Here is a 230,686-nt window from a genome sequence, read left to right as displayed (position 1 = left end):
CAATATTTTTGATCGATGCAAATTCGCAGCAACGAGCAACAAATGCGCATCAGTCCTGACGTCGGGACGGCGCTGTGATGGAGGTCCTCGTGCTGTCAAACATCCCGGTATTGGCGCTCACCATTGCGAGGTCGGGAGCGGTGCTCGACGCAAGCACGCTCCTGACGGAATGGTGCGGAAATGTCGAATCGCTCATCGGTATGCCAAGCGCCTCCCTCTTTACAGGGAATTCAGTAGGTCTCCTTGATAACTATCTGGCGCTCCCGACGCTTGACACGGTGACCGCAAACGAAGAACTCGAGATGGTGCTGGACGGTGTACCGACGGCCGTCAGTTCCCGGCTCGTCGGGACGCTTCATGACGGAGAACCGGCGTTGCAGGTTTTCGCGGTCGAGAGTGTTGGAGGAAGGCAGCTTCTCGCGCAAGTGCAGAGCGGTGCCGAACTGCTGCGTGGATACATCGAAACCACGAGCCAGCCTATGTGGTGCATAGAGTTCACTGAACCCGTCAATCTTCAGGAGAGCGAGCCGGAGATCATCCGCCAGGTGTTTTCCAACGAGTGTCACTGGTCGAATTGCAACGAAGCAATGTCGCGCTTCTACTCGCTGCCCGAAGGCGTGGACATTAACGACCAACCCGTCCGAACCTACTTCCCGCGCAGCCCCCAGAACGAGGCATTTGTCCGCAATCTCATCCGGAATGACTTCAACGTCGATCGCAGCCTCACGATCGACCTGAAATATGACGGGTCGACGATGTATGTCGAGAACAACGTTCGAGGCAAGATCCAGGGCGGCTATCTCACCCGGATGTGGGGGACGCTGCAAGACCTGACCGACTTCAGAAACGAACGTGACAAGCTCGTACAGTCGGCGGAGACCGTCCAGCGCATTCTCAGCGCGATCCCCGATGCGATTCTGGTCGCAAGCAGAAGCGGGACCATCACCGCGGTCAACCCCGCTTGCGAACGGCTCTTCAACTCTCCCGCGTCGAGCATCCTGCATGGCCGGATCGGCGATTTCATTTCGCTCGCCGATACCGACGTTGCACGCAAGTGGAGCAACGGCGAAACGCATCGGTGGCTTGATGTCGTGAAATTCTCGAACGGCGCCGTGATGGACTGCGATGTGCGAGTCGGCCCGGTGGGGGACGACCTATTCTCGGATTTCGTGTTTTCCATTCGTCCTGTCGCACCTGTCGTGCGCAGTTCCGGCCAGGCGCGGCGCGCCGTCACCGCTTCGAAGAGGTCCTCGAATGAAGTTCGCTGACATGTCCGAGCGGGACGAGACCGGCTGGTCGCATGACGAACTGCTGGCGTTTCTCGGCGACCCCCGATGGAGTACGATCTGCGACCTTTTGCCGGACGGGATGCTCATGATCGACCGTGGCGGCGTGACCCGGTATGTGAATGCGGCGGGTGAAAGCATGAACGAGTTGCCGAGAGCCTCCATCGTGGGCCGGCCGCTACTCGAGTTCGTCAACGAGTCATTCATCCAATGCCCCGGCGTCCTGGAAGCGTTCAACAAGGGGGAGCGTTACCACGAGAACCTCGTCGATGGCACGGGCCGACGTCTCGTGATTACGGGTCGAGCGTTGCGTGACAGCAAGGGCGCCATGACCTGCTACATCATTCTGCAGCGTAACCTCGACGCGTTCACCAAGGGCGCCCCGTCGAATGCCGGCCAGAGCGGCAAGGAGGCGAACCAGTCGCAATCCGAGCCGAGCCCGTTGATGGGGGTGACGGAAGACACGGCGAGATTGCTGACCGTGGGCCAGCGCGCGATCTCGATGGGGAGTCGCGTGCTGTTGCTGGGCGAGTCCGGTGTCGGCAAGACGGAATTTGCGAAGTTGCTGCACCGCCGTTCCGGCCGGGAAAGCTCGCCTTTCGTCCACGTGAACTGTGCGGGTATTCCCGAATCCTTGTTCGAGTCGGAAATGTTCGGCTATGAAAGGGGCTCCTTCACGGGTGCGCTTACTCGGGGCAAGCCGGGTCTGATCGAATCCGCCGACGGGGGAACGTTGTTTCTCGACGAGATTGGCGAGACGCCGTTGCAGTCGCAGGCGAAACTGCTGATGGTTCTTGAATCGGGCCTGGTGCAGCGGGTCGGCGCGATGCAGCCCAGAAGGGTCAAGGTCAATGTGGTAGCGGCGACCAACCAGAATCTGCGTGAACTGGTGGAACAGGGCCGCTTCCGTCGGGACCTTTACTACCGGTTGTCGGTGGTCGTGCTTTCGTTGCCTCCACTTCGTCTGCAGCGCGACCTGATCGATCCTCTGGTGGAGCGTTTTCTTTCGTCAGTCAACCAGCGGCGCGAGACGCCGCTGCAGCTCACCAAGGCGTGTCGGGACAAGCTTCGGCAGTACGCGTTTCCCGGCAACATTCGAGAGCTTCAGAACCTCATCGAATACCTGTCGGTGGCATGCGAAAGCACGGCAAGCGAAGAGGATCTGCCGCTCGAGGCATCCGCAAGCGGGCCGTTCGATGGTGGGGAGCCGCTCGGCATCGGCCAGAATGCATTGACTGTCGATATCGTCGATGAAAGCGAGACCTCAGAGCTCAGTCTGAAAGCGCTGGTACGTCGCTACGAGAGCAAAGTCATCGAAGATGCCATCAGGCGATGTGGCAGCAAACGCAAAGCCGCGGAGTTGCTCCAGACGGACATCGCCACCATCTCCAGAAAGAGCAGGCCCTCTGCCGCTGCAGAAGCATGATGCGCAAATGCATCGTTCGATACGACAGTGCATCAACCAATATTTCAGAAAGCTAACTAAACGCAGCAAACCCAATAAATACAAGGCTTCTCTCGCGCAGGCATGCAATTGGCACGGAAGGTGCATTAGTGTAGTCCGACTGGCGGTTCGTTCGGAGCACCAGCTAAAACATGTCTGAGGAGCATCAAGAAATGAGCGAAGAAGTCAAAGTGGTTGATTGGCATGCCAAGGCAAAAAGCCTCGATGTCCAGACGAAACTGTTCATCGACGGCCGGTTTGTCGATGCAGTCGATGGCGGCCGGTTTACCACGGTCAATCCGGCAACGGGCCTTGAACAGCACACGATGGTGCGTGGCAACGAGAAGGACATCGATCTTGCCGTGGCCGCCGCTCGCCGTACCTTCAAGGAAGGGGTGTGGTCGAGGATGGCGCCGCGCGACCGAATGGACGTGCTGTTCCGCCTGGCTCAACTCATCAACGAACATACCGAAGAACTCGCGCTGCTGGACTGCCTCGACATGGGCAAGCCCATCAGCGACCTGTTGAACGGCGACGTACCGTTCTCGGCTCACACGTTCCAGTACTTTGCCGAAGCGATCGACAAGATCGAAGGGGTTGTCACCAACACCGCGTCGAGCGCTTTCCACTTCATCTCCCGTGAGCCCATCGGTGTCGTCGGTGCGGTGACGCCGTGGAATTATCCGCTGATGATGGCAGCGTGGAAGGTCGCGCCGGCGCTGGCTGCGGGTAACTCGGTCGTCCTCAAGCCGGCTGAGCAATCGCCGACGAGCGCGCTCCTGCTCGCGCGTCTGTTCGTGGAAGCGGGTGGCCCGGCAGGCGTGTTCAACGTGGTGAACGGCTTCGGCGAAGACGCGGGCAAGGCGCTCGCGTTGCACCAGGATGTCGACAAGATTTCCTTCACGGGGTCGACGGAAGTCGGCAAGCTGATGATGATCTACGCCGGCCAGTCCAACATGAAGCGGGTGACGACGGAGTGTGGCGGCAAGAGCCCGCAAATCGTGTTTGACGACGTCGCAGACATCGATACGGCCGTCCGATACGCCGTGAGCGGCATCTATGGCAACCAGGGCGAGGTTTGCAGCGCCGGCTCGCGCATCCTGGTGCAGCGCGGCATCTACGAGCAGTTCGTGAAGAAGTTCGTCGAACTGGCGCCGACGATGTTCAAGCCGGGCGATCCGCTCGATCCCGGCACGACCATGGGCCCGTTGGTGACGAAGGAACAGCACAAGCGCGTGTCGTCATACATCGACATCGGCCAGAGCGAAGGGGGTGTTCTCGCGCTGACCGGTCAAATTCCGGCGGAGCTTCGCGCGGGCAACTTCGTGGCGCCGACGCTCTTCACCGATGTGAATCGCAATATGCGCATTGCGAACGAGGAAATCTTCGGACCCGTTGCAGCCATCATGCCGTTCGACAGCGAGGAGGAAGCGGTCGATATCGCAAACTCGTCGATCTATGGACTGGCCGCCGGTATCTGGACATCGAATGTCACCCGCGCCCACCGCGTGGCGCGCAACGTCGAATCGGGGATCGTCTGGGTGAATTGTTATGACCACGGCGACATGACGCAGCCTTGGGGTGGCTTCAAGCAGTCGGGGCAGGGGCGCGACAAGTGCTTCGAAACCATTCTTGCTCACACGCAGAGCAAGTCCGTTTGGCTCAATTTGGAGTGAAACCGCGTTGTTGGAAGAAGTCGGCGCATGACCGCGCCGACCCGCTTGGCAAACGGGCGCAACACCGTGCCTAGCGGTGTTTGCGGCCGCCCAAACGCCGTTTCGCCTGAATTTTCCATCTGAAGGTAGGAGACAACATGTCCTTCTCTGACCCCCGCTCTGCCGACGACGACTCGGCGCAACTCGCAGCGTTGGGCTACACATCGAGCTTCGACCGCTCGATGGGCCTGTGGCAAAACTTTGCGCTCGGCTTTACCTATCTTTCTCCCGTCGTGGGCGCGTACACGCTGTTCACGTTCGGCATGACGACGGGCGGGCCTCCGTTCATCTGGTCCTATCTGATTGCCGCAATCGGCCAGATGTTTGTCTGCCTGATTTTTGGCGAGGTCGTGTCGCAATTCCCGATTGCCGGCGGGCTTTATCCGTGGACGCGACGCCTGGTGGGCGCGCGCTGGGCATGGATGAGCGGTTGGGTTTATATGTGGGCTTTGATCACGACCGTGGCCGCTGTCCCTGTTGGCGGCGCGCCGTTCTTTGCCTATCTGCTCGGGTTCGACGTCACACCGAAAACGACGACTATCATCGCCATCGTACTTTTGCTCGGCTCGACGCTCATCAACCTGCTCGGCACGAAGACGCTGGCACGCATTGCGATGTTCGGTTTCATCTGCGAGGTGCTGGGCGCGTTGCTCGTCAGTGGTTACCTGCTCCTGTTCGGCCGCCTGCAGCCGTTTCATGTGATCTTCGAGACGTTCAGCTTCAGTGCGGGCGGTTCGTATCTGCCCGCCTTCCTTGCCGCGGCGCTGGTTGGCATGTTCTGTTGCTATGGCTTCGAAGCGTGCGGCGACCTTGCTGAAGAAACACCGAACCCGGGCAAGGCGATTCCGCGCGCGATGCGGATGACGATTTACATCGGTATCCCCGTCACGATCTACGCGTGCCTTGGCCTCATCCTTGCGGTACCCGACCTGCAGGCTGCAATCTCGGGCAAGGACACGGACCCGATCAACACCATCCTGACGCATGCTTTCGGCGCGATTGGCGCACGGGTGGTCTACGGGATTGTGCTGATCTCTCACGTGTCGTGCATTCTCAGCCTCCAGGCTGCGGTCAGTCGGCTGGTTTATGCCTACGCTCGTGACAAGATGATCATTTGCAGCGGCTTCCTCTCCCGCATCTCGCCGCGGACCCACGTCCCGGCCGCGGCGCTGGTGGTTGCCGGTGTCGTGTCCGCGTTCATCGACTGCATCGGGTTCTTCGTCCAGGATGCGTTGAACATCATCGTCAGCTTTGCGGCGGTCGGTATTTACGTCGCGTTCCAGATGGTGGTGCTCGGTGCGATGTTCGCCCGCGTGCGCGGCTGGCGCCCGGCCGGTCAGTTCTCGATGGGTAACCTGGGGTGGCTGGTCAACATCCTTGCGCTCGTCTATGGAATCGGCGCCGTCGTCAATATTCTCTGGCCTCGCACGCCCACGGCTCCGTGGTACATGAACTACTCCATGCTGCTGACCCTGGTGGTGGTGGTCGTCTCCGGGCTGCTCTATCTCTTCATCGGCAAGCCGCACCGCAAGAGTGATGCTCCGGCCGGAGACGCGCATTTGCTCACCAGGCAACGACAGTTTGCGCCTGACGAGCACAGTTCGTTTCATGAAGTGACGGCCCCGCGGAACCTCTGAAGAATGGCTTTGGGACTCTCCGAGCCCTGAAACCATCCAATGCAAACGCTCCATTGGCGAGCATTTAGCGGGCTAATGTAGTAATCCTTAATAAATGGAGGATGAAATGCGATACAAACATTTGATCGCGGGGCTCCGTCACTTTCTGGCAGAAGCGTTCGTGCTTTGCTTTGCATTTCGCACGGGTGTGTGACCTTTGGTCCGGGCGGCCCCTGGTTGAAAAGGGGCCGCTCCAGGCCGGCGTTCTGCGTTCCACGTTCAAAGACTATGTAAAGGGCCAACATGAAAATCGGTGTGATGTTGTTCGGCTGCAGTGCCCTGCTCGTATCTGCGGTCGCGTCAGCTGAGCCAGTGATCTTGTCGAGTGGCTGGACGGCGGATTTTTCGCCCAGCATCGCGGAGGGCGCGAATCGCTCGACCGCGGTGTTTCAACTGCGTGGCAGCTACCGGGTAAGTCTGCCGTCAAAGGGCGATGTCTTCTTCGACACCACGTGCGTCGGAATCGAGACTGACACGACGGTGGGCAAGGACGTGACCGCGAAAGGCACCGGCCGCTGCGAGATGAAGGACAAGGACGGCGACAAGCTCCTGAGCGCCATCGATACCGTATTCGACGGCATCACGTTCAAGCTTCAGGGCGGCACCGGAAAGTGGAAGGCTGCAACGGGCCAGCTCGTCTCGAAAGAAGTGTTTACCAGCCAGGCGGATACCCGCTGGACCGGGTTCGGTAGTGGAAAGGGCGAAATTACCGTCTCGAAATAACGACCGGGCCGTCGTCCCGGCTTGATCTTTGAATTGTGATGACCACCCGGTCATCCCGTATCAACAGGAGTGAAAGATGTCGAATAACGAGCAAACGAACCAGGCTTTGATGGCGCGACGCGCTCGCGCCGTTCCCCAGGGCATTGGGAATGCTCATCCGGTATTCGCGGAACGCGCGGAGAACGGGGAAATCTGGGACGTCGAAGGCAAGCGGTATATCGATTTTTGTGCCGGTATCGCCGTTCTCAATACGGGACATCGACACCCGAAGGTGTCGGCAGCGGTTGCGAAGCAGGCCGAGAAATTCTCCCACACGTGTTTTCAAGTCGTGGCCTACGAATCGTACGTCGAGCTGGCGGAACGGCTTTCGGAACTTGCCCCCGGCCAATTCCCAAAGAAGGCCTTCTTCATGACGACCGGTGCCGAAGCGGTCGAAAACGCCGTCAAAGTCGCCCGTTACCACACGAAGCGCTCGGCCGTCATTTCGTTTGACGGTGCTTTCCACGGCCGAACGTTCATGGCGATGGCCCTGACAGGCAAGGTTGCGCCCTATAAGGCCGGTTTCGGCCCGATGTCGGCAGAGGTCTATCAAGCGCCGTTTCCGTCGGAGCTGCATGGCGTCTCGGTCGACGATGCCATCTACGGCCTCGAACGGTTGTTCAAATACACGGTGGACCCACAGCGCGTTGCTGCAATCATCGTGGAGCCGGTCCAGGGTGAAGGTGGCTACACGCCCGCACCGACCGAATTCCTCAAGCGACTGCGGAACATCTGTGACACGTACGGCATCGTCTTCATCGCGGACGAAATCCAGACCGGTGTCGGCCGAACCGGACGGATGTTCGCGATGGAGCACTCCGGCGTCGTGCCGGACCTGACCACGATGGCCAAGGGACTGGGCGGCGGCATGACGATCTCGGCCGTAGTTGGCCGCGCCGACGTGCTGGATTCGATTCCTCCAGGCGGGTTGGGCAGCACGTACGCAGGTCACCCGATGGCCTGTGTCGCGTCCCTCGCGGTTCTCGACGTCATGGAGGAGGAATCCCTTTGCGCGCGAAGCGAGGCGATCGGCGAGCGTCTGCGTTCCCGCTTCAACGGCCTGCGTGCCCATGTCCCTGAAATCGCCGACGTACGCGGTCTCGGCGCCATGACAGGGATTGAATTCATGAAAAACGGGCAGCCGGCTCCCGACATCGTGACGAGTCTGAAGGCCGAAGCACAAAAGGAAGGGCTTCTCCTGTTGACGTGCGGATCGTACGGCAACGTCTTGCGCATCATGCTCCCCCTGACGGCTTCGAACGCGCTCATCGATGAGGGCATGGACATCATCGAGGGCATCCTCCTCAAGTTGACGGCCGACGCCGGCGTCGTACAGCTGGCCTGAACGTGTCGGCATACGGGTAAGCGTCGCTCGCTTGTCCGTGCCGGAAATGGGCGCGGCTTCGGTTCGCGCCTTTCTTCAATGCTTCTCTAGCCGGGCTGATCGATGAGTTCCGCATTGTCCGACGTAAAGGTGCTCGATTTGTCGCGAGTACTCGCTGGCCCTTGGGCCACGCAGATTCTTGCCGACCTCGGTGCCGACGTGATCAAGGTCGAGCGTCCGGCGCTTGGCGACGAGACGCGTGCATGGGGCCCTCCGTACCTGAGAGACCGCGACGGGAATACGACCTCGGAGTCGGCATACTTTCTCGCCGCCAATCGCAACAAGCGTTCGCTCGCCATTGATATCGCGACCGCCGCAGGCCAGAAAATCATCCGGGACCTCGTCGCGAAATCCGATGTTCTTGTCGAGAACTTCAAGACGGGCGGCCTGGTGCAGTACGGGCTGGACTATGACAGCCTGAGAGAACTGAATCCTCGCCTGATCTACTGCTCGGTGACGGGGTACGGGCAATCGGGTCCGTACGCCAATCGCCCGGGGTACGACTTCGCGATCCAGGCGATGGGCGGATTGATGAGCATTACCGGCGTGCCAGACGGTCAGCCGGGTGCCGGGCCGCAGAAGGTAGGTGTGGCACTGACCGACGTCATGACAGGCATCTACGCGAGTTCGGCCATCCTCGCGGCCCTTCATCATCGGACGGTGACGGGTGTAGGCCAGCGGATCGACCTGTCTCTTCTGGACGTGCAACTCGCCACGTTGGCCAATCAGGCGTCGAACTTTCTCACGACCGGGATTTCGCCCGTCCGATTGGGCAATGCCCATCCGAACATCGTTCCGTATCAGGACTTCGAGACGTCGGACGGGCGAATCGTCATCGCGGTCGGGAACGATGAACAATTCAAGGCGCTGTGCAGGACGATCGGTTGCGAAGGGCTGCCGAATGACGAGCGCTTTGCGACCAATCGCACACGCGTCGAGTTCAGAACGGTGCTTATCCCGCTCCTTCGCGAGCAAATCAAGCTTTGGCGCAATGCAGAGTTGCTGGCTGCCCTCGAGGCGGCTGGCGTTCCTTGCAGCCCGGTCAACGACATCGGCCAGGCGTTCCAGGACCCGCATGTATCGGTGCGGGGGGCGGTCATTGAACAGCCGCACCCATTGGCCGGGATTGTGCGGACGGTGGCAAATCCGATCCGGATGAGCGAAACACCGGTTGACTACAGGAATCCGCCACCCCTCCTGGGGCAGCACACCAGGGAGATACTCGAAGGTGTGCTGGGCCTGTCGAACGACGTCATTGAGCAACTTCAGAAACAACGCGTGATCAAGGTACTCAAATGAAAACGAGCTACATCGGTGGACAATGGCGTCCCGGTTCGGACGGCTACCGAAACATCAACCCGTCCGATACATCTGACGTGGTCGACGAATTCTCACAGGCGGACGAAGGCCTGGCGCTCGAGGCAATCGATGCCGCGCACCAGGCGTTCACTACCGGGCAAGTACTCGGCGTGCAAGCTCGCGCTGATGCATTGGATCGCGTGGGCACTGAGCTCCTCGCCCGGAAAGAGGAGCTGGGCGAGCTGCTTTCACGGGAGGAAGGAAAAACCCGTGCGGAAGGTATTGGTGAAGTGGCGCGCGCCGGCCAGATCTTCAAATTTTTCGCGGGCGAAGTCCTTCGCGTCCGGGGTGAACACCTCGAATCTGTCAGACCCGGTTTGAGCGTCGACATCACCCGTGAGCCGGTCGGTGTCGTCGGCATCATCGCGCCGTGGAACTTCCCGATCGCCATCCCGGCGTGGAAGATTGCGCCGGCGCTCGCTTATGGCAACTGTGTGGTGTTCAAGCCGGCAGAACTGGTGCCATCGTCCGCGTGGGCATTGAGCGAAATCATCAGTCGCGCCGGGTTTCCGGCAGGCGTCTTCAACCTCGTTATCGGCCGTGGCAGCGTCGTAGGGAAGGCGCTCCTCGAGAGTCCGAAGGTTCATGCGATCAGTTTCACCGGCTCCACCGGAACTGGCGCGCGGGTCATGGCAACGGCCGGCGCACGCTTTGCAAAGTTGCAACTCGAGATGGGCGGAAAGAACCCGTTGCTCGTGACGGATGACGCGGACATGGAGACGGCACTCACCTGTGCTATCCAGGGATCCTTTTACTCCACCGGCCAGCGATGCACGGCATCGAGCCGAATCATCGTCACGCACGGCATCTATTCCAGATTCCGCGACGCGCTCGTCGAGCGGCTTTCGCACTTGCGCGTGGGTCACGCGCTCTCCGCAGACACGCACATTGGGCCGGTGGTCGATTCCGAGCAGTTGCAGACCGACCTGGAATACATCCGGATCGGGCGGGAAGAAGGTGCGACGCTTGCGTTCGGCGGAGAGCGAATCAAGCGCGACACGGACGGATTTTTCCTCTCGCCGGCACTCTTCGCGGACGTGAGCAGCGGAATGCGTATCGCCCGCGAAGAAATATTCGGCCCGGTAGCATGTCTCATCCCGGCACGAGATTTCGACGACGCGCTCCAGATAGCCAATGATACGGAATTCGGGCTATCGGCAGGCATTTGTACGACGTCGCTCCAATACGCCACGCGCTTCAAGCGCGAAGCGCAGGCCGGCATGGTGATGGTCAACGTTCCCACCGCCGGGGTCGATTACCACGTCCCTTTCGGCGGGCGCAAGGGCTCGAGCTACGGCTCGCGGGAGCAAGGCAGCTACGCAGCGGAGTTCTTCACTACCGTGAAGACCGCTTATAACGGTTAGGGCCGACTGGGTTCGTCCAGTCCATCCGTGAATGGCTTTGGCGGCACCGAAGATTCGGTGCCGTTTTTTTTTGTCTCCATCAGCGTCTGATTCATTTTTGTGGTGCTTGTAGTGCAGCAAATTGCAGGAATGAATCACGCGGGTGGCTTGTCAATTCAAAAACTGGCTGTCAAGCCTTGAGCGGTCATTCGCTGTCGTGCTTGGCACGAAATGTGTATCAAGGAGTCCACGAAATCCTGGTCGTTCGTTCGCTTCCCCGAAAGTGGTTCGACCGCCTACCAGCCTGTGGCAAGACGCAGATGCGCGTTTTGGACACTTCTCATTCGAGGTGACACGTGTCGACTGAAGTATTGATTTTCAGCCTTGATGGCGCATTGGCAGACACAGATTCGCTGCACCTGCTGGCATTCAACACCGCCTTTTCTCGTGTCGGGCTCAGCTTGCGTTGGACGCCCGAGGTGTATCAGCGCTTGCTGTCCGTGAGCAGTCGCCCACAGCTTCCCGCCTGCTATCAAGAGCAGGTCGAAGCGGACTGGTCGGACGATTTGCTCGGGAGCATCGAGGCGGAACGGGTAGACGCGTTCAACCGACTCCTCAAGGAGCGAGGTCTGGCATTCCGCCCGGGCGTCGCGCGGGTACTTCAACAAGCGGAACAGGGCGGCTATCGCGTCGCAGTCGTCAGCTGCCAAACGCCGAGCTCGGTATCGATGGCACTGGAATCACTGTTGGGCAGCAACTGGACGTCGACCATCTGCGCCGTTGCCTCGGGAGACGGCACGCGATTCAGCGAGGTCACCAGCGGTATGTATCAGCGTCTGCTTCACACGCTTGAGTTGCCCGCGAATACTGCCGTCGCGCTTGCCGCTACAACCATCGGTGTTCAAGCCGCCTCGGCTGTCGGTATCTGGACGGTTGCGCTACCGAGTTTCTGGACGGAGAGCCAGGACTTCTCGGCTGCTCAAATGTTGCTTCCGCACCTGGGCGATGAGGCGCGACCGTTGCTTAACGTGGTCGGCATCAAGGAGCTCAACGCGGGCGTCTTGACGGTTCGTGCCATCACACGTATTCGGCAGCGAATCGCTCCGTCCGGTCACAGGCAGCTGACGGTGCCGCTACGCTCGTCAGTCCGTCGCGCGTAAGGCAAACGGATGAACAAATCAGTTTTTCTGAATTGAATCGCACCCGAATCGAATTGAGAGCCGCCCAAGTCAAAACTAGAATGGTTCATACCCGCACCACATCTGCGAAGGAGAGGCGAAAAATGGATGTCGCACAAGTAACTGAAATTAGGAATCCGTATGGCCTGGCAAAGAGCGAGCGCTTCCATGTCGGACAGAATCCGCATCATGCACGCATTCGCCACATTGAAGTCGACCAGGAAGTACTCGATCGATTCTTTGAGCAAACACGTGAAATCAACAGCCAGAATCTCGAGTATGTGCCGTATATGCGGTTCGTCCTCGCAGGCAAACTGGAAGCCATGCTCGGGAAGACCTTTACCGACACCGTGCGGCGTATCCTGCGCGACCGCGCGTCCGGCGGGCTGACCATCGGTGTGCAAGGCGCGGCGAGCGACGCGGACGATTACGTGAAGTTCGGCACGGCCATGGCGCATCTTGTCGGGCCAGCCAACCACGACTCGATGTCGGGTACGTACTACGCGCGTTTCCTGGTGAAAGATACGGATAACAGCGATTCCTACCTGCGTCAGGCGTATCGTCTGTTCACGCTGCACACCGACGGAACTTTCGTCGATGAGCCGACTGACTGGCTGCTCATGATGAAGTTTAGTGAACAGAACGCTGTCGGCGGCGAGTCACGGCTGCTCCATCTGGACGATTGGGAACAGTTGGACCAGTTCGTCAATCACCCGCTGGCCTCTTACAAGTTCACGTACAAGTCTCCGCCTAGCAAAAATGTGGGGCAGCAAGTCGAACGGCGTACGTTCTTCAATGTCGACGGCAAGCCCGGCATCTGCTTCATCGACCAGTTCGCCAATCCGGAGTCGATCGACCACGCGTACTACCTGCAAAGCCTGTCCGAGTCGATGGAAGCATCAAAGGGAACCGCTGCTATCCCGTTGCCCGTCGGCGACCTCGTGATGTTGAACAACCTGTTCTGGCTTCATGGCCGGGCGCCTTTCGAAAAGAACCCGGGACTGCACCGCGAGCTGATGCGCATTCGCGGGGAATTCACGCAACTGTGAGGCGTTAGACGTTATGAAGCGGCCATATGACTTTGCCATTGTCGGCGGTGGTATCGTTGGACTTTCGACCGGGATGGCGCTCACGAAGCGGTTCCCCGGCAAGACGATCATCGTCATCGAAAAAGAGAACGCCCTCGCTGAACACCAGACTGGTCACAACAGCGGTGTAATCCACTCAGGTATCTACTACAAACCAGGGAGCTTCAAGGCGAAGTTCGCGCGTGCCGGTAGCGAGTCGATGGTCCGCTTCTGCGAGGAGCATGCGATTGAACACGAAATCTGCGGGAAAGTGATTGTTGCCACCAAGCCAGAGGAACTTCCGCTGCTTGAAAATCTGTACAAACGCGGGCTTGAGAACGGCCTGGCCATTGAAAAGATCGGGCCGGACCGGTTGAAGGAGATCGAGCCTCATGTCGCGGGCTTGCAAGCGATTCGAGTTCCTGCCGCCGGCATCGTGAACTACAAACAGGTTTGCCAGATGTATGGCCGAATCATCACCACGGGTGGAGGCGAAATCAGCCTGGGTGAGCGGGTCCTGGCGATTCGCAAGAACGCATCGCACGTCGAGATTGAAACGCGTCAAGGAGTTGTCCAGGCGAAGTTCGTCATCAACTGTGCCGGCCTTCACTCGGACCGCGTTGCGAGAATGGACAACGTCGCCGACGACCTGAAGATCGTGCCGTTTCGGGGCGAGTATTACGAGATCCGACCCGAACGCCGACATCTCGTGAAGCACCTCATCTACCCGGTGCCGAACCCGAATTTTCCGTTTCTCGGGGTTCACTACACGCGGATGATCGGTGGTCACGTTGAAGCGGGGCCCAATGCGGTGCTGGCCTTCAAGCGCGAGGGTTACCGCAAGCGGGACTTCAGCCTTCGAGACCTTGGCGAAGTCTTGATGTACCCGGGCTTCTGGAAGCTGTCGTCGAAGTACTGGCGGGAAGGACTCGAGGAAATGCAGCGCTCAGTGAGCAAGGCGGCTTTCGTCAAGAGCCTGCAGCAGCTCATTCCCGAGATTCACGAAAGCGACCTCGTGGCTGCGCCTGCCGGCGTCCGCGCACAAGCGCTGAAGTCCGACGGCAGCCTCGTGGACGACTTTCATCTCATTCCAGGCGACCGATCCATTCACGTTTGCAACGCTCCGTCTCCCGCGGCAACGGCGTCGATCGAGATTGGAGAACATATCGCCCGCGCTATCGGCGTTGCCGGTTGAGGCGACGGAAGCGTGCATCAGATGGCATTTCTAACGGAGGGTGTGCTCTGGCGCCCCTTCGTCGCTATTCGACTCGCGTCCCACCCATTCGAATGGCGATGTCCCGCAGGCTTGCGACTAACGGCGATTGGTCATTCCTGCGCAAGACGAGATACAACTCTGAATCGTCCTGGACATCTAGCAGTTGGCGAAACACTAAGCCGGGAAGCCTGATGTTTCCGATACTCTCCGGCACGATTGCCACGCCGTGGGCGGACGCGACATGCACGAGAGCCGTGAGGAAGTCCTTCGTCTGGAGTTCGATCCTCGGTGTAAAACCGGCGTCTCGACCGATTGCCAACAGATGACGAGCAAAGCCAATGTCTCGCTCGAATTGGGGCGCCGTGAAGGTTTCGTCGGCGAGCTGTGCCGCGTGTATCGCTTCCTGTCCTGCAAGGCGATGGGTTTGTGGTAAGGCGACGACCAGCTTTTCTCTCAACAAGAGAATCTGGTCGACTTCTTCGCGGTTGCCTGCGGCCGTTCGCACAATGCACGCATCGAGATCCCGTTGATGGAGTCGTTGAATTTGAGCCGGGCTATCCAGCGAATGTAGCCCGGTTCGCACCTGCGGATAGCTTTCGGCATGGCTCGTCAGTAACCGCTGTACGACGCCTGCGCATGCCGCGGAAATCACGTATCCGATTTCCAGCGCACCAAGTTGTCCCCGCCCGGCCATCATCGCAACGCGCTTCGCGTTCTCGGCTGCAGCGAGCGTCTGTCTGGCCTCTTGCAGGAACAACAAACCCGCTGCATTCAGCGTGACCGAGCGCTTCGTCCTTGTCAGCAGCTTTACCCCGAGTTCCTTTTCAAGCGCAAGTATCTGCATGCTCAGCGCAGATGGAGCGATGTCGAGCATTTCCGCAGCATTCGCGAAGTGCAGTTGTTCGGCAACGGTCACGAAGTATCGAAGCTGTCGTAGGTCCATGCGAGCGGTCTTCTTTTGCACCTGGTCAATCGTGGCGGAATGGTTCACATGATACCCAGCCGCCGGATATTCGCAAATGAAGGGAGGTGGGTGGCTGTCGCGTGTGCCGGCCCAGTCATGGGCTCTGATGGCAGAGCCGCATCACTGCATCACGGTGCCGCAGTTCTGCATCACTTCGGCAGTAAGGGAAATCGCCTACGTTGATTCGCTAACGTGCTGATTCGACGGGAAAAAGCAATGTCGACGTGTGATTGGCATTGTTCCTGCTCTTAGAGGTCACACAGACGGCAGCGGTTGGCAGCCGGGGTTCGCGGACAACCCGTTCCTTCGAGATGCAACGTGCTTCTTATAGGACAACGAATTGTTTGATCGCGGGCTGCCACGACCCGGGCCGTCACGAAACAGGTCCGAACGGAAGTCTGTCTTCAACTCCCTCACTTTCATAATAGGTTCTTCATGCAAAAGTCTCTGTCAGTCGCCGCTGCCACGTTCATTTTTTCGACTGTCGCCAGCGCACAAGGTAGCGTTACCCTGTATGGGGTCCTCGACGAGGGCCTGAACTTCACCAACAACGCTGGTGGAGCAAAGGCATACCAGATGTCGACCGCCGACCTGGGCGTCAGCCGGTTCGGGCTGAAAGGCAGCGAAGAACTTGGCGGCGGCCTGCATGGCATCTTCCAACTCGACAACGGCTTCGATATCAACAACGGTCGGCTGTCGTACGGAGGCCGGCTCTTCGGCTACAACGCATACGTGGGTCTGCAGTCAGACGCGTTGGGATCGCTGACGCTGGGTCGGCAGTTCGACTCCATTACGGATGTGCTGGGTCCGCTGACGGCCAACGGCAACTGGGCGGGGACGCTTTTCTCACACCCGTTGGACAACGACAATACGGACGCGACATTTCATATCGATAACGCCGTCAAGTACACGTCTGGCACTTACGGTGGTTTCTCCGCCACTGCGATGTACGGGTTCAGCAACCAGGCAGGTGGTTTTGCACTGAATCGAGCGGTGACGGCGGGTATCAAATACACGTATGACACGCTGACCGTCGGGGCAGTTTATGCAAACCTTTCGTCTCCGGGTGCATCTCGGACCGGCGCCCTCACCACTGACGACGCAGGATTTGTCGCGGGGAACCAAAAGATCTACGGCATTGGCGCAAACTACGGCTTTGGTCCTGCGACGCTAGGGCTCGTGTACACGCATACGAATGTGTCTCGGCCGGCAAGTTCGATATGGGTTGGCGACCTGGGAACGAGCAACGGAAGCAGCAAGTTCGATAACTTCGAAGGGAACGTAAAGTACGATATATCGCCTGCCTTTTCCGTCGGCGGGATGTATACCTACACACGTGCCAGGGTGAGCAGCGGCGGGGGCGCGTCGTCCATTCACTGGAACGAAGGTGGCGTCATGGCCTCCTACTCGCTGTCCAAGCGAACCGTGCTCTATGCGCAAGCGGTATATCAAAAGGTGTCGGGCGCGACCGGCACCGTGCTCGACAACGCATTCATTGTCGGTTCGGCTGGCGTTTCGTCGAACTCGCATCAGGTCGTATCCCGCGTCGCCATGATGCACACCTTCTAAGTTGCCGCGACGCGCGACGACATTCAACACGGGGCGGTTCGAATACATCGAACTGCCGCACATGGATTTCGCCAGACGAACGCATGACCGGATCTGGCGCGATCTGCAAGCGTGGCGATATCAACAACCCAAGAGTGGTGTGCACCATTCGAACGTTGATTCAACGTGTGCAATCATCTCTCGCCTTGCGCCGTCGGCGTCCCGCGCGGCAATGGCCGACACCAATCGCCGATGTTCAAAGGAAAGCGTTCCTTTCACCGGTGTAATGAGGGGTAGTGGCATGATCAGACGGTTCATCTGCGCCTGTATTTCTACCTCCTCACGCAACAGGTCCGGAGACTTGGCGGCTTCCGCTATCAAGGTATGGAGGTGTGCATCGGCCATGCGTCTTGCCGGTACGTCGGTAGGCTCCGCGTCAAACCGTCGAGCCGCCTCTTCAATCCTCCGGATGTCTCTCTCGCTGGCCCGTTCGGCCGCTAGGAAGCAGGCCTCTCCGGATATTGCGCGGCGCCAGTCGGTGAGACTTCGGAGTTCACTCTGTGTGAATGTGTTAGCTCCCGCCACTTCCCGCAAGCGCTGCCCCACATTTTCTGCAATGTAACTGCCGCCGAACCGCCCACGTGTCGTCACGACAAGGCCGAGTTCGCGCAGTGATGCGAGTGCGGTGCGAAGCGTCATGGGCGCCACCCCGAACGTGCGGGCGAGTTCTTCCTCCCGAGGCAACTTGTCGCCTGGCCGAAACTCACCGGTGGTGATGCTCTCGGTTACCTTGCGCACGATTGTTTCGGGTGCACTGTGCCCCGCGATAGGGGTAAGTGTGGATGCGAAAGCTTTTTTGTCCATAACCTCTAGGTGTTATAGTTTTACCGTCGACACTCGATTCTACTCCTTATGTCAGAAGTTGCTAAAAAAGTGCCCGCTCGCGTCTTGGTATCTTGCGTCATGGACTCTGAGCTCGCTGCGCCAGAACTGAACTTGGCGCTCCGAACCTTGGCGGATCACACCGTTTCGAGACTGGCCAGCGCAGGCCTCGAGGCAGGCATGGTGGATGCCGCTCACTCGTCGAGAGATCCTGCTGATCTGATCAGCGAGTATGACGGACTTGTCGTGCTCGGCGGCAGCGACGTTCACCCCGGAAATTATGGTGACGACACCTTGCACCCGTGCTCATATGGGATCAACCCGCGAGCTGATGATTTCGAAATCAGGCTCGTTCGCGCCGCGATGAAACGTTCGATGCCATTCTTGGGCATTTGCCGGGGAATGCAAATTTTGAACGTTGCCCTCGGCGGCTCGCTTCTGCAGGACGTTGGCACCCAGTCCATTCACAATGTATCTGCAAACAACACGCAATTCATCACGCACAGCGTACGGATTCTGCCTGATAGCAAGCTGGGCCTGATCTACCGCACTGACCAGATCACCGTTCATTCCGCGCATCATCAGGCCGTTCATGACCTCGGAGAAAACCTTATCGTTTCAGCCGTCGCGCCGGATGGCATCACTGAAGCGATCGAGATAGCGGGTGATCATTGGGGGGTAGGCGTGCAATGGCATCCGGAATACCCTGGTGCTGACCAGGCGCAATTGGAGCTGCTATTTTTTGCTTTGGAACGTGAGTGTTCGAAGTACCGCTCACGAATTTCTGGATGATTTATTAAGGACGACATATGAATTGCAAATTTTCGACTGCGGCTGCCACTTGGTTGCTTATAGCGACTGCAACCGTCGTTACACCCGCGATCGCGGGTGGCCAGGCTCAGACTTCGTCCTCATTCGGAACCTGCGAGATTACAAGCGCACAGCAAAATATAAAGCTGCAAACGGTCGAGAAAGATACGCTGACGGTGGCAACCATCTTGCCTAACCCCGGTTGGTGGAACGGGATGTCGCCGGACACCATCAACGGAGGATTCGAGTACTGCCTTGCTGCCAACATCGCATCGCGCGCCGGACTTCACCATATCAGGATCAAGAACATCAGCCCCGCGCAGTTCTTTTCCGGGATGGCGACTGGCTACGACGTAGCGATTGCGTCGACAACAATTACCGAACCGAGAAAGAAAGTATTCAACTTTTCTCGGCCGTACTTCACTTCCAATCTCGGTGTTGCAACGAAGGTCTCTGGCGACGTTACCGAAGGCAACCTCAGGAACAAGCGTATCGGCGTGCTTCAAGGCAATGTCGGCTCAGATTGGGTCGCAAACGTCCTCAAGCCGCAGACGAAGGTTAGTGTTTACCAAGCCCAGGAAGACATGTTCACCGCTCTGATGGCAGGACAGATCGATGCGGTCGTGACCGATACCACGCTCGCTCTCACGCAAGCCAAGGCATCAAATGGGATAGTACATGTACCCGGGCAATTTAAAGTAGATCAGGGTTATGGCGTGATTACCCCGCGTGGTTCGGTCAACACGCAACCCGTCGATACGGCGGTCGGTTCACTCGCATCTGACGGTACGCTCAAAAAGCTCTCGGCTACATACCTTCAACCGAAGTTCGGTGTTGACCCATCCCAGATATCCTTCTGGAGTGTACGTTGATGAACATTGTGAGTGAAACATCGAACGCGTTTGTCGACAGAGGCACGTTGAGTCCGGCGCCCAAGAGTCTGCCGCTTTCAATCGCGGCAATCACGGCGTCGTTGGCACTGTTACTGCTGATCGCAACCATCGGCGGTGCCCTCATGGTGACCTCTACACACAATAGGGCCGGCAACGTTATTGGACTTGCAATCAGCTCGGTCGGTGTAGTTGCTGCCGCTGTGTCGCTCTGGTATAGCGTCGCTGCCTTGCGCTTGTCTCTCAAGGCTCAACGCGAGGCGCGCCGTAGCGATATTCTGGCAGCCCGTGCAAGTGCCGACGGCGCGAAGCAGGATGCACTTATTTCGTTTGGGCTGAACCTGACATATTTGATCATTCTTATGTTCGGTTTGTTCTTGACGATCAATGATGGCAGCATTCAGAAAACGTTTCTACGCATTGATGTCATAAAGGAATGCTTCGTCGATGTGTTGAGGGCGTTCGGTGTCAACATATGGATGGCCCTCGTTTCGCAAGCGCTGGTGCTCGTATTCGGACTTGTGCTCGCTGTCATGCGGATGATTCCAGGTCGGGCCGGAGCACCGGTGAGGGCGTTGGCGATTGCATATATCGACATCATGCGGGCGGTTCCGGCCATCATTGTCCTCTACCTGGTTGGCTTTGGTCTTCCATTGGCGAAAATCCCGCTTCTAAGCGACTTATCGCCGGAATGGTATGCGATCTTTGCCTTGACGATGACATTTAGCGCATATGCTGCGGAGACATACAGGGCTGGCATTGAGTCAATCCATCCTTCGCAGTGGTCTTCAACGCGCTCACTCGGGTTCTCATATGGCCAAACGCTGAGGTACGTGATCCTTCCTCAAGCGGTGCGTCGTGTCATTCCGCCGCTGCTTGGTGGGTTCATCGCACTGCAGAAGGACACCTCTCTGGTCAACATCATCGGAACTGTCGATGCATTCAATCAAGCGAAATTCTATGCGTCGAGCAACTTCAATCTGTCGTCGGTCACCGTGGTGGCTGCATTGTTTGTAATGGTCACGATACCTCAAACTCGCTTCGTCGACTGGATGCTTGCGCGAAGCTCAACTCGTCGCCAGAAGGGTAAATAATGTCATTCATCGAACTTGTCGACCTAAAAAAGCGATACGGCGAACACGAAGTGCTTCGTGGAATCGACCTTAATATCGAGAAGCATCAGGTTGTTACGCTAATCGGCGCATCAGGTTGCGGGAAGTCGACCCTTCTTCGTTGCATCAATGCATTGGAGACCATCGACACTGGCAAGGTTCTAATCGGCGGCGACGTCGTATCTGGCCCGGGCGTCGACGTCAATCGATTGCGCAAGCGGGTCGGTATGGTATTTCAGTCCTATAATCTCTTCCCCCATATGACCGTGCTGGACAATGTGGCTTTGGGGCCGGTTAAATTGCTGGGAGAGAATATCGGTGCGGCACGGGAGCGTGCTCGCGAACTGTTAGACCGGGTGAATTTATCGCATCGCGCCGAATATTATCCGGATCAGCTCTCGGGTGGTCAGCAACAACGGGTCGCGATTATCCGTACTATTGCGATGCGACCCGAGGCCATGCTTCTGGATGAAATCACTTCTGCGCTCGACCCCGAACTTGTGTCCGAAGTGCTTAACATCGTCCGCGACCTGGCAGCGGATGGTATGACCATGATTCTCGCGACACACGAGATGCAGTTCGCTCGGGAAGTGTCTGATCTGGTTGTTTTCCTTGAACAAGGTCGCGTGCTCGAGAAAGGGCCGCCTTCGCAGTTGTTCGGTGATCCCGTAGAGGCGAGAACCAGAGAATTTCTCAAAAAAATTGTCGACGCAGGCAGGCTGTAACAAATACATAGCGCCTGCACGGCAACAGGGGCGTCTCTTTCACCAAATTGAATCGGAACTTATTCAGTTCCTTGGCCTATTTTTTGCGTCATTGAGGCGAGAAAGTACGGCGATGCAAGAATAATTCGTATATAGAATTTCGCCATACTAATTAATAAACAAAAAGTCGATAAGCAGGTTGGAGATTTGTGATGAAAATCCGGATGAGAAACATTGCTTTTACCATTGCAGCCCTTATGGCAAGTTCGTTGGCCAGCGCGCAGTCGTCCGTCACGCTTTACGGCGTCGTGGATGCCAGCCTTGTATGGAGAAATCACGCCACTCCGACGGGAGGAGACGTGGTCGAAATGAGTAACGGCGCGATCAATCACAGTCGGTTTGGGTTGCTCGGGAACGAAGACCTCGGCGGGGGGACGAGTGCGATTTTTCGACTGGAAAGCGGCTTCAATCCGCAGGATGGTTCCATGGCATCCAGAAATGTCATTTTCGACCGATACGCGTATGTTGGTCTCAAAGGTCAATTCGGATCGTTGATCGCGGGAAACATCAACACGATCTTCTACAACACCATGAGCAACTACGATCCGCTCACGGTGGGCAACTTCTACAACACGGCTTGGTGGTTCGGCACTGATAGCGGGAAAAGACCGAGTGCCGTGTACTACGAGAAGGAACTTGGACCCGTGCGGATAGGGCTTTCTTACGGCGTTGGCGGAGTGCCGGGAAGCGTCGCCCAAAATTCCCAGTTCGGCGGTGCAATCATGTATGCCGGGGGGAGTATGACAGCCGGCGCCGTGTATCAACAAACCAAGGCCGCCAACTATGGTGGACTCCAGCGCATCTTCGGCTTGGGTCTAACGTACGCGATCGGGCCGGCAACACTGTATGCCGGCTATCAAAATAATCGGGATGGTACTGGTATTGCCGATACACAGCTGAATATTATCGGCGCACCATCTGGCACGGCGGACGTCAAACGTCGTGACCAGGGATTTTTTGCTGGTGTGTCGTATCAGTTGAACCCAGCCGTATTACTTCGTCAGGCGTACTATTACGACAATATTCATGACGCGCAAAAAATCGCAGGCAATGACGGCGTGCGATGGGCCCTCGTTTCGGAAGCGGAGTACGCTTTCTCAAAGAGGACCAGTGTGTACGGTCAGGTTGACTACAATCATACGAGCGGAGCGGCTAACGTTCAGCTTCCAGGGGCGAGAAACCAAACAGAAATCGCTATTGGTTTGCGCCATTGGTTCTAGCATGAACTAGGTCGCTGCCGCAGTAGGCGCGGCGATAGCTTCGCGATGCTCGGCTTTTGATCGGGGAGCACGTAGATCATGAAGGAATTGACGGCGTGTGATCTCACTGAAGACTCGCACGCACTTTATCTGGCACCTTTGATCGTCAACTCCTCTGCCGAGTCTACCGCTGGAGCACCGCCGCGCCGTACGTGTATAAGTCTGGACTGGACCAAACAGACAGCATCAGATCGTCTGACTCAGTTCAGTCAACTAGAGTCCGTCCGAGAGCTTCCTGCAAATGGCAGAAACCGACGGCATAACGGGCACCTGCTTCAGCGCAACGCATCAGGTGCACCGTAACCAGTGCATTGAAGGCGGCGGGGACGTCACGGGCAGAGCAGATACCGAGCAAATCCACTTTCTGCTTCGGCGCGTCACTGTTGACGGCGCTTTCACCCGTCCGCCAGTTCAACTCTCGGACCGTTTCAGCCTCATGGAAACGGAAAATCGTTCGGCCGGGTGAATGCTGATCGAGATTTCGAACGCAACGCCCATCGAATCGATATAGCGCCGCACGATTTCAAGCGCGGCCGTTCCCGCCGGGATCTGCAGTCTCGCAGCCATTTCCGGCGAGACGTTCACCGCCTGTACGTTTTGCTCGATCTCGGCAACGCATCGTCCGTAACGGGCCTCGATCAATGAACTGATCAGCGTGTCCGGCTCGTTGCGGATCGTCTCCACGATTTCCGCATAGCTCGGATCAATAAAAACGTCCGTCCAGCCAATCGGCGGACGCGAGGTATCGCGTTCGACACGCAGGCTCGAAATGCGCAGCCAGCGCGCACCTTCGTCGCTCTTCAGGACCTTCGCGAGCTTGCCGTCAGCGACGAGTTCCTCGACTGTCTGCACCACGCGCAGATTCTCGGAACCGAACTGGACGAGATCCTCGATCGAAGCAAGAGACGGCCGGAAGTCGTTTTTCGGTTGCACCGATTCGACACGCGTCCCCGCGTTCTTGCGGCGCGACACGAAGCCGAGTTGCTGCAGTTCGTGCAGCGCCGCGCGAATCGTGTGCCGGCTCGTCTTGTACAGATCGCGCAATTCGAGCTCGGTCGGCAAGTACGAGCCGACGGGAAAGCGGCCCGACGCGATGCCTTCAGTCAGGTCGCGCGCGATCTCGGCGAAATGGGGTCTGTTCATTTTCTCTGCATGTCAGTCGTCGCTGACAGTTTAAGGGTAAACGTCGCTTGAGCGATATGTCCGGACATAATAGCCTTGGATATGTCCGGACATATCGAAGGAATTCGGCTTCGATGGTCCGATGCCTTTTCCCGTTCTCCTTTTCAGAGGTCACCATGGCAAGCCGTACCGCCCCTGTCTCCAGTACCGTCGTCGATTCGATTCTGTTTCGAGATGCCTTCGGCACCGCGAAGATGCGTGCGCTGTTTTCCGATCATTCACTCGTGCAGCGCTACATCGACGTCGAAGTCGCGCTCGCGAAGGCCGAGGCGCGCGTCGGCGTGATTCCAGCCGACGCGGCCGACGTGATTGCACGGGAAGCGAGCATCGAGCGCATCGATTTCGATCACATGCGCGAGGAGACGGACATCGTCGGCTATCCGATCCTGCCGCTCGTGCACCAGCTCGTCGCGATGTGCGGCGACGCGGGCCGTTACGTGCATTGGGGCGCCACGACGCAGGACATCATGGACACCGCGGTGGCCCTGCAAGTACGCGATGCGCTGGACTCGATCGACGCCGATATCCGCGAATTGCGCGGCATTCTCGCCGATCTCGCGCGCACGCACCGCGACACCGCGATGGCAGGTCGCACCCATCTGCAGCAGGCGCTACCGGTCACGTTCGGCTACAAAGCCGCGATCTGGCTCGGGATGTTCGACCGCCATCAGCAGCGGCTCGCGGAATTGCGCACGCGCGTCGCGGTCGTCGAATTCGCGGGCGCGGCGGGCACGCTGGCGTCGCTCGGCGACAAGGGTTTCGAAGTCCAGAAGGCGCTTGCGGAAGAACTGAAGCTCGGTGTGCCCGCGACGACGTGGCACGTCGCGCGCGACGGCTTCGCCGAGGCAGTGAACCTGCTTGCGCTGGTCACGGGCTCGCTCGGCAAGATCGCGCTCGACATCATGATCATGGCGTCGAACGAGTTCGCGGAAGTGTACGAACCGTTCGTCAAGGGGCGCGGCGCAAGCAGCACGATGCCGCAAAAGCGCAATCCGATCTCGAGCGAGCTGATGCTGGCGGCGGCGAAAGCTGTGCGGCAGCACGCGGGCCTGATGGTCGACGCGATGATCCAGGATTTCGAGCGTGCGACAGGTCCGTGGCATGCGGAATGGATCGCGATTCCCGAGAGCTTCATCCTGACATCCGGCGCGCTGCATCAGGCGAAGTTCGCGCTCGGCGGGCTGATCGTCGATGCGGCGCGGATGAAGCAGAACCTCGGCATCAGCAAGGGGCTGATCGTCGCCGAAGCCGCGATGATGCAGATGGCGCCGTTTACCGGGCGCCAGCAGGCGCACGACATCGTGTATGACGCGTGCCGCATGGTCAACGAGAAGGGCGGCACGCTCGCCGAAGCGCTGGCCGCACTGCCCGAGGTCACGCGGCACTTCGATCGCGACGCGATCGAACGCATGACGGATCCGGTCAACTACCTGGGTCTCGCGCCGCAGATGGTCGATCGGGCGATCGCACTGTCCCGCGAAATCTGAGCGGACGACGTGGAGGAGACACCATCATGAATCACGCACAGACCTCGCGCGACGAACCGGTCGCCCCGGCGCCGAAGCGCCCGTGGTATCGCAAGCTCGGCATGCAGGTGCTCGCGTCGCTGGTGCTCGGCATCGTCGCCGGTCTGCTGTTTCCGAAATTCGGCACGCAGATGAAGATGCTCGGCGACGTGTTTCTCGCGTTGATCAAGGCCGGCGTCGCGCCGCTCGTGTTCCTGACGATCGTGCATGGCATTGCTTCCGCCGGCGACGTGAAGAGCGCGGGGCGGGTCGGCTGGCGTGCGATCGTCTACTTTGAAGTCGTGTCGACGATCGCGCTGGCGTTCGGCCTGTTCGCCGGCAACCTGCTGCAGACCGGTCAGGGTATGACGTCCGTGGCGGTCGGCAAGGTACCGGTCGCCGCGGCAAAGGCGGCGCCGCAAGGGTTCACCGAATTCGTGATGCATCTCGTGCCGGACAACTTCATCGGCGCGTTCGCGAAGGGCGAGCTGCTGCAGGTGGTCGTGCTCGCGGTGATGGTCGGCATCGGCATTCTTGCGATTCCCGAAGGGCGCCGCACGCGAATCAACGACGGGCTCGACCAGATTTCGGAGGTCCTGTTCTCGTTCATCAATCTGGTGATGAAGCTTGCCCCGCTCGGCACCTTCGGCGCGATCGCGTTCGCGGTCGGCAGCAACGGGACAGCCGTGCTGGTCGCGCTCGCGCAACTCGTGCTCGGCTTCTACGCGGTCGTGGTGCTGTTCATCGTCGTCGTGATGGGCGCCGTCGCGAAGCTGGCCGGCTTCAGCATGTGGCGCTTCATGCGCTACATCAAGGACGAGATCCTGATCGTGCTCGGCACCGCGTCGTCGGAAAGCGCGTTGCCGCGCCTGCTGATCAAGCTCGAGCGACTTGGCTGCGCGAAGCAGACGGTCGGTCTCGTGCTGCCGACCGGCTATGCGTTCAATCTCGACGGGACGTCGATCTTCATGGCGATGGGCGTGATGTTCATCGCGCACGCGTACAACGTGCCGCTCACGTTCGAGCATCAGATGGGGATCCTGCTGCTGATGCTGTTGACGTCGAAAGGCGCCGCGACGGTATCGGGCGGATCGTTCGTCGTGTTCGCGGCGACGGTGACATCGACGGGGCTGCTGCCGGTGGAGGGCCTCGCGCTGATCTTTGGCGTCTACCGGTTCATGTCGATGGCGATCGCCACGTGCAATACGATCGGCAACAGCCTGGCCACGGTCGTCGTTGCGAAATGGTCCGGTACGTTCGACGAGACGGTCGCCCAGCGCCACCTTTACCCGGAACGTTATCCGGCAACAGCGCGTGCCGATGCGAAGCTCGACGATGGCAACCTGCTTCCCGAAGATTCTGACGACGTGGATTCGCATCCGCGGCGGATCCCGCTCAAGCGCGGCGGTCTGTAGCATCGATTTTGGGAGAAAGAGCGCATCGGCTCTAGATATTTGTGGTCAAGTCATGTTCTCGCCGGATGCAGCGTTTGATATCACTATCCACATTGACTGGACGGTTCGCTTTTCCTCGCGGCGGCCCGCTCGCCTCCGCTGTCGGATCGGCTCCGCTTTGGAGCCGACTCCCCACTGTCACCACTAACCACGAGGGGTAAGTGAGTGAGGCGTGCTCCAGGTTCAAGAGTCGAGTACGCCCCATATAGCGCATTTCGGTGGGAGGTCAAAATTTGTGCCGAATCGCCACGCGCGCCAGAAGTTGCCGATCGGTGCTTGATTGAGTTGCAGGAAACCCATTGTAGATATCCGCCAATGCGCCCCCCGATGTCTTCTGGAAAACCGTCAAGATTTGAATGTCCGTTCGCTTTGAAATGAAGTAATCCGCGATCAAGTTGAACTGGTTGTATCTTGGATGATGACTATTGCCGCTGTCTGACGTGACTGAGGTGAAAGTGTAGCCCGCGGCAAACGCGAGAAATGGTGTCCAGTAATATTGTGACCATATTTCATAATTATTGAATAAAACCGGTCGATTCGTTCCATTTGCATCAGCAAACCGGACATTATCATAAGACAAGCCGACTTTTGCTTTTCCGAACTGATAAGTGCCGCCAATGCCAGCAACCTGCATGTTCGCCGGCTGGCCGACATATCCGAATGCACCGTTGGCAGTGGGGCGCTGTTGATTCGCAACCCAGTTGCCGTCAGGAAATTGAGATGCCGGCGTCTTCGAAGATGTGTATGCGGCGGCCACGTAGATTGGACCGTTTGAGAATCTTACGCCGGCAGAGACTGTGCTTTTTGCGGAAACGGAGCCAGGCACGCCACCAAGCGCGACCAGTCCTTCGACCTGCAGACCGTTCATATTCGGACTGACATATTTTACGGTGCTGCTGATGCGGTAAGTGCTGTCTGAATTGTCAATATCGTTGGCATGGGAGAAGTACGCGCCCCAGTTTCCATTCATGGTCGTTGGCGCATAGAAGTCGGGGATGGCGTCGTATTGGCGGCCGAGCGTGAAGGTGCCAAATCGATCATTTGCGACACCAATGAATGCACTTCTCCCGAACTCAAGGCCACCGTTTCCGAGCTTTCCATTGTTCGGATTGAATCCGTTCTCAAGCTTGAAAACAGTTTTCCAGCCGTCGCCGAGATCTTCGGTGCCAAGTAATCCCCATTTATTTCCTTGGGCGATAGAAGAAACAAGACTGGTCACGCTTCCCTTGCCGCCACTGTTGTTCACGTAGGTAACACCGTCTTCCAACAAACCGTACAGCGTTACAGAGCTTTGAGGAAAAGCAAGTGAGGGTGCACAAATTAGTGCCGTGGTGATAATTGTCCGTTTCATTTGGCGTCCTGACTTTATTGTATGCGGGTTTCTTCCGGTAGATCGAATCATCTGATGTGCTTTAAGGCGGTGGGCGCTACGGTCTGATTCGATACGGATGAGATGATTTATTTTCGATCTATCTCTTGCGTAAGGGATCGTCGATAGGTCTCCGGCAAAAATGAGATAACTATCAGGCTAATTACCGTGACCGAGGCCGCATATACTGCAGGTGAGAGAAGATTGCCGGTCTTCTGGACAAGCCACGTCCCCAAGTACGGGGCGGTGCCACCGAAGACCGCGTAAGCAACATTGACGCCGATTGCGGAACAACTGAAACGGACTCGTGTAGGGAAAAGTTCGAGCATGGTCACCGGAAGCGGGCCCCACCAAATTCCGCTCGTCGCAGCAATTAACGTCTGCCCTAGAATCGCACCCGCGAGCGTTCCTTGCATGGCGAGCATATAACCTGGAATGATCGCGAGTGACGACACGAGAAGCCCCGTCAACAGGATCGGTTTTCGTCCCAGACGGTCGGACAGATGGGCTCCGAGGTTCATGCTGATGAACGCAACAAACAGTGACACACTGTTGGAGATCAGCGCGTCGCTTTTGGCTAGTCCAACGGAGTTGGTGAGGTAGGAGACGAAATACCCTGCCAGGGAATAGAACCCGAGGCTCGAGGCGACAGAAAGCGTAAATACAAATCCGAGCCCGGACCTATGCTCTTTGATGGTGACCCAAAATGGCTGAACTGTAGTGGGGGCGCTTTGTTTCGCGGCTTCAAACGCAGGGGACTCCTTTAGATGCGACCGAATGTAGAGTCCCACCAAAGCCAGCGGTGCCCCCATGAGAAAGGGAATTCGCCATCCCCACGCAGCATATCTATCGGCACCAAGGCCACTGGCTATGGCCAAGACGGTTAGTGCCGCAAATATCGGGGCGATATTGGCGAATGAGTACGTGAATGCAACAAAGAGACCGCGTCTCGCCGACGGCGCGTGCTCGGCTACGAACGAGTTGGAGCCCGTGGATTCGCCTGCCGCTGAAAGGCCCTGAACGAGTCTGCAAACAACCAGAAGCGCAGGCGCGGCGATACCGATCTCTGAATAGGTTGGCAGCAGCCCGATGCAGACGGTAGATGCGCCCATCATCAGGACGACGAAGGCGAGCACGCCCCGTCTGCCTGAATGGTCGCCGAGACGGCCGAGAACGAAGCCGCCGATGATCCTCACCAGGAAACCAACGGCATACACAGCAAAGGTCGAAAGTAATGCCGCGACCGGATCGGAGTTGGGGAAGAAAAGTTTTGCGATGATTCCTGCCGAATAGGCGTACACCACGAAGTCGTACCATTCCACGAATTGGCCGATCGCGGCAGACACCATGACTTTACGAAACTCCGCAGTGCGGGCGACCGGCGTAACGGCCGTTGCAGTGTTGTTCATACTAAAGCGACGCTCCTTGGCTATGTCGAGTCTGCTTATTTGGCAAGAGTCCGGAGGAGCAGATAACGTCGCTGCTCGAGACACGGAAGCTTGTCTCGAACCAGCTTCAGTCGCTTCTTCGAAAGAATGCTCGTCGCGAGCGCCTCGCCTTCATGAGCGCCACTGGTTACCGCACCCATGGGATCGATAATCATGGAAAGACCGGCCGAGAGCGGGGCCGGCTGACAGCTTCCCGCTACGAAGCATGTGTTCTCGATTGTCCGAGCTCTCAGGAGCGTTTCCCATTGCAGTTCTTTCAGTGGCCCAGCTACCCAACCTGAAGAAACAACCAGAACTTCTGCGCCTTTTTCCACAAGCAGACGGGCCATTTCCGGGAAGCGAAGGTCATAGCAGTTCAGAATGCCGACAGTAAATCCATCGAGGTCGAAGGTAACGAGTTCGCTGAAGTCCGATTTGAGTGCAGTTACGTCATGCTTTTCGGATTCCTTAAAGTCGAAGGCGTCGTAAAGATGTAATTTGTTGTAGTGGAGCGGCGGTTCCGCGCCTGGACGTGCGAGGATCAGCGTGTTGCTCGAGCGTCCCGTCTGCGTTGGGAGGTAGGCACCCGCCAAGAGCGAAATTCCATGGCGATCAGCAATGCCTTTTAGAGCCGATTCGAATTTGTGCCCCCACTGGCGGGCAATTTGGGCAATTTTCTCGCCTGATTCGGTATAGGCATACATCACTGCCTCCGGTAACACGATTAGCCTGGATCCATGGCTTGCAGCAGTGCGCGCGAGACGCTCAATGCTAGCGAGGTTCTGCTCGATATCGTGTGTGCCGGCCAATTGTCCGACGGAAATCACGGTCTGGATGTCATCGATTGAATCTTGATGCATATTTGTCTGATGGTAGAGGGTTCATCGATCGAGACTGCCGCAGCGGATCTGGCAGTGGTCGTCACAGGCATCGGGCGGAATGCCTTGAACAAATCTTTTACCGCCAGTAATATTCCGTCCAATATCAATTCGGCTTCTATTGATGCTAAATTTGTATATATGGACCGCCTCGTTGACCACCAGCGCCTGCGCGCGTTTCTTGCCGTCGCGCATCATTTGAGCTTTCGCAAGGCAGCTGCTCAGCTCCATATCGCACAACCTGCGGTCAGTCGATACGTTAAGGCGCTGGAGGATGATCTCGGCTTCGCGTTGCTGGTTCGTACGACAAGGCGTGTGGAGCTAACGGAAGCAGGGGCGTTGTTTGCTGTCAACGCACAGGAGGCGGTCAACTTGCTCCAGCATGCGGTGAGGGCTGCGCAGATGACGGCGAAGGGAGAGGCTGGAACGTTATCTGTAGCCTATTCTGCGCTCACTGCATATGGAGTTGTGCCGAAGATCGTTCTGCAGTTCAAGAATGAATTTCCAGGCGCTGAAGTGAGTCTTTTCCTCATGTCCTCTGTCGATCAGATCAGCGCGATCTCGGAGGGCGCCATCGATGCGGGCTTCGCCCTCACTGCAGCGTGCGGCGGCGGACTTCCGCACATTCCGGTGTCTCGTGAGCGGCTCGTGGTGTTGGCGTCCAAATACGAACCCGTCGCCAAACGGACAACGATAGCGTTAAAGGAATTGCGTGGTATGCCCTTCGTATTCGGCACCATGAACCGATGGCGAACGTTCCGCTCGGTCGTAGAAAGCGCGTGTCTGCGTGCGGGTGTCTTACCTGATGTTGTTGAAGAAGCCGACGATATGCCAGTCCTTCTCAGGCTTGTTTCGCTCGGTCGAGGCATAACCTTGTTCTCCGAATCTGTCCTTGCCTCGCTGCCGCCGGACATAGTGGGCATTCCATTATCTGACAAGCATGCGCGACTCGATTTCAGTTTGGTGTGGAGCGACAAGCACCGCATTCCACTCGTTCGGAGCTTCATCGAGTGCGCGCGCGCTATCAGTCGCGCTTGATGAGCGACGGTTGACGAGTGCTCCCATGACAACGATGCTGCAGAGCCAGGCCGCTGGGATGAGCGGCCCAATACCGCGCGACCAGCGGTTCCACCTGACACAAAGTCAGGCCCAAGGAAGCACGGGTCTTTCGACTACCGGGTTTCGGAGCGCGACGCAATCCCACCGGAGCCGGGCAGCGGTGCGCCCCCATACGCGGCTACTTCACCGCCGCAATTTCCTTCGCGCGAATCAGCCGCGCCCGCAGCACATTGCGGCTGATGCCGAGCAGCCGTGCGGCCTGAATCTGGTTGCGGTGGCTGAATTCGAATGCGACGCGCATCACGGTGTCCTCGATGCGCTCGAACAGGTTGCCGTGATCCTCGTCGAACAGGTCGCGCAGCGCGCGTTCGAGTGCGGCCTGCGCGCCGGCGGCCGGGTCGGGTCCCGGCGCTGACGTACTCGAGGCGGCCGTCGGCACACCCGACGACGCGATATGCAGATCGGCCTCCTGCAGTGAATCGTTCCGGCTCACGAGCAGCGCGTGATGGATCACGTTCTCGAGTTCGCGGATGTTGCCCGGCCAGCTGTGTGCCTCGAGCCGGCGCTCGGCGCGCGGGTCGATGCTGCGCGGCCCGTAGCCGAGGCGGCTGCGGTAGTCGTCGAAGAAGTGGCGCGCGAGCGGCAGGATGTCGCCCGGGCGTTCGCGCAGCGTCGGCACCGCGAGCTGCACGACGTTGAGCCGGTAGAACAGGTCGCCGCGAAACTGTCCGTTCGCGACGGCCTGCTGCAGATCCACGTTGGTCGCGGCAACCACGCGCACGTCGATCGGCACGCCGGTGCGCGAACCGAGCCGCACGACCTCGCGCTCCTGCAGCACGCGCAGCAGCTTGACCTGCATCGACAGCGGCAGGTCGCCGATCTCGTCGAGAAACAGCGTGCCGCCGTTCGCGGCTTCGAACCAGCCGGGCTTCGCGCTGAACGCGCCGGTAAACGCGCCTTTCTCGTGACCGAACAGTTCGCTCTCGACGAGTGTTTCGGAGAAGGCGCCGCAGTTCACCGCGATGAACGGCCCGCTGCTGCGGCGGCTGAGGCCATGCACGTGGCGCGCGATCAGTTCCTTGCCGGTGCCGGTCTCGCCGACGATCAGCACGTTCGCATCGCTCGGCGCGACCAGGCGAATCCGGTCGAGCAACGCGACCGAGCGCGGGTCGACGAACACCTGCGCGCGGGCACGAATGGATGTCGCGAGCGCGGGCCGGTCGGGCAGCGTGAGGACGGGCGCGGCGTCTGGCCACGCATCGGAAGGGGTGTGATTCACGAGTAGAAGCCCGGCGTCGGATAGGTTCGCTTGAGCGCCCATTCGCCGATCTCGCGAATCTTGTACGCGAGCGGGTCGTGGAGCGTGTGGGTGCGCAGGTTGCGCCAGTGCCGGTCGAGCCGCAGCGCGCCGTGCGTCGCGCGTGCGCCGGCGACGTCGAACATCCGCGTACAGAGGTCGAGCCCGGTGCGTGCGGCCGACACCTTCGCGGCGGCCGTGGCGAGCGCGACCTGGCCGCGCTCCGCCTGGGTGAGCGCCGCATCGCGCGACCATGCGGCGTCGAGCCGGTCCGCCGCGCGGTCGGCGAGCACGCGCGCGGCTTCGAGCCCGACCCAGAATTCGCCGTACTGGCCGAGGATGTACGGATCGTCGCCGGTGCTCGCGACCTGCGCGCCGGGCCACGGCCGCGCCTCGTGCAGCGTGTAGTGCCGCGCGTCGTTGAACGCGGCTTCGGCGATGCCGAGATACACGTTCGTCAGCACGAGCTGCGCGACGAGCGGGCGCAGGCACGCGAACGGCGTCGACAGCGGGCCGGGGTCCGTCAGCAATTCGTGATCCTCGACGCGCACCTTCTCGAACGTGACCGTGCCGCTGTCGGTCTGGCGCTGGCCGATGTTGTTCCAGTCGTCGGCGATCGAGATGCCGCTGCGCTGCGTCGGCACGGCCGCGATCAGGAATGCGCGCGTCTGCGCATCGTGCGCGGACGCGATCAGCATCTGCGAATCGAGCGCCCCCGAGCAAAAACTCTTCTGGCCGCTGAATTCATGCCATGCGCCGCGCGAGCGGCTGATCGTGCGCGCGTCGAGCGGATTCAGCGCATTGCCCCAGAACCACCGCTGGCGCGCGGTGCGTTCGAACCACGATTCCCACTGTGCGGGCGCGCCGAACAACCGCACCGTTGCGAGCATCAGGTGGTGGAAACCGAACACGTGCGCGAGCGAACTGTCGGCGGCCGCGAGCACGCGGACGACGTCGAGCGTCGTGCGCCAGCTCGCGCCGAGGCCGCCGTAGGCGGACGGGATGCTCAGCGCGAGCAGGCCGCTGTCGCGCAACTGATCGCGCTCGGCCTTCGGCGTGCCGCCCTGCAGGTCGCGCTCGGCCGCGGTGCGTGCAAAGCCGGCCGCCAGGCGCTCGGCGATTTGCAGCGCGTCAGGGGGAGCGGGTTCGTCGCGGGGCGGCGCGACGACGCGCAGGCCTTCCGCGCGCGGCGATACGGAAATGGGTGTCATGGCGATGAATGTGTCGGGTGGCTGCACGAAATCGGTCAGGCCGCGGCGTGCGTTGCTGGCCGGGTGCTGCGTGATCAGCAGAGTGTTCAACGTTTCGCGCAACGCGGGAAACATCGATTTCTGATAACCAATGCGGGATTGCTGCGCTGGACGCAGTCGCGCACGGCACGGTCGCGCGGCACGGCGATCGGCAGTACGCAACGCGACGATGCGGCAGCCATGCCGGCGCTACTGCAACGGTGGGAGGCGTCGCGCCGGCGCGTGAACGGGAAAAGCGGGCGCCAACGCGTGCCGATGGACGTCGTGCGCCTGCCGGAATCCGTGTCGAAGCGGAAATACCTGCCTGCCGCACATCGCGCTGCTGATCACGCAGCAGCGGATCAGCAGCGTTGTTTCCCCGAGTTCATCGCACTGTGGAATATGGTTGTGACGCCATCGCTGGCACGCTTATCGGCGTGCGCGAACAACGGCGGCGCCGCGACTGGCGGTCGATCGCGATGCATTTCGTCATGCAGACGATCGGTCTCCGTCTCGATCGTTGAAATGGCACGCTCCTTGCTGACCCATGACGTGACGGGTGCGTCGGCACCCGACTCGACAATGGGAATGCAACCGATGAGCAATGCAATCAACGTGGTCGCGATATCGGGCGGCCTGCAACGGCCGTCGCGCACGCTGGCGCTGACCGACGCGATCGTCGCGGCGCTCGGCGCCGCACTGCCGATCGAAACACGGCTGATCGAACTCGGCGAGATCGGCAGTCGGCTGGCCGGCGCGCTGACGCGCGCGCAGGTGCCGGCCGACCTCGATGCGCAGATCCGCGCGATCGAGACGGCCGATGCGCTCGTCGTCGCGAGCCCCGTGTATCGCGCGTCGTACACGGGCCTCTTCAAGCACCTGTTCGACCTCGTGCATCACGAAGCGCTGATCGACGTGCCCGTGCTGCTCGCAGCCACCGGCGGCAGCGAGCGTCATGCGCTCGTGATCGATCATCAGCTCCGCCCGCTGTTCAGCTTCTTCCAGGCCCGCACGCTGCCGATCGGCGTGTATGCGTCCGAAGGCGATTTCGACCAGTACCAGATCACGAACCCGGCGCTGCGCGCGCGTATCGCGCTCGCCGTCGATCGCGCGGTGCCCCAATTGCGCCCGCATGCGCTTTCCGTCGCGGCCGCGTAGGCCGCCTGCGTTTTCTTTTCCGACCAGGACACACTCATGAGCCATACCGACTCTTCCGCCGATGGCGTCAAGTTCGCCTACTGGGTGCCGAACGTCAGCGGCGGCCTCGTCGTCAGCACGATCGAGCAGCGCACCGACTGGAGCCTCGAATACAACCAGCAGCTCGCGCGCACGGCCGAGGCGGCCGGCTTCGACTACGCGCTGAGCCAGATTCGCTTCACGGCCGGCTACGGCGCCGAATACCAGCACGAGTCGGTGTCGTTCAGCCAGGCGCTGCTGCATGCGACGACGAAGCTCAAGGTGCTCGCCGCGATCCTGCCGGGGCCGTGGCATCCGGCCGTGGTCGCGAAGCAGCTCGCGACGATCGACCACATCTCGAACGGGCGCATCGCGATCAACGTCGTGAGCGGCTGGTTCAAGGGCGAATTCACCGCGATCGGCGAGCCGTGGCTCGAGCACGACGAACGCTACCGGCGCTCGAAGGAATTCATCCAGGCGCTGAAGGGCATCTGGACACAGGACAACTTCACGTTCAAGGGTGATTTCTACCGTTTCAACGACTACACGCTGAGCCCGAAGCCGGTGCAGAAGCCGCATCCGGAGATCTTCCAGGGCGGCAGCTCGCGGGCGGCGCGCGACAACGCGGCGAGCGTGTCGGACTGGTACTTCACGAACGGCAATACGCCGGAGAACCTGAAGGCGCAGATCGACGACATCCGCGCGAAGGCGGCGGCGAACAACCATCGCGTGCGCATCGGCGTCAACGCGTTCGTGATCGCGCGCGATACCGAGGAAGAGGCGAAGGCCGTGCTCGACGACATCATTCGGCACGCGCACGTCGAGGCCGTGCACGCGTTCGGCGATGCGGTGAAGCAGGCCGGCAAGGCATCGCCCGAAGGCGAGGGCAACTGGGCGAAGTCGACGTTCGAGGATCTCGTGCAGTACAACGACGGCTTCCGTACGAACCTGATCGGCACGCCGCAGCAGATCGCCGAGCGCATCGTCGCGCTGAAGGCGATCGGCGTCGACCTCGTACTCGCTGGGTTCCTGCATTTCATCGAGGAAGTCGAGTACTTCGGCCAGCGCGTGCTGCCGCTCGTGCGCGAGCTCGAGGCGCAGCAGCAGGCGGTTGCCGCGTGACGCGGAGGCCGGTGCGCGGCGCGCATTCACGCGTGCCGCGCGCAGGCCGACCGACCGGATGACGAAGGCCGCTCTTGCGGGTCATCCAGGTTCAACGTTTCGGATATCGAAACAGGAGGCTGGCGGACGCTTCGCGGCACCGCCGGCCGGTTCATGCGCTTTACCGGAATCTACATGTCTACGGAATTCATCGAAGAAAACGTGCAACCCCAAGCGGGCACCCCATACGCTTCCGTTCCCGTCATCGGCTCGGATGCCGAGGCACTCGACGTCGCGCACCAGGTCGCGGCACGACTGGCCGAGCACGCCGCGTTGCGCGACCGCGAGCGGAAGCTGCCGTTCGACGAGATCGAGCTGTTCTCGTCGAGCGGCCTGTGGGGCATTACCGTGCCGCGCGAATACGGCGGCGCGGAGGTGTCGAACGTGACGCTCGCGGAGGTAATCGCGATCGTTTCGCAGGCGGACCCGTCGCTCGGCCAGATCCCGCAGAACCATTACTGCCTGATCGAGGACATCCGCCTCGAAGGCAGCGATGCGCAGAAGCGCTTCTTCTTCGATCTCGTGTTGAAGGGCACGCGCTATGGGAATGCGTTCTCGGAAGCGGGCGGCAAGAACGTGCTCGACATCCAGACGCGTGTGCGCCGCGACGGCGACGCGTTCGTGCTGAACGGCCGCAAGTTCTATTCGACCGGCACGCTGTTCGCGCACTGGATTCCGGTGCTCGCGCTCGACGAGTCGGACCAGGCCGTGCTCGCGTTCGTGAAGCAGGGGGCGCCAGGGCTGACCGTCGTGGACGACTGGAGCGGCTTCGGGCAGCGCACGACCGCGAGCGGCACGGTGATCGTCGAGAACGTGCGCGTGAGCCCGTTCGAAATCTTCCACACGCAGCGTTCGTACGACCGCCCGACCTTCGCGGGCCCGTTCGCGCAGATCACGACCGCCGCGATCGACCTCGGCATTGCGCGCGCCGCGCTGCAGGACACGATCGCGTTCGTGCAGCAGCATGCGCGCCCGTGGATCGACAGCGGCGTCGAACGCGCGAGCGAGGATCCGCTGACGGTCGCGCAGATCGGCGACATCGCGTATCGCGTGCATGCGGCTGAAGCGCTGCTCGCGCGCTCGGGACGCTTCGTCGATGCGGCGAAACGCGAGCCGAGCGAGGAAACGGTCGCACAGGCCGCGATCGCGGTGGGCGAGGCGAAGATCGCGACGACCGAGGTGTCGCTGCTCGCGGCGAGCAAGCTGTTCGAGCTCGGCGGCAGCAAGTCGACGCTCGCGAAATACAACTTCGACCGCCACTGGCGCAACGCGCGCGTGCATACGCTGCACGACCCGGTGCGCTGGAAGTATCACGCGATCGGCAACTACTACCTCAATGGCGTGAAGCCCGCGCGCCATTCGTGGAATTAGCCGGGTCGTGCCGGCGTATTTCCCGCGACGAAACATGGGCAAGGAAACCCGCTGGCCGCATTGGCAGCCTTCACTGCTGCGCAGGCGGCCTACACGGCTTCGCTTCATTCCTGACGAGATAAATCGATGAGTCATCCAGCAAGCACCGCGCAGGCATTGCCTGCGCACGATACCGTGCCGCCGGCAGGCGGCCTGCGGCGCAACTATCTCAGCCTGCCCGAGCTGATCGCGCAGTCGATCGGCCTCGTCGGCGTGTCGGGCGGGATCGGCGTGCTGATCCCCGCCGTCTTCGCGACGGCCGGCAACGGCACGTGGCTGGCCTACCTGTTCGCGATCGTCGCGCTGCTGTTCGCGTCGTGGAGCATCTCGGTGTTCGCGCGCGACTCGGCGTCGCCGGGCGCGCTGTATGCATATGTGTCGGCCGGCATCGGGCCGGTCTGGGGCGCGATCTGCGGCTGGTCGCTGCTGATCGCCTATGCGGTGGCCGCCGCGGGCATCCTGCAGGGGACGATCAACACGTTTCTGGTGCTGGGCCGCGAGACCGGGCTGCTCGGCAGCGCGACGCCGCTCGGCGCGGTGCTCGGGCTCACGGTCGTCACCGCGTTCGCCGCGTGGTACATCGCGTTTCGCGACATCCGGCTGTCCACGCGCTTCACGCTGTTCGTCGAACTCGCGACGCTGCTGCTGATCGCCGTCGTCGTGGTCGGGACGATCGCGTTCGGCGGGCATCCGGTCGATCGCGCGCAATTGACGCTGGAAGGCGTGAAGCCGACACAGTTGCAGCTCGGGATGGTGCTCGCGTTCTTCAGCTTCACGGGGTTCGAGAGTGCGACCGTGCTCGGCGCGGAAGCTCGTGACCCGTTCCGCGCGATTCCGCGTGCGGTGCTGATCAGCGTCGTCGGGCCGGCGATCCTGTTCGTGATCGGCGCGTACGGGATGGTGAGCGCGTTCCACGGGCAGACGCCGCCGCTCGATCAGGTCGACGGCCCGCTCGCGGTGCTCGCGCATCGGCTCGGGGCCGGCTGGGTCGGCGTGCTGATCGACGCGGGTGTGGCGCTGAGTTTCTTCGCGGCGTTCTTCTCGTCGATCAATGCGGCGGCGCGGATCGTCTATACGTTCGGGCGGCAGGGCGTGCTGCATGCGTCGACGGGCCAGGCGCACGAGCGGAATGCGACGCCGCACGTCGCGGTGGCGCTGATCGCGGTGCTGGCGCTGGTGACCGCGCTGGTGTTCACCGCACGCGGCGCCGCGCTGCTCGATTCGTATGGCTATCTCAGTTCGATCGCGACGTACGGCTGGCTGCTTGCGTACGTGCTGGTGGCGATCGGCGCGCCGCTTTATCTGCGCCGGCAGCGCCGGCTGCGTGCACGACATGTGGCGATCAGCGTCGTGGCGGTCGTGCTGCTCGCGATTCCGCTGGCCGGCAGCGTGTATCCGGTGCCGGCGGGCGTCTATGCGTGGCTGCCTTATGTGTTCGTCGCCTTGCTGGCGATCGGGCTCGGGTGGTTCCTGGTATTGCGCGTCCGGTTCCCGGAGCGGCTGCGCGAGCTGGAGGCCGAGCTGCTGACGAAGTGACGGCGTGGCGCCGCTGGCGGGTGGTCGGCGGTGACGGCTTGATATTGATCCGGATACCGAATCAGGGGGGCGGTGCATACCGACGCATCCGCGCGCTGCTTACTCGGTCGCGTCGAAATCGTCCTCCCGGCCGTTCAGCATCGCGGTCAGCGTGCGCAGGCCGGCATCGAGCTGATCCATGCTCGGCGCGGCCAGCGCGAGCCGGACTGCGTTCGGCGCATGGCCGGACGACACGGCGAAGGTGGTCGACGGCGTCAGCCCGATGTCGCGCCGGGCCGCGGCTGCGACGAGGGCTTGCGAACGCCAGTGCGCCGGCAACGTCAGCCACAGGTGATAGCACTTGCCGTTGGTCCGGACATCGAAACCCGCGAGGCGCTCGATCGCCAGCGCCTGACGCGCGCTGGCGTCGATGCGTTTCAATCTCGCGAGTTCGGCCACGGTGCCGTCGCGCATCAATCGCTGCGCGGCTGCAAACGCGAACCCGGAAGCGGTCCATCCCCCCGAGCGTACCGACGCCATCACGCTTTCGCGCAGCCGCGGCGGCGGCACGATGAAGCCGAGGGTCAGGCCTGGCGTGACCCGCTTGGACAGGCTGTCGATCACGATGCAGGCATCTGGAGCGAGTGCGGCCAGCGGCGGCTCGTCGCCGAGAAAACCGTAAACGTTGTCTTCGATGACCGGTATGTCGAGCTTGTCGACGACACGCAGCAGGTCGGCGCGGCGAGCGGCGCTCATCGTCGTGCCCAGCGGATTCTGGATGGCCGGCTGAACGTAGATCGCCGACAGCCTGGCCTCGCGGTGAGCCTTTTGCACGGCGTCGGGCCGAACGCCGTCTTCGTCCATCGCCAGCGGCACCAGCGAGATCCCCAGCTTGGCCGCGATGCCCTTGATGAACGGGTAGGTCAGTGCTTCCACGCCACAGCGCCCGCCGGTCGGCACGACCGCGGCAACGGCCGCGGCGATGCTTTGCCGCCCGTTGCCGGTAAACACCAGCTGGTCGGGCGACGGGGCCCATTCATGCTGCGCCAGATACGCGGCGGCAACGCTTCGGATGGCCGGGGTCCCGGTACTCGTCGCCTCGCGTAACGCGGCGTCGAGCTCCGCAGGTCGGTGCAATCCGCGCAGGCTTCTGGTGATCAACGCGGTCTGGGCCGGGACGGTCGGGTAGTTGAACTCGAGATCGATCCGAACGCCGCGAGGCTCGCCCGGCGCAGCGGCCCCGCGTCGCGTCTCGCCCGACACGAAAGTGCCCCGACCGACTTCACCGACCACGAGGCCGCGGCGCAGCAATTCCGCATAAACCCGTCCCGCCGTCGATGCGGCGATGCCATGCTGGTCAGCGAAATGACGCTGCGGAGGCAGGCGGTCGCCCGGCCTGAGCGTGCCGTCGGCAATCTGGGCGGCGATCGCGTCCGCCAACTGCAGATATTCGGAATTCGACATGGATTGCACCGATAACAATGATTATTGCACCGAGGTCAATGTTTTAATTGCACTGAGTCTAATGGCGGTGCATTCTGCTTTCATCAAGTCGATTGTACCGGGGCTGACATGCTTGTGCGGCCCGTGCGGCCGGCGGTGCGTTGGGGTACCGCATTGCCCCGGTACCTCATTGGAGAAGCAGCATGGGTGCAATGCGTTCAACCCGGATCCACCGTGCGGCGATGCCGCCCGTGCGACCCGCTCCGTGGCAGTCCGCCACGCCGCGATTCGAACCGGCACGGAGGTCGTGATGGCGACCCCTGCTGCGATGGGCCTGCAATTGACGCTGGCCACGATCCTGATCGCGTTTGCCGGTGTGTTCGTGATCGCGTTCATGCGCGGTGCGTTCGGTGGCGGATTCGCGATCATCGGCATTCCGCTGCTGTCACTCGTGATGGACCCGGTGACGGCCGGCGGCTTGCTCGCCCCGTTGTTCATCGCGATGGATCTGTTCGCGCTGCGGTACTGGAAGCCGTCGACATGGTCGAAGCCCGACCTCGTGCTGCTCCTGCCGGGGCTGGTGGTCGGTATCGGGTTCGGTTACCTGGCTTTCCGCTTCCTCGACCATCGTGCCATCGAGCTGTTGATGGCGGTGGTCACGCTGGTCTTCGTCGGGCTGTGGGTGAGGGGTGGCGCGAAACCGACGGTTCGTCCGCGTTCGTCGCCGAAGGCCGTCTCGGCCGGCCTTGCATCGGGCGTCACGACGATGGTCGCGCACTCGGGCGGCCCGCCGCTCGCGATGTATCTGCTGCCGCTCGGCCTCAGCAAGGAGATGTACGCGGGAACGACGAGCCTGTTCTTCACCGTGGGCAATGCGATCAAGGCGGTGCCGTGGCTGCTGATCGTGCGGCCGACCGCGAATGTCTGGGCGTTGATGGCGGTGTGCCTGCTTGCCATTCCGGCCGGCGTGGTGTGCGGCTGGCGGCTTCACGGCAGGCTGGATCAGCGCCTGATCTACCGGAGTTGCTACGGATTGCTCGCGGTGACCGCGTTGAAACTGCTCTGGGACGGCGTTTCCGGCTATCTCGCGTAAAACCGGCGCGCGGCTGTCCTGGTTCCGGTGGCTACAAATCAGTAGTACTGAGATGAAAAACCTCGAAAACAGGAGCATGCGTGCCAATCGATATCCGTCCGCCGACGCCCTCGCGGCGTCAATTCATGGGCGTGGCCTCAACGGCCGCCGTCTTGGACGGCCGGACCGAGGGACTGACACGGGACGACGTGCTCGACAACGTCACGCTCGATGGCGTGATTGGCGCACTATGCCATGCCCGCCATCTTCGACGCATCGACCACCATCTGCACGCCGAGCCCGCCAAGAATGAGCCCCATCGCCCAGCGCTGCGCGAGCAGCAGCGTCGGGCGCCCGTGCAGGAACGTCGCGATGCGGCTCGAACAGATCGCCACCAGCCCGTTCGCGCAAGCGAACGCGGTGATCAGCAGCGAACCGAGAAACAGCGATTGCCCGAGCACGCTGCCGTTCCCGTAGTCGATGAACTGCGGCAGCAGCGAAATGAACAGCATCGCGAGCTTCGGGTTCAGCACGCTGGTCGTCGCGCCCATCGCGAGCAACCGAAGCGGGCGCTCGCTGGGCAACGCCTGCACCTCGAACGGCGAGCGGCCGCCGGGCCGGACGGCCTGCCACGCGAGATACAACAGGTACGCCGCACCGACCACGGCCAGAACACTACCCGCGTAGGGCACGCTCATGAACAGCGTCGTGATCCCGAACGCCGCACCGAACATGTAGAACAGGTAGCCGATCATCACGCCGCCGAGCGAGATGAGCCCCGCAGTGCGACCTTGCGCGATCGAGCGCGACATCACGTAGACCATGTTCGGCCCGGGTGTGACCGCGAGCATGCCGCCGATGACGAGAAATCCGTAGAGCGATCCGGACGTATGCATGTCTGATGATTCCTGCAACGAGTAAGGGCTGACGGGATGCATTGTCCGACCGTGGAGGAGAACAGTAAAACGGGATAAACTGAATCGATTAATCAGGTTTTCTGAATGCGATGAAAAAGCTCGACCTCGATGTGCTCGCGATGGTGGTGGCCGTCGCGGAATCCGGATCGTTCGCGCAGGGCGCGCAGGCCGTGCATCGGTCGCCGTCGGCGGTGAGCATGCAGATCAAGGCGCTGGAAGACGCGCTCGGCAAGCCGCTGTTCATCCGCGACACGCGCAACGTGACGCCGACCGACGACGGCACGATGCTCGCCGAATACGGCCGCCGGATGCTGGCGATGCGCGACGAGGCCTGGGCGTCGGTCGTGCGCCCGGAGGTCCGCGGGCGCGTGACGATCGGCGTGCCCGACGATTACATTTCGTCGCTGCTGCCGCAGGTGCTCGGCAAGTTCGCCGCGATGCATCCGCGCGTGGAAATACGCGTGATCGGCCAGCCGAGCAGCGCGCTCGTGCCGATGCTGAAGGACAACACGGTCGACCTCGCGTGCCTCACGCGGATCAAGGGCGTGACCGGCGAGCTGATCCGGCTCGAACCGCTCGTCTGGGTCGGGTCGCCAAAGCGCAACGTGTGGGAAGAGCGGCCGCTGCCGGTGGCCTTTTTCACGCACGGCGGCAGCACGGCGCGCGATCACGCGGTCAAGGCGCTGAACCGGCGGAAGATCCCGTACCGGATGTCGTACGAGAGCCCGAGCCACCTCGGCCTGCTCAGCATGGTGGAGGCCGGGCTCGCGGTCGCGCCGCTGGCGCGCTGCTGCATTCCCGATCATCTCGTGCAGCTGTCGGAAAGCCACGGGCTGCCGCCGCTCGGCGAAATGGAGGTCGTGCTCGCGCGCAGCCCGCAGTCCGCGCGCCCGCCGTGCGACTACCTTGCCGAGCAGATTCTCGGCGAATGGCGCACCTGAGCGGCCCGCCGCCGGCCGCGTTTCAGCGCGACTTCAGCAGCCATTCGCGGAACGCGACGAGCGACGGCAGCGTCTCGTTCCCCGGCGGGTAGACGAGGTAGTAGCTGCGCTGGCTGGTGATCGCGTCGCCGATCGACACGAGCTCGTGGCGGCTCAGCTCGTCTTCCACCAGCACCTTCGGCACCAGCCCGATCCCCATCCCGGCCCGCACCGCCTGGATCAGGTGCGACGTGAGCTCGAAGCTCGGGCCGATGCGCATCTGCCGATGGTCGAGCCGATAGTGCGAAAACCACTCCGCCCACGCCTGCTGGTTGCTCGTCACGCCGAGCAGCGTCTGCTTCGCGGCCCACGCTGGCGTGCGTGCGTCGGCCTTGCGTCGGCTGCCGCTGCCCGGGTCCGGCGGCGCGATCGCGATCAGGAACTCGTTGTACAGCCGGTGCGCGTGCAGGCCCGGCCAGTCGCCCGCGCCGACGGTAATGGCCGCATCGAGGTCGTCGTTGAGGAAATCGATCGCGCCGATCCGCGAATGGACGTGCACGGTCACGCCCGGATGCGCGGCGTAGAAATCGTGCAGGTGCGGTAGCAGCCATTTCGAGCCGAACGTGGGCAGCGTCGCGAGCCGCAGCGTGCCGGCGCCCGCCTGGTGCGACATCACCTGCAGCGTCGCGCCGCGGATGCGCCCCAGTGCGCCGCTCAACTCGGTGAAGTAGCGGCGCCCGACTTCGGTCAGCTTGACCGAGCGGCCCTCGCGCCGGAACAGCGGCACGCCGAGCTGATCCTCCAGCGTCTGGACCTGCCGGCTGATCGCGCTCTGGCTCAGCGACAGCTCCTCGGCCGCGCGCGTGTAGCTTTCATGCCGCGCGGCGGCCTCGAACACCAGCAGCAGCGACATCGACGGGGTGAGGCGACGGTAATTCATGAGTTTTATGCAATATTCGCCGGAGCAGAATTCGTTTGTTTCTCGTGCAATATCCAAAGATACTGGAATTCCCGATCGCGTGGAAACTTGCTAAAAAATCATGTTTCAGCCACGCGAGCCGGCCGGTTCCACCCACACTGCCGCTTTTAGCCCATGTCGATCGCCTCGTTGCCCCGTCCCGCCAGCCCGCCCGCGCATGCGTACCGTGACTTTCTCGCCGCGCTGCAGGCCGCCGGATTCGCCGGGGAAATCCACGCGGACCATGCGAACCGGACGGTACACGCCACCGACAACTCGATCTACCAGCGTCTGCCGCAAGCGGTGATCTGCCCCGCGCATGCGGACGACGTCCGGCTGCTGGCGCGCCTGCTCGCCGAGCCCGCGCATCGCGACGTCGCGGTGGCCGCGCGCGGCGGCGGCACGGGCACCAACGGGCAGTCGCTGACCGACGGCGTGGTGGTCGACCTGTCGCGCAACATGAACCGGATCCTCGAAATCGACGTCGAGCAGCGCTGGGTGCGCGTGCAGGCGGGCGTCGTCAAGGATCAGCTCAATGCGGCGCTGAAGCCGCACGGGCTGTTCTTCGCGCCGGAACTGTCGACGTCGAACCGCGCGACCGTCGGCGGAATGATCAACACCGACGCGAGCGGGCAGGGCAGCTGCACGTACGGCAAGACGCGCGACCACGTGCTCGAGCTCGATTTCGTGCTGATGGGCGGCGAGCAGCTGCACAGCGAAGCACTCGCGGACGACGAGCTCGAGCGCCGTTGCGCGCGCGAGGATCGCATCGGCAAGGTCTACCGCGCCGCGCGGCGCATCAGCGACGACAAGGCGGCGCTGATCGAGGCGAAGTTTCCGAAGCTCAACCGCTGCCTGACCGGCTACGACCTCGCGCACCTGCGCGAACCCGACGGCCGCTTCAACCTGAACAGCGTGCTGTGCGGCGCGGAAGGCTCGCTCGGCTTCGTCGTCGAAGCGAAGCTCAACGTGCTGCCGATCCCGAAGTATTCGGTGCTGGTCAACGTGCGCTACGCGGGCTTCATGGACGCGCTGCGCGACGCCCGCGCGCTGCTCGCGCACCAGCCGCTGTCGATCGAGACGGTCGACTCGAAGGTGCTGATGCTGGCGATGAAGGATTTCGTGTGGAGCAGCGTGGCCGAGTATTTCCCGCAGGACGACGCCCGGCCGACGCTCGGCATCAACCTGATCGAATTCAGCGGCGATGATGCGCGGGACGTCGATGCGCGCGTGAGCGCGTTCGTCGATCATCTGCGTAGCGACAAGAGCGTGGAGCGCCTGGGCCACACGCTCGCGGCGGGCGACGACGCGGTGAAGCGCGTGTATGCGATGCGCAAGCGCGCGGTCGGCCTGCTCGGCAACGTGCAGGGCGAGGCGCGCCCGCAGCCGTTCGTCGAGGACACCGCCGTGCCGCCCGAAAACCTTCCCGCGTACATCGCCGAATTCCGCGCGCTGCTCGACGGCCACGGGCTGCAATACGGGATGTTCGGGCACGTCGACGCGGGCGTGCTGCACGTGCGGCCGGCGCTCGACATGAAGGATCCGAAGCAGGCGGCGCTGGTGCGGCCCGTGTCGGATGCGGTGGCCGAGCTCACGCAGCGCCACGGCGGCCTGTTGTGGGGCGAGCACGGCAAGGGCGTGCGCTCCGAATATGCGCCGGCGTTTTTCGGCGAGCTGTATCCGTCGCTGCAGCAACTGAAGGCCGCGTTCGATCCGCACAACCAGTTCAACCCGGGCAAGATCGCGACGCCGCCGGAGAACACGATGCGGCTGCTGAAGATCGACGAAGTGCTGACGCGCGGCGACCACGACCGGCAGATCGACGAGCGTGTATGGCAGAGCTACGGCACCGCGATGCACTGCAACGGCAACGGCGCGTGCTACAACTTCGATCCGGACGACGCGATGTGCCCGTCGTGGAAGGCGACGCGCGAACGCGTGCAATCGCCGAAGGGGCGGGCGTCGCTGATGCGCGAATGGTTGCGTCTGCAAGGGCAGGCCGGCGTCGACGTCGTCGCGGCGGCGCGTGCGCGGCAGCCGTTCCTGGGCGGCCTGGCCGCGCGCTGGCGCAACAGCCGTGCGGCGCGCAACGGCGAAGCCGATTTCTCGCACGAGGTGTACGACGCGATGGCCGGATGCCTCGCGTGCAAGTCTTGCGCGGGGCAGTGCCCGGTGAAGGTGAACGTGCCGGAGTTTCGCTCGCGTTTTCTCGAGCTGTATCACCAGCGTTACCTGCGGCCGCTGCGCGACTACCTGATCGGCTCGCTCGAATTCACGACGCCGTGGATGGCGCGGGTGCCCGCGCTGTACAACGGGCTGATGGGGGCAGGATGGGTGCGCACGGTGCTGGAGCGGCACGTCGGCATGGTCGACAGCCCGCTGCTGAGCCGCTTCGACCTCGCGGCCGTGATCCGTCAATGGCAGGTGAAGCCGGCCGATCCGCAGGCGCTCGCCGCGTTGAGCGACGCGCAGCGCGCACGTAGCGTCGTCATCGTGCAGGACACCTTCACGCGCTATTTCGATACCGAGCAACTGGCGACGCTGATCGAGCTGGCGGCGCGCATGGGCTTCCAGGTGTGGCTCGCACCGCTCGCGCCGAACGGCAAGGCGCTGCACGTGCAGGGCTTCCTGCGCGCGTTCGAGCAGGCGGCGATCCGCAATGCGACGCAGCTGGCCGCGCTGGCGCGCTCAGGTGTCGCGCTGGTCGGCCTCGATCCGGCGATGACGCTCACGTATCGGCAGGAGTACCTGAAGGTGACGGGGCTTTCCGATGTGCCGAAGGTGGCGCTGCCGCAGGAATGGCTGCTGCAGGTGCTGCCGGAAGCTGGTGCCGGTGTCGGCGGCGTGCCTGCGTCGTACCGGTTGCTGCCGCACTGCACCGAGAAGACCAATGCGCCCGACAGCGGCAAGCAATGGGCCCAGGTGTTCGCGCGGCGCGGGCTGCGGTTGAAGGTCCAGGCCACCGGATGCTGCGGGATGTCGGGTACCTACGGACACGAGGCGCGCAATCTCGCGACGTCGAAGACGATCTATGCGCAGTCGTGGGCGGCGCACGTGGACGGGCCGGAGGATGAAGGCGAGGCGCTGGCGACCGGCTATTCGTGCCGCAGCCAGGTGAAGCGGATGTCGTCGAAGCAGGTGCGGCACCCGTTGCAGGCGCTGCTCGATCACATGCGGGCGGCGGGGTGATGACCGGACGTCGCGTGTCGCGTTGCCCGTGAGATGACATTCGATTCAGCGTCGCGCGGCAAGCGTCGTGCCGTCGTCGACGCATGCCTGGGCTCAGGCGTCGGCTTTCGCCGTCTTTCCGGAACGCGGTTTGTCCGCAGCAGGAAACACACCGCCGCCGCGCGGCCGTTTCGGTTCGATCCGCATCTGCCGGATCACGCGCCGGAAATCGATCTCGTGCGCGGCCATCGTGCCGATCAGTTTCGCGATGACCGCGAGGTGGGAAGGAACCGTACCCTTGCTCGAATAGTTCGTGATCGAGCTTTCGTTCATCCGGATCAGGCGGGCGAACTCGCGCGCCGTCAGCTGTGCCTTCTTCAACTCCTGTTGAAATTCCGCATACGCCATTGCGCACATGATGCTTCGTCTCCGTGAATCAGAATTCGGCGCGCGCGGCGCCGGCGCTGACGAGTGGCGTTCCCGTCGCACCGGCGCCGCGACGGGTTACATCTTCACCTGGTCGAGGAAGGTCTTCTTGCCGCTCTTGTAGCCGTAGATCGAGATGATCCCGTGCGTCAGGTCGCCCTTCGAATCGAACGTCGTCGTGCCGATCACGCCTTCGTACTTCGTCGCCGGCATCGCCGCGAGGATCTTCGCCGGATCGGTCGAGTTCGCGCGCTTCATCGCGTCGACCGCGATGTAGACCGCGTCATACGCGAACGGCGCATCGAACTTGATGCCCTGGTTGAAGCGCTTCTGGTACTTCGCGAGGAAGTCCGCGCCGCCCGGCATCTTCTCGAGCGCGGCGCCGGCCTGCGAGCACAGCACGTTGTCGGCTGCCGGGCCGGCCAGTTCGGCCAGCGAGTCGGTGCACACGCCGTCGCCGGACAGGATCTTCGCGCGCAGGCCGAGCTGCTTCGCCTGCTTCGCGAGCGGGCCGCCGGTGGCGTCCATGCCGCCGTACATGATCGCGTCCGGGTTCTCGCCCTTGACCTTCGTCAGGATCGCGCGGAAGTCGACCGCCTTGTCGTTGGTCGCGTCGTGCGACAGCACCTTCAGGCCGAGCGCCTTCGCCTTCTTCTCGAACTCGTTCGCGAGGCCCTGGCCGTACGCGGTCGAATCGTCGATCACCGCGACGCTCTTCACGCCCTTCGCCTGCGCATAGCTCGCGAGCGCCGGGCCTTGCTGCGCGTCGGTCGCGACCACGCGGTAGGTCGTCTTGAAGCCTTGCTGCGTGTAGGTCGGGTTGGTGGCCGACGGCGAGATCTGCACGATGCCCGCGTCGCTGTAGATCTTCGACGCCGGGATCGACGTGCCCGAGTTCAGGTGGCCGATGACGGCGACGACCTTGTCGTCGACGAGCTTCTGCGCGACCTGGGTAGCCTGGCGCGGATCGGCCGCGTCATCCTGTGCATCGAGTTGCAGCGTGATCTTCTTGCCGCCGATCGTGAGGCCCTTCGCATTGATTTCCTCGACCGCGAGGCGCGCACCGTTCTCGTTGTCCTTGCCGAGGTGCGAGATGCCGCCCGTCGTCGGTTCGACGCTGCCGATCTTGACGACCTGGTCGGCCATCGCGGTCGACGCGGCCGCGAATGCGGCGGCAGCCAGTGCGACGGTGATCAGGGGTTTGCAGCGCATGCCGACAGTGCTTCGTTCCATCTGCCATCTCCGATTTGAATGTCTTTCTATTCGCGTCTCGACCGGCCGACGGCGAGGTCGGGGCGATCGGACGAGTCTCCATACCCATCATGGGCTTCACTGCATCGCGTCCTGCCCCGCGACGTGCCGCCCGGGTGAACGGGCGAATCGGGGCCTGAAACGGTGCAATTCGTATGAATATATATGAAGCCGATTTTGCGCGCTGCAGCGAATCACGTAGCGGGGCGGGCGCAGTGCGACCAGCGCCCGAAATTCGACGGCGCCGGATGCCGGAAATCGTGCGCCGCGGCAGGCCACAGGCTGCGATTCGCTGTCGACGGCCTTACGAACGCATCCATTATTCGGCCGGCGGGTGGAACGAAGCCATGGACACTGATGCACGGTCAATCCGGAACTGTTCGGTCGATTTGTCTGCACAGTTTGGACGATTTCGATTGCGCATCCGGTTGCGGGGCCATGCTTCATCGCGATCGATATCCTCGTTTTAATGCAACTAACGGTCGAGCCCGGCAGCGTCGACGACTGGGCGCGGGTAGGCGACCCACGCGATGCATTCCGCTTTGCAGATGCCGGGGTTCGTCCCGACCGGCTCGCTTGCGGATCGTCGGGGCGATCGGGCCGGCCCGATTCGGCTGCGAGCCTAAGAACGTCCGCGCAACGCCACGAAGATCACGCCGGCAATCGCCAGCAGGCCGCCGCACACCGTCTCGATGCCGGGTCGCTCGCCCGTCAGCACCATCGACAAGACCGTCGCGACCGCCGGCGTCAGGTAGAGGAAGTTGGCGGCGCGCGCCGCGCCGAAGTAGCCGAGTGCGAAGGTCCAGGTCGCGTAACCCAGTGCGGCGGGGAAGATGCCGAGCATCAGCACGGCCAGCGCGGTGTCGCGCGACCCGCTGCCCAGCGCAGCGAGCGCGCCCGGCAGCCACGGCGTGAGCAGCAGCGCGCCGGCGAGCAGCGTGTACGCGGTGCAGGCCAGCGCGCCGTACACCGGAATCAGCCGCCGCTGCAGCACGAAATAGCTGGCCGAACACAGGGCCGCGCCGAGGATCAGCGTGCTGCCGGCGCCGAGGACGAGGCCGCCCGGCTGCCCGCGCGCGATCACCGCGATGCCGGCGAGGCTGACCAGCGAGCCGAGCCAGCCCCAGCGGTTGAAGCGCTCGCCCAGAAACACCGCGGCCAGCAGCGCCGTGAAGATCGGCAGCGTGTTCACGATGAAGCTCGCCGCGCCGGCCGAGACGGTTTGCTCGCCGGTATTGAGCAGCGCGTTGTAGAGCGCGATGCCGAGAAAGCCGCACAGCAGGAAGCGCAGCGCGTCGCCCCGGGTCGGCACGCGCGGCCGCCGCACGACGAGCCACGCGACGATCAGCACGGCCGCCGTGGCGAAGCGCGCCGCCGCAAGCTGTAGCGGTGTCAGGCCATGCAGGCCGATCCGGATGAACGGGAAAGCGGACGCCCACGAGACGATCGTGAAGGCGACCGCGCCTGCCGCGATCAGCGGCTGCCGCGCAGCGCGCGACGACGGGGTGGAGAGCGTGTTCATGCGGCAATGATGCGGTGTGGCAAGATGCTAAGCTAGCGCACAGATCAGCACGCAGATATGACCACGATTCACAGCTCGAGCCGGCGGCCGGCCGGCGCTTCAACCCGCGCAAAGCGCGCGCCGGCGGCGTCGCCCGCCGCAGCGCCGGCGCCGGGTGCGCGGCCGCCGCTCGCGAGTCTCGAGACGGTGTGCACGGTCGCGCGCGAGGGGTCGTTCCTGGCCGCGGCCGATGTCTCCGGCGTGACGCACGGCGCGATCAGCCGGCGGGTAGCCGCTGTCGAAAACTGGCTCGGCCTGCGGTTGTTCGAACGCCATGCGCGCGGCGTGCGCCTGACGCCGGACGGCCAGCGCTTCGTCGGCCGGATCGAGCAGGCGTTCGCGATCATCGACAGTGCCGCCGATCAGTGGCGCTCGCCGCGTACGCCGCGACTGGTCAGGATGAGCGTGGTGCCGGCCTTCGCGCAGCTCTGGCTGCTCGAGCGCCAGCATGCGCTCGAGAGCGAGGCGCCCGCATTGCGGATCGAACTGGGCATCGATCTGCGCAACGTCGACATCGCCGGCGGCGAAGCGGATCTATCGATCCGGTACGGGCGCGGCAACTGGCGTCAGCTCGACACCCGCGCGTTCATGCCGGAACGGCTCTATCCGGTCGCGCATCCGCGGCTTGCCGCGCAACTGGCGAAGGCGCGCCGCCGGCGCGGCGATGCCGCGCTGCTCGACATGCCGTTGCTGCACGATTCCGACGTGACCGGCTGGCGCACGTGGTTCGATGCATTGGGCGTGCCGTTCAAGCCGCGCGCGCAGGATCGCCGCTTCGAGGATTACAACCTCGTGCTGGCCGCCGCCGAGGCCGGGCTCGGCGTGGCACTGGCGCGGGTACCGCTCGCCGACGCCTATCTGAAGCGCAGCGAACTCGTGCGCGTGAGCCCGCACGAAGTCGATTCGGTGCTCAGGTATTACTTCGTGCATGCGAAGGGGGAGAATCGGCCTGAGGTGCTGGCGTTGATGGAGCGGATGCGGGCGGCGGTGGGGGCAGGCGGCTAGCGCTGGCCGGTGTATCGTGTCGACCCGCCATGGTCGCTGGCGGGAGCGAAAAAGCGTTGTGCGATACGCGGCACTAGGCTCGGGCCGCCGGATCGACGACAATGCGACCGCGAAAAACGATGAGGTGGAGAGATGAACGAGATTCGAAAAGGGATGCATCCGTGCGGATGCGAGCGAGGTCAACAATGAACAAGCCGGACAAGTCGTCGAAAGCGCGTGCCGCGCTCGACCAGCTGTTTTCGGGCATGGCGCCCGCGGATGCGACGCGCGCGTCGCGTCCGGGCAATCCGTTCGAAGCGAGCGCCGACGACGCATCCGCCGGCACGGGCGGGCGCGGCGGTATCGAGGTCACGCTGTCGACCCGGATCCAGTTGCGCGGCTATCCGAATGCGAACGCATTCATGAAGCGCATGGCCGAAGCGTGGGGGCTGGAGTGGGGGATGTACGACAGCGTCAAGGCCATCGCGACGCTGCCCGTCGGATGGCGAGCGCGCCGGCTGCCGGAAGTCACGCAGATCGTCGACGGACACGACGTGCTACGCGCGGAGAGCAGCCTGCAGGGCGGCGAGATGTCGTATCTGAAAGTGCATCCGCGGTACTACATCGACGCGCGCAAGGGGTTCGGCTGGGGCAAGTCGTCGAAGGCATCCGACGATCCGGATCTCGACGGCCCCGACTGGAACTGCTTCGTGATCGATCGCGAAAAGTCCATCGAAGTGCACGAACTGACGACCTCGTCGCTGAAAGCCGACATGGACAACGCGCGGGCGACGTTGCTGAAATGGCTGGACGAAAACTATCCGAAACATCGCGATCCGTTCGCCTACTGGTCGGATTGCGAAGGGGCGTCGTAATCTTGCGTGGCTGCCCGGTGCGGCATCACGGGCGCACGCTGCCCGACCGGCACCGGAATGGGTGGGGCGCACGCCGCCTCGATGCATCGGCCGCGTGCGATGGGGGCGCCAATTGAAACGAGCCAGTGTCGTCCCGGTTCTCTGGGCAGCGTTCGGTGCGGCGGCCGGTTCGACCGTCGTCGAGCTGCTGCTCTGGCCGATCGTCGGCGACGACGCGATCGGGAACCTGTTGCACGACACGCGCCTCACGGCGGCCATCGTGATGGGGCGCGGCGTGCTCGGCGCGTCCGCCGGCTTTGATCCACTGGTCATGACGGTGGCGACCGTCGTGCATCTCGCGCTGTCGCTGGTCTATGCGGCTGTGCTGGCGAAGGTGATTCGCAACCTGTCGCTCGCGGCCGCGCTCTTCGTGGGCGGCGCGTTCGGCCTCATCGTGTACGGCGTCAACCTGTACGCGTTCACCGCGATCTTCCCGTGGTTCATCCCGGTTCGTGGCGCGATCACACTTGTGGCCCATCTGGTATTCGGGATCACGGCAGCGGCTGCCTACCGCTTCGCCAGCCGCTAGGCCGGGCGCCAATCGACGGTGCCTGCGTCGATCATTCGCACCAGACCCCTGGAATAAGCCCGCGCGCTGCATCGTTTAGCCGTCGGGAGACCCTGCACGATGCGGCGGCGCGTGAGCACCGCATGATGAATCGTGCGCGAGCAATTCGATCTGCCGGGCGCCGTCAGCCGCGCCCGCGGTCGAGTGGTCGGGGACAATGTGGCAGGAGCCGATCATGGGCAACTGGTTTCGATCCGGGATAGGGTTCGTCTGTCTCGGCTGTTCCGCGGCGGTCTTTGCGCAAACCTCCGACGATCTGGCGGACGAGACGACGAACTGCCGGGCGGTCGTCGCGCAAGCGAACATCGACGGCACCGAGCAGCAAATCGTCGGGCGTGCGTGCCTGCAGGACGACGGCACATGGCAGTTCGTGCAGAGCGCCGATGGTAGTGTTTTATGGTATCCGGCAGCGGACTATCCGTATGCCGACCTGGGGTACTGGGGGCCGCCGCTTTTCATCGGCGCGGGTGTGGGCTTCGTGTTCGTCGATCGCTTCCACCGCTTCCATCATTTCCACCACTTCGATCATGTCGTCCACTTCAACGGGGTGGACCATCGCCGCGTCGGCGCGCCGATCGGTGCCGGTTTTCACCACGGTGCGTTTCCGGCCGGTGCCGTCGGCCACGGATTCGGCGGTATGCATCCGTTCGGCGGCGTGAGCGGATTCGGTGGAATGCGGCGACGCTGAAGCAGCAGTTACAGAATCGATGCGAGCCTGGGCACGCGAAGCAGGAGACCGGCGATCAGGTAGCACGCGACGCACGCGAGGCCGCCAGTCACGGCAAACTTCAGGAACGGTGTTGCCCTCACGGTTTGCCATGCGAGGGCAACGCCGACCAGCACCGGCGGATGAATGATGTAGATCGTATAGGCGCGTCGCGCCAGCGGCTGCCACACGCCCGCCAGTCGAGTGAAGCGTCGCTGAAAGCGGCTGGCGAGAAACAATATCGTTCCCCATGCGACTAGCGGCTCCCAGAACGCGTACACCACGTCGACGGGGCGGCCGCGCAACGCGGGAACGTGCTTCGCGAGCAGGTAGACGATCGGCAGGACGGGGAGCGTCAGCAGCGCGATGCGCCACCACGTGCCCACTTGCCGTGGCGGAAGACGCTCGAGGCAGCGTGCGCGCGCTGCCCGGCAACCCGCTGCGTACAACACGACGTAGCTGGCGAAATACCCGAACTGCAGCCCCCATACGTTGACACCTACCGGCCATCGGGATCGCAATGCCAGCGCCGCGAGACCCGTCAGCAATGCCGCCGCGGCCAGGGCTCTGTCGGAAGGGAACGGATGCTGCACGGGTCGGCGCGCGGTGCGCGCGAACGCGGCGCTCCAGAGTGCCGCAGCCGCACTGAGAATCAGCAATGCCTTGGCGAACCACATCGGGCCGGTGTCGAACGTGCCATGGCGCCACAGGCTGCCGAGCGTATCGTCAAACGGGTGACCGGCAGCGGTCTGCGCCAGCGCGATCGTTGCGGGGCCGATCAGAAACCCGTACACCAGCAGCGGCAGGCCCAGCCTGAGAAACCGGTCGGCCAGGAAGCGGGGCGCGCCTTTGCGATCGAGGGAGTGCGGCGTGTAATAGCCCGACAGAAAAAAGAACAGGCCCATGAAGAACGCCTGGTTGATCGCGCAGAAGAGCGTCAGCAGCGCAGATTCCACCGACGGCCCCGCGGCCACCTCGTGGTAGTACCACCCGCCGAGCGCACCGTACGTGATCGCGCAATGGTGAAACACGACCAGCAACGTCAGGCAGGCGCGCAACGCGTCAAGGCCGGCGTTGCGGTGCACGGCAACCGCCTGGTCCGTCCGGAACGCGACATCGACCGCAACGTCCTGAGCGCTCATTGCATTGCCTGTAGGGTGGGGCAGCCATGACCTGCGTCGTGCACATTGGGCGGCCGTACAGGTCGGTACCATACGCCGTTGTCATTACAACCGTCCTACAAGCCGTTCCGTTGCCGGCGCGACAGCCGATTGCCTAATCGAGCCGCCCGCGCAGCTCGTCGAACGGAATCATCACGTGCGTGCGATACGCGGGCCGCGCTTTCAGCCGCTCGTACCACGCTTGCACGTTCGGAATGTCCGGCCGTGCGATGTCGAGTTCGAAGTAGCGGTACAGATGCGTGCCGGCCGCGATGTCGGCGAGCGTGAGCGCGTTGCCCGCGAGAAACGGCTGCCCGGCCAGCGCTGCATCGAGCGCCTGGAAGTGCTGCGCGCACTGCGCGATGCTTTGCTCGACGCGTGCCGTGTCGCGCTGCTCGGGCGGCGTGCGGAAGTGGCCCCGGAACACGCCGTTCAGGAACGTCGGCTGCAACGTGGTTTGCGACCAGTCCATCCAGCGGTCGGCGCGCGACTGTTCGGCGGGGTTGTCGTGCCAGAAGCCGGGGCGTCCGTAACGCGCGGCGAGGTAGCGCAGGATGCTGTGCGATTCCCACACGACCGTGCCGCCATCGTCGATCACGGGGATGCGCCCGTGCGGGTTCATCGCCAAAAAATCGGGCGTGTCGAGCACACCGAACTGCCCGCCGGCCGGCACGTGCCGATGCGCAAGCGCGAGCTCGTCGACGAGCCACAGCACCTTCTGGACGTTGAATGCATTGCGGCGCCCCCATACGGTCAGCATGCCGGCCTCCTTGTGTCGTGCGGAACGGGATCGCGACAGTGTAAACGCCACAGGCGCGCACCGAGGTGCGCGCCTGCCGGCTGTCGCCGATGTCGTCGTCGTTGCCGTACGGCGACGCGATCAGAACTTGTGGCGAATCCCGACGATCGCGAGTTCCTGCGTATCGGTGCCGGAGTTCACGCCGTACGAGCCGACCGACGCGGCGGCCTTCACGACCGCGCCGTTCGCGTTGAGCGTGTTGCCGCTCGCCTTCTGGTAGCCGAACAGCGCATACAGGTCGGTGCGTTTCGACAGCGCGTAGTCCGCACCGAGGTTGACCTGGTTGTAGTGCGCGGAACTCGGCCCCGTCAGCGACGTGTAGTTGTAGCCGACGCCCGCGCGCAGCGCCGGCGAGAACTGCCAGTTGAAGAACGCCGAGCCGTTGTTGAACTTTGCGTTCTGACTGAACGCCGACAGCGTGTCCGCGCCGTACTGCGTGTTCGAATACGCGAGGCCGAAAGTGGCAGGCCCGGCCACGTACTGGCCTGCCACGCGCACGATCTGGATCGACTTCGCGCTCGAGAAGCCCTGGTTGATCACGGTGTTGAACAGCGTGTCCGAGCTGCTCGACCACGTGCGCACGCCGTTCGCGACGGTGGAGCCGCCGTTCGCATAGAAGAAGCCGGCGCCGAGCGACAGCGGGCCGTTCGCGTAGCTTGCGCCGAAGCTGTACGTGCGGCCGCTGCCGGTGGCGCCTGCGACGCCGCCGAAGCCGTACAGGCCTTCGAACTGGAAGCCCGAGATCAGCGGGCTCGTGTATTTCACCGAGTTGCTGACGCGCAGGCTGTTGTCGTAGTTGTCGAGGTCGCCCGGCGTCGCGAACACGCCGCCGAAGTAGTTGTCCTGCGTGAGGCCCTGCACGAGATCGACGACCGGATCGTACTGGCGGCCGAGCGTCACGGTGCCGTACGTGCTGCTCGCGAGGCCGACGACGGCCTTGCGGCCGAACTCGCGCCCGCCCTGGCCGAGCGCGCCCGTGCCGATGTTGAAGCCGTTCTCGAGCTGGAACAGCGCGGCCAGGCCGCCGCCGAGATCTTCGGTGCCGCGCAGCCCCCAGCGGCTGCCCGACAGGTTGCCGCTGCTGAACTTGACGAGGCTCGACGCGTTGCTGCCGTTCGCGTTCTGCGCGTTGTGCACGTACGCGATGCCGGCATCGGCGATGCCGTACAGCGTGACGCTGCTTTGCGCGTGCGCGCCGGCGGCATAGAGCGCGGCCGGCAGTGCGAGCAGTGCGAATGAACGGATCTGTTTCATTGTTGGATTCCCCCGTGGGTCGATTGGTCTGACGAGTCGGTGAACGATACGGACGGCGCATCGTCGAGGGAACCAATAAATTGTCGGATCGTTATGAGGCGGCGCGGAGATGGGTGTGCGCGCAACCTGCCGGCGGCCGGCACGCAGCGAGGCTATGCGGCGTGCCGCCGCGATGCGTTTCTCAGCACGAGCGTCATCAGTTGCCGGCGCGAATCGACGCCGAGCTTCGCGAACGCGCGCTTCGCGTAGGTATCGACGGTGGAGGTCTTGAGCCCCATCGATTGCGCGATAGCCGCCGACGTCATGCCCTGGATGAACGACGCGCACACGTGCATCTCGCGCGCGGTCAACCGTTCCTGCCATTCCGGCAGCCATTGCGCGACGAGGTCGAGATCGAGTTCGTCGCGTGGCGCGTCGTCAGCCGGGACTGCGCCGAGCAGGCGCTTGTGCGCAGACGCCAGCGGCAGCACGACCTGCGAAAGCTGCTTCAGCAGGCTCAACTCCTTCAATGAAAACGGCGGCAGCCGCCGCGAGCGCGCGATCGAGATCGAGTAACGCGTGCCGAGCGTGACGCCAGCGATCACGCATTCGTCGTGGATGTCGCCGCTGTCGAAGAACTGATGGCGGATCTCGCTTGCGACGCGCTGTGCGGACACCTGTACGAGCTGCATGTCGCTTTCGCTGTCGATGGCTGCGTAGGTCGCATCGTCGCTCGCATAGCTCCGGTAGTAGTGGCGCATCACCTGCGTGACGAGTTCGGGCTCGCGGCCAAAGCTGCCGATCCAGCCGACGCTGCGCTGGCCCGACGACGCGACCCGTTCGTAGTCGAGGTGCACCGCGTCGAAGTCGGCGTAGCGCACGAGCGTGTCGTAGACGGCCCGCATGAACTGCGGCGTGCCGACGGCCTGTGCGATGTCGCCGAGCGTTTCGGTCACGAACGCGACGTGGCTCAGCGGGAGATCGGGGGCGGGCAGCGCAGCGCTCATGGCGTCGTGTATCGAAGATTTTCAGGTGGCGCTACAGGTATCACGAATATTTTCGACTGCCTACGCGGGAATCTACCCAAACGGCGGGAATCGACGTCGCCGTTTGTCCCGGTTTCCGGGACTGACGCCGCCGGCCGCGATCTCTACATTGGCCCTTGTGCTGAACACCGCTCGACGGCGTTGACGCGAGTCCGGACCCGGACCGGGCGCAACGGCCGATCCCCATCACAAGGAGAATCCCCATGCGTATCCGTATCCGTCGTCAACCGGCGTTGCGCGCCGCGCGCGTCACGTCGGCGGTGCTGGCCGTCGCGGCCAGCCTGTCCGCCCATGCCGGCGATGCCAACCTGAACGTCTACAACTGGTCCGAATACATCGCGAAGGACACGGTGCCGGTGTTCGAGAAGCAGTCGGGCATCAAGGTGCGCTACGACAGCTACGACAGCGACGATACGCTGCAGACCAAGCTGCTCGCGGGCAGCTCGGGCTACGACATCGTCGTGCCGACGTCGAACTATCTCGCGCAGCAGATCCAGGCCGGTGTGTACCAGAAGCTCGACAAGTCGAAGCTGCCGAATCTCGCGAACCTCGACCCGGTGCTGATGAAGATGGTCGCGAAGGCCGACCCGGGCAATCAGTACGGCGTGCCGTGGGCATGGGGCACGACGGGGATCGGCTACAACGTCGAGGCGGTCAGGAAGCGGCTCGGCGACAACGCACCGACCGACAGCTGGGCGCTGCTGTTCGACCCGGCGAATGCGGCGAAGCTGAAGGGCTGCGGCATCTCGCTGCTCGACGCACCGGACGCCGCGTTCGCGGCGGCGCTGCAGTACATGGGCAAGGATCCGGAGAGCAAGAACCCGGCCGACTATCAAGCTGCCTACGACGTGCTGAAGAAGATCCGCCCGTACGTCACGCAGTTCAGCTCGGCCGGCTATGCGGACGACCTGGCGAACAACGATGTGTGCCTCGTGCTCGGCTGGTCGGGCGACGTCGGCATCGCGCGGCGGCGCACGCTGGACGCGAAGCGCGCGTACGAGATCCGCTACGTGAATCCGAAGGAAGGCGGCCTGCTGTGGTTCGACGTGATGGCGATCCCGAAGGATGCGCCGCATCCGGAAGCGGCGCTGAAGTGGATCAACTACATCGAGGATCCGAAGACCAACGCGGCGATCACGAACGAGATCTTCTACCCGAGCGCCAACAAGGCGGCGCGCCCGTTCGTGACGCCGGCGATCGTGCAGGACCCGGGCATCTACCTGTCCGACGCGACGATCGCGAAGGCGTCGCTCGCAATGCCGCGCAGCGCCGACATCGCGCGGATGCAGAACCGTCTGTGGCTGCAGCTGAAGTCGGGCGGTTGAGGGCGACGACGATGATCCATACGCTCCCTGCATCGGTTGCGGCCGCCGCCCGCCACGATGCGGACGCCTTCGTGCGCATCGAAAACGTCGTGAAGAAATTCGGCGACAGCACCGCCGTCGACAACGTGAACCTGACGATCGCGAAGAACGAGCTGTTCGCGCTGCTCGGCAGCTCGGGCTGCGGCAAGTCGACGCTGCTGCGCATGCTCGCCGGGCTCGAGACGGCCACCTCGGGCAAGATCTTCGTCGACGGTGAAGATCTTGCTTCACTGCCGCCGTACCGCCGCCCGGTGAACATGATGTTCCAGTCGTACGCGCTGTTCCCGCACATGACGGTCGAATCGAACGTCGCGTTCGGCCTGAAGCAGGAAGGCACGCCGAAGAACGAGATCAAGGAGCGCGTGGCCGATGCGCTCGCGCTCGTGCAGATGAGCAAGTACGCGCAGCGCAAGCCGCACCAGCTCTCCGGCGGCCAGCAGCAGCGCGTCGCGCTGGCCCGCTCGCTGGTCAAGCGCCCGAAGCTGCTCTTGCTCGACGAGCCGATGTCCGCGCTCGACAAGAAGATCCGCCAGAAAACCCAGCTCGAAACTCGTAAACATCATCGAGAAGGTCGACGTGACCTGCGTGATGGTCACGCACGACCAGGAAGAGGCGATGACGATGGCCAGCCGCCTCGCGGTGATGAGCGAAGGCAAGATCGTGCAGATCGGCGCGCCTGGCGAGGTATACGAGTTTCCGAACAGTCGCTTCTCGGCCGAATTCATCGGCTCGACCAACCTGTTCGAGGGCCGGGTCGTGGAGGACGAACCAGATCACATCTTCGTCGAAAGCGACGACCTCGAAGCGCGGATGGTCGTGAGCCACGGCATCACCGGCCCGCTCGGGATGCCGGTCGGCATCTCGGTGCGCCCCGAACGCATTCACGTGTCGCGCGAGAAACCCGGCTCGAAACACAACTGGGCGCGCGGCGTCGTGACCGACATCGCGTACATGGGCAGCTACTCGCTGTACCACGTGCGCCTGCCGAGCGGCAAGACGGTGGTGTCGAACCTGTCGAGCTCGCACCTGATGAACGACAACGCACCGGCGTGGAACGACGACGTGTTCGTGTCGTGGTCGCCGGCCAGCGGCGTCGTGCTGACGCAGTGAGGACGCCACAATGAGAACCTCTGCATCTACTCCGTCCGCGCCGGTATCGACCGGCGCCGGCCGCTTGCGGCCGGGTCGCTTCGCGATGCTGTCGCGCTTCCTGCCGTCGGGCCGCAGCGTCGCGATCGGCGTGCCGTTCGTGTGGCTGGCCGTGTTCTTCGCGCTGCCGTTCGTGCTGGTGCTGAAGATCAGCTTCGCCGACCCGATGCTCGGCATCCCGCCGTACACCGCGCTCGCGCGGCTGGAGGCCGGCACCGTGCAGGTCGTGCTGTCGCTGAAGCATTACGCGCTGCTGCTGCAGGACGACCTGTACCTGAACACCTACGTTAGCTCGCTGAAGATGGCCGCCGCGTCGACGCTGATGTGCCTGCTGGGCGGCTACCCGATCGCGTACTTCATCGCGCGCTCGGCGCCGGCCCGCCGCAACCTGTTGATGATGGCCGTGATGCTGCCGTTCTGGACGTCGTTCCTGATCCGCGTGTACGCGTGGGTCGGGATCATGAAGGACGACGGGCTGCTGAACCACGTATTGGCGGCACTCGGCGTGATCGCGACACCGCTGCGGCTGTATCACACCGACGCGGGCGTCTACATCGGGATGGTCTATTCGTACTTGCCGTTCATGGTGATGCCGTTATACGCGCACCTCGTGAAGATGGACCTCACGTTGCTCGAAGCCGCGAACGATCTCGGCGCGACGCCGTGGTCCGCGTTCTGGCGCATCACGCTGCCGCTGTCGAGGAACGGCATCGTCGCGGGCAGCCTGCTCGTGTTCATCCCGGCGGTAGGCGAATACGTGATCCCCGAACTGCTCGGCGGCGCGAACACGCTGATGCTCGGCCGCGTGATGTGGGACGAGTTCTTCAACAACATGGACTGGCCGATGGCGTCCGCGGTGACGGTGACGATGGTGCTGCTGCTGCTCGTGCCGATGGCGCTGCTCCACTACAGCCAGACCGAAGCGGAGGCCCGGCCATGACCCGCGCGAATCGCATCCTGTCCGCGTGCGTGCTGGGCGCGGGCTTCCTGTTCCTGTACATCCCGATCGTCAGCCTGGTCGTGTACTCGTTCAACGCGTCGAAGCTGGTCACGGTGTGGTCGGGCTTCTCGCTGAAGTGGTACGGCGCGCTGCTGCACGACGACGAACTGCTCACGGCCGCATGGCTGTCGCTGAAGATCGCGCTGCTGACAGCCACCGCGTCGGTCGCGATCGGCACCTGGGCCGGCTTCGTGCTCGCCCGCATGGGGCGCTTTCGCGGCTTCACGCTGTATGCCGCGATGATCAACGCGCCGCTCGTGATTCCGGAAGTGATCCAGGGCATCTCGCTGCTGCTGCTGTTCGTCGCGATGCAGCAGGCCTTCGGCTGGCCGGCCGGACGCGGCTGGCTGACGATCTGGATCGGCCACGTGATGCTGTGCCTGTCGTTCGTCGCGGTGATCGTGCAGTCGCGGGTGAAGGAGCTCGATCGTTCGATCGAGGAGGCCGCGCTCGATCTCGGCGCGCGGCCGTGGAAGGTGTTCTTCGTGATCACGCTGCCGCTGATCGCGCAGGCGCTGGTGTCCGGCTGGCTGCTGGCGTTCACGGTGTCGATCGACGACGTGATCCTGTCCGCGTTCCTGTCGGGCCCCGGGTCGACCACGCTGCCGCTCGTCGTGTTTTCCCGCGTGCGGATGGGGCTCAACCCGGAGATGAATGCGCTCGCCACGGTGTTCATCACGGCGGTGACGATCGGGGTCGTCGTCGTGAACCGCGCGATGCTGGCCCGCGAGCGGCGGCACGCGCGCGACACGCGGATGTGGCACGCGGCAGCCGCGTCCGAGGCATCCGGCACGCCCGTGTCGCCGTCCGCCGTGCCGCCCGCTCGCGCGCCTGCCGCGCCGTCGCTGCACGACCGCATCCCGCATCCCACGAAGTGACGAACAGAGACGAACGACCAGGAGACATGCCATGAAAAAGAAGATGCTCTGCGCGCTGATCGCAGGAGCGTTGCCGGGGCTGGCCGCGGCGAACCCGAGCGCCGACCAGATCCGGACGCTGCAGCAGCAGATCGCGGTGCTGCAACGGCAGATGAGCGCGCTGCAATCGCAGCTCGGCGCGAAGCCTTCGGCCGGACTGGCTGCGGCAAACGCGTCGAACACGCCCAACGCGGCCACCGCCGCGGCGGCTGACCCGTCCGCGCCCGGCTACGGGCAGGCGCCGGCCGTGCTGACCAACGACGATGTGTCGGACATCCGGCAGCAGGTCGCGAACCAGCAGCTGAAGGTCGATTCGCTGACCGACGCCGCGCGCACGGGCCCGATCGCCGGGCTGTCGGTGACGGGTTACCTCGACCCGACCTACGTGGTCAACCGGGGCGCCGGCACGTCGTCGTTCCAGTTCGCGAACCACGAGAACGCGTACACCTACTACAACAGCACGTTCGGTGACGTATTCCTCGACATCAAGAAGACGTTCGGTGTCGGCCCGACCGCGCCGTCCGCGGAAATCACGCTGATGCCGAACCGCGGCGCGGGCCTGTCGATGATGACGGGCAGCGGTTCGAGCGGCCTGGACATCATCAACACGGCCGTCCTGACCGTGCCGTTGTCGGGCACGACGGCGCTTACCGGCGGGCTCGTGACGGGCTTCGGCGGCTACGAGTACCAGCAGTCGAGCCAGATGCTCACGCTCACGCACAACCTGCTGTACGACTTCTCCGATCCGGGCTCGTCGATCGGCGCGGGCATCAACTACCAGAGCGCAGACGGCCACTGGGCGTGGAAGTTCTTCGTCGGCAACGAGCAGTTCCGCAGCGCGGGGGCGGTCACGCAGACCGGTGTCAACGCGCTTGGCGACCCGATCACGACGAGCAACAAGGTGCCGACCTTCACCGCACGCGTCGATTACCTGCGCGGCAGCGCGCTCGACGTCGGCGGCTCGATCAGCATCGGCCGCCAGACGCTGCCGAGCGCGGTCGACCCGGCGACCGGCAACGTGCGCTACGGCGTGGGCGGCAACGCGCCGAGCGCATATGGCGCGTTCTTCTTCGGCGAGGCCGACGCGACCTACACGCTCGCCGATGCGCAGTACAACGCCGAGTTCGACTACGGCCAGCAGCAGCACGGCGCGTTCAACGGCGGGCTCGCGCAGTGGTTCGGGCTGTCGCTGCTCGCGCACCGCAAGTTCAATGCGCCGGTGGTCGGCCGCATGGGTGCGACGCTGCGCTACGATCTGCTCGTGAACCGGAAGAACGGCGGCGGCGGCTCGTCGATCGGCCTGAACGGCAACGGGATGGATCCGTACAACGGCTTCGGCATCGATGCGGATTGCCTCGCACTGTCGAAGGCGAACGGCGGCGTCGGGTTCGAGTGCAAGGGCACGACGCGGCAGGCCGCCGCATTCGACCTGCTGTTCTACCCGACCCAGCAAGTGACGGTGAAGGTCGAATACCGGCACGACTGGGCGAGCAACAAGGTGTTCCTGCGCCACGACGGGTCGTACGAGAAGTCGAACGACCTGCTCGCCACCCAACTCATCTACGCGTTCTGACGCGACGCCGTTCACGAGTCTTGCACATGCTCAAGTTCGAAAACCAGCAACATGTTCAGTCCTACTATGCGGCGACGGCGAACAACCGTGCGCGGCATCCGTCGCTCGACGGGGCCGAGACGGCCGACGTCTGCGTGATCGGCGGCGGGCTCACGGGCCTGTCCGCGGCACTCGAACTCGCCGAGCGCGGCCATTCGGTCGTGCTCGTCGAGGCATCGAAGATCGGCTGGGGCGCGAGCGGGCGCAATGGCGGTCAGCTGATCGCCGGCTACGCGTGCGATATCGACACGTTCTCGGCCTACCTGCCGGACGACGACGTGCGGCGCGTCTGGGCGATGGGGCTGGAGTCGGTCGAGATCGTCCGGCGGCGGGTCGAGCGGTACGGCATCGATTGCGACCTGACCTTCGGCTACCTGACCGCCGCGAACAAGCCGCGCCATCTCGATGCGCTGCGCGCGTGGCGCGATACCGCGGCGAGCCGCTTCGGCTATCGCGGCTACGAAGTCGTCGAGCGCGCCGACATGCATCGTTTCGTCGCGTCGGATCGTTACGTCGGCGGCCTCCGCTACGAAGGCAGCGGCCACCTGCATCCGCTGAACTACACGCTCGGCCTGGCACGTGCGGCGCGCGAAGCCGGCGTGACGATCCACGAGGACACGCCCGCGCTCGCGCTCGATCGCGCCGCGCCGCATCACCGCGTCAGGTGCGCGCGCGGGCATGTGGATGCCCGTCATGTCGTGCTGGCCTGCAATGCGTACCTGGGGCAGCTGGCGCCGGCGCTCGCGCGCAAGATCATGCCGATCGCGACGTACCTGATCGCGACGGAGCCGCTCGGCGACGCGCGCGCGGCCGAGACGATGCCGGCCGATGCGGCGATCTGCGACACGAATTCGGCACTCGACTATTTCCGGCTGACGCGCGACCGCCGGCTGCTGTGGGGCGGCAAGGCCAGCAGCTCGACGAACACGCCGCGCGACCTCGCGGCCGCGATGCGGCGCGACATGCTGAAGACGTTCCCGCAGCTGGCCGATGTGCGGATCGACTACGCGTGGGGCGGGCTGATCGACGCGACGATGAATCGCGCGCCACATTTCGGCCGGCTCGAGCCGACCGTGTATTTCGCGCAGGGCTTTTCCGGGCACGGCGTCAACGTGACGGGCCTGGCGGGGCGGCTGATCGCGGAAGCGATCGATGCGCAGGCCGCGCGCTTCGACCTGTTCGGCCGGATCCGCCATCGCGACTTTCCGGGTGGGCGGGCGCTGCGCACGCCGATGCTGGCGCTCGCGATGACCTGGCACCGGATGATGGACCTGCTCTGACCGGCGCGGGCGGCTCGTCCGTCCGCACGGCACCCAAACGTCTCGAATCACTCATGCCCTGGAGGCACTCATGACCAACATCACGAATCTCGTCGACCTGATGCGGGCACCGGCGAAGCTCACGCAGAGCCGCGTGCCGAGCGGGCTGCTGCTCGACGGCAATCCGCAGCAGACGCTGTCGCATCACTACATCAGCCCGTGCGGGCAGTTCAGCTGCGGGATCTGGGCATGCACGCCCGGCCGCTGGACGATCGAGTACGACGAGTCCGAGTATTGCGAGATGCTGAGCGGCGTCGCGATCGTCCGCGATGCGGACGGCCGCGAGCGCGTGCTGCGCGCCGGCGATCGCTTCGTGATCCCGCCGGGCTTTCGCGGCACGTGGGAAGTCGTTGAAACGTGCCGCAAGATCTATGCGTCGCACGCACCGCAAGCCGGACAGCCGCTCGCGTGACGCGACCGGTTCAGGACAACCATCGAGATCAAGGAGGAGCAACCCATGACCCAGGAATTGTGGCGTCTCAGCGCGGCCGAGATGGCCGAGCGCGTCGCGCGTCGCGACGTGTCGGCCACCGAACTCACGCGCAGCTGCCTGCAGCGGCTTGAAGCGGTGAACCCCGTCATCAACGCGATCGTCGACGTGATGGCCGACAGCGCGTTGCAGGCCGCGTCCGATGCCGATGCCGCGATCGCGCGCGGCGCACCGGTCGGCGCGCTGCACGGCGTGCCGGTGACGGTGAAGATCAACGTCGACACGGCCGGACATGCGACGACCAATGGCGTGCGCGCGTTTTCGGACGTGATCGCGCACGAGGACAGCCCGGTGACCGCGAACCTGCGCAAGGCCGGCGCGATCGTGATCGGGCGCAGCAATGCGCCGGCGTTTTCGTACCGCTGGTTCACCGACAACGACCTGCACGGCCGCACGTCGAATCCGTGGAATGCGTCGCTGACGCCGGGCGGCTCCAGCGGTGGTGCCGCCGCGGCCGTGGCCGCCGGCGTCGGCGCGATCGCGCACGGCAACGACCTGGGCGGCTCGATCCGCTACCCGGCCTATGCGTGCGGCGTCGCCGGGCTGCGACCCAGCACCGGGCGCGTGCCGGCGTACAACCCGACCCAGTCGAAGGACCGCACGCTCGCGGTGCAGCTCGCGTCCGTGCAGGGGCCGCTCGCGCGCACGGTCGGCGACCTGCGGCTCGCGCTCGACGCGATGGCGGCAGGCGACGCGCGCGACGCATGGTGGATGCCGGTCGCGCCGAATGCGCACGAAGCCGCGTTCCCCGCGCGCGTGGCCGTGTGCCCGGCGCTGCCGGGCGTGCCGTCCGATCCGGTGGTGGTCGACGCGATCCGGCAGGCCGCGCGCTGGCTCGAGGAAGCCGGCTGCGTCGTCGAGGAAGCGGCGCCGCCGCGGTTCGCCGAGGCGTGCGAACTGTGGCTGGACCTGGTGACCAACGAAGCGCGCGGCGGCCTCGGCGACGTGATCATGCAGCACGGCGACGCGGCGATCCGTAGCGCGTTCGCGAGCCAGCGCCGCCTCGCGACGCCGCTGGATCTCGAGGGCTACATGAACGGCCTCGCGCGGCGCACCGCGCTGCTGCGCGACTGGCAGCAGTTCTTCGCGCGCTATCCGCTGCTGCTGATGCCGGTGTCGTGCGCACAGCCATTCGCGATCGACGCCGATCAGCACGGCGACGACGCGATGCGCGCGATCATCGAGCGGCAGGGGCCGTTGCTCGCGACCGCGCTACTCGGGCTGCCGGGGCTGTCGGTGCCGACCGGCATCCGTGATGGCGTGCCGGCCGGCGTGCAGCTCGTCGCGGGACGCTTCCAGGAGGCGCTGTGTCTCGCCGCGGGCGAAGCGATCGAGGCGCGCGCGGGCATCTTCACGCCGATCGATCCGGTTACCGGGTCGTGATCCGCGAGTTTTCACGAGGAAACGCATGAATCAATCGACATTCGAAGACTGGCAGGCCCGCGCGGCCGCGTTGCGGATCGAAGGCCGCGCGTTCATCGACGGCGACGCGCGCCACGCGCACACGGGCGCGACCTTCGCCTGCGTGAGCCCGATCGACGGTGGCGTGCTCGCGCACGTGGCCGATTGCGGTACCGACGACGTCGACCTCGCGGTGGCGGCCGCGCGCCGCGCGTTCGACGCCCAAAGCTGGGCCGGCACGAACCCGCGCGCTCGCAAGGCGGTGCTGCAGCGCTGGGCCGCGCTGATGCGCGAGCATCTCGACGAGCTTGCGCTGCTCGAGACGCTCGACACCGGCAAGCCGATCGCCGATACCACGGCGATCGACGTGCCGGCCGCCGCGCATTGTGTCGACTGGTATGCGGAAGCGATCGACAAGGTCGGAGGCGAAGTCGCGCCGGTCGACCCTCATCTGGTCGGGCTCGTCACGCGCGAGCCGATCGGCGTCGTCGCGGCCGTCGTGCCGTGGAATTTTCCGCTACTGATGGCCGCGTGGAAATTCGCGCCGGCGCTCGCGGCCGGCAACAGCGTCGTGCTCAAGCCGTCCGAGAAATCGCCGCTCACCGCGATCCGTGTTGCGCAGCTCGCGTGCGAGGCCGGCATTCCGCCCGGCGTGTTCAGCGTCGTGCCGGGCGGCGCGGAGCCGGGGAGGGCGCTCGCGCTGCATCGTGATGTGGACTGCATCGCGTTTACCGGGTCGACGCGCACGGGGCAGCAGATCATGGCGTGCGCCGCGCAGTCGAACCTGAAGCGCGTATGGCTCGAGCTCGGTGGCAAGTCGCCGAACATCGTGCTGCGCGATTGCCCCGATCTCGACCGCGCCGCGCAGGCGGCCGCCGACGCGATCTTCTTCAACATGGGCGAAGTGTGCACGGCCGGCTCGCGCCTGCTCGTGCATCGCGACATCAAGGACGCATTCGTCGCGAGGCTGGTCGAGGCGTCGCGACGGTTCGCGCCCGGGCATCCGCTCGATCCGTCGGTGACGATGGGGGCGATCGTCGATCGCATGCAACTCGACCGCGTGATGGGGTATATCGGTGCCGGGCGCGACGAAGGCAAGCTCGTCACGGGCGGCGCGCGCGTGAAGGAGGACACGGGCGGGTTCTACGTCGAGCCGACGGTGTTCGAGGTGAAGCCGGATGCGAAGATCGCGCGCGAGGAGATTTTCGGGCCGGTGTTGTCGGTGATCGTGTTCGACGATGTCGACGAGGCCGTGCGGATCGCCAACGATACCGACTACGGGCTGGCCGCGGCGGTCTGGTCGGCCGACCTCTCGACCGCGCATGCGGTGGCGCGGCGGCTGCGCGCGGGCACCGTGTGGGTCAACTGCTACGGCGACGGCAGCGACGACCTGAACTTCCCGTTCGGCGGCTACAAGCAGTCGGGTAACGGCCGGGACAAGTCGCTGCATGCGCTCGACAAGTACACCGAGCTGAAATCGACGATCGTGCGCTTGTAATGTCGTGGGTGACGCGCGGCCTGGGTAACGAGGCCGCGCGTCTCGCGCATCCGGATGGGCAGCTTATTGCTCCGCGCCTTCCGCGTCCGCCGTTTCCCCGAGGAACCCGCCGCTCTGGTGCGCCCACAGCGCCGCATAAATGCCACCGGCCTGCAGCAACTGCTGGTGCGTGCCTTCCTCGACGATGCGCCCTTCATCGAGCACGATCAGCCGGTCCATCGCCGCGATGGTCGACAGCCGGTGCGCGATCGCGATCACCGTCTTGCCGTGCATCAGGTCGTCGAGGCTGCGCTGGATCGCGACTTCGACTTCGGAATCGAGCGCGCTGGTCGCCTCGTCGAGCACGAGGATCGGTGCGTCCTTGAGCATCACGCGCGCGATCGCGACGCGCTGCCGCTGGCCGCCCGACAGCTTTACGCCGCGCTCGCCGACCTCGACGTCGTAGCCGCTTCGGCCATGGCGATCGCGCAGCCGGTCGATGAACTCGGACGCTTCCGCGCGCACGGCTGCATCGTGCATCTCGCGCTCGGTCGCGTCGGGGCGCCCGTACAGCAGGTTCTCGCGCATCGTCCGGTGCAGCAGCGACGTATCCTGCGTGACCATCCCGATCGCGCCGCGCAGGCTGTCCTGCGTCACGTGCGCGATGTCCTGCCCGTCGATCCGGATCGCGCCGCCGCCCACGTCGTAGAAGCGCAGCAGCAGGTTCACGAGCGTCGACTTGCCGGCGCCCGAGCGGCCGATCAGGCCGATCCGCTCGCCGGGCCGGATCGTCAGGTTCAGCCCGTCGAACACCGCGCGATCGTTGTCCTCGTGCGCGAACTGCACGTTGTCGAACACGATCTCGCCGCGCTGCACCGTGAGTGGCTTCGCGTCGGGCGCGTCGACCACGCTGTGCACCTTCGTCAGCGTGTTGATGCCGTCCTGGATCGTGCCGACGTTCTCGAACAGCTCGGTCATTTCCCACATGATCCAGTGCGAATAGCTCGACAGGCGCAGCGCCATCGCGATCACCGCCGCGACGACACCCGCGCTCGCCTCGCCGTGCATCCACAGGTACAGCGCGAGGCCGCTCGAGCCGACCAGCAGCAGCGTCGACAGCAGGTGGTTGACGACCTCGAACGCGCTGACGAGGCGCATCTGCGCGTCGCCGGTCGCCTTGAACGCTTCCATCGCGCGGCGCGCGTGGTCGGCTTCGCGCCGCGTGTGCGAGAACAGCTTCACGGTCGTGATGTTCGAATACGCGTCGGTGATGCGGCCCGTCATCAGCGCGCGCGCATCGGCCTGGCGGCTGCCGACGGCACCGAGGCGCGGCACGAAATACGCGCACGCGAGGCCGTAGCCGAGCGCCCACAGCGCGAGCGGGATCATCAGCCGCCAGTCGAAGCTGGCCGCGAGCGCGAGGATGCCGATCAGGTACGCGGCGACGCCGATCACGACGTCGACCGACATGAACAGCGCATCGCGCACCGCGAGCGCGGTCTGCATGATCTTGGTCGTCACGCGGCCGGCGAACTCGTTCGCGTAGAACGACAGGCTCTGGTCGAGCATCAGCCGGTGAAACAGCCAGCGCAGCCGCATCGGGAAGTTGATCGCGAGCACCTGGTGCTTGACCATCGTATGCAATGCGATCAGCAGCGCGCTGCCGGCGAGGATCGCCGCGAACCCGGCGAGCGTGCCGAAGTGCCGGCCGCCGAAATCGGCCGGCGTCGAGGACGCGAGCCAGTCGACCACGCGGCCCATCATCGCGAACAGCGCGGCTTCGTACGCGGCCAGCGCGGCCGACGTCAGTGCGATCAGCAGGATCCAGCTGCGCGCGCCTTTCGTGCACGCCCAGACGAACGAGAAGAAACCCCGCGGCGGCGTGACGGGATCTTCGAGCGGGAAAGTCGGCAGGCGCCGTTCAAACCACGAAAACATCGACTTGTTCTCCTTGTGCGGCCCGACGCAGCGAGCGGGCCGATGATGCCGGGGCCGGATGCGATGCGGTCGTCATGTGCCGGCACATTCGTCCAGCCGATGGACATTGCGCCGCGATTCGCGTGGCCCGGCGTGAAGTGTCGCATCGATTCGATCGTGCTGCAGGCCGGTTGTAAGCCGCCCGGCCAGGCGAACGGCGTCGTCCTTGCGCATCGGGATCGCAGGCATCGTCATCGCGCCCCTGAAAAACTCCTTGACTATCTATCTATGAGTAGATAAAGTTCGATCCATGGAAACGAAACCGACCGTCCGCGAACAGATTCTCGACCACGCGATCACGTTGATGATGCAGCGCGGTTACAACGGCTTCAGCTATCGGGACCTGTCCGACCTGGTGGGCGTGAAGACGTCGAGCATCCACTACTACTTCCCGTCGAAGGAGGATCTGGTGCTGGAAGCGGTGGCGGCCTACAGCGATGAAGTCCTCTCGGCCGTGCGGGCGATCGATCCGGCGCTGCCGGCCGACGTGAAGCTGAGCCTGTACACGAAGATGTTCGGCCGCACGCTGGGCGACGGCAACCTGATCTGCCTGTGCGGAATGCTCGCGTCCGACATCGAAACGTTGCCGGAGAACGTGCGGCAGGCAGTGCAGGCGTTCTTCACGGCCAACGAGCGCTGGCTCGCGGAATTGCTGGCGCAAGGCGCGAAGGAAGGCACGCTGCAGTTCAGCGGCGAGCCCGATACGGCGGCGCGCACGTTGTACGCGGCGTTCCAGGGCAGCGTGCTGGCCAGTCGGTTGTTTCATACGCGGGCGCGTCTCGAGGATGTCGAGGCCGTCTGGAAAGCGCGGCCCTGACCGGCGGCGCGCGAGCGGTAGGGCGGTTCACCGCCTTTTTATTGAATCTCGTTATCTATCATGTAGTAGATAGATAACTGGTGCAGAGGAATCGAGCCTCTGCATTTTTTGGGGGCGTTTATCTATCTATGAGTAGATAAACAAATGCGAAGCCGGCGAAGAAGCCGCCGGCACGCGGTCCCCGGTTCGAAGGCTGTTTCACTCACTGATTGAAAAAGGAGTCTGTCATGTCGATCGAAAAAGTGCTGTACCGCGCCCATGCAAAAGCCACCGGCGGCCGTGACGGCCGTGCGACGGTGCCCGAAAGCGGCCTCGACCTGAAGCTGACCACGCCGCGCGAGCTCGGCGGCGCGGGCGGCGCAGGCGCGAACCCCGAGCAACTGTTCGCCGCCGGCTACAGCGCGTGCTTCATCGGCGCGATGAAGTTCGTCGCCGCGCGCGACAAGATCGCGATCCCCGCAGACGCCGCGATCGAAGGCAGCGTCGGCATCGGCGCGATCCCGAACGGTTTCGGCATCGAAGTCGAACTGAAGATTTCGCTGCCGGGCCTCGATCGCGACGTCGCGCAGACGCTGATCGATCGCGCGCACGTCGTCTGCCCGTACTCGAACGCGACGCGCGGCAACATCGACGTCACGCTCACGCTCGTCTGATCGTACGCATTGCGAAACATTCACCGTCACATCGTCATTCACGGATTGAGCCAAGGAGTTACACCATGAAGATCGTCAAGCCGCTGCTGATCGCCGCCGCCGTTGCCGCTGCACTGTCCGTCACGACTACCACGTTCGCCGCGGGCGCCGGCGCCGACGCCGTCGGTCCCGACGCGACGACGAGCGCATTCCTCGCCGTGCTGAACGGCCAGAAGGGCCCGGGCCTCGAAACGCTGAGCCCCGCGAAGGCGCGCCAGGTGCTGGTCGATGCGCAGAACGGCACGAAGGTCGACCTGTCGGGCATCGACGTGTCGAACCGCACGATCGAACAGGACGGCTTGTCCGTGCCGGTCACGATCGTCCGCCCGCAGGGCGCGACGGGCACGCCGCCGGTATTCGTGTTCATCCACGGTGGCGGCTGGGTGCTCGGCGATTTCCCGACGCACGAACGCCTCGTGCGCGACCTCGTCGTGCAATCGGGCGCCGTCGCGGTGTTCGTGAACTACACGCCGTCGCCGGAAGCGCATTACCCGGTCGCGATCAACCAGGCGTATGCGGCGACGAAGTGGGTGGCCGCGCACGGCGCGGAGATCGGCGTCGACGGCAGCCGCCTTGCGGTGGTCGGCAACAGCGTCGGCGGGAACATGGCGGCCGTGGTGGCGCTGATGGCGAAGGACAAGGGCGGCCCCGCGATCCGCTTCCAGGGGCTGATGTGGCCGGTGACGGACCACAACTTCAACACGGGTTCGTACAACGCGTATCAGCAAGGGCACTTCCTGACGCGACCGATGATGAAGTGGTTCTGGGACGCCTATACGAAGAACGAAGCGCAACGCAACGAGATCTACGCGTCGCCGCTGCGCGCGAGCACCGCGCAGCTGAAGGGCCTGCCGCCCGCGCTGATCCAGGTCGCGCAGTTCGACGTGCTGCGTGACGAAGGCGAAGCATACGGCCGCAAGCTCGACGCAGCGGGTGTCGATGCGACGACCACGCGCTACGACGGCACCATCCACGATTTCGGCCTGCTGAACGCGCTGGCCACGGATGCGCCGACGAAGGCCGCGACGAAGGCGATGGCGAACGAGATCGCGACGCGGTTGAAGTAAGCGCGAGCCCGCACGCGCGCCGCGCCTGACGCGGTGCGCGTGATAAGACTCGGCGGCGGGCAGATGCCCGCCGTTTTTGCATGCCGCCGGTGCACCGGCGACTATCCGGCGTTGGCCCCGCGCTGCTGCCCGGGCGCCTGCGCATGCAGCAGGCGCGCCATCGCCGCGCGCAGCTTGTCGCTCGGCACCGGCTTGTGCAGCAGCACGAACCCGCCATGCTTCAGCCGGCCGGGCCGTCGCGCGGTCGTGTCGCCCGTGATCAGCATCGCGGGAATCGCCGCGTTGTACTCGTCGCGAATGCGCGCGATCGCCGCGATGCCGTTCTGGTCGCCGTGCAGGTGCAGGTCGCAGATCAGCAGGGTCGGCCGCACCTCGTACGATGCCAGGCACGCGATCGCGTCATCGACCGACGCGGCCGTGACGACCTGGTAGCCCCAGCGCTCGAGCAGCATCGACATGCCGGCGCGGATTGCGCTTTCGTCGTCGATCACGACCACGAGGTGCGCGGCGGCCGCCGCCTCGTCGACGGCGATCTCGTCGGCGGCGGCGCCCGGCTGCACGGCCGTGTCCAGCCGCACCAGCTGCAGTTCGAAGCACGAGCCCCGCCCGGGTTCGGAGCGCAGCGTCAGCGGACAGTCGAGCAGCCCCGCGAGGCGCCGCACGATCGCCAGCCCGAGGCCGACGCCCCGTTCGGGCTTGTCGCCGCGCCGGCGCAACTGGTAGTAGTCGTCGAATACGCGCGCCTGCTGGTCGGCCGGAATGCCGCGCCCGGTGTCGAGGAATTGCAGGCGAACGTGCTGGCGTGTGCGCCGGCAGCCGACGACGATGCGTCCGGTGTCGGTATAGCGCACCGCATTCGACAGCAGGTTGCGTGCGATGCGCTCGATCAGCACCGGGTCGGAATCGACCACGGCCGTGCTGCGCACGTACGACAGCGACAAGCCCTTCCCGTGCGCGTCGGCGGCGACTTCGCGGCACACGCGCTCCAGCACCGCGCCGATCGCGAACGGCCGGCGATGGACGGGTACGACGCCCGCATCGAGCCGCGAGATGTCGAGGATCGCGGTGAACAGCGCGTCCATCGCGTTGACGGACTGGTCGATGCGATCGACGAGCAGCGTGCCGTCGGCCGGCATCGGCACGTGACGCAACGCGCCGACGAACAGGCTCAACGCGTGGACGGGCTGGCGCAGGTCGTGGCTCGCGGCCGCGAGAAAGCTCGACTTGACGTGCACGGCCTCCGTCGCGAGATCCTTTTGCCGGCGGAAGTTTTCGGCCAGCTGCGCGGCGCGCTGGCGTTCGCGTTCGGCGATCCGCTGCGCGCGGATCAGTTGCAACTGCATCTCGATCTGGTCGCGGAATTCCTCGACGAGCCGGATGTAGCGCTCCGAATACGCATTCTCCTTGCAGTCGAGCAGGCAGATCGTGCCGAACGGCGTGTTGTCGGGCCAGCGGATCGGCAGGCCGAGATACGAGACCATGTTGACGCGCAGGTCCGGATTGTTGCGCCACTGCGCGGATTGCCGCGCATCCGGCACGACCAGCGTATCGCCGCTCGCGATGACCGCTTCGCAGTAAAGCCCCGAGCCGTGCAGTTCGGCCGATTCGCCCGGATAGAACGGATTGCCGGTGTTGCGGCTGGCGACCAGCACCTGGATGTCGCGGCCGACGTTGCGCATGATCAGCCCCGCCGGCACGCCGACGATTTCCGCCATCAGGTCGACGAGGCGCTGCCAGCGCGCGATCACGTCGGCGGCGAGGTCGAACGGGACTTCATGGTCGGCCGGCGCGTCGGGCGGCTTGTCGACATGCGTCATGCGCACGCTCCTCGAACGGGCGGAGACAATGAGGAAAATTTAGGCGTTCCACGCCGGCATGGCAATGTCGCGACGCAAGCCGGCGTCGGATCAGATGAGGCCGGCCTTCCTGCCGGCTGCCGCTGCCTGGGTGCGGTTGATGACGTTCAGCGCCTTGAAGATCGCGGTGATGTGCGCCTTGATGGTCTTTTCGGACAGGCCCAGCTTGTCGGCGATGACCTTGTTCGGTACGCCTTCCGCGAGATAGCGCAGCACTTCGATCTGTCGTTGCGTCAGCATCGAACCGCGTGCTGCAGCGGCGCCGTCCTGATGCTGCAGCGCGGGGTCGTCGAGCACGAGCGGCGGGACGTAGCGTTCGCCGTTGAGGGCGATCCGGATCGCGGACAGCAGCGTGCGCGGGCTGGCGGACTTCGGCACGTAACCCATCGCGCCCTGCGCGAACGCGCTGCGCACGGCGCCGGGATCCTCGGACGACGACAGCACGATGACCGGCAGCCCCGGGCGCATCGTCGCGAAGACGGCGAGCGCGTCGAGGCCGTCCATGCCCTGCAGCTTCAGGTCGAGCACGATGGCGTCGAGGTCGGTGTGATCGTCGAGCAGCCGCACTGCATCATCGGCGCTGCTCGCCTGGACGACGACCGTGTCGTCGTCACTCTGGCGCAGCAGCATCTCCACGCCATCCCGCAGGATCGCGTGATCGTCGACGATCAGAATTTTCATGAGGATGCTTGAATAAGTGAGTCCGGAGTCGGACCGATACGAACGAACCGGATTGTACAAGACGAAAGTCTTAATACTAAAGTCGCTTTTGTCCTGCATCTGTCTTGCGTCTAACGTCGCATTTACATTCAGCGGAATATCGCCGAGACTCAATCACGACAGTTCGCAATGCAGGTGAATGCGGGCGCGCCATTCGATGCGTCGCCGGCTTCGCGGCGATGTGAGCGACGTAGCAGGCAGCCGCTTCAGGATTGATTGACGGCGCGCTGCACGCACGCAATGTGCGTCGTTCGGCGGCGGTGAATTTCTGTTATTCGCGTCGAACACAAAAAAATAACGGTTCGTCATAACCGGATGATCGGCACGCATTTTGACGATGAATCATTGATCCTGATCGCGCATGAATCGAGGTGAACGATGAAGGTTGCCAACGACAGCGATGCAATGTGGGAACTGAACATGTCGTATCTCTGGCTTGCGCAGCGACTGCTGCAGTCGGATCGCGCAACCGGCATGTTTCGCCTGGGTGTGACCGCCGATGTCGCCGCCGCGCTGGCCGCGCTGTCAATGAAGCACATGAACGAGCTCGCGTCCGCGGGGCAGTTGATCTGCGCATTGCGGCCGGGCCGGTACGGTGTGCTGTCGGCACTGACCCGCGCGACGCCGCCGGTCGATCTCGTGCGCGTGCATACCGCGATGGTGCTGGCCGGCCTTGCGCTACCCGACGAGGAAACATCGTGAACGGCCGGGCCGGGCGGCACGGCCTCGCGGACGACGCGCAACTGACGATGCACGCGGCGGCGCTGATCCGGCTCGGCGCGCGGCTGCAGATGCTGGAAGTGGAGTGCGGATTGCCGCGCGACCGTCTCGTGCGCCTGTATCGCGAAGTGCGCGGCGTGGCCGCGCCGAAGGGGTTGCTGCCGTCGTCGATCGACTGGTACATGACGTGGTTCGCGAACCTTCATGCATCGCTGTTCCACAGCATCTATCGCTTCCTGCGCAACCAGGCGGGCTGCTCGCGACTCGAGGCGCTCGTCAAGGCCTACACGCTGTACGCCGAACAGGGCGATGCCGCAAGTTGCGGATTGCCGCTGGACCTGACACGGGCGTGGATGCTGGTGCGCTTCGTCGACGCCGGCGTGCTCGACATCGCCCGATGCCGGGATTGCGGCGCGGCGTTCATCACCTACCGCCACGCGCTGCGCCGGCATCCCGTGTGCGTCGCCTGCCGGCTGCCGGCGCGTGCGGGCAAGGGCGCGGTCGGGACGTCGCCGCGCGTGGCGCCCGGCACGCGTCATGCGCGACGGCACGACGTCCAGGTCGCCGTCGCGTCCAGTCGCGGCACCGGGGGCGCCGCGGGCGATTCATCGGGAGAATGGTGTGCAAGCTAGCGGGGCGAGGGCGGCCGAGGCAGGACCCACGCGGTCCGCGGCGCATGACGCCGGTCGGCACCTCGCGTCGGCCGGCGCGGCGCGTTCGCCCGATGGAGAAGGCTGCGCGCATCCGGTGCGCATCGAGCCGGCATCGTGAACCTCCGCGGTCTGTCCATCCGGCAGCGAATGCGTGCCGGCTTCGTGCTCGTCGTGATGCTGACGGCAGTCGCGTGCGGCACGAATCTGTGGGAAAGCTATCGGCAGTATCGGCAGGGGATGCTCGACCTGCGCGATTTCGCGCTGATCGAGTGCATGATGATCGCGTCGAACCGGATCGCGGCCGAACGCTGGCCGGCCAACCGGTTGCTGGCGCTGCGGCGGCACGATTCGGCCACGCAAGCGCAGGCCGTGCGCGATGCGCGCGCGCACACGGATCAGGCGCTCGATGCGCTGCGAGACGACCTCACGCGGGCGGCGGCGCTCGGGGCATCCGAGCGCGGGGCCGCGCTGCACGCGCTCGCGTCGATACGCGCCGGGCTGGTCGGCGCGCGCGGCGAAGTCGATGCGCTCGCCGCGCGGCCCGCGGCGGCGCGTGCGACGTGGCAGGTGCAGGCCGCGCAGGACCGCATGTTCGCGGCCGCCGACGATCTGGCGGCGCTGACCGGCGGCGTGATGGCGGGGACGGCAATGCGTCATCCGCACACGGCCGGCGCGCTGGTCCTTGCGCGCCTGCTGGGCGACTTGCGCGAATACACCGGCCGGCTGGGCGCGCTGTTCGTCGCGCCGCTCGTAAGGAACGAGGCGCTCGACAACGATCGGCTGGCGCGCATCCTCCAGATGCGCGGGCGCATCGTGCAGTTGCGCGCACTGATCGCCGGCGCGATTGCACCGGCGCTCGACGACGCGACGCTGTCGAACGACCTGGCGCGGCTGAACGACACAATGGACGGCAGCTTCCTGCCGCTCGTGGCCGCGACGCTTCGCGCGGGGCGCACGGGCGCCTATGCGATGAACGCCGAGGATTTCGCGTCGCGGATCATGCACGACCTCGACGCGTCGGCGCACTTGCGCGACCACGTGCTCGACCTCACGCGGGCGCGCGCGGTGGCGCTGCGCGATGCGGCGCGCGTGCGGATGATGCTGTCCGGCGCCGAGGCGGCGTGTTGCGTCGCGATCCTGTTCCTGCTCGTGCGCGGCACGCAGCGGACGCTGTCGAAGCCGCTCGATGCGCTGAGCCGGCGCATCGTCGCGTTGAGCGAGGGCGACGTATCGCCGATCGTCCGGGTTCCGGGCACGAGCCCCGAGATCGCGCACGTGAACGACGCACTGGACGCGCTGCGCGGCGCCTACGTTCATCGCACGCTGCTCGAGCGGCAGCGCAACGACATGCTGACGCTGTTCTCGCACGACATGCGTGCGCCGCTCACCTCGGTCATCGTGCTCGTGGACGCGCCTGCCGCCTGCCCGCCCGACTGCGCGCTGCGCGCGCGTCTTCACGAGATCGGCGGGCTGGCGCGTCATACGCTCGCGATGGCGGACGGTTTCGCGCAGGTGTCGCGGGCGGAGGCGGGCGAGTACGCGTCGGAGCTCGTCAACGTGGCCGACCTGATGAATCAGGCACGCGACGAAATCTGGCCGCGTGCGCGGGACAAGCACATCGCGATCGACGACGTCCCGTCGTGCGACGACGCACTCGTGCATGGCGATCCGGCGCTGCTGTCGCGTGCGCTGGTCAATCTGCTGCGGAACGCGGTCGAATACAGCGCCGCGCATACCCGCATCGCGTGCAGCGTCGAGCTGGCGGACGACGGTGCTTCGGTGTGCTGCGTGATTCGCGACAACGGCTACGGGATCGCGGCCGAGGATCAGGCGCGCCTGTTCGAGCGTTACCGGCGCTTTCGCCTGCCGGGACAGCCCGGCACGAAGGGTGTCGGGCTCGGTATGGCGTTCGCGAAGGCGGTCGTGGACCGGCACCGCGGCGAGATCCACGTGCGCAGCGCCCCGTGGCAGGGCACGACCGTGACGCTCACGCTGCCCGTGGCCGGCGTATCGGGCAACGCGCACGACCCGGGCAGCGCGATGCCGGCCGAACCGGTGCCGGGATGAGGCATGGCAGCGGGAGGCCGCACGCCGTGCAGCCGGTGGTGTCTTCCCGCAGCCGCACGCGGCGATGTCCGATCGCGCGTGAAGTTGGTACGATCGCGCGTATCGTTCACGCCGGCGCTGCAACCCGCCGGCCATCGGTCGCGCGGCCGTCCGGCAGCGCGGCCCCGTTCGGGAGAAGCGGTTCATGCTGCAGGCATTCGCGGTCTTGCTGACCTTCCAGTGTCTCGGGGAAGGCGTGTCCTACCTGTTCGGCCTGCCGGTGCCGGGCCCGGTGATCGGCATGCTGCTGCTGTTCGGCTTCGTGATGCTGCGCCCGCAAGTGGCCGACGCGATCGAGCCGACCGCGCTCGAGCTGCTGCGCCATCTGTCGCTGCTGTTCGTGCCGGCCGGCGTCGGCATCATGGTGTCGGCCGACCGCGTGCGCGGCGATGCGGTTGCGGTCGTCGTCGCGCTGGCGGTGAGCACCACGCTCGGGATCGCGGTGACGGCGCTTGTCACACGTGCGCTGCTGCGGCGCCAGCGGCGCGCGGACGGCGCGGCGGAGGGCACGCGATGACGGCCTTCCCGACACTCGGCGCGATCTGGGTCTATCTCGCCGCGACCCCGCTGCTGGGCCTGACCATCACGCTGATCGCCTATCTGTTCGCGCAGGCCGTCTATGCGCGGGCGCGCTTCAACCCGCTCGCGAACCCGGTGCTGATCGCGGTCGCGCTGATCGTCGTGCTGCTGACGATCACCCGCACGCCGTATCCGACGTATTTCGAAGGCGCGCAGTTCGTCCACTTCCTGCTCGGCCCCGCGACCGTCGCGCTCGCGCTGCCGCTGTACCGCCAGTGGTCGAAGCTGCGCCGCGCCGCGGTGCCGCTGCTGGTCGGCCTGCTCGCGGGTTCGCTGACCGCGATCGTGTCGGCGGTCGGCATCGCGGCGCTGTTCGGCGCGTCGCACCAGACGATCGCGTCGCTGGCACCGAAATCGGCGACGACGCCGATCGCGATGGCCGTCGCGGCCGAAATCGGCGGGATTCCGTCGCTCACCGCCGTGCTCGTGATCTCGACCGGGATTTTCGGGGCGGTGTGCGCACGCGGGATCCTCAATGCGTTGCGGGTCGACGAACCGGCCGTGCGCGGCTTCGCGCTCGGCGTCGCGTCGCACGGGATCGGCACCGCGCGCGCGTTCCAGGTCAGCGAAGAGGCCGGCGCGTTCGCCGGGCTCGGGATGGGGCTGAACGGCGTGCTGACCGCCTTCGTCGTGCCGATCCTGCTGCCGGTGCTGTCGCGCTGGATCTGAGCGCCGGCCGGGCCGGGTTATCGGTTTCCCTGATGGCGCCGGCGCGGCGCCGAAACGGCGGCTCTCGCGGTGCGCATGTATCGTGGCCGTTATCAGGAGAATTCAGGAACGCACACGGACAACGGAATACTGATCGGCTAACGTTGCAACGGCGCCGATGTCGCAAGCGGTCGTGTGCGCGCCGGTGTTCGACCCACTTTCAACAATCGACAAGGAGATCCGGCCATGAAGCAGTCTCGCGTGGTATCGGTGGCAGTAGCAGTAACGGCGTCGTTCGGTCTGCTGTTGACCGCCGCGCCGGCGGCATACGCGCAGGATCCGGCGTCCGCGCCGACGCAGAAGCAGCTCGACAAGGCGCAGAAGAAGGCGGCCCGCAAGGCCGCCCGGGCGCGGCATGCGTCGGACCTGAAGGCGATCGGCACGGGCAGCGGCTACCGGTTGACCAACGACCAGAGCAACTATCCGCAGAACGCCGCGCAGAAGGCGCCCGCGACGAAGGCGGCGCCGGCCGCCCCGGCATCGGGCCAGTAACGGCCGTAACCTCGGCACAGCGCGAACGGCGCCGGATCGACCGGCGCCGTTCGCGCATGTGCGGGGCGGCCCGAACGGCCGGGCCGTCGCGTTACGACGCGAGCTTGCTCGCGATTTCCGCGACGTGCTTGCCCTGGTAGCGCGCGATGTCGAGCTCGTTCGCGCTCGGCTGGCGGCTGCCGTCCGCGCCCGCGAGCGTGGTCGCGCCATACGGCGTGCCGCCGGTGATTTCGTTCATGTTGACGAGGCCGCTGCAGGCGTACGGCACACCCACGATCACCATCCCGTGGTGCAGCAGCGTGGTGTGGAACGACGTGATCGTCGTTTCCTGACCGCCGTGCTGCGTGCCGGTCGACGCGAACACGCTGCCGATCTTGCCGACGAGCGCACCCTTCATCCACAGGCCGCCGGTCTGGTCGAGGAACGTGCGCATCTGGCCGGCCATGTTGCCGAAGCGGGTCGGCGTGCCGAAGATGATCGCATCGTAGTCGGCGAGTTCGTCCACCGTCGCGACCGGCGCGGCCTGGTCGACCTTCACGCCGATCGCGCGGGCCTGGTCGACGGGAATCGTTTCCGGCACGCGCTTGAGCGTGACCTCGACGCCGGCCACCGATTTCGCGCCTTCCGCGATGTGCTGCGCCATCGTTTCGACGTGCCCGTAGGACGAGTAGTAAAGAACGAGTACCTTGGCCATGTTGCGAATCTCCGATTAAAAGGGCCCCGCGTTCAGCGGGGCCCGGTTTCCCGAACGGGCGTCATGCCCACTCGGCCGTTACTTCGACCGGACGCAGGTCGAACACCAGCACTTCGGCATCCTTCCCGTCGGCGAACGTCAGCGCCTGTTCGTCGCGGATGCGCACGCCGTCGCCTTCGCCGAGCGTCACGCCGTTGACCGTCACGCTGCCGCGTGCCACGTGCACGTAGGCAAAGCGGTTCGGCGCCAGTTCCAGCGTCGCGCGTTCATCGCCGTCGAACAAGCCGGCGTAGATCCGCGTGTCCTGCCGGATCTTCAGCGAACCGGCGTCGCCGTTCGGCGAGACGACGAGCGCGAGCTTGCCGCGCTTGTCGTCGGTCGTGACGTTCGTCTGCTGATAACGCGGCTCGGCACCCTTTTCGGCCGGCCCGACCCAGATCTGCAGGAAGTGGACCGGCAGTTCCGGCGAGTGGTTGAACTCGCTGTGGCGCACGCCGGTGCCCGCGCTCATCAGCTGCACGTCGCCCGGCACGATCACCGAACCGGTGCCCATCGAGTCCTTGTGCTCCAGCGCGCCGTCGAGCACGTACGACAGGATTTCCATGTCGCGGTGCGGGTGCGTGCCGAAGCCGCGGCCCGGGGCGACGCGGTCGTCGTTGATCACCAGCAGGTCGGAGAAGCCGACTTGCTTCGGATCGTAGTAGTTCGCGAACGAAAACGTATGACGGGAGCTGAGCCAGCCATGCTCCGCACGGCCACGTTGGTTTGCTGCACGGATTTCGATCATGATTTTTGTTCCTCAAGACGCCGGACCTCGGAAGTGGGCCCGGCCGTTCGTTGAGATGAATCTTAGGTCAATCGATTTGACAAATAAATGGCTGTAGCGATAATGACTGTCGCTATGGAGTGGACAATATGGAAATCAACGATCTCAGGATCTTCGTCGCGACGGTCGATGCGGGCAGCTTCACGGCGGCGGCCGACCAGCTGATGCTGTCCAAGCAATTCGTCAGCCGGCGCACGATGGCGCTGGAGGCGTCGCTCGGCGTGCGGCTGCTGCACCGGAACACGCGCAACCTCGCGGTGACCGAATCGGGGCAGGAGTTCTATGCGCGCGCGCAGCGGATCCTCGCGGAGATCGCCGACGCCGAGCAGGCGATGTCGGTGCGCAGCACCGAGTTGCACGGGTCGCTGAAAATCAGCGCGCCGCTGTCGTTCGGGATCACGCACGTGTCGCCGCTGATCGCTGAATTCCTGTCCGCGCACCCGGCCGTGCGGCTGAACCTCGACCTGACCGACCGGCGCGTCGACCTGATCGGCGAGGGCTTCGATCTCGTGCTGCGGATTGGCTCGCTCGAGGATTCGACGCTGATCGCGCGCCCGCTCGGCGCATGGCGGATGATCGCGTGCGCGAGCCCCGCCTACCTGAAGCGGCAGGGCACGCCGCAGACGCCGGCCGATCTCGCCGGCCATACGTGCGTGCTGTACGGGCGCGAGCGGCGCATCGGCTGGGAATTCCGCGTCGACGGCGCGGCGCGTACGTTCGACGTGCAGGGGCCGCTGGTCGCGAACAACGGCGAGGTGGTGCGCGACGCGGCGATCGCAGGGCTCGGCATCGCGCTGCTGCCGGATTTCATCGTCGGCGGGGCGCTCGACAGCGGCGCGCTGGTGCCGGTGCTCGACGCGTATGCGCCGTCGCCGATCACGCTCAATGCGGTGTTTCCGCAGCATCGGGAAGGGTTCGTCACGCTGCGCACGTTCATCGGGTTTCTCGCGGAACGGCTCGGCGACGCGGCGCCGGCCGCGAAGGGCGGGGCGGGGCGGGCGCGGTAGCGGGCCGGTTTGCGGGGAATGGGGGTGCTATTCTCCGCATGATTTGCGGAGAATGTGGCGCTCTGCGGCGAATCGGTGGGATAATCTCCGCATCATGAGCGGAGATTACACCTACATCTGGGAGTCGGCCGACTGGCCCGCGTGGCGCTTCGACCTCCCTGCACTGGCGACGCCACTCGCCGACGTCAGCCGTGCGCAAGGCATGCTGGCCGGGCGGCTGGCGGATGTCGGCCTGGCGCTGCGCGACGAGGCCAGCCTCGCCGCGTTGACGGAGGACGTCGTCAAGACCAGCGCGATCGAGGGCGAAAGCCTGAACGTGGCGTCAGTCCGGTCGTCGATCGCGCGCCGGCTCGGGGTCGACATCGGCGCACTGGCGCCGGTCGATCGTCACGTCGAGGGCGTGGTCGACATGGTGCTGGACGCGACCGCCCACGCGGCGGCACCGGTCACGGACGCCCGTCTGTTCGGGTGGCATGCGGCGCTGTTTCCGACCGGCTATTCGGGGATGTCGCGGATCACGGTCGGCGGCTGGCGCACCGATGCCACCGGGCCGATGCAGGTCGTGTCCGGCCCGATCGGCCGGCAGCGCGTGCATTTCGAGGCGCCGCCCGCCGCGCGCCTCGCCGGCGAGATCGCGCGCTTTCTCGCGTGGCTCAATGCCGCGCCGGTCGAGCCGTTGCTGATCCGCGCCGGCCTCGCCCATCTTTGGTTCGTCACGCTCCATCCGTTCGACGACGGCAACGGCCGGATCGCGCGTGCGCTCGGGGATCTGGTCCTCGCGCGCGCCGACCGCAGTCCGCAACGCTTCTACAGCCTGTCGGCGCAAATCCAGCGCGAGCGCAACGCGTATTACGACGTGCTGGAGCGGACGCAGCGCGGCTCGCTCGACGTCACCGAATGGCTCGCGTGGTTCCTGACCGCGCTCGGCCGCGCCATCGATCACGCGCACACGACGCTCGACGCGGTGCTGGTCAAGGCGCGTTTCTGGCAGCGCTGCGCGGGCTTCGCGATGAACGAACGCCAGGTGAAGGTGATGAATCGGCTGCTCGACGGCTTCGAGGGGAAGCTGACGTCCACCAAGTGGGCGGCGCTGGCGAAGTGCTCGCAAGACACCGCGCTGCGGGACATCACCGAACTCGTCGAGCATGGCGTGCTGCGCCGCTCGTCGTCCGGCGGCCGGAGCACGAGTTACGAGTTGATGCCGTTTGGCGGTTGACGCCGGCCTCGGTCATGACCGGTGGGCGCTGGCCGCGACGGAGCGGCGTCGGGTTGTCGCTTCGATCGTTGCCGCGTTGACCGGGCAACACCGGGCCGCGTCGGGCAATGGACCACTGGCCCAAGCGATTGCCCGCGTCTGGCACTATCCCGCGCCTTTTTGTCTTCGAATACTGGATTCGACGCCGGATGCCGCGCGGGCGACATCCGCCGCCTCCGCGTACGCCCCTTCCGTACGAACCCGCTTTCGAGGAGACACGCATGCTCAGGTATCTGATCGGCATCGGTATTCCGTATCTCGGCGTGATCGGCGTGCTGCCGTGGGCAGCCGCGCAGGACCGCTACGTGCTGGGCGTGCCGTTCATCTTCATGTGGATCTTCGCGTGGTTCGTGCTGACGTCCGGCTGCCTGTTCGCGTGCTGGATGCTGTTCGACCGCCGCGCGAGCGGCGCCGCCTAGCGCACGCATCCGCTTCTTGCGGAGCGCCGGCCGCCCGCGCTTTCCGGTGAACCCTACGCATTCCTTTCCTTCGCAGAGGTGCGCATGTCCACGGTCGTCTTCGCCGCGCTGATCGCGCTGTCGCTCTATCTCGCCATCCGATCCGGCCGCGGCCGCGGCAAGCAGAGCGTGCATGACTTCTTCGTCGCGTCGCGCCAGTTCGGCACGGCGCTCGTGTTCTTCCTGACCGCCGGCGAGATCTACAGCATCGGCACGATGGTCGGCTTCCCCGGCGGCATCTACGCGAAAGGGCCGACCTACGGCGTGTGGTTCCTCGGCTACATCCTGCTCGCCTACCCGATCGGCTATTTCGTCGGCCCGAAGATCTGGGAGGCCGGCAAGCGTCACAACGCGATCACGCTGCCCGACTTGTTCAAGGGCCACTACCGTAGCCGCGGGCTCGAGCTGGTCGTTGCGTGCGCATCGATCCTGTTCCTGATCCCGTGGGGGCAGCTGCAGTTCACCGGGCTCGTCGCGGCGCTCAAGGGGCTCGGCTGGCACGTCGAGCCGCTGTACCTGATCCTCGTATGCGCGGCGCTCGCGTTCACTTATATCGCGATCTCCGGCGTGCGCGCGTCGGCGTATATCGCGATCCTGAAGGACATCCTGATGCTGCTCGCGATCGTCGTGACGGGCGTGGCCGTCGCATGGCAGGTGGGCGGCGTGCATCCGGTGTTCGACGCTGCGAGCCGGCAGGTCAGCAACACGATGAGCGGATCGCAGCTGCGCTTCTCGATGAGCACGATGCTGTTCCAGTCGCTCGGCTTCTACCTGATGCCGTTCGCCGCGCAGAATTTCTTCACCGCGCGCGGGCCGGACGCGATCCGGCGCACGCAGGTCGTGATGCCGCTGTACATGCTGATGTATCCGTTCCTCGTGATCGCGTCGTACTACGCGATCACCGCGAACCTGACGCTCGCGTCGCCGAACGACGCGTTCTTCGCCGCCGTCACGCACCTGCTGCCCGGCTGGCTGATCGGCCTCGTCGCGGCCGGCGCTGCGCTGTCGGGGCTGCTCGTGCTGGCCGGCATCTGCCTCGCGATCGGGCCGATCGTCACGCGCAACCTGATGCCGAACCTGCCCGAATCGCGCCAGAAGCGTGCGGCGAAATACGTGATCGTCGGCTACCTGCTGCTGTCGATCGCGACCACGATGCTCACGCCGAACCTGATGCTCACGCTGATCAACACCACGTACTACGGCGTCACCCAGTTCCTGCCGGGCGTGCTGATCCTGCTCGCGGGGCGCCGCGTGCGGCCGGTCGCGGTCGGGGCCGGGATGATCTGCGGCCAGGTGCTCGCGATGATCTTCTACGTGCTCCATGTCGACTTCGGCGGCATCAACCTCGGCCTCGTGTGCCTCGTCGTCAACGTGCTCGTCGTCGCGGCCGTGCATGCGATGCTGCATGGCCGTCCCGTTAAGCAATACGCCGTTTCCTGACCCATCGGCGGTTCGCCGCAAGGAGAGCAGTGACACATGCCAGCATCCGCAACCCCGGCCGCAGCCGTGACGGTGTTCACCGCGCGCCGCATCCTGACGATGAATCCGGCGCAGCCGTCGGCCACGCACGTCGCCGTGCGTGACGGCCGCATCCTCGCGGTCGGTGACGCCGCCGACGCGGCCACGTGGCACGCGCGGTTCGGCGCGTGCACGACCGACGACACGCTGCGCGACAAGGTGCTGATGCCGGGGCTCGTCGAAGGGCATTGCCACCTGATGGAAGGCGCGATGTGGGACGCCGTGTACGTCGGCTACTACGACCGGCGCGGCCCCGACGGCACGCTGTGGCCGGGGCTGCGCTCGCTCGACGCGGTGCTCGCACGGCTCGCGGAAGCCGAGCGCGCGATGACCGACGACGGGCCGCTGCTCGCGTGGGGCTTCGATCCGATCTTCTTCGGCACCGCGCGGCTGACCGCGCACGAACTCGACCGCGTATCGGCGCAGCGGCCGATCGCGATCCTGCATGCGAGCGTGCACCTGATGAACGTGAACGGCGCGATGCTCGCGCGCGCGGGCATCGACGAGGACACCGACATCGACGGCGTGACGCGCGATGCTGACGGCCGTCCGACCGGCGAGCTGCAGGAGTTCGCGGCGATGCTGCCGGTGTATCAGACGATCGGCGGCAAGCTCGCGATTTCCGCCAGCGAGAAGCCGCACGCCGTCTGGAATTTCGGGCGCGTCGCGCAGCTTGCGGGCGTGACGACGGCCACCGATCTCGTCAACGACCTGTCGGCCGACGGCAACCGCACGTTGCGCGAGGTCACCGCCGATCCCGATTATCCGGTGCGGATCGTGCCGGCGTTCGCGCCGCAGCGCAATCCGGCGCGCTCGGCCGACAGCGTGCTGGCGGAGATCGAGCGCAATACCGACAAGCTGCATTTCGGGCCGGTGAAGTTCATCGTCGACGGCTCGATCCAGGGCTTCACCGCGCGCGTGCGTTGGCCCGGTTACGCGGGCGGCCAGCCGAACGGGTTATGGCTGATTCCGCCCGCCCAGCTCGTCGACGTGTTCGAGCCGTTTCATCGCGCGGGGCTGCAACTGCACGTGCATACCAACGGCGACGAAGCGACCGACATCGTGCTCGACGCGATGGCGACGCTGCTCGCGCGCCATCCGCGTCCCGATCATCGTCATACGCTGCAGCATTGCCAGATGGCCGATGCCGCGCAGTTGAAGCGCGTTCGCGCGCTCGGGATGTGCGTGAACTTCTTCGCGAATCATCTGTACTACTGGGGAGACGCGCATTACGGCCAGACCATCGGCCCCGATCGCGCGAACCGGATGGATGCGGCCGGCTCCGCGCAGCGGCTCGGCATTCCGTTCGCCTTGCATTCGGATGCGCCGATCACGCCGCTCAATCCGCTGTTCACCGCATGGTGCGCGGTGCAGCGCGAGACGGCGTCCGGGCGCGTGCTCGGTGAAGGCGAGCGGATTTCAGTCGACGACGCGCTGCATGCGATCACGCTCGGCGCGGCCTATACGTTGCGGATGGATCATCTCGTCGGCAGCATCGAGATCGGCAAGTTCGCGGATTTCGCGGTGCTCGACGATGATCCCTCGGTCTGTGCGCCCGCACGCCTGAAGGCGCTCGCCGTGTGGGGCACCGTGCTCGGCGGGCGCGTGTTCCGGTCGCCGCGATGAGTGCGCCAGGCGACGCCGTCGTGCCCGTTGCGGCTGCGCCCGCACCGATCGACCTCGCGGTGATCGGCGGCTATCTCGGCGCGGGCAAGACGACGGTCGTCAACGCGATCCTGCAGGCGCCGCATGGCCGGCGCATCGCAGTGCTCGTCAACGATTTCGGTGCGGTGAACATTGATGCGCGCCTCGTGCGGGCGCGCGGCGACGACGTGATCGAACTCGACAACGGTTGCATCTGCTGCACGATCGGCGGCGCGCTCGTCGATGCGCTGACGCGCGTCGCGACGCGCGACGTGCGGCCCGACCTGCTGCTCGTCGAAGCGAGCGGCGTGGCCGATCCCGCGAAGATCGCGCAGATCGGGCTGCTGAACGGTGCGTTCCGGCTGACGTCGGTGCTCGTCGTCGCCGATGCGCTCGCGTGGCGCGACACGCTCGCCGATCCGCTCGTCGGCGCGATGGCGCAGCGCCAGCTCGACGGTGCGGGCGCGATCGTCGTGACCAAGCTCGACTGCGTTGCGCCGGAACGGCGCGACGCGGTACTCGACGATGTGCGCGCGTGTGCGCCGACCGACATCGTCGTCGCCGCGCGCCATGGCGAGATTCCGCTCGCGCTGCTGTTCGACGCGGCCGTGCCCGATCGTGGCGCGATGCCGGCGGGTTTCGCGCGTGCGCACCGGGCGATCCGACATGACGCGATGCCGGCGTTCGCGAGCGTTACCGTTGCCGCGCCGGATGTGCTCGACAAGGCGCGGCTGCGTGCGTGGCTGAAGGCGTTGCCGCGCACGATCCTGCGCGCGAAGGGCATCGTGCGCGTGGTCGATGCGCAGGGCACGGTCGCCACGCGCGTGTGCCAGGTCGCCGCGCGACGCATCCGGTTTTCGTCGATGGAAGACGAAGGGCTGGCGGCGCACGAAGAAGATGGCGTAATGGTGTTCATCGGGTTCATCGATGCCGCAGTGGAAGCTGCATTGCGCGACGGCATCGTGCAATGCGGCGCGGCCACGGGAACGGTTGCGCTGACATCGACCGATCGATTGATCGGCGCCGCGCATTCGGGTTAGGCTTCGGCGAGCAACGGCATGCGCTGCATGCCGGGCCGGACGTTTTTACCTCGAATGCCGCGTGCAGGTAGCTTCTACAGGCGCGCGATCCTGCGACGAGCCAAGCCGATGACCCTCCACAATCAAAAGAATGCGCGCGGGCAAGCCGCGATTTCCGCCCGTGCCGTGCGGCACACGCACCTGCGATCCGTCGCGGCCGCCGCGTTGCTGACCCTGCTGCCGCTTGCCGCGCATGCCGCCGGCTTCGACTGCGCGAGGGCTGCTTCGTCCACCGAGAAGACAATCTGCGCGGATGCCGCGCTGTCGAAGCTCGACGGCGACCTGGCGACGGCGTGGAAGCAGGCGCTCGCAAAAGGCGGCGATATGGCCGCGCTGAAAGCCGCGCAGCTGAAGTGGCTCAAGCAGCGCGACCGGTGCGGCGGCGACGCGCAGTGCCTCGGCGATCGCTACCGCGAACGGCTCGCGAGCCTGAACGGCAAGCCGCTGGCCGCCGACCGCTGGCAGCAGACGTGGTACATGACGAGCGACAACCCGTCGTTCGGCGGCGTGCTGACGTTCACCGGCACGGCGCCGCGCCTGCATTTCGAGCTGAGCGGCAACAACGGCGCGAATACGGGCGGGCTCGATGGCGACCTCGTGCTGCACGGCGACAGTGGCACGTACCGCAACGACAAATGCCGGCTCGATTTCGAACGGAAGGGCGGGCGCATCGGCGTCACGCAACACGGCGCGGATGTCGATTGCGGTGCGGGCTCGGGTGTTGTCTATGGCGGCCAGTATGTGACCGCTTCGCAGTTCCAGGCAAAACCGGCGGCCGACCTGCTGAGCCTCAAGGTCGTCGACGACGCGACGCAGAACGCGGCCGCGCACAAGCTGCTCGGCGCCGACTACCAGACGCTCGTCGACAACGTCAATTACAGCGCCGACGAGAAGGATCTCGACGGGCTGAACGCGCATGTGGCGTCGTACTGGGTGCGCGGCATCGCGACGACGAATGCCGCGATCGTGATGCGCCGTGGTAACGACCTGTGGATCGGCCTGCTCGTGTTCGACGCGAAGAACAACGTCCGGATGCGCTATTACACGAACGTGCCGGCGTGGAAGAAAAACGTGCCGAAGACCATCCAGGCGTGGCATGACAATCTCGACAAGACGCTGCCGGTCGACGTGATGCAGTGACGGGCGGGACGGGCAGCCGAAGCTGCCCGGCGCGTATTTATTTTTTACGTCCTGCCCGAACCTGCGCCGGCGGCGCAGCCGATTCCCGCATGCGCAACTCCGGCAGCACCGCGTGCCCCGGCCCCGTTGCGCCGTTCTCGAGCGCGTCGAGCAACGCCTGCGCGGCCTGGCGCCCGATCGCGTGGGTGTCGACCCACATCGTCGTCAGCGGCGGCTGGATCTCGCGCGCGAGCGCGATGTCGTCGAAGCCGGTGATCGACAATTGCGCGGGCACGTCGATGCCGAGCGCCTGCGCCTCGAGCAACGCGCCCAGCGCGAGCGCGTCGTTGCCGCAGATCACGGCCGTCGGCCGCGTGGCCGCGTCGCTGTCGGCGATCGCGCGCAGGCTCGCCCGCCCGAACGCGATCGTGGCCGCGCCTTCGTGCTGATGGACGGGCCGCACCGCGAGCCCGCGCGCGGCCAGCGTGTCGTGAATGCCGCGCAGGCGCGCCTGCACACGGTCGTTGTCGGCGGACGGCTGCATGATGATCGCGAAATCGCGGTGGCCGAGGTCGAGCAGGTGGGTGGTGAGCTGCGCGAACGCCGCGCGGTTGTCGAAGCCGATGCAGCAGTGCGGACTGTCGTCGCGATACGCATAAGTGACGACGTACGGCACGCGGTGCATCGCAAGCAGTTCGAACAATTCCGGCGGATACGCTTCGCCGACGAGCGACACGGCTTCCACGCCGCGCGACAGCATCGCGCGCACCTGGTCCAGCGCCTGCGCGGGATCGTAGTTCGAGCAGCCGAGGAACAGCGTGATGCCATGCTCGGCCATGACCGTCTGCATGCCCGCGACCTGCGAGGCGAACACCTGGTCGTCGAGCGTCGGAATGATCGCGCCCGTGATGTGGGTGCGCGTGGACGCGAGCGCGCGACCCGCCGCATTCGGAATCCAGTTCAGCGCGCGCGCCGCGTCGCGCACGCGCTGCTGCACGTCGGCCGACACCTTGCCGGGATCGTTGTACACGCGCGAAACGGTCGCGGTCGACACGCCGGCCAGCTTCGCGACATCGCCAAGCACCGAGCGGCCGCTGCCGCGGCGCGCGCGGGGCGTGACGGCGCGGGACGGAGGCGAGCTCATCGGCCGGCTCCCGGCGTGGCGGCGGTGCCGGCGCGGTGCGTTGTCAAATGCGTCATTGTTTACCCTCGGTTCGTGGTGGCGCCGCTTGCATTCTCGCTCGACCCTGTGAGAATGTAAGCGCTATCTTGACGTGCTTCCGTATTATGTCAGACGCATATTCTATCCATATCGTGAAATTTTCATCGACGACGGCCATTCCGGCCTTTTTGTCCGTCGCAAATGTAAGCGGTTACATTCGGAAATGAGAGACACCCCTTCCCCGCGCATCGCCGTCGTCGGCAGCGTCAACATCGACCTCGTCACACGTGCGCCGCGCCTGCCGGTGCCGGGCGAGACGCTGCTCGGCACCGATTTCCAGACCGTCCATGGCGGCAAGGGCGCGAACCAGGCGGTCGCGGCTGCGCGCCTGGGCGCGTCGGTCGCGATGATCGGCTGCGTCGGCGACGACGCGTTCGGCGCGCGCCTGCACGACGCGCTGTCGGCAGAGGGCATCGACGTGACGCACCTCGACCGGATCGCCGGCACCGCGACCGGGGTGGCCACGATCACGGTCGACGAAGGCGGCGCGAACAGCATCGTCGTCGTGCCCGGCGCGAATGCGCGCCTCGATGCCGGCCGGATCGATGCGGCGCGCGAAACGATCGCCGGGGCGGCGATGCTCGTGAGCCAGCTCGAAGTGCCGGTCGCCACCGTGGCGCGCGCCATTGCCTGCGCGTCGGCACACCGCACGCCGGTGCTGCTCAATCCCGCGCCCGCGCAGCGGCTGTTCGACGCGCTGCTCGCACGGGTCGACTACCTCGTCGTCAACGAAACCGAAGCCGAGTCGCTGACCGGCATCGCCGTCGGCGACGATGCGTCCGCCGTGCGCGCCGCCGATGCGCTGCGCGCGAAGGGCGTGGGCAACGTGCTGGTCACGCTCGGCGCGCGCGGCGTGTGCTGGCGCGGCGGTGCAGGCAACGGCCGCCTGCGGGCGATGTCGGTGGTCGCCGTCGATACGACCGCGGCCGGCGACACCTTCGTCGGCGGGTTCGCGGCCGCTCGCGCGGGCGGCGCGGCGATGGACGACGCGATCGGCTTCGGCCAGCGCGCCGCCGCGATCAGCGTGACGCGCCACGGCGCGCAGACCTCGATTCCGACGCGCGACGAAGTGGCATGCCTGGAACCTTGAATTCCGCATCAGACGGACAGGCCGGAACCGGCCGATATCACTGACATGGAGACAACCGCAATGAACGAAACCCCGACCGTTCCGCCCGCCCCGCCGCGTATCCGGCGCGGGCAACGCATCGCGCTCGCGCTGTTGATGGTGAGCGGCATCGTCAACTACCTCGATCGCGGCACGCTGGCCGTTGCAAGCTCGGCGATCCGCGCCGATCTCGGCCTGTCGCTCGCGCAGATGGGGCTGCTGCTGTCGGCCTTCTCGTGGAGCTACGCGCTGTGCCAGTTCCCGGTCGGCGGGCTGGTCGACCGCATCGGGCCGCGCCGGCTGCTCGGGATCGGCCTGATCGTGTGGTCGATCGCGCAAGCGGCGGGCGGCATCGTATCGACCTTCGGCTGGTTCATCGTCGCGCGCATTGTGCTCGGTATCGGCGAGGCGCCGCAGTTCCCGTCGGCCGCGCGGGTGGTGAGCAACTGGTTCCCGCTGCGCGCACGCGGCACGCCGACCGGCATTTTCAACGCCGCGTCGCCGCTCGGCACCGCGCTCGCGCCGTTGCTGCTGTCGATCCTCGTCGCGTCGTTCGACTGGCGCTGGGCGTTCATCGCGACGGGCGCAGCCGGTCTCGTCGTCGCCGTCGTCTGGTTCGCGCTGTATCGCGATCCGGTGCGCGCGCAACTGACCGCCACCGAGCGCAACTACCTCGACGCCGACGCGCAAAGCACGGTCGCGGCGCCGAAACTGACGTTCGCCGAATGGCGCGGCCTGTTCTCGCACGGCACGACCTGGGGGATGCTGATCGGCTATTTCGGTTCCGTGTACCTGAACTGGGTGTACCTGACCTGGCTGCCGGGCTATCTGACGATGGAGCGGCACATGAGCCTGATCCGCACCGGCTTTGCCGCGTCGGTGCCGTTCCTGTGCGGGTTCGTCGGCTCGCTGCTGGCCGGCTGGTTGTCGGACCTGGTCACGCGCCGCAGCCGTTCGCCGGTCGTGAGCCGGCGCAATGCGGTGGTGGTCGCGATGCTCGGGATGGTCGCGTTCACGATTCCCGCCGCGCTCGTGCAGAGCAACACGGTGGCGCTCGCCTGCATTTCGGTCGTGATCTTTCTCGCCAACGCGGCGTCGGCCTGTTCGTGGGCGCTCGCGACGGCGGCCGCGCCGCCGAGCCGCATCGCGTCGCTCGGCGCGATCCAGAATTTCGGCGGTTTCATCGGCGGCGCGCTCGCGCCGATCCTGACGGGCATCATCGCGCAGAAGTGGTCGTTCGTGCCGGCGCTGCTGGCGGCGGCGGCGATCGCGTTCGCGGGCGCGATGGCGTACCTGCTGCTGGTGCGCAAGCCGATTCCCGAGCAGGCCGCGAACGCCGCGCCCGGGCCGTTGCCGGCCTGAGCACGCGACATGCGCCACGCTTTCACTGAAGCAAGGAGAAACAGATGCAACACCCGCAGCAATCGAACGTGACCATCGAGGGCATCGTCCCGGTGATGCTGACGCCGTTCGACGACGCCGGCGCGATCGACTACGCCGGGCTCGAGCGGCTCATCGAGTGGTACCTGGCGCACGGCGCCGATGCGTTGTTCGCGGTCGCGCAGTCGAGCGAGATGCAGTTCCTGAGCCTGCCCGAACGCGCGGCACTCGCGCGCTTCGTGGTCGAGCGGGTGGCCGGGCGCGTGCCGGTCGTCGCGTCCGGGCACATCAGCGACGATCTCGACGCGCAGGCCGACGAGCTGTGCGCGGCGGCCGAATCGGGCGCGCAGGGCGTCGTGCTCGTGACCAACCGGCTCGATCCGCAGCGCAAGGGCAGCGCCGCGCTGCTCGACCATCTGCACCGGCTGCTCGCGCGCTTGCCGTCGGACCTGCCGCTCGGGCTGTACGAGTGCCCGGCGCCTTACCGGCGGCTGCTGTCGGATGACGAACTGCGTGCGTGCATCGACACGGGCCGCTTCGTGATGCTCAAGGATGTGAGCTGCGACCTGGAGACGGTGAAGCGGCGCGTCGCGCTTGCCGAGGGCTCGCCGCTGAAGATCCTCAACGCGAACGCCGCGATTGCGTGGGACGCGATGAAGGCGGGGTCCGCCGGCTTCAACGGCGTGTTCACCAACTTCCATCCGGACCTGTACCGATGGTTGCGCACGCAAGGGGCGTCGAATCCGGCGCTGGCCGACGAGCTGTCGACGTTCCTCGTCGTGTCGGCGGTGTCGGAGGCGCTGGGGTACCCGGCGCTCGCGAAGCTCTATCACCAGCGAATCGGCACCTTCGCGTCGATCCGTTGCCGCGTGATCGACTACGACGTGCGTGAGCGGTTCTGGGCGCTCGATGCGGTGCTCGACAAGATCGTGGCCGGGACCGAGCATTTCCGGCGGAGGATCGCCGCGTAATCGTGCGCGCGCGGGCGGCCGAGGTTGACGGTGCGGGACGGGGAACCGAGCCCGGCGCATGCTCGCGCACTGCCGGGCGTGCGTGAGTGAGGCTTCCACGCGGGACACCGTGCGTGGCGGCGCGAGCCGGTCGATCCATTGACCGGCGGCCGCCGCCACGATCGTCGGTCGGCCCGGACGCGCGTCACTTGTTCGCCAGCGTGCCGCTGCTGTTGGCGCCGCCGAACAGCCGCGTCAGGTACTGCGTGTTCGAGTTCATCTTGGCCATCAGCGCGTTGAGTGCCGTGAACTGCGCCTGGTACTGCTTGGTCAGTTGCGCGGCGTAGTCGGCCAGATTCGTCTGTTGCTGCGTGACGCGCTTCAGGTCGGCGCCCAGCGCGCTCGTGCGCAGGTCGATCATCCCGCCCGGCTTCGTGAAGGTCGCGATCTGGTCGGTCAGTTGCTTGCCGACCCCGTTCGTCGCGTTGAACAGGTGCGCGACCCCCGACGGGTTGTTGTTCAGCGCACTGTCGAGCTTCGCGCTGTCGGCCCTCAGCGTGCCGTCCTTCTCGAGTGAGATGCCGATCGCCGCCAGGTTCGTGTGCCCGTCGCCGTTCTTGTTGGGAACGCCGCGCGCGATGGTCGACGCGAGGGCGTTGCGGATCGTGTGCAGCGTCGAATCGCCGATCAGCGCGCCCTGCGCGCTCGCCCCTGGCGTGTAGCTCGACAGCGCGCCCATCGTCTTGATGACGGCGTTGTACTGGTTCACGAAATTCGTGATCGTGGCCGCCTGCGACTTCGTGTCGGGGCTGACCGTCAGCGTCTGCGTATCGGTTGCGCTGACCGCGGCCGCCGACAAGTTCAGCGTGACGCCGTTCAGCACGCCCGTCACCGTGTTGCTCGCGCTGGTCGACGCGATGCCGCTGACCGTGAACTTCGCATCCTGCGCGACGGCGCTTTGCCGCCAAGCGGCCGCGCCGTTCGCCGAGTCGATCTTCGACGGGCCGCCCGTCGTGTCGGCCGTCGACGTGACGCCGAGGTTCGACAGGCCGTTGTCGTTGGCCACGTTGCCGACCGCGACGCTGATCGTGCTCGCCGAGCCCGTTTTCGACGACGCGAGCACGAGGTGTGCGCCGTCGGTGCCGTTGATGACCGTCGCGCTGATCCCCGGGTTGTTCGAGGCGGAGTTGATCGCGGCCGCGATGCCGGACAGCGTGTTGTTCGTGCCGTTGACGTCGACTTTGAACGACTGGTTGCCGAACGACAGCGTCAGGGTACCGGTGCCGAGCGCCTTCTTTCCGTCGACGCCCGACGAAGCCAGCGACTGCGCGGTCGCGATCTGCGTGACGCCGATCGTGTAGGTGCCGGCAACCGCGCCTGCACTCGGCGTCGCGGTCAGGCCCTTGCCGCTCGCGACCGCGGTGAACGTCGACTGCAGCGCGCCATTCGCCAGCGTGGCGAGGCTCGCTTCGAGCGCGCCCAGCGCGGACGACAGCGCGCCGAATGCGGAAATCTGCGTGGTGCCGGTCTGCTGCGACGCGGCGAGCGCCGCGGCCCGGCCGGCCGTCTTCGCGTTCACCATCGTCGTGACGAGCAAGCCGACATCCATCGACCCATTGCCGGTCGAGCCGTTGATGATCGATTGCGCCGCCTGTTGCAACAGGCTGTTCGGGGTCGCGCTGCTGTTCACGGACATGTTCGTTGCCATGGGGGTCTCCGGTTGAAAGGCGTTCCCGTGACGAGCGGCTGTCGACGGCCTGCGTCGAGGCGCGTGCGGGCCGCGCCCGGAGCGACGCGTTCCGGGCGTCAGGGGAATGTCGGGAAAACGTAAGGACGTGCGCTATCGTATATTTAAATCTGTATTAATTAGTAATTTTTTGTAATGATTGTTGGGAAAATTGTGGGCGGAAATGCGGTGGTGGAGTGGGGTTAAAGGTTTGCGATTTTTTGCCGTTAACGGCGTACCGTTTTTATCGTATTTATTAAGGGTTTTTTGCTGGAATTGAGAACTTGCCGGGAGCGTGAATGTTTGATTGACTTTTTCGCTTGCTCGGCTAAACACCGGATCGATCGATAGTGCGAGGAAGGTGTTCTTCCCGGCCGCTATCGGGCTGGAATCCTTGTCCACACGACGGCATCCTCCGCGGACGACATCCACCTGCTTGCCCGAGAAACGTTTTCGTTTGCCAATACGCATTTCCAGGCCAGACGTCTTTGCCCCGAAGGCGGGCTTCGCAGATTGGAAAGAAAGTCGAGTTTGAAAATTCATTCACTGATGGCAGGTTTTTGCACATAAAGTTTCGTCGACTCGCGATCGAGATACTCCGATGCGGCCGGTTATCACTAGTTGGCGCTTCAATATCGACTGGATACGGATGCCGGAGATGAATGGGCAGTTTTCATGTCCTTGAAACGTAAGGGCGGATTCATTTGATCGGATTCGTGGCTGCTGCCTCGCGGCCTTGTTGCGCCCTATTGTCCACTTGATCGTGACAGCGAATCTTGTTTTGGCGGATTGATGATTATTGGGGGGACAGTAGACTGCATCCGTGCTTCGCCAGAACCGATCCGGAGCGCGCCGGAAGCGGCGTGACCAGGCGGATTCTTCGGCGGCGGGCCAGCCGGCTTGCTGTCCGATCGTGCGAGGAGTGGTTCGTTGCCGACCTGGCGCGCCGATTGGCGCGTATCGGCACCGGACGCATCAAACCGTCAATTCAAGGGTGATTGTCATGCGTTACGTTTCGCTGGAATCGAAGAAGGACGAGCTGCTGCTGGCGGCTCGCGTGCTGTTGATGATCCTGTTCGTGCTGTTCGGCTGGCAGAAGCTGAGCGGCTTCTCGGGCACGGTCGCGTATATGGCGTCGACGGGGAACCCGGCGCCCGAGCTGGCGGCCGCGATCGCGGTGGCGGTCGAGCTGGCCGGGGGCCTGCTGATCGCGGTCGGCTTCTATACGCGTCCGCTCGCACTGGTGTTCGCCGCCTATACGCTCGCGACCGCGTTGATCGGCCATCGCTACTGGGCGCTGCAGGGGATGGAGCAATACATGGCGATGATCAACTTCTACAAGAACGTGAGCATCATCGGCGGGCTGCTGTTGCTCGCACTGACCGGGCCGGGGCGGTATTCGCTCGACCGGAAGTAACGCGGAGCGCGGTTTTGCGCAGAGGTGACGGCCCGGTGCGTGCGAGCGCACCGGGCTTTGCTTTTGGGCGAGGTGCATGAGGTGGCGGCGCCGCGGATTGTCCGCGCGCAGGGGCGGCCGCGCGGCGTGTCGACGTCGTCGGCAGGACGGGCGTCATCCCGGTGGACGGGCGCGCCGTGCCGAGCGCCGGCCGCCGGCGGCGGCGCGCGTGATTCACGTGACGCGGGCCCGTCGCGGGGTTGCCGATCTGTCGCCACGATGTAGCGACTGTCATACTCGGCTATGCTCCCCGCGACCCGAGCGCGAGCGTCGAACGCGACCTCGTGCACTTCCCAGTCATCCGAATGACCGCCCATGCCAAATCCGACCTCGTCGACTGACCTCCCGACCGTCCTCCTCATCGGTGCCGCCGGCCTCCTCGGCCGCGCGGTTGCCGCATCGCTGGCGCGTGAATCGTCGCTGAACCTCATCGCGAGCATCCGGAACCCGCAAAGCGCGGGCGCCAAACGCCTGGCGCTGCCTCCGGAAAACCTCGCCGAACTCGACGTCCTCGACGAGCCGGCCCTCGAACACCTCTTCGCCACTTGCCGACCGGCCGCCGTGATCATCTGCGCGGCCGAGCGCCGACCGGATGTCTGCGAACGCGATCCCGCAGCCGCACGCGCCATCAACGTCACGGCCCAGGCCCGTATCGGTGCGCTCGCCGCGCGCTACGGCGCATGGACGCTCGGCATCTCCACCGACTACGTGTTCGACGGCAAGGCGGCCCCGTACCGCGAGGACGCCGCACCGAACCCGCTGAACATTTACGGCCGCACGAAGCTGGAAGGCGAGGCGGCCCTGCTCGCCGCGTCGCCGCTGTCGTGCGTGCTGCGCCTGCCGCTGCTGTTCGGCCCGATCGTCGACTGGAGCGAATCGGCCGTCACGAGCCTCGTGCCGGCGATCGTCGCGTCCGCGCAGCCAGGCGCCGAAGCTGTCGGCATGGACGCATGGGCGATCCGTTACCCGACGTATACCCCGGATGTCGCGGACGTCATCCGCGACCTGACGCTGCGCCATCTCGCGGGTGCGTCGATCACGGGCCTCCGCCACTGGTCGGGCGAGGAGCCGATGACGAAGTACGACATCGCGCAGCGGATCGCGGCCGCGCTCGGCATCGACGCCGCGCTCAAGCGAATCGACCAGCCGACCGACGCGACACCGCGCCCATATGACTGCCACCTGGACGCATCGCGCGTGCGCGCCGCCGGGATCGACCACGCGACGCCGTTCGATACCGCGCTGCGCGCCGTGCTGCGCGATGCGCCGCAGGGGCTGTAGGTGCTGCAGGTGCTGTAGGGTCGGGCGCCGCTCGCGGGCCGCACACGTGCGCCCATTGCGACGGCCGCACCATGAATGCCGTTCGCGGCATTGCCGAAGTCGTGCGCCCATGGCGTCGCGGCGAGATCGTGTCTCGTGAATCCGCTGGCGTGCGGCGAAACCGAGATCCCAGGCATCGAGCGGTCCCAATCTTCTCGTCGCCATTGAAGATCATTCAATGGCGAAGCCAATTATCAAGACCGACCGACGTGCGACAGAATGCGTTCCAGGCTTTCCCGCATGGACACGAAGCATGCATTTCGACCACGCCACCATCGTCACCGATGACATTGACGGTACACGCCGCTTTTTCGATGAGGTCGTCGGTCTCGATACCGGGCCTCGACCGCCGTTCAGGGTGGATGGCTACTGGTTGTACCTCGATGGCCGCCCGATGATTCATATCACGCGCGCGACGCTACCTGCGCACGCAGGCCGTAGCACGCCGCGCATCGATCACATTGCGCTTCGCGTCGACATACACCGCGAATGGGCGACGTTGATCGATCGACTATCCGGCAGTCGGATCGACTACTCGCTGAGCGAAGTACCGTTGTCCAATGAGCTTCAGTTGTTCGTGTCCATTGCGCCGGGGGTTTCCGTCGAATTCGTGACGACGCTCGCGGCCGATGAGCAGCCCGGGATTGCTAACGGATGACCGGATCCGCCGAATCGTCTCGCGAGACACATGGTGTTTGGCGGCTTCGCCGGCGACAGCGGCGATTCGGCGTGAGCGGCCGACGATCCTCGGCCGCAAGCGGTATTCAGCACATTTGACGCGTGTGACGGGCACGGCTTCATGCTTGGGAACACGCTTTTGATCGGAGGAAGCGAACGATGCAATTCAATGGACAAAACGTGCTGGTGGTCGGCGGAAGTTCCGGGATCGGCGAAGCGGCCGCGCGGGCCTTTGCGGCGGGCGGCGCACACGTGACGATCGCGTCGCGCGACGCGGCCAAGCTGGCGGCGAGCGCAGCGAGGATCGGTCACGGCGTGCGAACCGGTGTGATGGACACGACCGACGACACGAGCGTGCGTGCATTTTTCGATTCGGCGGGCGAATTCGACCACGTTGTCGTGTCGGCCGCGCAGACACCCACGGGGCCGGTGCGTGGTCTCGCGCTCGCCGATGCCTACGCGGCGATGGACAGCAAGTTCTGGGGAGCCTATCGCGTCGCGCGGGCCGTACGCATTCGGCAGGGCGGGTCGCTGACGTTCGTGTCGGGCTTCCTGAGCGTGCGGCCGAGCAAGACCTCGGTCCTGCAAGGCGCGATCAACGCGGCGCTCGAATCGCTGGCGCGGGGGCTCGCGCTCGAGCTGTCGCCCGTGCGAGTGAATACGGTATCCCCGGGCCTGATCGCGACACCGCTCTGGTCGAAGCTCGATGCGCAGGCGCGGGACAGGATGTACGAAGGCGCCGCGGCGCGCCTGCCGGCCGGCCGTGTCGGTCAACCCGAGGACGTTGCGAACGCCGTGCTCTACCTCGCGTCGACCCCGTACGCGACCGGCTCGACGGTGCTGGTCGACGGTGGCGGTGCGATCGCGTAGCGGCCGGGTCGGTTGAAGACCTGGTCGATCGCCGCAGCCGGAAGTTCCTGAACGGACACGTATTACTGCGGGTGTCGCGCGAGCAGGGCCGATATCGTCGGCATGACAAGCGATCGTGCGTATGTCTCGATCGCACCGATTGCCGCTGTTTTGGCGCCTGCCGACCATGCGATTGACCGGCGCGGCCGAGGTGGCGGGGATCGCGACGATCAATTGATTCGGATACCTGATCGGTTTTGCGAGGCTGATCGTGTTCGGATGGTTGAGGGATCGCCATCACGATGCGACGGCGCCGACGTTGCTGCCGGCGCTCACCGTCATTTACCGAAGGGTATCGACGCATTGAAGCGCAGCAGGCCGAGCGGACATGCCGTATCCGGACGGGACACCGATTTTTTGGTCTGGATTGAAAGTTTATTCATTTCGAGCCCCATTTTCAAAGCGGGGCCGCTTTCCGACAATGGGTTGAACGCGCACATATCTGCGTGACATTCCATACCCGTTCATTCGTCATCATGCATCGCGTTGCGGTGCGAGCGACGCGCTTGCGCGTCATGAGGAGATTGTCCATGGCAATTCAAGTCGATCACGTGGATCGTGATCCGGCCGGGCAGGCGCCCGACCAACCGACGCGCCGTTCGTTCCTGGCCAAGGCCGGAGCCGGCGCGGGCGCGTTCGCCGTCGGTGCGATGCTTCAATCCGCCCAGGCCGGTGCGCAAACGGGCAGCCCCCGATCGACCGCGGTAGCCGCGCCCGGACAGGGTGAATTCTGGCCGAACGGTGCACGGCTGGTCATTTCGATTTCGATGCAGTTCGAGGCGGGCGGACAGCCGCCGAAGGGTGCCGACAACCCGTTTCCGAAAGTCGATTTCCCGGCGAGCGTGCCCGCCGATCTTGCCGCGCAGGCGTGGTTTGCGTACGGGTATCGCGAAGGCATTCCCCGAATGCTGGATCTATGGGACCGTCACGACGTGAAGGTGACGAGTCACATGATCGGCGAGGCGGCGAAGCGGCATCCGCAGGTGGCGCGCGAAATCGTGGCGCGCGGCCACGAAGCGTCGGGCCATGGGCCGACGTGGAACTCGCAGTACGCGATGTCGCGACCGCAGGAACGCGAGTTTCTGATCCAGGCGCGATCGATGGTGGAGGAGGTGACGGGCCAACGTCCGATCGGCTACAACGCGAACTGGCTGCGACGCGGGCCGAACACGCTGTCGCTGCTGCAGGAGCTGGGCTACGTCTATCACATCGACGATACGAGCCGCGACGAGCCGTTCATCGAAAAGGTCAACGGCAAGGATTTCGTCGTGATTCCGTACACGCTGCGCAACAACGACATCCTGCTGGTGGAGGGGCGCAATTACTCGCCGGACAAGTTCCTAGAACAGATCAAGTTCGATTTTGATCAGCTGTACGAAGAAGCAGGAACGCGTCGGCGCATGATGTCGATCAGCGCGCATGACCGTATCAGCGGCACGCCGCAGATGACGCGCGCATGGGATGCGTTCCTGCGTTATGCGAAGACCCATCCGGGCGTTGCGTTCATGCGCAAGGACGACATTGCGCGGTTCGTACTGCAAAGCCCGATTACGGTACGCGAAAGCGAGACGATCTAGCGGGCTGCCCGAGCGCCTTCGCACAGGTGCGATCGTGCGAAGGCACTCGACGCCTCTTCACTTGTCGCCCGTCGTATCGGAGAAGCGGCGAAGCGGCGCTGACCCTGTGCGCGCATCCGGATGACCTGGTGGCCAATCCGACGATTCGTGCGGTTGATGATTTGCGGACGCATCGCGTCATTGCGTTTCGCACGCCGACCACGGGCCGCGACCGGCCGCTCGAGTTCGTCGAACACGGGCGAACGGTCGCGCGAGCCATCGAGTCCCGCTTCCGCATCAACCACGGTGAAGCGCTCGCCGAAGTGGCCGCGCCTGGCGCAGGCCTCGCACGGTTCCCCGAATTTCTCGCCAATGCCCACCTGCGCAGCGGCACGCTCGTGGCCGCCGCCGTGACGCTGATGGCGATTGCGGTGACCGCTTTCGCGTCCCGGCTTGATCGACGCGAGACCGCACAAGCGAATCGCACCGCCCGCTTCCCAGCCTGAATGACCCAAGTCGCACCACTGTCGGATCCAATCCGTTCATCGAGCATCGAGTACTCACTCAAGGAGCACGTCATGAAAACCCGCACCGTCCTTTCCGCCGTTTCCCGCATCGCGCTGGCCGCCGCCGCCGCCGCCGCTGCTGCCGCATTGCCTGCCGTCGCCGCGACCGGCGACGATCTCGTGCAGCCGAAAACGCTGATCGTCGACAAGAGCTTCTCGAAGCAGCAGGCCGAGCAACAGATTCGCGCGGCACGTCTGTACGACACCTTCTGGAGCACGGGCGACGAGGCCCAGGCCCGCGAGGCGCTGGCGGCCGATTTCACCGACCGCACCTTGCCCGCCGGTCGGCCGCAGGGCATCGCCGGGCCGCTGGCTGCATCGCAAGGCTTCCATCGCGCCGTGCCGGACGTCCACGCCGACGTCGAACAGATGATCGTCGCCGGCGATCGCGTCGTCACCCATCTGCACTTCACAGGTCACTTCACCGGCATCTTCAACGGCGTGCAGGGCAAGGGGCAGGTGGTCGACTTCATCGCCACGGACATCTATCGCATTCGTGACGGCAAGATCACTGACAACTGGCATCTCGAAGACAACCTGACGTTCCTGCAACAGCTCGGCTTGGTCGCCAGGTAAGCGGGTGGGGGCCGATCCTGCCGATCGGCCTTTTCCTCGTCCGTCCGCATCGCGTTACCATGCCCGGTCCGCGCGGCGCATCGCGCGGCACAACCCAACATTCCTTTCGCGCGACGCGACCATGGACAATCTCGGTGACATTCGCCTTTTCGTCGAAGCAGCAAGCCAGGGCAGTCTTTCTGCGGCCGGCAGAAAGCTCGGACTGTCCCCCGCAGCGGCGAGCGCCCGGCTCGTCAAGCTCGAGGGAGAACTCCACACGCAGCTGTTCGAGCGTTCGACCCGCAAGCTGCGCCTCACGGACGAAGGTCGTCTGTATCTCGTCCATTGCCAGCATGCGCTGCAAACGCTGGACGATGCGCGCGCGGCGTTGCAGGCCGGGCGTGCATCGGTGAGCGGGGCGTTGCGCGTATCGGCCACCTCCGATTTCGGGCGCACCGTGCTGCGTCGATGGCTCGACGCATTCAACGAACGTCATCCGAACGTCACGCTGACGCTCGTGCTCTCGGATTCGCTGTCGCACCTGCTGCAGGACGATATCGATCTCGCGATCCGGTTCGGCGTGCCGGCGGACAGCTCGATGGTCGCCAAGCGCATGGCCGACAATCGCCGCGCGCTATGCGCGTCGCCCGACTACATCGCCGAACACGGGATGCCGAACCATCCCGACGATTTGCGTGAGCATCGATGCATCGTCCTTTCTTCGGCGGCCGGCGCGGCGAACAACTGGCGTTTCGCGCGCGACGGGGAAACCGCGTCGTTCACCGCGCCGCTCGACCGTTCGCGTCAGACCAACGATGGTTCGCTTGCCCGCGAATGGGCGATCGAGGGGCGCGGAGTGGCCATGAAATCCATCTGGGACATCGGCGCCGATCTTCAGGCCGGGCGGCTCAAGTTGCTCCTGCAGGAGTGGCGCTGCCCTGACGTGCCGGTGAACGCGCTGTTTCAACGAACGCCTTATATGGCGCCACGCGTGCGCGCATTGCTCGACTTTCTCGAGCAGCGGTTCTCAGAAGCTTCCGAAGCGCTGGCGCCGTTTCTGCGGTAGTTTCCCGCGATTGCGGGCTTGCTGCGTTCGTCGGGTCGGCGCTGCCCTGGCGGGCGCCGGCGGTGGTCGGGATGAAAAATACCCGACAACGTTCGGCTCGTCGCGGCAAGCGCGGCTACTCCATGGATACCGGAACGGGAGTGGGGCGGGCCGCGGGCATGCCGCTGTCATGACGCGCAGCGCCGACACCCCGGCCCGCGATGGCGCCGGATTCGGAATGTCAATCCAGCCCCGGGCTCCACGTATTGATGATCGTCGAGCGATTAACGTCGATTAGCGAATGGCAAAGCGGGTTGCCGGCGAGCCATTCGCGCAATTATTGCCATAGATAAACAGATTTCTGTTCTCCGAATACACCTGGTAAATAATTGCATATACTTCCTTCGCGTTGAACGAATAGATGCCGTCGTTAATGGTCACCAGCAGGTTGCCGGTGGCGTCGGTTTCGAGCTTGTCGATCTTGCCGGCCTTGCAGAGCGCCTGCGCGGACGCGCACGTGGAGGTGAGCAGCAGTGCTGAAAACAGCACGGTTGCAATCTTCTTCATGACTTTCCTTTGGTATTGAATGATATAAAGCGATTTGACGATATCGGTCACGCCCGGAAAGACGGATATGCCTTTCCGGATTGCTGATTCACAAATGCCGGGAAATCAACGGTGGCCAGACAAGGTGGAAACTTTGCGACCAAGCACGAATGAAGCGATTCGTGCTGCGCCTCCGTATCTCGTTGATCTTTGAATCACGGTGTTGCGGCGCACAACACAGACTATTTATTTGATTTTGAGGGCGCCAATCGTATTAATTTATCGTTAATCAAATTCGATAATTTTTTGTTTGAATTTTATTTTCCTGAATTCTTCGGCTCGTTGTTTTTGTTTTTGTTTTTGATTGTTTCGATATTCAAATAATCGGCGGGGAATGTTGATTCGCGGGTTGATGGTGTGACGGGCATGGCAGGCGAAGCGCATGGGCGTTCATGAGGGTTCGAGCGTTCGGACGTATGGTTCGTCCGGTGCGCGAACTGCGCGGCGCACATCCGTTGATGCTGTAGTCGGCGCCGGCCGAGTTGAATCGTGCCGACCCGGAAAGACGCTACAATGCGCCAGTTCCCGACCACGGCGGGAACGTCGGGACACCGGGCCCACGGATTGCAAACACGTGACGCTGTAATCGCCCGCCCCTGACGCATTCGAACAAATCACGAGAGAAAGAGAGGGCCCATGCTGACACGTCTTCGTATCGGACTCGATCGCGCGCGCGACCTGCGCGAAGCGGGACGACCGTCTCCCATCCAGCCGCGGCCGCTGCCGAGCGAGCTGGTCGACCTGAGCGCGCAGCGCGCGACGTGGCGCGTCGTCGTTCCCGGCCAAGCCGACTGCTACATGGCGGCGACGCCCGCCGAAACGGAGCGCTTCGTCGTGCATCTCGACGCGCAGAAGTTCTACGGCCTGTGGCTCGGCACAAGCCCGGCGTTTCCGCAACCGAATTCGCAGGACTGCGTGCCGCGCCGCGTCATGCCGCTCGACAGCAAGTACGCGTCGGCCGCCGCCGCGTTCCGGGCCGGCCGCCTCGAACCGGTGGCGCTGCCGCCGGTCGGTTACTGGCTCGAGGGAAGCGGGTACGAAGTCGCGATGAGCAACGGCATGACGCGCACCTTCTGGCTGCTCGCCAACCGCGTGCGATCGTTTCCGGTCAGCGTCGACAACGCGACCTGGGCCACGATGCTGAACAACATGGCCGGCGTCGGCGTCGCGCCGATCGCGTACCGCGAACTGTTTTCCCGGCACGCGTAGGTCGTTCGCCGCGATCCGGCGCGCCGCGGCGGCGCCGGTTTGACACGCCGCGTTCGCGGCTATTAAAGTCGTATCGCGGGCCGGTGGGTCAAGCACACGCCCGGAACAGGCAGCCGATGTTCCAGGACTACGGGGCTACCCCGTGGATGAGATTGACACCCCGATGCGTCGCAAGGGGCCGGGTTGCGCGTGGCGTAACGCCTCCCCTCGCAGCACCAGTCACGTTGGCTCATCGTCCCGCCCATCTTTCTCCATGCATTCATCCCTGCGCGATACCACCCGCACGATTGCCGAGGCGATGCTCGCCGGGACGCCCGAGCGCGACGGCGTCCTCGCGCGGATGGCTGCCGTGCTCGGCGGCGCGCAGCCGTGGACGCACGAATGCGCGGACGCCGCGCTCGCCCGCTTCGGCGCGAACTGGGACGACGTCGGCATCGACGTGCTTGCGGCGGTGCTGGCCGATGCGGCCGCGTTCGTGCGCGCCTGGTATCGCGAGGATCGGCCGTCCGTGATCCGCGTCGTCCGGCGTCCCCCCGTCCAGCGGCCATTGCCGGCGCCGCTCGCCGGCTGCGACGTGCCGCAATGGGCGACGCCCGGCGATCTTGCCGACTGGCTCGGCGTGAGTGCGCCGGCGCTCGACTGGCTGTCCGACCACTGGCGCGTCGACGCGCGCAGCAGCGCCACGCCGTTGCATCACTACACGTACGTCGCGCACGACAAGCGCAGCGGCGGCAGCCGCCTCGTCGAAATCCCGAAAGGCCGGCTGCGCGAAGCGCAGCGCCGCATCCTGCACGGGCTGCTCGATCGCATCGCGCCGCACGGCGCGGTACACGGCTTTCGCAAGGGGCACGGGATCGTGTCGTTCGCGGCGCCCCATGCGGATCGCGATGTCGTCGTCCGTTTCGACCTCGCGGATTTCTTCGTATCGATACGCGCCGCCCGCGTGCACGCGCTGTTCGTCACGCTCGGGTATCCGGCCGAAGTCGCGCGCACGCTCACCGGGCTGTGCACCAACCGCGTGCCGTCCGCCCGGCTGCTCGCGCCGGACCTGCGCGACCGGTTCGACTGGATCGGCCGCCAGCGTTATCGAGAGCGCCATCTGCCGCAGGGCGCGCCGACGTCGCCGGCGCTGGCGAACCTGAGCGCGTTCCGGTTCGACATGCGGCTCGCCGCGCTCGCGCGTTCGCTCGGTGCAACCTACACGCGCTATGCCGACGATCTCGCCTTCTCCGGCGGCGGCACGCTGGCGCGCGACGTCGAACGGCTGCAGGTCCGGGTCGCCGCGATCGCGCTCGAGGAAGGCTTTGCGCTGCAACTGCGCAAAACCCGCGTGATGCGGCGCGGCATGCGGCAACAACTGGCCGGCGTGGTCGTCAATCGTCATCCGAACCTGGCGCGCGATGAGTTCGATCTCCTGAAAGCCATCCTGACCAACTGCATCCGCAGCGGCCCCGCGTCGCAGAATCGCGATGCGCATCCGGATTTCCGCGCGCATCTCGCCGGGCGCGTCGCGCATGCGGCCGCGCTGAACGCGGCGCGCGGCGCGAAGCTGCGCGCGCTGTTCGACCGGATCGCGTGGGACGCCGGCGACGCCGCCCTGTAATCGGACGTATCCGCATCGACGCCTTCTGTAATACGACGCCGAGCACTGCTATCATTCGCGCCATGCCGCGCCAGTGCCATGGTGCGGCGCTTACTTGCCGCAGCCGTTCGCCGTGCCTTCGTACACGGCGGGCTGCGCGTTGCCGGCCGGTCCTGTCTCATTGATTGACGCGCGGCGTCGTTTAGTGCGTATCGCGCAAGCCATGCCGGCTCAGGCAATCGATGCACCCATTTGACAGCCCCCGTCGGCGGAACTTCGTGGTAGGTTCCGCCATCGGAGCTTTTTGCGAAAACATGCCCAAAGAGGATGAATACATGACCCAGGCCCTGCAGGAACTCGAAGCACAACTTCGGGACCTGAACATCAAGCTGTCGGATGCGAAGCAGAAGGAGAAGCAGGCCGCGCTCGCGGCATTCAAGGAACAGGTCGAGCTTTTGGGAATTTCGCAGCAGGAAGTGCTGAGCGCGCTCGGTTACATCGTCCAGCGAAAACGCAAGGCACCTGCCAAGTACTACGATCCGACGACCGGCCGCTCATGGTCGGGCCGCGGCCCGCGCCCGAAATGGCTCGAAGGCAAGGATCTCGCCGCACTCGCCGTCGACCGCGAGGCCAAGACCTGGTGGCCCGGCGACGATCAAGGCTGAAGCCGGCCGGGCCGCGAGGCCGCCCGGCGCCGACCGGTTCGCGCGAGCGGGCCGGCCGGTAACACTCCGCCATCATGCTGTCTTTCATCCGTTGTCCGGCTTGACCGTGACATTACCGGCTTCGCCGTCGACACCGGATCGCCGTTTTTCTCCTCCCGTTCATTCCCCGCCAATTCCCGCTTGCCGTCCCGCAAGCAGGCGCCGACGCGCGCGCGAACCCTTTTCACCGGGGGGCGGCCGGCCCGTCGCTCACGGGCACTGGCTTTAAAATGTCGCCGGACAATCGTGGCAGGACACCATGGCAGCAAACATAGAATCTTCGACGCTCGGCGGCCCGCCGGCCTCGCGCGTGGAGCAGGTCGGCGCGTACGCGTGGAAAGCGCTGGCCGGATCGGCGATCGGCTATGCGATGGACGGCTTCGACCTGCTGATCCTCGGCTTCATGCTGCCGGCGATCACGGCGGCACTGCATCTGACGCCCGGGCAGGGCGGCGCGCTGGTCACGTGGACGCTGATCGGCGCCGTCGCGGGCGGTATCCTGTTCGGTGCATTGAGCGACCGGTACGGGCGGGTGCGCGTGCTGACCTGGACGATCCTGCTGTTCGCGATCTTCACCGGGCTGTGCGCGTTCGCCCAGGGCTTCGAGGATCTGCTCGTGTACCGCACCATCGCGGGCATCGGCCTGGGCGGCGAGTTCGGGATCGGCATGGCGCTCGCGGCGGAAGCGTGGCCGGCCAGCAAGCGCGCACGCGTGTCGTGCTACGTCGCGCTCGGCTGGCAGGCCGGCGTATTGCTGGCGGCCCTGCTGACGCCGTTCCTGCTGCAGCACATCGGCTGGCGTGGAATGTTCGTGGTCGGCGTGCTGCCGGCGCTGCTCGCGTGGGCGATGCGCAACCGGCTGCACGAGCCTGAAGCGTTCGTGCAGCGCGCAGCGCAGCCGAAGGCCAACGCGTTTCGCCTCCTCGTCGCGGACGGCCGCACCGCGCGCACGAGCGTCGGCATCGTGATCCTGTGTTCGGTCCAGAACTTCGGCTACTACGGGATCATGATCTGGCTGCCGACCTTCCTGTCGAAACAGATGGGCTTCTCGCTGACGAAGTCGGGGCTGTGGACGGCGGCGACGGTCGTCGGGATGATGATCGGCGTCTGGGTGTTCGGGCAGCTGGCCGACCGCATCGGGCGCAAGCCGACGTTCCTGCTGTACCAGCTCGGCGCGGTCGTGACGGTCCTCGCGTATGCGCGGCTGTCGGACCCGACCGCGATGCTGTGGGCCGGTGCGCTGATGGGCATGTTCGTCAACGGGATGGTCGGCGGTTACGGGACGCTGATGTCGGAAGGCTATCCGACGGCCGCACGCGCCACCGCGCAGAACGTGCTGTGGAATATCGGCCGCGCGGTCGGCGGCTTCGGCCCGGTCGCGGTCGGCGCGCTGGCCGCGCACTACTCGTTCCAGACGGCCATCGCGCTGCTCGCCGGCCTCTACGTGCTCGACATGGTCGCGACGCTGTTCCTGATTCCCGAGCTCAAGGGCGTCGAGCTCGAATGAGCGCGGTCAGCGCGCGCAACACAAAGACTTCGTTGAAAATTTCGATGCAACAGAAGAACAAGACGATCGGCGTGATGGGCTCGGGCAAGGAGCCGTGGCTCGCGTTTTCGGAGCCGCTCGGCGCGTGGCTCGCGCAGGCCGGTTTCAACCTGCTGACGGGCGGCGGGCAGGGCGTGATGCTGGCGGTCGCGCGCGCGTTCGCCGGCGTGCCGGGGCGGGCCGGCCGGTCGATCGGCATCCTGCCGACGCAGGCCGATCCGCTCGCGGGCTTCGTGCCGCTCGACGGCTATCCGCATCCGTTCGTCGACATCCCGATCCTCACGCCGCTGCCGCGCCGTGAGCCGGGCGCCGCCCCGGATACGCTCAACCGCAATTACGTGAACGCGCTGAGCAGCGACCTGATCGTCGCGCTGCCGGGCGGGCACGGCACGGCCGAGGAGATCGCGCTCGCGCGGCGCTGGCGCAAGCCGCTCATCTGCTTCGGGCCGGACGGTGCGTTTCGCGAGCTTGCGGAGGGGGCCACGTGCACGTCGTCGCTCGACGACGTGATCCGCTTCGTGGAGCACGCGTTTGCGGCGGAGCAGGCGCTGCGATAGTTCGCGCAACCGGTTCGACGACTGTCGTTGCGATGCGCGCGTGGCAGGTCGGCGCCCTGGCACGTGATGTCCCCGGTTTCGATGCGACGGCGTGCCGCCGGCGCGCGGTTCAGCGCCCCGTCTTCAACTGCGCCCACAGCCGGTTCTGCAGCCGGCGGATCTCCGGCGGCATCGGCTTGAGCAGCGTCATCTTGCTCAGCACTTCGTCGGGCGGATAGACCGACGTATCGCGCGCGATCGCGGGCTTCACGTACTGGCGCGCGGCCTTGTTCGCGGTCGGATAGAACACCGCGTTGGTGATGCCGGCGTTGACCTTCGGATCCTGCACGTAGTTGATCCACTTCAATGCGGCGTCGCGGTTCGGCGCGTCCTTCGGGATCACCATCATGTCGAACCACAGCAGCCCGCCTTCCTTCGGATTCGCGAAGCCGATCTGGTACGGGCGCTTCGCTTCGGCGGCACGGCGGTGCGCGATGCCGACGTCGCCCGAATAGCCGAACGCCACGCACAGGTCGTTGTTCGCGAGATCGTTGATGTAGCCCGACGAGTTGAACTGCGTGATGTACGGGCGCACCTTCTTCAGCACGTCGTACGCGGCGCGGTAGTCGGCCGGGTTCGTGCTGTTCGGATCCTTGCCCATGTACTGCAGCGTGGCCGCGAACACGTCGACGGCCTGGTCGAGGAACGACACGCCGCAGCTTTTCAGCTTCGCCATGTTGGCCGGATCGAACACCAGCGCCCAGCTGTCGACCGGCGCCTTGTCGCCGAGCGCCTTCTTCACGGCCTGCACGTTGTAGCCGATGCCGTCGGTGCCGTACGCCCACGGCACGCCGTACCGGTTGCCTGGATCGGCATCGGCAACCATCTTCATCAGCAGCGGATCGAGGTTCGCGAGGTTCGGCAGCTTCGACTTGTCGAGCGGCTGGTAGACGCTCGCCTGGATCTGCTTGGCCATGTAGTTCGAGGTCGGCACGACGACGTCGTAGCCGGAATTCCCCGACATCAGTTTTGCCTGCAGCGTGTCGTCGCTGTCGTAGTTGTCGTAGCGGACGTGCAGGCCCGTTTGCTTCTGGAAGGTCGGGATCGTGTCCGGCGCGATGTAGTCGGACCAGTTGTAGATGTTCAGTTCGCCGGCCGCGTGGGCGGTCGTGCCGGCAGCCGCGGCGGCAGACAGGATGGCGGCGGTTGCAACGGCGCGGCGAAGCGTGCGGATTCGCATGACGGAGTCTTCCATTTCGGTGCGCGCGTCGAGCCGCGAGGCGCGGGTCGTGGCGCGATGGTTCATTGGATGAAGCGGGCGTGCGCAAGCGTCGTTCGAAGGAAGCGAACGCGACGCGCAACGATCAGGAGTCCATTCGACTGAGCGCGCTGCATGTTCGAAAATGCAGCGCGAGCCGATCCCGTCACCGGTCGGGTGACACGGCCAATGGGTCGAACGGAGTCAGGGAACGGGGCGGGGCGCTAAGGCAGCAGCGAGGCCACGTCGTCGGTATGGATCGCGACGTATGCGCGCGCGGCGACGGCGTTGTGGCGGCGAACGGAGCGGCGGGACAGGATGGTGTAGATCGACAGCGGCAGGCGAGGGCTTTGCCCGCCGCCACCGTCGTCGGAGGACGCGATCGCGGCGCGCAGGTTTCGCGCATCGCCTCGTCTCCACCGCACCAGCGGGCCACGGAATCTCACGATTACTCTCGACCGGGTTGTTGAAAGTATTGAACACCTGACGATTCGCCGGCGGCTGCCGTTTCAGGTTTCGGTCATCGCATGTGCCGCGCGGCGGCATCGGTTGCGTGACGCGAATTGAAAGCTTGGCGGACACCTGAATCGCCGAAACATGACGCTTCCATGAATCATCAGGTAAATCGCTGTAAGGATGTCTCGGGATTTTCCCTAGGGATTCGAAGGCCGATAAATGCGTCCGGGTGGGGTGGCGAGGGTGGATGACCGGCGCACGTGAGGCCGCTTTGCCGGTCAAGACCGGCTCGAAGTGATGAGAATATTCGACGGTTTGCTGCCGCGATCGTCGGACATCATGGATGCGGACATGTCGGTCACGGCCGTTGGTTCTCCGATGGAAGTCGCAGCGTACCTCCGGATTGCCTTGCACACGCCGTTGCTCGTATTGCGGCATCCGTCGCGCATGTCGGATGGCCGCACGCGCGAATCCACGGCATTTCCTATCCGCCCGGAGCGTTTCGATCTCGTTGTGCGAAGCGGAGTGGAGGCGAAGTTCGTCGGTTGAGGGACCGTCGCCCCGACGTTCTCCAAACTCAAGAGACGCCGGATTTCGAGGCCGATGGTTTGAGTCGTCCCGGCCTCGGGCACGTAGGGCAGCGGCATATCTTCCGATCAGATATCCATCGAAAAAATAACCATTTGGTACACGCATCGGCAGGCACTAAAGTCACGCATCCCGATGCCGGTGCAACACCGGCGATGTCGACGTTATCCGAGAAGTCTGCCAAATGAATCGCTTGAAGCCCTCAACGGTCCGCCGTGCCGCGGCCGCACTGTTCGTAATCGGCCTGTTGCCGGCCGCCCACGCAGCGCAACCGACGCTGCGCGTCGGCATCGACGCCGAGTCGTACCCGCCGTTCTTCTCGAAGGATGCCACCGGCAAGTGGAAGGGCTGGGAGGTCGACCTGCTCGACGCGGCATGCAGCAAGCTCAATGTACGCTGCGAACTCACCGACATCGCATGGGACGGGCTGATCCCTGCGCTGCAGAACCGCAAGATCGACGTGATCTGGTCGTCGATGACGATCACCGGCGAACGGCAGAAGGCGATCGACTTCAGTCGTGCGTACTATGAGTCGCCGACGGTTTTCGTCGGCGCGAAAAGCGATCGGCGCCGCGTCGATTGCGCGGTGCCGGCCACCTTCAAGGATCGCGTGATCGGCGTGGAGGCGGGCACGAACTTCTCGGCGTTCCTCGATGCACGTTTCAAGCGCGACGCCCAGATCAAGGCGTTCGACAAATTCGACAACGCGCTCGCGGATCTGGTCTCGGGCCGGGTCGATTACGTGCAGGAAGCGAAGGGCTTGTTTACGGCCTTCCTGTCGTCGCGTGACGGCAAGGATTTCGAGGTCAAGGCCACTTGCGCGGACAACCCCGTGCTCGGTCTCGGCATCGGCGCGGGCGTGCGTCAAGGCGATGCATTGCGCGGCCGGTTGTCGACCGTGATCGCGCAACTGCAGCAGGACGGCACGTGGGATACGATCACCGCTCGCTATCCGAACCTGAAGGGTACGATCGAGAAGGGGCGCTGAGCCGATGGCCGCGGACGATTCGCTGCTGGCATTGCTTGCGTTCGGCGACGGCGGTTACGGGCGGATCTTCGCCGGCGCGTTCGCACTGACGCTCGGCGTCGCGTCCGCGTCGTTCTGCGCCGGGACGCTGCTCGGCATCGCGGGCGCGCTCGGCAAGCTGTCGCGACACGCCCCGCTCGCTTGGCTGGCACGGCTTTACACGACACTCGTGCGCTCGCTGCCCGAACTGTTGTGCCTGCTGCTCGCGTTCTATGCGGTCGCACCTGCGCTCGAGGCCGCGTTGCACGGCAGCGGCCTGGTGCCCGACGGCTTCGCATTCGATCCGTTCATCGTGGCCGCGTTGTCGCTCGGCTTCATCCAGGGCGCCTATCTGACCGATATCTTCCGCGCGGCGCTCATCAACGTGCCGGCCTGGCAGATCGAGGCCGCGCACGCGTACGGAATGAGCCCGTGGCAGACCTTGACCCGCATCCGGCTTCCGGTCGCGGCGCGGCTCGCGCTGCCCGGCGTCGGCAACGTGTGGTTGAACGCGACCAAGGATGCGTCGTTCATCAGCGTGCTCGGGTCTTTCACGGATCTGCTGAAGGCGAGCCAGCTCGCCGCCGGTGCGACGCGGCATTACGTTTTCTTTTACCTGGTCACGGCCGCGCTGTTCCTGTTGTTGAGCGTCGCGTCGACGGGCCTTTTCGCGATGCTCGAACGTTACGTGAATCGTGGTACGAGGCGCGCCTGCGCATGAATTTTTCGCTGACGTTCCTGCTCGACACGGTGATGCCGAAGCTGCTCGCCGCGGTGCCGACCACCCTGGCGTTGCTGCTGCTGTCGGGTATCGCCAGCATGGTGATCGGCATTCCGCTCGCGCTTGCGGCGGGTTCGCGTCACGCATCCTGGCGCTGGCCCGCGCGCTGCTGGATCATGCTGGTGCGCGGTACGCCGCTGCTGGTGCAGCTTTATCTGCTGTATTACGGCTTCGGCCAGATCGTCCCGCGCGAATGGATGCGCGACAGCTGGGCGTCGCCGCTGTTGCGCGACGCGTTCTGGTATGCGGTCGTCGCGTTGAGCGTGAACGAGGGCGCCTATGTCGCGACGATCCTGCGCGGCGCGATTGCCGGGGTGCCGGCCGGCGAAATCGAGGCCGGCTATGCGTACGGAATGACGCGGGCGGGTGTACTGCGCCGGATCGTCGGCCCGCGTGCGTGGCGACTCGCGCTGCCGGCGCTCACCGGCGAAGCGATCCTGCTGCTGAAGTCGACCGTCCTCGCGTCGACCGTCACGGTGTTCGACGTGATGGGGACGTCCAATACGCTTCGTTTCGAAACCTTGCGCGTTTATGAGCCGCTGGCCGGCGCGGCGATCGTCTATGTCGTGCTGGTCGCGCTGCTGACGATTCCCGCCGCCCGTCTCGAGATACACCTCAACCGCTACCTGACGCGCGAGCCCGACGATCGCGCGCCCGCACGGCGCCGCGGCGCATCGTCCGGCGCGTGGGCGGCACCCAACTGATTCCTGCTTTTGCACTGAACACGACGATGTCCGATCCTCGCCCCTTGCTGTTTTCCCTTTACGAACAGGCCAGCGTCGGCTGCGGCGGTGCGCCGAGCCTGTGGACCCATCCCGCCGACGAACGGCTGCGCGCGAATACGCTCGCGTTCTGGTCGAACCTCGCGCGCACGGCCGAGCAGGCCGATCTCGACATGCTGTTCTTCGCGGACGTGCTCGGCCTGTACGACGTCCATGGCGGGTCGGCCGACGCGGCGGTCCAGTGGGCGGTCGAGGCGCCCGCGAACGATCCGATGATGCTGATTCCGGCGCTCGTCGCGCAGACCGAGCGGCTCGCGTTCGGGGTGACCGCGAGCACGACGTATGAACATCCATTCGCGCTCGCGCGGCGCTTCAGCACGCTCGATCACCTGAGCAACGGCCGGATCGGCTGGAACATCGTGACGTCCTACCTGACGAGCGCGGCGCGCAACTTCGGGCTCGACCGGATGATCGGCCATGACGAACGCTACGCGCGCGCGGAGGAGTTTCTCGACGTGGCCTACAAGCTGTGGGAAGGGAGCTGGGCGGACGACGCGGTCGTCGCCGACAAGCGCGAGCCGCGCTACGCGCGCGGCGACCGAGTGCGGCCGATCGCGCACGAAGGCACGCATTATCGCGTGCATGGCCCACACGTCTGTGCGCCGTCGCCGCAGCGCTCGCCGGTGCTGATCCAGGCCGGCTGGTCCGGGCGGGGGCGCGAGTTCGCGGCGAAGCACGCGGAAGTGGTGTTCGTCGCGAAGTCGAATCCGCACGAGATTCGAGCGGGCCTCGATGAAATCCGGCGGCTGGCGGTCGAAAACGGCCGGGCAGCGGAGGATGTGAAGGCGCTCACGGTGCTGCGGATCGTGACGGCGCGTTCGTCGGCCGACGCGAAGGAGAAGTACCACGCGCTGCAGCAGCACTATCACCTGCAGGCGCAACTCGTCAGCTATGCGGGCGATACCGGCATCGACATCGATCGCTATGCGGACGACGAACCGTTGACGACGCAAACGGAAGGGCTCACGTCCTACGTGGTGCGGCCGGACGGCAGCGGCAAGCCGCTCACCGCCGGCGACGTGCGGCGCAAGTTCGCGAACGTCACGCGTGGCACCGACCTGATTCTCGTCGGCCCGCCTGATGAAGTCGCCGACCAGCTCGCGGAGCATGCGCGGCAATCGACGACGAGCGGCTACATGCTCAATCCATTGATCAGCCCGGGCACGCTCGACGATTTCGCCGAACTGATCGTGCCGGAACTGAAAAAGCGCGGCCTGTACCGAGCGACGCCGGCGAGCGGCACCTTCCGTTCACGGCTGAGCGGGCGGGACCGCCTGCCGGACACGGCCTACGGCGCTTCGTTCCGGTTTCCCGTGGCTGAAGCCGGCTGACCCGCCGACCAAGGCCGGACGACTTTCATCGGAGTGGCGTGACATGATCGATGACGACCTGTTCCTGCTGCAACTGCGTCGTGCCGACTGGGCTCGTCCGGCATGAATCGCGCGACGAACGAGACGATGGACGTGACGCGCGACGATCGGCCCCATCGATCGACGTTACCGCCTGTCCTGAGCGCCACGGGCGTCGCGAAACGCTTCGACGCGACCGTCGCGCTGGCGGCGCTCGACCTGTCGATCGGCGCCGGCGAAGTCGTCGCGCTGATGGGCGCGAACGGTGCGGGCAAGTCGACCTTCGTCAAGATCCTGAGCGGCGCGCTGCAAGCGGACGGCGGCACGCTGACGCTACGCGGCGAACCCTATCGGCCGGTGTCGCCGCACGCGGCCAAGCGGCTCGGCGTCGCGACCGTGCACCAGTCGGTGGCCGACGCCGTCGTGCCGACGCTGTCGATCGCCGACAACCTGCTGCTCGACCGGCTGTGCGACCCGGCCTCGCCATGGCGCGCGCCGCCGGCCGCACGGCTCGCCGCGGCGCGATCGCTCGCCGCGCGGGTCGGGCTCGAAGTCGACCTGGCCGCACCGCTCGCCTCGCTGTCGCTGGCCGACCAGCAGCGCGTCACCCTGGCGCGTGCGCTGGCCGGGCAGCCATCGTTGCTGATTCTCGACGAGCCGACCGCCAGCCTGTCGGCGGCGGAGGCCGAGCGGCTGTTCGTGCTGGTGGACGCGTTGCGCCGCGACGGCGTCGCCATCCTGCTGGTGTCGCATCGGCTCGGCGATTTGCGCCGCATCGCCGATCGCGCGGCGATCGTTCGCGACGGGCGGATCGTCGCCGATCTGGCCGCGCCGATCGATTTCGACGCGGCTGTGGAAACGATGATCGGCCGGCCTTTGCCGCGTACGCGTGAACCGGTGCCGGAGCGTGCCGGGCAGGCCGGAGCCGGCGCAGGTTCAGGTTCAGGTTCAGGCTCAGGCTCAGGCTCAGGCTCAGGCTCAGGCTCAGGCTCAGGCCCAGGCCCAGGCCCAGGCTTCAGCGTGCGGCAGATGCGGCTGACGCCGACCAGTACACCGTTCGACCTCGACGTGCAGCGCGGCGAGATCGTCGCGATCGCGGGCCCTGTCGGCGGCGGCAAGTCGCGCTTCGCGCGGACGATCTTCGGCGCGGTGCGGGCCGCGGCCGGCGAGATGACGCTCGACGGGCGGCCATGGCGGCCACGAACGCCCGCCGATGCGATTCGCGCCGGCGTATTCCTGGCCGGCGAGGATCGCTGGCGTACGTCGTTGTTTCCCGACAGCGTTCCGTTCGCGTCGATCGCGGGCACGATCGGCTTTCCGTTCCTGTCGCGCTGGTTCGCGAGCGGCGCGGTGCGCCGAACGCGTGAACGCACGGCCGCCGCGGCGGCGATCGCGCGGTTCGGCATTCGCTGCGACGGGCCCGACGATCGCGTCGCCCACCTGTCCGGCGGCAACCAGCAGAAGGTCGTGCTCGCGCGCTGGCACGCCGAGCCGGCGCGGCTGTTGCTGCTCGACGAACCGTTCCAGGGCATCGATGCGGGCGCGCGCGCCGATATCGTCGATACGCTGCGGCGTCATGCGCATGAGCGCACGACGATCGTGTTCGTCAGCGATCTCGAGGAAGCGGCCGAGATCGCCGATCGTATCGTGCGGTTCGATCGCGCGACGCTCGATTGCCCGCCTCCCACTTCTTCCATCGTGCGTGCCTGCTCATGAAACCCGTGACTTCTTCCGCTGTCCGCCATGCCGCCTCCGCCGAACGGTCGTCGCGCGGCAGGCCGGCGCGCATCCGCGATGTGCTTGAACGGACGGGCATCCTGCTCGTGCTGGCCGTCCTCGTGGTTGTGTTCGCGCTCAGGGAGCCCGCGTTCCTGAACGTCGACAATCTGTTCAGCATCCTGCAGGCGGTGTCGATCGTCGCGTTGCTCGGCATCGGCGTGACGGTCACGCTCGCGGCCGGCGGCTTCGACCTGTCGGTCGGCAGCGTGGCCGCGACCGCGCAGATGGCCGCGAGCTACGTGCTGGTCGTCTGGCACGGCAGCGCATGGGCGGCCGTGCTCGCCTGCATCGTGCTTGGCGTGGCCGCCGGCTTGTTCAACGGCTTGCTGATCACGCGGCTGCGCGTGCCCGACCAGCTCGCGACGCTCGGCACGCTGTTCCTGCTGGCCGGCCTGCAGTTGATCCCGACCGGCGGCCGTTCGCTCGCGACCGGCTCCGTGCTGCCCGACGGCACGGACGCGACGGGCGTGTTCCCCGACGCCTTTCTCGCGCTCGGCCGGCTGCGCGTGTTCGACGTCGTACCGCTGCCGGTCCTGCTGCTCGCGGCGGTGACGGTGCTGGCCTGCGTGACGATGGAAGCGACGCGCTGGGGCCGCGTGATCTATGCGATCGGCGGCAACGAAACGGCCGCGCGGCTGGCCGGCGCGCCGGCCGCGCGCTACCGCGTCGCCGCGTATGTCGTGTCGGGTGCGATCGCGTCGCTGGGCGGCGTGCTGATCGCCGCGCGGGTCGGCCGCGGCGACGTGAGCGCGGGCCACTCGCTGCTGCTCGATGCGGTGGCGGCTGCGCTGATCGGTTACGCGGTGTGGGGCGCGAAGCGACCCAACGTATTCGGCACGGTCGTCGGGGCGGTGTTCGTCGGCGTGCTGCTCAACGGGCTCACGATGCTGAACGCACCCTACTACATGCAGGATTTCATCAAGGGCGTGCTGCTCGTGCTGGCCCTTGCATTCACGTTCGGCATCGGTCGCCGTACCGATGCCCGCGCGTGATGCGTGAGGTCGCCGAGACCAGGCTCGGGCACCTGCGGTTCGAATCATCTTCAGGCAAGACCGTTTGTTATCCAAAGTAATATCGATTGCCGAATCGGTCGGTTTGAATTCGCGTGGCGCGCTGATAGATTGAGCCGATATCGTCCTTGTTGGGAGACAGACACGCCATGCGCTCGTTGCTTCGCCGAAAGTCGCGTATCGAACTGAAACTCGGTGCACTCGCGCTGGGCACCGCGCTCGTGCTCGGTGCGCCCATGGCCCACGCCGGCCCGCTCAAGGGGGCGCCTGCGCCGTTCGACAAGGGCGGCGTGAAGATCGCGCTCGTCAACTACCTGTCGACCGGCGATTTCTTCCAGGCCTACGAAGCCGGCGCGCAGAAGCAGGCACGCGCGCTCGGCGTCGATCTGCGCATCTACGAAGGCCGGCAGGACGCGGCCGAGCAGCGCGAGCAGATTCAGCAGGCGATCAGCATCGGCGTGTCGGCGATCATCGTCAATCACGGCTTGCCGGAATCGCTGAAGGACGTCGTTCAGCGCGCGCTCGACAAAGGCATCAAGGTCGTCGCGTTCGACGTCGATCTCGCCAATCCGAAGGTGCCGCAGATCGAGCAGAACGATCGCGACCTGGCGAACCTGCTGCTGGATCAGGCGGTGAAGGACAACGGCGACGCGTTCGCGGCAGGGTACGTGTACGTGGCCGGATTCGCGCCGCTCGACCGGCGCGATGCTGCGTGGCGCGATTTCAAGCGTGCGCACCCGAAGGTGCAGGAAAAGGCGCGCTGGGGCACCGTCGACAATCCGATCGCGCAATCGGTCGCGAACCAGGCGGCGGCCGTGTATCGCGCGAATCCCGACATTCGCGTCGTGTTCGCGCCGTACGACGAGTTCGCGCGCGGCGCAAAGCTCGCGGCGGACGAGGCCCGGCTCTCGTCGAAACTCCGCATCTACAGCGCGGACGTGTCGACGGCCGACATCGAGGCCATCCGCGCGCCGAACAGCGCGTGGGTCGCGACGGCCGCGACCAATCCGGCGGTCGTCGGCGCGGTGTCGGTGCGGGCCGCCGCGCTGCTGGTCGCAGGGCAGGATCCGGGCGCGCGCATCGCGGTGAAGCCGACGCTGATCACCCGCGACGATCTCGTGAAGAACGACATTCATACCGTGGCCGAACTCGCCGCGAAGTTTCCGGCGTTCCGCGCGAGCGGCGCGGCGACCGCCGCATGGATTCCGGCGGTCGACTGAGCGCCTCGGCACGTAGCGCGCGACGATCACATTCTCGAGACGCGGACGCTGAAGGTGGCCGCGCACGCGCCCGGTCGCAGCGGCGTGCGCGGGATGCGGCTACTTGATGAGGTCGAAGGCCTGCTTTCTGCGACATCTGCGGATGATGGCGGAACTGCCGTGCCTGTCGTGGCCGGCAACGGAGGAACGGACGTTTTTGCATGCCCAGGCGATGACGGGAAAATCGCGCAAGCGGGGTTGCTTTTGCTGGCCATGATGTACTCGAAGTGATGGGACTATTCGACGGTTTGCCGCCCGGATCGCCACCGAACGATCATCGGAAAGCCAATCGAAAGACCGGGGTGACAAGGTTTGTAAAGTCGGACAAAATGCGTCGGCCTGTCGTGCGTTGGTGAAAGTCGTTCCGAAAAAGACAACCATCCGATCATCCCGACTGGGGGCCCGCGTTATGTCCCATCCCGTGTTTCTCGAGAGCCCGCCGTGGCCGCGCATGCCTGAAGGGCGCAAAGGCGAATTGAACGCCTATTTCGCGGCCGGCGGCCCGTCGCTCGAAGCGAACGCGTTCATTCCGCTGTTCTGGCGCGTGCTGTTCGGGCCCGACGACGTGCGCTTCGCGTATCGCATCGACGATTTCGATCCGGAAGACCAGGCTGACGAACTCGACGAATATCTGGAAGGTGCGACGCCCGAGGAGCGCGACGCGCGCTATCCGTACCTGGTCACGACGAAGGCGAACGCGCTCGCGCGTGCGGCCGCACGCCGCGACACCCTCGTCGATCTGCTCGGCGAGCGCTACCGTGCGATCTACGATGCATTCGTCGACTATGTCGCCACCGCGTTCGGTGAATTCGTGCTGGTCCGCACGAGCGGATTGCCGGACGTGTGTGATACCACGGACGCATTTGCAACCGAACTTGCGCAGGTCGCGTTGCTGGAGCGGCAGAAGGATCCCGATGCGGGCCTGGCCCGCGAGATCCAGGAACTGCGCCGTGCGCCGGATGCCGACGCCGTCTGGCGAGTGACGGGATCGGGCGACGCGCATGCCGATGCGCATCCGTGGCCGAGCCGTGCGCTGGTCGAAGCGTTTCCCGCTTGCGCGCCGCGCGCGCGGCAGGCGGCACCGATTCCGCGCGATCCTTCCGACAAGCCACGCTACCGATCGAGAAACCGGCTGGACAATGTGCTCGAATGGGGCGCGGCCTGCATCTTTGCCGCCGCGTTCATCGGGACGTGGATCACGACGAAGTCGATCTGGCTCGCGAGCGGGGTGACCGCCGTCGTTACCGCGATACTCGTCTGGGGCATCGCGCGCGTGCAGCGCATCAAGTGACGCGCCGGCCGCGCGCCGTGTGGTCGCTCGCGTGCAGTTATCCTGCGCGTTCGTCTTTTACATCGAGAAATCAAGAACGTCTTCGATTCGCTCTTCGGGATGGGGTAGCGCGACGGAGCGGTCCCATCGACCCTCAGCCGCCCGATGGCCCCGGCCGACTGAAGCGTTGCTCGACCACCTCGGTGCCCCAATGCGTGCCCGCGGATTCACTGGTCAACGCAAAACCGAACGACTCGTACAGATGGCGCGCCGAGTCCAGCCCCTTGAACGTCCACAGATAGGTTTCGCGAAACCGCCGCGCGTCGACGAAGCGCATGGCTTCCGTCATGAGCCGGCGGCCGATGCCCGACCCGCGCAGCGCGTCGTTCACGATGAACCAGCGCAGGTGCGCGATGCCGGTTGCGGGGTCGCCGTCGATCGCGAGCGACGCGAGTGTCCGCCCGTCCTCCTGGCATAGCCAGAGCGCCTTGCCGTCGGCCGGCAGCGCACCGGCGAATTCGGCCAGCTCGGTCGCCACGCGTTTTTCGAAAAAGGCGCCGAAGCCCCAGTGTTCCGAATAAAAGCGCGCGTGGAGGCCCGCGATATCGCCGATGCAGCCCGGTTGGTAACCTTCGCGGATCGCCGGCGCGTCGAGTGCCGCGACGGGCGCTTTCGCGGCGTTGTCTTGCGCGAGCGCATCGGCATACAGCGCGAGCGAGCGCAGCAGCGCCTGCTGGTCGGCGGGCACCATGCGGCGCAGCGCATTCGATACCTGGTCCGTCGCGAACGTGTCGATTCTCTTCTGGAGCTTTTTCCCTTCGGCGGTCAGGTACAACTCGATCGCGCGTGCATCGTCGCTCGACACGCGCCGCTCGACGATACCGGCCGCCTCGAGTCGCGCGAGTTGCCGGCTCGTGTTCGATTTGTCCAGCCGCAAGACGTTGCCCAGATCGCGGGCGTTGATGCCGGGCGCCATCCCGATCTCGAGGATCGCGTGGACGGCCGACGGCGCCCAGTCGCTGTCGGCCAGCGTCGCGCGCATGAAGCCGAGCTCGCGAACCAGTTTGCGGGAGAAGTCGCGCAGCTCGAGGATCGTGGCTTCGCGAGGCTTGGCGGGAGCGTCGATGAGGTCCATGGGCGGCCTGGAAAGGTTGCGGATCGCAATCAATAATAGTTGCGGGTCGCAACTTGATCAAGGCGGATTTTCATGGGGGCAGGTTGCGCGCCAGGAGGTGTTTCCAGGGGCCGGTGTCGCTGCGAACCGGGGCGGCGACGAGTGGTACTGACGCGGATGGCGGCGTGCCGCGAAGCGGACGCATACTGGGTGCATCCGGCCTGCCCGCCATGCGATCAAGGGCGTCGGCTGGCCATCGATCCGCGGCGGCGGACAACGGAGCGCACCATGAACCCTCTGAAGCCGATGACGATTGCGTTGCTTGCCGGATGCGGCATCAGCGCGGGCGCGGCCCACGCGGCCGGCAGCATGGATGCGCCGCCGTGCAGCGCGGCGCATGCGGCGGACCCGGGCGGTGTCGCCGCGATGCCGGGCACGTCGGTACGCAGCTTTTCGAGCGCCGGCTGCTCGGGCGCCGTGCTGCAGGGCGAACGGGCCACCGCGACGGTCAACGGCGACCGGGTCGAGCTGCGGGACGGCATCGTCTATGTGAACGGCCGTTCGTACGGCGCCGTCACGCCCGCGCAGACGGTCGAATACGAAGCCGCGCACGACCGGCGCACGCTGAAGGTCGACGGCGTCGTCCGCACGCCGGTGCGCTGACCCGCACGCAGTTCAGGCTCAGGCGGACGGCCACCGCATCGCGTTCATTCGACCAGCGTCAGCTGGCCGTCGCTGAGCCGCACCTCGCGCCCGACCCACGCCGCATCGACGCGCGGCAGCACGGCCGACGGCTTGCGCAGCTCGCGCAGCAGTGTCGCGCCGTGCGACAGCCGGCCGCCCATGCGCGCGATCACGGCGCGCGCGGCCTGGTACTGCGCGTGCCGGCCCGGATCGAGCGTGTCTTCCAGCAGGATGTCGTGGCCGAGCACGCCTTGCGTGTGGCCCGGATAGATCATGAAGCCGGCCGCCTCGTCCGTGCCTTCGCTGCCGTCCTGCCAGAAGCTGCCGTTGCGTTCGCGGCGCTCGGGATGCGGCGCGAACCACGTGTCGCGATCGGCGGCCGGCATTGCATGATGCAGGCGGAAGAACACGCGCATCAGGTTGTCGCGATACCACTCGCGCACCTGCAGATACCAGCCGCGCATGCCGGGCGCGCCGAGCGTGTGGAGCACGCGAACCGGCAGCGGCCAGTCGGGAAACGCCTGCAGCGGGAGGTCGGTAGGCATGGGCCGCGTGGTGCCCGGATCGGTCTCCCACGGCAGGCGATGCGGGCTGTCGTCGAGCCGGCCGTATGCGGTCGGCGGACGGCCCCACAATGCACCGCCGCTGCTGGCCAGCGATGACGCGATGCACAGGTTGCCCTGCACGACGAACACGTAGAAGCGCGTGAACCAGTCGGCCAGTTGCTGGCCGTCGGCATGTTGCTCGACGAGCGTCGCGAGTTCCTGGTCGAAGCGCTGCAAGCCGCGCTCGAGCGTCGGCAGGTGCCCGCGCGCGACACGCAGCATGCGCCAGAACACCGGCAGCGAACCCAGCAGCCGCAGCGGCCGCCAGCGCAGCGGCGGTGTCGCGCCGCCGATCTCGCCGCTGTAGTTGCCGGCCGACACGCCCCAGTCGGCGAGGCGGGCGAGGAACAGGTCGTTGTTGATGTACGACGCGCCGCCATAGAGCGCGGTAAATGGTTCGTTGTCCTGCAGTACGCGTGCATCCCAGCGCGCCATGATCGCCGGGATGCTGCCGGCCGCGCGTCGTTGCGCGTACTCGACCAGCCGGCTCGGCTGCGGCGGCAGGATCTCGGCGATGTTCGCGGCGGTCAGGTGGCGATGCCAGCCGTAGCTGCTGATCGGGCGGTACTGCAGCAGCCACAGCTGCCGGCCGTCCCACGCCCATTCGACGTCGCCCGGCACGTAGTGGAACGCGCGCAGCACACGCTGCAGGAAGGCCCACAGCTGCGTCGCGCTCAAGCCGTGCGCGGTCGGGAACGTACCGCGCTGCCACGGCTCGCCAAGCCGCGACAGGATCGCGCGTTGCGGGCTGGCCTGCCCGTCGGCGAGTGTCTCGAGGTTGCCCTCCACCCATTCGACTTCGACGGCCAGATGCCGCACGAACGCGATGCCCGACAGCACGGGCGTGATGAAGCGCTGCACGACCGCTTCCTCGAGGCCGCCGTCGAGCAGCTCGGCTACGCGCGCGGCCGCTTGCGCGGCCGGTACGCGCAGGAACGTCGTATGCAGGCCGGCGTTCGCCGCATCGGCCTGGTCCTCACCGTGGCTCGACGAGCGGACCGCCCACTCGGCGTCGGGCTGGCTCGCGAGAAAGCCGGGCAGGCGCGGATCGTCGGCACGGGTCAGCGACAGCGCGGGCGGCACGGGCAGGCCGGCCATCGTCGCCAGCGCCAGGCGCCCGCCCTTGGTATGCGCGACGAAACCGGCATCGCCCGCTTCGAGCCAGTGCACGAATGCCGCCGGCGCGTCGATCCACGGATAGTGTCCCCAGCCGGCCTGCAGCGTGACGGTGAGGTTGGCGCGCGCGAGGATCGCCGACCACGCGGCGGCCTGGCGCACGCCGAGCACGTTGTCCTGGTCGCCCCACACGAGCTCGATGCGATCGGCGACCCACTCGAGCAGCGGCAGCGCGGTATCGGCACGCACGAGATCCCAGTGCGGCAGGAACGCACGGCAGCGCGCATAGCCGGCGCCCATGCGGCGGTACTGTGCGCGTGTCCAGGTCAGGTTCGAGAACTTGCGGGCGAACAGCGTCGGGTAGTGCGCGAGCAGCCAGTGGATGGTCTTGCGCAGCGGCTTCGGCGCCATCAGTTTCGGCAGGCGGCGTTCCCACAGGAACGCGCCGACGGGCGCGAGCAGCACGCTGCGGCTGAAGTGGCCGGGGCGTCGCTGCAACGCGTGCAGCACCAGCAGCGCATTCACGCCGACCGCCATGATCGCGTGGCCCGCCTCGGTCATGTCGAGCAGCGCTTGTGCATAGGCGGCGAGATCCTCGCAGGGCGGCGCGGGGTTGTCGCCGAAGCCCGGCAGTTCCAGCGGCACTGGCTGGTAATGCCGGAAGTGGGGCAGCGCATCGTCCCACCAGTCGGCCGCGCTGCCGTTGCCGGCGAGGAGGTACAGGATCGCTTTGCTCATGGAGGCGTGGTCGGCGGGCGATCGTCGCAAGAGCGCGCGCGGTCGGGGCGGCGCCGTTTGCGGATGCCACGGGTCGTGTCCGTGTTGTCTTGTTCGCGTTGTGCCGGTGCGAGTGGAATGGAAGGGCGGCCCGCTCGGCTTGATGTTCGATTATTGCGGGCATTCTACGCGAGTCGAATTCATGCAATTCGCGATGCATTCGGCACGCTGATTTTTTATACGCGCTCGACAGGCATGACCGGATGTCGATTGGAAGAAATGAGCCGAAGCCGGTGAATGTTCCGGTTTGAAGCACGCACGTCACGCAACCGGAGAAAGTAGAATCAGGCCGCCGGATTTCACCGAGCCGGATTCGAGGAATGAAAATGAAAAGACGCTGGATTGCGGGTGCATTCCTTGCGCTCGCCGCAAGCGGGGCATGGGCCGAGACCTGGATCACGCTTGGCCCCGGCCCGGCCATCGCGCTCCATGTGGATCCCGCTTCCGTGGAGCGTCATACGCGCAATTCGTGGGTGACGGTCAAGATCGTATATGCCGAGCCGCGCCGTTACTCGGCGCCGTTTCCGGTGAAGCGCCTCGTTTCCGATTGGTCGTTCGACTGTGAGAACAAGACCTGGGCGATGGGCAAGACCAGCATGGCCGGCGCGCAGCCGGGCGAGGTCTACGTATCTCGCGAAAATTCGGATGATTACCGGTATGTCGAGCGCGACTCCATTCAGACGCTGGTCATGGATTACGTCTGCGGGAAACACGGATGATGGAAATGGCGTCCGCTCGCCGGTTCCGGATTGACGGTTTTCAGTTGAAGTCGGGTCAAGCGGCGTTTGATCGCCGGGCCTGGCCGCGCGTTGTTTTCCCTCGCGCCCGGTATCGATTCGCTTGCCCGCGCCGGTGCGACGCCGCACCGGCACGGAGACGAATCAGTGCGTGGCGCTTGCCGCGACCGCATCGGCCGGGCTGCCCGGCGGCTGGCCCGTCTGCCGGCGCGAGCGGCCCGAGCTGAGGTACGCGGCGATCGAGTCCTGCGTGATCTCGCCGAGCCATGCGCCGTCGGGGTCGAGCACCGGCATCCACGACGCGCTGTACTGGTACATCTTCGACAGCACGATGCGCAGGTTGTCGTCCGCCGCGACGCCGGCCGGGAAGGGCGTCACGCGCTCGCCGCACACGCCGCCACCGGTGCGCGCCGCGCGGCGCGTTACGTAGCCGAGCGCGCGGCCCGCGTCGTCGAGCACGGTCAGGTAGCGGGAATCGGTTTCGTCCATCACGGCGAGCGCGTGCGCGAGCGGCGTATCGACCCGTGCCGTTTCGGGCTGCGTGGCGGCGTCGCCGGCCTTCACGAGCAGCAGGCGCTTGAGCGTGCTGTCCTGGCCCACGAACTGCGCGACGAATTCGTCGCGCGGGCGGGCGAGCAGTGTGTCGGGATGATCGTATTGCACGAGCTGGCCGCGCCGGAACACGGCGATGCGATCGCCCAGCTTGATCGCTTCGTCGATATCGTGGCTCACCATGATCACGGTCTTGTTCAGTTGCCGCTGCATCTGGAAAAACTCGTTCTGGATCGATTCGCGATTGATCGGATCGACCGCGCCGAACGGTTCGTCCATCAGCAGCACGGGCGGATCGGCGGCCAGCGCGCGAATCACGCCGATACGCTGCTGCTGCCCGCCCGACAGCTCGCGCGGATAGCGTTTCAGGTACAGCTTTGGATCGAGCGCGACCATCGCCATCAGGTCGCGCGCGCGTTCGGCGCAGCGCTTCTTGTCCCAGCCCAGCAGGCGCGGCACGACGGTGATGTTTTCCTCGATCGTCATGTTCGGGAACAACCCGATCTGCTGGATCACGTAGCCGATGTGGCGCCGCAGGTCGACCTCGTTCAGTTGCGCCGTATCCTCGCCGTTGATCAGCACGCGGCCGGACGTGGGGGCGATCAGCCGGTTGATCATCTTCAGCGTGGTGGTCTTGCCGCAGCCCGACGGGCCGAGGAACACGCAGATTTCCCCCTCGGCCACCGAGAGGCTCACGGCGTCGACGGCGCGCACGGCCTGGCCGTCCTTGCGCGTGAAGGTCTTGGTCAGTTTGTCGAGTTCGATCATGTCTTCTGCACTCCCTTCGGTGTCAATGCTCGCTGCAGCCTCTGCAGGAGCCGGTCGGCGACGATCGCGAGCAGGCTCACGAGCACCGCGCCCACCAGCAGTTTCATCATGCTGCTCTGGCCGATGGCGCGCAGGATCAGCGTGCCGAGCCCGCCCGCGCCGACCACGGCGGCGATCGTCATCACGCCGATGTTCATCACGACCGCGGTGCGCACGCCCGCGAGAATCACGGGCACCGCGAGCGGCAGGTCGACGAGCCGCAGGCGCTGCCACGACGTCATGCCGATGCCGGTGCCGGCTTCCTTGATGCCCGCATCCACGTTGTGCAGCGCGAGGTACGTGTTGCGCATGATCGGCAGCAGCGAGTACAGGAACACGGCGGTGATCGCGGGGGCGGCGCCGATCCCCTGGCCGAAGCGCGAGAAGAGCGGGATCATCAGGCCGAACAGCGCGATGGACGGCAGCGTGAGCACGATGGTCGCGACGCCGAGCAGCGGCCCGGCAAGCCAGTCATGGCGATTGATCAGGATGCCGAGCGGTACGCCGGCCACGATCGCGCAGCCTACGGCGATACCGACCAGCCAGATGTGCTGCAACGTGAGTTGCAGCAGTTCGGGCCAGCTCGACGCGAGATAGTCGAATATGTTCATCGGTTCTCCTTCATGGCAGCTTGTGCGTGCGCAGGAATGCGTCGGCGACGTCGCGCGGCGACTTGCCGTCGAGGTCGACTTCCTTGGCCATCGCCTGCATCACGTCGTTGTCGAGCGCGGCCGACAGCGCGTTGAGTTGCGTCGCAAGTTTCGGATTGCGATCGAGCGTGTCCTTGCGCACCACGGGCGTCGCGTTGTACGGCGGGAAGAAGTGCTTGTCGTCCTCGAGCGGCACGATGCCGAAGCCCTTCACGCGCCCGTCGGTCGTGTAGACGAGGCCGATCTTCAGCTGGTTGTTGTGCAGCGCCGTGTAGACGAGCCCCGGGTCCATCTGCTTGAGCTGCGCGCGGCTGAACTGCATGCCGTAGGCGGCGAGCAGCGGCTTCAGCCCGTCGGGGCGATTCGCGAATTCCGCGTCCATCCCGAACACGTAGTGCTTCGCGGCCGGGTCGGTCTTCAGGTGTTCGGCGAGCTGCGAGACGGTCCGGATGCCGGTGGCCTGCGCGAGCGGGCTGGGCAGGCCGATCGCGTAGGTGTCGTTGAGCGGCGACGCGTCGAGCCAGACGAGCCCGCGCGGCACATCGAGCGCCTTGACGCGCCGGTACATTTCGTCGGGCGAAAGCTTGTCGTTGATCTTGTTGTAGACGAGCGCGGCGGTGCCCGTGTAATCCCACATGAGATCGAACTGGCCGTTCTCCAGCGCGCTGCGCACGAGCGTGCTGCCGAGGCCCGAACGGACTTCCACGTCGTAGCCGCGCGCGCGCAGGTATTGCGCGGTGAGTTCCGCCAGCACGTATTGCTCGGTGAAGTTCTTCGCGCCCAGCACGAGCTTCGCCGCGCAGGCCGGTGCGCTCGCCGCGATGCACAACGCTGCCACGGTGCACAGGCGCGCGAGCGATCGAATGGTGCGATGGAGTGTCATGCGGCACCTCCGTGGCGGGCGAGCCAATGGCGGCTGCCGGCCGCGACGAGGCCGTCCAGCACGAGCGCGAGGATCGCGGTGAGCGACGCGCCGAGCAGCAGCAGCGGCTGGTTGTCGAGGTAGATGCCGGGGAAAATCAGCGAGCCGAGACTGTCCGCGCCGATCAGGTAGGCGAGCGGGGCCGTGCCGACGTTGATCGCGAGCGCGGTGCGCACGCCGCCGACGATGATCGGCAGCGCATTGGGCAACTCCACGCGCACGAGCGACTGCCAGCCCGTCATGCCGATGCCCTTCGCGGCTTCGCGCAGCGCGGCCGGCACGTTCTTCATGCCTTCGTAGGCATTGCGCGTGATGGGCAGCAGCGATGCGAGGAACAGCGCGACGATCGCGGGCACGTTGCCGATGCCGAAGATGCCGAGCGCGATGGCGAGCACGGCGAGCGACGGGATCGTATTGCCGATGTTGAAGACCTGCATGAAGCGCTCGGCCTGATGCTGGAAGCGCGGCCGGCTCAGCAGCACGCCGGCCGGCACGCCCACGGCAATCGCGAGCGACATCGAATAGACGACCAGCAGCATGTGCTGGCCCGCGTAGTACGCGAGATCGTCCGCGCGCTGGCGGAACGTGTCGGCACCGATGCCGCGCGCGAGCGCCCAGGCGATGGCGACGATGGCGATCAGGCTGCCCACCAGCTGGACAGTGCGTCGAGTCATGAAGATACACCCCCTCAATCTCGGTGCGGCACACGCACGGGCGCATGCCGCGTAGACGCCGGATGGCGCCGCGATGGAAGTTCGTGATCCCGGCATGGCCGCGATTTGAACTGACGGAAACAGTCATGCCGGCCGCAACGAGGTGCGACTGGCGGTCGAGTGAACGCGATGCTGCGTTCGTCTGATTGTCATGTTCAGCCCGGCGGCGCCGTCATGGCGAGGCGCGTTCGAGCAGGGCACCGCCCCGTGAGGACGGCATGGATGCGGCGGGCGTGACACCTGCCGCTGGAGCCGGAGGCTCCCTTGACGTGGCGAAACGGATGCATGCGCAACGAATTGCGAAATGACATCACGTTGCACACGAGATCATGCATGTTGTGATGAAGTTGGGCTGAGTATAGAGTAATCGAATGATCGCGTCTACCTTGCGGGGCGATCGAGATTGCGTGCCGACGATCATGTGGTGGCGATGAAGCGGGGAAGGATCACGCGTACGGAAAATGATTCGAATTCCGAATCGATTGGCGGGGCGGTCAACTTGAAGCGGGTTTCGTGAACGCCCCAGCATCGTGCTCGACCGTCACGCACCGCCGCGTATCCGCACGCAGTTATCCGCACGCAGTCCTGGCGGGTCCGGCCTATTCGCTGCCGTCCTGATCGGCGCGTGGCGCCCTGCCGGTCCAGCGTCGATACGCATGACGGAAACTTCGCGGTTCGCTGTAGCCGAGACGCTCCGCGATGGCCGCGACCGTCAGCTCGGGATCGTCGAGCATCCGCACTGCTTCATCGCGGCGCACGTCGTCGAGCAGCGACTGGAACGTGAGGCCATCCTTGTCGAGCCGCCGGCGCAGCGTGCGCTCCGTCAGGTGCAGGGCATCCGCGAGCGACGTCATCGACTTGAAGCGCGCCAGGTCGCGCGCCATCAGCTCCCTCGCGCGATCGGCGAAGCGCGTGCCGACCGACGCGGCCCACTGCCGTTCGAGTGCCTCGCACTGGCCATGCAGCGCATTGAAGCTGACTTCGTTCGCGAGCAGCGGTGTCTCGGTGCCGTTCACCGACGTGAATACGAGCCGGTTGTCGCCCGCATTGAACACGACCTTGCAGCCGAAGTGGCGCGTGTAGTCGGCCGCATTGCGCGGCGTGCGGCGCGCGAGCTGCACCTGTTCGGGCCAGACCGGCTTGCCGACGAGATCGGACACGATCAGCCGCAGGCTCGACAGGCACATGTCGACCTGGAACACCTCGAGATCGGGTTCGCCGTTGTAGCGGCTGATCGTCACGCTCATGCCGTCCGCGTGCGTATCGATACGCACATCGAAATACAGCCCCATGAACAGCGGAAACTGGCCCATGCACCGGAATGCCTGCATCACCGAGCCGCTGATCAGCATCGCGTAGCCGGCGAGGCCGAGCGTCGACACGTGCAGCCGCGCGCCGATCGACAGCCCGATCGACGGCACGCCGCTGCACTGCAGCAGGTTGTGGAAGCAGCGTTGCTCCTGGCCGCGATTCACGTGCAGGGTCGGCGACGCGACTTCGTCCGCGCCGAGCCCCGTGCCTTCGAGCAGCGCGGCGCCGTCGATATGCCGCACGCGGCATTCGTCCAGTGCGACCGCGATCGCGTGGACGGTGGCGGGAATGTCCTCCTGACGCCCGGCCGGGCGCGCGAGGCCGAGCGACGAGCGCAGGCTGCGCTCGGCCCGGCTCTGGTGTGGATGGGGGCGGCTGTTCATGGTGCTGAAGGGGCGACGGGGTCGCGTAGAACATAGCGGGAATGTCCGCAAAACGCCAGTGCCGCACAGCAGCATGCATGGCTCGCCGGCGCGCCGGGCGGCGACGTGTCCGGAAATATCCCCTGATTACGTCCGCTTTTCTCATTCGTGGCCGATTTTTTGGCGCACCACACTTTCTCCCAGTCGTACGCCGCCGGCCGTGCCGGGCGAACGAGAGTTGAAGCCGTGAACGCCACCCACGTGAGGACAGCATGGACAACGACAGCCCAGGTCGATACGCATCAGCCGCCGCGACGCATGACTTCGGCGCGCATGTGATGCGAGGCGACGCGGACGAGCGCCGCAAGCCGAATCTGCTCGGGCTCGCGACGCTGGTGATCTTCGGCCTCGCGTACATGCTGCCGATGACGGTGTTCACGACCTACGGGATCGTTACGAGCGAGACCAACGGGCATCTCACGGCCGCGTATGCGGTCACGCTGGTCGCGATGCTGTTCACGGCACGCAGCTACGGCCACATGGCGCGGCTGATGCCGAGCGCCGGGTCGGCTTATACGTTCGCGAGCCGCAACTTCGGCACGTCGGCCGGTTTCATGGTCGGCTGGGCGTTGCTAATGGACTACCTGTTCATCCCGATGATCAGCTACCTCGCGATCGGCATCTACATGAAGCAGATTTTCCCGGGCGTGCCGGCGAGCGTATGGATCGTCGGGAGCATCGTGCTGATCACCGGGCTGAACATCGTCGGTATCCGGCTCGTCAATCGCGTGAACCTGATCCTGATCGCGAGCCAGCTCGTGTTCATCGCGATCTTCTTCATCGCTTCCGCGCGGGTCGCGTCGGGCGAAGGGCTGTCGATGGCCGTCGCGTTGCCGTCGTCGGGCGATGCGCGGGCCATCTTCGCCGGCTCCGCGATCCTGTGCCTGTCGTTCCTCGGTTTCGATGCGGTCACCACGCTGTCGGAGGAAACACGCGAGCCGAAGCGCACGGTGCCGCGCGCGATCCTGCTCTGCACGCTGGCGAGCGGCGTGCTGTTCATGCTGGTGGCGTACGTGGGGCAGGTGGTGTTTCCCGACTGGCACGCCTTCAAGGATCTCGATTCGGCCAGCCTCGAACTGATGCGACGCATCGGCGGCGGCACGCTGTCGGCGTTCTTCGTCGCGGTGTATGTGGCCGGCTGTTTCGCGAGCGCAATGGCGGGCCAGGCGAGCGTGACGCGCGTGCTGTTCGCGATGGGCCGCGACCGCGTGCTGCCGGAACGCGTCTTCGGTCACCTGCATGCACGGTTGCGCACGCCGGTGCGCGCGACGCTCGCGGTCGGCATCGTGTCGCTGTCCGCGCTGTTCATCACGCTCGATCTCGCGTCGACGATGATCAGCTTCGGTGCGCTCGTCGCGTTCGCGGTGGTGAACCTGTGCGTGATGCGCAGCTATCTGTGCCGGCCCGAGCATCGCCGCTTCGCGGGCTGGATCACGTTCGGCGTGATGCCGGCGATCGGCTTCGCGATGAACGTGTGGCTCTGGTCGGGCCTGTCGCGCCAGACGTTCTACGTCGGCACCGGCTGGCTCGTGCTCGGGCTCTGCCAGCTCGTGTGGCTCACGCGCGGCTTCACGCGCCCGGCGCCGACGCTGTCGATGAATTGAATGACCGGTGGCCGGCTGCCGGCCACCGGCTCTGAAACCCTGAAGGAGGAACGACCCATGAACGCTGTTGACGTCAATCTCGATGCGGACCTGCAGGCCATCGGCAAACGCCACCTGCTGATGCATTTCACGCACGCCGATGCGTATCGCGACCACGCGCTGACCGTGTTCGACCGCGGCGAAGGCTGCTGGCTCGTCGACCGCAACGGCAAGCGCTATTTCGACGGGCTGGCCGGGCTGTACTGCGTGCAGGTCGGCTACGGCCACGGCGCGGAAATCGGCGACGCGATCCGCGAGCAGATGGTGCGGCTGCCGTTCGCGACCAACTGGGGCGTGGGCCACGAGCCGGCGATCAGGCTTGCGCACAAGCTCGCGGCGCTCGCGCCGGACGGGCTGAACCGCGTGTTCTTCACGTCGAGCGGCTCGGAGTCGAACGAATCGGCGATCAAGCTGGTGCGCCAGTATCACCAGTCGCGCGGCGAGCCGCAGCGGCGCAAGTTCATCGCGCGGCGCGTCGCGTATCACGGCACGTCGTTCGGCGCGCTCGCGCTGAACGGGATGACGAACTTCCGCAAGCATTTCGAGCCGCTGATGTCGGGCGTGCGGCACGTGGGCAACACGAAGCGCTACGGCCGCCCCGCAGGCGAGACGGAAGCGCAGTTCACGCGCCACCTGCTCGACGAGATCGAATCGCTGATCGTGCAGGAAGGGCCGGATACCGTCGCCGCGATCGTCGTCGAGCCGCTGCAGAACGCGGGCGGCAGCCTGACGCCGCCGGCCGGCTATGCGGCCGGGCTGCGCGACATCTGCGACCGGCACGGCGTGCTGCTCGTCGCCGACGAAGTGATCTGCGGGTTCGGCCGGCTTGGCGAATATTTCGGCTCCGCGCGCTACGGGCTGAAGCCGGACATCATCACGTTCGCGAAAGGCATCGCGTCGGGCTACGTGCCGCTCGGCGGCGTGATCGCGAGCGACGCGGTGGTCGACACGGTGCTCGACGGCCCGCAGCAGATGTTCCTGCATGGCGCGACCTATGGCGGCCACCCGGTCGCGTGCACGGCCGCGCTCGCGAACCTCGCGATCATGGAGCGCGAAGGCGTGCTGGAGAACGTCCGCAGCAACGAAGCGGTGTTCCGCCAGACGCTCGACGGCCTGCTCGAACTGCCGTGCGTCGGCGACGTGCGCGGCGACGGCTACCACTACTCGCTCGAACTCGTGACCGACAAGGCCGCGCGCCGCTGGGCGGCCGGCATCAGCGCGCAGGCGTTCGTGTCGACGCTGCTCGCCCCCGCGATCTTCGACGCGGGGCTGCTGTGCCGTGCGGGCGTCGATCACGAAGGCACGCCGATCGTGCAGTTCTCGCCGCCGCTCGTGATGTCGCGCGACGAGATCGTGTGGTTCGTCGCGAAGATCCGCGACATCCTCGTCGACACCTATGCGCGGGCGACGCGCTGAGCGCGGCGTCCTTCATTTCAGGAGCATTCGATGAGAACGTCACAACAGTCCTATATCGACGGCCAGTGGCTCGATCCGGCCGATGCACGATCGATCGACGTGATCGATCCGAGCACGGCCCGGCCGTATGCGCAGCTCAGGATCGGCGATGCGGCCGACGCCGACCGCGCGGTCGGCGCGGCGAAGCAGGCTTTCGACCCGTATTCGCGCTGGCCGGTGGGCGAGCGCGTCGCGCTGCTGCGGCGCGTGCTCGACATTTACCAGCGCCGCTACGAGGAGGTCGCGCAGACGATCAGCCAGGAGATGGGCGCGCCGATCGCATTTGCGCGCGCGGCGCAGGCGGCCGTCGGCACCGCGCACCTCGAGCAGACGATCCGCGCGCTGCAGTCGTTCCGCTTCAGCACGCAGACCGATTCGCTGCTGGTGTCGCACGAGCCGATCGGCGTGTGCGCGTTGATCACGCCGTGGAACTGGCCGATCAACCAGATCGTGTGCAAGGTCGCGCCGGCGCTTGCGGCCGGCTGCACGATGGTGCTCAAGCCGAGCGAGATCGCGCCGTTCAGCGCGATCCTGTTCGCGGAGATCCTGCACGAAGCCGGCGTGCCGCCCGGCGTGTTCAACCTCGTGCACGGCTATGGGCATGACGTGGGCGACGCGCTGTCGCGGCACCCGGATGTCGACATGGTGTCGTTCACCGGTTCGACGCGCGCGGGCGTCGAGGTCGCGAAGGCGGCGGCCGATACCGTGAAGCGCGTGCATCAGGAGCTCGGCAGCAAGAGCCCGAACCTGATCCTCCCCGATGCAGATATCGAGGATGCGGTCACGCGCGGCGCGCGCAGCTGCTTCAGCAACAGCGGCCAGTCGTGCAATGCGCCGACCCGCATGCTCGTGCATGCCGATCATCTGGCGCTGGCCGAGCAGGCCGCGCGACGGGAGGCGGAACGCACGGTCGTCGGCGATCCGCGTTCGACGGAGACCGGTATCGGGCCGGTGGTCAGCCGCACTCAGTTCGACCGCATCCAGCACTTCATCCGGCTCGGGATCGAAGAAGGCGCGACGCTCGTCGCCGGCGGGCCGGGGCGTCCGGACGGGCTCGGTGACGGGTTCTACGTGCGGCCGACGGTATTCTCGAACGTCACGCCCGACATGATGATCGCGCGTGAGGAAATCTTCGGGCCGGTGCTGGCGATCATGACCTACCGGACCGAAGAAGAAGCCATCGCGCTCGCGAACGATTCGGTCTACGGGCTCGCGGCCTACGTGCAGTCGAAGGATATCGAGCGTGCGCGCAGGGTGGCGGCGCGGTTGCGGGTCGGCAACGTCCACATCAACTACCCGGCATGGAATCCGGCCGCGCCGTTCGGCGGCTACAAGCGTTCGGGCAACGGCCGCGAATATGCGGAGTTCGGCCTCGTCGAGTATCTGGAGACGAAGGGCACGACGGGGTACGCGTGAGCAACCGTACGATGCGGCGCCCGCCCGGGTGAATCGCGGCGCGCATGCGCGATTGCCTGCGCCGCTCGCGGCGGCCGGCCGCCACGGCCACGCATGGCGTCGGCAGTTACCGCGTGGCTGATACTTCCCGTGCGCTGCGAAGCACGCGGCGTCGCGCCGACGCCGCGCTCGCCGGCAATCAGTCCTCGTCGGGATCCGCTGCGCCCGCATCGGATCCCGCAACGGGCGCAGCGGCCCGCCGGCGGATCTCGGAATCGAGGATCAACCGCCCGCGCAGCTTGCCCTTCATCCGCTTCACATGCTTGGGCGCCTCGGTCATGTGCTCGACCATCAGCGCCCGGACGCGCTCGGCGTCGCGCTCGCGCGCGGCCTGCAGGATCGCCTTGTGGATCGACACGTTCGCTTCGCCGAAGCGCTTGTGCTCCACGAGCGGCGTATCGTTCCGGAACTCGATCAGCTGCCGGATCATCTCGTTGATCAGCTCGCAGCTGAAGCGCAGGAACGGGTTCGGGTTCGCGGCCGCGAGGATGTCGTGGAACGTCGTGTCCTCCTGGCGCTGGCGCAGCATGTGCCCGCGGTCGTGCACACCTGACGCGCCGTCGCAGCACGCGATGTTCGCCTCCAGCGCCGCGAAGTCGCGCTCGCCCAGATGCGGCACGGCACCGGCCGCCAGCTCGGGTTCGAGCAGCTTGCGCACGGTGTAGATGTCGTCGATCGTCACGTCCTTGAAGAACAGGTAGTTCTGCAGCAGCTGCAACGTGCGGTCGAGCGGCACCTCGACGACCATCCCGCCGCCGGACGGCCCCGTGGTGACCTTGATCAGCCCTTGCACCTCGAGCGACTTCAGCGCCTCGCGGATCGTGCTCTTGCTCACCGCATAGAGCTGCTGCAGCTCGGCTTCGCGCGGCAGGCGATCGCCCGGCTTCAGGTCCTTCTCGGTGATCAGCCGCTTGATCTCCTCGGCGACGAGGTCGGCCCGCTTCGGCTGCTTGATTTCGACCGCGAGGCCCGCCCTGGCTCGGTCCATGACCATCTTCACGACTCCTTTGTCTGACTCCGCGCCGCGTCATCGTCGACGATCCGTGCCGGCGCGGGTACGGAATTTTGCCTGATTGACACCAATTTTGATCAACTCTAGCATCAGGTTCATTCTATTTATCATGATAAATAGGATCAACCGGCGGCGCGCATCCTGCAGGGCGTGGGCACGGTTTGGCAGTCGGTCGCATCGCGTGTGTCCCCCTTTATCAGGAGCGTCAACTTGAATCGCCGAGAACTGTTGAAACTGGCCGCGCTGTCGGCCGTGCCGGGTGCGCTCGGCAGCATGTCGTCCCGCGCCGCGTTCGCGCAGGGTTCGTCCATCCAGCTCGCATGCCCGGTGCCGATGTCGGGGCCGTTCGCGGCCAACGGCAAGTACGCCGATCTCGGCATGCAGCTCATCGTTCAGCAGTACGGCAAGGTGCTTGGCGCGCCGCTCGCCTACACGGCGCTCGACACCGAGGGCAAGCCCGCGACCGCCGTGCGGCGCGTGCAGGAGATCGCGCAGCAGAAGGGCGTGCGTTTCTTCGCGGGCGGCATCCTGTCGTCCGAGTCGCTGGCGATGGGCAAGGAAGTCCAGAAGGCGGGCGGCGTGTTCATCACGACGGCCGGCGCGGACGAGATCACCGGCAAGGATTGCAATGCCGCGACGTTCCGCTGGTCGGTGCCGACCTTCGGCGCGATCGAGCAGACGGTGCGCCCGTTGACCCAGATGCTGCCGAAGGCGAAGCGCTGGTACACGATCACGCCGCAATACGTGTTCGGCGAGGGCCTGCTGTCGGCCGCGAAGGCGATCTTCAAGGAAAAGGGCATCGAGCATGTCGGCAACAGCTACCACTCGCTCGCCGAGAAGGAGTTCAGCGGCTACCTGACGAACGCGGCGGCCGCGCAGCCGGACGTGCTGCTGATCCTGAACTTCGGCTCGCAGTCGTCGGACACGCTGCGCCAGGCCGTCAGCTTCGGGATGAAGCGCAACTGCACGATCCTGCTCGCGTGGGCGTCGGGCCTCGAGCAGTTCGAGGCGCTCGGGCCCGACATCTGCGACGGCGTGTATTTCGGCGCGCAGTACTGGCACGGCATCGATTCGCCGCTGAACCGCGACCTCGTGAAGCGCGCGAACGCCACGTTCAAGGCGAACCCGAACTACAGCCTCGCGGGTTCCTACATCTGCTCGAAGATCCTGGTCGACGCGATGGTGAAGGCCGGCAGCGCCGATCCGAAGAAGGTGGTCGCGGCGATGGAGGGCATGAAGTACGACGGCCTCACGGGCCCGGAGGAAATCCGCAAGGGCGATCACCAGGTGCTGAAGAACTACTACCTGCTGAAGGGCAAGCCGAAGAGCCGGATGAAGAACGCGGACGACTACGCCGACATCGTCAGTTCGGGCCAGTCGTTCCTGCCGGTCGACAAGACGAGCTGCAAGCTCGCGTGACGCAGTGCATGCGTCCGCGGCCGTCGCGCGCCGCGGACGTCCTTTACCTTCCTTTCTGACACGGAAGCCATGAACGTCTATCTGCTGCAGATCGTCAACGGCATCGGCGTGGGCATGCTGTATTTCCTGCTCGCCGTCGGCCTGTCGATCGTGTTCGGCCTGCTGCGCTTCGTGAACTTCGCTCACGGCGCGTTCTATCTGCTCGGTGCGTATCTCTGCTACCAGGCGCTGCAATGGTCGGCGAATTTCTGGGTCGCGCTCGCGGTCGTGCCGCTCGTCGTCGGCGCGTTCGCGTGGAGCGTCGAAAAGCTCGTGCTGCGTCATGTGTACGCGCAGCAGCACGAATTCCACATCCTCGCGACAGTCGGGCTCGCGCTCGTGCTGCAGGAGTGCGCGATCCTCGCGTGGGGCCCGCTCGGCGACAACGTGCCGCCGCCCGACGCGCTGAACGGCGTCGTGATCTGGGGCGGCTTCGTCTACCCGAAATACCGGCTGTTCGTGATCGCGTTCACGGCCGTGCTCGCCGCGCTCCTGTGGTGGGTGCTCGAAGGCACGCGGCTCGGCAGCACGGTGCGCGCGGGCAGCGAATCGACGGAGATGGTGTCGCTGCTCGGCATCAACGTGACGCGCGTGTTCAGCCTCGTGTTCGCGCTCGGCGCGGCGACGGCCGCGCTCGCGGGCGTGCTCGCCGCACCGATCCGCGGCGTCGACCCGTTCATGGGCATCGAGGCGCTCGGCGTCGCGTTCGTCGTGGTCGTCGTCGGCGGGATGGGGAATTTTCTCGGGGCGCTGGTCGGCGGGCTGCTGGTCGGCATCGTGCAGAGCCTGATGAGCACGCTGTGGCCGGAAGGGGCGCGGCTGATGATCTATGTCGCGATGGCGGCCGTGCTGCTGTTGCGTCCGAACGGGTTGCTGGGGAGGGCCGCATGATCGAATCGTCGAAACCGCTGCCGCCCGGGACGGCGGCCTCGTCACGCCCGCGGCCGTGGCGCGGCGCATGGCAGCGGCCGGAAGGCTGGCTCGCGGTGGCCGTCGTGTGCGCGCTGCCGGTTGCGCTGAGCTCGGGCTCGCTCGCGACCGAGGTGCTGGTGTTCGCGCTCGCCGCGCTCGGCTGCAACCTGCTGCTCGGCTACACGGGGCTGCTGTCGTTCGGGCAGGGCATCTTCTTCGGGCTCGGTAGCTACGCGGCGGGGCTGGTGCTGACGCACGGCGTCGCATCGGTGACTGCCGCGCTGGTTGCAGCCACCGTGCTCGGTGCCGCCGCGGCCGCGCTCGTCGGCTGGTTCTCGATCCGGCAGCGCGGTACTTACTTCGTGATGCTGACGCTCGCGTTCGGGCAGCTGTTCTACTTTCTCGCCTACACGACGCCGAACGTCACGGGCGGCGACAACGGGCTGCTCGACATCCCGCGCCCCGCGTTGTCGCTGTTCGGGCATCCGCTCGTTTCGCTCGATTCGCCGTGGCGCTACTACGGCTTCGTCGCGGTGCTGTTCGTCGCGGTGTTCTGGCTGCTGTTGCGCGTGTCGCGCTCCGTGTTCGGCCGCACGCTGCTCGCGATCCGCGACAACGAGGCGCGCGCGGCGGCGGCCGGCTACGACGTGAAGCGCTTCAAGCTCGCGGCATTCGTGCTGTCGGGCGCGGTCACGGGTTTCGCCGGTGCGCTGCACGCGTTGATGACGGGCATCGCACCGCTGTCGAACATCGACTATCACACGAGCGAGATGATCCTCGTGATGACGGTGATCGGCGGCACGGGCAACCTGTTCGCGTCGGTGCTCGGCGCGGCATTCTACGTGCTGTTCGCGGACTGGCTGTCGACGCTGTGGCCGCGCTGGCTGCTGCTGCTCGGCCTCGTGCTGATCGCGGTCAGCCTGTTCATGCAGCGCGGGTTGTGGGGATTGGGGGAACGCGTCGTGGCGTCGCTGCGGCGCGGCGGACGGACGGCGACGACGACCGGGGAGCGGCAATGAGCGAAGCGATTCTCGAGGCGCGCGGCATCGTCAAGCGCTACGGCAAGTTCACGGCGCTGGGCGGCGTCGACCTGCGGATCATGCCGCGCACCGTGCATTCGGTGATCGGGCCGAACGGCGCCGGCAAGACGACACTGTTCCATACGTTGACGGGCACGCTGCCGATCACGTCGGGCTCGATCCTGTTCGACGGTCACGACGTGTCGCGCGAACCCGATCACAAGCGCGTGCGGCGCGGCATCGCGCGCTCGTTCCAGGTGACGAGCCTGTTTCCGAACCTGAGCGTGCGCGAGAACCTGCGCGTCGCCGCGCAGGGCGTCGAATCGCGGCGCGCGCTGAATCCGTGGGTGCCCCCGCGCGGTGCGCTTGCGCACGACGGCATCGTCGACGACGTGCTCGAGCGGCTCGGCCTGCAGCGCTTCGCCGATACGGCGGCCGGCGTGCTGTCGCACGGCCAGCAGCGCCGGCTCGAGGTCGGGATGGCGCTGGCGGCGCGACCGCGCGCGATCTTTCTCGACGAGCCGACGTCGGGCATGGGGATCGACGATCTCGACGACATGAAGGCACTGATCCGCGGCCTGCGAGACGACTACACGGTCGTGCTGATCGAACACAACATGGGCATCGTGATGGACATCTCGGACACGATTACGGTGATGCAGCAGGGCCGCGTGCTGGTCGAAGGCAAGCCGGACGCGATTCGCGGCGACGCGCGCGTGCGCAGCGCGTATCTCGGCAACATGATCACGGGAGGCCGCGCATGATGCTCGACGTGAAGGACGTTCATGCCTGCTACGGCAAGAGCCACATCCTGCAGGGCATTTCGCTGAACGTGGACGAAGGCGAGACGGTGACGCTGCTCGGCCGCAACGGCGCGGGCAAGTCGACGACGCTCAAGACGATCGCGGGCGTCGTCGCGCCGACCGGCGGCACGGTGACGTTCGCGGGCCGGCCGGTGTCCGGGCAGCCCGCGCACCGGATCGCCGCGCGCGGCCTGTGTTTCGTGCCGGAGCATCGCGGCATTTTCCGCCTGCTGTCGGTCGAGGAGAACCTGCGGCTCGGTGCGCGCCGCGATTCACCGTGGCAGCTCGACGACATCTACCGGATCTTCCCGCGCCTGAAGGAGCGTCGCCGCAACGGCGGTGCGCAGTTGTCGGGCGGCGAGCAGCAGATGCTCGCGATCGGCCGCGCGCTGATGAACCACCCGCGGCTCTTGATGCTCGACGAGCCGGTCGAAGGGCTCGCGCCGGTGATCGTCGAGGAGATCGTCGAGCAGCTGAAGCAGATCAAGGCGGCCGGCGTCGCGATCCTGCTCGTCGAACAGAACCTCGAAGTGTGCACGCAGCTCGCCGACCGCCACTTCGTGATCGAGCAGGGCGTGATCGTCTACGAAGGCAGCAACGCGGCGTTCGCGGCCGATCACGAGGTGAAGGACCGTTACCTGGGTGTCGGCGTCGCGTAAGCGCCGCGCCCTTTCATTGCGAGGAATTCCATCGATGCAAGTTCAGGATTCGACACCGGGCGTCGCGGCGTCCGGCTTGCGCGTCGACGGCGCGCGGCTATGGGACAGCCTGATGCGTCTCGCGCGGATCGGCGCGACCGACAAAGGGGGCGTGTGCCGCCTCGCGCTCACCGACCTCGATCGCGAGGCACGCGACCTGTTCGCCGCGTGGGCGAAGGAAATCGGCTGCACGGTGCGCGTCGACGCGATCGGCAACATCTTCGCGCGGCGCGCGGGCGAATGCGACGACCTGCCGCCCGTGACGACGGGCAGCCACATCGACACGCAGCCGACCGGCGGCAAGTTCGACGGCAACTACGGCGTGCTCGCGGGCCTCGAAGTGCTGCGTACGCTCGACGATGCGGGCGTGCGCACGCGGGCGCCGCTCGAGGTCGCGGTGTGGACCAACGAGGAAGGGTCGCGCTTCGTGCCCGTGATGATGGGTTCCGGCGTGTTCGCGGGCGCGTTCACGCTCGACCATGCGCTCGCGCAATGCGACCGCGACGGCGTGTCGGTGCGCGACGCGCTGGCCGCGATCGGCTATGCGGGCGATGCGAACGACGGGCGCGGCGCGCATCCGGTCGGCGCGTATTTCGAAGCGCATATCGAGCAGGGCCCGGTGCTGGAGGCGCACGACACGACGATCGGCGTGGTCGAGGGCGCGCTCGGGCAGCGCTGGTATGACGTGACCGTGCACGGCATGGAGGCGCACGCCGGCCCGACGCCGATGGCCCTGCGGCGTGACGCGCTGCTCGTCGCGTCCGATCTCGTGCGCAAGGTGAACGACATCGCGTGTGCGCATCCGCCGCATGGACGCGGCACGGTCGGCTGGGTCGACGTGTACCCGAATTCGCGCAACGTGATTCCGGGCCGCGTGACGCTGACCGTCGACCTGCGCGCAGCCGACGATGCGACGCTGGCGGAGATGGACGCGGAATTGCGCGCGACATGTGCCAACCTGGGGGCGGCAGCCGGAATGCAGATCGACATCGCGGCAGTGGTGTGCTTCCCGCCGCAGCCGTTCGATCCGGCGCTGGTCGAGCAGGTTCGTGCGGGCGCGCACGCGCTCGGGCTGTCGTCGATGAACGTGATCAGCGGCGCAGGCCACGACGCCGTGTATCTCGCACGCGTGGCGCCGACCGCGATGATCTTCGTGCCGTGCAAGGACGGAATCAGCCACAACGAGATCGAAGACGCCGATCCGGTCCACCTGGAAGCCGGCTGCAACGTGTTGCTGCACGCGATGCTCGGTGCCGCCGGGATCGCGGAGGGCCGCGCACGATGAAGATCCTGATCGCGCGGATGAACCATGAGACCAACACGTTCTCGCCGGTGCCGACGCCGCTTGCCGCGTTCGGCCGCAACGGCCCGGACTGGGGCGACGACGCCTATCGCGCGAATCGCGGGATGCGCACCGCGATGGCCGCGTTTCTCGACGCGGCCGAGCGTGAAGGCGCCGAGATCGTGACGCCGGTATCAGCGGCCGCGAACCCGAGCGGACCGGTCGCGGCCGACGCGTATGCGGCGATCTGCGACGCGATCGTCGCGGCGGCGCCCGGTTGCGATGCGGTGATGCTTGACCTGCACGGCGCGATGGTCGCCGAGCAGAGCGCGGACGGCGAAGGCGACCTGCTCGAGCGCGTGCGCGCAGCGCTGCCCGGCGTGCCGATCGCGGTCGCGCTCGACCTGCATGCGAACGTCACGCAGAAGATGGTCGATCACGCGGATGTGATCGTCAGCTTCAAGACTTACCCGCACGTCGATATGTACGAGACGGGCGAGCATGCGGCACGCGTGCTGCTCGACCGGCTGCACGGCCGCGCGCGGCCCGTGCTCGCGTGGCGGCAGCCGCCGCTGATGACGTCGACGCTGCGCAGCGCGAGCGCGGAAGGCGCGATGCGGCGCGCGGTGGAGGCCGCGCGCGCGGCCGAGGCCGACGGGTTGCTCGCGGTATCGGTGCTGCCCGGCTTCTCGCTCGCGGACATTCCCGCGCCGTGCATCAGCGTGGTGGTGGTGGCCGATGGCGACCGGGCCGCCGCCGACGCGGTGGCCGAGCGTATCGCGCGGCAAATTTGGGACGCGCGCGACGACTTCGTGTATCGCAGCGCGCCGCTCGCCGAATCGGTTGCGCAGGCCGCTGCGCTCGCGCGCGGCGCGGATCGCCCCGTGCTGATGCTCGATCATGGCGACAACTGCATGTCGGGCGGCCCATGCGACACGATGGACCTGCTCGAGGCCGCGCTCGCGCACGGGCTCGACGGTATCGTCAGCGGGCCGCTGTGCGACCCGCAAGCCGTCGCGGCGCTGATCGACGCGGGTGTCGGCGCGACCGTCACCGTATCGGTCGGCAACCGCATGCCGTCACACGGCGGCGTGCGGCGCGAGCCGTTTCGCGCGACCGGCGTCGTGCGCGCGCTCACCGACGGCGAATACGTGATCACGGGGCCCACTTATACGGGGCAGCGCGCGTACATGGGCCGCACGGCCGTGCTCGACATCGGCGCGGCCACGCTCGTCATCACCGAGCGGACGCAGGAGCCGTGGGATCTCGGCGTGTTCGAGAGCGTCGGCGTCGATCCGCGCCGCGCGCGCTTCCTGCTGCTGAAGTCGCGGATGTATTGCCGGCCGGTATTCGTGCCGATCGCGGCCGCGCTGGTCGAGTGCGACAGCCGCGGCGTGACGGGTTCGGACTACGGGCTGTTCCATTACGAGCGGCTGGCGCGGCCCGTGTATCCGCTCGATGAGGTGGGCGAATGGCCGTCGTCCGGCGCGCGACGGATGGCGTGACGGAAGCGGACCGGGCGCGAGACGCCGGATTTGCCGGCTTTCGGGCATCATGCGATGGCACCGACCCGTCGAGCAGCAGGGTCGATGCCATCCATTGTGTCCGCAACCGATCCGGAGAATCGACCGACATGCATTCGAATCCTTTTCGCCCGCGCAGCGCGCGCCTGCTCGCCGCGCTGACCCTCGCCACGACGGCCGTCGCCGCCCACGCCGCCGACTGGATCGTGTCCGGCAACGACGGCAAGTACCAGCGCGTCGAGGGGCGCGACACCTATCTGGCGTCGCCGCCCGCCGACACGCTGACGCTGCTCGACGCCAGCACGTTCCCGCCGAAGGTCGCGCTGCAGGTCGACGTCGAGAACGGCATCCAGGGGCCGCCGCAGGCCGTCGCGATCACGCCCGACGCGAAGCTTGCGCTCGTCGGCGCGCCGACACGCTACGACGCGGCCGCGAAGCAGCTCGTGTTCGACACGTTCCTGCAGGTCGTGAATCTCGAAGCCGCACCGCCGTCGATCACGCGCATCGAGCTCGGCACGCATCCGCAAGGGATCGCGATCGACCGCTCGGGAAAGCTCGCGCTGGTCGCGAACGTCGACGGCAGCGTGTCGATCCTGCGCATCGACGGCACGAACGTGACGCTCGACGGCAACCTGAAGATCGGCAAGAAGCGGCTGGCCGGGATCAGCTTCACCCATGACGGCAAGCATGCGCTCGTGTCGCTGCGCGACGAGCAGGGCATCGCGGTGCTGAACGTCGACGACGGCAAGGTGACCGACAGCGTGTCGCGCCTGAGCACCGGCGTCGCGCCTTACACGATCGACGTGTCGAGCGACAACCGCTGGGCCGTCGTCAGCAACGTCGGGCTCGCGGGGCTGCCGGGCTATACGGGCACGCTGGCGGGCGACGCCGATTCGGTCGCGCTGATCGACGTGTCGCGCGTGCCGTTCCGCACGGTCCAGTACCTGACGGTGCCGTCGTTGCCGGAAGGCGTCGCGATCTCGCCGAACGGCAAGTGGATCGCCGTGCAGGCGATGGACGGCTCGAACCTGATGGCCGACAACCCGGGCCGCCACAAGATCGGCAAGGTGCTGCTGTTCGAGATCCGTAACGGGCAGGCCGTGAAGGTGAGCGAATTGCCGGGCGGCGAAGCCGCGCAAGGCATCGTGTTCACCGCCGACAGCCGGCACGTGATCGTGCAGTTCAACGTCGAACGGCAGCTGGCGCTTTATTCGGTCGAAGGCGGCAAGCTGCGCGATACGGGCAAGCGGATCGCGCTGACGGGCGGCCCGTCTTCGTTGAGGACGTTGCCGCGCTGACGCGCACGGCCTCGACTCGTTCAGTTTCGCAGGTTCATGCGGCGCCCGGGTTCGCCGGGCGCCCGTCAAAGCACACCTCCTGTGCGCCGCCATTGCAACGCAACAAAGGGCGGAACTTTGTACCCAAAGCCACTTAAACCCGTATTGTTTAGTTAAACAAACTGAAAATTCGGGAAACTTCCTGTAGTGAATAAACAGTCGTTGCGGCACTGTAAGCCCGTGGGAAGCATGTGACGTTCCGGGAGTCAGGGCGGTGGAGGCGACGGTTGCGGCAGCAACGATCGTCGCCGGCTGCTCACATGTGAAAGTCAGCGTGACGTCGCTTGGGGGGACCAGCCGACGTCGCGCCGCGCGGCATCGATGTGCCGCGCAAGGCCGCAAGCCGGGCGGCGTGCCGGATGATCATCGGCGCCGGATCCATCGTTTTAATTAACGGTACTAAACGAAAATATGAAAAATCCACGACTCTTGCTCGTCGCCGCACTGGCTTGCGCGGCATTGGCCGCGTGTGGCGGCGACGACGTGAACAGTGTCCAGGCACCCAGCAGCGGCGCAGGCGACACGCCGTCGACCGTGCCGCCGACGGCGGGAACGTCGCAACCGTCGCAACCGGCCCCGCCGAAGCGCACCGACATGGCGTTGACGCAGTTCGTCAATCCATTGATCGGAACGCAGGTCAATGCGGATTCCGGCTACGCGGGCAACGTGAGCCCGGGCGCGATGGTGCCGTTCGGGATGGTGAATTTCGGGCCGAACACGCCGCGCTACGACTTCAACGGCTCGGGCGGCTACCTGTCGTCGGGCGGGTCGGGCGGCACGATCGACTTCTTCAGCGTGACGCACCTGAGCGGTGTCGGGTGCCCGGGGCAGGGCACGGTCGCGATGCTGCCGACCGACGCGGCGACGGCCGTGGCATCGGGCGGCCGGCCGAACGGCATCGGATACCGCTACGCGGATGAAACGGCTGAACCCGGGTACTACAAGGTGCGTCTCGCGAACGGCATCGTGACGGAGCTGAGCGCGACCGCGCGCACCGGCATCGCGCGCTTCACGTACACGAACAAGGACAAGGGCTTCTTCTCGATCGACGCGAAGCTGAACGGCAACAGCGATTCGGGCAGCACGAAGGTCACCGCGAACCACGTCGCGCTGGCGCTCGCGAGCGACGGCAAGTCGATGAGCGGGCAGGCCGTGGCGCCCGCGTTCTGCACGCCGTACGGCACGGTGTGGAATGCGCCCGTGTATTTCTACGCGACCTTCGACAAGCCGCTGCGCAAGCAGGCGGGCACCTCCGCGGTGAATACTGCCAGCAACGGCGCGGCGACGCTGCAGTTCGACCTGACCGACGCGGACCGGGCCGTCACCGTGAAAGTCGGGGTGTCGTCCGTCAGCGTCCAGAATGCGCAGGCGAACCTGAAGGCCGAGGGCGAGACGCTCGCATTCGACGACGCACGCAAGAACGCATCCGGCTCGTGGAATGACCGCCTCAACACGATCCAGATCGACCAGGCCGCGACGCCCGCAGCGCTGAACGCGACGCAGAAGGCGAACCTGACGAAGTTCTACACCGCGCTCTATCGCGTGTTCGGCACGCCGACGCTCTACAGCGACACGAACGGCGAATTCCGCAGCATGCGCCAGCCCAGGAACGCGGATGGCAGCTATCCGAAGTCGGTCGACCAGACCGGCACCATTCCGGCGCGTGCGACGGCGAAGGTTGGCGATTACGCATTCCGGCGCGCCGACGGATCGCTGGGCGGCGCGGGCAACCACTACACGGGTTTCTCGCTGTGGGACACGTACCGGTCGCAGGCGCAGTTGCTGGCGCTGCTCGCACCGAAGGAATCGAGCGACATGATGCAGTCGCTCGTCGTCGACGGGTTGCAGTGCGGTGCGTTCCCGCACTGGGTCGACGGCAGCGACGACTCCACGCCGATGGCGGGCGACAATGCGCTGAACGTGATTGCCGGCGCGTACAAGTTCGGCGCGACCGATTTCGACCTCGTATCGGCTGCCCGCCTGACGAAGCAGTCGGTGTTCGATTCGTCCAGCGCCTGCAACGACCGCGCGAGCGCGGCGGGCCTCGCCAATTTCCTGACGGCCCACTACCTGTCGCAGGGCGATGACGGTCACTCGTCGTCGGCGACCATCGAGCGCGTGCTGAGCGACCGCTCGGCGGCTGCGTTCCTGCAGGCGCTGCCCGCGAGCGTACTGAACGCGCCGTCGGTCGGGGTAACGCCGGACAACATCGGCACGCTGTACACGCGCGCCGGGTGGTGGCGCAACATCTTCGACTACACGAACAAGGTGATCGCCGCGCGCAACGCGCCGCCGGCCGGCTCGGCGCCCGGTACGCTGGGCACGCTCGTGCAGGGTTCGTTCCACGAATCGACGGAACCGAACTACTTCTGGACCTTCGCGCAGGACTGGAGCGCGCTGATCGATGCGATCGGCGGCAAGCAGGCGGCCGTCACGCGGCTGAACAACCTGTTCGCGATCACGACACCGTTCTCGACCGTGCCGTCCTCCAGCAGCCTGAACGGCGGCGAATCGTCGAACACCCTGTACATCGGCAACGAACCGTCGTTCCAGTCGCCGTGGGGGTACAACTGGGCCGGGCAGCCGAGCGGCGCACAGTACGTTCTCCCGATCATCATGTCGAAGGCGTTCACGACCGCTCGCGACGGGCTGCCGGGCAACGACGACATGGGCGCGACGTCGAGCTGGTACGTGTGGGCGGCGCTCGGGATGTTCCCGGTCATTCCGTCGGAGGCGGGGCTCGCGCTGTCCACGCCGCAGTTCAGCGGGATCACGGTGTGGTTCGGCAACGGCAAGACGCTGCGGCTCGAAAGCGACAAGCAGGTCGCGATGGACAGCGCGGGGCGCCCGTCGTTCGCGTATATCCAGTCGCTGAAGGTCAATGGCGCGGATTACGCGGGGTCATGGTTGCCGCTGGGCAAGATCGCCAATGGCGGGACGATGAACTACGCGCTGTCCGCGACGCCGACGCACTGGGCGGCCGCCGACAACCTGACGCCGCCGTCCGGGCCGAACGCGGACTACACGCAGATGACGGCCGGCGGGTCGGCAGCGGCGATGCGCATGCGCGAGGACGGTGCGCGATAAACCCAAGCGGGCATGACGCGCAGGGGCCACCCTGCGCGCCCGTCGAGACGACGCCATCCGGGAGCATGACACCATGCAATCGACATCGCGCCGGAAATTCCTGTCGTACAGCGCAGCGCTCGCCGGTTATTCGATCCGTCGACCGGCGCGCTTGTGCTGCCGGCGTTCTACAGCGACAACTCCCTGAACCTGATCCCCGGCGGGAAGCGGCAGATCACGATCGGCCTGCCGCACGCGGGCGGCGCGCCGGTGTCGCGCATCACGCTGCGCGTCGACGGGTGGCGGCTCGATCGCCCGAACTGCCGGCTGGGGCTCGGCGGCGTGCCGGTCGTGTTCAACGAGCGCGCGCCGACGGTGCCGACGTTCGCGGCCTGCTGACGGAGGGGTGGGTTGCGTGAAGGCGCGCCAAGCGGGAGTGAGCCGGTGACGCGCCGGGTCGAAAGCCCGCGGCGTTCGCTTCAGGCAGGCCGGCCGTGACGGATCGAGAAACGTGTCGAGCCCGCGCGCTTACGGGCGAAGCAGATCGAACCCGCCGAATACGACGACACCGCTCAATACGATCATCGCGACGGAGTGCTGGCCGAAGTAGAGAATCGCGGCGGCAAGCCACGTCGTGATGCAGAAGGCGCCGATGCGGGCCATCGTGGGTTCCTCGAATGCGTGATGAAGTGCGTGCGCGCCGCATGGTGCTCGCCGCTCGACAGGGCGAGCGAGGCACACCGGCGGACGAAAAAGGCGACCCGCGCAGCCGCGACCGCGGCGCCGGCACGTGCCGCGTGCCGCGCCCGGAAGGGCGGGAGTCGAAGCCGGCGGCGTTGCGCGCACGTGCCCGGAGGCGATCGGTGCGCGGATCCCGCTGGCGAAGCGGCGATTTTACCAGCGCCGCCGGGCCGTCAATCTGGCCCTTTCGTGGCTAAAACCGGTCGATCTTCGGCTAAATCAGTCCGTCCCCGATACTCAAGTTTCGTGTGACGAATGCCGTAAACGAGTTGGAAGGCAGTTTCATCCCAGTCACGATTCGCTTACCGACATACGGACCGACACGATGCAGATCGATTTCTCCACGACCACACGCTCGCCGCTGGCGGACAGCAACCTGAACGCGAATGCTTCGTCCGGAGCTGCGGCGACGACGTCCGCCGCGCCCACCGCAACGTCATCCACCGCTGGCGCGACGAGTACCTCGGGTGCTACGAGTGCGCCCGCCACCGCCGGCACGAAGGATGCGACCGGCGCCACCGGCGAAACGCTCGGCGCATCGGGTGCGTCGTCGGACGACCCGGCGGTCAGCCAGTTGAAGGCGCTGATCGAGCGGCTGCAGAAGCAGCTCGCGGCACTGGAGCAGCAGATGGCGAGCGCGAGCCAGCGCGCGAAGGACGACCCGGCCGCGGCGATCGAACAGCAATCGTTGAGCGCGCAAGCCAGCGCGATCTCGGGGGCGCTGTCGACCGCGATCTCGCAACTCGCGGCGGCGATCCAGAAATCGGGCGGCTCGCAGGCGGGCGGGCTGGTGTCGACGCAGGCCTGACCGGTCGCGGCCGGGTCGGCCGCACGCATTACAATCGTGAGCACGTCTCCCTCGACAGGACGGCTGAACGATGCATGCGGAATTCAACGACGACGATCTCGCCCGCTTCGAGTCGCAAGGCGGCACGCCGCTGCCGGCGGCTGATGAACAGGGATGGCTGGAACACGACGGCGCGCGCATCTGGCACGCGTCGTTCGGCCATGGCCCGGCGGTCGTGCTGCTGCACGGCGGCCTCGGCCACAGCGGCAACTGGGGCAACCAGGTGCCGGCGCTGCTCGCGGCCGGCTACCGCGCGATCGTGATCGACAGCCGCGGCCACGGCCGCAGCACGCGCGACGACGAACCCTATTCCTACGAACGCATGGCCTCCGACGTGCTGGCGGTCCTCGACGCGCTGCACGTCGACCGTGCGCGCTTCGTCGGCTGGAGCGACGGTGCGTGCATCGCGCTCGTGCTGGCCGACCGCGCGCCGGAACGGGCGGCCGGCGTGTTCTTCTTCGCGTGCAACATGGACCCGGGCGGGACGAAGGAGATCGTGCCGAGCCCGCTGCTCGACCGCTGCTTCGCGCGGCACCGCAAGGACTACGCAGCATTGTCCGCGACGCCGGACCAGTTCGACGCGTTCGTCGCGGCGGTCAGCGAAATGATGCGCACGCAACCGGATTACCGCGCGCAGGATCTCGCGGCGATCGCCGTGCCGGTGACGATCGTGCTGGGCGAGCACGACGAATTCATCCGGCCCGAGCACGCGGCGTACCTGGCGCGCACGATTCCGGGCGCGACGCTGACGACCCTCCCCGGCGTGAGCCATTTCGCGCCGCTGCAGCGGCCCGAGCGGTTCAACGCGGCGATGCTGGCGTTTCTCGACCGGCTGCCGGGGTAATGCGCGGGACGACCACGGGCTGACCGTCCCATCGAGATTCGGACGGCGCGCGCGGCCCGGCCCCGGGCGCGCGCATTTGCCGCCCGGGGTTCAGACCATCGCGTTGTCGGCGCCGGGAATCTCGTGCGCCTTGATCTGCTTGCGCTGCATCTTGAACCGCAGCCTCGAGAGCATGCCGTCCTCGTAGCTGATGCGCGTGATGGTACGCACGAACTCGTCGTCCGGTGCGATCGCCTGGGCGCCCATGATCCAGCGCACGCCTTCGCGATAGTCGTAGAGCGACTTGTCGCCGATGTCGGCGAGGCAGAACGACAGCGTGGCCATCGCGGCCGGATGGCCCGCTTCGGCATGCTGGCGCAGTTCGTCGAGATAGCGATGGCGCAACGTATGATCCTCGATGTCGCTGATGAACATCAGCATGCTCTCGAGCGCATCCGTATGCCCCATCTCGTGCGCCTTGCGCGCGGCCTCGACGGCCTCGACCTGCATGCGCGCGCGTTCGGCCCGATCCGTGCTGGTCTGGCCGATGTGGTGGTACGTGTATCCCAGTTTATAAGCGGCCACGTTGCCGCCGGCCTCCATCGACTCGCGGAAGAAGTGGGCGGCGCGGTACGGGTCGGCTTCGACATGCGTGCCGTCCCTGTAGAAGCAGCCGAGCAGGTAGCCACATGAATTTCCGCCCGCCTCGTAGCCGAGCTGGCAGATTGCAAAGGCATCGGCCGGGCGCCGGTTTCCATCCTCCATCGCGGTGGCGAGCTGGTTCCATGCGAGCGAGCCGGGCTCGTTCAGGCGCGCGGCTTCCAGCCATGCAGCGCCGCGCGCGTCGTCCTGGGCGAAGCCGAACGTGCCCGTGCGATGCGCGTAGCCGCGCAGGATCATCGCCGCCGTGCAGGCGCGTGCGTCCGACGCACGCTGGATCGCGCCGGTCAGCCAGTCGCCATGCGGATCGAGGGCGAGCGTCAGCCGCAAACCCATCGCCATCGCGCGGTTGTCGTCGATAGGCTCGTTGCGTTCGGCTTCCTGCAGGCGGGCGTATGCCTGTTCGTCTTCGTTGCGCATGAAATGGCTGCGCGCGAGCCAGTGCAGCGTCTCCCAGCGGTGATACGGATGCAGCGCGGCGTTCGCGCGGGCGAGCGTCGCGGCCATCGCGCGGCGTACGGTGTCGTCGTCGTCATCCGAATCCAGCGTCTCGCCGTAATACTCGTCGCGCCAGATCTCGTGGCGCAGCCGGTCCTTCTCGACCGCGTCGAGGTGCGCGCACGCATCGGAATCGATGAAGGCGCGGACGTGATCGTGCGAGCCGCCCCAGCGCGGCTGCATGTACCAGATGAACGTGCGCATCGAGAAGTACTGGGTCGGGTGGATGTGCAGCGTCGCCTCCATCCAGTACCACTTTTCCTTGCGCAGCTTCTTGCCCTGGACGGGGCCGGGCAGCGCGTCGGGAAATTCCGCCGGGCAGGCGACCGGCTCGTCGGGATTCAGTCCCGAGCGCACGAGCATGCGCTGCAGTTCGGCGCGCGTGGCTTCGTCTTCGGCGCCGACGTTCAGGTGCAGTTCGGTGACGGGCCAGCGGCGCTCGCGTACGAGCTGCGTGAGCCACTCGGGCTCGCCGAACGACGACACGCTCGTGAAGATCACCTTCGGCGCGCTCCACATCGTCGGCGCGAGCACCAGCGCGCGCAGCGCGGCGACGATCGTCAGTGCCGCGCACGCATGTGCGCCGATCCAGCCGGCTTCGGTCACCGTCTCGGCCCAGCCGCCGCCGCGATACTCGTACGCCCAGTGGTGCCAGTAGTGCGCTTCGCACAGCCACGCATGGGCGGAGCGTGGATTCGCGGCCTGCCATGCGCGCAGGCGCGCGAGGCCTTCCGCGCCAGCTTCGATGCAGGGTTGCACATCGGCCGGCAGTGCGTCGACGTACCGCGCTTCGGCGGTGCGGTCGGTGAAGCTCGCGGCGAGCGCGGCATCGAGCTGCGTGTCGAGCGCGGCAAACTCGCCTGCGCGCAGCAGCGCGTCGACGTCGCAGATGAACCAGCGGGATTTCGCGGGCGGAATCAGGTCGGCGGGAACGGAGGACATGTCGGTGTCGGCGGTCATGACGAAACGGGTTGGGGGTCGAAGATGCGGTAGCGCTTCCACGGCAGCGAAAGCCAGTTTCCGGACGGATTGCGCAGGTGCTCGCGCACTTCCTGGGTCGCACGCGACGACGCGGGGCCGTCCTGGCCGCTGCCGCGCAGCCAGTGCTGGCGCGCGCGTGCATACGCGAGCCCGAAGTCTTCCCAGCTGTCGAAGCTGTCCTGCGCGCGCTGGGCATTGAGCAGCAATACCACCCACGCATGCTGTTCGGACGCCCAGCCGAGCAATGCGATGCAGCGCACGAGAAACGCGGTACGCGCGCAATCGAACGCCAGCGCATCGCGCACGCGGCCTTCGGCGGCGAGCTGTTCGTAGAAGCCTTCGTGCGAGCGGCCGACGCCGCGTATCCAGCCGGCGAGGATGGCCGGCACGCGCTGCACGACCTGCCACTCGGGCAGGTCGGCCGGCAGGTCGAGTTCGCGCCGCAACTGGGCGGCGAGCTTGTCGCGCTGCGCGTCGGGCAGTGCGTACACGAGCGCGTCGCAATCGCAGCGCAGCCCGTTGCGGATCAGCAGGATGTCGGCGAGTGCAAGCGACCAGCGGCGGCGGTTCGGCGGCGCCTGCTCGGCCAGTGATTGGGCGAGCTTGACGGCGGCGGTCTGCCGGACCGTGACCGCGGCGTCGGCGCCCGCGACCTGGTCGGCGTCGACTTCGCGCACCATCCGCGCCGCGACCCGGACCGACCGCCACACGTACCACACGACCCACAGCACGGCTGCGCCGATCAGCCATTTCAGCATGGCGCGCTCCCGTCTGCCGGTGCAGGCAACGCGAACGTCGCGCACAGCGCGGGATCGATCGCGATGCCTTCGATCTCGAACGCGGTGGTGACCGGCGGTGCGCTGCCGGGCGCTTGCGCGGCCGGCAGCGCATCGGCCGGCAATGCGTGGCGCGCGGCCGCTGCAACGGCCGGATCGATTTGCCGAAGCTGGCCAAGCGCATGGGGCGCGTTGCGCAGCAGCAGCCATTGGAGTACCGCTGGCGGCTGCGGGAAATGCTCGATCAGGTGGAAGTTCTCGCTCATCACGCTCAGCAGATGGTCGGGCGAGCGCACGTCGGTGACGAAAGTCCATTCGCCGGTGCCCGCGCCCGGCGTGTCCGGTTCGAACACGAGCCCCATGCCTTCGCAATCGGGATGCCGTTCGCCGCGCGGCGCGAGCGCGCGCAGGAACTGGCGGACGTCGTCGGCGTAGCGGCGCACCGGATGGCGGTTCTGCTTGCCCTTGATCTGGTCGATGCGCAGGCCGTTGCCGGTCACCTGCAGGCTGATCGTCACGTGCGGCTGGTTGCCCGCGCCGCGCAGCGTGAACAGGCGCAGCCGGCCCTCCTGCGCGGCTTGCGCGTACTGTTCGCCGTAGCCGCCGCGCAGCCGGCGGCGATCCGCGAACTGGCCCAGGCAGTGCTGCATGTAGTACGACTCGTAGGCGAGTTCCTCGCGCAGCGCCGCGTGGTCGCCCGCGAATTCGAACACGATCCCGTTCGGTGTGCGCAGCACCTCACGCAGCGCGAGGCCGCTGCTCGGCACCCAGCCCTTGTCGCGACGCGCCTGCATGCGCTGGTGCTCGCGCTCCCACATGTCGAGCGCCATGGCGCACGTGATGCGCTGCAGCTTCTGCGCGAGCCGCGTGCCGGCGCGCGAGCGCAGGAATTCGACCAGCACGCGCTCGCGGTCGGTCAGCAGCATGTGCTCGGGATCGATGAAGTAGAGCGGCTTGGGTTCGACGGCCGGCAGCGGCGCCGGATCGGTCGCCGCGCCGGAGGCCGGTTGCGGACGGAACCGGCGCACGAGCCAGTCGGGCGCCGGCCGGTCGGTGCCGGCGAGCGCGCGGTAGTCGGCAAGCGAATCGAGCGGCTGCGCCTGCTCGAACGCGCCGACGACCCAGCGGAAGAAGTGGTTGCCGAGCCACGCGCGGATGTCGGCCGGATCGCCGCGCTCGGCGCTGCGGCGGGCGATGGCCGCCTTGATGTCGGGCGCATTGACGACATCGCGCGGCCGATAGGCCGACGCGGCCACGGTTTCGGTCACGGGGTTGCTCTCCGGTCAGGCAGGGCGTGCGCGGGCCTTGCGCGCGGGACCCTGGCGGTTCTTTCGGCTGGCGGGCGATGCGGCGAACGGGCGCGCACGTGGCGCGCGGCGGCGTGGCGTGTACCCGCTGCGGAGCGGTCGATGCGTGAAAATCACGCGACCGGGCGACAGCCCATGACGCGGGAGCAGGCGATCAGCGAATGGCGATTCATTGGTTCTCTCAGGATGGATTTTATTTTTTGCTTCCGCGAGTCTACTGCGATCCGCGCGGGTGAATCAATCGCGCGATGCGCCAGCGCATCGGGATCTGACAAGACTTATCTCTTTTTCACCGATTTTCGATGCGGTGCGATTCGGCCGCCGGATTGCATGCTGTTAAAACCGACAGGTTTTTCCGGCAAAACGACGAGCGGTTCGGCAATGGCATCACGCCAAAGCAGTCCTTCGCGTATCTCATAAGTTTTTCTTTCGGCTCGCGCAACATATCGTCGATTGTTGGCGGCCGATCGACAGCGGATAGTCCTGCTTCGGCTGGCCGGCCACTGCGACTACCGCACGGCACGGCCGGATCCGTTGTCCACGCAACCATCAGAACTCGAAGGAACCGCAACCATGCGATTCAACGCGACACGCTTCGCCGCGACCCTGTTCGTCGCCGCGTGCGCTACCGCCACGGCCGGCCGCGCGGCCGCCGTCACCCAGGACGAACTCCGCGACACCGTCACCCGCCACATCGCGCCGCTGATGAAGCAGTACGCGATTCCCGGCATGGCGATCGGCATCGTCGCCGACGGCAAGCCCTACGTGTTTGACTATGGCGTGATGTCGACGCAATCGGGCAAGCCCGTCACCGGCGATACGCTGTTCGAAATCGGCTCCGTCAGCAAGACGCTGACCGCGACACTCGCGGCCGATGCGCAGGAAGGCGGCGAACTGTCGCTGGCCGACCCGGTGGGCAAATACCTTCCCGCGCTGCAGGGCAAGCCGTTCGGTGTCGTGACGCTGCGCGATCTCGGCACGCACACGTCCGGCGGCATGCCCGTGCAGGTGCCGGACAGCATCCGCGACGACGCGGGCCTGATCCGCTATCTCGGCGCGTGGCGGCCCGCACACGCGCCGGGTACGTACCGGACGTATTCGAACGTGTCGGTCGGCATGCTCGGGTGGCTCACCGCGAAGGCGATGCACAAGGATTTCGCGGTGCTGATGGAGCAGCGGCTCTTTCCCGCGCTCGGGATGACGCACACGTACATCAACGTGCCGGAAGCACGCCAGGCCGATTATGCGCAGGGCTATACGCAGGACGGCAAGCCGATCCGGATGACGGGCGGCATGCTGTGGCAGCCGGCCTACGGCGTGCGGACCACGGCGGCCGACCTGCTGCGCTTCGTGCAGGCGAACATGGGGCTGATCGAGACCGCGCCGCGCCTGCAGCGCGCGCTCGAACGCACGCACACCGGCTATTTCCGCGCGGGGCCGCTGACGCAGGACTTGATCTGGGAGCAGTACCCGTATCCGGTCGCGCTGCCGACGCTGCTCGAAGGCAACTCGATGAAGATGTTGCGCGACGGGTTGCCGGCCGCCGCGATCAAGCCGCCGCTCGCGCCGAGCGCGGATACGTGGATCAACAAGACGGGCTCGACCAACGGCTTCAGTACCTATGTCGCGTTCGTCCCGTCGAAGCGGATCGCGATCGTGATGCTCGCGAACCGCAGCTATCCGAACGAGGACCGCGTGAAGGCCGCGTACGGGATCCTCGGCGCGCTCGACGGCGGGCGGTAACGTTTCCGACGCCGGGGCCGGGGCGGCTCATTCCTGCGGCTGCGCTTCGTACGCGACGAAGATCTTCCGCGTGTGCTCGACGACTTCCCACGTGCCGCGAAAGCCCGGCGGAATGACGAAGCGATGGCCGGCGCGCAGGGTTTTCGCGTTGCCTGCCTCATCGGTGATCACCGACGTGCCTGCCAGGATCTCGCAGTATTCCGCTTCGGTGTATGCGACCCGCCACCGGCCAGGCGTGCTTTCCCAGATGCCGGTCGAGAAGCGGCCGCACGGGCTCGTGAAGCCGGGCGTGAGCGTCTGCAGCGGGTCGCCCGCCAGCAGCTTCTCGGGCGGCACGCGGTATTGCACGGGTTCGCCATTGGGGGTGAGGGCATCGGTGATGGTGGAAATGTCGAGCACGGCTGGCATCCTTCGTCGTCGTGAAATGAACGCGCCGACGGCGCGTTCGCATGATTCCATATTGGCCGGCAGCTTCGTCAGTTGCCGGTTTTCAGTTGTTGCCACAGGCGGTTCTCGAGTCGCGCGATGTCGGCGGAACGCGGCTTCGAGAGTGTCATCCTGTCGAGCACGTCGGCGGACAGGTACACGTTCGGATCGTGCGCGACGGCCGGCGTCACGTACTGATGGGCCGCCTTGTTCGCGCTCGGGTAGTAGATCTCGTTGGTGATGTCCGCGTTGACCTTCGGGTCCTCGATGTAGTTGATCCATTGCAATGCGGCCTCGGGATGCGGCGCATCCTTCGGAATCGCCATCACGTCGAACCACAGGATGCCACCTTCCTTCGGGTTCGCATAACGAATCTCGTAGCCGCGTTTCGCCGCGATCGCTTCGCGGCGCGCGACGCTGACGTCGCCCGACCAGCCCAGCACGACACATACGTCGTTGTTCGCGAGATCGTTGTTGTAACCCGACGAATTGAACTGCGTGATGTACGGGCGCACCTTCTTCAGCATGTCGAACGCCGCGTGGTAGTCGGCCGGGTTCTTGCTGTTCGGATCCTTGCCGATGTACTGGAGCGCGGCGGCGAACACGTCGTCCGGCGCATCGAGGAACGACACGCCGCAGCCCTTCAGCTTCGCCACGTTGGCCGGATCGAACACCAATGCCCAGCTGTCGAGCGGCGCGCCGTCGCCGAGTGCCTTCCTGACCGCCTGCACGTTATAGCCGATACCGTCGGTGCCATAGGCCCACGGCACGCCGTACTGGTTGCCCGGATCGGATTCCGCGATCTTCTTCATCAGTTCGGGATCGAGGTTGGCGAGATTCGGCAGCTTCGACTTGTCGAGTTTCTGGTAGACGCCGGCCTGGATCTGCTTGGCCATGTAGTTCGAGGTCGGCACGACGATGTCGTAGCCGGAACTGCCGGCCAGCAGCTTCGATTGCAGCGTGTCGTCGCTGTCGTAGACGTCGTAGCGCACGTGCACGCCCGTTTGCTTCTGGAAATCGGGGATCGTGGTTTTCGCGATGTACTCGGACCAGTTGTAGACGTTCAGTTCGGCATCGGAAGCCTGGGCGGGTGTCGCCGACAGCGGCGCGAAACAGGCGGCGGCTGCGATCGCAACCGGGAAGGCGAGACGGAAAGCGCGGACGATCATGGTCACTCCCTTTCGAAACGAGGGCGGCGCACGGCATCGCGCACGCGCGCCGCGGGTCGGTCGACGAGGCTCGCGGCGGTTCGCCGTGCTACGTGCGCGCACCGGCGGGCCTCACCGAATCTCGGGGATGACTGTATGCGGCGGCTGTTGGCGTGTCTGTCCATGAAATCCGTACAGCGGGTCTGCGGCATGCACCGGAAACCCGCGCGCGGGAATTGGCAGCGCACTTTTGGCGTGGTAACGGTAGGCGTCCCGTTCTCCCGTACATCGTATGACCGACCATGACGCCGATACGACGATCGATATCCAGCTGGGCCAGCTCGTCTTCATGTCCGAGGCGCTGTCGGCCGTGGCCGCCGCGATCGGCTCGCCGGATTTCGTCGCGGTCGTGTTCGAGAACCTGACGCGCATCGTCGATTGCGATTCCATTCATCTCGATTACGAGGACGAGTCGCTGCACGATCGCCGGGTCGGCTGGATCGGCAGCTACGGCACCTATCCGGACCAGATCGAGCGCACGATGACGCGCTATTACCGCGATTTCGCGCGAATCGACACGACGTTCGACTGCATCCGCGGCGAACGCGACACGCAGCTGCTGCAGCTCTCGACGCTGCGGCTGAACCCCGAGATCCGCCGCGCCTTTTACGACTCCGAGGATATCCACGACGAGTGCGTGGTCACGTATCGTGTGGACGAGCTGACCTATGCGCTGTCGGTGTGCCGCGCGCGACGACTGCCGGCGTTTTCGCTGAAGGAGCTGAGCATCGTCCGGCATGTCGCGCTGATCGTCTTGCCGCTGGCGGTCGCGCATCGGCGCATCGTCGGCGATCGCCAGGCCGATGCGGACGCGGCTGCGCCGCGCGCGCAGGAAAGCGGTGCCGCACGGCGCTTGAACGACGTGTTCGGGAAGCTGACGTCTCGCGAATCGGAGGTGTGTGCGCGGCTCATTCGCGGCAGGAAGACGCAGGACATCGCGCTCGAACTCGGCATCCAGCCGTCGTCGATCGATACCTACGCGCGGCGCGCGTTTGCCAAGCTCGGCATTGAATCACGCCGCCAGTTGCTGAACCTGCTGCTGGATCATGACGTGCTCGATGCGTCGTCGGTCCGGAAGGGTGTTGCGTGATCGCGCGCGACGATAGCGCGGCCCGATACACGAGGAGAGCCAATTGAGCATCGCATGGGATGGAATCACGGGCGTCGGCGTGCTCGACGACGCGCAGGTCGCGAGCCGGCACGCGTTGGCCGACGCGGCGCGCAACGGCGACTGGGCGACGATGCTCGACTGCATTGCAAAAGAGCACAAGCTCGTCAACGCGACACGGCTTGGCGGGAAGTCGCTTTATACCCCGCTGCACCAGGCTGCATACAACGGTGCGCCGAAAGAAGTCGTCACCGAACTGTTGCAGCTCGGCGCATGGCGCATGCTGCGCGATGCACAGGGTGCGCGCCCGGTCGATCTAGCCGAGCAGCGCGGGCATCGGCACCTGATCGATCTGCTGACACCGCAGCCGCGACGCTTCGTGCCCGCCGAAACGCTGCGCGACATCCAGCGCCACTTCCACGAGATGATGCTCGGCCGCATCGCACACCTGCGCGTCGACGCGCTGCGCCTGCCCGAACTCGAGCCGCTGCTTGAACTCGACGCGCAGGCCGGACGCGTATGGTTCGCGGTGCCGGGCATGTATGGCGGGTTCGACTATGCACTGCACGCCGACGGCGCCGCGGCCGTACTCGTGTCGAAGAGCTGGAGCCGCGTGGTCGACGGCTCGGGCCAGCGGCACGAGATCACGGCGCACGGCTGCACGCTGGTCGAAGAGGGTTTCGTGTGACGGCCTTGCGCCGTCACGTTACCGCTCAGGCGACCACCGTGGCCGCCGCCTTGACTGCCGTCGCACCGTGCGCGGCCGCCGCCCGCGCCGCCGCCGCGCCCGCCAGCCGCCGATAGCGCGCGAGCGCCCACAGCGGGAAGTACGCGGTATAGCCGTGATACTTCAGGTAGAAGATGCGCGGAAAGCCCGGCGCATTGTGCGAGCGGTGCCACCAGAAGCCGTCTTCCTGCTGGACCGACTGCAGATACGCGATGCCGCGCTTCACCGAATCGGATTCGCAGTCGCCGAACGCCATCTGCGCGAGCAGCGCCCACGCGGTGAAGTTCGACGTGCTCTCGCCGCCATTGGTGCCGCCCAGCTTCGGGTCGATGTAGCTGTCGTTCGTCTCGCCCCAGCCGCCGTCCGCATGCTGCCGCGAGCGCAGCCATTCGATCGCGCGTGCGATATACGGCTGCGACTTGTCCTCGCCGGCGAGCGCGAGGCCGGCCAGCACGCTCCACGTCCCGTAGATGTAGTTCGTGCCCCAGCGGCCCCACCAGCTGCCGTCGGGTTGCTGCGTGCGCTTCACGTAGTCGATGCAGCGCGCGACCGACTCGCGTTCGTCCGCACGTTTCGTCACGCCGAAGCACAGCAGCACGCGGCCCGACACGTCTTCGGTCGGCGGATCGAGCAGCGCGCCGTGGTCGGCGAACGGGATCGCGTTCAGGTACATGCGGTCGCAGTCGGCGTCGAATGCCGCGAAGCCGCCGTTGCGCGATTGCAGCCCGCGCATCCAGTCGAGCGCGCGCGCGACGCGCGGTGCATACGGGTTCGTGCCGTCCGCGTTGGCATGCGTGCGGCCGCGGCGATCGAGCATCGCGGTGACGACCGCCGTGTCGTCGATGTCGGGGTAGTACGGGTTCGCGTACTGGAACGCCCATCCGCCCGGCTGGACCTCGGCCGGCGCGTTCTCGATCCAGTCGCCGCGCAGGTCGTTCACCTGGCGTTCGGCCAGCCAGTCGTATGCGCGTGCGATGCGTTCGTCGAGTGCGCGCCGTGCGTCGCCCGGCTCGCCGTCTTCCGCCACCGCCACGCCGCGCGCCTGCTCGAGCGCCATCGTGCTCCACGCGGTGTCCCACACCGGCGACAGGCACGGCTGGCAGTACATGCTGCCGTCCGGCCGCGTGACCAGCAGCTTCTCCAGCGCGTTGTCGCAATCGCGCCGCAGCGGATGGTCGTCCGGGTAGCCGAGCACCTGCATCATCTGGTTGGCATACACGATCGGCGGGAAAATGCCGCCGAGCCCGTCCTCGCCGTTCATGCGCTCTGCGCACCACGCCTCGGCATGACGGATCGCGCGCTGCCGCAGCCCCTTCGGCATCAGCGGCTCGACGTGGCGCACCGTGCGGTCGAGCGCGAGGAACAGCCTGCGCATGCCGCGCGCGGGCGGGAAGTACTGGCGTTCCTCGTCCGGCGGCGTGACGAACAGCTCGCGGATCGAGACGTTGCGCGGATTGCGCGCGCGCGCCTTCAGCGAGCACAGCACGAGCAGCGGCACCATCGTCGTGCGCGCCCAGTACGCGACCTTGTACATCGAGATCGGCACCCACTTCGGGAACAGCACGAACTCGATCGGCATGAACGGCGTCGCGCGCCACGGCACCTGGCCGAACGTCGCGAGCAGGATGCGCGTGAACACGTTCGCGCGGGCCGCGCCGCCGAGCTTCAGGATCGCGTCGCGCGCGCGGACCATGTGCGGCGCATGTTCGCTGTCACCGGCCGCCTTCAGCGCGAAGTACGCCTTCACGCTGCACGACACGTCCGGATCGCCGTCGACGTACAGATCCCATGCGCCGTGCGTGTCGAGCCGCTGGATCGCGCGCAGGTAGCGCGCCATCTTCTCCTGGCGCACGTCGTCGATCTTGTCCATGAAATGCATCATCAAGATGTATTCCGCGGTGATCGTCGCGTCGGATTCGAGTTCGAAACACCAGCTGCCGTCGGGCTGCTGGAGACGCACGAGGGCGTCGCGTCCACGGGCGATCGCGGTGTCGAGCGCGGACCAGGGGGAGGGGGTGGCTGTAGTCATGCGGCGGATCATACCATCCGGCCGGAATGTTTATATCGAGACGCCGGGTGCTACCATCCGCACCATGAAAAAACACCTCGAACCCGCGCCGCACGATGCGTCCGTGCCCGTCGAACCGGCTGGAACGGCCGGTGCGCGGGCGCCTGAAGCCGCAGCGGCGCCGGCCGTCCCCACCGCCGGCGTGCGCCGGAAAAAAGCGCCGGATCAGGTGCGTGCGCAGTTGCTGGCGGCTGCATCGGAAATCGCGACACATCACGGCGTGGCCGCGTTGACGCTCGATGCGGTGGCCGAGCGGGCCGGCGTGACGAAAGGCGCGCTGCAGTATCACTTCGCGAACAAGCAGGGGCTGCTGGATGCGCTGTTCGGCCAGGCGACCGAGCGGTTCGCCGCGCAGATGGCCGCGCGGGTGGCGGCGGATGCCGAGGGCGCCGGCGCGGTGGCGCGGGCCTACATGCATGCGGTGCTCGACGAGTCGCATGCGGTCGCGAGTACCGACGTGCTGCGCGTGCTGGTCGCGTCGATGATTACCGACCAGGACACGCGCGCGCGCTGGTCGGTGCCGATGCGGGAATGGACGCGGCCCGACCCCGTGCCGCTCGAGCAGGCCGCGACGCTGATGATCTGCCGGCTCGCCGCCGACGGGCTGTGGATTTCGAAACTGCTCGACAGCCTCGAGATCTCCGCCGAATTGCGCGCGGAGATCGGGCGGCAGCTCGATGCGATGAGCCGTGGCGTGTTTCCGAAGGGGCGCGACGGGGCCGGGTGATGCGTGCTGCCGGCGTCGGACGACTGCGTCGCGAACCGGGCCGGCGCCAGGCTGTTCATCGTCGATTGAAGCGGCAGCGGGTTCCCGCGCAGCGTCTCGTCGCCCCTTTGCCGCCGGAGGGCGCCCGGCGCACAATACCCGCGGAAATCTCTTCGGAGGCTGCCCGACATGGCCAGGTTCCAGCCCGACGGATGGCACACCGTCACCCCCCGGATCGTCGTGCCGGATCCGCACGATCTGATCGAATTCATCCGCGCGGTATTTCACGCGCAGGGCGAGTACCGCCCGGGGCTGCCCGCGGAAATCAGGATCGGCGATTCCGTCGTGATGATCAGCGGGGAAGATGGCCTGCGTGAGCCGATCCCGGCATTCCTGTACGTGTATGTCGAGGACGCCGACCTGACCTATCGGCGGGCGCTTGCAGCCGGTGCGACCATGCTCGAACCCCCCGCCGACATGCCGTACGGCGACAGGCGGGCGATGGTGAAGGATCCGTGGGGGAATCGATGGCAGATCGCGACGCATCAACGCGACCTGTCGGTTGACGAGATTCGGTCGAGGCTGACGAACGGCGGCTAGATGCTCGTCGGGGTACGTCGAAGTGATCAGGATGCCTGTCTTCCCGCCCACGTGATCGCCGCCACGGCTTCGCGCCCCCGTCACGTACCGCTTCGCCGCTGCCCCTGTCGCAATCGTCAAGATCCACGTCGCGTATCGGTAAAACCTCCCCGTTCCCCCCGCCGTTAACCCGTTCGCAGCCCATGCGCCCCGTGTTGCGACGCGGCGCGCGTCTTTCGTGATCCGGAATCCACATCCGCCGCTGGCCGCGTCCGGCCGGCGCAAGGGAACGTCATGCGAAAACAACTCACTATCCGTGGTGGTCTCGTCGCGACCATCGCCGGCTATACCGTGCTGCTCATGCTGGTGGTCGGCGCGAGCATCGCGGCGCTCTATATGGGCAACGGTTCGCTCGAGGCGATGTACCGCGACGACACCGCGTCGCTGCTGCACCTGAAGACCAGCTCCGAGCGGATGCTTGTGCTGCGCGAACGCATGAGCGACGTCGCGCAGATCATCAGCGCCGGCCACTCGGGCAAGGACGAGATCGCGAAACTCCGCACGCTCCTCAAGCAGAGCAACGACGAACTGGATGCCTATGCGGGCCTGCACGCACGCAACGCCGACGAGCAGGCGCTGTTCGACACGCTGCAGAATCGCCGTCGCGCGTTGCTCGACCGCGTGTTCCTGAAGGCGCTCTCGCAACTCGACGCCGACGACGGCTTCGGCTTTCTCGACACGCAGCGCACCGCGCCGCCCGAGCTGTTCGCCGCCTACCAGGAGGCGATCGATGCGCTCGAAGCGTTCCAGGTCGCACGTGAAAAAGCGCGCTATGACGCGGCCGGCGTGCAGTTCCACCGGATCGTGTGGGGGATGGCGGCGGTCGCGGCCTTCGCACTCGTCGTCGGTTTCCTGGCGCAGCGCGTGCTCGCGAAGGCGATCATCGAGCCGATCAAGCTCGCGGTCGGCCAGTTCGAGAAGATCTCGACAGGCGACCTGACCGGAACGGTCGTCGTGCCCGGCGAGAACGAGATGGCCTATCTGCTGCATGCGCTGAAGCGGATGCAGGACGGCCTCGTCGTCACCGTGAACCAGGTGCGCGCGAGCACCGAGACGATCGTCGGCGATGTCCGCACGATCGCGAGCGGCAACGTCGACCTGTCGGCGCGCACCGAGCAGCAGGCCGTCTCGCTGCAACAGGCGGCGGCGAGCGTCGAGCAGCTGACGGCAGCCGTGCGCCAGAACGCGGACAATGCGCGCGACGCGCGCACCTATGTCGAAGGCGCGGCCGGCATCGCGTCGCGCGGCGGCGAGGCGATGCAGCGCGTGGTCGAGACGATGTCGGCGATTTCGCTCAGCTCCACGCGGATCTCCGGGATCGTCGGCGTGATCGAAAGCATCGCATTCCAGACCAACATCCTTGCATTGAATGCCGCCGTCGAAGCCGCGCGCGCCGGCGAGCAGGGGCGCGGCTTCGCGGTCGTCGCGACCGAGGTGCGCGGGCTCGCGCAGCGCTGCGCGTCGGCGGCGAAGGAGATCCGCGAACTGATCGGCCATTCAGCGAAGCGTGTCGAAGACGGCAGCGGCCTCGTCGCACTGGCCGGTTCGGCGATGGCCGAGCTCGTCGCGGCGGTCGAGCGCGTCAACATGATCATGAGCGAAACCGGCCAGGCGTTCGAGGAGCAAGCGTCGGGCATCGAGCAGGTGAACGCCGCGGTCATCCAGATGGAGCAGACGATGCAGCGCAATGCCGCGCTGGTCGAGGAGGCCGCGGCCGCCGCGCTGTCGCTCGACGAACAGGGCTCGCGGCTGAGTGCGGCGGTTGCGCAGTTCCGTCTGCGTGACGAAGCCCTCGCCTGATGCGCCGATGCCGGTGGCGGTGCTGGATCGTCGGGTCGGACGGATGGTCGACGCGGTGCATCGGCGTCGACGCGGCACATTTCCGGTGCGGACGTCTTGACTGCAGAAGTCGACGCGATCCATGCACCGGCACGGTGAAGCATGACGATCGGAGACGATTGCCGAACGCGATGCGATGGGGTCTGCGTTCAGGGCCCACGAGGCAGCACCGCGTCGCCGCAATCCTTGCCGGTCAAGGCGGACGGGGAATTTCACCAACGTTCTCCACAGGGTTATGCACGGAAATTGTGGATAACTCGAGGGGATGAACGACAGCCGAAAATTGCCGAACGCGTGTACCGCAATGCGACATCACATCCTGCGAATTGCTTTGCTGGATTGATCGTTTCGTGGCAATCGGGGAAGGGAATAGCATGAAGCTCCCTCTCGATTGGCCGCGGTATGCGCGGCCGGTCATTGCGACCGTATCGGCCCGACATGACGACACTGAACGACTATCTCGAACAAAAGCGCGACGCGTGGCTCGCGAAAAAAGAAGCTGCCCGCAACAATCCCGAACTCAAGGCGACCCCGCTGAAAGCGACCGTGCGCGCGCTGGGCCGCAGTGGCGTGCGGGAGATCCGCATTCGCGACTTCCAGGTGATCAGTGACAGCCCGCCCGACTTCGCGGGCTACAACCTCGGGCCGGCGTCGCCGGAGTTGCAGCTCGGCGTGCTCGGCAGTTGCCTGACGCACATCACGCTGATCCAGGCCGCGGAGCGCGGCCTGAAAATCGACTCGATCGAGGTCGAGGTGACCGGCGACCAGCATCCGCTCGCGCAGCAGCCGGGGTTCGAGCATGTGCCGGTGTTTCCGCACAACATCCGCTATACGCTCGATATCGTGTCGCCCGAACCGCCGGAGACGATTCGTGCGTTGCATCAGGCGGTCGAGGCGATATGCCCGATCTTCAACCTGCTGAGACTGCCGCAGACGATCGACGGCGAGGTGAGGCATACGCAAGGTTGAAGTGCGCCGGTGGATTGCAGCATGTCACCTCGCTGAGAGGTGAGCAGGCGCGCGATACCTCGCGCACCCTGGCGGCGCTCCTATACGACTGCGATCCTGCCGCACCGGTATTCGATGACGGATGCGTCGTTCCGGTGCAGAGCGCGTGCCGAATCGGGGCCGGGCGACGCCGGTCGTGAATCGGCCGTCGCGAAGTCAGGCTTCGGAGGACTGAAGGTCGCGCGTTCGGCGCGTCGTCTCGTCGGCACGATCCTGAAGCTGTTGGAACGCGTCCAGCAGCCGCGCGCGCAGCACGGCCAGCGTCGGGTCGCGCCGATCGCGCGGCCGGGCGACCCCGACGTGGATCTCGTCGTCGATGCGGCCCGGATTGGGCGCGAGCATCAGCACGCGATCGCCGAGATACAGCGCTTCATCCAGATCGTGCGTGACGACGATCGCGGCCGTCCGGTGCCGCGCGACGACATCGAGCAGCAGCGTCTGCAGCCGCATCCGGGTGATCGCATCGACCGCGCTGAACGGTTCGTCGAGCAGCAGCAGGTCGGGCTCGCCGAACAGCCCGCGCGCGATCGCCGCGCGCTGGGCCATCCCGCCCGACAACGTGGCCGGCAGTTGCCGGGCGACCCCGGCCAGGCCGACTTCGTCGAGCAGCCGTGCGACGGCCGGCTCGCGCCCGCCGCGCGGGCCGGCCGCAAAGCCGACGTTGTCCGCGATTGACAGCCACGGCAGCAGCCGCGGCTCCTGGAAGATCACACCGGCACGCGGGGACGGGCCGTCGAGCGCGACGCCGCCCAGCTTCACACTGCCGCGGTAATCGGTGTCGAGGCCGGCGACGATTCGCAGCAGCGTGCTCTTGCCGCAACCGCTCGGACCGACCACGCAGACGATTTCGCCGCGCGCGACCTGCAGCGGGACGTCGGCGAGGATCGTGCGATCGCCGTAAAGCTTGCGGGTGATGCGCACGTCGAGCAGCGGAGTCGCGGAGCGCGCCGCCGTGGGTACGGAAGAACGGGTGCTCATAGCGACCCCTTACGTGGCGTGGTGTCGAATGCGTCGCGCCAGCCGAGCCAGCGCGACTCGATGCGCGCCATCGCGCCGTCGGTCAGCTTGCCGAGCAGCGCCAGCAACAGGATCGCCCCGAACACGAGATCCGGGCGCCCCGTTTCGCGGCCGTCGCTCAACAGGAAGCCGAGCCCGCGCGTGGCCGCGATCAACTCCGCGGCGACCATGAACATCCACGCGAGACTGAGGCCGGTGCGCAAGCCGGTGACGATCTGCGGCAGCGCGGCCGGCAGCAGGATGCGGCGGAACAGCGCGAACGGGCCGAGCCGGTACACCGCGCCGAGTTCGACGAGCTTGCGGTCGACGTCGCGAATGCCGGCGACCACCGCGAGGTGGACGGGGAAGAACGCGCCGATGGCGATCAGCGTGATCTTCGGTGCTTCGTCGATGCCGAGCCACAGCAGCAACACCGGCACCCACGCGAGCGACGGAATCGCGCGCAGCGCCTGGAACGTCGGTTCGAACAGCGCGTCGATCCGGCGGCTCAGGCCCATCGCCGCGCCGACGACGAGCGCGAGTCCCGCGCCCGCCGCAAACCCCGCCGCGACCCGCAGCGTACTCGCGCCGACATGGCGCGCTACGCGCGTGACGCCGAGGCGGGCGAGCGTGTCGAGAATCTCGCTCGGTGCGGGGACAAGATGATTCGGCAGCCAGCCCTGCCGCACGACGACCTCCAGCAACGCGAGCGCCGCGAACGGCAGCGCGAGGCCCGCGATCCGCCACCGGCGGAGCGGATCGCGCCGGCCGGCGGTTGGCGAAGCGGGGCGGCGGGGCGCGAGCGTGTCGTCGCGGGCGGCGGTGTCGGTCATGGGCGGCAGCTCAGCGCGACGCGTCGACGAGCGGGCGCGCAAACGACGGATCGATCAGCGTATCGACGATCTTCGCGGGATCGACGCCGGGCTTGGTCAGCTGTTCGGCCGTCAACACGGGGGCGGCCGCCTTCAGCGCCGCGCGCTGGGTGTCGCCCGGAACGGGATCGCTGAAGTCGTTGCGCTGCAGCTGCAGCTTCGCCACCGGCAGCGACACCTTCGATTCGTCGGCGACGATCTGCGCGGTGTCGGCCGGATGCGCGACGATCCACTGGCGCGCGCGATCGTAGACCTTCAGCACGCGCGTGACCGCCTGCGGGTACTGGCTGGCGAACGCGTCGCGGACGTTCAGGAACCCATAGGTGTTGAACGCGACATTGCGATAGAGCAGGCGCGCACCGTCGTCGAGCTGCGCCGCGGCCATGTGCGGATCGAGGCCGGCCCACGCATCGACCTGGCCGTTCGCGAGTGCGGTGCGCCCGTCCGGATGCTGCAGGTTGACGATTTCGACGTCGTCGCGGGTCAGGCCGACCGTGTGCAGCGCGCGTAGCGTGAACAGGAACGGATCGGTGCCGCGCGTCGCGGCGATCTTCTTGCCCTTCAGGTCCGCGAGCGAGCGGATCGGCGAATCCTTGCGGACCACCAGCGCGGTCCACTCGGGGCGGGAGAACACGTAGACCGTATGGATCGGGTTGCCGTTCGCGCGCGCGAGCACCGACGCGAGGCCCGCGGCGGACCCGAAATCGACCGCACCGCTGTTCAGGTATTCGAGCGCACGATTGCTGCCGAGGCTCAGCACCCAGCGAATCGACGTGCGGTCGGCCTTGAATTCGTCCTCGAGCCAGCCGAAGTGGCGGATCACCAGGCTCTCCGGCGAGTAGTACGCATAGTCGACGCGGATCTCCGCGGGCGTCGCGGCGCGTGCATGCACCGAAACGAGGCTGGCGAACGCGGCAACGACGAGGGCCGCGGATTGCCACGCGCGGGACCAGGACAGCTTCATCGGGGATTCTCCGGAAGGGCGGCAAGGTGCCGCGAACAGGCAGGGTGACCGGTCAATGTAGCGAAGCATCGGCGCTCCGTGAACGAAGAATTCCGCGATTGAACATGCACGCTGCTGCTAAGCGTGGACGGCGAGCAACTTTATGACGCGGGCCGATTAATTTATCGATTTATATCGCTTGGGATAACGGAATCGGGAGAACAGAATGCGTGCTGCCGGGACGTGATGGCGTCGCGTGGTGGGAAGCGCTCGGCTGCCTGGGTTCTCTGCCGGTCGCGATTGAATACGCCCGACTTCCGGCTCCATGCGGACCTCGCCGGTCATGCGGCGAAAAACTAAGGAATGCGATGAGTTCGATCGATCTGAACGCCGTGACACCGGTATCCTCGCCCATTCGCTCGGCAAGCGACGTCGCGCGGCTGATCAACACGGTGGACAGCTCGGTCAGCCATGCCCGGATGATCGTGCTGCTGGCGCTGGGCGGCGTGTTTCTCGATGCGTACGACCTGACGACGTTGTCCTACGGGATCGACGACGTGGCGCGCGAGTTCGGCCTGACGCCGGCGCTGACCGGACTGGTCGGGTCGGCGATCATGATCGGCACGATCTTCGGCAGCCTGATCGGCGGATGGCTGACCGACAAGATCGGCCGCTATCAGGTGTTCATGGCCGACATGCTGTTTTTCGTGGTCGCGGCAATCGCGGCCGGGCTGGCGCCGAACGTCTGGGTGCTGATCGGCGCGCGCTTCGTGATGGGGCTCGGGGTCGGCATCGACCTGCCCGTCGCGATGGCGTTTCTCGCGGAATTCTCGAAGTTCAACGGGCGCGGCAACAAGGCGTCGCGGCTCGCGGCGTGGTGCCCGATGTGGTACGTGGCGTCGTCGGTCTGCTTCCTGCTGATCTTCGGGCTGTATTTCCTGTTGCCCGCCGAGCATGCGGGGTGGCTGTGGCGCGCGTCGCTGATCTTCGGCGCGGTGCCCGCCCTGATCATCATTCTGTTCAGGAACCGGTTCATGAACGAATCGCCGCTGTGGGCCGCGAACCAGGGCGACCTGGCCAACGCCGCGCGGATTTTGCGCGAGTCGTACGGGATTCATGCGCACGAAGCGGAAGATGCCCGGCGCGCACCGAGCCAGCCGCCCGTGCGCATTCGCGTGCTGTTCCAGCGCCCGTACCTGGGGCGCACGATCGTCGCCAGCGTGATGAACCTGTGCATCCCGTTCGAATACACGGCGATCGCGTTCTTCCTGCCGTCGATCCTGTCGCAGTTTCTCGGCGCGGGCGTGTTCGAAACGATCGCGGCGTCGCTGGCGCTGAATGTGCTGTTTGCGTTCACCGGCGGCTTGCTGGGCATGCGTCTCGCCCATCGCCATGCGTCGCGCCATGTCGCGATCGCGGGCTTCGCGCTCCAGTTCGTCGCGCTCGTGGCGCTCGCGCTGGCAGGGCATCCGCATGGTGCAGTCGCGATCGGCTTCGTGCTGCTGATGCTCGGCACCTGGCTGTTCGCCGAAGGGTTCGGGCCCGGCGCGCAGATGATGATCTATCCGACGCTGTCGTATCCGGCGGCGATCCGCGGCACCGGCGTCGGTTTCGGGCGTTCGCTGTGCGGCATCGGCCAGGCGCTCGCGCGGTTCGTGCTGCCGATCCTGCAGGCGCGGCTCGGCACGGACATGTTCTGGGTGGTCGCGATCAGCGCCGCCACGCCGATCGTGTTCCTGTTGATCGTGCGTTACGAGCCGACGGCGCGGGATATCGATGACGAGGAGGGCATTGCCTGAACGCAACCGGGCGCGCAACCACCGGTATCCCGTGTTCCGGTATCGGAACACGTGGATCGCGACGCCACGCCATCTGTTCATGCCACCGGTAACGCGCGAAGGATCTGATCGACGCATTGCTCGACGGACTTGAACGCTGTATCGATCTGCAGGTGCGGTCGGTCCCACGCGTTGTAATCGCGATCAACGACTTCCTGCCAGGTGGGCAACACGAGCCCTGCAATGGTGGACTGCCGTGTTTCGACACGCTGTCGATGCTGCTGCCGATCGGAACATACGATCTCGATTTCGAACACGGGAACACCGATGCGCGCCGCGATGTTCCTGAATGCGTTTCGCGTCACCTCGAGCGGGTTGACGGAATCTGCGACGACGGTGGTTCCGATCGCCAGATTATCGGCCGCCACGCTGTAGCAGACCGCATAGCCGGCGCCGCCCATTTCAGCGCCCTCGTCCAGAACGCCCGAAGTCCGGATCGCTTGCTCGATGGAGTCGACGCGAAGATAGACCGCTCCCCGGCGAACGGCAAGTCGGCTCGCAAGCGTACTCTTCCCGGTGCCGGGCAAGCCGCTGAAGGTGATCAACATGAGCTTGCCCTTTCTTGTCGACGTGCGTGGGTCCACGCCGACTTCCGGTCAACACCGTCGTTTTTCATCCGGCCTCAAATGCACGCCGGAGGGAGGAGGGCGCTCGCACGCGCGGCGTGGCGGGCGAGCATCGTGGTGCACGGGGCACCCGGGCGTCATGAAGCCGGCCCGCACGCTGGCCGACGAGGCGTCACATTGAAGTCACCCTCAGGCAGCCACCCGCTCCGCATCGCGCTTGACCTGCTCGATGTCGCGATACTGCGCGGCCGGATGTTCGTCCGGCAGCCGCGCCGACCCGCCGAACAGTTTCTCGCGCAGGGTGCCCGGCGCATAGCCGGTCGGATACACGCCGCGCCGCTGCAGTTCGGGGACGAGATAACGCACGACGTCCTCGAAGGTTTCGTGCGCCACCGCATACGCGAGGTTGAAGCCGTCCACGTCGGTGGCGGCGACCCATTCCTGCAGGATGTCCGCGACGGTTTGCGCCGACCCGACGAACACCGGCCCCAGGCCGCCGATGCCGCCCCAGGCTGCCAGTTCCTCGATCGTCCACGCGGTGTCACCGCCCGCGAGGTGCTCGACCGCCGACACGATCGCGTTCGTTTCGACGCGCCGGACGGGATCGTTCGGCGCGTACTGGCCGAAGTCGATGCCGGTCCAGCCGGACATGAACACCAGCGAGCCGTCGTACGACACATACTTGCGATACTCGTCGAACTTGGCCTGCGCCTTCTCGTCGGTTTCGTCGACGATCACGGTGACGAGGTTGTAGATCAGGACCTTGCTCGCGTCGCGCCCGGCGGCCGTGGCCTGCGCGCGCACGTCGGCCACGTAGCGCGCGAGCTGCGGGCGGGTCGGCGCGGCAACGAACACGCATTCCGCGTGCTGCGCGGCGAATGCCTTGCCGGGGCCGGACGCACCGGCCTGGAACAGCACCGGCGTGCGCTGCGGCGACGGCTCGCACAGGTGGTAGCCGGGCACGTCGAAGAAACGGCCCTTGTGGCCGATCTCGTGCACCTTCTCCGGATGCGTGAACACGCGGCCGTCGCGATCGCGCACGACCGCGCCGTCTTCCCAGCTGCCTTCGAACAGCTTGTACAGCACCTCGACGTATTCGGCCGCGACCGCATAGCGGTCGTCGTGCGTGCGCAGGCCGTTGTCGCCGACGTTCTTCGCGCCGCTTTCAAGGTAGGACGTGACGATATTCCACGCGAGCCGGCCCTTCGTGTGATGGTCGGCGGTCGACAGCCGGCGCGCGAACGTGTACGGGTGCTCGAACGTCGTCGACGCGGTGATGCCGATGCCGAGATGTTCGGTCGCCATCGCGATCGGCGCGGCGAGCTGCAGCGGATCGTTGACCGGGATCTGCGCGGCCTGGTGCAGCGCGTGGTAATTGCTGCCCTTGTAGACGTCGTAGTAGCCGATCACGTCCGCGATGAAGATCGCGTCGAAAATCCCGCGTTCGAGCACGCGGGCGAGGTCGGTCCAGTAGTCGAGATCCTTGTATTGCCACGACCGGTCGCGCGGATGGGCCCACAGCCCGGGCGACTGGTGGCCGACACAGTTCATCTCGAATGCATTGAAGCGGATGGTCTTGCTCATTGGGCGGCTCCTGTTTCTGCATGCGTGCTCGCGTCCGTACCCGCCCCCGGGCCGTTGCCGATCTGCCAGACGAACGGCGGCGTGCGCCCGTTGATGACCCAGTCGCCGACGATCCGCGCCTTGTACACGAGCGGGTTGTGCGACGACACGGTGCGCGCGTTGCGCCAGTGGCGATCGAGCGCCGTCGTGCTGCGGGTCGCCGACGCGCCGAGCGCGTCGAACAGGCGCGTCGCCGCGCGCAGCACGAGGTCCGACACGACGAGCTGGCTTTGCGCGGATTCGATCTCGGCCGCGACGTTCGCATCGTGCTCGGCCGCCTCGTCGCCATCGAAGTGCGCTTCGTAGGCCCGTTGCAGCGGCTGCGCGGCGCGCAGCGCGAGCGCGTCGGCCGCATAGGCCCACGACGCGATCTCGCCGATCACCTGTTGCAGCTGCGCGTCGTCGGCCGCGCGCGGGGCGTTGCCGTGGCTGTACACGCGGGTGCGGCGGCGCACCAGGTCGCCCGCGTCGCGCACGATCGCGTGGCCGATGCCGGCCAGCGTCGCGACGTGGAAGAGCTGGTAGAACGCCGTCTGGTACTTGAAGCGTCGCGCGAAGTCGATCACGTCCCGTGCGTCGACCGCCGCATCTTCGAAGCGCGTGGTGCCGCTGCCGGTCGTCGTCTGGCCGAAGCCGTCCCAGTCGTCTTCGCGGATCACGCCGGGCTGCGCGGTCGAGACGGCGACGATCACGTCGCGGCCGTCGTCCGCGCGTTGCGCGAACACGTCGATCCAGTCGGCGAACAGGCTGCCGGTGCTGTAGAACTTCCGGCCGTTCAGCACGAGCCGGCCATTCTTTTCGGATACCTTCGTGATGGTCTGGCCGAGCGCCACGTCGCCGGTTTCCGTCCATGCATTGCCGACGAGCTGGCCGCTCGCGAAGCGGTCGAACCAGATCTGGCGATCGGTGCTGGGCGGCGCGTTCAGCCAGTCCTCGACGAATGCGAAGTGCCCGCGCAATGCCTGCGGCAGATTGGAATCGGCAGTCGCGAGTTCGGTCAGCAGCCGGAACAGCTGCGGCAGCGACGCGCCGGCGCCGCCATCGCGCACCGGCAGCCGCACGGCGCCGAAACCGGCGGCCTTCAGCCAGCCGATCGCCTCGTGCGGCAGCTCGCGGCGGCGTTCGCGTTCCGCGGTGCCGGCCGCGATGCGTTCGAAGATGGGCCTGAAGCGGCTGGCAAGCGCGTCATAGTCGGTGCCGGTGGAAAGTTCGGTTGCTGGGGGAGACGAAGTCATGCGGTGATCCTTGAAAGGCAGGGCCGTCGATGCCGGCAGGCTAGGGCCTGTTCACGCTAATAACGGGCTTGCGCTGGCCACCAGAAGGGCCGATCGCCGCGTCATGCTCCTCGCGAATACGTTGAGTATTCGCTTCGTCGCAATCCTCGCGCTCGGCCCTTCTGGTGGCCAGCCCCACGAATGAATTTTTCCGAACAGGGGAACGCGCCTTGCCGGCCGTATTGCGGCGTCGATCGTCGCTTGTTTGGCTCGGCCAAACGGCGCTCCTCACTCCTTGCACTACGTCCGGCAAGGTGCGTTCGCAAGCCCGTTATTAGCGTGAACAGGCCCTAGTATAGGAATCACGCTTCGGACGATCCAATAACGGATTCATACATCGTTATCGTCATCGGGCATTACGCGGGCGAGGCGGCGTGGCGTCGATGCCGGGGCGTCGATTTCGTCGCTGACGCGCGGCTTGTTGCGGCCCGCACACCGCATCGTTTGTCATGCGAAGGAATATCGTTGTGCGAATCGCTCGGTTTGCCGGCGTGCGGGGCGCTGCTAGATTGAATGCTTCCGTCAATCAGCAGGAGAGCCCGATGTCAGAGACGAGCGCCACGATCCAGGAACGGCCGGTCGAAACGCAACCGCAAGCGGCGCACGTGATCGCCGATGACGCGCAGGCCATCGCGGCCGCGCATGCGCTTGCGAAGCGGCTTGCGGAAGGGGCGGCCGAGCGCGACCGGGAGCGCCGGCTGCCGCGTGACGAGATCGAATGGTTCTCGCAGTCGGGGCTGTGGGCCATCACCGTGCCGAAGGCATACGGCGGCGCGGGCGTGTCGCACGTGACGCTGACGGAGGTGGTGAAGATCATCGCGGCGGCCGATCCGTCGCTCGGGCAGTTGCCGCAGAATCATTTCGGGCTGGTCGACGTGATCGCACTGACCGGCACCGACGCGCAGAAGCGCCACCTTTTCTCGGAAGTGCTGAGCGGCAAGCGGTTCGGCAACGGCTTTTCGGAGAAGGGCACGAAGCACGTCCTCGACCTGAAGACACGCGTGCGGCGGGACGGCGACGATTACGTCGTCGACGGCACCAAGTTTTATTCGACCGGCGCGCTGTTCGCGCACTACGTGCCGGTGCTCGGCCTCGACGACACGGGCCACGCGTGGCTCGCGTACATTCGCCAGCCCGCGCCGGGGCTGACCGTGATCGATGACTGGTCGGGGTTCGGGCAACGGACCACCGCGAGCGGCACCGTCGTGCTCGACAACGTGCGCGTGCCGGCGTCGCATGTACTGCCGGCGCAGCGCGTGTCGGATCTGCCGACGCTGAACGGCCCGCTGTCGCAGATCATCCAGGCCGCGATCGACGCGGGCATCGCGAAGGCCGCGCTCGACGATACGCTGGCGTTCGTGCGCTCGCGCACGCGGCCGTGGGTTGACAGCGGCGTCGAGCGGGCGGCCGACGATCCGCTGACGATTCGCGAGGTCGGCCATCTGCACATCCAGCTGCATGCGGCGGAGGCGCTGCTCGAGCGCGCGGCGCGTACGCTCGACGAGATCGCGGCGCGCGGCGACGTGACCGAGGACGATGTCGCGCGTGCATCGGTGGCGGTGGGCGAGGCGAAGGTGCTGACGACGGAGATCGCGCTGCTCGCGGGCGAGAAGCTGTTCGAGCTGGCCGGCACGCAGTCGACGCTGGCCGAGCACAACCTCGACCGGCACTGGCGCAATGCACGCACGCATACGCTGCACGATCCGGTGCGCTGGAAATATCACCTCGTCGGCAACTACTACCTGAACGGTGTGCGGCCGGCGCGCCATGCGTGGAATTGAACGCGTGACGATCGTGGTGTCGTGGCCCGGTGACGGGTGAATGCGTCACCGCGGTCGAACGCATCTGCGTGTTCACGAGCGAACCCGGCAATGCTTTTCGTCGAAGCGCAATTGCCGGGTATCGGGCAAGTGAATGCTGCATGGAGGGCGTCATTGCCCCGGCGCGGCGACACCACGAAGCAGCCGCATCGGCTGCATGAGCGGGCTTACCGAGGCGATTCCGGCAACGTGTAGTCGAAGCGGTACGAATGCAGGCCGTTGTCGATGGTGATGATCATCGAGCCGGCGAGGCCCAGCAATTCTCCCGTGCCGGAATCGGGCACGACGGTGATCGACTGCTGCGGCTGCCCGCGGGTCATGGTGGAGCTGTGCTGCAGGACGAAACTGCCGTGGCGGCCGCCGAGCGCACCTTGCACGGTTTCCATCGCCACATAGCCGGCGGAGCCCTGGACACTGCTTCGAAACGCGAGCATCTCTCCGTGGCTGACGGCTTCCAGGTCGCCGTGATACTGCTTGTCCAGCGACATGCGGCCGAGCCCGCTCTGTTCCGCGACGGCACTCAGGGATTCCGGATTCAGCTTCACTTCAAACGGACCATTGGCCAGCAGTGTCATTGCAGCGCTCCTCGTCGAATTGGCAACCCGCACTATAAGTCAACCGGGTTCCACCGGAGGTAACGGTTTGCCTGACAGGCCGGAATCGACGGCGGATCGAATTGCGGATCGTATGCCGCGCGGCGCTTGCGGCGATGTCGTCGGCCGGATGGGCAGCGCGTTGTATGACCCGCCGATCCGTATGCATCGGCACGGGCGCTCGACGACACGCGACACGCGATTCGCGATTCGCGATCGATCACTTCCGCACGAAACTGCTGAGGCTTTCAACCGGGTTTCAGACCGTCACCGCTACGCGTCTGGCGATCATCCGCCGCGATCGATTGCCACGCTTTCTCGACGCGTTTTCCGACGAAATCTGACTGTGCCGATGCGGCCTTCAGATCCCGACGTCGTCTGACGCGCACGGCTCGATGCGGATGACGGTCGCGGTACGACAGTAGAGCAGGATCCCGAAGCCGGTCGACGGATTCAGGTCGATCTGGATGCGGCCATCGTCGCAGTGAGAAAACCGCAGATCGTAAATCCACGACGGGAGCGCGACATTTTCCGTCGCGAACTCGGTTCCCTCTACGTCCTCGAACAGGAACGTAATCCGGCAAGGCGTTTGTGGTCCCTTCCATGCCGGATTGTCCTGCCCGGCATGACGGATCGTGAGTTCCATATCCGTTTGCCAGCCACCGTTCACGTTGACCCGACGCAGCGTGATGGCCAGCACCCCGGCATCGTGAAATTTCGGCCAGTAGCCGTAGATGCTGCGTATCAACCACGCGTGCCCGACCGCGCTCTCGTCCGTCTCCTTGCGGTTTCTGTATTGATCCGATTCCCATGACTCGGGCAAGCCCTCAACCATCGCTTCGAGCTGCTTGACCAGGTACCGTTCCGCTTCTTCCAACGAGCCCCGGAAATCGAGCGTGGTCGCCGCGCAGCCGATGCGGCCGTGGTGCGCCGCCTGCACGATCTCGTAGCCGACGGTGATCGCGCCATCGCTCTGCGGGCTCAGGTAGTAGCCGATGTCATAAGTCAGCCGGCGCGCGTTCTGCCGAACGTAGTGGAGCGTGTTGGGGTAGTTCGACTGAAGCGGCATGCTGTTCTCTCGGTATGGTTGGCTAGCAGTCCATGGGCGCCGTGCTTGCGACAGGCGCGGCACGCGCGCTCGCGGTGGCCGATCCCCGGCATGCCGGCCTGCACGATCGAGCGGCGATGCCGGAACTGTCGGCGCTCTGCCGGCGGCTGTCAATCGTCCATCGAGGGACGGTGGTGGAACAGGTCTGGGTCGAGGGGAAGCGCGATGATCGACCGGCGTGGCCGGCAGTACCACCTTGAGAAGCACGACTTCAAACTTGACGAAGACTCAACGGTTCCATGGTTTCGAATCGTCGTGATCCCGTCAGTGCGCAACGCGGTACTTCAATCGTCACCTGCCTGATAAAGCGCCTGCACCTGCGCCAACTCGTCGATGAACTGATCCTTGAGCGCTTGCGGCCCAAGGATCTTCACGTGTGCGCCGAACCCCAGCAGTTTCCGCGCGCCGTGCTCGATCGATTCGATCGGCATCAGGAACGCCTTCCATCCCGGCGGCATCTCCGTGTTGCCTTCTTCCGGTGCGACCGGCTCGGCCTTGATCCGCGCGTTGGCCAGCCAGGTTGCGCCGCGCGGCGACACGGCGATATGGGCGGTCAGCCGATTGAGGTCGGCTTCGTACCGGCTCATCGCGTCGCGCCAGTGCGTCGCGAGGTCGAATCGCGCGGGCCGCTTGAAGCGGCGGCGCGATGCATCGAGTTCGAGGATATTCGCGAGCCGGAACGTGAGCGCGCCGGGCTTGCCGGCCACCTTGGCAACCAGGTACCACGCGCCGCCCTTGAGCACCAGGCCGAGCGGTTCGAGTGCGCGGCGGGACACGCCGCGCCAGCTCTGGTATTTCACGTCGATACGGTACGAACCCCACACCGCATCGGCCACTTCACGCAGGAAGGCCGGCGTTTCCTGCGCGCGGTACCAGTCGACGGTGTCGACGTGCAGCCGGCTGGCAACGCGATCGGCATGCTCGCGCGAGCCGGGCGGCAGGCTCGCGATCATCTTCAGCCGCGCGGAAGTCGCCATGCCGTCGAGGCCCAGTTCTCGCGCCGGCCCGGGCAAGCCCGCCAGAATCAGCGCGTGCGCTTCGTGCTCGGTGAGTCCGGTGAGATCGGTACGCCAGCCGTCGCTCAACTGAAAGCCGCCGTTGCGGCCGCGATCGCCCCAGACCGGCACGCCGGCCGTGGAGAGCTGGTCGATGTCGCGCAGGATCGTGCGCTCGGACACTTCCAATGCTTCGGCGAGCGCCGGTGCGGTCATCCGGCCGCGCGCTTGCAGCATCATCATGATCGACAACAGGCGGCTCGCTTTCATGAGCGACACGTTACCTCAAATACCTGACATGAGGTGTCATGTTTTGGGGCTTATGCTTTCGCGCATTCCCGATCCGTTTCATCGAGGCGGGTGACGCAGCATGACATCACGAGGGATCAAACGATGAAGATCATTTCCGGGCCCCTGAGCATGTTCGGGGCGAAGGTCGAGATCGCGGCGCACGAGAAGGGCATCGAGTTCGAACTGGTGATGGTGCCGTTCAGCCAGCGTCGCGGCTACGATCCCAAGCATCCGGACGTGCTGCGGATCAACCCGAAGCGGCAAGTGCCGGTGCTGATCGACGGCGATCTGGAACTCTTCGATTCCACGCAGATATTCGAGTATCTCGAGGATCTGCAGCCCGATCCCGCGCTATGGCCGGCGCATCCGGCGGCGCGCGCGATCGCGCGTCAGCTCGAGCACTGCAGCGACGAAATCTATTTTCCGCATGTCGTCAGGCTGATGGGGCTGGAGGAGGCACCGGACGATTCGGCGGCACAGGCTGCGCGCGCCGCGGCGGCCGAATACTATCGGCGCATGGAGCACGTGCTGGCGGATCGCGCGTTTCTGGCCGGAACGTATTCCTATGCCGACATCGCGTTCTACATGGCGCAGCTGTTCGGCGCGCGCAAGGGCGCACCGATGACGGACGAAACGCCCCGCCTGCTCGCGTGGCGTGAACGGTTGACGGCACGCCCCGCCGTGCGCAAGGTCGCCGGTGCGATGGCCGGCTATCTTGCGTCGATCGGTGAAGCCGTTCCCGACTTTCTTCGCGGGCTCGACTAGCCGCGTTCGAGCGCGGGCAGGAGACGGCCTTCAGATGCAAGGGCAACTGAAGGCCGCACGGGCACCGTCGGTGTTCAGCCGCGGATGAACGCGAGCAGATCGGCGTTGATCGTGTCGGCGTTGGACGTGGGCATGCCATGCGGGAAGCCGGCATACGTCTTCAGCGTGCTGTTCCTCGCCAGCTTCGCCGACAGGAGCCCGGAATCCGCATACGGGACGATCTGGTCGTCGTCGCCATGCATCACGAGCACGGGGATCGTGGTGCTTTTCAGGTCTTCGGTGAAGTCGGTCTGCGAGAACGCGACGATGCCGTCGTAGTGGGCTTTCGCGCTGCCCATCATGCCCTGCCGCCACCAGTTCCAGATGACGCCTTGCGATGGCTTCGCGCCGTCGCGGTTGTAGCCGTAGAACGGGCCGGCCGGCACGTCGTAGTAGAACTGCGCGCGGTTTGCCGCGAGTTGCGCCTGGAGGTTGTCGAACACGTCTTTCGGCAGGCCGCCCGGATTGCTGTCCGTCTTGACCATCAGCGGAGGAACGGCGCTGATCAGCACGGCCTTGGCCACGCGGTCCTCGCCGTGACGGGCGACGTAGTGGATCACCTCGCCGCCGCCGGTCGAATGGCCGACATGAACGGCGCCTTGCACGCCGAGGTGATTCACGACCGCGGCGACGTCGTCCGCGTAGTGATCCATGTCATGACCGTCCCAGACCTGGCTGGAGCGCCCGTGGCCGCGACGGTCGTGTGCGATCACGCGATAGCCCTGTGCCAGGAAGAAGAGCATTTGCGCATCCCAGTCGTCGGCGCTGAGCGGCCAGCCATGATGAAAGAAGATGACCTGCGCGTCGCGCGGCCCCCAGTCCTTGTAGAAGATGTCGACGCCATCCTGCGTTGTGACGTATCCCATGTCTGCTCCTGTTCGGTGGGCGATATCGATCCGTGACGGTCCTGCCGGTCGCGAGCGTCGCCGGGCCGGCGCTGCGCATGCGGTGGCATCCGCGGCCCGCCTGCCTTGGCGATGCGCTTACTCTAGGTTTAAAGTTAGGTTTAATGTCAACACGCTGGAGAGGCAGGTATGCGAATCGGGGAGCTCGCGAAGCTCAGTGGCCTGACGGCCTCGCGGATCCGTTTCTACGAGGCTGAAGGGCTGCTCACAGCCGTCGAGCGCGGTGCGAATGGTTATCGGGACTACGGCGAAGACGCCGTGTGGATGCTCGAGATCATCGCCGGCGCGCAGAGCGCCGGGTTCTCGCTGGACCAGATCCGCCATCTGCTGCCGTTGAAAGCGGGCAACTGGCAGCATGACGGGCTGGTGGAGGCGCTCGAACGGAAAGTCGCCGAGATCGACGCGATGCAGAAGCGCCTCGAGGAGAACAAGGCGCAACTGCGCGTCGCGATCGACAGCATCAAGAACCGGCCGACCGAACTGACCTGCTCGGAGCGTACGCGCTGGGTGATGGACCGGTTGCGCAATCCGGGCGAGGTGTCGACACCCGGCAAGGGTCGTCGCACGACCGCCAAATGATCCGGCACAGGCATGCTGAGCGCCTGCCGGTCGCCCGGATGCAATCCGACGTGCCCCTCTACTCGGAGCCTTGACCTTAAAGTTGACTTAAATCTTAGAGTGCTTGCTGACGGCGGTGAGTCAGCGGGCATCGGGTGTTGCCTGCCACGGTCGATCATCGACGAGAGGCAACGAACATGGACAGGCGTTTTACACAGGTCGAATTCGGTCCGCACAAGGTCGACGTGCCCGAAGGCGGGTACTACGACCGGTTCCGGATGAACCCTGACCTCGACGAGGTGGCGCGCGATCCCGCGGCGGGGAACATCGATTTTTTCCGTCGGATTCCGAAGCGTCAGGTCGCGTCGCGGGTCGGCCCGACCTGGGCGCCGAATTTCTACTACCGTTCCAGCAGCATTCAACTGCTGTTCCTGGCACCGCTCGAACGCCTGCGGACCACGCTGCCGGTGCCGCTCGAGCCGCTGCGCGCGCTCCCCGGGTACGGGCTGGTCGCGCTGACCTTCTTCTCGTATTCGGTGTGCGACAACGATCCGTACGACGAAGTGTCGGTCGCGGTGGTGATCCGCCGTCCCGGCGCGACCGGGTCGCACGCGCTCGAGCTGCTCGATTCGATGCGGCGCCGGAGCTTCTTCGCGCATGTGCTGGCGCTGCCGGTCACCACGGAAATCGCGCGGGTGCGCGGCGTGCACGGCTATCAACTGCCCAAGTGGCTCGCCGATATCGACGTGAACCTCGGCGCCACCGCCAGCGCCCGCATTGCCGGCCCGGGCGGCCGGCCGGACCTGAGCCTGAGCGTGCCGATGCCCGCGCTGACGAACGTCGCGTCGCAGTCGCACATGGGCACGTCGACGATGATCAACCGCATCGACGGCGAATGGCACCAGACGTTGGTGCAGACGAATGCGCTATCGTTCGCCCAGCGCCTGCTGCCGCGCAACGTCGAGCTCGTGCGGCACGGCGGCCCGCTGAGCCAGTTGCTCGACGGACTGGGCGCGTCGACCATCCTGCGTCTCGACGTGGTGAAGGACGCGCAACTGGTGCTGAACCTGCCGACCCCGTTGAAGGCCTTCGATGAACCCGGAAAACCACGCTGACGCCACGCCACTTCACGGCACGCCCGCGCCGAAGGAATCGCCCATGACCCGTCCGACCCACGATCTCGTCGTATTCGGCGCCACCAGTTTCGTCGGGCAGATCCTCGCCCGCTACCTGGCCGAGTACCTGTCAGGCAGCGGCGAAACGCTGCGCTGGGCCATTGCCGGCCGCTCCGAAGCGAAGCTCAGGCAGGTCAGGGATACGCTGGGCGCGGCAGGGCAGTCGGTGCCGATCATCGTCGCCGACGCGGCCGACGAAGCGCAGCTTCGCGTGCTCTGCGCGCAGACGCGGGTGGTCGTGTCCACCGTCGGCCCCTACGCGCTTTACGGGGAGCCGCTGGTCAGGGTCTGCGCGGAAACCGGCACCGACTACTGCGACCTCACCGGCGAGACGCAATGGATTAAACGGATGATCGACAGGTACGAGCCGGCGGCCCGACAATCCGGCGCGCGCATCGTCCATTGCTGCGGCTTCGATTCGGTGCCGTCGGACATGGGCGTGTTCTTCCTGCAGCAACAGGCGCGACAGCAGTGGGGCGTGCCGGCCGAGCAGGTGAAGATGCGGGTGAAAACGCTGAAGGGCGGCGCGTCGGGCGGCACGGTGGCGAGCGTGATCAACGTCGTCCGGGAAGCGGCGGCCGATCCGGCGTTGCGCCGGGAACTGCTCGATCCGTATTCGCTGTGCCCGAACGGGCATGGCTTCACGGCCCGCCAGCAGGCGGTGCGATCCGCCGCATTCGATCGCGACTTCGACGCATGGATCGCGCCCTTCGTGATGGCGGCGATCAACGAGCGCGTCGTGCATCGCTCCAATGCGCTTGCCGGCAACGCGTACGGCAGCCGCTTCACGTATGACGAAGCGGTGATGACGGGCACGGGCCTGAAGGGCCGCCTGACCGCGGTGACGATGGTGGCCGGTCTCGGTGCGTTCATGGTGGGTGTCGTCATCAAGCCGGTGCGCAGCCTGATGGAGCGCTTCCTGCTGCCGAAACCCGGCGAGGGGCCGAGTGCCGCGGCGCAGCTGGCCGGCCGCTACGATCTGCGCTTCTTCGGCCGCACCGACGACGGGAAGACCCTGCGCGTGAAAGTCACCGGCGACCGCGATCCCGGCTACGGCTCAACGGGAAAAATGCTCGGCCAGGCCGCGATCAGTCTCGCGCAGGATTGCGTCGGCGACGGCGTCAAGACTGGCCGCGGCGGCGGCTTCTGGACGCCCGCGACGATGTTCGACGCGCGCTACGTCGAGCGCCTGGAGCGCCATGCGGGGCTGCGTTTCGAAGTGATTTGAGCGCGCATCGTCCGCGCGCCATTCGACAGGAAGCCGATAAATATCGGATTGCGAATCAACATCGGGAGGCAGCTGACAGTCACGACGACACAGATGGCACAGATGGCCGGACACGATCCGGCCGAGGAGTATCGGAACATGAAGATCGGGGAACTGGCGGAACGCACCGGCCTGACCCCTTCGCGCATCCGCTTTTACGAACGCATCGGTCTGTTGACGCTCGTCGAGCGCGAAGCGAACGGCTATCGCACGTATCCGCAGGAAGCGGTGACGGTGCTCGACCTGATCACGGCCGCGCAGAAGGCGGATTTCAGTCTCGACGAGATCCGCACGCTGATGCCGGCCGACCTCGCGCGGTGGCCCTGCGCTTCGTTGCTGAACGCGCTGTGCGGCAAGGTGCAGGACATCGAGGCGCTGGAGGCGCGGCTCGCGCAAAGCAAGGCGCAGATCGTGGCACTGATCGCCGACATCGCCGCGAAACCGGAGTCGGTCGATTGTGCAACCCATGCGAAGCGATTGCTGTCGCGCATCCCGCCGGGGAATGCGGCGGAGGGCGGCGAGGCGACGACTGCCGCCGCCGATCGCGATGAAGCGGTTTTAGGAGGAGCGTTAGTTCCCAGGGTAAGGGGAGGTCGGGATGTTTAAGTTAAGCGCGTAGTTCAGATAGGATATTTTTGACTTTCATGTATTTTTTTGATTGCTCATTTTTCGATCTGGGTGAAGCGTGTATGGATAAAAAATGGACTCCATTCGTCGTCGAATGGAGTTCGATATGCCAATGCGCAGTTCGAGAAGTTCGCCATTGAGAATGGAGTGCGCCCATTTCCTAGTGTGCGGGGTATAAAGAATTTGTCCGGGTGCAATTTCGCACAAAGTCATCATCACCACTGGCACTCATTTTTCTGTGGAGATAGATCAACTCTTTATGAGCAGGCCAAACTGCTTCGCGTCGGATAAATCGATGAATATCCTTAGCGTTGGTAATCTCACCGGACCATCGAAGCGGTGTGTGCTTGTCAGTGCTGATTTGCGTCCCGTCAAAGACTACATGCAGAGACGACACGAGCCAGAAACCAGTCTCATTTTCCGCTTTTTGAACGAGCAGCATTACTTAGGCACATAATTACCAATTCACCTCTTAAAAATCTACACCCGCCTCAACAAGATCTTAATTCGCGAGTGCGATCCAAGCAGAAGACCGGCCCCGGTTGAGTCAGATCTAGCCGACTTACGCCCGGGGCATTGACGATTACATTTCATTCGGAAATGAGCGAGGGCCGAACCGCTCTGGCTTTTAAGTTTCCCGGCGTCACTCTTTTTGCACGATGTATTTTCCAAGGAGAGAGCTGAATGCAGGGAGTACTCTGGTATCTAAAATTGTTCTCGCCCAGTTCGCCTGTCCATCATGAGCGGACGCAGAGAGGCGCAATAATGCGATATGAATTCGACTCAATAGTGAGAGCGAATTTGTGTTGAACGCAGTATCGATCCAGACGTTGGCATTCTGCCACTCACGTGCGAGATACTGAAAGATGGAAAACGTGATTGGTTCGACAATTCCCGCTTTAAAGTGCACAATCTGCCCGTATCCGGGCAGGTCAACGGTCGGAATAAGACGCATTTGATCGTCGCCACTCGGTCTTCGCAAGACGATGTTAGCCGCGCCAACTCGTTGCAAAATCTTTGGATCGATTCGGATACTACCATCGGGTGTTTCAATTGTCAGCGGTGAGGCTGCCAAATGAGAAAGTATCAACCACTGAAAAGAGTTGGGATAAGCCTCGAGGGGCCCGTTTTCTCCTATGTCGATTTCGTGTCGCTCGCCATCGATTTCAATCGACGCTCTACCGTCTTTTTGGACCAAGACCTCGATCGCTCCTGCACCTGGAAAGTACGTGGCAAAGCGCGTACCCGGTGCGATCTGTTCGATCTCCGGCCGTGTTTCCAGAAGGGATGTGACGAATTCAGATGCAAGTGGACCAAGTCGCTTGATCGTATCCAGCACCGCTTGTGCGGCAATAATGTCGCCGAACGGCAGGCAGCTTGCCGCGGCTGCGATATTTCTAGCAGCGTACGAAGAATCTTGCCGGACCTGCGAGTCAAGCTCCCTAGAGAGTATCTTCGCTAGTTCGCTGGCTAGTAGCTCGGGCAATCGGATATAAAGGACTGCGGGTCCGGAACCATGCATGGCGGGTTTAGCGAATCCATGATCAACGAGTCCCTTCAATTCATCTGCGTTAACGTATTGTCTCAACGTTTCACGACGAACGACGTTCACTTCGACTGATTCTGAAATTAACAAATCATCTCGATCGTGGTCTTTAGCGTCAGTCACCACCGCAGATGCTATCGCATTAAACAATCGTCGTAGTTCATGATCATCGAATCGGTCTCTCGCGTGCCGAATGAGGTCGAGGCTGAGCAATGGGGGCAAAGCAAGGGAGCGATCGGGAGGGGCTACCGCAACTTCAGTGAGTAAAGGAGTACATATAGATCGAAGAACCCACGGTTGCCGAAATTCGGGCGAGAAATTCGCACCCGGCTGAAATGAGAATCGTTGTTTCATCAATATTTGCTGCGCGCGTTGAAACTCCTGATCATCTAATGCTTCCAGCTTTACCCGTTTGGTGCGCCGACCAATGACAGACAGGCCCCTCCGGTTGGGAGCGGTCGTAAGGCTATCTGCCGGGACATCATCGACGGCAACAATGATCGACAGCCCTTGGCCATCTGTCAGCGACGAAAGATCCTCAATCTCCCGACGACCATCGTCATCGCCTGCGCTAAACCCGTCAACTAAAAGTAAAAGTTTGTTGTCAGCGTCTTGAGAGATCAATTTCAACCAGACGCGTGCTTCGTCACGAGTCACCGGCCACTCGAGTGAGCGCGAGAGCGTGTCCGAAAGAGATTGCAGAATATCGCATCCTGAGCCGCTTTCGATGTAGAGTGAGGCCAGTGCCGGTTGTGAATTTGTGCGCAATACAATCTCACGCAACACGCTGCTTTTGCCGGCGAGAGGTGGTCCTTCGAGCAAGATTAGTCGCTCATTGTTGAGAACGTGTGTAAGTACACTTGCCGTTGCTTTGCGCGGAAACAAAAATCCACGTGCGAAGGTGCGAGAAGGGTTTTCTTCAGATGCGCTGAGCTCCGCCAATATTTCACTCGTAGTTTGACGTATAGCCGATCTCCATACGCTGGAATTCGTGCCCATCAAAGTATCAACGGCCCGTTTAATATCAGCGGTTGCTGCTCTCGTTGCACTGGTCATAAGTGCATAAAATGCCTGTTCTGTGCGTGCTTTTGGCTGCCACGAATGACCACTGTGGGTTTCAATAATCTGCAGTTCTGCACCGTTGGTTACGATAACCAGCGGTGGGGATGGATTTAATAATCTCGCGTATGAAAGGCCTTGGGCATTATCGTTGTCCGTGAGCGGAATGCCAGGTCGCTTGAGTTCGAGTACTGCAATTGGTCGATCACCTTCGTATAAAAGTATGTCAGCGCGCGCTTCGGCTCGGGACGCTTGTTTGCCATCTATTTCAATCTTCTTGCGCCCAAACGTGAGCGAAAACGTCGTTTGATGTCGGATTGACCGTCGATCGAGCCAAGGGAATGCTAGTTCAATTGCGTTGTGAATTCGTGCTTCGAGGTCCGCCTCCGTGGGCGCAACCGTTAATTTATTTGTGGGCATATAAGTTGTTGAATTCTGGCTTTTGAGTGCCGCAGACGCCGTCGGCTAGATCGTCTAGGATCGCTATGCTGACCGTGTGACGCAGGAGGTTGGCAGGAAGTAGAACCTTCTTCGCAGGAGGCAGCGAGAATGGAGGTTACACGTTTACGCACAACATATCGGTCAAATGGAATCCCCTGAAGGAGATTGCGAGCAACGAATTTAGGATTGCATCGATGTATTTGAAGTAATCAACCGCCACGGATACGTCGTCCTTTCCCCCCCCCCCCTGGCAGGAGTGTACTGCATACGGAGGCAAGCTCGGTTGAGATTGCGTAACAAAAAAAATCGATTGGAATCATCTGTTTAGGAAGCGAATATGCTAAATATATTCTTCATATTTTACGAGAAACTCGGTCCGCACGGGAAAATGGATTCCGTCGTATGACTCATCATGCAAGGTTGGCACGGACGAAGTCATTTATTTTTGTTGATGTTCATTGGTGTGTTGCTTCCGAGTGGCAGGCAGTTGTCAAAGGCACTGAGAGTTTTTCGTGTGTCGACGTGGCACGCGAACGATATTCAGAATTGGAACAAGAGCGATGCAGCCCAGGAAGCCAGCGATAAGGCATGCACCGCTCCGTATCTCCACCCACTCTGTGGGCAGAGCGGTAGTGACGAGCATGATAATTGCCGCGGTAATGAATGCAGCGATATGGACGCGAAAGTCGAAGCGAAGTTCTTTAATATCCGTAAGCGAGCACTTCACTTCCTCTGCGAGATGATCTTCCTTTTTGCGCAGCTTAGATAGATCGAGAGGCTCGACGGAGTTTCCAGTTTGTGTTTCTTTCGCTCTGTTCCATTCGGTTTGGATCAAATCGAGCGACGGAAACCTTGATGGCCAGGATGCATGAAATTCGACGCCATACGCACTTAATAACGGTATCGCCCAAAGCGGTTGTTCGAGTGACTCTACGAATTTGTCATCCAGGACCGCCCAGAATTTTTCTGCACCTGCAAACTTTTCGCGATAGATGGCGATCCGATCCGCCGCGGGATAGGTACAAGGTGTCACCCACGCGGGAATCCAGTCTTCTTTCATCTCGCGCAGAAATGCGACGCGGTTCTTGCCTTCACCAGCGAGGAATAACCCGAGTCCTTGGATCCAGTCGTATTCTGCTCGGTTGGGACCCTCTTCAGCGCGCGCCGGGTCGAGGAAAAAGGCGCGGTGCGACTCGATCTCGTCGGTGTCCAAAGAGTCTGGCCACCACTTCCAACTGCAGCCAATCGTTTGGCGCGTCGGGACCATCGCCGGGAACGATTTGCCAGTCGGCGAGCGGTTGCTGAATGGCAGGACAGCTCGAAAAAATTCATTGCCATCCTTGGGGCCATAGCCTCCGTCGTGCAAGCCATCAGTTAAGCGAGATCCGCTCGGCCGTCCGATCACGTCGACGAGTAATTTTGCGTCGACGAGGGAGGTAACTTCTCTTCGGAGAGTATCCGAAATCCCGTCGTCGACTTTGGCAAGTACGGTTTGATGCATCTTCACTACCACCTCTCATAAACTCGCACAGCGAGAGTACGCCGAAGATTCGGCTGCATTCTTTATCGACAGCCGAGGATTCGCAGCAACGGCACTACGCTTTTTAGCATCCGTGTCACCTCGTCAAGTCATATTGTGGCGACTTCAAATCTTCGCACACGCTATGCCGGTAGTGCTGCAGTGGTACACGTTGCTCGAAGGGGGGGGGCGTCGTCCTCATCGCCTCGCGCAACGAATGTCCCATTTCAATCGTTGGCTGCGCTCGGTGTGTTAGCTAAATCGAATGCATCTTCCGGCTCGAACCCATCGATGAGCAGAGATAAAATGACATCGCGGAAGTCCGCGATGTTCTCAGGAAGTTCGTTCTTGTGTGCGATGTAATATTGGAAGCGAAGCTTTTCTGCCTCTTCCGGTTTACGCTTGGCGAGAGGAGGCACGAGCGTTCTTTGCGTCGCAATGTACGTCGCGAAATCGTGCGATCTACTTTTCCAGTCAAAGTCGAAAGCTTCTCGCTGGACCTCGGGGGCAATATGCCGCTTATCGTAGCGGCCACCCGGTTCGTCGGTCAGGCCGTTCACAACGAGGCCAGCTAGGTCCGGTAGTCGGAGCGTTTCGCAAAAGTACTTGACCACATCAAGTCGTCGGCCTGTCGAAACAGGGATAGCGTTCTGTGCCTCGGTAGTCGACGGGTGGGCGGCTTTTGCCTGCTCGACGAGGCGCTTGTAAGTGATGGTCCTGCGCTCAATTGCACACTGGACAAGGATGGGGAAATAGAGTTCGGCAAGAACGATGTCCGTTTTAGTGAATCGCATTGTGTGTGGCTGTGATGTTGGTTGGATGCGTGGCCGTATGGAACCGGTGCAAAAGAAGGCTTCCGAAGCGTGATTACTTTGGCGCTGCCGAGTCAACCTTGATAAACCTAGTGATTTTTTTTATCGGCAGCTAGTCAAGGAACTTTAAAATTTTCAAGCGAAACGATACCGACTGACACGTTGCTGCAACCGAAACCGGCAAGTACGCGCACAAGCGGCCGACAACCGGCTAGATACGGACGCCGGCAGGTTGCAGGCTGCGTAAAATGTCACGCCGACCATGCTCTCGGCGGGTGCAGTGGCGTGGTCGGACATGGCAGGTCTTACCGTAAGACAGCACCATGCATGCTCCTGATTTCTACTTGACTCAGTGGCAGGACAACGCAAATGGCTCCGTTCATTGCTACGGCTTGGTCGATCGCAAACACTTCGCCCCCCCAGGCACCTAAGAACATCGGTATTGAACGGTATTTTTACGACAAAGACGGTCACCGCTGAGGCTTGTCAGGCACTAAGGACCTTCGCGAACTGCCAACACCTTCACCTACCCGGAGTCATTTTGGCCAAGCGATGGGAACTGCAAGCTTTTGCGCTCGATGCTAACGAATTGGACCGATAACACAACCCACGCCGAATCGTGGAGTCCGGAGTGGCATGTACACAGCGTTGGACACGCATTGAGAAGAAGGATCCGGGTACTGACTCCCATTTAGGCGAAGGCGTCGAAACGGGCGCTGGCGTTTTGCTACACGCCGCTTCGTCCGGGGATGTCAGCTATCTTATTTGTTCTGAGTTTCGACTTTGCGATCAGACCATATCCCCGAAAGCCAATGAGATATACGGACCAAAAACCGAAACCATTCTGCGCCAGTCGCCCCGCGCTTGGCAGTACGCTGGCACATCACAGCAACGCGACGACCTGTTCCGCGGTCGCCTTCGCCGATTGCGGATTCTGGCCGGTCACGAGCCGGCCGTCGACGACGACGTTCGACGTGAACGGCAGCAGCGCCTTCTCGTAGCGCGCGCCACGCAGCTGCATCTGCTCTTCGACGTTGTACGGCACTTTCTTCGCGACGCCTGCCAGGATTTCCTCGACCCACGAATAGCCGGTGATCCGGCGTCCGGCCACCAGCAGCGAGCCGTCCGACAGCTTGGTGTTCAGCAGTCCGCAGTAGCCGTGGCAGACCGACGATACGATACCGCCGCGCTCGTAGATCTCGCGCGTGAGCCGCTGCAGCCCCGCATCGTCCGGGTAGTCCCACATCACCGCATGGCCGCCGGTGAAGTAGATCGCATCGAAATCGGCCGGATCGATCTCGTCGGGGCGCGCGGTGGTGGCGAGCAGCGCTTCATTGGCCTTGTCGGCGCGCCACGCTTTCGTGGCGGCGTCGGCGTGCGGCCATTTGAGCGAGCGCGGCTCCAGCGGCGACACGCCGCCCTGGGGGCTCACCAGCCGCTGCTCATAGCCTTTCGCCGCGAAGATCTGATGGGCATGGGTCAGCTCGGACAGCCACAGGCCGGTCGGTTGCGACGGATCGGCGTAGTGCGCGACGTTGCTGACCACGTGAAGGATGCGCTTGCTCATGATGCGGTTCCCTTTCATCGGCCACGGGCGGACGTCGTCGACGCGCCGCCGGATTGTCGGATGGCAGTACCCATACCCATGGCCTCGATACGCTGCCGAGGCAAACCATAACCTTTAAGTGAAGTTGAAGGTCAAGGCCTTTTCGTCTTCGCTGACCGCGCGGGGCTGGCGGGTAGCACGAGACCGTCCAGCAAGGTGGTCAGCGCATCTTCGATCGCGTGATCGCCGACCTTCTTGCGCACCAGCCGCCCGTCGATCGCCAGCATCGTCAGGCCATGCAGATGCGCCCAGCAGGCGGTCGCCTGACCGAGCGCCGGGCGCGGGCGGATCGTGCCGGCGCGCTGGCCGCGTTCCAGGATGTCGACGACCAGCAGGAACGGCGCCTGCACGCGCGGATCGAGATGGATGTCCGTGGGCTCGCCGGCATCCGCGGCAAACATCAGTCGATAGAGATCGGGGTTGCGCTGGCCGAACGCCAGATGGGCGTAAGCGAGCGAGCGCAGCACGTCCGGCGCGTCCGCTACGGGATCGACGGACGCGGCGAGGTCGTCGTTCAGCCGATCGAAGCCGATCAGCGCGAGCTCGTGCAGCAACGCGGCCTTGTCCGGGAAATGCCGGTACGGCGCCGAATGGCTGACGTTCGCGCGCCGTGCGATTTCGCGCAGCGTGAACTGCCAGCCCTGTTGTTCCTGCAGCGTGTCGAGCGCCGTTTCGATGATCGCGCGACGCAGATCCCCATGGTGATAAGTCTTTTGCCCGGCGTCCGCAGCCCCATCCGACGACATCGCGTTGCTCCTATGTTGACAGGGAACACATTGTGAGCCTATGATCCGCCGCATGCAAGTTGACAGTGTCTACATCGACGCAACCTCGTGAGGTGCACCATGGCCGTTTCCGCAGAATCCAGCTCGAGCTTCGACCCGGCGGCGTTGCTGGCCCGCCAGCGCAACGCGTTCGTGAGCGAGGGGCCGCCGAGCGTGCAGCAGCGCAAGGCGCGGCTCGCGCGGCTGCGTGCCGTGGTGCTCGCGTATCGCAGCGAAGTGGAGGAGGCGGTCAGCGCCGATTTCGGGCACCGCTCGCGACACGAGACCGCGATCATGGAACTGGTCGGCGTGATCCAGGCGATCGACTACCTGACGCGCAACCTGCGTCGCTTCATGAAGCCGCAGCGTCGGCACGTCGGGATCTTTTACCGGGCCGGGCAGGCGCACGTGGAGTACCAGCCGCTGGGTGTCATCGGCGTGATGGCGCCGTGGAATTACCCGTTCGCGCTCACGTTCATTCCGCTGGCCACCGCGCTGGCCGCGGGCAACCGCGCGATGCTCAAGCCGTCGGAACTGACACCGCGCACGAGCGAGGTGATGCGTCGGATGCTCGCGGAAACCTTCCCGAGCGAGGAAGTCGCGGTCGTGCTCGGCGGCCCGGAAGTCGGCGCCGCTTTCAGCGGCTTGCCGTTCGATCATCTGCTGTTCACCGGCAGCACGCAGGTGGGCCGCAAGATCATGAAGGCGGCCAGCGACAACCTGGTGCCGGTGACGCTCGAACTCGGCGGCAAGAGCCCGGCGATCGTCGCGAGAGGGCACGTCAATGGCCGGACGATGTCGAGCATCGTGTTCGGCAAGCTGTCGAACGGCGGGCAGACCTGCGTCGCGCCCGACTATGCGCTGGTGCATGAAGACGACCTGGACGCGTTCGTCGCGCAATACGATGCGGCCGTCGCGCGCTTCTATCCGGGCGGGCCGACCAGCCCCGACTACACGTCGATCGTCAGTGACCGGCATTTCGATCGCCTGGAAAGCCTCGTCGACGAAGCGCGCAGCAAGGGCGCGCGCGTGATCGAGGCGGGCGTGAACCCGCAGCAGGCGGCCACCCGCAAGCGGACGCTCGCACCCACGCTGATCGTCGGGGCCGGCGACGATACGACCGTCATGCAGGAAGAAATCTTCGGGCCGATCCTGTCGGTGCGCACGTATCGCACGATCGACGAAGTCGTCGACTACGTGAATGCGCGTCCGCGGCCGCTTGCGCTGTACTACTTCGGTGCGCAGGACAGCGACTGCGAGTCGTTGCTCAAGCGCACCACGTCGGGCAACGTCGGCATCAACAACACGCTCCTGCATGTCGCGCAGGAAGACTTGCCGTTCGGCGGCGTTGGCCCGAGCGGGATGGGCGCGTATCACGGCATCGAGGGATTCCGCGCGATGAGCCATGCGAAGGGCGTGTTCGTGCTGGGGCGCTGGAACCTGCCGAGCCTGCTGCGTGCGCCGTTCGGCAAGCTGGCGGATCTGTCGCTGGCGGCGCTGCTCGGGCGTAGCCGGGAACCGGCGGGCGTGCGGGCGGGATTGAGCGCGAAGCGCTGAGGCCGACGATGCACCGCGACCGGCGCGCGGCTGCTTCGCACGCAGCGCGCCGTTGTGGTCGAACGCGCTGCGTCGGTGAGTGCCGGGATCGAAGCTCGGCCGTGACGGGTGCCTGCTAGGGCCGGTTGAGCACGCTGGCCCCGTTGCGAATCGCGGTTTCATCGACAAGCGTCGCGGCGAATTCGACGGCGGCCGGCATTCCCGCGTCATGCATCATCACGAATTCCATGTCCGGCAGCGCCGGCAAGCCTTCTGGCACGCCCAGCTCGCGGAGCGTGTCGTCGATCGCGCTGCGCGGCACCGGCGCAATCGCGATGCCGGCGCGAGCGAACGTGCGGATGCCCGTGACGCTCGGGCTTTCGCAGGCAATGCGATAGGGCATGCCGGCCAGCGCGAGCGCCTTGATGGCTGCGCCCCGGTACGGGCACGGATCGGGGAAGCACGCGAGCGGCACATCGCCTTCCGGCAGCGGCTCGTGGCGCGCAAACGCCCAGACGAGCGGCTCTCGCCACAACGTCGCGCCCTGGCCCGTGTGCGCGCACCGGCTGCCGATCACGAGATCGAATTCGCCGTTGGCGTGCCGTTGAAACAGGCTGTCGCCGATGTCGACCGTCAGATTCAGCCGCAAGCCGCGCCGCGCGGCGCCATGGCGGCGCATCACGTCGGGCAGCCAGCCCCCCGCAAAATCCTCCGATGCGCCGATGCGCAGCGTGACATCGACTGTCTTGCCGCTGCCCAGTTTCGTCTTCGCTTCCTCGCTCAGGTTGAGCATCGCGCGCGCGTAGCCGAGCAGCATCCGGCCATGCTCGGTGAGCGTGACGCTGCGCGTATTGCGCACAAGCAGCGCCCGGCCGACCTGCTCCTCGAGGCGAGCGATCTGCGCGCTGACCGCGGACTGGCTGAGATGCAGCCTGCGACCTGCACCGGTAAAGCTCCGCACGTCGGCGATGGCGACGAACGTATGAAGCAGTGATGTGTCGAGCGGCGGGTTCATTAATCACCAATTCGGATTAATTCGATCAATTCATATCGTTTCCGGATTATAGGTCGATCCGATAGGCTGCGAAGGGCAGTGGGCGATCGCGTATCCCGCGCGTCGCCGTCACTGTCGGCAAGGACCGGTTTCATGACACGCGTGCTCTATATCGAAGGCTCACCCAACAAGGACTATTCGGCGTCCATCGACGTGTGCAATGCCTTTCTCGATGCGTACCGCCATACGCATCCCGAACACGAGATACAGAAGCTCGACATCTGGAATCTGGCGATACCCGAATTCGACGAAGCCGCGCTGGCCGCGAAATATGCGGGACTGAGCGGCAAGGCATTGACGCCGGCTCAGGCGGCGGCATGGCAACGGATCGAGCAGCTTGCGGCGCCGTTCCACGAGGCGGACAAGCTCCTGTTCGGCGTGCCGCTGTGGAATTTCAGTATCCCGTACAAACTCAAGCACCTGATCGATGCGATCTCGCAGAAGGATGTGCTGTTCACGTTCGACGGCACAGGTTTCGCCGGCAAGCTGGCCGGGAAAAAGGCGGCGGTGGTCTACGCGCGCGGGCTCGGTTATCAGTCGCCGGGCTCATTTACGCCGGCGGCCGAATTCGATCTTCAGCGCCCGTACATGGAGACCTGGCTCAAGTTCGTGGGCGTGAAGGACGTCACCGGGATCGTCGTCGAGCGCACCTTGTTCGGTCCCGACGGAGCGGTCGATCGCAGTCGTGCGATCGATGAAGCCCGCACGATCGCGCGGACGTTCTGACACTGCCGGGTGGCGCATGCGGCACGCCGGCGAAGCGCGCCCGTTGGTTGGCATCGACGGGTGGCGTGCCGTTTCGAGTCAGCGCCCGCCGCGCGCGATGGCGAGCGCGACGCCGAAGCCCACGAGCAGGCAGCCGAAGGTACGGTCGATCCAGTGCCGCAGCGCCAGCAGGCGATCGCGGACGGCCGTCGCGGAGAAGCACAGGGCCACCAGGCTGAACCAGCCGGCATGCGCGACGGCGATGAACGCGCCGTAGCCGATCTGCACGATCAACGGCGTGTCGGGCCGCACGGCCTGCATGAACAGGCTGACGATGAACACCGTGGTCTTGGGGTTCAGCGCATTCGTCAGGAAGCCGGTGCGCAGCGCGGCCAGGTCGGACAGCGGTGCGGCCGGTGCATCCGCCTGCCCGTTGCCGGCCTTCGTCATGAGCATCTTCGCGCCGAGGTAGATCAGGTAGATCGCGCCGACCAGCTTGACCGCATTGAAGAGCCACTGCGACTGGCGGATCAGCAGGCCGACGCCCAGCAGCGTGTAGCTCACGTGAACCGTCACGCCGAGCCCGATACCCAGCGCGGTGAGCACGCCCGAGCGGCGCGACAGCATCAGGCTGTTGCGCGTGACCATCGCGAAGTCCGGCCCCGGGCTGATCACGGCCAGTAGGGTGATGGTGACTACAACTATCAGTTCGGTCATCGTCTTGTCCTTGCGATTGATGGCTTGATGGCGCAATCTTATGGGCTACGTTCCAGCGGGAAAAGCGATGATTTCTGACCAAAATGGTGAGATTGACTCACCATCGGTTCGCACGAACCTGCCATCGCTGATGGCGTTGCGTTGCTTCGAGGCGGCGGCGCGTCACGAGAATTTCAGCCGTGCGGCCGACGAGCTGTGCCTGACCCATGGCGCGGTCAGCCGCGCGGTGCGACTGCTCGAGGACGACCTGGGCGTCGCGCTGTTCCAGCGGCGCAGCCGTCGCGTGTTCCTGACCGATGCGGGCCGCAAGCTGGCGCAGGCCGTCCACGACGGGCTGGGGCTGATGCGTCACGCCGCGCAGGCATTGCGTACCGAGGCTGCCCGGGCACGGCGCTGGGTGCTGTCGTGCGAACCGACGCTTCTGATGCGCTGGCTGATTCCGCGCTGGCCGGATTTTCAGGCGCGACATGCGGGCGTCGACGTCCATCTGGCTGCCGCAGGCGGTCCGTTCTCATTCGACAGCGGCATCGACATGGCGATTCGACGCAATGACTTCGCATGGCCGGCGGGTTATCACGCGCAGCGGCTGTTCGCGGAGCAGGTGGGGCCGGTCTGCCGGCCCGATAAGGTCGATGCGTGGTTTTCCGCGCGTCGTGGCAGTCGCTCGTTGAAGGCGGATGTTCCGCGACTGCACACGCGGACACGGCCGGACGCGTGGAAGGAATGGGCGGTGGCGGCGAATCAGCCGGCCGCGGGCGGGCGGGGGCAGACGTTCGACCATTTCTATTTCAGTCTGCAGGCGGCGGTTGCGGGGCTCGGTGTCGCGATCGGCCCGTGGCACCTCGTTCGCGATGACATCGAAAGCGGGGTGCTGGTCGCGCCGATGGGGTTCGTCGAAGATGGTTCGCATTACTGCTTGTTGACGCCGGAACCGGTGGTGGCGGGGAGTGCGCAGGGGGATGTGCTGGGGTGGTTGACGGCGATGGTTTGATCGACGGAGGTCGGCGATGCGCACGATCGGCGGCCGCCGACCGGCTCGGGCGGGTCGGCGGTGAGACGACCGATGACGCGGGCTCGACTATCCCTTCGTCGCGGCCTGGCCCTGATACGGTTCGCAGCCTTTCCGTTCGGCCTCGGACGGTCCGCCACGCTGGGCCGTGTCCATCCAGCCCAGGTTGAACTGGGTGCTGCTGTAACGGCATTGCAGCGTCGGCTGCCCGGATACGGTCCTGCTCTCCACTGTCCGGGTATCCAGCGTGAGCGGCGCCGAAGGAAACGTGACATCGGCCAGCCCGATCTGGTGCGCGGGATATTTGATCTTGTATTTGTCGATCCACGATTCCGCCGCTTTGCCGGATACGACGCGATAGCCAGTGGGTGCTGTTGCGGGCGACACGTAATAGAGCGCCATCGGTTGATTCAGGCGTGCATCGTCGCTCGCTTCAAAGCGAAACAGTTTGCTGGGAATGAACAGGTCGGTGGGGTTGTCGGTTCTGTCCGGTTTGAATTTGGGTTGGTCGATGAAGATCCATTGGTGAGTGTCGTCATAGATCACCAGTTTCACGTTCAGGTCTTGCGGGTAGGCGAGCGTGTTGAATTCCTCGATCTTGACGTAGCGGGTGGTGTTGGCGGCCGCGTCGTAGTTTCTGTGATCGGTCAGATTTTTCGGAATCGAAAACACGATTTCCGGATAGGTGTCAAACGAGCCCATCAGGCGATATTGCGTGCCGGGCACATACGCCGAGAGCGGGCGGCGCATGGGTACATTCATGCCCTGGATTCGCCAACTGACTGAGCGCGCATCCAGAAGGTTCTTCCATTCCGGTGGCGTCCCGCGCTTCAACGCAACCAGATTCTGCCGGCGGCACGCGTTCGGTGGATCGTCGCATCCCTGATACAGGTAAAGGCTGATGCCTTCGTTTTCGAGCGTCAGCCACGGCTGCGGGTCGTCGGAAAAGTGATAAACCTGGTTGTACGCATGCGTTTGCACATTCGGCACGATCATGGGCGGGCAACCCGCCAGCAACGCGCAAATCGGCGCCAGTGCAAGCCATCCGGATAGTCTTGAGCGACTTGATTCGACCGTTGTTGGTATTTTTCTCATGGAGCTCTGTCGTGATGGATTCGGTTTTCTTGCGCGCGACGCTTGTTTCTCTTGTAGTTCGCCGCTTCTCCGGCTTTGCATTGCCAAGCGCCGAATTGCCGCGAGCCATTCTACTTCACCCTGAATGGCCTCGATGCGCTCGCCGCTGAGCGACACGGACATCCAGCCGATTCCCGTCGCGGCCAGTGCATGACGTCGCATCGACGTCCGAACCGGCGGCGTGGCGATGGCGCAATCTCCACACGTGTGCGCCGACGAGTGGCCACGACAGACGAGCGTCCCCGTGCCGCATCGGGTGATCGTCACTTCAGGGAGCGGCCTATGGACGACGAATTGCAGGCGTTAATGGCGGCCCGGCGCGAAGCCGGGGAGCCGGAAGGCCGGCCACCGGGGTGGAAGGACAATCTGGTTCTGTTGCACGGCACGTTAGCCAGCGTGACGAAACAGCACGCGGCTGCCCCGTCTCGTTTTCCGCCGCCGCCGCCGCCGGGCGTCGTGGGTGCGACCGCGATTGCCGCGACGTTGATGGACATGGGAACCCACGCGCAGGTCATGGTCGATGCGACCGACGCATCGAGCTGGAAAAACGAAGCGGACTGGGTCGCGTTCGAGATGGACGGAAATCATTTCCACGGCGTGCTGTGGATGATGCCGATGCACGGTGGCGACAAGGTCAAGGTGGTGGCCGAAAAAATCGGCGAGAACCGCTATTTCGCCTATGCGGTCCAGCGCGATTCGGACGCCGTGGTCGCGATCTACCCGAATGCGGTCATGGGGACGAAGGTGCGTGGCCGATTCGAACGAAAAGGCACGCTGGGGTTCTTCGTATTCGTCGAGTCGATCATGGCCGTCTTCCTGGGGATCGATTTCATCCGTGGGGAAGGCCGTACCGGAGACTTTGCGATCATGCTGGGCGGCGTACTCTTCGCCGGTGCCCTGGTCATGATGCTCTTTCACCTCCTGGGGAAATGGAGGTTCCGCAACAGCATCGAGGATGAACTGGCCGAGCGCATCTTCCACGCATTCGGCTGGCCCGATCCGCCGAATTTCAATTTGCAAAAGGTCTCTCGATGGCCGAATCGGGCGCGGCCGAACGCGGATTTTCCGACCTCGCATCCGTACTGGTATTTCAACCTGTGCTACTTCAGGTACGAGCCCGTGCGGCCGGCCTGATATCGCATCGCTGGCTGCCGTGACGGCCGTCACGACTGCCCGGAAGGCTCGTGCGGTGCGAAGGTCCTGCCCGTCACGGCGGCGATGAAGTCGATCGCCGCGCGAATCGACGGCGAATGCCTGAGATCGGCATGCACGACCAGCCAGATGTCGCGGGCGTACGGTTCCCCGTCGAACGGCAGGCGCTGCAACCCCGGATCGTCATCGCCCATGAATACGGGCAGGCCCGCCACGCCGATGCCCGTCCGGGCCGCGACCTGCTGCGTCGTGATATCGCTGACTTCGCACGCGATGCGGCGACCTCGAGCGATCGACTCGAGCCATTTCTGATGCGGCATTTCCGCGAATTGCGCGTCGTAGCAGATGAACGCCCAATCGTCAGGCGTCGACGTGTGCGCGTAGTCGCGACTCGCATAGAGCCCGAAAGCCATCTCGCCCAGCTTGCGCGTCACGTTTTGCGGCTCCTCGGGGCGGAACAGGCGCACGGCGATATCCGCTTCACGGCGGGCGAGCGAGACGCTTTGCGCCTGGCTGGCCATCGACAGCCGAATGCCCGGATGCATTTGCGCGAACACATACAGATGATTCGCGTAGAAATTGTTGGCGAGCACGGGCGGCACGCTGATCGTCACGATGCCGTGCATCGGCAGGTGTTCCGTGAGCGCGAGGCGCTCGATCGCAAACGCGTGCTCCTCCATTTTCCCGGCGAATTCGAGGATCTGCCGGCCGGCGGCGGTCGGCCGGCACGCGCGCGGCAACCTGTCGATCACGCGCATCTTCAATTCCGATTCGAGTGCGGCCAGGCGACGGCTGACTGTCGCGTGGTCGACGTTCAATCGCCGGGCGGCCGCGGAAAGACTCCCCGCTTGAGCGACGGCCACGAAGTAACGCAGGTTTTCCCAGTCGAACATCGGTGCATTTTCTCCAGGGTGCTGTGCTGTTTTGTGGAATATTCGCACAGAAGGCGATCCTCTACGCTTCAATCCTCCGAATGCGAAGGATTGCCGATGCAGACCTCATCCACCCCTCATCCGCGGCGGGTTCAAACGGCGGCGTGCCTCGGTTACGCGGTCGTCCTGATCGACGTCAGCGTCGTCAACGTTGCGCTCGATGCGTTGCGAACGGCGTTTGGCGCCGCGCTCACCGACCTGCAATGGGTCGTCAACGCGTATGCGCTCGTGTTCGCGGCGACCCTGCTGATGGCGGGTGCGCTCGGCGACCGGCTGGGGGCAAAGCGCATGTTCATTGCCGGCTACGCGATCTTCGCGCTGTCGTCGATCGGCTGCGGCACCGCGCATTCCATCGGCGCGTTGATCGCCTGGCGTCTCGTTCAGGGGATCGGCGCCGCGCTGCTGGTGCCGAACTCGTTGGCCGTGCTGCGTCTCGCCTTCGACGACGCGGCAGCGCGTAGCCGCGCGATCGGCTGGTGGGGCGCCGGCGGCGGCATCGCGCTGGCTGCGGGGCCGCTGGCCGGCGGGTTGCTCATCGCTACCGTCGGCTGGCGCAGCATTTTCCTGGTCAACGTGCCGGTCGGCATCGCCGGTATCTGGATGACGTGGCGGTTCGCGCCCGACACGCAAGCGCAGGGCGGCAGGCGCCTCGATCTCCCCGCGCAACTGACCGGTGCGCTTGCGCTGGCGGCGCTCACGTTCGCATCGACCGAGATCAGTGCGCTGGGGTGGCGCAGTCCGGTCATCGTGAGTGCGTTCGCGTTGTGCGTTGCGTTGGGCGTCGCGTTCGTCCGGCTGGAAGCGCGCAATCCGGACGCGATGCTGCCGGCCGCGTTGTGGCAGGACCGGATCGTCCGCAGCTCGATCGTGATCGGCGCGATCGCGAACCTGGTCTTCTACGGCATCGTCTTTACATTGAGCCTGCTGTTTCAGTCGGTCTGGCATATGACGCCCGTGCGCGCAGGTGTCGCGTTTCTGCCGATGATGGGGGTGCTGATGGTCACGAGCATCGTCGCCGGACGACTGACCGGCAGGCTGGGCGCGCGCACGCTGGCGACGGCCGGGTTGTCGATTTCGGCGGTCGGTTATCTGGCGATTTGGCCGGCGATCGCTGCGCATTCCAGCGGGTTGCTTGCGATACCGATGCTGCTTGCAGGCGGCGGCATCGCGTTGACGATACCGACCATCATGGACGCGGCGCTCGCGGCGGTGAGCGGCGCGCAGTCAGGTGTGGCGTCGGGGTTGTTGAATACGGCGCGACAGGTGGGCGGCGTGATGGGCGTCGCGTTGTTCGGCTGCTTCGTTCGTGAGGCAGGGGGCGTGGCGTTTGTCCTTGGAATGGAGCGGGCATTGATCGTTTCGGCTCTGTTGCTGGTGGTGGGCGCGGTGATGGCCTGGTGGAATCTGGGGCAGGCGGCGGCGCGCGGGATTCGGGCTCGCGGGGCGAGCCCTCAACGTCAGTGACCTACCCGATAAACGCCGCCACGCACACCCCTCCTCCCATTCCGGCATTCGGCGCGCCAAACCGATCACGGGCATCAGGTCGTCGTCGGCTTCTTGAGATCGTCGAGGCACGGGATGCCTGCCTTCCGCTTGGGACGGAGAAATTTGGGCACCGAGCTGCCTTGCCCGACGCCCGCCTGGCTTTGACTGACCTTCGGCTTCAAGGTGGCCGTCTTCGCCTTGTGCGGCAACCGGCAACCGCCGGCCGGCAGGTCGGCGTACGGATCCTCGTCGGCCGCCGCCGCCGGGGCCGCCGGCATCACGGGCGCGGTCGACGCGACCAGCATCGGCGCGAACGGCAACGCGCGCATCCGCTCGCCGGTCAGGACGAACGCGCCGTTGGCGACCGCCGGTGCGATCGGCGGCACGCCGGCCTCGCTCAACCCGGTCGGGTGCGCGTCCGACGGGACGAAGAACACGTCCACCGGCGCCGCTTCCTGCATCCGCACCGGCGAGTAGTCGGCGAAACCGGCGTTGCGGGCCGCACCGTGCTCGACGTCGATCGCGAAACCCGGCTTGGTCGTCGCGAGGCCGAACAGCGCACCGCCCTGGATCTGCGCTTCCGCGCCGGTCGGGTTCACGATGCGGCCGGCATGCACGCCGGCCGTCACGCGGTGCACGCGCGGCTGCTGGGCTTCGATCGACACCTCGGTGACATACGCGACGACCGTGCCGGCGGTTTCGTGCATCGCGACGCCCCACGCGTGCCCGGCGGGCAGCGTGCGCGCGCCGTAGCCCGACTTGTCGACGGCCAGCGCGAGCGTCTGGCGATGGCGCGTGTGCTCGGGGCCGGACAGCCGCGCCATCCGGTACGCGACCGGATCCTGGCGGGCCGCGTGCGCGAGTTCGTCGACGAGCGTCTCCATCACGAACGCCGTGTGCGTATTGCCGCCCGAGCGCCATGACTGCACCGGCACGTCGACGTCCGGCTGATGGACCGAGACCTGCATCGGGAAACCGTACGGGCTGTTCGCCACGCCTTCGGTGAGGTCGGGATCGGTGCCGCTTTTGCGAATCGTCGTGCGCTCGAGCGGCGAACCCTTCAGCACCGACTGGCCGACGACGACGTGCTGCCAGTCCCGCACCGCGCCGCTGCCGTCGACGCCGATGTCGACCCGATGCAGCACCATCGGGCGGTAATAGCCGCCGCGCAGGTCGTCCTCGCGCGTCCAGATGGTCTTGACCGGGCCCAGGTGGCCGGCTGCCAGGTACGCGGCGGACACATGGGCGGCCTCGACCACGTAGTCCGACGTGGGCGTCGAGCGCCGGCCGTAGTCACCGCCCGACATCATCGTGAAGATCTGGACTTTCTCGGGCGCGACACCGAGTGCCTTCGCGACCGCGGCGCGATCGGTCGTCTGCATCGACGAACCGCCCCAGATCTTGATCCCGCACGCGCAACTCGGCGGGCCGACGTCGACCGTGCAACTGAGCGGTTCCATCGGCGCATGAGCCAGGTACGGAAATTCGTAGTCCTGCCGGATGCGCGTGGCCGCCGGCGGCGCGTTGCCGGCATCGGCCGTGCGCACCACGGTGCCGGGCGTGCCGGCGAGCTGCTTGTATGCCTGCATCTGTTCGGCGGACGTGACGGTCGAACCGGTGTCCTTCCACGTGACCTGCAGCGCATCGCGACCGAGCCTGGCAGGCCAGTAGCCGTTTGCGATCACGGCCACGCCGGTGCCTCCGCGATCGGTCGGGATTTCGACGACCTCGACCACCCCCTTGACGGCCCGGGCCGCCGCCGCGTTGTAGCTTGCAACCTGTCCGCCGAAGCGCGGCGGGCGCGCGACCACGGCCACCATCATGTCCGGCAGGCGCCAGTCCATTCCGTACTTGAGCGTTCCGTCGAGCACGGCGCGCGAATCGACGCGCGGGGTCGGCTTGCCGATGATGCGGAACTGGTCGGGCGACTTCAGCGGCACGTGCTGCGGCACCGGCATCGCCATCGCGTCCGCCGCGAGTTCGCCGTAGGTCGCGGTGTGGCTGCCGGACGTCACGACGCCCTGCGCGGTCCGGCACGTGGCCGGATCGACGTTCCAGCGCCGGGCGGCCGCGGCGACGAGCATCGCGCGCGCGGACGCGCCGAGTTCGCGGTATTGCGTAAACGAATGGTTGATCGACGTCGAGCCGCCCGTCATCTGGATCCCGGTCACCGGATCCTTGTACGGTTCGCCCGCCGGCGCGAGCACGGTGCGCACGTTGCGCCAGTCGGCATCGAGTTCGTCGGCCAGCGCCATCGGCAGCGCGGTGCTGACGCCCTGGCCGGACTCGGTCCGGTTGACGGCCACTGTCACCGTGTTGTCCGGCGCGATGATCAGGAATGCTTGAGGCGGCGAGGTCCGAAGGGTCATGCCGGCTTGGGCGCGGGCGCGCGTCGGCTTGATGCCGAGCGCGAGACAGCCGCTCGCCGCCATCGTGAGTTTCAGGAAGTCGCGCCGGCCGAGCATCGGAGCACCGGCTCCGGTGACGGTCGAAGCGTCGGAGGCAGCGGCGGGGGTGTTCGCCGGGCGCCCGGCAGTGCGGATACGCATGGTCACAGTCTCCCGGCGGTCTCAGGCAAGCGCACCGGCCGCGTCGTGAATCGCGGCGCGGATGCGCTGGTAGGTGGCGCAACGGCACAGGTTGCCGGCCATCGCGCGATCGATGTCGGCATCGGTCGGCGCCTTGTTGCCGCGCAGCAGCCCTGCCGCACTCATCATCTGGCCGCTCTGGCAATAGCCGCATTGCGCGACGTCGTGGCGGACCCAGGCGTCGAGGACGGCCTTGCCGATCGCATCGTCGGCGAGGTGTTCGGACGTCGTGATGCGGGCACTTCCTACCGACGACAGCGCGAGCGTGCAGCTACGCACGGCCCGACCGTCGACGTGCACGGTGCACGCGCCGCAGTCGCCGGTGCCGCAGCCGAACTTGGTGCCGGTCAGGCCGAGGTTGTCGCGCAGCACCCAGAGCATCGGCGTCGACGGATCGGCATCGACGTCCGCCGCCCGGTTGTTGATGTTCAACGTCACCATCGTGAAGTCCTCCCTTGGACACCGCGTTATCGTTCGCGAGACAAAACCGCAATGCGACGGATGTGAACCAATTAAAGCAGATTCGAGAAAAAATCAGCATCTCGAAAATCGGCTTTTTTGCCTTTCTTAATAATTCAGGCTAATTAGTTAAAATATAAAATTTACAAACAGTATACGAATGTGCGAATGTCGCAGAAAGAATGTTGAGTTTTGACAAAAACTCGCTGGCCCCATGGAAAACGTTTGCGAGTCGAGCCTATATTGGACTCGCGATCAAGGCGGGAGTGCGAATCGAACGGTGGAGACAGGTGATTCCATATATGAAACAACAGTTCCACGATTGAATGCCGGAGGGAGATTCCGGCGTTTGTTTTCGTGGCGAAAGACCAGCCACGCGGGCACTTTGGGCGCGTTCGCCGTTTGACCCATATATAGAAGTGCGTAATCAGCGGGGGTTCTCCGGCCGCGTTTTGATCTGCCGGAAACAGCGATTTCTAATAAGTGGAAGATTTACCGGTCAGGGGGATTAAAAGTAAAAAATGCTGATTAAATAATACCAGTTGACTAATTCTCGCCAGTTGTCAATCCGGTCATCCGTTTTGGTTTGATGACGGAGCGGCATTTATCCAGAAAAATCGAATAACGCATTCCGGTATTTCCTTTCTGCATTCCCAATTGCGGGAAGGATTCGGGTCGTCGATTCTCTTTATGGGAAGGTGTGATTATGCGTATGCGCATGGGTTCGAATAAAAAGCGCGCGGATGCACGTCCGAAATTCCTCGTTCCGACCGGCATGCTGGTCGCGCTGGTCGGCGCCGGGGTCATTCCCGCAGAAGCATTGGCCGCCTGCACCGGAACACCCACCGTCACCTGTACCGGCGCGACCTCGAGTTACGCGAACGGCACGAACGGCCTCAACGTCACGGTCGCCCAGGGCGCGACCGTTTCGGTGGTGCCGTTGTTCGGCGGGACTGCGATGTCGCTGACGGGCAGCGGCGTCACGCTGACCAACAACGGAACGATCGACCCCTCCCTGGCCGGCCTGAGCGTCGTGTCGAACGGCACGGTCGTCGGCAATGTGTTGTCCCCGAGCACGGTCAACGTCACGAACGCGAGCACCGGCGTGATGATGGGCTCGACCAGCGGGTTGCTGGGCAACGGGCCGGCATTGACCGTCTACAACGGCATCGGCGGGACGACGAACATCACGAATGCCGGCACGATCGGCACGACCGGCATTCTCGGCTTCACCGCAGGCCCGGCCGCGCAGGTGGTCACGACGTCGGGGGGCGCGCAGGTCAATTTCACCAACGCGAGCGGCGGCGCGATCAATGGCTCCGTGGTGCTGGCCCCGAGCGGACTGGCCGGCACCGGCAATACGTTCACCAATGCGGGAACCGTCACGGGGAACGTGTCGCTCGGCGCGGCCGTCGGTACGTCGAATACGTTCAATGCGCTGACCGGATCGTCGGTCGGCCTCGGTGTCGATGCGGGCCTCGGCGGCAACAACACGCTCAACCTGCAGCTGAACACGGCCACCGGCAGCGCGGCGAACGGCACCGTCGCGGTCGATACGTTCGGCAATTTCACCCATCTCGGGGTCCAGGGCGGCACGTGGCACATCAACGGCGCATCGACCGCGTCGGACGCGTCGCTGACCGGCGGCACCGCGATCCTCAACAATAGCGGCGGGCTGGGGACGGGGACGATCGTTGCCGGCGGCGGCACCCTCGAGGCCGGCGCGGCCGGCGTGAACCTGCTCAACAACGTGGCGCTCGGCACGGCGTTGACGGTCGACGGCGCGACGGGCCTCGCGCTGTCGGGGGCGCTGAGCGGCGGCGGTGCGCTGAACGCGAGCGGCACCGGCACGCTGACGCTGAACGGCGCCAATTCATTCACCGGCGGAACGAATCTGACGGGCGGCGGCGGGATCGTTGTCGGCACCGGCACGGCGCTCGGCACCGGCACGCTGAACGTGACGGGCGCGGGCGGCGCGCTCGGCACGAGCGTCGGCGGCACGGTGCTCGGCAATGCGGTGAATCTGGATACCGGCGTCACGCTGGGCCTGAACGGTTCCGCCAACCTCGGCCTGGGCGGCGCGATCGGCGGCAGCGGCAGCCTCGCGCAAACCGGCTCGGGCACCACGACGCTGCTTGGCCTCAACACGTTTGGGGGCGGCACGACGCTGAGCGGCGGCGGGCTGATCGCGGGCAACGGTGCTGCGCTCGGCACCGGCGCGCTGCATGTGAGCGGCGCGGGCGGCTCGCTCGGCACGAGCGTCGGCGGCACGCTGCTGGGCAACGCGGTGAACCTCGACGCCGGCGCGGCGCTCGGCCTGAACGGCGGGGCCAACCTGAGCCTCGGCGGCGTGATCGGTGGTGGCGGCAGTCTCGCGCAAACCGGCGCGGGCACGACGACGCTGCTCGGCGCGAACACGTTTACCGGCGGCACGACGCTGGGCGGGGGCGGTCTCGTCGCCGGCAACGGCGCGGCATTGGGCACGGGGGCGCTGAACGTGACCGGCGCGGGCGGTTCGCTCGCGACCAACGCGAGCGGCACGCTGCTCGGCAATGCGGTGAATCTCGGCGCGGGCGCGACGCTCGGCCTGAACGGCGCGGCCGACCTGAGCCTCGGCGGCACGATCGGCGGCAGCGGCAGTCTCGCGCAAACCGGCGCGGGCACGACGACGCTGCTCGGCACGAACACGTTCTCGGGCGGCACGACGCTCGGCGCGGGCGGGCTCGTCGCCGGCAACGGCGCGGCGCTCGGCACGGGGGCGCTGAACGTGACCGGCACGGGCGGTTCGCTCGCGACCAACGCGAGCGGCACGGTGCTCGGCAATGCGGTGAACCTCGGCGCGGGCGCGACACTCGGCCTGAACGGCGCGGCCGACCTGGGCCTGAGCGGCACGATCGCCGGTGCCGGTGGCCTGGCGCTCGGCGGCGCGGGCGCCACGACGCTGTCCGGCGCGAACACGTTCACCGGCGGCGCGAGCCTGACGGGCGGCGGCAGCCTGATCGTCGAAGGCAACACGGCGCTCGGCATCGGCGGCGCGCTGAACGTGAGCGGCCTCGGCGGCTCGCTGAGCGCGGACCTGGCCGCCGGCGCGGCACTCGCGAACACGATCAACCTGAACGGAGCGTCGCTGACGCTGAACGGCGCGCACGACCTCGGCCTGAACGGCACGATCAACGGCACCGGCGGGCTCGTACTGAGCGGGTCGGGGACGACGACGCTGTCCGGCGCGAATACCTTCGGCGGCGGCACGACGCTGAGCGCCGGCACGCTGCTCGCCGGCAACAACGCGGCGCTCGGCACCGGTGCGCTGAATGTCGCGGGCGCGGGCGGTGCGCTCGGCGCGAGCGTGAACGGCACGGTATTGGGCAACGCGGTGAACCTCGGCGCGGGCGCGACGCTGGCGCTGAGTGGTGCGAACGATCTCGGCCTGAGCGGCGTGATCGCCGGCAACGGCGGGATCGCGCAAACCGGCAGCGGAACGACGACGCTGCTCGGTGCCAATACGTTCTCGGGCGGTACGACGCTGAGCGGCGGCGGGCTCCTCGCCGGCAATGGCGGCGCGCTGGGGACGGGCGCGCTGAACGTGACGGGTGCGGGCGGCTCGCTCGGCGCGACGGTCGGCGGCACGGTGCTGGGCAATGCAATCCAGCTCGGCGCGGGCGCCGCACTGACGGTGGGCGGCGTGAACGACCTCGGGCTGGGCGGGATCATTTCGGGCACCGGCGGCCTCAACGTCAGCGGCCCGGGCACGACGACGCTGACCGCGGCCGAGACGTTCACCGGCGGCACCACGATCGGCAGCGGCACGCTGGCAATCGGCGCGGGCGGCAGCCTTGCCGCGTCGAGCCCGGTCAACCTGACCGGCGCGGGCGCGCACTTCAGCGTGGCGGGTGCGACCACGCCGCAGTCGATCGGCACGCTGTCGGGCGTCGCGGGTTCGGCGATCGACCTCGGGGCGAACCACCTGACGCTGGCCGGCAGCGGCAGCGGCGTCTTCGCCGGCAACATCGGCGGCGCGGGCGGGCTGACGCTGTCGGGTACCGGCTCGCAAGCACTGACGGGCAACAACACGTTCACGGGCGGCACGGCGCTGACCGGCGGCAGCCTGGTGGTCGGCAGCGCCACGGCGCTCGGCCTGGGCGCCCTCGACGTCAACGGCTCGGCGTCGCTCGGCGCGAGCGTGCCGGGCGTGACGCTCGGCAATGCGGTGAATCTCGGCACCGGCGTCACGCTGGGGCTGAACGGCGCGACCGACCTGGGCCTGGGCGGCACGATCGCCGGGAACGGCAGCCTTGCGCAAACCGGCACGGGCACGACGACGCTCACCGGCACGAACACGTTCTCGGGCGGCACGACGCTGAGCGCTGGCGGCCTCATCGCGGGCAACGGCGCGGCGCTGGGCACGGGTGCGCTGAACGTGACGGGCGCGGGCGGCTCGCTGGCGACGAACGTCGCCGGCACTTTGCTCGGCAATGCGGTGAATCTCGGCGCGGGCGCGACGCTCGGCCTGAATGGCGCGGCCGACCTGAGCCTCGGCGGCGTGATCGCCGGCAACGGCGGGATCGCGCAAACCGGCAGCGGCACGACGACGCTGCTCGGTGCCAATACGTTCTCGGGCGGCACGACGCTGAGCGGCGGCGGGCTGATCGCCGGCAACGGTGCGGCGCTCGGCACGGGGGCGCTGAACGTGGCGGGCGCGGGCGGCACGCTCGGCACGAGCGTCGGTGGCACCGTGCTCGGCAACGCAGTGAATCTCGGCACGGGCGCGACGCTGACCGTTGGTGGTACGAACAATCTCGGGCTGGGCGGCGCGATCTCCGGCGGCGGCAACCTGTCGGTGAACGGCCCGGCAACGACGACGCTCACGGGGCTCGGCTCGTACACCGGCAGCACGACGATCGGCAATGGCAGCACGCTCGCGGTGGGCGCGGGCGGCGGCCTGTCGGCGGCCAGTCTGTTCGACCTGGCCGGCGCGGGCGCGACGCTCGACCTGAGCGCGGCCACGTCGCCGCAGGCGACGGGCGGGCTGGCCGGCGTGGCCGGCTCGGCGGTGAACCTCGGCGGCAACACGTTGACGCTGGGCGGCGCGGGCAACACCACCTTCGGCGGCACGATCGGCGGCACGGGCGGGCTGGCGCTGTCCGGCACCGGCACCGAGACGCTGACGGGTGTCAATACCTACACCGGCGCGACGACGATCAACAGCGGCACGCTGGCGATCGGCGCGGGCGGCAGCCTGTCGGCAGGAGGCGCGGTGAATCTGGCCGGCGCGGGCGCGACGTTCGACCTCAGCGGCGCGACGTTGCCGCAGGTGACCGGCGCGCTGTCGGGCGTGGCCGGTTCGACGGTGAACCTCGGCGGCAACGGGTTGACGCTCGGCGGCTCGGGCAACGCGACGTTCGGCGGCACGATCGCCGGCGCGGGCGGCAGCCTGACGCTGGGCGGTACGGGCGCGGAGACGCTGACAGGCAACAACACCTATTCAGGCGGGACGAACCTGACCGGCGGCGGCACGCTGATCGCGGGCAGCAACACGGCGCTCGGCACCGGCGCGCTGAACCTCGCCGGTGCGGGCGGCTCGCTGGCGGCGAACGTCGCCGGCACCGTGCTCGGCAATGCGGTGAATCTCGGCGCAGGCTCGACGCTGGGCCTGAACGGTGCGGCCGACCTGAGCCTCGGCGGGCTCATCTCGGGCGGCGGCAGTCTCGCGCAAACCGGCAGCGGGACGACCACGCTCACGGGCGCCAACACCTATACGGGCGGCACGACGCTAAGCGGCGGCGGGTTGTCCGTCGGCAGCGGCACGGCGCTCGGCACCGGCACGGTCCACGTGAGCGGCACCGGCGGCGCGCTCAACGCGAGCACGGCCAACATCCTGCTCGCCAACGGGTTCGACCTCGGCGGCGGTTCGACCCTGAACCTCGGCGGTATCAACGACTTCGGCCTCAGCGGCATCATTTCCGGGGCGGGCGGCGTGGCGCAGTCGGGCACGGGCACGACCACGCTCGGCGGCTCGAACACCTACAGCGGCGGCACGACGCTGAACAGCGGCGGGCTGAGCGTGGGCAGCAATACGGCGCTCGGCACCGGCGCGCTGAACGTGACCGGTAACGGCACGCTGAACGCCAGCGTGAGCGGCACGACGCTCGGCAACGCGGTGAATCTCGGCGCGGGCGCGACGCTCGGCCTGAACGGCGCGAACAACCTCGGCCTGAGCGGCACGATCGCCGGCGACGGCAGTCTCGCGCAAACCGGCTCGGGCACGACGACGCTGACGGGCCCGAACACGTACACGGGCGGCACGACGCTGAGCGGCGGCGGGCTCGTTGCCGGCAACGGCAGCGCACTGGGTACGGGCGCGTTGAACGTCTCGGGTGCCGGCGGCTCGCTCGGCACGAACGTGGCGGGCACGACGCTCGGCAACACGGTGAATCTCGGCGCGGGTTCGACGCTGACGGTTGGCGGTGCGAACGATCTTGGCCTCGGCGGCGCGATTTCCGGCAGCGGTGGCCTGTCGGTGAGCGGCCCGTCGACGACGACGCTCACGGGTTCGAACACGTACACGGGGAACACGACGATCGGCGGCGGCAGCACGCTGGCGGTGGGCGCGGGCGGCGGCCTGTCCGCGGGCAGCGCGCTCAACCTCTCCGGCTCGGGCGCGACGCTGGACCTGAGCGCGGCGACCTCGCCGCAGACGAGCGGGATGCTGTCGGGCGTCGCCGGCACGAACGTCAATCTCGGCGGCAATACGCTGACGCTCGCCGGTGCCGGCAACGGCAACTATGCCGGCACGATCGGCGGGTCCGGCGGGCTGACGATGTCCGGTTCGGGTACCGAAACGTTGACTGGCACCAACACGTACACGGGTGCGACGACAATCAACAGCGGCACGCTGGCCATCGGTGCGGGCGGCAGCCTGTCGGCGAGCAGCCCGGTCAACCTGGCCGGTGCGGGCGCCACGTTCGACGTGAGCGGCGCGACCACGCCGCAGACGACGGGCACGCTGTCGGGCGTGGCCGGTTCGACGGTGAACCTCGGCGGCAACAACCTGACGCTGGGCGGCACGGGCAACGGCACGTACGGCGGCACGATCGCCGGTGCGGGCGGCAGCCTGACGCTGTCGGGCAGCGGCACCGAGACGCTGACGGGCAACAACACGTATTCGGGCGGCACGAACCTGACCGGCGGCGGCACGCTGCTCGCGGGCAGCAGCTCGGCGCTCGGCACGGGCGCATTGAACACGAGCGGCGCGGGCGGCACGCTCGGCACCAGCGTGGCCGGCACGACGATCACCAACGCGATCAATCTCGGCACCGGCTCGACGCTGACGGTTGGCGGTGCGAACAATCTCGGCCTCGGCGGCGCGATTGCCGGCAGCGGCAACCTGTCGGTGACCGGCCCGGCAACGACGACGCTCACCGGTACCGGGACGTACACGGGCAACACGACGATCGGCAGCGGCAGCACGCTCGCGGTGGGCGCGGGCGGCAGCCTGTCGGGGGGCAGCGCGGTCAACCTGTCGGGCACGGGGGCGACGCTCGACGTCAGCGCGGCCACGACGCCGCAGACGACGGGCACGCTGTCGGGCGTCTCGGGCACGACGGTGAACCTCGGCGGCAACACGCTGACGCTGAACGGTTCGGGCAACGGCACGTTCGGCGGCACCGTGGGCGGCACGGGCGGGCTGACGCTGTCGGGCACGGGCACCGAAACGCTGACCGGCAACAACACGTACACGGGCGCAACGACGATCGGCGGCGGCAGCACGCTGGCGATCGGCGCGGGCGGCAGCCTGTCGGCGAGCAGCCCGGTCAACCTGACTGGTGCGGGCGCCACATTCGACGTGAGCGGCGCGACGACTCCGCAGACGACCGGCACGCTGTCGGGCGTGGCCGGTTCGACGGTGAACCTCGGCGGCAACAACCTCACGCTCGGTGGCACCGGCAACGGCACCTACGGCGGCGCGATCACCGGCGCGGGCGGCAGCCTGACGCTGTCGGGCAGCGGCACCGAGACGCTGACGGGCAACAACACGTACACGGGCGGCACGAGCCTGACCGGCGGCGGCACGCTGGTCGCGGGCAGCAATACGGCACTCGGCACGGGCGCGCTGAACACGAGCGGCGCGGGCGGCACGCTGACGGCGAGCACGCCCGGCACGACGCTGGGCAACACGGTGAACCTGGGCGCGGGTTCGACGCTGACGGTCGGCGGCGCGAACGGTCTCGACCTGGGCGGTGCGATCTCGGGCAGCGGCAACCTGGCGGTCACGGGCCCGTCGACGACGACGCTGTCCGGTGCGAACACCTACACGGGCGGCACGACGATCGGCGGCGGCAGCACGCTGGCGGTGGGCGCGGGCGGCAACCTGTCGTCGGGCAGCGCGATCGACCTGTCGGGCACCGGGGCGACGCTGGACCTGAGCGCGGCAACCTCGCCGCAGACGACGGGCGCGCTGTCCGGCGGAACGGGCACGAACGTGAACCTCGGCGGCAATACGCTGACGCTCGGCGGGTCGGGCAGCGGCACGTATGCGGGTGTGATCGGCGGCACGGGTGGACTGACGCTGTCGGGCACCGGCACCGAAACGCTGACGGGCATCAACACGTACACGGGGGCGACGACGATCAACAGCGGCACGCTCGCGATCAGCGGTAACGGCAGCCTGTCGTCGAGCAGCCCGGTCAGCCTGACGACGTCCGGCGCGACGCTCGACCTGAGCGGCGCCACGTCGCCGCAATCGACCGGTGCGATCTCGGGCGTGGCGGGTTCGACGGTGAACCTCGGCGCCAACGACCTGACGCTCGGCGGCACGGGCAGCGGCACCTATGCGGGCAACATCGCCGGCACGGGCGGCGTGACGATGACCGGCACGGGCACCGAAACGCTGACGGGGGCCAATACCTATACCGGCGCGACGACGATCAACAGCGGCACGCTGGCGATCGGCGCGGGCGGCAGCTTGTCGGCGACGACGCCGGTGAGCCTGACGGGTGCGGGCGCAACCTTCGACCTGAGCGGCGCGACCACGCCGCAAACGACCGGCACGTTGTCGGGCGTGGCGGGTTCGACGGTGAACCTTGGTGCCAACAACCTGACGCTCGGCGGGTCGGGCAGCGGCACTTACAGCGGCACGATCGCCGGCAACGGCGGCAGCCTGACGCTGGGCGGCACGGGCACCGAAACGCTGACGGGCAACAACACGTATTCGGGCGGCACGAACCTGACCGGTGGCGGCACGCTGATCGCCGGCGGCGGTTCGGCACTCGGCACGGGGGCGCTGAACACGAGCGGCGCGGGCGGCACGCTCGCCACCAGCGTGGCCGGCACGACGCTCGGCAATGCGGTGAACCTCGCTGCGGGTTCGACGCTGACGGTCGGCGGGGCGAACAATCTGGGCCTGGGCGGCGCGATCTCGGGTAGCGGCAATCTCGCCGTGACCGGCCCGTCGACGACGACGCTCACCGGCGCGAGCTCGTACACGGGCGGCACGACGATCGGCAACGGCAGCACGCTGGCCGTGGGCGCGGGCGGCAGCCTGTCGTCTGGCAGCGCGGTCGATCTGGCGGGGGCGGGGGCCACGCTGGACCTGAGCGCGGCTACGGCACCGCAGTCGACGGGCGCGTTGTCGGGCGTAGCGGGTTCGACGGTGAACCTCGGCGGCAATGCGCTGACGCTCGGCGGCACGGGCAGCGGCACGTATGGCGGCACGATCGCCGGCAACGGCGGCAGCCTGACGCTGGGCGGCACGGGCACCGAGACGCTGACGGGCAACAACACGTATTCGGGCGGCACGAACCTGACCGGCGGCGGCACGCTGCTCGCCGGCAACGGTTCGGCGCTCGGCACGGGGGCGCTGAACACGAGCGGCGCGGGCGGCACGCTCGGCACGAGCGTCGCAGGCACGACACTGACGAACGCGCTCAATCTCGGCACGGGTTCGACGCTGACGGTTGGCGGTGCGAACAATCTGGGCCTGGGCGGCGCGATCTCGGGTAGCGGCAACCTGGCCGTGACCGGACCGTCGACGACGACGCTCTCCGGTACGAGCACCTACACGGGCAACACGACGATCGGCAACGGCAGCACGCTGGCGGTGGGCGCGGGCGGCAGCCTGTCGTCGGGCAGCGCAGTCGATCTGTCCGGCACGGGCGCGACGCTCGATCTGAGCGCGGCCACGACGCCGCAGTCGACCGGCACGTTGTCGGGCGTCGCCGGGGCGGCGGTGAACCTCGGCGGCAATACGCTGACGCTCGGCGGGTCGGGCAGCGGCACGTTCGGCGGGACGGTCGGCGGGACGGGCGGGTTGACGATGGCTGGCACGGGGACGGAAACGCTGACCGGCAGCAACACGTACACCGGTGCGACGACGATCAACAGCGGCACGCTGGCGATCGGCGCAGGCGGTAGCCTGTCGGCGAGCAGTCCGCTGAGCCTGACCGGTGCGGGCGCAACCTTCGACGTTAGCGGCGCGACGACGCCGCAAACGACGAGCGCGCTGTCGGGCGTGGCCGGTTCGACCGTGAACCTCGGCGGCAACAACCTGACGCTCGGCGGGTCGGGCAGCGGCACGTACGGCGGCACGATCGCCGGCACGGGCGGCAGCCTGACGCTGGGCGGCACGGGCACCGAGACGCTCACCGGTTCGAACACGTATTCGGGCGGCACGAACCTGACCGGTGGCGGCACGCTGGTCGCGGGCAGCAATACGGCGCTCGGGACCGGCGCGTTGAACACCGGCGGCGCAGGCGGCACGCTGGCAGCCGGCACGCCGGGCACGACCCTGGCCAATGCTGTGAACCTCGGGACGGGTTCCACGCTGACGGTAAGCGGCCCGAACAGCCTCGGCTTGACCGGCGCGATTTCCGGTAACGGCACTCTGTCGGTCACGGGCCCGGCGACGACGACGCTGTCCGGCGCCAACACCTACACCGGCGGCACGAGCGTCACGGGCGGCGGCACGCTGGTCGCCGGCACGCCGACGGCACTCGGCAGCGGCTCGCTGAGCGTCGGCGGCAACGGCGCCACGCTCGGCACCAGCGTGGCCGGCACGACGCTCGGCAACGCGGTGAATCTCGGCACGGGTTCCACGCTGACGGTCGGCGGCGCCAACAACCTCGGCTTGAGCGGGCCGATTTCGGGCGGCGGCAACCTGGCGGTCAGCGGCCCGTCGACGACGACGCTCACCGGTGCCAGCACCTACACGGGCGGCACGACGATCGGCAGCGGCAGCACGCTGGCGGTCGGCGGCAGCGGCGGGCTGTCGTCCGGCAGCGCGGTGACGCTGGCCGGCACCGGCGCGACGCTCGACGTGGCTCACGCGAGCAGCCCGCAGACGACGAGTGCCTTGTCGGGCACGGCGGGTTCGACCGTGAATCTCGGCGGCAACACGCTCACGGTGGCCGGCCCGGCAGGCGGCGCCTTCGGCGGCACGATCGCGGGCACCGGCGGCTTCGCGGTGCAGGGCGGCGGCACGCAGACGCTGACCGGCGCCAATTCTTACACGGGCGGCACGACGATCGGCAGCGGCAGCACGCTGGCGCTCGCCGGGGCAGGCAGCCTTGCGCCGACCAGCCCGATGATGCTCGCGGGCAGCGGCGCGACGCTGAACCTGGCGGGCTCGGCTGCGCCGCAGTTGATCGGCACGCTGTCGGGGGCGACGGGCTCGAACGTGAACCTCGGCAATACGCCGCTGACGGTCAACACCGCGGGCACCAGCACATTCGCGGGCACGCTGTCGGGCACCGGGCCGCTGACGCTGGCCGGCACGGGCGCGCAACTGCTGAGCGGCACGAACACGTTGTCCGGGCCGACGACCGTGGCCGGCGGCACGCTCGCCGTCACCGGTTCGCTGGCCAGCTCGCCGGTGACCGTCGGCAACGGCGCGACCGTCACCGGGACCGGCACGATCGGCGGCCTCGTCGTGTCGGGCGGCGGGACCGCGTCGGTCATGCAGCTCGGGCAGCCGCTGAAGGTGGCGGGCAATGCGACGTTCCAGCCCGGTTCGACGCTGCAGGTCGGCGCCACGCCGCAGCAGAGCGGCGGCCTCGACGTCACCGGCTCCACGACGCTCAACGGCGGGTCGGTGCAGGTCGTCGCGGCGACCGGGCAGTACCAGCCGGGCAAGCTCTACACCATCGTGAATGCCGGTGCGGGCGTGCAAGGGCAGTTCAGCGCGGTGAACTCGACGTATGCGTTCCTCACGCCGACGCTCACGTACAACCCGGCGCAGGTGCTGATGTCGCTGACACCGAACGGCACGCCGTTCTCATCGGTGGCGACGACGCCGGACGGACAGTCGGTGGCCGGTGCGATCGGCACGCTCGGCGCCGGCAATCCGCTGTTCGATACCGTGCTGACGTCGGATGCGCCGACTGCCAACCGCGCGTTCGCGCAGCTTGACGGCGATCTGCATCCGAGCACGAGAAGCGTGCTGCTGTCCGACAGTCGCTACGTGCGCGACGCGGTGCTCGATCGCGCGCGTCTCGGCTCGCAGCCCGGCGGCGCATTGTGCGGCTGCGAGGCGCCGGTGTCGGCGGACGATCACGCGGCGTCGCTCGACCGGCGCCTGGCGTCCGAGAACGGCTGTACACCGGCCAAGTCGTTCAAGCCGGCGGTGTGGGGCCGGCTGTACGGCTCGCATAGCCGGTTCGACGGCGACGGCGTCGCGTCGGTCGATCGCAACCTGTATGGCTTCGTCGTCGGCACGGATGCGGAGGTCAGCAGCCACTGGCGCGTCGGTATCGCGGGCGGCGCGTCGCGCACCCTGCTCAATGCCGACCAGAACCAGTCGGCGAAGGTGAACGGCGAGACGATCGCGCTGTACGCCAGCGGCCGGTACGACGCGTGGAACGTGCGCGGCGGCCTCGCGCAGTCGTGGTACCGCGTGCATAGCGAGCGCAATCCGTCGTTCGGCGGCTTCTCCGACCACGACACCGCCAGCTACGACGCGAACGCGACGCAGGTGTTCACCGAGATCGGTTACTCGACCGCCATCCGCAACGTCGCACTCGAACCGTTCGTCGGACTCGCGTATGCGAGCCTGCATACCGGCAGCTTCAGGGAGAACGGTGGCGCGGCTGCCCTGCAGGGCGATTCCAGCACGACCGGCCTCGGCTTCTCGACGCTCGGCGTACGGGCCTCGACCGATGTCGCGGTCACGACGAAGGGCAAGGTCACCGCGTTCGGCACCGTCGGCTGGCGGCATGCGTTCGGCAATACGCAGCCGGGTTCGACGCTGGCGTTCGCGAGCGGCGGTTCACCGTTCAGCGTGGTCGGCGTGCCGGTCGCGCGCGATGCCGCGGTGCTCGAGGTCGGGGTCGATGCGGCCGTCACGAAGAACCTGTCGCTGGGGTTGTCGTATAGCGGCCAGATCGGTGGAAGCTTCAGCGACCATGCGCTGTACGGCAATCTGCTGTGGAAGTTTTAAGGGGGAGGCCGCTCGCGATGTCGTCGTCGTGAGCGGCCGATGGTTGATCGATGGTTTCATGGTTGGTGGTTAGATTCGCATCACTGATGTTTCGTGATGCAGATCAATAGACATGAAGTGTTTGTCGCAATGTTTGCCATTCCGCTGCACCGGCCTGTTCAAACCCGTTTCAACACGTGTCGTATCGGGCGATCCGCAAACGATTCGCGCCACCTTCGGGCGGCAGGTCCAGGCGTCGTCGTTCGAGCTGTTCCGCGGTTGTTCAACCGAAATGAGGGTCTTCATGAAAACGAAAATGAACGTGAAATTGACAGGCATCGCCTTGTCGGTCGCGGCTTTGTTCAGCGTGGCCGCCAGCGCGTCGGAGGCGGTGGTCGTGACGTCCGTGCCGGGAAGCCTGGGTAATGCCGATGGCGTGATCGTCCGAGGCGGTTCGTCGGCGGCCGGGGGGCTCGTCGGCACCGTCGCGGGTTGGGGGGGCGCGATCGTCTCGGTTGGCAGCCCGACGAATGCCGGCGGTATCGCGATCGGGGCGGCAGGGTCGGCGGCGGGGAGTGCGGCCATCAATCTGGGTGACGGATTGCTCGCGCCGGTCGCGGGCGTGGCCGGTTCTCTGACGGGGGCACTCGGCGGGATTGGTGGCGGTGGCGGTGGCGCTACGGGCGGCATCGGGGGTGTGCTCGGTACGGTCACCGGTGTGCTGGGTGGCGTGGGCGGCAGTGGTGGTTCGACGGGTGGTCTTGGCGGTGTGGTTGGTACGGTGACGGGAGCCTTGGGTGGCATCGGCGGGGCTGGTGGTGCAACGGGGGGCTTGGGTGGCGTCGTTGGCACGGTAGCCAACGCGGCAACCGGTGCGGTTGGCACGGTCACTGGCGCACTGGGTGGCGTGGGTGGAAGCGGTGGTTCGACTGGTGGTCTCGGCGGCGTGGTTGGCACGGTGACGGGCGCGTTGGGCGGCGTCGGCGGGTCGGGTGGTGCGACGGGTGGTCTGGGCGGGGTCGTTGGCACGGTAGCCAACGCGGCAACCGGTGCGGTTGGCACGGTCACTGGCGCGTTGGGTGGCGTGGGTGGAAGCGGTGGATCGACTGGTGGTCTCGGCGGCGTGGTTGGCACGGTGACAGGAGCGTTGGGTGGCGTTGGCGGCAGCGGCGATCCGACTGGTGGGCTCGGCGGTGTGGTCGGCACGGTGACGGGAGCTTTGGGTGGTATTGGCGGGACCGGTGGTGCAATGGGTGGCCTGGGTGGTGTCGTTGGCACGGTAGCCAACGCGGCGACTGGTGCGGTTGGCACGGTCACTGGCGCGTTGGGTGGCGTGGGTGGAAGCGGTGGTTCGACTGGTGGCCTCGGTGGCGTGGTTGGCACGGTAGCTAACGCGGCAACCGGCGCAGTCGGCACGGTGACTGGAGCCTTGGGCGGCATTGGCGGGACTGGTGGCGCAACGGGTGGTCTGGGCGGTGTCGTTGGGACGGTAGCCAATGCGGCAACCGGTGCAGTCGGCACGTTGACGGGTGCGCTGGGTGGCGTCGGCGGCAGCGGTGGATCGACCGGCGGCCTCGGCGGTGTGGTCGGCACGGTGACTGGAGCCCTGGGCGGCATTGGCGGGACGGGTGGCGCAACGGGTGGTCTGGGCGGTGTGGTCGGTACGGTGACTGGCGCGTTGGGCGGTATCGGCGGGACCGGTGGTGCAACGGGCGGCCTGGGTGGTGTCGTTGGCACGGTAGCCAATACGGCAACTGGTGCAGTCGGCACGTTGACGGGTGCGCTGGGTGGCGTGGGTGGCAGCGGCGGTTCGACTGGTGGTCTCGGTGACGTGGTTGGCACGGTGACGGGAGCTTTGGGTGGCATTGGCGGGACGGGCGGCGCAACAGGTGGTCTGGGTAGCGTCATTGGCACCGTAGCCAATACGGCAACCGGTGCGGTTGGCACGGTCACCGGTGCGCTGGGTGGCGTGGGCGGCGGTGATCCGACTGGTGGTCTCGGCGGCGTGGTTGGCACGGTGACGGGTGCTTTGGGCGGCATCGGCGGGGCGGGTGGCGCGACAGGCGGCCTGGGTGGTGTCGTTGGCACGGTAGCCAATGCGGCAACTGGTGCGGTTGGCGCGGTCACCGGTGCACTGAATGGTGTTGGCGGCACAGGGGGGGCGACCGGTGGCCTCGGCGGTGTGGTCGGTACGGTAACCGGGGCCTTGGGCGGCATCGGCGGGACGGGTGGCGCAACGGGTGGTCTAGGTGGCGTCATTGGCACCGTAGCCAATACGGCGACCGGTGCCGTCGGCACCTTGACGGGTGCGCTGGGAGGCGTCGGCGGCAGCGGTGGTTCGACCGGTGGCCTCGGCGGTGTGGTTGGCACGGTGACGGGCGCCTTGGGCGGCATCGGAGGGACTGGTGGAGCAACGGGTGGTCTGGGTGGTGTCGTTGGCACGGTAGCCAACACGGCAACCGGTGCGGTCGGCACGTTGACGGGTGCGCTGGGCGGTGTCGGCGGCAGCGGTGGATCGACTGGTGGTCTCGGTGGTGTGGTTGGCACGGTGACGGGAGCCTTGGGCGGCATCGGCGGGACGGGTGGCGCGACGGGTGGTCTGGGTGGCGTCATTGGCACGGTAGCCAACACGGCAACCGGTGCGATCGGCACGTTGACGGGTGCCCTGGGTGGCGTTGGCGGCAGTGGTGGTGCGGTAGGCGGCCTGGGCGGCGTCGTTGGCACGGTAGCCAATACGGCGACCGGCGCGATCGGTACCGTAACGGGCACCTTGGGTGGCATCGGCGGGGCGGGTGGCGCAACGGGTGGTCTGGGCGGTGTCGTCGGCACGGTAGCCAATACCGCGACCGGCGCGATCGGTACCGTAACAGGCACCTTGGGCGGCATCGGCGGGACTGGTGGCGCGGCAGGCGGCCTGGGTGGCGTCGTCGGCACGGTAGCCAACACGGCAACTGGAGCAGTCGGCACGTTGACCGGCGCACTGGGTGGCGTTGGCGGCAGCGGGGGTGCGATCGGCGGCCTGGGCGGCGTCGTGGGCACGGTGGCCGACACCGGCACGGGCGTCGTCAACGCCGTTACCGGTGTCGCGGGCAATGGTGGCGCGCTGATCACGCCGATCACCAGCATCGTCGGCACCCTCGGCACCCTCGGCGGATCGCTGCCGATCGGTGCCGCCAACGGCGCAATCGGTGCGGCGTCCGGCGCGGTAACCGGAATCGCCGGCAGCGGCACGGCCGCGATCACGCCGATCGCATCGGCCGTCACGTCGCTGATCGGACCTGCAACGAGCGGCGTCGGCGGCGTCATCGGTTCCGGAACAGGCGTCCTCAACGGCGCAAGCGGTGCAGCCGGATCCCTCGCGACGGTGACGACCGGCGTCGCGGGCACGCTGGCGAACACCGTAACCGGTACGACCGGCGCGATCGCCGGCACGTTGCCGGCACTGAGTGTCGCACTCAACGGCGGCACGGCAGCCGGTGCAGTCGGAGGTGCGACCAATGCAGTCGGCACGCTCGTCTCCGGCGGCGCGACGATCGTCAACGCGGCGGTGCATTCTGTCGGTTCGGCAGTCGGCTCGGTGGCCGGCGTAGTCCCGGCACTGGCTGTCTCGCTGAACGGCAATTCCGGGCAAGGGGGCGGCGCTGTGACGGGTGGCGGTCTGCTGGCACCGGTGACGGCACTCGTCAGTTCGCTCACCGTTCCGGTGGTCAAGAAGTAGGCAACGTCGCTTCCGCGGCCGCCGCATGGATTGGGCGGCCGCTACGTTTCCTGTTCGACACGATCGACGGTCGCAGGATGGCGGTCTCATCATTTGCGACGCCCCATCTCCATTCCCCCCTTTTGAACAATCTGTCGAGGGCGTCATCCGCAACGCAGCTGACGGGACGTGGGCTCATCCCGGAATGGCGCGTGAACGCTGACCCTTGCACGTGGCGATCCAGGCAATGACACTGCGTCGACTTTGAAGATCCAACGTTCCGGATTAGGTCGGGGGCGCGCCAGCGTCCTGTATCCCTCATTGCATTGGGCAATCCCGTGTCCCGAATAACCGCAATGCACTCAGTGGGAAATTCGCTTCGGTTTCCGATACGAATTGTTTCGCCGACGCCGCTTCGAGCGTTGCGTCCGTGCCGGCGTCCGGCGTAGAAGACGCGTATCCCGGCGATGCCCCCCGAATGGCGATGCCCCGCGGCCATTTCAGGAGCGACGCGATATCACGGTAGAGAACGTCTGCCACTCCCCCCTGGCGCGCCCGTTTCGCACGAGACCTTTGTCCGGCGGCTCGGTTTTTCCATCACTTCATCCCGGTGCCAATTCCTATCAGGGAAATCCCGGTAGTCTGCAAGGGTATCAAACGCGATTAACTTATATCAAACAAATTTTGACGACGATTTATGTTCCTGATATGGTTTTTCGCACCTGCAAAGCGCGTCCCGGTTGCGTGGGTGATTGGCGAAAAGTTCGCGTGCTTCTCCGGTGGCTGAACCGGACGCTCGACCAGCCTGCGACGGCGGTCGGCATTTCCATGCCGCTTGTTGTCGTGGGTGGAGCGTGGCCCGGTTTCGTCTTCGCCGACCTCGCTCGTGGGTATGGCGTGCGTGTGGAACGTGACGACCCAATGCTTCTTCGAATTGCCATCGAAGAAACGTTCGGTTCCGCGCGGTGATCCGCTCGAGTGTTTCGGTTTCGCGGATTCGACCCGTCTGTTCGTCCGGATGGCGAATTCGATAGCAGCTGGAGCGACAACGGCAGCAACGCAGCGGCTTCGTCCCGGCGGGACGTCGCGGTGGCTCCAATCGAGGGAATGCCGGATAGGTCGAGATGCGAGGCGCCTTCCCGCATGAAATTTTGAGGATAACGAAATGATCGAGACGAATATGCCGATCTGGAGAACATGACGCCGGCTGTTGCAACCTGAGACGACGCGCAGGCCGTGTGCCGTCATCTGCATTCGAATACAACAAAACCCGTTTCAAACAATCCCGCAACCACTCCTGACAGTGAAATACAGATGAAAAACAAGAAAATCAAGGTCAGCGTTATCGCTGTTGCCGCCTTCGCAGCATCGTCGGCAGCAATGGCACAGTCGTCGATCACCCTGTATGGCATGCTCGATGCAGGTATCGGCTACACGTCGAACATCAATGGCCACAAGCGGTTCGGCCTCGATGGTGGTGCCGCAGGTTCGAACAAGTGGGGCCTCAGGGGGACGGAGGATCTCGGTGGCGGGCTCAAGGCGATCTTCAAGATCGAAAACGGCTTCAACATTGGTACGGGCGGCATAGGCGGCCAGGGGCCCATCGGTTCCACGCGTTCGTTGTTCAACCGCCAGGCATACGTATCGCTCGCGTCCGATCAGTACGGTACCGTGCGCCTGGGGCGCCAGCTCGACGCCGTGACGGAGATGGTTCAGGTGCTGACGGGCGACGCCATTTCGGCGTCGACGTTCTCGACGCCGGGCGACGTGGACAACAACGACAACACGACGAACCAGAACAGCGCCGTGAAGTACATTTCGCCGCTCATCCATGGCTTCCAGGCCGAAGGCGCGTACTCGTTCGGCGGCGTGGCCGGTTCGATGGGTTCGGGTCAGTCGTGGTCGGTGGCCGCGAACTACGCTCAGGGTGGTCTGACGGTCGCCGGCGGCTACTTCCGTGCTGTCAACCAGGGTGCGAACGGGTGGACGAACGCCACGGCGCAACCCAGTTTCGGTGGTGCGCTGGGCTATCCGAGTTCGGGTTACAACGGCGGCAATGCATTCAAGAGCGCGGGCATCGCGCAAGTCGCCACGCAATATCAGATTGGTCCGTACACGGCCGGCTTGCGCTACTCGAACGCGCAGTACCAGGGCAACGCCGGCCAGCCGTCGATCCACTTCAACGTACTGGGCGCGCTCCTGCAGTACCAGGTAACGCCGGCGCTGTCGCTGGCGACCGGGTACACGTATGTCTACGGCTCCGCGGCCACGCCCGCGCTGGCTGCCGAGGGCCGCACGATGGCGTCGATCAACCAGGTGTCGCTGGGTGCGACGTACTCGCTGTCGAAGAGCACCGCGCTGTATGCGATGGGCGGGTACGTTCATGCCAAGGGCGCGCAGGCTTCCGTTGCGGACTTCGGCAACACCGCATCGGGCGGCAACCAGGTTCAAGTCAACATCGGTATGTACCACGGCTTCTGATCGCCGGCGTGGAAGTCCGGAGTAGTGGCTGCACTACTCCGGCAAACGCATTCTTCCGGCAGCCCCCCCCGAGCGGGTGTCGCGAGCTGAAAATTCCCCTCATCGATCGTTCGTTTTGCAGACAGTGACGAAGTTGCTGCATGGCGGGACGTTCATCCCGTAGCCGCATTGCGTTCAACGGCGAATGACGGTTGCTGGGGTTTCCAACGATCAACGGGCCACTTCAGGCGAATATCATCCGCCGCGTCGCGCTCAGATTCCCATCCGCTCCGCGACACCGTCCCGATCGACGAACTTGTGTTTCAGTCCGGCCGCGACGTGCATGACCAGCAGCAAGCCCAGCGTCAGCACCAGCGCGCGATGCAACGTATCGGTCAGGAGTCGCAGCGGTTCGTCGCGGCCAATCAGCACCGGCAATTCCGTGATGCCGAAGAAACTGACCGGATGGGCGCCAGCGAGGCGGTGCACGTAGCCGGTCAGCGGCACGAGACACAGCAGCAGGTACAGCACGCCATGCAGTGCGCCGGCGATTCGCGCCTGCCAGGCCGGAACACTGGCCGGCAGCGGCGGCGGCGTATGCGTCGCACGCCACGCAAGGCGCGGCACGGTCAGCATGAAGATCAGACTGCCGATCGACGCGTGATAGAACAGGATGCCGTTGAACTGAGTCGAGTTGTGCGGAAAGGTATCCATGTAGATCCCGATCATCAGGTTCAACAGGATCAAGATGGCGATCGACCAGTGCATGGCGATCGCGAAGCGTGTGTAAGCGACGTGGTTGGGCTGCGACATTGCGGTCTCTCCGTTTCGGTTGGGCGTCGTGCACCGGCTCGTTCGGCGTGGTGAGCGGCCTGACGCCCCGATATACCGGAGCCGGCGTGGTTTTATTCCCGCGGCACGGATCGATCGCCATTCCTTTCATGTGGAAGGCGATCGAGATGTATTGAAAGGAATCGGGTGTCCTTGGCGGCATCGCATCGGCCGCAATACTCGCGACGTATGAGGTGCGGCTCGTTCCGGCGCGCCCCTCACTGATGTTCGACGGCCATGCCAACGGTTGCTTTCCGTCACGGCATCCCTCTTTCCGCGACCGTGCGCGCGATCGTTGCGACGGACCCGCAGACATCGATGCCGAAACGGTAACGCCGTCAGCCTGTGACGTCCGCTCCAGACATGCCGAACAGCCGGGCGACGACCGAACGCAGCCAGCGATTGCCGGCCTCCTGGTGGTAGCGCGCGTGCCAGTGTTGCCGAACGGCGAAGCCCTCGACGGGAATGGGGCAGGGATGTACCGAAAGATCGCTGGCCTGAGCCAGCGTCTCGCCGATATGGCGCGGCAAGGTAGTGATCAGATCGGTGGTCTGCACAATGGCGCCGAGCCCCAGAAAACCGGGCAATTCAAGCACCACCTGCCGTTCAATCCGCTCGCGCACGAGCGCCTGCTCGAGCAGCGCCGTGCCCGTTCCCCCCGTGATCGCCACATGGCCTTCGGTGCGATACGCGTTGACGCCGAGCCGCTTGCGAATACGCGGATGATGGCGATTCGCCAGGCACACCCAATCCTGCTCGTAAAGCTGTTGCTGATAAATGCCGCCGCTCAGCCACGGCACGTATCCGATCGCAAGATCGGCCTCGCCTGATTCGAGCGCGCGTTCCGTGTTGCCGTCGATCCGCGCAGCTTCCAGGCGCACGCGAGGCGCTTGTGCGCGCACGTAGGCGAGCAGACGCGGCAGAAGCGTCACGTGACTCGCATCGGTCATGCAGATGCGAAAACGTCGCTGTGCGGTCGCCGGATCGAAGGCGATTTCCCACGCCGAGAAGCGCCGCAACGATTCGAGAATCTCCCGACACGGGCCGATCAGCGCATCGGCTTGCGGGGTGGGCGCCATGCCGCCGGGCGTCCGGATAAAGAGCGGATCGTGCAAATGCTCGCGCAACCGGGCGAGCCAGATGCTGACGGTCGGCTGGCTCTGGCCGAGTTGTTCGGCCACGCGCGTGACGTTGCGCGTGTCGTAAAGCAGGTCGAACAATTGCAGCAGCTTGAGGTCGGGCAGATCGGTCGGGATCATCGCAGGTCTATGTTATTGCGTGATGCAATGATGTCATTGTATCCATTGTATTGCGACATGATGCGGCGACTCCTATCGTGACGTCACACGTTAAGGAGACGCACTTGAAAATTGCCATTCTGGGTGCCGGCGCGCTGGGCTGCGCGATTGGCGCGACGCTCACCGAAGGCGGCCACGAGACCTGGCTGATCGACCGCTCGCCCGATCATGTCAATGCGATGCGGGCCCACGGCCTGCGCGTCGATGACGCAAGCGGCACGCGCCAGGTGCAAGTCCGCGCGACCACCCGGCCGGACGAAGCAGGGGTGGCCGAGGTCGTGATCGTGCTCGTCAAATCGTTCCACACCGATGCGGCGATTCGCGGCGCGCAAGCGCTGGTGGGACCTGAAACGCTGGTGCTGTCACTGCAAAACGGCCTCGGTCACGAAGACATTCTTGCCGACGTGGTCGGCCGCGAACGCGTACTCGCGGGCAAGACCTATGTGGGTGGCGTACTGCGCGGCATCGGGCATATCGAGTCGGGCGTCGCGGGCAAGCACACCATCATCGGCGAACTGGACGGGCGCGTGACGGATCGCGTTCGACGTATTGCCGACGCATTCAGCCACGCGGGCCTCGACACGCAGGTCAGCGACAACATCGTCGGCACCATGTGGGACAAGCTGCTCGTGAACGTCGCGACGGGCGCGCTGACCGGCATCACGTCGCTGACTTACGGCCAGCTT

General features: G+C 65.6%; 192 protein-coding genes and 1 pseudogene (2 of these 193 only partly in view). 125 read left to right on the top strand and 68 right to left on the bottom strand.

Translation table 11 applies throughout. The features are described from left to right. From CFB41_RS37935 to lhgO, 12 genes are all read left to right on the top strand, one after another. On the top strand, positions 1-59 hold the 3' end of the coding sequence (locus tag CFB41_RS37935) for a hypothetical protein (RefSeq protein WP_144029990.1). 172 nt of this gene lie to the left of the window's left edge; 59 of the gene's 231 nt are visible here — the last part of the coding sequence; its start codon lies beyond the left edge, outside the window; the stop codon is at positions 57-59. A 30-nt stretch (positions 60-89) separates the two neighbouring features. Further along, positions 90-1,268 carry a PAS domain-containing protein gene (locus CFB41_RS34320; RefSeq protein ID WP_179250286.1) on the top strand — a complete coding sequence of 393 codons (1,179 nt, stop codon included), beginning with the start codon at positions 90-92 and terminating at the stop codon, positions 1,266-1,268. Next, the gene (locus CFB41_RS34315) at positions 1,255-2,712 is read left to right on the top strand and encodes a sigma-54-dependent Fis family transcriptional regulator (protein ID WP_179250284.1); all 1,458 of its coding nucleotides are present in this window, start codon (positions 1,255-1,257) and stop codon (positions 2,710-2,712) included. Before CFB41_RS34320 ends, CFB41_RS34315 begins: the two co-directional genes overlap by 14 nt. Positions 2,713-2,903: 191 nt before the next feature. Continuing rightward, entirely contained in the window at positions 2,904-4,406 is a 1,503-nt protein-coding gene (locus CFB41_RS34310) for an aldehyde dehydrogenase (RefSeq protein WP_089459686.1), read from the top strand. A 137-nt stretch (positions 4,407-4,543) separates the two neighbouring features. Continuing rightward, positions 4,544-6,082: an APC family permease gene (locus CFB41_RS34305; protein WP_089459685.1), complete on the top strand. Its 1,539-nt coding sequence runs from the start codon at positions 4,544-4,546 to the stop codon at positions 6,080-6,082. A gap of 282 nt (positions 6,083-6,364) precedes the next feature. Then, the gene (locus tag CFB41_RS34300; protein WP_089459684.1) at positions 6,365-6,844 is read left to right on the top strand and encodes a hypothetical protein; all 480 of its coding nucleotides are present in this window, start codon (positions 6,365-6,367) and stop codon (positions 6,842-6,844) included. A gap of 76 nt (positions 6,845-6,920) precedes the next feature. Next, positions 6,921-8,228: a 4-aminobutyrate--2-oxoglutarate transaminase gene (gene gabT / locus CFB41_RS34295; RefSeq protein WP_256941355.1), complete on the top strand. Its 1,308-nt coding sequence runs from the start codon at positions 6,921-6,923 to the stop codon at positions 8,226-8,228. 102 nt (positions 8,229-8,330) lie between these two features. Continuing rightward, positions 8,331-9,566, top strand: coding sequence for a CaiB/BaiF CoA-transferase family protein (locus CFB41_RS34290; RefSeq protein WP_089459683.1), 1,236 nt, complete (start codon positions 8,331-8,333; stop codon positions 9,564-9,566). After that, the gene (locus CFB41_RS34285; RefSeq protein WP_089459682.1) at positions 9,563-10,990 is read left to right on the top strand and encodes an aldehyde dehydrogenase family protein; all 1,428 of its coding nucleotides are present in this window, start codon (positions 9,563-9,565) and stop codon (positions 10,988-10,990) included. Before CFB41_RS34290 ends, CFB41_RS34285 begins: the two co-directional genes overlap by 4 nt. A 335-nt stretch (positions 10,991-11,325) precedes the next feature. After that, positions 11,326-12,129 carry an HAD hydrolase-like protein gene (locus CFB41_RS34280; RefSeq protein WP_089459681.1) on the top strand — a complete coding sequence of 268 codons (804 nt, stop codon included), beginning with the start codon at positions 11,326-11,328 and terminating at the stop codon, positions 12,127-12,129. 122 nt (positions 12,130-12,251) lie between these two features. Then, positions 12,252-13,196, top strand: coding sequence for a glutarate dioxygenase GlaH (glaH, locus tag CFB41_RS34275; RefSeq protein ID WP_089459680.1), 945 nt, complete (start codon positions 12,252-12,254; stop codon positions 13,194-13,196). Between the two features lie 13 nt (positions 13,197-13,209). Further along, positions 13,210-14,409: an L-2-hydroxyglutarate oxidase gene (gene lhgO / locus CFB41_RS34270; protein WP_105770879.1), complete on the top strand. Its 1,200-nt coding sequence runs from the start codon at positions 13,210-13,212 to the stop codon at positions 14,407-14,409. Positions 14,410-14,473: 64 nt separating this feature from the next. On the opposite strand, the gene CFB41_RS34265 is transcribed toward lhgO, so the two are convergent. Next, positions 14,474-15,394 carry a LysR substrate-binding domain-containing protein gene (locus tag CFB41_RS34265; RefSeq protein WP_105770880.1) on the bottom strand — a complete coding sequence of 307 codons (921 nt, stop codon included), beginning with the start codon at positions 15,392-15,394 and terminating at the stop codon, positions 14,474-14,476. A gap of 435 nt (positions 15,395-15,829) precedes the next feature. On the opposite strand from CFB41_RS34265, the gene CFB41_RS34260 reads away from it, so the two are divergent. After that, a complete protein-coding gene (locus CFB41_RS34260) occupies positions 15,830-16,963 on the top strand; it encodes a porin (protein WP_089459678.1) in 1,134 nt (377 codons plus the stop codon). Between the two features lie 120 nt (positions 16,964-17,083). On the opposite strand, the gene CFB41_RS34255 is transcribed toward CFB41_RS34260, so the two are convergent. After that, complete coding sequence (locus tag CFB41_RS34255; protein ID WP_179250282.1) at positions 17,084-17,740, bottom strand: FadR/GntR family transcriptional regulator; 657 nt, start codon at positions 17,738-17,740, stop codon at positions 17,084-17,086. Positions 17,741-17,905: 165 nt separating this feature from the next. Here CFB41_RS34255 and CFB41_RS34250 point away from each other — a divergent pair, with 165 nt between their 5' ends. The 5 genes from CFB41_RS34250 (at position 17,906) to CFB41_RS34230 (ending at position 22,620) form a co-directional block, all read left to right on the top strand. Continuing rightward, on the top strand, positions 17,906-18,616 hold the full coding sequence (locus tag CFB41_RS34250) for a gamma-glutamyl-gamma-aminobutyrate hydrolase family protein (RefSeq protein WP_179250280.1): 711 nt from the start codon (positions 17,906-17,908) through the stop codon (positions 18,614-18,616). Positions 18,617-18,633: 17 nt separating this feature from the next. Further along, entirely contained in the window at positions 18,634-19,506 is an 873-nt protein-coding gene (locus CFB41_RS34245; RefSeq protein WP_089459675.1) for an ABC transporter substrate-binding protein, read from the top strand. Then, positions 19,506-20,618, top strand: a complete 1,113-nt coding sequence (locus CFB41_RS34240; RefSeq protein ID WP_089459674.1) for an amino acid ABC transporter permease — start codon at positions 19,506-19,508, stop codon at positions 20,616-20,618. Before CFB41_RS34245 ends, CFB41_RS34240 begins: the two co-directional genes overlap by 1 nt. Beyond that, positions 20,618-21,361 carry an amino acid ABC transporter ATP-binding protein gene (locus CFB41_RS34235; protein WP_060159544.1) on the top strand — a complete coding sequence of 248 codons (744 nt, stop codon included), beginning with the start codon at positions 20,618-20,620 and terminating at the stop codon, positions 21,359-21,361. The genes CFB41_RS34240 and CFB41_RS34235 overlap by 1 nt, the downstream gene beginning before the upstream one ends. Before the next feature lie 191 nt (positions 21,362-21,552). Continuing rightward, complete coding sequence (locus CFB41_RS34230) at positions 21,553-22,620, top strand: porin (RefSeq protein WP_089459673.1); 1,068 nt, start codon at positions 21,553-21,555, stop codon at positions 22,618-22,620. Between the two features lie 450 nt (positions 22,621-23,070). On the opposite strand, the gene CFB41_RS34225 is transcribed toward CFB41_RS34230, so the two are convergent. Next, positions 23,071-23,802, bottom strand: coding sequence for a GntR family transcriptional regulator (locus CFB41_RS34225; RefSeq protein ID WP_071333795.1), 732 nt, complete (start codon positions 23,800-23,802; stop codon positions 23,071-23,073). A 155-nt stretch (positions 23,803-23,957) separates the two neighbouring features. On the opposite strand from CFB41_RS34225, the gene CFB41_RS34220 reads away from it, so the two are divergent. After that, positions 23,958-25,328: an adenylosuccinate lyase family protein gene (locus tag CFB41_RS34220; protein WP_089459672.1), complete on the top strand. Its 1,371-nt coding sequence runs from the start codon at positions 23,958-23,960 to the stop codon at positions 25,326-25,328. A 26-nt stretch (positions 25,329-25,354) separates the two neighbouring features. Continuing rightward, complete coding sequence (locus CFB41_RS34215) at positions 25,355-26,761, top strand: cation:dicarboxylate symporter family transporter (RefSeq protein WP_089459671.1); 1,407 nt, start codon at positions 25,355-25,357, stop codon at positions 26,759-26,761. Positions 26,762-27,026: 265 nt separating this feature from the next. Here the strand turns inward: CFB41_RS34215 and CFB41_RS34210 are convergent, their stop codons facing one another. The 3 genes from CFB41_RS34210 to CFB41_RS34200 form a co-directional block, all read right to left on the bottom strand. Beyond that, complete coding sequence (locus CFB41_RS34210) at positions 27,027-28,151, bottom strand: porin (protein WP_089459670.1); 1,125 nt, start codon at positions 28,149-28,151, stop codon at positions 27,027-27,029. Positions 28,152-28,258: 107 nt separating this feature from the next. Further along, positions 28,259-29,578: an MFS transporter gene (locus CFB41_RS34205; RefSeq protein ID WP_089459669.1), complete on the bottom strand. Its 1,320-nt coding sequence runs from the start codon at positions 29,576-29,578 to the stop codon at positions 28,259-28,261. Positions 29,579-29,613: 35 nt separating this feature from the next. After that, the gene (locus CFB41_RS34200; RefSeq protein WP_089459668.1) at positions 29,614-30,456 is read right to left on the bottom strand and encodes a carbon-nitrogen hydrolase family protein; all 843 of its coding nucleotides are present in this window, start codon (positions 30,454-30,456) and stop codon (positions 29,614-29,616) included. Here CFB41_RS34200 and CFB41_RS34195 point away from each other — a divergent pair. Continuing rightward, entirely contained in the window at positions 30,451-31,512 is a 1,062-nt protein-coding gene (locus tag CFB41_RS34195; RefSeq protein ID WP_089459667.1) for a LysR family transcriptional regulator, read from the top strand. The genes CFB41_RS34200 and CFB41_RS34195 overlap by 6 nt on opposite strands. Before the next feature lie 199 nt (positions 31,513-31,711). On the opposite strand, the gene CFB41_RS34190 is transcribed toward CFB41_RS34195, so the two are convergent. The 3 genes from CFB41_RS34190 to CFB41_RS37930 form a co-directional block, all read right to left on the bottom strand. Beyond that, a complete protein-coding gene (locus tag CFB41_RS34190) occupies positions 31,712-32,812 on the bottom strand; it encodes a sigma-54-dependent Fis family transcriptional regulator (protein WP_089459666.1) in 1,101 nt (366 codons plus the stop codon). Next, complete coding sequence (locus CFB41_RS34185) at positions 32,809-34,041, bottom strand: acyl-CoA dehydrogenase family protein (RefSeq protein WP_373558642.1); 1,233 nt, start codon at positions 34,039-34,041, stop codon at positions 32,809-32,811. Before CFB41_RS34185 ends, CFB41_RS34190 begins: the two co-directional genes overlap by 4 nt. A 380-nt stretch (positions 34,042-34,421) precedes the next feature. Beyond that, positions 34,422-34,673 (bottom strand): hypothetical protein, encoded by a 252-nt coding sequence (locus tag CFB41_RS37930; protein ID WP_144029989.1) that lies wholly within the window; start codon positions 34,671-34,673, stop codon positions 34,422-34,424. Here CFB41_RS37930 and msuE point away from each other — a divergent pair. From msuE to CFB41_RS34165, 4 genes are all read left to right on the top strand, one after another. Next, positions 34,657-35,217 (top strand): FMN reductase, encoded by a 561-nt coding sequence (msuE, locus tag CFB41_RS34180; protein WP_089444633.1) that lies wholly within the window; start codon positions 34,657-34,659, stop codon positions 35,215-35,217. The genes CFB41_RS37930 and msuE overlap by 17 nt on opposite strands. 36 nt (positions 35,218-35,253) lie before the next feature. Then, positions 35,254-36,357 carry a dimethylsulfone monooxygenase SfnG gene (sfnG, locus tag CFB41_RS34175; RefSeq protein ID WP_089444595.1) on the top strand — a complete coding sequence of 368 codons (1,104 nt, stop codon included), beginning with the start codon at positions 35,254-35,256 and terminating at the stop codon, positions 36,355-36,357. Positions 36,358-36,531: 174 nt separating this feature from the next. Beyond that, on the top strand, positions 36,532-37,767 hold the full coding sequence (locus CFB41_RS34170) for an SfnB family sulfur acquisition oxidoreductase (protein ID WP_089459769.1): 1,236 nt from the start codon (positions 36,532-36,534) through the stop codon (positions 37,765-37,767). 126 nt (positions 37,768-37,893) lie between these two features. Further along, complete coding sequence (locus CFB41_RS34165; protein WP_089459665.1) at positions 37,894-39,342, top strand: APC family permease; 1,449 nt, start codon at positions 37,894-37,896, stop codon at positions 39,340-39,342. A gap of 99 nt (positions 39,343-39,441) precedes the next feature. On the opposite strand, the gene CFB41_RS34160 is transcribed toward CFB41_RS34165, so the two are convergent. After that, positions 39,442-40,785 (bottom strand): PLP-dependent aminotransferase family protein, encoded by a 1,344-nt coding sequence (locus CFB41_RS34160; protein WP_089459664.1) that lies wholly within the window; start codon positions 40,783-40,785, stop codon positions 39,442-39,444. A gap of 289 nt (positions 40,786-41,074) precedes the next feature. Here CFB41_RS34160 and CFB41_RS34155 point away from each other — a divergent pair, with 289 nt between their 5' ends. After that, positions 41,075-41,857: a sulfite exporter TauE/SafE family protein gene (locus tag CFB41_RS34155; protein ID WP_089459663.1), complete on the top strand. Its 783-nt coding sequence runs from the start codon at positions 41,075-41,077 to the stop codon at positions 41,855-41,857. Positions 41,858-42,084: 227 nt separating this feature from the next. Here the strand turns inward: CFB41_RS34155 and CFB41_RS34150 are convergent, their stop codons facing one another. Continuing rightward, the gene (locus CFB41_RS34150; RefSeq protein ID WP_089459662.1) at positions 42,085-42,732 is read right to left on the bottom strand and encodes a LysE family translocator; all 648 of its coding nucleotides are present in this window, start codon (positions 42,730-42,732) and stop codon (positions 42,085-42,087) included. 110 nt (positions 42,733-42,842) lie between these two features. On the opposite strand from CFB41_RS34150, the gene CFB41_RS34145 reads away from it, so the two are divergent. Beyond that, complete coding sequence (locus tag CFB41_RS34145; RefSeq protein WP_089459661.1) at positions 42,843-43,694, top strand: LysR substrate-binding domain-containing protein; 852 nt, start codon at positions 42,843-42,845, stop codon at positions 43,692-43,694. Positions 43,695-43,716: 22 nt separating this feature from the next. On the opposite strand, the gene CFB41_RS34140 is transcribed toward CFB41_RS34145, so the two are convergent. Then, entirely contained in the window at positions 43,717-44,613 is an 897-nt protein-coding gene (locus CFB41_RS34140) for a LysR substrate-binding domain-containing protein (RefSeq protein WP_089459660.1), read from the bottom strand. A gap of 153 nt (positions 44,614-44,766) precedes the next feature. Between CFB41_RS34140 and CFB41_RS34135 the strand changes: the two genes are divergently transcribed. After that, on the top strand, positions 44,767-47,820 hold the full coding sequence (locus tag CFB41_RS34135; protein WP_089459659.1) for an FAD-binding and (Fe-S)-binding domain-containing protein: 3,054 nt from the start codon (positions 44,767-44,769) through the stop codon (positions 47,818-47,820). A gap of 93 nt (positions 47,821-47,913) precedes the next feature. On the opposite strand, the gene CFB41_RS34130 is transcribed toward CFB41_RS34135, so the two are convergent. The 3 genes from CFB41_RS34130 to CFB41_RS34120 all read right to left on the bottom strand — a co-directional run bounded on the left by CFB41_RS34130 (position 47,914) and on the right by CFB41_RS34120 (position 50,998). Beyond that, positions 47,914-48,216: a DNA-binding protein gene (locus CFB41_RS34130; protein WP_089459658.1), complete on the bottom strand. Its 303-nt coding sequence runs from the start codon at positions 48,214-48,216 to the stop codon at positions 47,914-47,916. Between the two features lie 87 nt (positions 48,217-48,303). After that, on the bottom strand, positions 48,304-49,458 hold the full coding sequence (locus tag CFB41_RS34125) for a branched-chain amino acid ABC transporter substrate-binding protein (RefSeq protein ID WP_089444587.1): 1,155 nt from the start codon (positions 49,456-49,458) through the stop codon (positions 48,304-48,306). Between the two features lie 640 nt (positions 49,459-50,098). Next, entirely contained in the window at positions 50,099-50,998 is a 900-nt protein-coding gene (locus CFB41_RS34120; protein WP_089459657.1) for a DMT family transporter, read from the bottom strand. A gap of 57 nt (positions 50,999-51,055) precedes the next feature. Here CFB41_RS34120 and CFB41_RS34115 point away from each other — a divergent pair, with 57 nt between their 5' ends. The 4 genes from CFB41_RS34115 (at position 51,056) to CFB41_RS34100 (ending at position 54,191) form a co-directional block, all read left to right on the top strand. Then, positions 51,056-52,042 (top strand): LysR substrate-binding domain-containing protein, encoded by a 987-nt coding sequence (locus CFB41_RS34115; RefSeq protein WP_089444585.1) that lies wholly within the window; start codon positions 51,056-51,058, stop codon positions 52,040-52,042. A gap of 185 nt (positions 52,043-52,227) precedes the next feature. Next, a complete protein-coding gene (locus CFB41_RS34110) occupies positions 52,228-52,896 on the top strand; it encodes a nitroreductase (protein ID WP_089444584.1) in 669 nt (222 codons plus the stop codon). Positions 52,897-53,008: 112 nt separating this feature from the next. Further along, on the top strand, positions 53,009-53,464 hold the full coding sequence (locus CFB41_RS34105) for a sodium:proline symporter (RefSeq protein WP_089459656.1): 456 nt from the start codon (positions 53,009-53,011) through the stop codon (positions 53,462-53,464). Between the two features lie 214 nt (positions 53,465-53,678). Beyond that, positions 53,679-54,191 (top strand): hypothetical protein, encoded by a 513-nt coding sequence (locus CFB41_RS34100; RefSeq protein WP_089459768.1) that lies wholly within the window; start codon positions 53,679-53,681, stop codon positions 54,189-54,191. A gap of 8 nt (positions 54,192-54,199) precedes the next feature. On the opposite strand, the gene CFB41_RS34095 is transcribed toward CFB41_RS34100, so the two are convergent. From CFB41_RS34095 to CFB41_RS34080, 4 genes are all read right to left on the bottom strand, one after another. After that, a complete protein-coding gene (locus CFB41_RS34095) occupies positions 54,200-55,351 on the bottom strand; it encodes an acyltransferase (RefSeq protein ID WP_089459655.1) in 1,152 nt (383 codons plus the stop codon). Between the two features lie 133 nt (positions 55,352-55,484). Next, positions 55,485-56,129 carry a glutathione S-transferase family protein gene (locus CFB41_RS34090; RefSeq protein WP_089459654.1) on the bottom strand — a complete coding sequence of 215 codons (645 nt, stop codon included), beginning with the start codon at positions 56,127-56,129 and terminating at the stop codon, positions 55,485-55,487. 120 nt (positions 56,130-56,249) lie between these two features. Further along, the gene (locus CFB41_RS34085) at positions 56,250-57,422 is read right to left on the bottom strand and encodes a porin (RefSeq protein ID WP_039364476.1); all 1,173 of its coding nucleotides are present in this window, start codon (positions 57,420-57,422) and stop codon (positions 56,250-56,252) included. Between the two features lie 152 nt (positions 57,423-57,574). After that, complete coding sequence (locus CFB41_RS34080; protein ID WP_089459653.1) at positions 57,575-58,408, bottom strand: helix-turn-helix transcriptional regulator; 834 nt, start codon at positions 58,406-58,408, stop codon at positions 57,575-57,577. Positions 58,409-58,650: 242 nt separating this feature from the next. On the opposite strand from CFB41_RS34080, the gene CFB41_RS34075 reads away from it, so the two are divergent. The 9 genes and pseudogenes from CFB41_RS34075 to CFB41_RS34035 all read left to right on the top strand — a co-directional run bounded on the left by CFB41_RS34075 (position 58,651) and on the right by CFB41_RS34035 (position 69,197). After that, positions 58,651-59,772 (top strand): polyamine ABC transporter substrate-binding protein, encoded by a 1,122-nt coding sequence (locus tag CFB41_RS34075; protein WP_089459652.1) that lies wholly within the window; start codon positions 58,651-58,653, stop codon positions 59,770-59,772. A gap of 62 nt (positions 59,773-59,834) precedes the next feature. Continuing rightward, positions 59,835-60,921 (top strand): annotated as a pseudogene (locus CFB41_RS34070) (ABC transporter ATP-binding protein); the annotation flags it as partial. A 10-nt stretch (positions 60,922-60,931) separates the two neighbouring features. Next, positions 60,932-61,900 carry an ABC transporter permease subunit gene (locus CFB41_RS34065; protein WP_089459651.1) on the top strand — a complete coding sequence of 323 codons (969 nt, stop codon included), beginning with the start codon at positions 60,932-60,934 and terminating at the stop codon, positions 61,898-61,900. Then, a complete protein-coding gene (locus CFB41_RS34060) occupies positions 61,897-62,838 on the top strand; it encodes an ABC transporter permease subunit (protein WP_089459650.1) in 942 nt (313 codons plus the stop codon). Before CFB41_RS34065 ends, CFB41_RS34060 begins: the two co-directional genes overlap by 4 nt. A 31-nt stretch (positions 62,839-62,869) precedes the next feature. After that, on the top strand, positions 62,870-64,450 hold the full coding sequence (locus CFB41_RS34055; RefSeq protein ID WP_089459649.1) for a DUF3138 family protein: 1,581 nt from the start codon (positions 62,870-62,872) through the stop codon (positions 64,448-64,450). 26 nt (positions 64,451-64,476) lie between these two features. Further along, positions 64,477-65,769 (top strand): FAD-binding oxidoreductase, encoded by a 1,293-nt coding sequence (locus CFB41_RS34050; protein WP_089459648.1) that lies wholly within the window; start codon positions 64,477-64,479, stop codon positions 65,767-65,769. 70 nt (positions 65,770-65,839) lie between these two features. Continuing rightward, entirely contained in the window at positions 65,840-66,220 is a 381-nt protein-coding gene (locus tag CFB41_RS34045; protein WP_089459647.1) for a cupin domain-containing protein, read from the top strand. Positions 66,221-66,265: 45 nt separating this feature from the next. Further along, positions 66,266-67,681 carry an amidase family protein gene (locus CFB41_RS34040; RefSeq protein WP_089459646.1) on the top strand — a complete coding sequence of 472 codons (1,416 nt, stop codon included), beginning with the start codon at positions 66,266-66,268 and terminating at the stop codon, positions 67,679-67,681. Positions 67,682-67,706: 25 nt separating this feature from the next. After that, positions 67,707-69,197 (top strand): aldehyde dehydrogenase, encoded by a 1,491-nt coding sequence (locus tag CFB41_RS34035; protein WP_089459645.1) that lies wholly within the window; start codon positions 67,707-67,709, stop codon positions 69,195-69,197. 63 nt (positions 69,198-69,260) lie between these two features. On the opposite strand, the gene CFB41_RS34030 is transcribed toward CFB41_RS34035, so the two are convergent. Continuing rightward, the gene (locus tag CFB41_RS34030) at positions 69,261-71,114 is read right to left on the bottom strand and encodes an ABC transporter ATP-binding protein (RefSeq protein WP_089459644.1); all 1,854 of its coding nucleotides are present in this window, start codon (positions 71,112-71,114) and stop codon (positions 69,261-69,263) included. A 289-nt stretch (positions 71,115-71,403) separates the two neighbouring features. On the opposite strand from CFB41_RS34030, the gene CFB41_RS34025 reads away from it, so the two are divergent. The 3 genes from CFB41_RS34025 to CFB41_RS34015 all read left to right on the top strand — a co-directional run bounded on the left by CFB41_RS34025 (position 71,404) and on the right by CFB41_RS34015 (position 73,729). Beyond that, entirely contained in the window at positions 71,404-71,970 is a 567-nt protein-coding gene (locus tag CFB41_RS34025) for a TetR/AcrR family transcriptional regulator (protein WP_089459643.1), read from the top strand. A 227-nt stretch (positions 71,971-72,197) separates the two neighbouring features. Next, entirely contained in the window at positions 72,198-72,623 is a 426-nt protein-coding gene (locus CFB41_RS34020) for an organic hydroperoxide resistance protein (RefSeq protein WP_046547194.1), read from the top strand. Between the two features lie 65 nt (positions 72,624-72,688). Further along, the gene (locus tag CFB41_RS34015) at positions 72,689-73,729 is read left to right on the top strand and encodes an alpha/beta hydrolase (protein WP_089459642.1); all 1,041 of its coding nucleotides are present in this window, start codon (positions 72,689-72,691) and stop codon (positions 73,727-73,729) included. A 101-nt stretch (positions 73,730-73,830) separates the two neighbouring features. Here CFB41_RS34015 and CFB41_RS34010 read toward each other — a convergent pair whose 3' ends face one another. After that, positions 73,831-75,546: an ATP-binding protein gene (locus tag CFB41_RS34010; RefSeq protein ID WP_089459641.1), complete on the bottom strand. Its 1,716-nt coding sequence runs from the start codon at positions 75,544-75,546 to the stop codon at positions 73,831-73,833. Between the two features lie 90 nt (positions 75,547-75,636). Next, positions 75,637-76,266, bottom strand: coding sequence for a response regulator transcription factor (locus CFB41_RS34005; RefSeq protein ID WP_089459640.1), 630 nt, complete (start codon positions 76,264-76,266; stop codon positions 75,637-75,639). A 417-nt stretch (positions 76,267-76,683) separates the two neighbouring features. On the opposite strand from CFB41_RS34005, the gene CFB41_RS34000 reads away from it, so the two are divergent. From CFB41_RS34000 to CFB41_RS33975, 6 genes are all read left to right on the top strand, one after another. Further along, a complete protein-coding gene (locus CFB41_RS34000) occupies positions 76,684-77,007 on the top strand; it encodes a flagellar transcriptional regulator FlhD (RefSeq protein WP_039355302.1) in 324 nt (107 codons plus the stop codon). Next, a complete protein-coding gene (locus CFB41_RS33995; RefSeq protein WP_256941348.1) occupies positions 77,004-77,657 on the top strand; it encodes a FlhC family transcriptional regulator in 654 nt (217 codons plus the stop codon). The genes CFB41_RS34000 and CFB41_RS33995 overlap by 4 nt, the downstream gene beginning before the upstream one ends. 135 nt (positions 77,658-77,792) lie before the next feature. Next, on the top strand, positions 77,793-79,745 hold the full coding sequence (locus CFB41_RS33990) for a HAMP domain-containing sensor histidine kinase (protein ID WP_256941347.1): 1,953 nt from the start codon (positions 77,793-77,795) through the stop codon (positions 79,743-79,745). Between the two features lie 184 nt (positions 79,746-79,929). Next, positions 79,930-80,301 (top strand): CidA/LrgA family protein, encoded by a 372-nt coding sequence (locus CFB41_RS33985; RefSeq protein WP_089459638.1) that lies wholly within the window; start codon positions 79,930-79,932, stop codon positions 80,299-80,301. Next, positions 80,298-81,032 carry an LrgB family protein gene (locus tag CFB41_RS33980; RefSeq protein WP_089429981.1) on the top strand — a complete coding sequence of 245 codons (735 nt, stop codon included), beginning with the start codon at positions 80,298-80,300 and terminating at the stop codon, positions 81,030-81,032. Before CFB41_RS33985 ends, CFB41_RS33980 begins: the two co-directional genes overlap by 4 nt. 225 nt (positions 81,033-81,257) lie before the next feature. Next, positions 81,258-81,563, top strand: coding sequence for a hypothetical protein (locus tag CFB41_RS33975; RefSeq protein ID WP_069249854.1), 306 nt, complete (start codon positions 81,258-81,260; stop codon positions 81,561-81,563). Between the two features lie 91 nt (positions 81,564-81,654). On the opposite strand, the gene wrbA is transcribed toward CFB41_RS33975, so the two are convergent. Both wrbA and CFB41_RS33965 read right to left on the bottom strand, forming a co-directional pair. Continuing rightward, complete coding sequence (gene wrbA, locus CFB41_RS33970; protein WP_039355294.1) at positions 81,655-82,257, bottom strand: NAD(P)H:quinone oxidoreductase; 603 nt, start codon at positions 82,255-82,257, stop codon at positions 81,655-81,657. 61 nt (positions 82,258-82,318) lie between these two features. Next, positions 82,319-83,044, bottom strand: a complete 726-nt coding sequence (locus CFB41_RS33965) for a pirin family protein (protein ID WP_089459637.1) — start codon at positions 83,042-83,044, stop codon at positions 82,319-82,321. A gap of 128 nt (positions 83,045-83,172) precedes the next feature. On the opposite strand from CFB41_RS33965, the gene CFB41_RS33960 reads away from it, so the two are divergent. The 7 genes from CFB41_RS33960 (at position 83,173) to CFB41_RS33930 (ending at position 91,184) form a co-directional block, all read left to right on the top strand. After that, entirely contained in the window at positions 83,173-84,090 is a 918-nt protein-coding gene (locus CFB41_RS33960; RefSeq protein WP_089444528.1) for a LysR family transcriptional regulator, read from the top strand. A gap of 94 nt (positions 84,091-84,184) precedes the next feature. Continuing rightward, a complete protein-coding gene (locus tag CFB41_RS33955) occupies positions 84,185-85,306 on the top strand; it encodes a Fic family protein (RefSeq protein ID WP_218828713.1) in 1,122 nt (373 codons plus the stop codon). Positions 85,307-85,566: 260 nt separating this feature from the next. Then, a complete protein-coding gene (locus CFB41_RS33950; protein WP_085040323.1) occupies positions 85,567-85,764 on the top strand; it encodes a DUF3311 domain-containing protein in 198 nt (65 codons plus the stop codon). A gap of 84 nt (positions 85,765-85,848) precedes the next feature. After that, the gene (locus CFB41_RS33945; RefSeq protein ID WP_089459636.1) at positions 85,849-87,243 is read left to right on the top strand and encodes a sodium:solute symporter; all 1,395 of its coding nucleotides are present in this window, start codon (positions 85,849-85,851) and stop codon (positions 87,241-87,243) included. Positions 87,244-87,279: 36 nt separating this feature from the next. Then, on the top strand, positions 87,280-88,947 hold the full coding sequence (locus tag CFB41_RS33940; RefSeq protein WP_089459635.1) for an amidohydrolase: 1,668 nt from the start codon (positions 87,280-87,282) through the stop codon (positions 88,945-88,947). After that, positions 88,944-90,005: a GTP-binding protein gene (locus CFB41_RS33935; RefSeq protein ID WP_089459634.1), complete on the top strand. Its 1,062-nt coding sequence runs from the start codon at positions 88,944-88,946 to the stop codon at positions 90,003-90,005. Before CFB41_RS33940 ends, CFB41_RS33935 begins: the two co-directional genes overlap by 4 nt. 108 nt (positions 90,006-90,113) lie before the next feature. Then, positions 90,114-91,184: a lysozyme inhibitor LprI family protein gene (locus CFB41_RS33930; protein ID WP_256941346.1), complete on the top strand. Its 1,071-nt coding sequence runs from the start codon at positions 90,114-90,116 to the stop codon at positions 91,182-91,184. Positions 91,185-91,221: 37 nt separating this feature from the next. Here CFB41_RS33930 and CFB41_RS33925 read toward each other — a convergent pair whose 3' ends face one another. Then, a complete protein-coding gene (locus CFB41_RS33925; protein WP_089459633.1) occupies positions 91,222-92,307 on the bottom strand; it encodes a LacI family DNA-binding transcriptional regulator in 1,086 nt (361 codons plus the stop codon). A gap of 241 nt (positions 92,308-92,548) precedes the next feature. Here CFB41_RS33925 and rbsK point away from each other — a divergent pair, with 241 nt between their 5' ends. The 3 genes from rbsK to CFB41_RS33910 are packed head-to-tail and all read left to right on the top strand — an operon-like array spanning position 92,549 to position 95,844. Further along, complete coding sequence (rbsK, locus tag CFB41_RS33920) at positions 92,549-93,475, top strand: ribokinase (RefSeq protein ID WP_089459632.1); 927 nt, start codon at positions 92,549-92,551, stop codon at positions 93,473-93,475. 60 nt (positions 93,476-93,535) lie between these two features. After that, complete coding sequence (locus tag CFB41_RS33915; RefSeq protein WP_089459631.1) at positions 93,536-94,855, top strand: MFS transporter; 1,320 nt, start codon at positions 93,536-93,538, stop codon at positions 94,853-94,855. A 44-nt stretch (positions 94,856-94,899) separates the two neighbouring features. Next, positions 94,900-95,844, top strand: a complete 945-nt coding sequence (locus CFB41_RS33910; protein ID WP_089459630.1) for a dihydrodipicolinate synthase family protein — start codon at positions 94,900-94,902, stop codon at positions 95,842-95,844. A 184-nt stretch (positions 95,845-96,028) separates the two neighbouring features. Here the strand turns inward: CFB41_RS33910 and fliD are convergent, their stop codons facing one another. Next, positions 96,029-97,531 (bottom strand): flagellar filament capping protein FliD, encoded by a 1,503-nt coding sequence (gene fliD, locus CFB41_RS33905; RefSeq protein WP_089459629.1) that lies wholly within the window; start codon positions 97,529-97,531, stop codon positions 96,029-96,031. A gap of 132 nt (positions 97,532-97,663) precedes the next feature. Then, positions 97,664-98,092 carry a hypothetical protein gene (locus tag CFB41_RS37925; protein ID WP_144029988.1) on the bottom strand — a complete coding sequence of 143 codons (429 nt, stop codon included), beginning with the start codon at positions 98,090-98,092 and terminating at the stop codon, positions 97,664-97,666. A gap of 460 nt (positions 98,093-98,552) precedes the next feature. Here CFB41_RS37925 and CFB41_RS33900 point away from each other — a divergent pair, with 460 nt between their 5' ends. The 9 genes from CFB41_RS33900 (at position 98,553) to CFB41_RS33865 (ending at position 105,655) form a co-directional block, all read left to right on the top strand. After that, positions 98,553-98,966, top strand: coding sequence for a DoxX family protein (locus tag CFB41_RS33900; protein WP_089444519.1), 414 nt, complete (start codon positions 98,553-98,555; stop codon positions 98,964-98,966). A gap of 354 nt (positions 98,967-99,320) precedes the next feature. Next, a complete protein-coding gene (locus tag CFB41_RS33895) occupies positions 99,321-100,286 on the top strand; it encodes an SDR family oxidoreductase (RefSeq protein ID WP_089459628.1) in 966 nt (321 codons plus the stop codon). A gap of 292 nt (positions 100,287-100,578) precedes the next feature. Beyond that, positions 100,579-100,983, top strand: coding sequence for an extradiol dioxygenase (locus CFB41_RS33890; RefSeq protein WP_089459627.1), 405 nt, complete (start codon positions 100,579-100,581; stop codon positions 100,981-100,983). A 179-nt stretch (positions 100,984-101,162) separates the two neighbouring features. Next, complete coding sequence (locus tag CFB41_RS33885) at positions 101,163-101,873, top strand: SDR family oxidoreductase (RefSeq protein ID WP_089459626.1); 711 nt, start codon at positions 101,163-101,165, stop codon at positions 101,871-101,873. A gap of 102 nt (positions 101,874-101,975) precedes the next feature. Next, positions 101,976-102,362 carry a hypothetical protein gene (locus CFB41_RS38390; protein ID WP_179250278.1) on the top strand — a complete coding sequence of 129 codons (387 nt, stop codon included), beginning with the start codon at positions 101,976-101,978 and terminating at the stop codon, positions 102,360-102,362. Positions 102,363-102,448: 86 nt separating this feature from the next. After that, positions 102,449-103,489: a polysaccharide deacetylase family protein gene (locus tag CFB41_RS33880; RefSeq protein WP_373558641.1), complete on the top strand. Its 1,041-nt coding sequence runs from the start codon at positions 102,449-102,451 to the stop codon at positions 103,487-103,489. A 26-nt stretch (positions 103,490-103,515) separates the two neighbouring features. Next, the gene (locus CFB41_RS33875) at positions 103,516-103,974 is read left to right on the top strand and encodes a LysR substrate-binding domain-containing protein (RefSeq protein WP_089459624.1); all 459 of its coding nucleotides are present in this window, start codon (positions 103,516-103,518) and stop codon (positions 103,972-103,974) included. 72 nt (positions 103,975-104,046) lie between these two features. Next, positions 104,047-104,610, top strand: a complete 564-nt coding sequence (locus CFB41_RS33870; RefSeq protein WP_089459623.1) for an ester cyclase — start codon at positions 104,047-104,049, stop codon at positions 104,608-104,610. A gap of 121 nt (positions 104,611-104,731) precedes the next feature. Beyond that, on the top strand, positions 104,732-105,655 hold the full coding sequence (locus tag CFB41_RS33865; RefSeq protein ID WP_089459622.1) for a LysR family transcriptional regulator: 924 nt from the start codon (positions 104,732-104,734) through the stop codon (positions 105,653-105,655). A gap of 273 nt (positions 105,656-105,928) precedes the next feature. Here the strand turns inward: CFB41_RS33865 and CFB41_RS33860 are convergent, their stop codons facing one another. Next, positions 105,929-106,201, bottom strand: coding sequence for a hypothetical protein (locus tag CFB41_RS33860; RefSeq protein WP_089459621.1), 273 nt, complete (start codon positions 106,199-106,201; stop codon positions 105,929-105,931). A gap of 675 nt (positions 106,202-106,876) precedes the next feature. Here CFB41_RS33860 and CFB41_RS33855 point away from each other — a divergent pair. From CFB41_RS33855 to CFB41_RS33830, 5 genes are all read left to right on the top strand, one after another. Next, positions 106,877-107,449 carry an Osa protein gene (locus CFB41_RS33855; RefSeq protein ID WP_089459620.1) on the top strand — a complete coding sequence of 191 codons (573 nt, stop codon included), beginning with the start codon at positions 106,877-106,879 and terminating at the stop codon, positions 107,447-107,449. 253 nt (positions 107,450-107,702) lie between these two features. Next, positions 107,703-109,052, top strand: coding sequence for a reverse transcriptase family protein (locus CFB41_RS33850; protein ID WP_089459619.1), 1,350 nt, complete (start codon positions 107,703-107,705; stop codon positions 109,050-109,052). 314 nt (positions 109,053-109,366) lie between these two features. Beyond that, positions 109,367-109,696: an H-NS family nucleoid-associated regulatory protein gene (locus tag CFB41_RS33840; RefSeq protein ID WP_039355204.1), complete on the top strand. Its 330-nt coding sequence runs from the start codon at positions 109,367-109,369 to the stop codon at positions 109,694-109,696. A gap of 298 nt (positions 109,697-109,994) precedes the next feature. Continuing rightward, a complete protein-coding gene (locus CFB41_RS33835) occupies positions 109,995-111,242 on the top strand; it encodes an MFS transporter (RefSeq protein WP_089459618.1) in 1,248 nt (415 codons plus the stop codon). A gap of 44 nt (positions 111,243-111,286) precedes the next feature. Further along, on the top strand, positions 111,287-111,838 hold the full coding sequence (locus CFB41_RS33830; protein ID WP_179250276.1) for a DNA-binding protein: 552 nt from the start codon (positions 111,287-111,289) through the stop codon (positions 111,836-111,838). Between the two features lie 109 nt (positions 111,839-111,947). Here the strand turns inward: CFB41_RS33830 and CFB41_RS33825 are convergent, their stop codons facing one another. Then, positions 111,948-113,057: a polyamine ABC transporter substrate-binding protein gene (locus CFB41_RS33825; protein ID WP_089459764.1), complete on the bottom strand. Its 1,110-nt coding sequence runs from the start codon at positions 113,055-113,057 to the stop codon at positions 111,948-111,950. A 242-nt stretch (positions 113,058-113,299) separates the two neighbouring features. Beyond that, entirely contained in the window at positions 113,300-113,521 is a 222-nt protein-coding gene (locus tag CFB41_RS33820) for a hypothetical protein (protein WP_089459616.1), read from the bottom strand. A 307-nt stretch (positions 113,522-113,828) separates the two neighbouring features. Here CFB41_RS33820 and CFB41_RS33815 point away from each other — a divergent pair, with 307 nt between their 5' ends. The 9 genes from CFB41_RS33815 to CFB41_RS33775 all read left to right on the top strand — a co-directional run bounded on the left by CFB41_RS33815 (position 113,829) and on the right by CFB41_RS33775 (position 123,376). Continuing rightward, positions 113,829-114,080 (top strand): hypothetical protein, encoded by a 252-nt coding sequence (locus CFB41_RS33815; protein ID WP_105771285.1) that lies wholly within the window; start codon positions 113,829-113,831, stop codon positions 114,078-114,080. 223 nt (positions 114,081-114,303) lie between these two features. Further along, positions 114,304-115,107, top strand: a complete 804-nt coding sequence (locus CFB41_RS33810) for a transporter substrate-binding domain-containing protein (RefSeq protein WP_089459614.1) — start codon at positions 114,304-114,306, stop codon at positions 115,105-115,107. 4 nt (positions 115,108-115,111) lie between these two features. Next, the gene (locus CFB41_RS33805) at positions 115,112-115,846 is read left to right on the top strand and encodes an ABC transporter permease (protein WP_089459613.1); all 735 of its coding nucleotides are present in this window, start codon (positions 115,112-115,114) and stop codon (positions 115,844-115,846) included. Further along, entirely contained in the window at positions 115,843-116,610 is a 768-nt protein-coding gene (locus CFB41_RS33800; protein WP_089459612.1) for an ABC transporter permease, read from the top strand. The genes CFB41_RS33805 and CFB41_RS33800 overlap by 4 nt, the downstream gene beginning before the upstream one ends. Before the next feature lie 26 nt (positions 116,611-116,636). Next, the gene (locus CFB41_RS33795; protein ID WP_089459763.1) at positions 116,637-118,019 is read left to right on the top strand and encodes an NtaA/DmoA family FMN-dependent monooxygenase; all 1,383 of its coding nucleotides are present in this window, start codon (positions 116,637-116,639) and stop codon (positions 118,017-118,019) included. A 102-nt stretch (positions 118,020-118,121) separates the two neighbouring features. After that, positions 118,122-119,753, top strand: a complete 1,632-nt coding sequence (locus tag CFB41_RS33790) for a sugar ABC transporter ATP-binding protein (RefSeq protein ID WP_089459611.1) — start codon at positions 118,122-118,124, stop codon at positions 119,751-119,753. Next, the gene (locus CFB41_RS33785; RefSeq protein ID WP_089459610.1) at positions 119,750-120,808 is read left to right on the top strand and encodes an ABC transporter permease; all 1,059 of its coding nucleotides are present in this window, start codon (positions 119,750-119,752) and stop codon (positions 120,806-120,808) included. Before CFB41_RS33790 ends, CFB41_RS33785 begins: the two co-directional genes overlap by 4 nt. Before the next feature lie 167 nt (positions 120,809-120,975). Next, positions 120,976-122,046, top strand: a complete 1,071-nt coding sequence (locus CFB41_RS33780) for a substrate-binding domain-containing protein (RefSeq protein WP_089444500.1) — start codon at positions 120,976-120,978, stop codon at positions 122,044-122,046. Positions 122,047-122,560: 514 nt separating this feature from the next. After that, positions 122,561-123,376, top strand: a complete 816-nt coding sequence (locus CFB41_RS33775) for a hypothetical protein (protein ID WP_143330918.1) — start codon at positions 122,561-122,563, stop codon at positions 123,374-123,376. A gap of 133 nt (positions 123,377-123,509) precedes the next feature. On the opposite strand, the gene CFB41_RS33770 is transcribed toward CFB41_RS33775, so the two are convergent. After that, a complete protein-coding gene (locus CFB41_RS33770) occupies positions 123,510-124,490 on the bottom strand; it encodes a helix-turn-helix domain-containing GNAT family N-acetyltransferase (RefSeq protein ID WP_089459608.1) in 981 nt (326 codons plus the stop codon). 267 nt (positions 124,491-124,757) lie between these two features. Here CFB41_RS33770 and CFB41_RS33765 point away from each other — a divergent pair, with 267 nt between their 5' ends. Then, the gene (locus CFB41_RS33765; protein ID WP_089459607.1) at positions 124,758-125,132 is read left to right on the top strand and encodes a sugar ABC transporter ATPase; all 375 of its coding nucleotides are present in this window, start codon (positions 124,758-124,760) and stop codon (positions 125,130-125,132) included. Positions 125,133-125,176: 44 nt separating this feature from the next. On the opposite strand, the gene CFB41_RS33760 is transcribed toward CFB41_RS33765, so the two are convergent. Continuing rightward, the gene (locus CFB41_RS33760) at positions 125,177-127,612 is read right to left on the bottom strand and encodes a PEP-utilizing enzyme (protein ID WP_179250273.1); all 2,436 of its coding nucleotides are present in this window, start codon (positions 127,610-127,612) and stop codon (positions 125,177-125,179) included. 359 nt (positions 127,613-127,971) lie between these two features. Between CFB41_RS33760 and CFB41_RS33755 the strand changes: the two genes are divergently transcribed. Then, complete coding sequence (locus CFB41_RS33755) at positions 127,972-128,370, top strand: surface-adhesin E family protein (protein ID WP_089459606.1); 399 nt, start codon at positions 127,972-127,974, stop codon at positions 128,368-128,370. 162 nt (positions 128,371-128,532) lie between these two features. On the opposite strand, the gene CFB41_RS33750 is transcribed toward CFB41_RS33755, so the two are convergent. The 5 genes from CFB41_RS33750 to CFB41_RS33720 form a co-directional block, all read right to left on the bottom strand. Beyond that, on the bottom strand, positions 128,533-129,708 hold the full coding sequence (locus tag CFB41_RS33750; RefSeq protein ID WP_089459605.1) for a betaine/proline/choline family ABC transporter ATP-binding protein: 1,176 nt from the start codon (positions 129,706-129,708) through the stop codon (positions 128,533-128,535). Beyond that, positions 129,705-130,358: an ABC transporter permease gene (locus CFB41_RS33745; RefSeq protein ID WP_089459604.1), complete on the bottom strand. Its 654-nt coding sequence runs from the start codon at positions 130,356-130,358 to the stop codon at positions 129,705-129,707. Before CFB41_RS33745 ends, CFB41_RS33750 begins: the two co-directional genes overlap by 4 nt. Positions 130,359-130,368: 10 nt before the next feature. After that, positions 130,369-131,280, bottom strand: a complete 912-nt coding sequence (locus CFB41_RS33740) for a glycine betaine ABC transporter substrate-binding protein (protein WP_089459603.1) — start codon at positions 131,278-131,280, stop codon at positions 130,369-130,371. Next, complete coding sequence (locus CFB41_RS33735; RefSeq protein ID WP_089459602.1) at positions 131,277-131,993, bottom strand: ABC transporter permease; 717 nt, start codon at positions 131,991-131,993, stop codon at positions 131,277-131,279. Before CFB41_RS33735 ends, CFB41_RS33740 begins: the two co-directional genes overlap by 4 nt. A 638-nt stretch (positions 131,994-132,631) precedes the next feature. Continuing rightward, on the bottom strand, positions 132,632-133,726 hold the full coding sequence (locus CFB41_RS33720; protein WP_089459601.1) for an AraC family transcriptional regulator: 1,095 nt from the start codon (positions 133,724-133,726) through the stop codon (positions 132,632-132,634). Between the two features lie 251 nt (positions 133,727-133,977). On the opposite strand from CFB41_RS33720, the gene CFB41_RS33715 reads away from it, so the two are divergent. Genes CFB41_RS33715 through CFB41_RS33705 form a run of 3 tightly spaced genes read left to right on the top strand, consistent with a single transcriptional unit; the run spans position 133,978 to position 138,279 of the window. After that, complete coding sequence (locus CFB41_RS33715) at positions 133,978-135,369, top strand: APC family permease (RefSeq protein ID WP_089459600.1); 1,392 nt, start codon at positions 133,978-133,980, stop codon at positions 135,367-135,369. Positions 135,370-135,426: 57 nt separating this feature from the next. Further along, positions 135,427-136,824: an aspartate aminotransferase family protein gene (locus CFB41_RS33710; protein WP_089459761.1), complete on the top strand. Its 1,398-nt coding sequence runs from the start codon at positions 135,427-135,429 to the stop codon at positions 136,822-136,824. A 30-nt stretch (positions 136,825-136,854) separates the two neighbouring features. Continuing rightward, complete coding sequence (locus tag CFB41_RS33705; RefSeq protein WP_089459599.1) at positions 136,855-138,279, top strand: aldehyde dehydrogenase family protein; 1,425 nt, start codon at positions 136,855-136,857, stop codon at positions 138,277-138,279. 178 nt (positions 138,280-138,457) lie between these two features. Here the strand turns inward: CFB41_RS33705 and CFB41_RS33700 are convergent, their stop codons facing one another. Then, positions 138,458-139,312, bottom strand: a complete 855-nt coding sequence (locus CFB41_RS33700) for a FadR/GntR family transcriptional regulator (protein WP_089459598.1) — start codon at positions 139,310-139,312, stop codon at positions 138,458-138,460. A 228-nt stretch (positions 139,313-139,540) separates the two neighbouring features. Here CFB41_RS33700 and CFB41_RS33695 point away from each other — a divergent pair, with 228 nt between their 5' ends. The 10 genes from CFB41_RS33695 (at position 139,541) to CFB41_RS33650 (ending at position 151,827) form a co-directional block, all read left to right on the top strand. After that, positions 139,541-140,749 (top strand): ABC transporter substrate-binding protein, encoded by a 1,209-nt coding sequence (locus tag CFB41_RS33695; RefSeq protein ID WP_089459597.1) that lies wholly within the window; start codon positions 139,541-139,543, stop codon positions 140,747-140,749. Positions 140,750-140,818: 69 nt separating this feature from the next. Continuing rightward, positions 140,819-141,679, top strand: coding sequence for a branched-chain amino acid ABC transporter permease (locus CFB41_RS33690; protein ID WP_089459596.1), 861 nt, complete (start codon positions 140,819-140,821; stop codon positions 141,677-141,679). After that, positions 141,676-142,719 carry a branched-chain amino acid ABC transporter permease gene (locus tag CFB41_RS33685; protein ID WP_089459595.1) on the top strand — a complete coding sequence of 348 codons (1,044 nt, stop codon included), beginning with the start codon at positions 141,676-141,678 and terminating at the stop codon, positions 142,717-142,719. Before CFB41_RS33690 ends, CFB41_RS33685 begins: the two co-directional genes overlap by 4 nt. After that, the gene (locus CFB41_RS33680) at positions 142,716-143,483 is read left to right on the top strand and encodes an ABC transporter ATP-binding protein (RefSeq protein WP_089459594.1); all 768 of its coding nucleotides are present in this window, start codon (positions 142,716-142,718) and stop codon (positions 143,481-143,483) included. The genes CFB41_RS33685 and CFB41_RS33680 overlap by 4 nt, the downstream gene beginning before the upstream one ends. Next, positions 143,480-144,181 carry an ABC transporter ATP-binding protein gene (locus tag CFB41_RS33675; protein WP_089459593.1) on the top strand — a complete coding sequence of 234 codons (702 nt, stop codon included), beginning with the start codon at positions 143,480-143,482 and terminating at the stop codon, positions 144,179-144,181. Before CFB41_RS33680 ends, CFB41_RS33675 begins: the two co-directional genes overlap by 4 nt. 34 nt (positions 144,182-144,215) lie before the next feature. Continuing rightward, positions 144,216-145,505: a Zn-dependent hydrolase gene (locus CFB41_RS33670; RefSeq protein ID WP_089459592.1), complete on the top strand. Its 1,290-nt coding sequence runs from the start codon at positions 144,216-144,218 to the stop codon at positions 145,503-145,505. Continuing rightward, positions 145,502-147,007: a M81 family metallopeptidase gene (locus CFB41_RS33665; RefSeq protein WP_089459591.1), complete on the top strand. Its 1,506-nt coding sequence runs from the start codon at positions 145,502-145,504 to the stop codon at positions 147,005-147,007. Before CFB41_RS33670 ends, CFB41_RS33665 begins: the two co-directional genes overlap by 4 nt. Before the next feature lie 128 nt (positions 147,008-147,135). Beyond that, positions 147,136-148,323: a YncE family protein gene (locus CFB41_RS33660; RefSeq protein WP_089459590.1), complete on the top strand. Its 1,188-nt coding sequence runs from the start codon at positions 147,136-147,138 to the stop codon at positions 148,321-148,323. 450 nt (positions 148,324-148,773) lie between these two features. Next, a complete protein-coding gene (locus CFB41_RS33655; protein ID WP_089459589.1) occupies positions 148,774-151,449 on the top strand; it encodes a glycoside hydrolase domain-containing protein in 2,676 nt (891 codons plus the stop codon). Positions 151,450-151,527: 78 nt separating this feature from the next. After that, on the top strand, positions 151,528-151,827 hold the full coding sequence (locus CFB41_RS33650) for a hypothetical protein (RefSeq protein ID WP_306427076.1): 300 nt from the start codon (positions 151,528-151,530) through the stop codon (positions 151,825-151,827). Between the two features lie 129 nt (positions 151,828-151,956). Here the strand turns inward: CFB41_RS33650 and CFB41_RS38850 are convergent, their stop codons facing one another. Further along, positions 151,957-152,091 (bottom strand): hypothetical protein, encoded by a 135-nt coding sequence (locus CFB41_RS38850; protein ID WP_006767081.1) that lies wholly within the window; start codon positions 152,089-152,091, stop codon positions 151,957-151,959. A 403-nt stretch (positions 152,092-152,494) separates the two neighbouring features. Here CFB41_RS38850 and CFB41_RS33640 point away from each other — a divergent pair, with 403 nt between their 5' ends. Together CFB41_RS33640 and CFB41_RS33635 are read left to right on the top strand one after the other, a co-directional pair. Then, entirely contained in the window at positions 152,495-152,977 is a 483-nt protein-coding gene (locus CFB41_RS33640) for a hypothetical protein (protein ID WP_089459588.1), read from the top strand. A gap of 70 nt (positions 152,978-153,047) precedes the next feature. Continuing rightward, positions 153,048-153,860 (top strand): alpha/beta fold hydrolase, encoded by an 813-nt coding sequence (locus CFB41_RS33635; protein WP_089459587.1) that lies wholly within the window; start codon positions 153,048-153,050, stop codon positions 153,858-153,860. A gap of 90 nt (positions 153,861-153,950) precedes the next feature. Here CFB41_RS33635 and CFB41_RS33630 read toward each other — a convergent pair whose 3' ends face one another. From CFB41_RS33630 to CFB41_RS33620, 3 genes are read right to left on the bottom strand one after another with little or no spacing between them, the layout of a single operon-like run. Further along, on the bottom strand, positions 153,951-155,939 hold the full coding sequence (locus tag CFB41_RS33630; RefSeq protein WP_256941343.1) for a DUF4034 domain-containing protein: 1,989 nt from the start codon (positions 155,937-155,939) through the stop codon (positions 153,951-153,953). A 14-nt stretch (positions 155,940-155,953) separates the two neighbouring features. Beyond that, complete coding sequence (locus CFB41_RS33625) at positions 155,954-156,736, bottom strand: DUF1266 domain-containing protein (protein WP_089459585.1); 783 nt, start codon at positions 156,734-156,736, stop codon at positions 155,954-155,956. Next, the gene (locus CFB41_RS33620; RefSeq protein ID WP_089459584.1) at positions 156,730-158,022 is read right to left on the bottom strand and encodes a hypothetical protein; all 1,293 of its coding nucleotides are present in this window, start codon (positions 158,020-158,022) and stop codon (positions 156,730-156,732) included. The genes CFB41_RS33625 and CFB41_RS33620 overlap by 7 nt, the downstream gene beginning before the upstream one ends. A gap of 141 nt (positions 158,023-158,163) precedes the next feature. Here CFB41_RS33620 and CFB41_RS37910 point away from each other — a divergent pair, with 141 nt between their 5' ends. Next, a complete protein-coding gene (locus CFB41_RS37910; RefSeq protein WP_144029985.1) occupies positions 158,164-158,481 on the top strand; it encodes a hypothetical protein in 318 nt (105 codons plus the stop codon). Positions 158,482-158,634: 153 nt separating this feature from the next. Next, the gene (ampC, locus tag CFB41_RS33615; RefSeq protein ID WP_089459583.1) at positions 158,635-159,804 is read left to right on the top strand and encodes a class C beta-lactamase; all 1,170 of its coding nucleotides are present in this window, start codon (positions 158,635-158,637) and stop codon (positions 159,802-159,804) included. A 27-nt stretch (positions 159,805-159,831) separates the two neighbouring features. On the opposite strand, the gene CFB41_RS33610 is transcribed toward ampC, so the two are convergent. Both CFB41_RS33610 and CFB41_RS33605 read right to left on the bottom strand, forming a co-directional pair. Then, positions 159,832-160,203 (bottom strand): cupin domain-containing protein, encoded by a 372-nt coding sequence (locus tag CFB41_RS33610; RefSeq protein ID WP_373558639.1) that lies wholly within the window; start codon positions 160,201-160,203, stop codon positions 159,832-159,834. Between the two features lie 77 nt (positions 160,204-160,280). Then, positions 160,281-161,399, bottom strand: coding sequence for a polyamine ABC transporter substrate-binding protein (locus tag CFB41_RS33605; protein ID WP_089459581.1), 1,119 nt, complete (start codon positions 161,397-161,399; stop codon positions 160,281-160,283). 271 nt (positions 161,400-161,670) lie between these two features. Between CFB41_RS33605 and CFB41_RS33600 the strand changes: the two genes are divergently transcribed. Both CFB41_RS33600 and CFB41_RS33595 read left to right on the top strand, forming a co-directional pair. Continuing rightward, on the top strand, positions 161,671-162,528 hold the full coding sequence (locus CFB41_RS33600; RefSeq protein WP_089459580.1) for a helix-turn-helix transcriptional regulator: 858 nt from the start codon (positions 161,671-161,673) through the stop codon (positions 162,526-162,528). Between the two features lie 43 nt (positions 162,529-162,571). Then, positions 162,572-163,234, top strand: coding sequence for an ankyrin repeat domain-containing protein (locus tag CFB41_RS33595; RefSeq protein ID WP_089459579.1), 663 nt, complete (start codon positions 162,572-162,574; stop codon positions 163,232-163,234). A gap of 25 nt (positions 163,235-163,259) precedes the next feature. On the opposite strand, the gene shc is transcribed toward CFB41_RS33595, so the two are convergent. Further along, the gene (gene shc, locus CFB41_RS33590) at positions 163,260-165,314 is read right to left on the bottom strand and encodes a squalene--hopene cyclase (RefSeq protein ID WP_089459578.1); all 2,055 of its coding nucleotides are present in this window, start codon (positions 165,312-165,314) and stop codon (positions 163,260-163,262) included. A gap of 52 nt (positions 165,315-165,366) precedes the next feature. On the opposite strand from shc, the gene CFB41_RS33585 reads away from it, so the two are divergent. The 4 genes from CFB41_RS33585 (at position 165,367) to CFB41_RS33570 (ending at position 169,494) form a co-directional block, all read left to right on the top strand. Continuing rightward, positions 165,367-166,068, top strand: a complete 702-nt coding sequence (locus CFB41_RS33585; protein WP_089459577.1) for a TetR/AcrR family transcriptional regulator — start codon at positions 165,367-165,369, stop codon at positions 166,066-166,068. A 168-nt stretch (positions 166,069-166,236) separates the two neighbouring features. After that, positions 166,237-166,647 (top strand): VOC family protein, encoded by a 411-nt coding sequence (locus CFB41_RS33580; RefSeq protein ID WP_089459576.1) that lies wholly within the window; start codon positions 166,237-166,239, stop codon positions 166,645-166,647. 273 nt (positions 166,648-166,920) lie between these two features. After that, the gene (locus CFB41_RS33575) at positions 166,921-168,486 is read left to right on the top strand and encodes a methyl-accepting chemotaxis protein (RefSeq protein ID WP_089459575.1); all 1,566 of its coding nucleotides are present in this window, start codon (positions 166,921-166,923) and stop codon (positions 168,484-168,486) included. A gap of 477 nt (positions 168,487-168,963) precedes the next feature. Then, entirely contained in the window at positions 168,964-169,494 is a 531-nt protein-coding gene (locus CFB41_RS33570) for an OsmC family protein (protein WP_089459574.1), read from the top strand. Between the two features lie 195 nt (positions 169,495-169,689). Here CFB41_RS33570 and CFB41_RS33565 read toward each other — a convergent pair whose 3' ends face one another. From CFB41_RS33565 to CFB41_RS33555, 3 genes are read right to left on the bottom strand one after another with little or no spacing between them, the layout of a single operon-like run. After that, the gene (locus CFB41_RS33565) at positions 169,690-170,511 is read right to left on the bottom strand and encodes an ABC transporter ATP-binding protein (protein WP_089459573.1); all 822 of its coding nucleotides are present in this window, start codon (positions 170,509-170,511) and stop codon (positions 169,690-169,692) included. Then, complete coding sequence (locus CFB41_RS33560) at positions 170,508-171,362, bottom strand: ABC transporter permease (RefSeq protein ID WP_179250271.1); 855 nt, start codon at positions 171,360-171,362, stop codon at positions 170,508-170,510. The genes CFB41_RS33565 and CFB41_RS33560 overlap by 4 nt, the downstream gene beginning before the upstream one ends. 10 nt (positions 171,363-171,372) lie before the next feature. Then, positions 171,373-172,365: an aliphatic sulfonate ABC transporter substrate-binding protein gene (locus CFB41_RS33555; protein WP_089429877.1), complete on the bottom strand. Its 993-nt coding sequence runs from the start codon at positions 172,363-172,365 to the stop codon at positions 171,373-171,375. Between the two features lie 347 nt (positions 172,366-172,712). Between CFB41_RS33555 and CFB41_RS33550 the strand changes: the two genes are divergently transcribed. Further along, complete coding sequence (locus CFB41_RS33550; protein ID WP_089459572.1) at positions 172,713-174,143, top strand: MFS transporter; 1,431 nt, start codon at positions 172,713-172,715, stop codon at positions 174,141-174,143. A 77-nt stretch (positions 174,144-174,220) separates the two neighbouring features. On the opposite strand, the gene CFB41_RS33545 is transcribed toward CFB41_RS33550, so the two are convergent. From CFB41_RS33545 to CFB41_RS33535, 3 genes are all read right to left on the bottom strand, one after another. Beyond that, the gene (locus CFB41_RS33545; protein WP_089459571.1) at positions 174,221-174,730 is read right to left on the bottom strand and encodes an AAA family ATPase; all 510 of its coding nucleotides are present in this window, start codon (positions 174,728-174,730) and stop codon (positions 174,221-174,223) included. A 207-nt stretch (positions 174,731-174,937) separates the two neighbouring features. Next, entirely contained in the window at positions 174,938-176,332 is a 1,395-nt protein-coding gene (locus CFB41_RS33540) for an LLM class flavin-dependent oxidoreductase (protein WP_089444469.1), read from the bottom strand. Next, complete coding sequence (locus CFB41_RS33535; protein ID WP_089459570.1) at positions 176,329-177,606, bottom strand: acyl-CoA dehydrogenase family protein; 1,278 nt, start codon at positions 177,604-177,606, stop codon at positions 176,329-176,331. Before CFB41_RS33535 ends, CFB41_RS33540 begins: the two co-directional genes overlap by 4 nt. A gap of 581 nt (positions 177,607-178,187) precedes the next feature. Between CFB41_RS33535 and CFB41_RS33530 the strand changes: the two genes are divergently transcribed. Next, on the top strand, positions 178,188-179,426 hold the full coding sequence (locus CFB41_RS33530; protein WP_089459569.1) for an SfnB family sulfur acquisition oxidoreductase: 1,239 nt from the start codon (positions 178,188-178,190) through the stop codon (positions 179,424-179,426). Positions 179,427-179,632: 206 nt separating this feature from the next. Here CFB41_RS33530 and CFB41_RS33525 read toward each other — a convergent pair whose 3' ends face one another. The 3 genes from CFB41_RS33525 to CFB41_RS33510 all read right to left on the bottom strand — a co-directional run bounded on the left by CFB41_RS33525 (position 179,633) and on the right by CFB41_RS33510 (position 182,431). Then, the gene (locus CFB41_RS33525; protein WP_089459568.1) at positions 179,633-180,040 is read right to left on the bottom strand and encodes a DUF3224 domain-containing protein; all 408 of its coding nucleotides are present in this window, start codon (positions 180,038-180,040) and stop codon (positions 179,633-179,635) included. Between the two features lie 379 nt (positions 180,041-180,419). Further along, positions 180,420-181,127, bottom strand: a complete 708-nt coding sequence (locus tag CFB41_RS33515; protein ID WP_089459567.1) for an Imm50 family immunity protein — start codon at positions 181,125-181,127, stop codon at positions 180,420-180,422. A gap of 323 nt (positions 181,128-181,450) precedes the next feature. Further along, positions 181,451-182,431 (bottom strand): YafY family protein, encoded by a 981-nt coding sequence (locus CFB41_RS33510; protein WP_089459566.1) that lies wholly within the window; start codon positions 182,429-182,431, stop codon positions 181,451-181,453. Positions 182,432-182,554: 123 nt separating this feature from the next. Here CFB41_RS33510 and CFB41_RS33505 point away from each other — a divergent pair, with 123 nt between their 5' ends. Next, positions 182,555-183,217, top strand: a complete 663-nt coding sequence (locus CFB41_RS33505) for a glutathione S-transferase family protein (protein WP_089459758.1) — start codon at positions 182,555-182,557, stop codon at positions 183,215-183,217. 74 nt (positions 183,218-183,291) lie between these two features. Here CFB41_RS33505 and CFB41_RS33500 read toward each other — a convergent pair whose 3' ends face one another. Continuing rightward, the gene (locus CFB41_RS33500) at positions 183,292-184,122 is read right to left on the bottom strand and encodes an alpha/beta fold hydrolase (protein WP_089459565.1); all 831 of its coding nucleotides are present in this window, start codon (positions 184,120-184,122) and stop codon (positions 183,292-183,294) included. A 168-nt stretch (positions 184,123-184,290) separates the two neighbouring features. On the opposite strand from CFB41_RS33500, the gene CFB41_RS33495 reads away from it, so the two are divergent. The 4 genes from CFB41_RS33495 (at position 184,291) to CFB41_RS33480 (ending at position 187,767) form a co-directional block, all read left to right on the top strand. Beyond that, positions 184,291-184,740 (top strand): MerR family transcriptional regulator, encoded by a 450-nt coding sequence (locus CFB41_RS33495; RefSeq protein ID WP_089459564.1) that lies wholly within the window; start codon positions 184,291-184,293, stop codon positions 184,738-184,740. Positions 184,741-184,916: 176 nt separating this feature from the next. Further along, positions 184,917-185,834, top strand: a complete 918-nt coding sequence (locus CFB41_RS33490) for an acetoacetate decarboxylase (RefSeq protein WP_089444461.1) — start codon at positions 184,917-184,919, stop codon at positions 185,832-185,834. Between the two features lie 43 nt (positions 185,835-185,877). Further along, positions 185,878-187,122: a trans-acting enoyl reductase family protein gene (locus tag CFB41_RS33485; RefSeq protein WP_089459563.1), complete on the top strand. Its 1,245-nt coding sequence runs from the start codon at positions 185,878-185,880 to the stop codon at positions 187,120-187,122. Between the two features lie 138 nt (positions 187,123-187,260). Then, complete coding sequence (locus tag CFB41_RS33480) at positions 187,261-187,767, top strand: MerR family transcriptional regulator (RefSeq protein WP_089459757.1); 507 nt, start codon at positions 187,261-187,263, stop codon at positions 187,765-187,767. Between the two features lie 664 nt (positions 187,768-188,431). Here CFB41_RS33480 and CFB41_RS33475 read toward each other — a convergent pair. The 5 genes from CFB41_RS33475 to CFB41_RS33460 form a co-directional block, all read right to left on the bottom strand. Beyond that, complete coding sequence (locus CFB41_RS33475; RefSeq protein WP_089459562.1) at positions 188,432-190,813, bottom strand: type I restriction enzyme HsdR N-terminal domain-containing protein; 2,382 nt, start codon at positions 190,811-190,813, stop codon at positions 188,432-188,434. Between the two features lie 511 nt (positions 190,814-191,324). Next, a complete protein-coding gene (locus CFB41_RS37900; RefSeq protein WP_144029984.1) occupies positions 191,325-192,341 on the bottom strand; it encodes a hypothetical protein in 1,017 nt (338 codons plus the stop codon). A gap of 239 nt (positions 192,342-192,580) precedes the next feature. Continuing rightward, positions 192,581-193,147, bottom strand: a complete 567-nt coding sequence (locus CFB41_RS33470; RefSeq protein ID WP_089459561.1) for a hypothetical protein — start codon at positions 193,145-193,147, stop codon at positions 192,581-192,583. Between the two features lie 901 nt (positions 193,148-194,048). Further along, entirely contained in the window at positions 194,049-194,732 is a 684-nt protein-coding gene (locus tag CFB41_RS33465; protein ID WP_089459756.1) for a type 1 glutamine amidotransferase domain-containing protein, read from the bottom strand. Positions 194,733-194,863: 131 nt separating this feature from the next. Then, positions 194,864-195,517 (bottom strand): TetR/AcrR family transcriptional regulator, encoded by a 654-nt coding sequence (locus CFB41_RS33460; protein ID WP_089459560.1) that lies wholly within the window; start codon positions 195,515-195,517, stop codon positions 194,864-194,866. Positions 195,518-195,616: 99 nt separating this feature from the next. On the opposite strand from CFB41_RS33460, the gene CFB41_RS33455 reads away from it, so the two are divergent. After that, complete coding sequence (locus tag CFB41_RS33455) at positions 195,617-197,092, top strand: coniferyl aldehyde dehydrogenase (protein ID WP_089459559.1); 1,476 nt, start codon at positions 195,617-195,619, stop codon at positions 197,090-197,092. Positions 197,093-197,207: 115 nt separating this feature from the next. On the opposite strand, the gene CFB41_RS33450 is transcribed toward CFB41_RS33455, so the two are convergent. Next, positions 197,208-198,086: a LysR substrate-binding domain-containing protein gene (locus tag CFB41_RS33450; RefSeq protein WP_089459558.1), complete on the bottom strand. Its 879-nt coding sequence runs from the start codon at positions 198,084-198,086 to the stop codon at positions 197,208-197,210. Positions 198,087-198,218: 132 nt separating this feature from the next. Between CFB41_RS33450 and CFB41_RS33445 the strand changes: the two genes are divergently transcribed. Beyond that, positions 198,219-198,851, top strand: coding sequence for an FMN-dependent NADH-azoreductase (locus CFB41_RS33445; protein WP_089459557.1), 633 nt, complete (start codon positions 198,219-198,221; stop codon positions 198,849-198,851). A 78-nt stretch (positions 198,852-198,929) separates the two neighbouring features. On the opposite strand, the gene CFB41_RS33440 is transcribed toward CFB41_RS33445, so the two are convergent. Continuing rightward, complete coding sequence (locus tag CFB41_RS33440; protein ID WP_089459755.1) at positions 198,930-199,547, bottom strand: LysE family translocator; 618 nt, start codon at positions 199,545-199,547, stop codon at positions 198,930-198,932. Positions 199,548-199,614: 67 nt separating this feature from the next. On the opposite strand from CFB41_RS33440, the gene CFB41_RS33435 reads away from it, so the two are divergent. Continuing rightward, complete coding sequence (locus CFB41_RS33435; RefSeq protein ID WP_089459556.1) at positions 199,615-200,538, top strand: LysR family transcriptional regulator; 924 nt, start codon at positions 199,615-199,617, stop codon at positions 200,536-200,538. Between the two features lie 87 nt (positions 200,539-200,625). Here CFB41_RS33435 and CFB41_RS33430 read toward each other — a convergent pair whose 3' ends face one another. Beyond that, positions 200,626-201,813 carry a hypothetical protein gene (locus CFB41_RS33430; RefSeq protein ID WP_144029983.1) on the bottom strand — a complete coding sequence of 396 codons (1,188 nt, stop codon included), beginning with the start codon at positions 201,811-201,813 and terminating at the stop codon, positions 200,626-200,628. Positions 201,814-201,972: 159 nt separating this feature from the next. Here CFB41_RS33430 and CFB41_RS33425 point away from each other — a divergent pair, with 159 nt between their 5' ends. Next, entirely contained in the window at positions 201,973-202,824 is an 852-nt protein-coding gene (locus tag CFB41_RS33425) for a putative type VI secretion system effector (protein WP_144029982.1), read from the top strand. A 29-nt stretch (positions 202,825-202,853) separates the two neighbouring features. On the opposite strand, the gene CFB41_RS33420 is transcribed toward CFB41_RS33425, so the two are convergent. Next, a complete protein-coding gene (locus tag CFB41_RS33420; protein ID WP_089459553.1) occupies positions 202,854-203,735 on the bottom strand; it encodes a LysR family transcriptional regulator in 882 nt (293 codons plus the stop codon). Between CFB41_RS33420 and CFB41_RS33415 the strand changes: the two genes are divergently transcribed. Beyond that, positions 203,691-205,238: an MFS transporter gene (locus tag CFB41_RS33415; RefSeq protein WP_256941342.1), complete on the top strand. Its 1,548-nt coding sequence runs from the start codon at positions 203,691-203,693 to the stop codon at positions 205,236-205,238. The two genes, CFB41_RS33420 and CFB41_RS33415, sit on opposite strands and share 45 nt — an antisense overlap. Positions 205,239-205,312: 74 nt before the next feature. Here CFB41_RS33415 and CFB41_RS33410 read toward each other — a convergent pair whose 3' ends face one another. Both CFB41_RS33410 and CFB41_RS33405 read right to left on the bottom strand, forming a co-directional pair. Beyond that, entirely contained in the window at positions 205,313-207,808 is a 2,496-nt protein-coding gene (locus CFB41_RS33410; RefSeq protein ID WP_089459551.1) for a xanthine dehydrogenase family protein molybdopterin-binding subunit, read from the bottom strand. 21 nt (positions 207,809-207,829) lie between these two features. Then, positions 207,830-208,288: a (2Fe-2S)-binding protein gene (locus CFB41_RS33405; RefSeq protein WP_089459550.1), complete on the bottom strand. Its 459-nt coding sequence runs from the start codon at positions 208,286-208,288 to the stop codon at positions 207,830-207,832. Positions 208,289-209,012: 724 nt separating this feature from the next. Here CFB41_RS33405 and CFB41_RS33400 point away from each other — a divergent pair. The 4 genes from CFB41_RS33400 to CFB41_RS33390 all read left to right on the top strand — a co-directional run bounded on the left by CFB41_RS33400 (position 209,013) and on the right by CFB41_RS33390 (position 227,892). Then, a complete protein-coding gene (locus CFB41_RS33400) occupies positions 209,013-221,735 on the top strand; it encodes an autotransporter-associated beta strand repeat-containing protein (RefSeq protein ID WP_089459549.1) in 12,723 nt (4,240 codons plus the stop codon). Between the two features lie 283 nt (positions 221,736-222,018). Beyond that, on the top strand, positions 222,019-225,432 hold the full coding sequence (locus tag CFB41_RS33395; RefSeq protein WP_089459754.1) for a hypothetical protein: 3,414 nt from the start codon (positions 222,019-222,021) through the stop codon (positions 225,430-225,432). 552 nt (positions 225,433-225,984) lie between these two features. Then, the gene (locus CFB41_RS37895) at positions 225,985-226,380 is read left to right on the top strand and encodes a hypothetical protein (RefSeq protein ID WP_144029981.1); all 396 of its coding nucleotides are present in this window, start codon (positions 225,985-225,987) and stop codon (positions 226,378-226,380) included. Between the two features lie 345 nt (positions 226,381-226,725). Continuing rightward, positions 226,726-227,892: a porin gene (locus tag CFB41_RS33390; protein WP_089459548.1), complete on the top strand. Its 1,167-nt coding sequence runs from the start codon at positions 226,726-226,728 to the stop codon at positions 227,890-227,892. Between the two features lie 252 nt (positions 227,893-228,144). On the opposite strand, the gene CFB41_RS33385 is transcribed toward CFB41_RS33390, so the two are convergent. Beyond that, on the bottom strand, positions 228,145-228,684 hold the full coding sequence (locus tag CFB41_RS33385) for a cytochrome b (RefSeq protein WP_089459547.1): 540 nt from the start codon (positions 228,682-228,684) through the stop codon (positions 228,145-228,147). 356 nt (positions 228,685-229,040) lie between these two features. Then, positions 229,041-229,961, bottom strand: a complete 921-nt coding sequence (locus CFB41_RS33380; RefSeq protein ID WP_089459546.1) for a LysR family transcriptional regulator — start codon at positions 229,959-229,961, stop codon at positions 229,041-229,043. 104 nt (positions 229,962-230,065) lie between these two features. On the opposite strand from CFB41_RS33380, the gene CFB41_RS33375 reads away from it, so the two are divergent. After that, a protein-coding gene (locus CFB41_RS33375) for a ketopantoate reductase family protein (protein ID WP_089459545.1) crosses the window boundary here: on the top strand, positions 230,066-230,686 show its 5' portion. 330 nt of this gene lie beyond the right edge of the window; only the first 621 of its 951 coding nucleotides appear in the window; it begins with the start codon at positions 230,066-230,068; its stop codon lies off the right edge, out of view.

The sequence above is a fragment of the Burkholderia sp. AU33803 genome (assembly GCF_002223095.1).
Lineage (GTDB): Bacteria > Pseudomonadota > Gammaproteobacteria > Burkholderiales > Burkholderiaceae > Burkholderia.
Note: the sequence above shows the minus strand (reverse complement) of the source record. Positions and strands in the feature narration are given on the sequence as shown.

Bases quoted from the DNA above. Each gene is read 5' to 3' on its own strand.
- CFB41_RS34315 (WP_179250284.1), top strand. From the start codon at position 1,255: ATGAAGTTCGCTGACATGTCCGAGCGGGACGAGACCGGCTGGTCGCAT.
- CFB41_RS34310 (WP_089459686.1), top strand. From the start codon at position 2,904: ATGAGCGAAGAAGTCAAAGTGGTTGATTGGCATGCCAAGGCAAAAAGC.
- CFB41_RS34305 (WP_089459685.1), top strand. From the start codon at position 4,544: ATGTCCTTCTCTGACCCCCGCTCTGCCGACGACGACTCGGCGCAACTC.
- CFB41_RS34300 (WP_089459684.1), top strand. From the start codon at position 6,365: ATGAAAATCGGTGTGATGTTGTTCGGCTGCAGTGCCCTGCTCGTATCT.
- gabT (WP_256941355.1), top strand. From the start codon at position 6,921: ATGTCGAATAACGAGCAAACGAACCAGGCTTTGATGGCGCGACGCGCT.
- CFB41_RS34290 (WP_089459683.1), top strand. From the start codon at position 8,331: ATGAGTTCCGCATTGTCCGACGTAAAGGTGCTCGATTTGTCGCGAGTA.
- CFB41_RS34285 (WP_089459682.1), top strand. From the start codon at position 9,563: ATGAAAACGAGCTACATCGGTGGACAATGGCGTCCCGGTTCGGACGGC.
- glaH (WP_089459680.1), top strand. From the start codon at position 12,252: ATGGATGTCGCACAAGTAACTGAAATTAGGAATCCGTATGGCCTGGCA.
- lhgO (WP_105770879.1), top strand. From the start codon at position 13,210: ATGAAGCGGCCATATGACTTTGCCATTGTCGGCGGTGGTATCGTTGGA.
- CFB41_RS34260 (WP_089459678.1), top strand. From the start codon at position 15,830: ATGCAAAAGTCTCTGTCAGTCGCCGCTGCCACGTTCATTTTTTCGACT.
- CFB41_RS34250 (WP_179250280.1), top strand. From the start codon at position 17,906: ATGGACTCTGAGCTCGCTGCGCCAGAACTGAACTTGGCGCTCCGAACC.
- CFB41_RS34245 (WP_089459675.1), top strand. From the start codon at position 18,634: ATGAATTGCAAATTTTCGACTGCGGCTGCCACTTGGTTGCTTATAGCG.
- CFB41_RS34240 (WP_089459674.1), top strand. From the start codon at position 19,506: ATGAACATTGTGAGTGAAACATCGAACGCGTTTGTCGACAGAGGCACG.
- CFB41_RS34235 (WP_060159544.1), top strand. From the start codon at position 20,618: ATGTCATTCATCGAACTTGTCGACCTAAAAAAGCGATACGGCGAACAC.
- CFB41_RS34230 (WP_089459673.1), top strand. From the start codon at position 21,553: ATGAAAATCCGGATGAGAAACATTGCTTTTACCATTGCAGCCCTTATG.
- CFB41_RS34225 (WP_071333795.1), bottom strand. From the start codon at position 23,802: ATGAACAGACCCCATTTCGCCGAGATCGCGCGCGACCTGACTGAAGGC.
- CFB41_RS34220 (WP_089459672.1), top strand. From the start codon at position 23,958: ATGGCAAGCCGTACCGCCCCTGTCTCCAGTACCGTCGTCGATTCGATT.
- CFB41_RS34215 (WP_089459671.1), top strand. From the start codon at position 25,355: ATGAATCACGCACAGACCTCGCGCGACGAACCGGTCGCCCCGGCGCCG.
- CFB41_RS34210 (WP_089459670.1), bottom strand. From the start codon at position 28,151: ATGAAACGGACAATTATCACCACGGCACTAATTTGTGCACCCTCACTT.
- CFB41_RS34205 (WP_089459669.1), bottom strand. From the start codon at position 29,578: ATGAACAACACTGCAACGGCCGTTACGCCGGTCGCCCGCACTGCGGAG.
- CFB41_RS34195 (WP_089459667.1), top strand. From the start codon at position 30,451: ATGCATATTTGTCTGATGGTAGAGGGTTCATCGATCGAGACTGCCGCA.
- CFB41_RS34200 (WP_089459668.1), bottom strand. From the start codon at position 30,456: ATGCATCAAGATTCAATCGATGACATCCAGACCGTGATTTCCGTCGGA.
- CFB41_RS34185 (WP_373558642.1), bottom strand. From the start codon at position 34,041: ATGACACCCATTTCCGTATCGCCGCGCGCGGAAGGCCTGCGCGTCGTC.
- msuE (WP_089444633.1), top strand. From the start codon at position 34,657: ATGAGCAATGCAATCAACGTGGTCGCGATATCGGGCGGCCTGCAACGG.
- sfnG (WP_089444595.1), top strand. From the start codon at position 35,254: ATGAGCCATACCGACTCTTCCGCCGATGGCGTCAAGTTCGCCTACTGG.
- CFB41_RS34170 (WP_089459769.1), top strand. From the start codon at position 36,532: ATGTCTACGGAATTCATCGAAGAAAACGTGCAACCCCAAGCGGGCACC.
- CFB41_RS34165 (WP_089459665.1), top strand. From the start codon at position 37,894: ATGAGTCATCCAGCAAGCACCGCGCAGGCATTGCCTGCGCACGATACC.
- CFB41_RS34160 (WP_089459664.1), bottom strand. From the start codon at position 40,785: ATGTCGAATTCCGAATATCTGCAGTTGGCGGACGCGATCGCCGCCCAG.
- CFB41_RS34155 (WP_089459663.1), top strand. From the start codon at position 41,075: ATGGCGACCCCTGCTGCGATGGGCCTGCAATTGACGCTGGCCACGATC.
- CFB41_RS34150 (WP_089459662.1), bottom strand. From the start codon at position 42,732: ATGCATACGTCCGGATCGCTCTACGGATTTCTCGTCATCGGCGGCATG.
- CFB41_RS34145 (WP_089459661.1), top strand. From the start codon at position 42,843: ATGAAAAAGCTCGACCTCGATGTGCTCGCGATGGTGGTGGCCGTCGCG.
- CFB41_RS34140 (WP_089459660.1), bottom strand. From the start codon at position 44,613: ATGAATTACCGTCGCCTCACCCCGTCGATGTCGCTGCTGCTGGTGTTC.
- CFB41_RS34135 (WP_089459659.1), top strand. From the start codon at position 44,767: ATGTCGATCGCCTCGTTGCCCCGTCCCGCCAGCCCGCCCGCGCATGCG.
- CFB41_RS34130 (WP_089459658.1), bottom strand. From the start codon at position 48,216: ATGTGCGCAATGGCGTATGCGGAATTTCAACAGGAGTTGAAGAAGGCA.
- CFB41_RS34125 (WP_089444587.1), bottom strand. From the start codon at position 49,458: ATGGAACGAAGCACTGTCGGCATGCGCTGCAAACCCCTGATCACCGTC.
- CFB41_RS34120 (WP_089459657.1), bottom strand. From the start codon at position 50,998: ATGAACACGCTCTCCACCCCGTCGTCGCGCGCTGCGCGGCAGCCGCTG.
- CFB41_RS34115 (WP_089444585.1), top strand. From the start codon at position 51,056: ATGACCACGATTCACAGCTCGAGCCGGCGGCCGGCCGGCGCTTCAACC.
- CFB41_RS34110 (WP_089444584.1), top strand. From the start codon at position 52,228: ATGAACAAGCCGGACAAGTCGTCGAAAGCGCGTGCCGCGCTCGACCAG.
- CFB41_RS34100 (WP_089459768.1), top strand. From the start codon at position 53,679: ATGGGCAACTGGTTTCGATCCGGGATAGGGTTCGTCTGTCTCGGCTGT.
- CFB41_RS34095 (WP_089459655.1), bottom strand. From the start codon at position 55,351: ATGAGCGCTCAGGACGTTGCGGTCGATGTCGCGTTCCGGACGGACCAG.
- CFB41_RS34090 (WP_089459654.1), bottom strand. From the start codon at position 56,129: ATGCTGACCGTATGGGGGCGCCGCAATGCATTCAACGTCCAGAAGGTG.
- CFB41_RS34085 (WP_039364476.1), bottom strand. From the start codon at position 57,422: ATGAAACAGATCCGTTCATTCGCACTGCTCGCACTGCCGGCCGCGCTC.
- CFB41_RS34080 (WP_089459653.1), bottom strand. From the start codon at position 58,408: ATGAGCGCTGCGCTGCCCGCCCCCGATCTCCCGCTGAGCCACGTCGCG.
- CFB41_RS34075 (WP_089459652.1), top strand. From the start codon at position 58,651: ATGCGTATCCGTATCCGTCGTCAACCGGCGTTGCGCGCCGCGCGCGTC.
- CFB41_RS34065 (WP_089459651.1), top strand. From the start codon at position 60,932: ATGAGAACCTCTGCATCTACTCCGTCCGCGCCGGTATCGACCGGCGCC.
- CFB41_RS34060 (WP_089459650.1), top strand. From the start codon at position 61,897: ATGACCCGCGCGAATCGCATCCTGTCCGCGTGCGTGCTGGGCGCGGGC.
- CFB41_RS34055 (WP_089459649.1), top strand. From the start codon at position 62,870: ATGAAAAAGAAGATGCTCTGCGCGCTGATCGCAGGAGCGTTGCCGGGG.
- CFB41_RS34050 (WP_089459648.1), top strand. From the start codon at position 64,477: ATGCTCAAGTTCGAAAACCAGCAACATGTTCAGTCCTACTATGCGGCG.
- CFB41_RS34045 (WP_089459647.1), top strand. From the start codon at position 65,840: ATGACCAACATCACGAATCTCGTCGACCTGATGCGGGCACCGGCGAAG.
- CFB41_RS34040 (WP_089459646.1), top strand. From the start codon at position 66,266: ATGACCCAGGAATTGTGGCGTCTCAGCGCGGCCGAGATGGCCGAGCGC.
- CFB41_RS34035 (WP_089459645.1), top strand. From the start codon at position 67,707: ATGAATCAATCGACATTCGAAGACTGGCAGGCCCGCGCGGCCGCGTTG.
- CFB41_RS34030 (WP_089459644.1), bottom strand. From the start codon at position 71,114: ATGTTTTCGTGGTTTGAACGGCGCCTGCCGACTTTCCCGCTCGAAGAT.
- CFB41_RS34025 (WP_089459643.1), top strand. From the start codon at position 71,404: ATGGAAACGAAACCGACCGTCCGCGAACAGATTCTCGACCACGCGATC.
- CFB41_RS34020 (WP_046547194.1), top strand. From the start codon at position 72,198: ATGTCGATCGAAAAAGTGCTGTACCGCGCCCATGCAAAAGCCACCGGC.
- CFB41_RS34015 (WP_089459642.1), top strand. From the start codon at position 72,689: ATGAAGATCGTCAAGCCGCTGCTGATCGCCGCCGCCGTTGCCGCTGCA.
- CFB41_RS34010 (WP_089459641.1), bottom strand. From the start codon at position 75,546: ATGACGCATGTCGACAAGCCGCCCGACGCGCCGGCCGACCATGAAGTC.
- CFB41_RS34005 (WP_089459640.1), bottom strand. From the start codon at position 76,266: ATGAAAATTCTGATCGTCGACGATCACGCGATCCTGCGGGATGGCGTG.
- CFB41_RS34000 (WP_039355302.1), top strand. From the start codon at position 76,684: ATGAAGGTTGCCAACGACAGCGATGCAATGTGGGAACTGAACATGTCG.
- CFB41_RS33985 (WP_089459638.1), top strand. From the start codon at position 79,930: ATGCTGCAGGCATTCGCGGTCTTGCTGACCTTCCAGTGTCTCGGGGAA.
- CFB41_RS33980 (WP_089429981.1), top strand. From the start codon at position 80,298: ATGACGGCCTTCCCGACACTCGGCGCGATCTGGGTCTATCTCGCCGCG.
- CFB41_RS33975 (WP_069249854.1), top strand. From the start codon at position 81,258: ATGAAGCAGTCTCGCGTGGTATCGGTGGCAGTAGCAGTAACGGCGTCG.
- wrbA (WP_039355294.1), bottom strand. From the start codon at position 82,257: ATGGCCAAGGTACTCGTTCTTTACTACTCGTCCTACGGGCACGTCGAA.
- CFB41_RS33965 (WP_089459637.1), bottom strand. From the start codon at position 83,044: ATGATCGAAATCCGTGCAGCAAACCAACGTGGCCGTGCGGAGCATGGC.
- CFB41_RS33960 (WP_089444528.1), top strand. From the start codon at position 83,173: ATGGAAATCAACGATCTCAGGATCTTCGTCGCGACGGTCGATGCGGGC.
- CFB41_RS33955 (WP_218828713.1), top strand. From the start codon at position 84,185: ATGAGCGGAGATTACACCTACATCTGGGAGTCGGCCGACTGGCCCGCG.
- CFB41_RS33950 (WP_085040323.1), top strand. From the start codon at position 85,567: ATGCTCAGGTATCTGATCGGCATCGGTATTCCGTATCTCGGCGTGATC.
- CFB41_RS33945 (WP_089459636.1), top strand. From the start codon at position 85,849: ATGTCCACGGTCGTCTTCGCCGCGCTGATCGCGCTGTCGCTCTATCTC.
- CFB41_RS33940 (WP_089459635.1), top strand. From the start codon at position 87,280: ATGCCAGCATCCGCAACCCCGGCCGCAGCCGTGACGGTGTTCACCGCG.
- CFB41_RS33935 (WP_089459634.1), top strand. From the start codon at position 88,944: ATGAGTGCGCCAGGCGACGCCGTCGTGCCCGTTGCGGCTGCGCCCGCA.
- CFB41_RS33930 (WP_256941346.1), top strand. From the start codon at position 90,114: ATGACCCTCCACAATCAAAAGAATGCGCGCGGGCAAGCCGCGATTTCC.
- CFB41_RS33925 (WP_089459633.1), bottom strand. From the start codon at position 92,307: ATGAGCTCGCCTCCGTCCCGCGCCGTCACGCCCCGCGCGCGCCGCGGC.
- rbsK (WP_089459632.1), top strand. From the start codon at position 92,549: ATGAGAGACACCCCTTCCCCGCGCATCGCCGTCGTCGGCAGCGTCAAC.
- CFB41_RS33915 (WP_089459631.1), top strand. From the start codon at position 93,536: ATGAACGAAACCCCGACCGTTCCGCCCGCCCCGCCGCGTATCCGGCGC.
- CFB41_RS33910 (WP_089459630.1), top strand. From the start codon at position 94,900: ATGCAACACCCGCAGCAATCGAACGTGACCATCGAGGGCATCGTCCCG.
- fliD (WP_089459629.1), bottom strand. From the start codon at position 97,531: ATGGCAACGAACATGTCCGTGAACAGCAGCGCGACCCCGAACAGCCTG.
- CFB41_RS37925 (WP_144029988.1), bottom strand. From the start codon at position 98,092: ATGAATTTTCAAACTCGACTTTCTTTCCAATCTGCGAAGCCCGCCTTC.
- CFB41_RS33900 (WP_089444519.1), top strand. From the start codon at position 98,553: ATGCGTTACGTTTCGCTGGAATCGAAGAAGGACGAGCTGCTGCTGGCG.
- CFB41_RS33895 (WP_089459628.1), top strand. From the start codon at position 99,321: ATGCCAAATCCGACCTCGTCGACTGACCTCCCGACCGTCCTCCTCATC.
- CFB41_RS33890 (WP_089459627.1), top strand. From the start codon at position 100,579: ATGCATTTCGACCACGCCACCATCGTCACCGATGACATTGACGGTACA.
- CFB41_RS33885 (WP_089459626.1), top strand. From the start codon at position 101,163: ATGCAATTCAATGGACAAAACGTGCTGGTGGTCGGCGGAAGTTCCGGG.
- CFB41_RS38390 (WP_179250278.1), top strand. From the start codon at position 101,976: ATGACAAGCGATCGTGCGTATGTCTCGATCGCACCGATTGCCGCTGTT.
- CFB41_RS33870 (WP_089459623.1), top strand. From the start codon at position 104,047: ATGAAAACCCGCACCGTCCTTTCCGCCGTTTCCCGCATCGCGCTGGCC.
- CFB41_RS33865 (WP_089459622.1), top strand. From the start codon at position 104,732: ATGGACAATCTCGGTGACATTCGCCTTTTCGTCGAAGCAGCAAGCCAG.
- CFB41_RS33860 (WP_089459621.1), bottom strand. From the start codon at position 106,201: ATGAAGAAGATTGCAACCGTGCTGTTTTCAGCACTGCTGCTCACCTCC.
- CFB41_RS33855 (WP_089459620.1), top strand. From the start codon at position 106,877: ATGCTGACACGTCTTCGTATCGGACTCGATCGCGCGCGCGACCTGCGC.
- CFB41_RS33850 (WP_089459619.1), top strand. From the start codon at position 107,703: ATGCATTCATCCCTGCGCGATACCACCCGCACGATTGCCGAGGCGATG.
- CFB41_RS33840 (WP_039355204.1), top strand. From the start codon at position 109,367: ATGACCCAGGCCCTGCAGGAACTCGAAGCACAACTTCGGGACCTGAAC.
- CFB41_RS33835 (WP_089459618.1), top strand. From the start codon at position 109,995: ATGGCAGCAAACATAGAATCTTCGACGCTCGGCGGCCCGCCGGCCTCG.
- CFB41_RS33830 (WP_179250276.1), top strand. From the start codon at position 111,287: ATGCAACAGAAGAACAAGACGATCGGCGTGATGGGCTCGGGCAAGGAG.
- CFB41_RS33825 (WP_089459764.1), bottom strand. From the start codon at position 113,057: ATGCGAATCCGCACGCTTCGCCGCGCCGTTGCAACCGCCGCCATCCTG.
- CFB41_RS33815 (WP_105771285.1), top strand. From the start codon at position 113,829: ATGAGAATATTCGACGGTTTGCTGCCGCGATCGTCGGACATCATGGAT.
- CFB41_RS33810 (WP_089459614.1), top strand. From the start codon at position 114,304: ATGAATCGCTTGAAGCCCTCAACGGTCCGCCGTGCCGCGGCCGCACTG.
- CFB41_RS33805 (WP_089459613.1), top strand. From the start codon at position 115,112: ATGGCCGCGGACGATTCGCTGCTGGCATTGCTTGCGTTCGGCGACGGC.
- CFB41_RS33800 (WP_089459612.1), top strand. From the start codon at position 115,843: ATGAATTTTTCGCTGACGTTCCTGCTCGACACGGTGATGCCGAAGCTG.
- CFB41_RS33795 (WP_089459763.1), top strand. From the start codon at position 116,637: ATGTCCGATCCTCGCCCCTTGCTGTTTTCCCTTTACGAACAGGCCAGC.
- CFB41_RS33790 (WP_089459611.1), top strand. From the start codon at position 118,122: ATGAATCGCGCGACGAACGAGACGATGGACGTGACGCGCGACGATCGG.
- CFB41_RS33785 (WP_089459610.1), top strand. From the start codon at position 119,750: ATGAAACCCGTGACTTCTTCCGCTGTCCGCCATGCCGCCTCCGCCGAA.
- CFB41_RS33780 (WP_089444500.1), top strand. From the start codon at position 120,976: ATGCGCTCGTTGCTTCGCCGAAAGTCGCGTATCGAACTGAAACTCGGT.
- CFB41_RS33770 (WP_089459608.1), bottom strand. From the start codon at position 124,490: ATGGACCTCATCGACGCTCCCGCCAAGCCTCGCGAAGCCACGATCCTC.
- CFB41_RS33765 (WP_089459607.1), top strand. From the start codon at position 124,758: ATGAACCCTCTGAAGCCGATGACGATTGCGTTGCTTGCCGGATGCGGC.
- CFB41_RS33760 (WP_179250273.1), bottom strand. From the start codon at position 127,612: ATGAGCAAAGCGATCCTGTACCTCCTCGCCGGCAACGGCAGCGCGGCC.
- CFB41_RS33755 (WP_089459606.1), top strand. From the start codon at position 127,972: ATGAAAATGAAAAGACGCTGGATTGCGGGTGCATTCCTTGCGCTCGCC.
- CFB41_RS33750 (WP_089459605.1), bottom strand. From the start codon at position 129,708: ATGATCGAACTCGACAAACTGACCAAGACCTTCACGCGCAAGGACGGC.
- CFB41_RS33745 (WP_089459604.1), bottom strand. From the start codon at position 130,358: ATGAACATATTCGACTATCTCGCGTCGAGCTGGCCCGAACTGCTGCAA.
- CFB41_RS33740 (WP_089459603.1), bottom strand. From the start codon at position 131,280: ATGACACTCCATCGCACCATTCGATCGCTCGCGCGCCTGTGCACCGTG.
- CFB41_RS33735 (WP_089459602.1), bottom strand. From the start codon at position 131,993: ATGACTCGACGCACTGTCCAGCTGGTGGGCAGCCTGATCGCCATCGTC.
- CFB41_RS33720 (WP_089459601.1), bottom strand. From the start codon at position 133,726: ATGAACAGCCGCCCCCATCCACACCAGAGCCGGGCCGAGCGCAGCCTG.
- CFB41_RS33715 (WP_089459600.1), top strand. From the start codon at position 133,978: ATGGACAACGACAGCCCAGGTCGATACGCATCAGCCGCCGCGACGCAT.
- CFB41_RS33710 (WP_089459761.1), top strand. From the start codon at position 135,427: ATGAACGCTGTTGACGTCAATCTCGATGCGGACCTGCAGGCCATCGGC.
- CFB41_RS33705 (WP_089459599.1), top strand. From the start codon at position 136,855: ATGAGAACGTCACAACAGTCCTATATCGACGGCCAGTGGCTCGATCCG.
- CFB41_RS33700 (WP_089459598.1), bottom strand. From the start codon at position 139,312: ATGGTCATGGACCGAGCCAGGGCGGGCCTCGCGGTCGAAATCAAGCAG.
- CFB41_RS33690 (WP_089459596.1), top strand. From the start codon at position 140,819: ATGAACGTCTATCTGCTGCAGATCGTCAACGGCATCGGCGTGGGCATG.
- CFB41_RS33685 (WP_089459595.1), top strand. From the start codon at position 141,676: ATGATCGAATCGTCGAAACCGCTGCCGCCCGGGACGGCGGCCTCGTCA.
- CFB41_RS33680 (WP_089459594.1), top strand. From the start codon at position 142,716: ATGAGCGAAGCGATTCTCGAGGCGCGCGGCATCGTCAAGCGCTACGGC.
- CFB41_RS33675 (WP_089459593.1), top strand. From the start codon at position 143,480: ATGATGCTCGACGTGAAGGACGTTCATGCCTGCTACGGCAAGAGCCAC.
- CFB41_RS33670 (WP_089459592.1), top strand. From the start codon at position 144,216: ATGCAAGTTCAGGATTCGACACCGGGCGTCGCGGCGTCCGGCTTGCGC.
- CFB41_RS33665 (WP_089459591.1), top strand. From the start codon at position 145,502: ATGAAGATCCTGATCGCGCGGATGAACCATGAGACCAACACGTTCTCG.
- CFB41_RS33660 (WP_089459590.1), top strand. From the start codon at position 147,136: ATGCATTCGAATCCTTTTCGCCCGCGCAGCGCGCGCCTGCTCGCCGCG.
- CFB41_RS33655 (WP_089459589.1), top strand. From the start codon at position 148,774: ATGAAAAATCCACGACTCTTGCTCGTCGCCGCACTGGCTTGCGCGGCA.
- CFB41_RS38850 (WP_006767081.1), bottom strand. From the start codon at position 152,091: ATGGCCCGCATCGGCGCCTTCTGCATCACGACGTGGCTTGCCGCCGCG.
- CFB41_RS33640 (WP_089459588.1), top strand. From the start codon at position 152,495: ATGCAGATCGATTTCTCCACGACCACACGCTCGCCGCTGGCGGACAGC.
- CFB41_RS33635 (WP_089459587.1), top strand. From the start codon at position 153,048: ATGCATGCGGAATTCAACGACGACGATCTCGCCCGCTTCGAGTCGCAA.
- CFB41_RS33630 (WP_256941343.1), bottom strand. From the start codon at position 155,939: ATGTCCTCCGTTCCCGCCGACCTGATTCCGCCCGCGAAATCCCGCTGG.
- CFB41_RS33625 (WP_089459585.1), bottom strand. From the start codon at position 156,736: ATGCTGAAATGGCTGATCGGCGCAGCCGTGCTGTGGGTCGTGTGGTAC.
- CFB41_RS37910 (WP_144029985.1), top strand. From the start codon at position 158,164: ATGCGTGAAAATCACGCGACCGGGCGACAGCCCATGACGCGGGAGCAG.
- ampC (WP_089459583.1), top strand. From the start codon at position 158,635: ATGCGATTCAACGCGACACGCTTCGCCGCGACCCTGTTCGTCGCCGCG.
- CFB41_RS33605 (WP_089459581.1), bottom strand. From the start codon at position 161,399: ATGATCGTCCGCGCTTTCCGTCTCGCCTTCCCGGTTGCGATCGCAGCC.
- CFB41_RS33600 (WP_089459580.1), top strand. From the start codon at position 161,671: ATGACCGACCATGACGCCGATACGACGATCGATATCCAGCTGGGCCAG.
- shc (WP_089459578.1), bottom strand. From the start codon at position 165,314: ATGATCCGCCGCATGACTACAGCCACCCCCTCCCCCTGGTCCGCGCTC.
- CFB41_RS33585 (WP_089459577.1), top strand. From the start codon at position 165,367: ATGAAAAAACACCTCGAACCCGCGCCGCACGATGCGTCCGTGCCCGTC.
- CFB41_RS33580 (WP_089459576.1), top strand. From the start codon at position 166,237: ATGGCCAGGTTCCAGCCCGACGGATGGCACACCGTCACCCCCCGGATC.
- CFB41_RS33575 (WP_089459575.1), top strand. From the start codon at position 166,921: ATGCGAAAACAACTCACTATCCGTGGTGGTCTCGTCGCGACCATCGCC.
- CFB41_RS33570 (WP_089459574.1), top strand. From the start codon at position 168,964: ATGACGACACTGAACGACTATCTCGAACAAAAGCGCGACGCGTGGCTC.
- CFB41_RS33565 (WP_089459573.1), bottom strand. From the start codon at position 170,511: ATGAGCACCCGTTCTTCCGTACCCACGGCGGCGCGCTCCGCGACTCCG.
- CFB41_RS33560 (WP_179250271.1), bottom strand. From the start codon at position 171,362: ATGACCGACACCGCCGCCCGCGACGACACGCTCGCGCCCCGCCGCCCC.
- CFB41_RS33555 (WP_089429877.1), bottom strand. From the start codon at position 172,365: ATGAAGCTGTCCTGGTCCCGCGCGTGGCAATCCGCGGCCCTCGTCGTT.
- CFB41_RS33550 (WP_089459572.1), top strand. From the start codon at position 172,713: ATGAGTTCGATCGATCTGAACGCCGTGACACCGGTATCCTCGCCCATT.
- CFB41_RS33545 (WP_089459571.1), bottom strand. From the start codon at position 174,730: ATGTTGATCACCTTCAGCGGCTTGCCCGGCACCGGGAAGAGTACGCTT.
- CFB41_RS33540 (WP_089444469.1), bottom strand. From the start codon at position 176,332: ATGAGCAAGACCATCCGCTTCAATGCATTCGAGATGAACTGTGTCGGC.
- CFB41_RS33535 (WP_089459570.1), bottom strand. From the start codon at position 177,606: ATGACTTCGTCTCCCCCAGCAACCGAACTTTCCACCGGCACCGACTAT.
- CFB41_RS33530 (WP_089459569.1), top strand. From the start codon at position 178,188: ATGTCAGAGACGAGCGCCACGATCCAGGAACGGCCGGTCGAAACGCAA.
- CFB41_RS33525 (WP_089459568.1), bottom strand. From the start codon at position 180,040: ATGACACTGCTGGCCAATGGTCCGTTTGAAGTGAAGCTGAATCCGGAA.
- CFB41_RS33515 (WP_089459567.1), bottom strand. From the start codon at position 181,127: ATGCCGCTTCAGTCGAACTACCCCAACACGCTCCACTACGTTCGGCAG.
- CFB41_RS33510 (WP_089459566.1), bottom strand. From the start codon at position 182,431: ATGAAAGCGAGCCGCCTGTTGTCGATCATGATGATGCTGCAAGCGCGC.
- CFB41_RS33505 (WP_089459758.1), top strand. From the start codon at position 182,555: ATGAAGATCATTTCCGGGCCCCTGAGCATGTTCGGGGCGAAGGTCGAG.
- CFB41_RS33500 (WP_089459565.1), bottom strand. From the start codon at position 184,122: ATGGGATACGTCACAACGCAGGATGGCGTCGACATCTTCTACAAGGAC.
- CFB41_RS33495 (WP_089459564.1), top strand. From the start codon at position 184,291: ATGCGAATCGGGGAGCTCGCGAAGCTCAGTGGCCTGACGGCCTCGCGG.
- CFB41_RS33490 (WP_089444461.1), top strand. From the start codon at position 184,917: ATGGACAGGCGTTTTACACAGGTCGAATTCGGTCCGCACAAGGTCGAC.
- CFB41_RS33485 (WP_089459563.1), top strand. From the start codon at position 185,878: ATGACCCGTCCGACCCACGATCTCGTCGTATTCGGCGCCACCAGTTTC.
- CFB41_RS33480 (WP_089459757.1), top strand. From the start codon at position 187,261: ATGAAGATCGGGGAACTGGCGGAACGCACCGGCCTGACCCCTTCGCGC.
- CFB41_RS33475 (WP_089459562.1), bottom strand. From the start codon at position 190,813: ATGCCCACAAATAAATTAACGGTTGCGCCCACGGAGGCGGACCTCGAA.
- CFB41_RS33470 (WP_089459561.1), bottom strand. From the start codon at position 193,147: ATGCGATTCACTAAAACGGACATCGTTCTTGCCGAACTCTATTTCCCC.
- CFB41_RS33465 (WP_089459756.1), bottom strand. From the start codon at position 194,732: ATGAGCAAGCGCATCCTTCACGTGGTCAGCAACGTCGCGCACTACGCC.
- CFB41_RS33460 (WP_089459560.1), bottom strand. From the start codon at position 195,517: ATGTCGTCGGATGGGGCTGCGGACGCCGGGCAAAAGACTTATCACCAT.
- CFB41_RS33455 (WP_089459559.1), top strand. From the start codon at position 195,617: ATGGCCGTTTCCGCAGAATCCAGCTCGAGCTTCGACCCGGCGGCGTTG.
- CFB41_RS33450 (WP_089459558.1), bottom strand. From the start codon at position 198,086: ATGAACCCGCCGCTCGACACATCACTGCTTCATACGTTCGTCGCCATC.
- CFB41_RS33445 (WP_089459557.1), top strand. From the start codon at position 198,219: ATGACACGCGTGCTCTATATCGAAGGCTCACCCAACAAGGACTATTCG.
- CFB41_RS33440 (WP_089459755.1), bottom strand. From the start codon at position 199,547: ATGACCGAACTGATAGTTGTAGTCACCATCACCCTACTGGCCGTGATC.
- CFB41_RS33435 (WP_089459556.1), top strand. From the start codon at position 199,615: ATGATTTCTGACCAAAATGGTGAGATTGACTCACCATCGGTTCGCACG.
- CFB41_RS33430 (WP_144029983.1), bottom strand. From the start codon at position 201,813: ATGTCCGTGTCGCTCAGCGGCGAGCGCATCGAGGCCATTCAGGGTGAA.
- CFB41_RS33425 (WP_144029982.1), top strand. From the start codon at position 201,973: ATGGACGACGAATTGCAGGCGTTAATGGCGGCCCGGCGCGAAGCCGGG.
- CFB41_RS33420 (WP_089459553.1), bottom strand. From the start codon at position 203,735: ATGTTCGACTGGGAAAACCTGCGTTACTTCGTGGCCGTCGCTCAAGCG.
- CFB41_RS33410 (WP_089459551.1), bottom strand. From the start codon at position 207,808: ATGCGTATCCGCACTGCCGGGCGCCCGGCGAACACCCCCGCCGCTGCC.
- CFB41_RS33405 (WP_089459550.1), bottom strand. From the start codon at position 208,288: ATGGTGACGTTGAACATCAACAACCGGGCGGCGGACGTCGATGCCGAT.
- CFB41_RS33400 (WP_089459549.1), top strand. From the start codon at position 209,013: ATGCGTATGCGCATGGGTTCGAATAAAAAGCGCGCGGATGCACGTCCG.
- CFB41_RS33395 (WP_089459754.1), top strand. From the start codon at position 222,019: ATGAAAACGAAAATGAACGTGAAATTGACAGGCATCGCCTTGTCGGTC.
- CFB41_RS33390 (WP_089459548.1), top strand. From the start codon at position 226,726: ATGAAAAACAAGAAAATCAAGGTCAGCGTTATCGCTGTTGCCGCCTTC.
- CFB41_RS33385 (WP_089459547.1), bottom strand. From the start codon at position 228,684: ATGTCGCAGCCCAACCACGTCGCTTACACACGCTTCGCGATCGCCATG.
- CFB41_RS33380 (WP_089459546.1), bottom strand. From the start codon at position 229,961: ATGATCCCGACCGATCTGCCCGACCTCAAGCTGCTGCAATTGTTCGAC.